Origin of the sequence: Microbacterium sp. K2 (assembly GCF_051365005.1) — a bacterium.
GTDB classification, from domain to species: domain Bacteria; phylum Actinomycetota; class Actinomycetes; order Actinomycetales; family Microbacteriaceae; genus Microbacterium; species Microbacterium foliorum_B.
Map to the genome: position 1 here is coordinate 1 of NZ_JBLWII010000006.1, position 227,217 is coordinate 227,217.

Sequence of the window (227,217 nt, forward strand, 5' to 3'; positions counted from 1 at the left end):
ACGCGTCGTCGTGACTCACGACCAGCACGGCCCCGCGGTATGCCCGCAATGCCTCGACGAGCTGGTCGACCGTGTCGATGTCGAGGTTGTTCGTCGGCTCGTCGAGCACCACGAGGTGCGGTGCCGGATCCGAGAGCAGCAGCTTCGCCAGCGCCACCCGGAAGCGCTCGCCGCCAGACAGCGCGGCGACAGGACGCTCGGCCGTCGCCCCTCGGATGAGGAACCTCGCGAGCCTGTTGCGCAGCTCCTTCTCGGGCACCTGGGGCGCGGCATCCGCGATGTTCTCGAACACCGATCGGTTCTCGTCGAGCCCGTCGATCCGCTGCGGCAGGTAGCCGATGCGGTCGGTGAGCGCCGTCGCCGTCAGCGCCGGCCGTTCCGTATCCAGCAGGGATTCCTCCGGCTGGGCGGTAGAGCCGTCATCCGGACCGATCGTCGGCATCGGTGCTGACTCGCCGACGCCGACGCCGACGCCGCCGCCGACCCCGGCTCCGGCCACCAACCGCTCGAGCAGCGTCGTCTTTCCGGCGCCGTTGCGCCCGATCAGCGCGACGCGATCGGGGCCCTGGACGATCCATGACCGTTCGCCGTCGCCGATCATGGCGATGCGCCGCGAGCGCGACACCTGCGGGTCGGGAAGCTCGATCTTCATCGACGCATCCGAGCGCAGACGGCGCCCCGCCTCATCGAGCGCGGTGCGAGCGGCATCCTCCTTCGCGCCGACCTCGGTGCGCAGCTTTCCCGCTGACACCTCCGCGGCCATCTTGCGACCGTGCGCGATGATCTTCGGCACGCGCTTCTCGATCTCCGCCTTCTTCGCCGTGCGCGACCGGTGCGCGAGCTTGACCTCGGCCTCGATGCGCTGACGCTTCTCCTTGCGGAACTCCTGCTTCGCCGTGACCTCTGCCTGCCTGGCGGCCTCCTGCTCGGCATCCAGCCAGGCTCGCCATTCGGAGTACGGGCCCCCGAACACGCTCAGCGTCTGGGCGTAGAGCTCGGCGGTGTCGTCCATCAGCTCGAGCAGCGAGAGGTCGTGGCTGACCACGATGAGCGTGCCCTTCCACGACCTGACCATGGCCGCCAGCTTCGCGCGGGCGTCCCGATCGAGGTTGTTGGTCGGCTCATCGAACAGGGTGATCGGTGCACGCCGCAGACGGATGCCGGCGATCGCGACCAGCACCGCCTCACCGCCCGACAGCTCGCCGACACGTCGGTCGAGGAACTCGGGGGCGAGGCCCGCCTCGGCCAGGGACTGCTCGGCTCGTGCCTCGATGTCCCAGTCGTCGCCGACCGCCTCGAAGTGCGCCTGGTCGACATCGCCCGCGCTGATCGCTCGGACGGCATCGAGGGCTTCGGCGACTCCGAGCAGCTCGGACACCCGGCGGTCGACGTCGAGCGTGAGCTGCTGCGGCAGGTACGCGACCTCGCCAGTCGTGGTGAGGAATCCGGTCGTGGGACTCAGCTCGCCCGCCATGAGGCGGAGCAGCGTCGACTTGCCGGCGCCGTTGCGGCCGACCAGCCCGGTGCGACCGGAGCCGAACGATCCCGAGACCGAGTCGAGCGCGGTGGTGCCGTCCGGCCAGGTGAAGGTGAGTCGGTCGAGGGTGACCGACGCGTGGAGGGTGGGTACTGACATGGTGTCTCCTGTCGAGTGCGAGGGTGCACTGACACCGGTCGCCCGAGGGCCCGTCTGAGCGGGGCGCTGTCGGAGGACAGCGGGCGTGGTCTGCCGTGGAGTCGGCGATCGTCGGGTCAGCGCGCGGAAAGGTGAGCGCGGAGGCGACGGATCAGATCAAAGGACTTCCAGACACGGCGGACAGGGCTCCACGACGATACCCGGGCGTGTCGGACTTTCGCAACCCCGGGCGTGTCGCGGTCGGCGAGCGGATCGGTCAGGCCTTGGCGGTGCGCTCGAGCCACTTCGTGAGGAAGACGTGCACGTCGCGGAGTTCTTCCTCCGAGATGCTGTGCGTGAGTCCGGTGTAGACCCGCCCCGACAGCTCTGAGTGCGCCGGCAGCCACTCCGCGGTGTGCGCGACCAGCGCGTCGGGGATCACCTGGTCGTTCGTGCCTCGCCCCCAGAAGACGTGCGGTCGCGACTCGGTCAGCGCTTCGTCGCCCGGCAGCTCGCCGGCGGCGGCGTACCCGCTGAGCGCCACCACGGTGTCGATGTCCTGAGGGGCGAGACGCATGGCCTGCAGTGCGACGGCGGCGCCCTGCGAGAAGCCGAGCAGAGCCACCGCAGGAGCATCCGCCCGAGCACCGTCGAGCCAGCGCAGGAACGCCTCCGCTGCGAGCGTCACGGATGCGGCGCTGCGGCCGTCGAGGCCTTCGATGGCATACCAGGAGCGCCCTGGCATCGGCCACGGGGGTGCGAGCGGGGCGGCGACGGATGCCACGGCGATGCCCTCGGGCAGGTACGGGACCAGCCCGAACAGATCGTGCTCGTCGGCGCCGTATCCGTGCAGCAGCACCACCAGCGGCATCCCCGCGCGGTCGTCGGTCGACCAGCGCGTGAGGAGCCCGTCGATCATCAGTTCTTCGCTCACCCGTCCATCCTGCCAGCGCCCTCCGACACTCGCAGGCGCTGATCGTCGGATCGTATGCCGGTCGTGGCCGCAAGTCGGTGTTCGGTCGAGGATGCGGCTGGTAGAAAGGAGACATGTCCGTCCGCACACCTGATCCCGATCCCGAGCCCGACGACGGCCTCGAGGGCTTCGGCTCCGCACAGCCCTCGGGCGACTCCAATCCGGGGTGGTTGAGCGAATACGAGCTGGCAGAGGCGAGACGCCACCTGCCGATGCTCTATGTCGAGGCGATCCCGGTGCGCACCGACGGTTCAGGGCAGGTGACCGAGATCGGCATCCTGCTGCGGTCGACGCCCATGGGAGAGATGACGCGCACCATCGTCTCGGGTCGAGTCCGGTTCGGCGAGACCATCCGCGACGCGCTGTTCCGCCACGTCGAGAACGACCTGGGCCCGATGGCGTTCCCGCTGCTCCCGCCCCAGCCGCTGCCCTTCACGGTCGCCGAGTACTTCCCGATCCCGGGGGTCAGCGCCTACCACGACGACCGTCAGCACGCCGTCTCGCTCGCGTTCGTGGTGCCGGTCACCGGCACGTGCGAGCCGCGACAGGATGCGCTCGAGGTCACCTGGTTCTCGCCGGAGGCCGCGGCATCAGACACCGTGGCCGCCGAGATGGAGGGTGGGCGCGGCACGCTCATCCGACTGGCCCTCGCGAACCTCGGCCTTCTCCGCTGACGGCTGATCCACGCTATACGCGAGAGGCCCGCCGTCATGACTTCTGACGGTGGGTCTCTTCGTGTGTCGCGCGCGCCGCGACCGGCTTCTCAGCGCGAGGTGAGGCGGGCGAGCTCGGCGACGAACTCGTCGACGTCGGACTCCTCGGTGTCGAAGCCGCACATCCAGCGGACCTCGTTGCGCGCGGCATCCCAGTCGTAGAAGCGGAACTTCTCGCGCAGCTGGTCGGCGATGCCGTCGGGCAGGGTCGCGAAGACGCCGTTCGACTGGGTCGGCTGCGTGAACGAGACGCCGGTGATCTCGCCGGCGGTGATGCCGGCCTCGATCTCGCCGCGCAGCCGCTGGGCCATGGCGTTCGCGTGCTGGGCGTTGCGCAGCCACAGGTCGCCCTCGAGCAGAGCGATGAGCTGTGCCGAGACGAACCGCATCTTCGACGAGAGCTGCATGTTGAACTTGCGGGAGTACTGCAGACCCGTCGACGCCTCGGGGTTCAACACCACGATGGCCTCGCCGAGCATGGCGCCGTTCTTCGTGCCGCCGAAGCTGAGCACGTCGACGCCTGCGTCGCGGGTGAAGGCGCGCAGCGGAACGTCGAGGGCCGCTGCCGCGTTCGAGATGCGTGCGCCGTCGAGGTGCAGCTTCATGCCGCGTTCGTGCGCGTGGTCCGCGAGTGCGCGGATCTCGTCGACGGAGTAGAGAGTGCCGAGCTCGGTCGACTGCGTGATCGAGACCACCAGCGGCTGTGCGCGGTGCTCGTCGCCCCAGCCCCAGGCCTCGCGATCGACGAGCTCGGGGGTGAGCTTGCCGTCGTCGGTGGGCACGGCGAGGATCTTGAATCCGCCGATCCTCTCGGGGGCACCGCCCTCGTCGACGTTGATGTGAGCGGTGGATGCCGAGATCACGGCGCCCCAGCGCGGCAGCATCGACTGCAGCCCGGTGACGTTCGCCCCGGTGCCGTTGAACACCGGGAACGCCTGCACGCCCTCGCCGAAGTGGCCCCGGAAGACCTCCTGCAGACGCGCCGTGTAGGCATCCTCGCCGTACGCGACCTGGTGGCCGCCGTTCGCTGCTGCGATGGCCGCGAGGACCTCGGGGTGGACGCCGGAATAGTTGTCGCTGGCGAAGCCCCGAACGGCGGGGTCATGCTGAATACTCACCGCACAAGCCTACGGGCCGATGCCGGTGTCGGATGCCGCGTCAGGCAACCCGCTCTACCGAATGTCCGAGGCCACGCCTACCCTCTAACTCATGGAGCGCACCGCAGCGAAGACAGCCTTCGCGAACGTCCTCGTCAACACGCTCATCGCGAACGTGACGACGAGCTTTCTCTGGTTCGCGCTGACCTTCTGGGTCTACATCGAGACGCAGTCGGTTCTCGCGACCGGAATCATCGGCGGCGCCTACATGCTGTTCATCGCCTTCTTCGCGATGATCTTCGGCACGATCGTCGATCGCAACCGCAAGCACACGGTGATGCTGCTTTCGAGCGTGATCTCGGCGGTCGCGTTCCTGATCGCGGGCGTGATCTACGTGTGGCAGCCGGAGTCGGCTCTGCTCGACCTCGGCGGCCCGTGGTTCTGGCTGTTCTCGGCGATCATCCTGTTCGGCGGGGTCATCGAGCAGCTGCGCAACATCGCACTCTCGACGACGGTCACGCTGCTCGTGCCCGAAGACCGCCGTGCCAATGCCAACGGACTCGTCGGCACGGTGCAGGGGCTGGCCTTCCTCGTGACGAGCGTGTTCTCGGGGCTGTCGATCGGCTTCCTCGGCATGGGGTGGACCCTCGCGATCGCGATCGGCGCGATGGTGCTGACCTTCGTGCACCTGCTGTTCATCCGCATCCCCGAGGGCACGCCGCAGCCCGATCCCGATGCCAAGAGCGCGCTCGACTTCCGCGGCAGCGTGGCGGCCATCAGGCTGGCACCCGGACTGTTCGCCCTGATCATCTTCTCGACGTTCAACAACCTCATCGGCGGCGTGTACATGGCGCTGATGGACCCCTACGGTCTCACTCTCTTCAACGCGCAGATGTGGGGTTTCGCGCTGGCGTTCGCGTCCACGGGATTCCTGATCGGCGGCGGGCTCGTGGCGAAGTTCGGCCTCGGCGCCAAACCGATGCGCACACTCCTGCTCGTCGTGATAGCGATGGGCATCCTCGGCTCGGTCTTCATGCTGCGCGAGTGGTGGCCCCTCTACGTGATCGGCATGTGGATCTACATGGCTCTCGTGCCTCCCGTCGAGGCGGCCGAGCAGACCATCATCCAGAAGGTGGTCCGCTACGACAGGCAGGGGCGCGTGTTCGGCGTCGCCGCCGCGATGGAAGCCGCAGCCGCTCCGATCACGGCCTTCCTGATCGCGCCGATCGCCGAGTTCCTGATCATCCCGTACATGAAGACCTCCGAGGGGCAGCAGCAGTGGGAGTGGCTGCTCGGCGAGGGTGAGGCTCGGGGCATCGCGCTGATCTGCCTGTTCGCGGGCATCATCATGGTGATCGCCGCCACGCTGGCGTTCTTCACCAAGTCGTATCGCAAGCTCACCGAGCTCTATGCGAATGCGCCGGCGCAGGACCCGAACGGCGAAGACGCCGAGGGTGCAGGGGAAGGAGGCGTCGACGCAGCCGAGGGCAGCGAGGCGAGCGACAGGGCGACGAGCGACAGCGCAACGAGCGACACGATGACAGGTGGCAGTGTGACGGCCGACAGTGTGGCCCCGGACAGCCGGCGGTTCGCGGATGCGCCAGCGCCGTTGCGGGGGATGCCGCCCGAGATTCCTGAGGCTCCTGAGTCTCGGCGCTAGACGGTCAGTCGAGCGTGATGATCTGGTCGTTGAGATCGGCGGCGTCCGCGTCCCACAGGGCCAGCACTCGGGGCACGAGGGACTCAGGGTCGAGCGCCTTCGCCTGGAACACCACGGATGCCGCGCGCAGCGGCTCTCCGGCATCCCGCGCCGCCTTGGCAAAACCCTGCGCGACCGCGCGCGTCCACGCCTCACTCGCCGCCTTGACGGCCGCATAGTTCGCGCCTCCCGCCAGGGGGCGCCCCACCGCGGTCGATGAGACGATCGCGAAACGTCCGGCATCCGACGCGCGGAGCGCGCTGTCGAACGCACGGCTCGTCGCGCGCACCGCATCGAGCGCGGGGAGGAGAGCGTGGAAGTCGTCGTCGGACTGCCCGGCGAGCCCGCCGCCCCCGCGCCAGCCGCCGACCAGCGGGATCATGGCATCCACCGCGTCGATCCGCGACGCCAGCTCTGTCATCGACTCCAGTGAGGTCGCGTCAGCCACCTCGACCCGCACTCCGATCGCCTGCAGCGACTCCAGTCGCTCGGCCGAGCGGCCGGTGGCGATCACGCGTGCCCCGGCGTCGACGAGTGCCTGAGCGAGTGCGAGCCCCGAAGGACTCGTGGCTCCGGCGAGAAGGACGGTTCGATCGGTGACGCTCATGTGCTCAACTCTCGTATAGAGACAGTTCTGCGGCCACCCCCGGGCAGGAATGGCCGCAGACGCTGCGTCCGATCGCCCCCGCGACCGGACCCCAGAAATGCGCGAGTCAGTCGTCGGTGCCCCGGATGCCGACGGTCGACTCGATGACCGGCTTCATCTTCTTGTCGAGGGCCTCGAAGAACATGGACAGGGGGAACTCGTCGTCGAGCACCGCGTCGGTGAAGCCCTTGGGGGCGCCGGCGAGAATCTCGTCCGGCAGGCCGCGGGCCCAGCGCGAGGCCGGATTCGGAGTGAGCACGGAGCGGACGAGGTCGTAGGCGGCGAGCCAGTGCGCCGTCTTCGGGCGGTCGATCGAGCGCCAGTAGAGCTCGTCGATCGCGTCACCGAGGGCGACGACCGCGTCGGGAACCGCTGCCCAATCGAAGGCGAGCGCGGTGTCGGTCCAGTGCAGCACTCCGCGCTGGTGCAGCCAGGCGAAGAGCAGCTGTCCGCCGAGACCGTCGTAGTTGCGCACCCGCGAGCCCGTGATGGCGAAGCGGAAGATGCGGTCGAAGATCACGGCGTACTGCACGAGATCCGCGTGGTCGAGCATCTCCTGCTCGGAGTCCGAGAGGCTGTCACCGGCCTCGGTGCGCGCACGCAACGACCGCTCGATCTTCACCGACTCGCGGAACGCGGTGAGGTCGCACCGCAGCTCCTCGAGCGAGTACAGGAAGAACGGCATCCGCTGCTTGATCATGAACGGGTCGAACGGCAGGTCGCCGCGCATGTGGGTGCGGTCGTGGATGATGTCCCACATCACGAACGCGCGCTCGGTCAGCGCCTGGTCGTCGAGCATCGCCGCGGCCCGTTCCGGGAGCTCGAGCTTGGTGATCTCGGCGGCTGCGCGGGTGACGCGGCGGTAGCGGGCCGCTTCACGGTCCTGGAAGATCGCGCCCCACGTGAACGAGGGGATCTCGCGCATCGCGACGGTCTCGGGGAACAGCACGGCCGAGTTCGTGTCGTATCCGGGCGTGAAGTCGACGAGCCGCAGCGAGACGAACAGCTTGTTGCCGTAGTCGCCGGCCTCCAGGGCCGCGATGAACTCCGGCCAGATCGTCTCGACGATGAGCGCCTCGACGAGGCGGTCGCTCGAGCCGTTCTGCGTGTACATGGGGAAGACGACCAGGTGGCGGATGCCGTCGACCCGATGCTGCTGCGGCTGGAACGCCATGAGCGAGTCGAGGAAGTCCGGCACGCCGAACCCTTCCGAGACCCAGCGGTCGAAGTCGACGATCGACGCGGCGAGGTAGTCGGCGTCGTGCGGGAAGGCGGGGGCCAGAGCGCGGATGCCGGCGGTGATCGCGGCGACGAGATCGCGGGCGGCGGCGTGGTGCGCGGCATCCGGGATCGAGCCGTCCTTGACCTGCATCTCGCGGATCGCGATCGCGGCGTCCTTGAGCTGGGCCCACGCTGCAGAGGATTCGGCGGTCGAAGCGTCCTCGACGACCTCGGGTTCGCCGACGATGGCCTGTACAGCGGAGCTGTTGGCGGAAATGATGGACATCGGGACCTCCGATCGGAGAGTTTGACGGAAAGATTCCGGCATATACGGAATCCTGACGATAATATTACATCCATGGATGACTCTGTCGACCGCGCGATCCTGGCCGAGATCTCACGAGACGGGCGCGCGACGCTGTCTCAGCTCTCCGACGCCGTCGGCCTCTCCGTGTCGGCTGTGCAGTCGCGACTGCGCCGCCTCGAGACGCGCGGCATCATCACCGGCTACCGGGCGATCCTCGACCCCGAGCTGGTGGGCACCCCGCTCTCGGCGTTCATCGAGATCACGCCGCTGGACCCGGCTCAGCCCGACAACGCCCCTGAGCTTCTCGAGCACCTCGACGCGATCGAAGCGTGCCACTCGATCGCCGGTGACGCCAGCTACATGCTGTTCGTGAGGGTCGCGTCGCCGCGCGCGCTGGAAGAACTCGTGCGCGACATCCGGCTCGCCGCGAACGTCAGCACCCGCACCACGGTCGTGCTGCAGACCTACTACGAGCACCGGCCGATCATCTCGGTCGCTCCTGAAACCGACTAGCCGATCACAGCAGCGCGCCGACCATCGCCTCCCCGAGGGGCGTGCGCAGATGCAGCATCCTTGCGCCGTCGCGTTCGCTCGAGACCAGGCCGGCGTCGCGCAACACCGTGAGGTGGTGGGATGCCGTGGACACGGCGATCCCCGCATCCTGAGCCACCTGTGAGGTGGTGCGGGCGACGCCGGCCTCGAGCAGGATCGTCGCGCGCGCCGGGCCGAGGAGGGCGCCGAGCGACGTGGCGATCTCGCTCGCGTCGCGGGACCAGCCGGCGGTCACGCCCCGCGCGGGATAGAACAGGGTCGGCTGGGCCGGCGGTTCGGTGAGCACCATGCATCCCCACGACGACATCACCGACGGCACCAGCACCAGTCCGCTGCCGTGGCAGTCGACGAGCTCGCTGTGGCGGCGAAGCGAGACACGCACGGCTCCGTCGCCCCAGCTCACGGTCGGATGCAGTCCACCCGCCATCTCTCGGATCCCCGAGGTGGCGATCACCCGCGACCGCACGGCGATGTCGGATCGCAGCAGACGTTCGAGCTGCGGCCAGACGGGAGCGAGCGCGGCATCCCACACCTCCGACCAGGCGTCGGCGACCATCTCGCGGGCACGGGCCGGCTGCTCCTGCATCTCGCGCAGCGCCCGCCGGCGGGATCCCGACGAGCGGATCACCATCTTGCCGAAGTCGACCCGCATCGGATCCAGCGGTGTGATGCGCAGCGCCGCGAGCTCGGCCTCGGGCGTCATGTCCCACCCCGGCGCCGCCGTGAGGAAGTCGGGCATATAGCCGTCGTCGCCGATCACCGCGGCGAGCAGCTGGAAGCTCTCGCGCGGCAATCGATCGCGCACGGCCCGCAGCCACCCCCACTGCAGCGGGTGCTGCTCCGGGCGCAGCAGCACCCGCACGGCGTGGGCGAGTTCGTGGCCGGGGGAGATGCCGAAGCGCACCGACTGGATGTCGCCGGGGCTGAGGTGGAACTCCACGCGATGGTCGGGGTGCTCGACGCCTTCGACCGGCGTATCGGGTCGACCCGCGTGTGAGTTTCGATCCACATCGAAACTCTAGGACGAGCGTGCGCGCCTGTCGAGACTGGGCTCATGAACACCACGTCATCTGCTCTCGAAGCTGTCACCGCCGCGGACATCCGCATCGGCACCGGACGCAGCCGCAGGTTCGTCGGCGCGGATCACGGTGCGGGGATCTCGTACTTCTACGTCGAGAATCAGCCCGGCGAGGGGCCGGGCCTGCACTGGCACCCCTACCCCGAGACCTGGGTGGTGCTCGAGGGCACGGCGCGGATCACGGTCGGCGATGAGACGATCGTCGCCTCCGCAGGCGACACCGCGACAGGCCCGGCCTTCGTGCCACACTGCTTCACGAACGTCGGCGAGGGGATGCTGCGCATCATCGGCATCCATGCGTCGGCGACGATCATCCAGACCTTCCTCTCCGACGACTGAACGACCACGCACAGGAGCATCCATGTCCTTCCAGGCATACCTCGACAAGGTCGAGACCCAGACCGGCCTCACCCCTCGCCAGTTCATCGAACTCGCCAAGGAACAGGGGTTCGACGAGACCACGAAATCGACCGTCGTGCTCAACTGGCTCAAGCAGGACTACAGCCTCGGCCACGGTCACGCGCAGGCGATGGTGCATGTGATCCTCAAAGGCCCGAAGATCAGTGACAAGCACGTCGGCAAGGGTGGGGCGCACGGCGACGCGTCGGACACCCTGTGGCTCGACGGCAAGGACAGCAACCCCAACCCCTGACCTGCGTCTCCCGGCAAACGACAGAAGAGAGAGAATCATGGCCGTCCGCGTCGATCTCAACGTCTCCCTCGACGGATTCGCGACCACCACCGACCAGACGCCGGAGAACCCCTTCGGCGACGACTGGCCGCGTCTGGTCGCTGCCTACGCCGCGACGCGGACGTTCCGCAGCCGCGTGCTCGGTGACGACTCAGGAGCAGGCACGACCGGAGTCGACGAGAAGTACGCCCACGCCTACTTCGAGGGGATCGGCGCCGAGATCATGGGCGCCGGGATGTTCGGTCTGCACCAGTTCCCGGACGATCCGCAGTGGCGCGGCTGGTGGGGCGATGAACCGCCGTTCGAGGTGCCGGTCTTCGTTCTCACCCATACTGCGCGCGACTCGATCGAGTTCGCGAACGGCACCGTCTTCCATTTCGTCGCCGGGAGCCCGGAAGAGGTGCTGCCGCGTGCTCTGGACGCCGCGAACGGGGGCGATGTGCGCATCGGCGGCGGTATCGACGTGGTGCGGCAGTTCCTCGGGGCGGGACTGGTCGATCGGGTGCACCTCGCCGTGAACCCGCTCGTGCTCGGCCGAGGCGAGCGCATCTGGGACGGTCTGCGCGGGATCGAGAACGGCTACGACGTCGAGTCCGAGGTCGCCGAGTCGGGAGTCACGCATCTGACCTTCCGCCGGGGCTGAGCCCGCCGCATCGTCCGCGCGTCGTCCATCGGCGGCCCCAGTAGGATTCCCTGCGTGGCAGCATCCTCGAAGCGCAAGAAGAACCAGACCCGTGTGAGCGGCAATCCCGCGAAGCGGGCGAGCGGCAACCCCGCGAGCCAGGCCGTCATCGACGCCGGGCCCGTGACGTTGGGCGACTGGATCGGCGCCGCCCGTCTGCGCACGCTGCCGCTCGCCGTCGCCCCGGTCGTCATCGGCACCGGCGCCGCACGCAGCACCGGTCCGGAGTTCCACTGGGTGATCGCCCTGGCGTGCCTCGCGGTCGCCGTGCTGCTGCAGATCGGCGTCAACTTCGCGAACGACTACAGCGACGGCATCCGCGGCACGGACGCCGTGCGTGTGGGGCCGGCTCGACTGACGGCATCCGGTCGGGTGAAGCCGCGCACCGTGCTCGTCGCGGCTCTCGTGTTCTTCGCGCTCGCCGCGGTGGTCGGCGTCGCGATCGTCATCCGCACCGAGCAGTGGTGGATGCTGGCGATCGGTGCGGCCTGCATCATCGCCGCCTGGTTCTACACCGGCGGCAAGCGACCCTACGGGTACAACGCGCTCGGCGAGGTGTTCGTCTTCATCTTCTTCGGACTCGTCGCGACCCTCGGCACCACGTGGGTGCAGGTCTTCGAGCTGCCGCAGCAGGCGTGGCTCGGAGCGATCGCCGCCGGTCTCTTCGCCTGTGCTGTGCTGCTCGCCAACAACCTGCGCGACATCGACCAGGATCGCGTCGTCGGCAAGCGCACCCTGACGGTGCTGATCGGCAAGCGGGCGACCCAGGTGCTGTTCACTCTGTTCGTGATCGTGCCCTTCGGCATCCTCGTGCTGATCGCACTGCTCTACCCGATCGCGTGGATCGGTCTGCTCGCGCTGCTCGCCGGACTCCCGGCCATCCTCATCGTCTGGACCTACCGCCAGGCGAAGGAGCTCGTCGTCGCGCTGGCGCTGACCTCGCTCACCGCACTGCTCTACGCCGGCGCGTTCTTCTGGGCGCTCGCCGGCTGAGTCAGTCCTCGCGACGAGTGGTGGCGCCGGCCTCGCCGGCGATCGCCTCGTCCTCGGCATCCGCATCGTCCTGCGCGGCGGAGCTGCGGCCTCCGCGACGCTCGACGATCCGCGCTGAGGCATCGGTGAGAGGTCGGCGCAGGAACAGCATCGAGATGCTCATGCCGATGAGGGCGGCGAAGATCGCGGCGAGCCACCAGTACTCGCGGAAGATCGGGAAGAAGAACCACATGATCGCCAGCGGCACGAGGAAGGCCAGCAGACGCAGCACGGTGTAGACGAGGAAAGGTGCACGGTTCTTCACCCGCACAGTCTACGTTCGCGAGCTGAGGGGTCTGCTGTCAGCCGTCGAGGCCGAGTGACTGGAAGGGGATGCCGCGTACGACGCGCTTCCACGGGTGCTCGCCGAGCGACCACAGCAGCTTCGCATCGAGGTCGAGGGCGAGATCCTCGCACCCGACCGGAAGCGGCATCCGATCGCGCACCAGGGCATCGCGGGTGCCGGTCCACAGCGCGCCGGGGCGCATGCCGTCGGACTGCGAGATGAAGTGCCGGTCGCCCCAGCGCGCCGCTCCCTGCATCTGCGCGATGCCGGGCGTGAAGCGGCTCTCTTCGCGGAAGCCGTCGTCATCGGAGTCGGGCACCGTGAACTCCGCGATCCGCCCCGTGTCGTCCTTCGTGTATTCGCCGATGAGCACTCGCCGCAGGGGCGTGCTGTCGTCGTCGAACACGCGACCGAGGTACGAGCAGCGCAGCTCGATCGGATGCACGCGGGTGCGCACCGCGACGAGTGCCGTGGCGCGGAGTCCTCGTCCGCGCGCACCGGCGACGCGTCGTGCCTCGGCGCCCCGCACGCGGCGGATGTCGGCGAGGTCGAACTCCCAGATGCCGCGCCCGGTCGCCGCGACGAACAGCCGATCGTCGAACCAGGCGAGGCCGCCGGCGTGGATCGGGGCGGGCTGCAGCTCGCCGCCCTCGTCGACCGCGAGCAGCACGTCGAGATGACGAGAGCGCTCGAGGTCGACGAACGCGACGCGAGACGCCAGATGGTGGCCGTCGAGCCGCTGACGGAACCAGCTCACGGCGAGTGTCCGGCGCCCGTGCCACAGACCGAGGTCGATGCCCTGCGGATACCAGCGGCGCGTCCAGGTGCGGGCGCTCAGCCACCGCAGGTCGACCGTGGTGCGGCGCTTCTGGCGCACAGGGCGCCAGGTGGTTCCGAACGGCCAGAGCATGCTCCCATCGTGGCCGAACGTCGGGTGAGGTGCGAATCCGGCAGCGCGCACGGGGCGTCGACAGAGATCGCGTCACCGCGTGTTCACCCGCCGGTCCCCGATCGGCAAGGAGCGCCTGAGAGCATTCCGAGACCGTCGACCCGGGGGGAGTTCTGTGCGCACACCGCTCGTCACCGTCATCCTGCCCGCGAAGGACGCAGGCGCCTACATCGGCACGACGCTCGAGACGCTGACGCGGCAGTTCGACGACCCCTCCTCGCTCAAGCTCGTGGCGATCGACGACGGCTCTCGTGATGACACCGGCATACTGATGCGGCGATACGCCGAGCGGTTCTCGCACGCCGAGGTCATCGTCAACCCCCGGCCGAAGGGCCTGGCGAGCGCCCGCAATCAGGGGCTCGAGCATGTCGAGGGCGACGCGTTCTGCTTCCTCGACGGAGACGACTGGATGCAGCCGCAGCGGCTCTCGGTGCTGGCCCGGCGACTCGACGAACTCGGCTGCGACTTCGTCCGCACCGACCACGTCACCGTGAAGGCGGGCGTGCGCACCCTCGTGCCGGCGCCGTACCCGTGGCGTGAGGCGGTCGCGTCACCCCGAGACGCGATCCTTCCCGACAACGAACCGACCATGGTCGACTACCCGTTCGCCTGGGCCGGCATCATGCACCGTCGCCTGATCGACCAGGGACTCGCGGGTTTCACCCCCGGCCTCTTCACCGCCGAGGACCGACCGTGGATCTGGCGGCTGCACCTGCAGGCCCGATCGTTCGCGGTGGTCGACGCCCCGGCGCTGCTCTACCGCCGCGGGGTGTCGACGTCGCTCACGCAGGTGCGCGACCGGCGTCAGCTCGACTTCGTGCGCGCGATGGGCGAGGTGCTCGACATCGTCGATGCGGATGCCGAATCCGACCGGTTCCTGCCGAAGGCGGTGTGGAGCGTGATGGCGCTCTCCTCTCGTCATCTCGTGCGGTCGAGACGGATGACCCCGTCGCTGCGCGGCGAGATGCGGGCCGGCATCCGAGGGCTCCTCGCCCGCCTGCCCGAGGGTGAGGCATCGGCCGTGCTCGGGCGTCTCGACGGACCCCGGCGCCGAGTGCTGGCACCCCTGCTGCGCACTCTGGGGCTCGCGGCATGACACAGCTCTTCGCGGTGCACAGCGCCTACGGGTTGGCCACCGCAGCCGGCGCCCTCGACGGCGGACTGCTCGGCGACCACGGTGAGCGGATCCTCGTTCCGTTCGTGTCATCGCGAGTGCCCGAGACATCGGTGGGCATCGCCTCCGACCCCGCGCTGGCGAGCCTCCGCGACAGGTTCGATCGCATCGAAGACCTCGATGCGCTGCTCGGCCCCCTGCATCCGAGCGCGTGGAAGCCTCATGCCTCTGACCTGCCGCTGCTGCGCCGACTGCTGATCCGGGCGTGGGGCATCGACCCGGGCGACCTCGAACTGCTCGTGCAGAGCCCGCAGGTCGCCCCGGCACGCACTCTGATGCAGCTGTTCCCTCATGCGCGGCTCACGATCATCGGCGACGGGCTGATGACGTACGCGCCCATGCGGGTGCGGATGCCGCACACGGTGACCGCTCGGATCGGTCGCGTCGTGCACGTCGACGTGGTGCCCGGAGTGACCCCGTTGGTGGGGTCGCCCACGGCGACGCCCGTGCCGGTCTCGCCCGACCTGTTCCGCGCGGTGCTCGCCGAGACCGCTGCGGCGGTGGACGACACGGCTGAGCTCGAGGGCGCTCTCGGCGGCGAGTCGACCGTGCTCGTGCTCGGCCAGTACCTGTCGGCTCTCGGCCTGGTCAGCGAGGTCGAGGAGATCGCGCTGCAGAAGGAGATGATCGACCGCGCGGCGAGCCGGCGACCGCAGCACATCGCGTTCAAGCCGCACCCCTCCGCCCCGCCTCGGCTGAGCGACGCTCTGCGCGACCGGGCACGGGTGCACGGCATCGACTTCCGCGAGTACCGCGGCGCGCTCGCCGCAGAGGTGCTGGCCGAACGACTCGATGCGACAGCAGTGATCGCCGGGTTCTCGACCGCCCTGCCGACCGTGCAGGCTCTGTTCGGCCGCGAGATCGATGCGGTGGGTGCTGACACGGTGCTCGCGAGGCTGACCCCGTACGAGAACAGCAATCGAGTGCCGGCGACGATCGTCGATGCGCTCACCCGCGCAGATTCCCCGTATCGCGAGCCCGAGCGCATGCAGCTGCTGATCGACGCGGTCGGCTACGCCATGCAGCCCGTCGTCGCCGGGCACCTCCGCGGTCGGGCCGAGCAGCTGCTCACCGGCATCCGTCCCTCCGACCGAGATCGGTACTTCGCGCCCGAGAGGCTGGCCGAGCTGCGACTCCCCGGAGCTCCGCGCGAGACGGCCGTGCGTCGTGCGCTGCGCCCCGTGGGCGGCATCGGCCGGGTGGAGCAGGCGAGGCTCACGGTGCTCGCAGCGCGGCGCAGACTCGCACGTGCGTGGCGGGTGCTCAGAGGGCGATGAGCGCGATGAGGGCGATGAGGGACGACGATGGCGAGGGGACGGGCGACATGACCGGGCGACACCAGGGGGCGGACGCAGGCAGGGTCATCGCGATCATCCCGGCGCGGGGCGGATCGAAGGGCGTGCCGCGCAAGAACCTGCGGCGCGTCGGCGGGGTGCCGCTCATCGAGCGTGCCGTGCGCACCGCAGCGGAGACCGACGGCATCGATCTCGTGGTCGTCTCGACCGATGACGACGAGATCGCCGCGGTGAGCGAGGCGGCGGGGGCGCGAGTAGTGCGGCGACCGGCCGAGATCTCCGGTGACACGGCCTCGTCGGAGTCCGCGATCCTGCATGCGCTCGACGTGCTCGATGCCGAAGGAGAGCGGGCCGACGTGGTGGCGTTCCTGCAGGCGACGTCGCCGTTCATCGCGCGGGACGCGCTGTCCGGTGCGGTGCGCGAGGTGCGCGAGCGCAGGGCCGACAGCGTGTTCGCGGCTCACGAGACCTACGGGTTCCTGTGGTCGCGCGGCGACGCAGGGCAGACGAGCGGGGCAGGGCGGACGGATGCCGACGCGGCCGTCGCACTCAACCACGACGCCGCGCATCGTCCTCGGCGTCAGGACCGAGAGCCGCACTTCCTCGAGACGGGGGCGTTCTATGTGTTCCGAGCGGATGGCTTCCGCGAGGCGAGGCATCGGTTCTTCGGTCGCATCCGCATCGCCGAGGTGCCGGAGTGGACGGCGATCGAGATCGACGACGAGCAGCAGCTCCGCATCGCCCGCGCACTCGCAGCCCTCCACGAGAGCCCTGAGCGGGTGCCGGTGCGAGCGATCGTCACCGATTTCGACGGGGTACACACCGACGACACCGCCACAGTCGACGCCGACGGTGTCGAACGCGTGCGGGTGAGTCGCGAGGACGGCATGGGGGTGTCGCTGCTGCGGCGTGCCGGCATCCCGATGCTCATCCTCTCGACCGAGGTCAATGCCGTCGTGCGGGCTCGGGCAGAGAAGCTCCGCGTGCCGGTGCTGCACGGCATCGACGACAAGGAGTCGGCGCTGCGAGGGTGGGCGGAGGAGGTCGGCATCCCGCTCGCCGACATCGCGTACCTCGGCAACGACGTCAACGATCTCCCGGCCCTGCGCATCGTCGGCTGGCCGGTCGCCGTGGCCGACGCGCATCCGCTCGTGCTCGAGGCTGCCCGTGTCGTGCTCAGTCGCAGCGGCGGCCATGGGGCCGTCCGAGAGCTGATCGAACGGGTGTTGCCCGCCTGACCGGTGCCGGTAACCCTCCTGTCGTGTGGCGTTCACTCTCGGCGCGTACTCAGGGGAGAAGGCCATTTCGACGACCGGAGGAACCATGACTGTCAGCATCGGCTCACGCGTGATCGGCGGCGGCCACCCCGCCTATGTCATCGCGGAGATCGGCCTCAACCACAACGGTGACGTCGACATCGCCAAGCGTCTGATCGACGTCGCAGCCAAGGCGGGTGCCGACGCCGTGAAGTTCCAGAAGCGCACCCCCGAGATCTCGACCCCCGAGCACATGCGCGATGTTCCGCGTGAGACGCCGTGGGGCACGATGAGCTACCTCGACTACCGCCGCCGCGTCGAGTTCGGCCGCGACGAGTACATCGCCATCGGCGACCACGCCACGATGCTCGGTCTCGACTGGTTCGCCTCACCGTGGGACGTGCCCAGCGTCGACTTCCTCGAAGACCTCAACGTCGTGGCCCACAAGGTGGCCTCGGCCAGCCTCACCGACACCGAGCTGCTCGTCGCCCTCCGCGAGACCGGCAAGCCGATCATCCTCTCGACCGGCATGTCGACGATCGAGCAGATCGACCGCGCCCTCGCCACGCTCGGCACCGACCGCGTCGTGCTCATGCACGCCACGTCGACCTACCCGCTCGAGCCCGAAGAGGCCAACCTCCGCGCGATCGCCACGCTGCGCGACCGCTACCCCGGAGTGCCGGTCGGCTACTCGGGCCACGAGCGCGGTCTGCAGATCTCTCTCGCGGCGGTCGCGATCGGCGCGGTCGCGGTCGAACGCCACATCACCCTCGATCGCACGATGTGGGGCTCCGACCACGCGGCATCCCTCGAGCCCACCGGCCTCGAGCACCTCGTGCGCGACATCCGCGTGATCGAGATGGCTCTGGGTGACGGCGTCAAGCGCGTGTTCGACAGCGAGCGCGCGCCCATGGCGAAGCTGCGTCGCGTCTCGGCATGATCGAACCGGGCATGACCGGATCGGGCGCTCTGCGGGTCGTCGCGATCGCCGACGCCGACTCCTTCGTGAAGTGGTCGGCGTCGCTGCTCGGCAGCGTGCCCGGCATCCGTCCGCATCTGCTGCTGGTGCAGACCCCGCTGACCGCGAGCGTCGATCAGCAGCGCACGGCGCTGGCCGGCACCGGGATGCTGTCGGGCGACGTCACCCGCATCGGGTTCGCTCAGGCGGCCGCGTGGCTCGAGGGGCAGCGGCCCGACGTGGTCCTGCTTGCCGGACGGGGGCCGTTCGTGCGCCTGATGGGACGCCTGATCGACACGCTCTCGCACCGTCCTGTGGTCGTCGCGGGGCTGCCGGGGATGGCGATCCCCGCGCAGCGCGGCGCTCTGGACTACCGACGGCACGCCGACCTGCTCGTCGTGCACTCCCATCGCGAGGAACGCGCGTTCGCCGAGCTGGGCCGTCGCATCGGCGTGCAGGTGCCGACGGCGCTGGCCACGCTGCCGTTCGCCCGATCCCGATCGCGGATGCTCGCAGCTGACCGGGCGCGCGTGCTCGGGGCCGATGCGGGGCACCCGGCCGGCACCCTCATCGCCGAACGCCCGGCCGCTCCGAGCGCGGTGCGCATGCCGGCGACCGACGTCGTGTTCGCGGCGCAGGCGCTGGTGCCGGTCGGTCGCGAAGAACGTGCCGAGATCGCCGCGACCCTCGTCAGGGCGGCCGAGGCCGACCCGAACCGTCGAGTCGTCGTCAAGCTGCGCTCGCGTCCGGGGGAGTCCGAGACCCACCTCGAGCGCGATCCGTATCTCGAGCTGCTGCCTGCCCGGCGCCCGGACAATCTCGTGGTCTCGTACTCCTCGATGGCTGCCGCGCTCTCGACGGCGGCCGGACTCGTCACCGTCAGCTCGACCGCGGCCGTCGAAGCCGTGGCGCTCGGGGTGCCCGTGATCGCGCTGGACTCGTTCGGCGTGAGCAAGAGCCTGCTCAACACCGTGTTCGTCGGCAGCGGCCTGCTCGGCGGACGCAACGAGGTCGTGGCCGGTCGATTCCGGCATCCGCACCCCGCCTGGCTGCGAGACAACTACTTCCACCCGGCGGCCGAGTCGACCTGGTGGAACCACGTCGAGCAGCTCGTCGCCCTGCGCAGAGCCGGCGCTCTGCCGGCGAAGCTCGTGCCCCCAGCGCGAGGCGGAGCGATGCACGAGGCATGGCACCGCGCGAGCGTGCTCGGCTCGAAGGATCGCACGCTCGGCGGCACTGCTGCTCTCGCCGTGGGGGTGCCCGCGACGGCGCTGCTCGCCGCGCTGCGCCGTGGGCGCACATCCGGCGATGGAGCGACCTGGGCTGACGCGACCACCGACTTCACGCTCGAGCCGAACCCGTTCCACGACTCGATCCGGCGCTGAGGCACCTGCCGGCGCTCGGGCTCAGCCGTCGAGCAGTGCGCCGAGCTGCGTCCTGACGTCCTGGGCGATCTCGTCGATGCTCGCCTCCGCATTGACGCTCGCCGCCATCGTGACGAACATCACCGCGGACACGATCCGGGCGAGTGCGGCAGCCCGATCGTCGTCGATGGTCGGATCGCGCCGCAGGATGTCCGCCAGCGCGTTCTCGGTGTCGCCCACGATGCGCAGAGCCTCGGCATGGTGCGAGTCGGTTGGATTGCCGAACACCATCTCGCGGAGGTAGGTGCGGCCGTTCTCGATCTGGGTGCGATTGCACTCGATGATCGGGCGGAGGAGAGCCATCGCGGCCTCGAGCGTGTCCGGCGTCGCCTCGGCGGCCGCACGTCCGGTCTCGAGCGCGACGGCGTAGTGCGCGTTCTGCACGAGCAGCAGCAGCTCGCCCTTCGTCTTGGCGTACAGGAACAGCGTGCCCGTGCCGACATCTGCCTTTTCGGCGATCTGCTGGGTGGTGACGTCGTCGATGCCGTGCTGCGCGAACAGCTCCGCCGCGGCGGCGGCGATCCGCTCGAGCTTCTGCTGCTTGTTGCGCTCGCGGCGTCCGAGGGGCGGTGCTGGGGTCGACATCTCGTCCTCTCGGGAATATAAACTGATTGCGCTCAGTTATGACTGGAGTCGCTTACGTGCGAACTCAGCAGACACCACATTGTCCCAAACATCAAGGAGCATTCCATGCCTTCACTCGACGGCGCCGTCGTCCTCATCACCGGAGCGAACGGGGGCATCGGCACCCGTTTCGTCGAGGAGGCGCTCGCGCGCGGTGCCTCGAAGGTCTACGCCACGGCGCGGGCACCGCGGGAGTGGGCCGACGAGCGGGTGGTGCCCCTGCGACTCGACGTCACGGATGCGGAGTCGATCCGCGCCGTCATCGAGGCGGCACCTGATGTGACGGTGCTCATCAACAACGCCGGCGCCTCTGTGCCGACCGCGGGGATCCTCACGCATACGGACGAGGAGATCCGCCACAACGTCGAGACGAACTTCCTCGGACCGCTCTTCCTGACCAGGGCCTACGCCCCGCTGTTGTCGGGTCGCGACGGAGCGACGGTCATCGACATCCACTCCGCTCTCGCCTGGTTCGCCGTCGGCGGCATCTACAGCGCCACGAAGGCGGCGCTGTGGTCGGCCACCAACTCGCTCCGTCTCGAGCTGGCTCCCTCTGGCGTGCACGTCGTCGGCGTGCACGTCGGCTACGTCGACACGGCGATGGCAGAGCACGTGTCGGACCCCAAGACCGACCCCGCCGAGCTGGTGCGTGCGATCCTCGACGCGACCGAGCGCGGGGAGTACGAGGTGCTCGCCGACGAGATCTCCGTGCAGCTCAAGGCCGGGCTCAGCGCGCCGCTCGAGGCGGTCTACCCGCAGCTCCAGGCCGCGGCCGGCTGATCCCGGTCGAACGAGAACGAACAGGGGAAAGACGATGCGCGCAGTCGTGCTCACCGAGTACAAGCAGCCGCCGGAACTCATCGAGGTCGAAGAGCCGCAGGTGGGGGAGCGAGACGTCCTGGTCGCGGTCGAGGCCGTCGGCCTCAACCAGCTGGACGAGAAGATCCGGGCAGGCGAGTTCGCGCAGATCCTGCCGTACTCTCTGCCCGTCGTGATGGGCAACGACGTGGCGGGCACGGTCATCCGGGTCGGCCGCCTGGTGGAGTCCTTCAGAGCGGGCGACCGGGTCTTCGCCCGGCCGGATCAGAGCCGGATGGGGGCGTTCGCGGAACGGATCGCGGTGGCGGAAGCGGATCTGGCACTGATTCCGGACGGCATCTCGATGGCTGAGGCGGCGTCGCTGCCCCTGGTCGCGCTCACGGCCTGGCAGGCCCTGGTCGAGCGCGGCCACGTCGGGCCCGGACAGAAGGTGCTGATCCACGCGGGAGCAGGGGGAGTCGGCTCGATCGCCATCCAGCTCGCGAAGCACCTCGGCGCGATCGTCGCCACCACCGCGAGCGCGGCGAACGCTGACTTCGTCCGCGAGCTGGGCGCCGACGTCGTGATCGACTACCGCGCGGAGGACTTCGAGGCGATCCTCTCGGAGTACGACCTCGTGCTCGACAGTCTGGGTGGCGAGAATCTCGAGAAGTCGCTGCGGGTCCTGAAGCCTGGCGGTCTCGCGATCGGCATCTCGGGTCCACCCGACCCGTCGTTCGCGAAGCGGATGGGGCTGGGCGTGATGGTGCGCCTCGCGGTCGCCGTGTTGAGCCGACGGATCCGACGTCAGGCGACGCGGCTCGGAGTCACCTACGAGTTCCTCTTCATGCGCGCGGATGGCGAGCAGCTGAGTCGCATCGCGGCCCTCGTCGACGGAGGTGCGCTCAGGCCCGTCGTCGCGAAGACCTATCCGTTCGGGCAGATACCCGCCGCGCTCGCGGATCTCGCGTCCGGGGGTAGCCGGGGAAAGATCGTCGCCACCCTCGAGCGCTGATCGCGCGACGTCCGCACCGCCCACCCGGACATCGGGTCGGCGGTGCGGACGTGTCGCGTCAGCTGCTGCGACGGATAGCCCGTACTCCCACCACGAGCCCGACGACCGCCACGGCCAGCGCCGAGATCCACCCCCACAGCACGGTCGGATCGCCCAGGTCGCCCGCGAACAGCGCCCGTTCGGCCTGCACGACCCAGTTGACCGGGTTGACCGACGCGACCGCCCGCATCCAGTCGGGCCCGTCGTCGAGCGGCAGCAGCATGCCCGACAGGATCAGCAGCGGGAAGATCAGCGACTGCTGCACTCCCCAGAACAGCCACTCGCGGTCCTTGGTGGCCAGTGCCAGCGAGTACGACAGCGAGCCGAGGCCCACGCCGAAGACCGCGAGCAGCGCGAGCCCGATGAGCAGCCCAGGCACGTTGATCGCGAACCCGAACGGCCACGCGATCAGCACGATGATCAGCGCCTGCACCACGATCGGCGCGATCTCCTTGAGTGCACGACCCACGAGCAGCGATGAGCGCGCGAGCGGCGCGACCAGCGTGCGCTCGTGCGAGCCGGTCATCATCTCGTACTGCAGGTTCGAGCCGGTGGCGCCGGTGCCGAACAGCACGATCATCACGAGTACGCCGGGCACGAACCAGGCGAGGGTCTCTCCGGCGGGCTGACCGGAGCCGCCGATCAGCAGCGGCGCGAACAGGCCCAGGAACACGAGCGGCTGCAGCAGGCTGAAGATCAGTGTGAACGGGTCGCGCAGCACCGGCTTGAGCTCGCGGGTCAGCACGTTCTTCGTGTCGCGCACGAGGTTCGCGCGCACGAGGGTGTCGGTCGTAATGGTCATGAGAGGACTCCTGTCTTGTCGTTCTCGACACCCGTCTCGGCGTCGGATTCGGGTGCATCGGCGCTGCCCTCGCCCGCTTCGCGCAGTGTGCGCCCGGTGAGCGCGAGGAACACATCGTCGAGCGTGGGCGGCACGCCGGTCGCCCGACGGACGAGGATGCCGGCGGCATCCAGCTCGCGCACGATCACCGGCAGCAGTCGGTCGCCGTCCGGCACGGCCAGCGACAGCGATTCGCCGTCGAGCGACACCTCGGCGGCGCTGAGGCGGGCGACGACGGCGCGCGCGTTCGCCGCATCCGCGTCGTTCGCGAAGCCGAAGGTGAGCACGTCGCCGGCGAGGGTCGCCTTGAGCGCTGCCGCGTCGTCGTCGGCGATGATGCGGCCCTTGTCCATGACCATCACCCGCTCGGCGTAGCGGTCGGCCTCCTCGAGGTAGTGCGTGGTGAGGAAGACGGTCGTGCCGTGCTGGGTGCGCAGATCGAGGATGTGCTCCCAGAGGTTCGCGCGGCTCTGCGGGTCGAGCCCGGTCGACGGCTCGTCGAGGAAGATCAGAGGCGGCGCGTGCATGAGGCCGAGCGCGATGTCGAGCCGGCGCTTCTGTCCTCCGCTGAGCTGCTGCACCGTGCGGGTCGCGAACGAGGAGAGATCGAGGGACTCGATCAGCTCGTCGGCGCGACGGATGCTGTCGCGCCGACTCATGCCGTAGAACGCGCCCTGGCTGAGCAGCTCATCGCGCACCCGCTGCGAGAAGCTGCCGCTCGTGAGCTGACCGACGTAGCCGATGCGTGCGCGGACTCCGGCGGCATCCGTGCGGATGTCGTGGCCGACGACGCGGGCGGTCCCCGACGTCGGCGGGATGAGCGTGGTCAGCATCCGCAGGCTCGTGGATTTGCCCGCGCCGTTCGGACCGAGGAACGCGACGAGCTCGCCGCGCACCGCGGTGAAGGAGAGGTCGGTGACCGCTTCGACCGACGTCTTCTTGACGGTGAAGACCTTGGTGAGGCCTTCGGTTTCGATGATGGATTCGTTCGACATACTCAGAGAGTACGAAGCAACCAGGACAGATTCTGTCCTCGTTGTCTGAGATTCTTGAGACATGTCCGACACCACCACCCGAGCCCTCGCCCTGCTCAATCTGCTGCAGACGCACCGGCACTGGCCGGGCACGGAACTTGCGAGCAGGCTCGGCGTCACCGAGCGCACGGTGCGCCGCGACGTCGACCGGCTGCGCGAGCTCGGGTACCGCGTCGAGTCGACGCCCGGAGCCGCAGGCGGATACCGCCTCGAGGCCGGCAGCGCGGTGCCCCCGCTGCTGCTCACCGACGATGAGGCGGTGACGATGGCGATCGGTCTCCGGGTCGCGGCGACGCAGCAGCTCGTGGGCGGTGCCGAGGTGACCCTGACGGCGCTCGCGAAGCTCGAGCAGGTGCTGCCGTCCGCGCTGCGTCAGCGGGTCAATGCGCTCGCCGCCGCCGTGCAGCCACCGCGCATCGGCGACTCCCCGGTGGTCTCGCCCGTCGTGCTGGGGGAGATCGCTCTCGCGACCCGAGACCACGAGCGTCTGCGGATGCGCTACGTCGACGGAGCGGGGGCCGAGAGCGCGCGTCGGGTCGAGCCGCACGCGCTCGCTCCCTCGGGCCGCAAATGGTTCCTGCTGTGCTGGGATCTCGACCGCGATGACTGGCGGACCTTCCGCGTCGACCGGATCGTCTCGGTCGAGCACACCAGGGTGCTGTTCACGCGACGAGAGATCTCGACCGAGGAGATCGACGAGCGGGTGCTCATCGCCGCGTCGTGGTCGCCGCAGAAGATCGAGGCGGATGCCGTGATGCAGCTGCCGTTCCCCGAGATGCAGGACATGTTCGGGCCCTGGTCGGAGGGCGCGACTCCCGAGGGAGAGAATCGCACGCGCTGGCCCTTCGGCGGCTCGGACTGGCGCGAGGCGATGTACGCGCTGCTCTGGATCCCCGAGGGCGTCGAATACACGACCAGCTTCCCTGAGCCGCATCGCGCCGAGCTGCGGGAGTCGGTGCAGCGGCTGCTGCGGGCGCTCGATGCGCCGTCGCCCGATTCGCGCGACTAGGGGCGGGGTGCGGCGACCGAAGGAGGGTTCGGGTCGTTCCACCGCTGCAACGTCTGCACCCACCAGAAAGCCCCGAACAGGATCAGGGCGACGGTCTCGCCGATGAGCACGACGGGGGTCTCGCCGAAGGTCTGGCGGAAGAGCACCGCCACCACGAGCAGCATGAGGTCGGCGATCAGCAGTCCCGCGATCCATCGGTAGATCGATCGCTGGCGGGGCGTGGGCGGGGTCTCGCCGGGGTCGAGCGGGCCGCCCGCGTAGAGGATCGGCACCGCCGCGAACACTCCGAAGAACACCAGTGTCACCGCGAAGTGGATGCTGTGCACCGGCCAGAAGTTGAACGGGAAGTTCTCGTTGAGCGCCGGCGCGAAGGCGAGGGCCGCGACCACAGTGGCCGTCACGAGCGCGATCGCCGAGACCAGCACAGCTGCCCGGTTCGGGGTGCGCGTGCGGCGGCGGATCACGGCCATCGTGATCACCACGGCCACCACCGCCACGGCGTAGACGGCGATGCCGGCCTTGGCGCTGCCGACGTAGCCCGCCGGGATGCAGTCCGTCGCGACCGGGCACGGGATGTGGCCGACCGCACGAGTGTCGGCGAGCCCGGTCGGGACGATCGCGATGAGCGGCGCGAAGACTGCGCACACGTCGAGCAGAGTCGTGGCGCGGCTGCGACCCGAGAGAGCGAGAAGGACGACGGATGCCGCGATCAGCGCTCCGACGAAGACGTCGCGCGTCGGGGTGTAGACCGCATGGCTGATCGAGTCGAGCGGGTTCCAGCCGAACATCAGCGGCTCCCACAGGACGACGACGCTCTGCAGCGCGACGGCGACGAGCAGCGTGAACACGATCAGCACCAGCGAGAGACGGAGGTAGCGGTGGGTCTTCTGCGGGGTCGTCGCGGGAGTGTCTGCGGCTGCCATGTCCGCGACGCTACACCGCTCGTCGGACGCCGCCGTATGACGCGGCGTGACGACCCTTGTCATGCGCGGACTCACTCTGTCAATCCCCGCAACGATCCTGGCCTTCCTGATCGCACCCCGGTAGCGTCATTCCCATCGCGGCGATCCGGGCGGTCCCGGGCCTCAGCTCATACCTGAAGGCGTTGCGGGTTCGACTCCCGCCGTCGCGTCCACTTGCTCGGGCTCTGAACTCCCGATCTTCCGTCCGGCTTCGCGAGCAGACCGGGGATGCTCGCCCTGGACTCGTCTGCGGTCAGCCCCCCGAGCGGCGACCGCGACGCAGGCGTTCTACGGTCTCGCCGGCCGCGACACCGACGAGAACGACCGCGGTCGTGATCGACAGCGTCAGTGCGTCGACGACGACACCTGCGAACCCGACACCGGCGAGCAGGACGAGAACCGCCAGTCCGGCGAGCTGAGCTCGCACCCAGCGCCCTTCGAGCACGCGACGGAACAGCGCGGTGCCGGCGAGGAAGAGGACGGGGGCGCCGACGACCACGACCGTCGCGGCGAGGCCGCGCTGGTCGGGAAGCGCGAGCATCTCTTTGTCGCCCACGCTCATCAGAACGATGCCGGCGATGATCGGAAGATGCACCCAGGTGTAGGCGGTGCGGGCGAGCCGGGCCGGTTCATCCGACGCCTCGATCGCCTCGGCGCCTACGCGTTCACCATGATCGAAGTAGATCCACCAGGCCGCCGCTGCAGCCACGAACGCCGTCGACATCGCAGCGATGGATGCGACGGACGACTCCTTGTCGACGAACGCGAAGCCCGTGACCAGCAAGCCTTCGCCCAGCGCGATGAGCACGAAGAGGGACGTGCGCTCGGCGATGTGCGGGCCCGAGAGATCCCAGGAGCGCAGCTGAACCTTCCCCCATCCGGGGACCGGAAAACCGAGCACGGTGCCCAGCAGCTCGAGTGCCAGCGCTGCCGCCCACAGCGGCAGCTGCCATCCGAGGGGCAGGAGTGCGCCGACGATCCATAGCCCGCCACCGGCGACCGTCCAGCACAGGATGAGCGAGAAATCGCGGGCCGCCCGCGGGTCGTGACGGGCTGTCGCCCACACGATGAAGACCGTGCGCCCGACCTGGAAGACCACGTAGGCGATCGCGAAGGCCCATGCGCGCTCGCCGAACGCCTCTGCGATCGAGACGCTCATCACGAGCGCCACGAAAGCCAGCGCGATCACCGCCGCGCGCACGGGGAGCTTCACGGGGTCGAGCCAGTTGGTCACCCAGGTGGTCGACACCCACGCCCACCACAGTGCGCACACCATGATGACCCCCTCGAAGGCGCCCAGAGGGGTCTGGTTCTCATAGAGGTAGGCGGACAGCTGCGTCAACGCGAGGACGAACAGGAGGTCGAAGAACAGCTCGACATAGGTCACTCGATCCGCGCGCGGAGTGTCCGTGGGGCGCAGCACGTCACGGGCCATCCCGAATGCCATGTCACCATCCTGGCATCGCCGACCGAGACCCACCTATTACGAAAACGCAATCGTACGGCGCGCGGATCGTCGACGGATGTTCCGAGCTCGCGTCCCAGTCATCCGGTCGGTAGGAGTTCACGCTGTGCTCCGAGCCGCGGGCCTATCGACCGTTGCTCTCGACGATCCCCGCTTCCACCGGAGCCCACCCGTTCTCGAGCACCGTGAAGCCGGCGTCGAGGATTCCGAGCTGGTCGTCGTGCTCGTTAACGAGCAGCTGCATCTGCAGGACGAATCGCGAGTACACCCGGATCTCCGCCGTCGGCTCGGTGAGCCCGAGCTCGTCGGCGATCGCATCCGACAGCGCGTCCTCGTGGCGGAGCCACATCTTCGCGGCATAGTCGCGCAAGGCCGGTGTCTCGTTGAGGAAGCGGATGAAGATCCGTGCCACGTCGTCGCCGTGCTCGTCGATGTTGGCGCCGACCTCGGCGGCGTAGAAGTCGTGGATCGCCCGGTTGATCGTGATCCCGTCCCGGCGGTCGCGCACGGCGGCGACGAGCCGGTCGCGCTGCTCGTCGTCCTCATCGAACACGAGCGCCTCCTTCTGCGGGAAGTGCGCGAACACGGTGGTGGGCGAGACGTCCGCGGCATCGGCCACCTCGCGGATGCTGACGTTGTCGAACCCCCGCTCGAGGAACATCTTCGTCGCGACGTCGGAGATGTTCTTGCGGGTCGCCGCCTTCTTGCGTTCACGGCGTCCGAGCGGCTCGGTATTCGTCATGCCCCCACCGTATCGCGCATTCGATCCAAAACTGGCTTGACACCAAAACTGGTATTGATACAGTTTCGGAGTGACTTCACTTAAAACATCGCCCGCGCGCAGCGACAAGCGCGCCTGGATCATGCTCATCGTGCTGACGATGCTCACCGTCATCGGGATGACCGTCGTGCTCCCCGTCCTGCCCTTCGTCGTGCTGCAGTACGTGTCGCACGAAGGGGATCTCGCGATCTGGGTCGGTGTGCTCGAAGCGGTCAACGGCCTGTGCGCGTTCCTGGTCGCCCCCTTCCTCGGTCGCCTCTCCGACCGCTTCGGTCGACGCCCGGTGATCATCGCCGCCGCGTTCGGAGCGGCGTTCGCGATGACCCTCTTCGGCATCGGCGGCGCGATCTGGGTCTTGGTCCTCGCACGCGTCATCCAGGGGGCGACCGCCGGTGACCTGCCGGCACTCTTCGCCTACCTCGCCGACATCACCCCACCCGAGAAGCGCGCTCAGCGGTTCGGCCTGCTCGGTGCCCTCTCGGGGATCAGCATGATGATCGGCCCGGCGATCGGCGGACTACTCGCGGCCGTGAGCCTGCAGCTTCCGGTCTTCCTCACCGCGGCCGTCGCTCTCACGATCGCGATCCTCAGCATCTTCCTGCTCCCCGAGAGTCTCGCGCCCGAGAACCGCATCGAGCGCATCTCGATCCGCGAGATCCAGCCGTTCGGCGTCTTCACGGAAGTGTTCGGCCGCAGAGAGCTGCGGGGGCTGATGATCGGCTTCGGTCTGCTCGCGCTGCCGTTCGGCTTCTTCGTCAACAACTTCAGCGTGCTGGCGCTCGACTCGATCAGCTGGGGGCCGACCCAGATCGGTCTCCTCACCGCGGGCGTCGGCATCATCGACATCCTCATCCAGGGCGTGCTGCTCGGCATCCTGCTTCCTCGCATCGGCGAGCGCGGTGTGATCATCAGCGGCATCGTGGCGCAGACGATCGGACTCGTCGGCCTCGCGGTCGTCGCCTCGGTCCTCGCACAGCCGTGGGTGTTCATCGTCGGTGCGCTGATGCTCGCCGCCGGTCAGGGAGCCGCCACGGCCGCGTTGGACGGTGCGATGTCGAATGCGGTCGGCGACGACGAGCAGGGGTGGCTCGGAGGGGCGACCCAATCCCTCAACGCCGCGATGAACACGGCCGCACCGCTGATCGCCGGTGCGCTCTACGTCACCGTCAGCCATGCGGCGCCGTACTGGCTGGGTGCCGGGCTCATGGTCGTCGCCGCGATCGTCGTCGGCAGGGCGCACATCGTGAACACCGCGAAGAAGGATGTCGGGCAGCAGCAGTCGGCGGGCACCGCGAACCGCGGTCCGCTCGAGCCTGCTGACACCCGCGGCTGATACGCAGACCCCGCGTCGGGGGATGATGGATGCATGCCCACCCCTCATCGCCCCGGTCTGCGGGTCTCGGCGGGTCTGACGATCCCCGAGGCAGAGCTGTCGTGGCGCTTCTCGCGCTCGTCGGGGCCCGGCGGGCAGGGTGTGAACACCGCGGATTCCCGCGTGGAGCTGGTCTGGGATGCTGCGAGCAGCGCCGCGCTGTCGCCGCATCAGCGCGAGCGTCTGCTCGACCGGCTGAGCGGCCGGCTGGTGAACGGCGTGCTGACGATCGCCGCCTCCGAGCACCGCGCGCAGCTGCGCAATCGCGACGCGGCGCGAGAGCGGCTGGCGGCGCTCGTCGGCGAGGCGCTGCGTCCGCCCGCACCTCCCCGCCGGGCGACCAAGCCGAGCCGCGGATCGAAGGAGCGACGGCTGACGGCCAAGAAGCAGCGCACCGACGTCAAGAGACTGCGCAAGCCGCCGCGCGACGGCTGACGAGCCGAATCAGTCCTTGCTGCCCCGCACGAGCTCGAGACCGGCGCCGGCGAACTGCCGCAGCGTGGCATCCGGCAGGAAGGCCCGCGTCAGGGCCGTGCCGACCGCCGCGAGGTCGCTCTCATCGCGGAACAGCAGGTACATCGTCTCGTAGCGCGGGTGGAACTTCTGCTTGAAGCGGTGCAGCGACGCGAAGCCGTAGACGGGTTCGAGCGCTTCGGCGAGGCGATCGCTGAGCACGGCGATCATGCCGGCATCCGGCGGATAGTCGTGGGCGAGCGGAGCCCCCGAGAGCGACATGATCTCGGCGCCCTCCTCCGAGAACTGCTTCGCCGACGACCCGATCAGGTACTCCATGACAGGCCCGAAGCCTCCGTCTCGCCGCCGCATGAGGTCGAGCGTCCACCCGCGCACCGTTCCGCCCTCGCCGTAGACCGGCAGCCATGACAGGAATCCGTCGACATCGCCGTTCGGGGCGAGCGCGAGGGCGAGTCGTACCTCGGGATCCTCGGCCTCGTCGAGCGTGCCGAGCGTGAACCGCATCTCGGGGAGGTCCTTGTCGCCGACCCAGGCCTCCGAGATCGCCCGGAGCTGCTGACGCACGCCCCACGATTCATCGCCCAGGCGGGTCAGACGGAAGGTCATGTCCTCCCGGCCTGCCCGATTGAGCGAGCTGCGCACCGAGTTCCACCTCTTTCCCGTGAACTCCAGCCCCGGCAGGTCGACGATCGTGTCGTCGGCGACCACCAGACTGCGCCAGCCCGTGGGCACGGCATCCCGCGTGGCGTCGTCGGCGCTGAAGAAGCAGGGCACCAGGCCGGCGAGCTCGGCGGTGCGGATGAACTCCGCGACGGCGTCGGCACGTGACGCCGACGGCCCGATCGGGTCGGCGAGCGCGAGCGCGACGCCGGCTCGACGCTGATACGCGACGATGCCCGCGGTGCTGCGCGCGTAGCTGTTGCCCTCCCACGTCGTCATCCACGACAGCGTCCCGCCGCCGTGCGCGCGCAGCTCGGCCTTGACGTCGTCGACCGTCGGGGCGGGTTGGATGCCGAGCGGCGACTTGCGTTTCGCCCGGAACGCCCGACGCACCGCGATCAGGTAGACGAGCAGGATCACCCAGAGGAATCCGTTGGCGAGGGCGAGCTCGGTCTCGCCGTCCCAGCGGAAGTCGACCTGGGCCTGCGAGAACACCGTGATCAGCACGAGCACGAGCGCCGCGATCAGGATGTTGAAGAGTCCGAGCAGGATCACGAGCACCCACGACCAGCGTCGACCCCGCAGCAGTCCGTTCACGAGCACGACGATCACGACGATGTCGATCGCGAGGTCGATGAATCCTCCGGATGCGGGCTCGGTGGGACCGAACGGACCGTCCGTCGCGATCAGGGTCGTGATGATCTCGACCGCTCCCAGCACCAGCAGGGAGATCACGGCGATCAGGCGCTGTTCGCGCACGGTGGTCCGCTGCACGCGCAGGGAGCGGTCGACGACCAGGATCAGCAGCACGGCGAGCAGATGCTCGAGATCCGCGACCGCACCCCAGAACAGCATCGCGATGAACACGAAACCGAGCAGCACGAGCCAGCCGCGCACCCGCCACGGTGCGCGGAAGAGTCCGATCGCCGCGGCGATGCACGCCATGGTGCCGCCGGAGGCGCCGACGTCGAGGGCCTGAGCCTGCTCCTGAGCCCAGGCCCACGGCAGCTGCGAGGCGAAGAAGAGCACGAGTGCGGTGGCCAGGATCGCGAAGAGCTGCCCGACCCAGTAGTAGGCGAGCGCGACCCGGGTCCCACGGCGGTACTCGAGGTAGGCCATGCCCCAGAATCCCGAGATCGTGAATACGTACACCCAGGGCGCGTTGACGAAGAACGTGCCGGTGAGCGGCGTCCACCACATGCCCTGAGCGAGGTTGGGCAGGCCGTACGCGACGGTGTCGAACAGGTCGGTCTGCTCGAAGGGACGCCACAGGCCCTGCCACACCACGCCGACGACGAGGATCACCGCGACCATCGTGAGAGTGGCCGGCATGCGTCGCAGCACGGCGAGAACAGGATGCGATGTGGGGGTTCGCGCCTCGGTCATGCGCTCAGCGTAGCGAGGGCGGCGCATGTTCCGGAGCGGAATGTGGCGGTGGCGGTGCGACGGGGCATCGCGTTGGATGGAGTCATGCCCGCGTATCGATCCCTCCGCTCCCCGATCGCACGTCGGCGCGCATCGATCGCGCTCGCGACAGCATCCATCGCCCTGCTCACGGCCTGCACGTCGCCGTCGCCTGCGACGCCGGTGTCGGGTGCGGAGTCGTTCGTCGAAGACCTCGACGCCCCGTGGTCGATCACGTTCCACGGCGATGTCGCTCTGGTCAGCGAGCGTGACAGCGCCCGCGTGCTCGAGGTCTCCGCCGATGGAGAGGTGCGCGAGGTCGCTGTCATCGACGGAGTCGAGCCCGGCGGCGAGGGCGGACTGCTCGGGCTCGCGGTGAGTGACGGCGAGCTCTTCACGTACTTCACCGCAGAGGGAGAGAACCGTGTCGAGCGGCGAGCGATCGTCGGGGATGCGGGTGGGCTGTCGCTCGGCGAACCCACGGTGGTCATCGACGGCATCCCGGCCGCCGGCAACCACAACGGCGGACGCATCGCCTTCGGGCCGGATGGGATGCTGTACGTCACGACGGGCGACGCGGGCGATCGAGACAGCGCTCAGGATCTCGACGCGCTGTCGGGCAAGGTCCTGCGACTCACGCCTGACGGCGAGGCGCCCGCCGACAACCCCTTCGACGACTCGCCCGTGTACAGCTACGGGCACCGAAATCCGCAGGGCATCGCCTGGGATGCCGAGGGCGCGATGTATGCGAGCGAGTTCGGGCAGGACACCTGGGACGAACTCAACGTCATCGAGCCCGGCGGCAACTACGGCTGGCCCGAGGTCGAGGGAATCGCCGATGACAGCGACTACATCGACCCCGTGCAGCAGTGGCGTCCGGATGCCGCGAGCCCGAGCGGCATCGCCGTGACGGGCTCGGACATCGTGATCGCGAACCTCCGGGGCGAGCGCCTGCGCACCGTGCCGCTCGACGACCTGACGTCAGGCACCGACCGATTCACGGGCGAGCTCGGCCGCCTGCGCGATGTCGTGGTCGGTCCGGACGACGAGCTCTGGGTGCTCACGAACAACACCGACGGACGCGGCAGCCCCTCGCAGGGCGACGACCGCATCCTCCGACTCGACCTCGACTAGATCGCAGGAACTACGCGGTCGCCGCCGCGAGGTCGTCGATCGCGCCGGCGACTCCCTTGAAGTACCGAGAGTGTGTGCGAGCAAGAGCATCGCGAGAGCGAGCGCTCACGATCGCGACTTCCTGGTTCGACCGCGCAAGCCGCTCTGCGGCGAATCGCGCCGACAAGGCTTCCTGCGACGCCGATGGTCCGCTGAACTCCGAAATCGAGGTCTCTCCGGTCGCGCGATCGTACACGACCACATACTGAATCATGACGGCTTCTCTCCACGACGTCGATCAAGCTCCGCAATCGTCGTGCGCAGCCTGGCAAGCGATTCTTGCACATTCCGCTTGGCAGCGACCAGAGCAGGTTCGACGGATGGATGAGCGGCGACGATCGAACGAACCCGATCCGCTTCCGTTCCTGCAAGCGCCTCAGACCAGTCGAGGTTGATGCTTGCAAGGCCGAACGGGCCCGCAGCTTCCTCGTGCTCCGCGATCTCGAGCGAGATCTGGTCCATCTCGTCAAGAATCCGCATCTTCAGGGCGCGAAGCTCCGGATCAGGTTCGACAAGAGGTTCCCCGTATCGTGGCTCACGACCCCAACGGTCGCATAGCAGCTCCATGAGCGCCGCCCAAGAGTGCTGCAGAGCAGTCCTAATCTGGATCTCGACCGGGGTGTTGTCGAGCCGCACAGCGAGGTGCAACGCGCGGTACCCGTGCATCGGTGTTTCGAGCCGATCGATTAGTTGCGGGGCGCCGGAGAAACCGAGTTCACCGAGCATGCCGTTTTCGCTCAGTGCCTGTCCGATAACCCCGGCTACCACGCGCTGCTCGAGTATCGAGCAGTCGGCGACGATTCTGACGCCTGCGACGTCGCGGATGCTTGGGAGTTTCTCGTGCGGTGATCGAATGAGTTTCTCTCGCAGTGTCTTCAGAGTTTTCGTTCGCCCGGTGGCGGCCACGGATGCTCTCGGCAACTGATCAGCCGCCCCGGCGAGTAGCGAGCTCACTGCCGACTGCACGATGGCACGGCGTTGATCTGCATCCCGAATGAACGCCTCATAAAGGTCACGATGGTCAGCGGTGAGTTCGCCCCCGGATGCTATCGCTTCGCCGAGGCGTTTCAGTGCGTTCGTGCCGAGTGGTGCGCGGCGATAGGGGAGCATCCCGTCACGGTCTGTCGACATGTCATCGAGGGTACCGAGGACATCGGACAGGGCAGGAGATGACCGCGAGGGCTGAACATGGAGCGGAGTGGGCGCTCGTCGCACGCGGCCTTCTCTGACTCAGCCGTTCACGGCCTTCTCGATCGCGGCCTCGAGATCGCCCCACGCCTCCAGCACGACGGGTTCGCCGTCGATGAAGAAGCTGGGCGTGCTGCGCACTCCGAGCTGCTCGCCGTCGCTCTTGTCGGCCAGCACCCGCTCGAGAGTCGCCGGGTCGGCGACCGCGGCGTCGTAGGCCGTCATGTCGAGTCCGAGTTCGTCGGCGAGCGCCCGGAACACCTCCGGCGTCTCCTCCGACTGCTCGCCCCACTGGGCCTGCGTCTCGAACAGCCGGTGGTACATGTCCTCGAAGCGGTCCTGCTCTGCCGCGGCCTCGGCGGCGAGAGCGGCCTGCGTCGAGTTGATGTGCCCCGGCAGCGGGAAGTAGCGGACCACATAGGTGATCTCGCCGTCGTACTGCTCGCGCAGGTCTTCGACGATCGGGTAGAACGCGCCGCACGCCTCGCACTCGAAGTCGAGGAACTCGACGACCGTGACGGCGTCGGGCCCACCGTCGTCGAGCACGTGCGAGTCGGTGCGGACGGTCTGCAGCTTCTCGCCCTCGGGCGGAGCAGGATCGGCGGCCTGCTGCGACATGGTGTAGACGATGCCGACGATCGCGAGGATCATCGCTACGGCGATGGCGATCAGGGTCGCTGTGACAGGGGTCTTCATGGGGTTCTCCAACGGTTCGGATCAGGCAGGGTGATGAGACCGCGACGAGGGCGCGGCCGGGGTCGCCGACGAGCGGCGGGCCTAAGTCAGGTGCGGGAGAGCGAGAGCTGCGTGAGGGTGAGAGCGGGCACATGCCGGCGCGGTCCAGCACGGCTGGGCGTCGATGCGCGCAGCGCGACTGCGCGGCGGATCAGGGTTGCGCCTCTGGCCGACCGCAGCGACAGCAGCACGAGCACGAAGCAGCAGAGCGCGGCGATCACGACGATGCCGGCGTCCGACGGAGTGGTTGCGACCACGCTCGTGTCGTCATGGTGGCCCGAGACCGACGCGACGCTCGCGCCCGGCGCGAGGCACAGTGTCGTGTGCGCATCGGCCTTGCCGTGCGATGTCGACCACGCGCCGATCACGAGCAGCAGGGCGAGGCCGAGCGCGAGACCGACCCGGAGGATCAGCATCCGCTCGACGCCCTGGTGGCGCAGTCGCATCGACGGGGCAGGCATGGTGCGCGCAGTCTAACAATCGGGCATCGGCGCCCGCCTGCAGGCGCCCCGCGGGCCCACGCCGCGCAGACCCGCCTACACTAGAGGGGTGGCGAGACTGTTGATCGTGGGCGGCTTCCTGGCCGCCATCTTCTGGGTGTTCAGCATCGTCGACTGCGCAGTGCAGCCGCCGACGCGGCACCGGGGCGTGCCCAAGGCCGCCTGGATCGCCATCGTGGTCTTCATCCCGGTCATCGGCGGGATCCTCTGGTTCGCGCTCGGCCGTCGCCGCGCCAACGACAACGGGGGAGCGATCCGGATCGTCGCCCCCGACGACGACCCCCAGTTCCTCCGCAGCATCAGCAAGAGCGAGCAGGACGCCCGCATCCGCCGCCTCGAAGAGGAACTCGCGAAGCTCGAAGACGAGACCGACGACGGCACCGCACCCGACGGCACAGCGCCGGACACGCGTCCGTGACAGCATCGCCGGCGATGGATGCCGCGGCATCCCTGATCGCCGACCTCATCGGTCACGGTGTGCGCGATCTCGTGCTCTCGCCGGGCTCCCGCTCTCAGGCGCTCGCGCTCGCCGCAGTGCACGCCGCGAACCAGGGGCACCTGCGCCTGCACGTGCGCATCGACGAGCGCGTCGCCGGGTTCACGGCACTGGGCCTCTCGCGTGAGACCGGGGTTCCCACCGCAGTGCTCTGCACCTCGGGAACCGCCGCCGCGAACCTCCTTCCCGCCGCGATGGAGGCCTTCCACTCCGGTGTGCCGCTGCTGCTGCTGACCGCCGACAGGCCGCCCGAGCTGCGCGGCGTCGGAGCCAACCAGGCGACCATCCAACCGGGCATGTTCGCCGCCTGGGTGCGCGAGCAGATCGATGCAGCTGTTCCGGGCGACGGCGACTGGTCAGGGCTCGCGATGCGAGCCGTCTCGGCAGCGATGGGAGCGGATGCCGCGCACGGCCTCCCCGGAGTTCCAGGCCCCGTGCACCTGAATCTGCCGTCGCGAGAGCCGCTGTCGGGCGATGTGCCCGCTGTCGACATCGCACCGGGCGAGGCTCCGCGACCCACCCACGCAGACGCGCTCGTGCTCGAGCGCGGGCCGCGCACCGTCGTCATCGCGGGCGCCGATGCAGGCTCCGATGCGGAAGAGGTCGCGCACGCCGGATCCTGGCCGCTGATCGCCGAGATCGTCAGCGGTGCCCGTTTCGGACGCCAGGTCGTGCACGGCTATCGCGCGCTGCTGAGCGACGACGCTCTGGGCGGTCGCATCGAGCGCGCCGTCGTGCTCGGGCATCCGACTCTCAGCCGCGAGGTGGCCCGTCTGCTGTCGCGGGCCGACGTCGAGGTGATCGCCGTCCGCCGCGGCGGTGAGGCTCTCGACCTCAACGGCCGCACGAGGCCCGCGGCATCCGTCGCGGTCGCCGCCAGCCCCGCCGACCGCGAGTGGCTCGGAGCCTGGCTCACGGCATCCGCAGCGCACGCCGTCGACCTCAGCGAGCGCGCTCCCGACCAGGACGGTCTCACCTCCAGCGATCCGTCCGCTCGACGCGATGCGGTGAAGGCCGAGCTGGCAGCGGTGCGCCGTCCGCTCGATCGTGAGCTCCTCGCCGACGCCGTCTGGCGGGCGACGTGGCCGCACGACCGGCTCGTGTTCGGGTCTTCACGTCTCGTCAGGGTGGCCGACTCGGTGCTGGGCGGCAAGAAGGTCCCGGTGCACGCCAACCGCGGACTCGCCGGGATCGACGGCACGATCGCCACCGCCACCGGCATCGCTCTCGCGAGCCAGGCCGGGGGAGCTCCGGGGGTCACCCGCGTGCTGCTCGGCGACCTCGCCTTCCTGCACGACGTCGGAGCGCTGCTGCTGCCGCCGGACGAGCACGAACCGCGCATCCAGGTCATCGTGGGCAACGACGGCGGCGGCACGATCTTCGACGGCCTGGAGGTCGCGGGCACGGCTGCGCGCGCCGACCTCGACAGAGCCTTCTACACCCCGCACACGGTGCGCCTCGAGCAGCTGGCCCTCGCCTACGGCTGGGAGTACCAGCGCGTCACGACACGTACGGCGCTCGACCAGGCCCTCACCACCCCCGCCGGTGGTCGTCAGCTGATCGAGGTGCCGCTCGCGCGCTGATCTCGTTCGGCATGGCGCGCGTCCGCAGTGGCAGGATGAACGCATGACAGCGCACGAGTGGGCCAAGACCCTCCAGGTCGGCGACGGATTCCGTCTCGCCGACGTCGATCCGCAGAGCACTCCCGGGTACAGCGGTGCGAAGGCCGACGGCAAGCGCGACCTCGCGGCCGGCCTCGACGAGCTCAATGAGCTGCAGGAGCGGCTGTTCGCGGAGAGTCGAGTCGGAGTCGCGAAGGACTCGGTGCTGCTGATCCTGCAGGCCATGGACTCCGCGGGCAAGGGAGGCATCGTTCGGCACGTCGTCGGAGGCGTCGATCCGCAGGGCGTCGCGCTCACGGCGTTCAAGGCGCCGACCGACGAAGAGCTCGCGCACGACTTCCTCTGGCGAGTCGCCAAGCGGCTCCCGGAGCCGGGATTCATCGGCGTCTTCGACCGCTCGCACTACGAGGACGTGCTGATCGGCCGGGTGCGGTCGCTGGCCCCGGCTGACGAGATCGAACGCCGGTACGACGCGATCAACGACTTCGAGGCCGAGGTCGCGGCATCCGGCACCCGCATCATCAAGGTCATGCTGCACATCTCGCCCGACGAGCAGAAGTCCCGGCTGATGGAGCGGCTCGAGCGGGCCGACAAGCATTGGAAGTACAACCCGGGCGATGTCGACGAGCGACTGCTCTGGGACGACTACATGGCGGCGTATCAGACGGTGTTCGATCGCACGTCGACCGCTGCGGCGCCGTGGCATGTGATCCCGGCCGACCACAAGTGGTTCGCCCGCCTCGCCGTGCAGGAGCTGCTGCTCGATGCACTGCAGCAGATCGATCCGCAGTGGCCGGCCGCCGACTTCGACGTCGAGGCAGAGAAGAAGCGTCTCGCGGCCAGCTGAGCAGGCCGAGCTTCAGGCGAGGGCGTCGACCAGCGGGCGGAACTTGACACGGGTCTCGAGCAGCTCCGACTCGGGGTCCGAGCCCGCGACGATCCCCGCGCCCGCGTAGGCGGTGACCGCGATGTCGGTCTCGGCGGGAGTGAACTGCGCGCAGCGCAGCGCGATGGCCCACTCGCCGTTGCCGGCCGCGTCGACCCATCCGACCGGACCGGCATAGCGACCGCGGTCGAACGGCTCGAGCTCGCGGATCGCGGCGATCGCGGCCGATGTCGGGGTTCCCGCCACGGCGGCCGTCGGGTGCAGGGCACCGACCAGATCGAGCGACGAACCGCCGTCGGCCAACTCGCCCTCGACATCGGTCGCCAGGTGGAAGAGGTTCGGCAGCTTGAGCAGGAACGGCTGCTCGCTCGCAGCCAGCGCGCGAGTGTGCGGACGCAGCGAGGCCAGCACGCTCTGCACGGCGTACTCGTGCTCGTCGAGATCCTTGGTGCTCGAGGCCAGATGAGCCGACGCCGCGGTGTCGGCATCCGCATCGGCTCCTCGTCCGATGGTTCCGGCCAGCACGCGGGCGGTGACGGTCCGCTGCTGCACGGTCACGAGCGTCTCGGGGCTCGCGCCGATCAACCCGTCGACCGCGAAGGCCCAGGTGTCGGGGTATCCGGTCGACAGCGCGCGCACGAGGCGGCGCAGGTCGGATCCGGCGGGGATGCTGCCGGTGAGGTCGCGAGCGAGCACGACCTTGCTGAGCTCGCCGTCGGCGATGCGGGCCAGCGCCTGACGCACGGAATCCTGGTAGCCCTGCGGGCTCTGCGCCCCGGGGCCCACGGTGCCGGCCCAGTGGGGGCCGTAGCCGATCGTCGATGCCTCGGACTGCGGGTCGAGCGCAGGGTGTGACGTCGACGACGAGCGGATGCGGGTGAGCCACGTGCGCCCGTGGTGTCGGCCGATCACGAGCGCGGGCACGACGAGAACGCTGTCGGCGGAGGAGCCCTCGTCGAAGGTCAGCGCGCCGAAGGCGACGAGACCGGAGCCGGGGAGCGCGAGCTCGTCGTCGATCTCGGCATCCTGAGCCAGGTCTCGCCAGGCGGCGGCGATGGCGGCCGAGCGCATGGGCGCAGCGCCCGCCGGGATGCGGATCGTCTCGACCACGCCGTCGCCCACGGCGACGATGCCGTCGCCGCGCCGCAGCCATGCGAGGGGCCGCGACGGGTCGGCGTAGGCCAGGAGATCCTCGACCGGATCGATCTCACGGGTCTCCACGACCAGCCTGCTGCTCACGTCTCCAGCCTAGTTCGTCGCTCGCCGACCAGGATGTGAGAGACCCCGCCTACGCTGAGGGCATGAGCGACGCCCGCCCCGAACCCGGCACCGAGATGATCTTCCAGTGGCGCAAGTGGGACGGCTCGCCGCATTGGCGGCATGAGTGCGTGTATCTCGGCGCCGACGAGTGGGGCGACTGGCTCGGGCAGCCGGTCGGTTGGCCGAGTGCTCGACCTGGGGCGGCCTTCACCGCAGAGACCCCCAACGTCACGCTCGTGCCGCGGCAGCCCGACTTCGCCCTGACGGTGAACCGCGATCACCCGAAGGGCATGCGGGTCTACATCGACATCGGATGGGATGTGCGCTGGTCCGATGACCCGCTGCTGGCGGTCGGCATCGACATGGATCTCGACGTCGTGCGGGTCGATGGACCGCGGGGCATCTGGGTCGACGACCGCGACGAGTGGGCCGAGCACAGTGTGCGATACGGATACCCCGCCGAGATCATCACCAGGCTGGAGGCCCTGGCGCTCGACCTCGAGCAGCGCGTGCGCGAGCAGACCGCTCCCTTCGACGATGCGACCCCGGATCTCTGGCTCGATCGCCTCGACGCGCTGCGCCTCGCGCCTAGACTGGGCACGTGACCTCGAACGAAGCAAACCGCGCCGATCTCGGCAAGGACCCCGCCCGCGTCAGCGGCATGTTCGACCAGGTCGCCGCGGGCTACGACCGCACGAACACGGCGATGACGGTCGGCAACGACGCGCTCTGGCGCGCAGCCACGACCAGGGCCGTCGCCCCGAAGCCGGGGGAGAAGATCCTCGACCTCGGTGCGGGCACCGCCTCGTCGTCGGCATCCCTCGCCCGCAGCGGAGCGCAGGTCGTCGCCGCCGACTTCTCGCCCGGCATGCTCGCCGAGGGCAAACGCCGGCACGGCAGCATCCGCAATCTCTCGTTCGTGCAGGCGGATGCCACGGATCTGCCTTTCGAGGACGGCGAGTTCGACGCCGTCACCATGTCGTATGCCCTTCGCAACGTCAACGACCCCAAGAAGGCGCTGCGCGAGCTGCTGCGCGTGACGAAGCCGGGTGGCCGCCTCGTGATCAACGAGTTCTCGACCCCGCCCGGTGCCCTGTTCCGCGCCGGATACCGCTTCTACAACTCGCAGGTGCTGCCGCGGGTTGCCCGCGTCGCCGGCACCAACGGCGACGCCTACGACTACCTGAACGAGTCGATCCGCGACTGGCCCGATCAGAAGAAGCTCGCCGCGTGGATCCGCGAGGCCGGGTGGACCGAGGTCGAATACCGCAACCTCTCGTTCGGGATCGTCGCACTGCACCGCGCGTTCAAGGCCGCGTGAGTACGACGCGCGAACCTCCACGGCTGACGACGGTAGGCTGAGAGCGTGACTTCGAGCCGCGTAGCCCCGGGTTCGCGACTGGCGAGCCGTCTCGGTTTCAGCGACCGTGTCTTCATCGGCACGGCTGGGCGACGCATCGCTCAGGCGATCGAAGACGGTCTCGAGCGTGTCGAGACCGGTCTCGCCGACGATGTGCGCGTCGCTGACCCACTCGCCGACGCGGCCAGCCGCTACCTCTACGAGGCGGGGGGCAAGCGCATCCGCCCCGTGCTGACTCTTCTGGCGGCACAGCTGGGCGACGGCAACACCGACCAGGTGATCGACGTCGCGAAGGCTCTGGAGATCACCCACCTCGGCTCGCTGTACCACGACGACGTCATGGACGGGGCCGACCGCCGTCGCGGTGTGCCCGCGGCGCAGACGGTGTGGGGCAACAACATCGCCATACTCACCGGAGACATCCTGTTCTCCCGTGCGAGCCAGCTGATGTCCCGACTGGGCGAGCGGGCGATCCGTCTGCAGGCCGACACCTTCGAGCGTCTCGTCCTGGGGCAGATGCACGAGACGATCGGCGCTCAGCCCGGCGACGACCCCATCGAGTTCTACCTCCAGGTGCTGGCCGACAAGACCGGGTCCCTGATCGCCGCGGCGACCCAGGGCGGCGTGATCTTCTCGAACGCGCCCTCGAAGTACGAAGAGCCGCTGCGCGTCTACGGCGAGAAGATCGGCGTCGCGTTCCAGCTGCTCGACGATGTGATCGATCTGTCGGCGAAGCCCGAGGACACGGGCAAGGTGCCGGGCACAGATCTGCGCGCCGGAGTGCCGACCATGCCCTACCTGCTGCTGAAGGCCGAGACCGACGATGCGTCGATCGATCTCGCCGGCCGCATCGACGAGGGCGTGTCCCGCATCGCCGAGGGTGCGGACCCCGCAATCCTCGACGGGCCGCTCACCGAGCTGCGCGATCACGTCGGCACTCAGAAGACCCTCGCGCTCGCGCACTCCTGGACCCAGGATGCGATCGATGCGCTCGCCCCGCTCCCGCGCGGCACCGTGCGCGAAGCGCTCACCCGCTTCGCAGAGACCCTCGTCGAACGCTCCAGTTGATGTGTCGCGGCCTCAGGGTCGCGCGCTCCGGATGTGACGGCATACGAAAGGATCCCTTATGACCAAGCTCAGACTGGCCATCGTCGGAGCGGGCCCCGCCGGCATCTACGCCGCCGACATCCTGCTGAAGGCCGAGCGCAAGTTCGACGTCTCCATCGATCTCTTCGAGCAGCTTCCGGCACCCTACGGCCTGGTCCGCTACGGCGTCGCCCCCGACCACCCCCGCATCAAGGGCATCATCAATGCGCTGCGCGATGTGCTCGACCGCGGCGACATCCGTCTGTTCGGCAACGTCCGCTTCGGCGAGGACATCACGCTCGATGACCTGAAGAACCACTACAACGCGGTGATCTTCGCCACCGGCGCGATCCGCGACACCACCCTCGACGTCCCCGGCATCGACGCGGTCGCCTCCTACGGCGCCGCCGACTACGTGAGCTGGTTCGACGGACACCCCGACGTGCCGCGCGAGTGGCCGCTGGATGCCGCATCCGTCGGTGTGCTGGGCAACGGCAACGTCGCTCTCGACGTCGCCCGCATGCTGGCGAAGCACGCGGAAGACCTGCTGGTCACCGAGGTTCCCGAGAACGTCTACGAGGGGCTGAAGGCGAGTGCGGTCACCGACGTGCACGTGTTCGGTCGCCGTGGCCCCGCGCAGGTCAAGTTCACTCCGCTCGAGCTGCGCGAACTCGGAGAGCTGCGTGATGTCGACATGGTCGTGTACGACGAGGACTTCGACTACGACGAGGCGTCGAAGGACGCGGTCGCCAGCAACAAGCAGGTCATGGTCATCGACCGCATCCTGCAGTCGTGGCGCAAGCGCCCGTCCGTCAATGACGCCAGAGGCGATGCGAACAACGAGGGGGGCACGGCATCCCGTCGTCTGCACCTGCACTTCTGGGCTCGCCCGGTCGAGGTCCGCAAGGACGAAGCCGGCCGCGTGGCGGCCCTCGTCTACGAGCGCACGAAGCCCGACGGACAGGGTGGCGCCGTGGGCACCGGTGAGATGCGTGAGGTTCCGCTGCAGGCGCTCTACCGCGCGATCGGATACTTCGGCTCGCCGCTTCCGGGTGTGCCCTTCGACAAGAAGCACGGTGTGATCCCCAACCGCGAGGGCCAGGTGCTCGCCAAGGACTCGAACCAGCAGATGACCGGCATCTACGCGACCGGTTGGATCAAGCGCGGACCGGTCGGCCTCATCGGCCACACCAAGTCGGACGCCATGGAGACCGTGCGGCACATCATCAACGACCAGGGTTCGTGGTGGCACCCGGAAGACCCGTCGGAAGAGGCGATCCCCGCGCTGCTGCAGGAACGCGGCGTCAAGTGGACCGACCTCGAGGGCTGGCACCGACTCGACGAGCACGAGGTCGCGCTCGGTGCGCCGCACGAGCGTGCCCGCGTCAAGGTCGTGCCGCGTGACGAGATGGTGCGCGTCTCTCGCGGAGAGTGACCGACACCGGATCGTTGTCGGCACCTCGTGTGTCGGAGAGCGAGCGTCTCTAGGCTGATCGGATGCGACTGCGTTCTCTGATCGTCCTCGGCACCGCCCTGCTGCTCGTCTCAGGGTGCACGGCCGAGCCGACGCCGAACCCCACGGGCTCGCCGTCGGCGTCGGCCTCGGCGACGCCGACCGCGACCCCGACGCCCGCGGCAGTGGTCGAGCCGGAGGCGGCGTTCGACGTGACCTGCGACGATGTCGCCGCGACGATGGCGGATCTTCTGGGCGAGCCGGCGACACCGGTCGAGCCGGTGCTCTCGGTGGTGTCGGCGATGGGGTGGCTTCCCGGTCCGGGGCAGCACATGTTCCAGCGGGCGGGCGGCATCGCCTGCTCGACCGGCGACACGGAACGCAGCTGGGAGGTCACGATCGTTCCCGACGCGCAGGCTGTGATCGCGGGTGCGACCGAGCGCCAGGGCTTCTGGGGCGAAGCGGCGAGCTGCGAGGACGGACGCTGCGGGTTCGAGCTGCCCGACGGAGACGTGCTGCTGTCGGCCAGCGTCGTCGATCCCGATCTCGGCTCGGCCGACACCGCCCGGATCGAGGAAGCACTGCGGGGGATCGCCGCGTCGGCGGCGTCGAGCACGCGCGAGGTCGAGTACGTCGACAGTGAGATCGTCGGCGCTCCGTGTGAGCGCTTCCTCACGCCGGAGCAGGTGAACGCCGCATTCGGTGTGTCTGACGCGGCTCTCTTCACCGACTTCGGCGGCTGGGGGATCCCTGCTGAGGTGTACGAGGTCGTCAACGGCTCACGCATCTGCTACTTCAAGTCGGCCGGAAGCGAGTACGAAGGATCCAGCTATCTGATGCTCACGACGCTTCCCGCAGGAGCCTGGGCGTTCGAGAAGCGCGATGGCGACCCCGTCGAGGTCGAGGGAGCCGATGCCGCCAAAGCCAGCACGGGTGAGCACGGTGACAACATCCTCGACATGCGCGTCGGTCTCGACTGGATCCGGATGGTGACATTCGACAACGGAGCCGGTGCCGCCGACCCGGCTCCGCTGGCAGAGACGGTCGCGCGCAACCTCACGGTCGGACACACCGCTCCCGAGTAGCCCGCACGCCGTCGGCTAGCCTGGCGGCATGGCTGAGTGGATACCGGACGTTCTCGGCGACGAGTTCGCGCAGCTCACGCTCGAACTCGGTGAGGATGACGAGGGCCCGCTGGTCGCCACTCTCGTGAGAGCATTGCCGAGGGAGCGGCCCTGGTGGGATCGCGTGAGCGGGCGCCGTCCTCCGCTCGATGACGTCGACGTGCTCTACGTGCACGGCTGGTCGGACTACTTCTTCCAGAAGCGGCTCGCTCGCTTCTGGACCTCGCGAGGCGCGCGTTTCTTCGCTCTCGACCTCCGCAAGTACGGACGCAGCCTGCGCGACGGTCAGACTCCCGGCTACATCACCGACCTCGTCGCGTACGACGACGACATCGCCGCGGCGCTGCACGCGATGGGCCGCGGCCCCGAGGCCACCGCGTCCGCGCGCCGCCTGGTGCTTCTCGGCCATTCGACCGGTGGGCTCATCCTGAGCCTGTGGGCGTCGCGGCACCCCGAGACGGCGGACGCGGTGATCCTGAACAGCCCGTGGCTCGAGTTCCAGGTCGCATCGGCGCGCCCGCTGATCGCGCCGATGGCCGAACTGCAGGCGCGGTGGGCTCCTCGGGAGGTGGCCCCGCAGGTCGATCTCGGGTTCTACACGCGCGCGCAGCAGGAGGTCGCCGACCCCGATGATCCCGTCGAGGTGAACCTGTTGTGGCGGCCGGCCCAGACGATGGCGGTGCATGCAGGATGGTTCCACGCGATCCTCACGGGACACGCCCAGGTCTCGGCAGGGCTGTCGATCGACGCGGCCGTGTGCGTGCTGCTCTCCGCGCGCTCGGCGACGCCCACGCGATGGTCCGAGGACCTCACTCGAGCGGACTCGGTGCTGGTCGTCGACGACATCGCGCGGGCGGCGCTCAAGCTCGGTCCGTCCGTCACCGTCGAGCGCATCGACGGGGCCCTGCACGATGTCTTCCTCTCTCGCCACGAGGCGAGAGAGGAAGCGTATCGCCGCCTCGACCGGTGGGTCAGAGGCTGGACGGCCGCGCGCTGACAGCGCGTTGCGAGCGCTCAGACGCCGTGATCAGACGTAGTGCATCAGGCGCGCCTGGCGCTCGGCGTCGTCGGCATCGCCGCGCAGCACCGCGTCGTGGAAGCTCCGATAGACCTGGAGCATGCGCTCCCGGTCGTTCTCGGGAACGCTCCAGCCGCGGAGGTTGCGGAACAACGCCATGCTCGCGTCGTTGATCAGCACCTGATGCTGCGCGTTCCGACTCCGTGCACTGAGAAACGAGAACACCGCCCACCGGGTGTTGGAGATGTGCACGTCGTCATCGAGCGCCGTGTACATCTCTTCGACGAGCTCCGCGAGGCTCTCGCGTTCCTCCTGGCTCATGCGCGCGACGCCCATCCGCGCCGCCATCCCCGCCTGATACCCCGCGAACTCGAGCGTCTGCTCGACGGTCTCGGGTGTGACCGCCGTGACCTCGGTGTATCTGCTCGGATACATCGTCACGAGCCCGAGACGCTCGAGGCGCTGTAACGCCTCTCGCACCGGAGTCCGCGACACGTGCAGTTCTTCAGCGACATCGACATCGCGGATTCGATAGCCCGGCTCGAGCACACCGTCCACGATCTGTGCGCCGATGTGCTGAAAAACCTCCTCCGCTAAGAGCTGCTTGCTTTCTCTGACACTCGTCATCGAGTTGTTGTTGTTCATGGACTGCCCCCAGTTGCTTTCCAGATCCGGGCTCCCCATGATGTGCCCGGACGGCCACTACATCACGAAGTCGATCGCGATGCCAATAATCCACAGACGAGTTCTCGGGCGAGCACATCGGCGCTCGCCCTCGGGGCGTCGTCGCAGAGTTCGGTACGGGTGATTTCTGTGGCCGACGGGTGTTGGGACACCCGCCGGCCACAGACGATGGCGTGCACGGAGCTGCACTGCGCCCAGTCCCCACAAGGCGGGAACCGCGATCCGCGAAGCGCGGAGCCGTGGTTCGGCAGCGCGTCATGCATCGCCGCATCGTCTGTCGCGTTCGGGACGCGACTGCATCCAGTCTCGGGCACTCCGGCCCATATATCGGAATGCGATTGGCGGGCACACAGAAGGGGGGACGGATGCCTCGGCATCCGTCCCCCCTTCGAACTGAGAGGTCAGCGGTAGTTGATGAACTGCAGGTCGAGATCGAGGTCGGAGCCCTTGAGCAGAGAGATCACGGACTGCAGGTCGTCGCGGCTCTTGGACTGGACGCGCAGCTCGTCGCCCTGGATCTGGCTCTTCACGCCCTTGGGGCCCTCGTCGCGGATGATCTTGTTGATCTTCTTCGCGTTCTCCGACGAGATGCCGTCCTTGAGGGTCGAGACGATGCGGAACTCCTTGCCGCTCGCGAAGGGGTCGCCCGACTCGAGGCTCTTGAGCGAGATGCCTCGCTTGATGAGCTTGGACTGGAAGACGTCGAGAACCGCCTTCGCGCGCTCCTCGGTGCCGGCGATGATCAGGATCTGCTCGCCGCTCCAGGCGATGGAGGAGCCCGTGCCCTTGAAGTCGTAGCGCTGCTCGATCTCCTTGCGCGCCTGGTTCAGGGCGTTCTCGGCCTCCTGGTGATCCACTTTCGAGACGATGTCAAAGGAACTGTCAGCCATAAGGGAAGTGTATCGACACCGCCGTTTTCACGCTCGCTTGGAAGCGCTTCCATCAAACCTCACCGGACATTCCGCGGTTACAGCTTGATATCGAAGGCTTCTTGCATTGCCATTCCTGCCGATCTCGTTGCATACTGTAAGCGCTTGCAGTCCTGCAGGCCACCAGCACTTCAGAGAGGCACACACCAATGAAGGTGAACAAGAGGGGCATCGTCGCCGCCGGCGTCATCGCGATCGTTTCGACTCTTACACTTGCCGGTTGCTCGACCGCGACCGATGGCGGCGACTCGGCCGAGGGCGAGAGCAGCGGAACGCTGACCGTCTGGGTCGACGCCGAGCGCGTCGCCGCGCTGCAGAGCGCCGCCGACTCCTACGAGGACAAGACCGGAGTCAAGGTCGAGCTCGTGGGCAAGTCCGTCGACGACATGAAGGACGACTTCATCCAGCAGGTGCCGACCGGCAAGGGCCCCGACGTCGTCATGGGCGCACACGACTGGCTCGGCGAGCTGTCGACCAACGGCGTCGTCGCGCCGCTCGAGCTCGGCGACTCGTCGGCCGACTACCTGCCGGTCGCACTCCAGGCAGCGACCTACGACGGCACCGTCTACATGCTTCCGTACGCGGTCGAGAACATCGCCGTGCTGCGCAACGCCGACATGGTCCCCGCCGCCGCGACGAGCTTCGACGACATGGTCTCGAAGGGCACCTTCGTGGTCGAGCAGGGCACTGAGGGCAACCCGTACCACCTGTACCCGTTCCAGACGGCATTCGGCGCCCCGGTCTTCGGCACCGACGACTCGGGCAGCTACGACTCCGCCGACCTCCAGCTCGGCAGCGAGGGCGGCTTCGCGTTCTCCGAGTGGCTCGCCGCTCAGGGCGCAGCGGGCACGCTGAACACCGACATCGACGGTGAGATCGCCAAGCAGCAGTTCCTCGACGGCACCGCGGCCTTCTGGCTGACCGGCCCGTGGAACGTCGGCGCGGCGACCGACGCCGGCATCAACGTCGCGATCGACCCGATCCCCAGTCCCACGGGCGAGACCGCTTCGCCGTTCGCCGGCGTCAAGGGCTTCTTCGTGAGCTCCGAGTCGAAGAACAAGGTCGCCGCGAACGACTTCCTCGTGAACTACATCGGCACCGAAGAGGTGCAGCTCGCGCTGTTCGAGGCCGGCAACGTCCTGCCCGCTCTGACGGCCGCCGCCGACACCGCAGCCTCCGACGAGATCATCGCCGGCTTCCAGGCCGTCGGTGCGGATGCGGTCCCGATGCCCGCGATCCCCGCGATGGGTTCGGTCTGGGAGTTCTGGGGCGTGGCTGAGGCTGCGGTCATCAACGGCTCCGACCCGACGACGACGTGGCAGAAGCTCGTCGACGACGTCACCGCAGCAATCCAGTAAGACACCCAGCACAACCCCTGCCGGGGCGGACCTCGTCCGCCCCGGCAGCTCGACGACGGGGACGAGATGACACTGACCGAAGAGCCCACGGCTCCACTGAACAAGCGCCAGCGCCAGGCGGCGAAGATCGCCGAGGCGGCATCCGGTCCCATCGGCTGGATGCTGCTGAAGATCCTGCTGCTGGCGATCGTCGACGCCATCGCGCTGTACGCGGCATTCGTGCTCTTTGGCCAGCAGGAGTGGCTGGTGCTCGGCCTGGTCGTGGCCGTCACCGCGCTCGTCAACTACATCTACTTCTCGCGCAAGCGAATCCCCGCGAAGTACCTGACCCCCGGCATCATCTTCCTGATCATCTTCCAGGTGTTCACGCTGCTGTACACGGGGTACATCGGCTTCACGAACTACGGCACCGGGCACAACGGCACGAAGGACCAGGCGATCTCGTCGCTCCTCGCTTCGGCCCAGGAGCGCGTCGAGGACTCGGCGACCTATCCGGTCACGGTCGTCGAGCAGTTCGGCACCTATGGCCTGCTCGTCACCGACCCCGAATCGGGTGACGCGCTGCTCGGCACCGCTGAGCAGCCGCTGCAAGAGGTCGATGCCGAGTTCCAGGGCGACCAGGCGGTCGCCGTCGACGGCTGGACGACCCTCCCGCTCGCGAAGGTGTTCACCCTGTCGGAAGAGCTCGAGAAGCTCTCGGTGCCGTTCAGCGACGACCCCAACGACGGCAGCCTGCGCGCCCCCGACGGCCAGAAGGGCTACCTCTACGTCTCGACGCTCGAGTACGACGCGGATGCCGACACCATCACCGACACCACGACCGGCGCCGTGTACTCCGACACCGGTCAGGGGTCGTTCATCGCCGAGGACGGCGCCGAGCTGCTGCCCGGCTGGCAGACCACCGTCGGGTTCGACAACTTCGTGCGCGCCGTGACCGACGAGAACATCCGCGGTCCGCTCATCTCGGTGACCATCTGGACGTTCGTGTTCGCCCTGCTCTCGGTCGCGACCACGTTCTTTCTCGGACTGCTGCTCGCGCTGGTCTTCAACAACACGCGGATGCGGTTCCGCAACGGCTACCGGATCATCCTGATCCTCCCGTACGCGTTCCCCGCGTTCCTGTCGGCCCTCGTCTGGGCGGGCATGATGAACGAGAGCTTCGGATTCATCAACCAGGTGATCTTCGGGGGAGCGGACATCCCGTGGCTCACCGACCCGAACCTCGCGAAGGTGTCGGTTCTCCTGGTCAATCTCTGGCTGGGCTTCCCCTACATGTTCCTCGTCTGCATGGGCGCCCTGCAGGGCATCCCGGAAGACGTCAACGAGGCGGCGGTGATGGACGGCGCGAACCCGTGGCAGGTCTTCCGCCGCATCAAGCTGCCGCTGCTGCTCGTGACGGTCGCGCCGCTGCTGATCTCGTCCTTCGCGTTCAACTTCAACAACTTCAACCTGATCTACATGCTGACCAAGGGCGGGCCGCGTTTCGAGGACGTCAGCATTCCGGTCGGGCACACCGACATCCTGATCTCGATGGTCTACAAGGTGGCGTTCACGGGTCAGTCCCGCGACTACGGTCTCGCCTCCGCATTCACGATCCTGATCTTCATCGTGGTCGCGACGATCTCGATCATCAGCTTCCGCAAGACCAAGGCCCTCGAGGAGCTGAACTGACATGAGCACCACGGACACCGGCACCGCCCGCCCCGTCGCCGTCGCGCAGAAGCTCGCGCCCCGTCGCCGCAGCTTCGGCGCGTGGTTCGCAGACACCGGATGGCGCCATGTGGTCGCCATCGTCGTGAGCGCCTTCGCGCTCTTCCCGCTGCTGTACGTCGTCTCGGCGTCGCTCAATCCGAAGGGCACGCTGACCGGCTCGAACCAGCTGTTCTCGGCGTTCGGGTTCGACAGCTACGAGCGCATCCTCAGTGATCCGCAGAACCCCTACGGTCTGTGGTTTCTGAACACGCTCGTCATCGCCGTGGTCACCGGTGCGGTGACCGTCTTCATCGGCGCACTCGCCGCATATGCCTTCTCGCGCATGCGCTTCGCCGGTCGTCGTATCGGCCTCGTCACGATCGTGGTCGTGCAGATGTTCCCGCAGCTGCTCGCGGTGGTGGCGATCTTCCTGCTGATGTCGACGCTGGGGGACTGGTTCCCCGCGATCGGACTGAACACGCACACGGGCCTGATCCTCGTGTACCTCGGCGGCGCGCTCGGCGTGAACACCTACCTGATGTACGGCTTCTTCAACACGCTCCCGATGGAGCTCGACGAGGCCGCCCGCATCGACGGAGCCGGGCACGCACGCATCTTCTTCACGATGATCCTGCCTCTGGTCGCGCCGATCCTCGCGGTGGTCGCGCTGCTGTCGTTCATCGGCACGGTCAACGAGTATGTGATCGCGAGCGTCATGCTCGTCGATGTCGACCAGCAGACGCTGGTGGTCGGTCTGACGAAGCTCGTCGCGAACCCGCGCTACGCGGACTGGTCGGCGTTCTCGGCCGGCGCCGTCATGGCGGCCATCCCCGTGATGATCCTGTTCCTGTTCCTGCAGCGGTACATCGTCGGAGGGCTGACGGCCGGCGCGACCAAGGGCTGATCGACGGTCCTCGTCGCATCGATCCCGGCGTTGCGATGCCGGGCGCGGCAGCGGCGGTCGTAGCGTGATGGCATGACACGTGTCGCGGGGCGGAACGTGGTGATCAGCTGGATCGCCGCAGTGCTGTGCATCGGTGTGGTGGGTGCCCTGATCTGGTTCTCGATGCCGATCGTGCCGGTCGTCGCCTCGTTCGTCGGCGACGTCCTCCGCTCCACTCTTCGCTAGCGGCGCCGTCACGCGTCGGCCGGAGAGTGAGGCGCGCGATCACGGGCTCGGCGACACGTCGGCACGCCTCCGTCGGGGCGCGGTCGGGCGGCGGTAATCTCGCAGAGCACACATCCGATGAGAGGCGCACCCATGAGTGACCCCGAGGTTCCCCAGCCCGAGCGGCCGAAAGACGTCAACGACGTCGTCGACAGCGCGAACGCTGGACTCGACGCCGCCGCCGCAGCGGGTGCAGGCGTGCATGGCACGCCCGCGGACCCCACGCACGAGACGTCGGCTCCCGCTCCGACCCAGTCCGCCGTCGATCCCGATGTCGCCGCGTTCGAGGCTGCGGAGAACGACCACCCCGGCACCTTCGCGACGCCGGAGCTCAACGACCCGAAGTATCTCGACGACGCAGACGACACGACGAAGTCGTGGAACACGGATGCTGACGCGACGAAGTCGTGGAACACGGATGCCGACGCGACTGCCGCATACACGCCGCCGGCCGCTCACGAGCAGTCCGCACTGGCCGGAGCCGCGTACTCGTCGACCGACCAGGCCGAGACCCGGATCGTCCCCCCGGAGCCGGCAGCCGCCGAGCCCGTCGTCGTTCCGATCCAGCAGCAGCCGATCTTCGTCCAGGCTCCCGAGCCGCCCCGCGAACGCGGCAACCGCGGCACCGCGGGCGCGATCGGTCTGCTCGCGACCATCGCCTTCGCGATCCTCTACCTCGGTGCGACGCTCGGCCTCCGCGCCGTCGCCGGCGACATCACGGGCGAGAACATCGGCGAAGCCGCCCTCGCTCCGCTGATGACCTGGGGCTACTGGGTTCCGGTCGTCGGGTTCTTCCTCGGCTTCTGGCTGCTCGGCGCGTTCATCAACCGCGGACGCTGGGGACTCTGGGTGGTCTTCGGCATCATCGTCGGTCTCGTCGCCTACGGTGCGCACATCCTCGGTGCGCTCTTCGAGGCGCCGTTCTGGTTGCTGACCGCTCACGAAGGCAGCGAGCTCATCGGCGCGCAGCTCTTCCACCCGCTCGCGATCGCGGCGTTCGTCTTCGCTCGTGAGCTGACCATCTGGTTCGGAGCCTGGGTCGCCCGCAGCGGTGCGCGCAAGACCGAGCTCAACGCCGAGGCGCAGCGCGAGTACGAGCGCACGCTCGAAGCCGGCCCGACGCTGGCGAGGTAGTCACGAACATGTCATCGCCGAACCCCCGTGGACCCGAGTCCGCGGGGGTTTCGGTCATCCTGGCGCTGGTGCTCGCCACGGTCAGCTTCTTCGCTCTCGCGGTGTTCGGTCTCGGTGCCGTGAGCATCGTGACCGACACCGACATCATCGCCGTCCGAGGTCTCGGTCCGCTGCCCGGTGCGATCGGGATGCTGGCCGCCGTGGTGACATTCGCGCTGTCGCTCCGGTCGTCGCTGAAGCGGACGCAGCCGTCGTTCGTGTCGGCACCGGCGGTCGCACTGGCCACGGCGCTCGCGCACCTGGTCGTCGTGTGGATCGCCGTCGCCGCCGTACGCGGCGACGTCATCGTCGCGACGGTCGTCGCGGGCGATCTCGTGCGCGGGGGAGCGAGCGCGGTGCTCCTCGCCGCCGCCGTGATCGCGGCCTGGGGCGGGATCGCTCTCCGGCGCACGCGCGCTCAGCATCCGCAGTGGCCCTGGGAGCGCGAAGAAGACGAGTGACGCCCCGCCGTGACGCGGAAATCTCCGCGTGGGCGGCGCCCGCGCCGTACGCTCTAGGTGTGGAGCGCTCGTTGGAGACGCAGGTCGACCAGGCCGTCGAGGCCTGGTTGCGCTGGGTGCCGCGCTGGGAGCCGGCGACCCATCGTGGTCGGGTCGCGCCCTGCCGACGCTGCCTGGGGTCGCCGATCCTGTCTGCGGCGGGTATCGGCTCGAACACACCGCACGGTGTGCAGCACGGACTCTCGACGCGCATCAAGACGATCGTCGATCACGCCGTGGCCGAGTACACCGCCAGGAACCTGCCGATGCTGCAGCGTGAACTCGACCAGCAGGCCGCACGCAACCGGGCGCGCAGCTATCGCCCGGCCGACGGTCTGGATCCCGAGTTCGACGGGCTGCCGCTGGATCCCGAGCCGATTCCGGGCGCACCGTTCCTCTTCACGATCGCCGGCATGGCCGATGAGGCCGTCGCCGACCTGCCGCCCCTGCCCCCCCTGAGCGACGAGGCCAAGGTCGCCCTGCGGCAGGAGGTGGCCCTCGCCGACGAGTACGCCAACATGGTGGGCCGCGAGATCTGCGGCATCCTGCTGCGCCACCGCATCTACATCCAGGCAGCGATCTCGCAGCACGTCGAACCGCAGATCGAGGCGCTGCTGGCCGAACTCACCGACTCGCTCGATTCCCCATTCGACGCCGATCAGTCGTAGGCGTCGCGGGCCAACCCGCTGCGCACGCACCAGCGCGACCACGGCTCTGCCTGCGGATCCGCTGAGAGCTGCGAGCGCCGCTGGCGTTCACCCGTGCGCGCTGGGTATCGTTTTTCGATAGATACCCATTGGCGATCGATAGGGCAAACATGCATCCTCGTGTCACTCGCGTTCTCAAGGCGCTGATCATCGTTCTGCTCGCACTCCTGCTGGCGAGCCAGACCCTGGTCATCCCCGAGGTGGCCCGCATCACGGCCGTCCGCAATCCCGACGTCGCCTGGCTCGAGGTTCCCGGCATCATCGGCGCCGTGCTCTTCCTCGCCCTGATCCAGGTGACGCTCGTATGCATCTGGTTCCTGCTCTCACTCGTGCAGGACGATCGGATCTTCCGTGTCGAGGCATTCCGATACGTCGACATCATCCTCGGCGCTCTCATCGCGGCCGGGGTCGTGATTCTCGCGTCGTACCTGGTGATCGTCGCCAGCCGTTCGGTGTCTCTGTCTCTCTCGCTGCTTGCGGTGCTGGGCGTCGTGGTCAGCGCAGCGCTCGCGCTGCTCGTGGTCGTGCTGCGAGGTCTGCTGCGCAAGGCTCTCGAGCTCGAGCAGGACATGTCGGAGGTCGTCTGATGCCGATCGTCATCGACCTCGACGTCCAGCTCGCGATCAAGAAGATGAGCGTGCAGGACTTCGCCGACGCGATCGGCATCACCCCGGCCAATGTCGCCGTGCTCAAGAACGGTCGAGCCAAGGCGGTGCGTTTCACCACCCTCGAGGCGATCTGCCGCGTGCTCGAATGCCAACCGGGAGACATCCTGCGCTGGGTTCCCGACTCCGAGGAGCAGTGATGACCGCAACATCGGCCCCGAGCGCAGATGCGTCGTCGATCACCTGGGGTGAGGCCGTCGCGCGGCATCTGCTCGACGGGGGGACCTGTCCGGTGTGCCAGTGGGCGCTGGAGGGCGGATGCTGCGCGCGATGCGGTTCCGACCTTCGCGGCCCGGTCGGCATCGAGATCTGGAAGGCGTCGCTCGCGGCTGCCGTCGCGATCCGCGCTCGCGACGAGACCCTCCGTCGCGTCCCCACGGTGCACACGTCCGTCGCCACCACGAGGGTGGCCGTCCCGCTGCCAGACGCGCCGCTTTCGGCGGGCGTGGCAGGGCCGCCCTCGTCGCCGCCACCCGGCAAGGGTGCGCGGAGTGCCGAGACTCCTGCCCAGAGCAGCGCGACGCTGCAATCGGTGCTGGCCACGGCCGGGGCTGGGCTCTTCGCCGTCGCAGCGATCGTCTTCACCTACTTCAACCCCGATCTCGCCGACCGCGCTCTGCGCAGCGTGATCGTCGGGCTGATCACGCTGCTGTTCCTCGGAGGAGCCTGGCTGCTGTCCCGCCGAGGTCTGCGCTTCTCCGCCGAAGCGGTCGGAGGTCTCGGTCTCGTGTTCGCGGGCCTCGACGTGCACGCGGTCGCCCAGCTCGCGGCGCCGCAGATAGAGCCCTGGGGCACCGCGGCGGTCGCGACCGCTGCCGCCGCGTTCGTGGTGCTCGCCGCCGGCAGGCGTTTCGGCATCCGGATCTGGCAGTGGGTCGCAGTGGTGGCGCTGTCGATCGCCCCGGCGATGCTCGGTGCCGCCGGCGGCACGGCGCTCTCCGGCGCCGTCGGCGCGATCGGTGCCGCGTTCGCGGGTGCGGTGATCGTCGAGTGGCGCACGCTGCCCGTGGTCGAGCGCACCACCCTCGTCGCGGTGCAGCTGATCGCCGTCGTGAGCGCCCTCCTGCTGCTGGTGCGCATCGACGGCGACATGACGACGACGCTGCCGACGGCGAGCGCACTGCTGCTCCTCATCGCTATGCACGCCGTGATCGCCGCACGGCGGATGCTCAGGCCCCTGTGGTCGTACGCCGCCGGCGCGACAGGGTCTGCGGCGCTGATGCTCGGCGTCTACGGAGTCCCCGGCATCCGCGAGCTCGACATGTCGTGGCACTTCGCGATCGCCCCCGCCGTGGCATCCGTCGCGCTGGTGCTGGTGGGCGTGCTGGTGCCGCTGCCGTCTCGTGTGCCGCGCGCTTACACCGTCGCGGGTGCGTTGACCGTGCTCGCCGTGCCGTCGGCCGTGCTGCTGATGCTCGCCGGAATCACCGGCGGGACGACCGTGATCGCCTTCCTCCGACAGGGGCCCGGCCTGACCGGGGAGGGCATCGCGGGCTGGGGAGGCCCGATCGGACTCGCCGCGGTCGGAGGTGGCCTGGCCGCCTACGCCTCGCTCGCCCGCGAACGTGGAGGCGCGCGGTTCTTCGCCGTGTCCGCCTCGCGACTCGCACTCGCCTTCGCCGCCATCGCGATGCTCGTGCTCGGGTGCGGCGGTCTGCTCGTGCTGCCGGCGTCCGTTGCCGTGCTGATCGTGACGGTGCTGGCGATCTCGGCGATGCTGCGGTGGATGCCGCACCGGACGGCAGGCACGGGCATCCGTCCGATCCTGCTCATCGCCGCTCATCTGGCTCTCGCCTCGTCCGTGATGGTGGCCTGGCGTGAGGCCCCGATCGTCCCGGCAGCGGGAGTGGCGACCCTTCTCGCTGTCGCTGCTCTCGCCGCTGTGCGACCTGCGCGCTGGCGATTCCTCTACGTGGGCGGTGGGTTCGCATACGGCCTGGTGCTGGTCGCGACGGCCCTCGCAGAGGGCGGCGTCGACGGCATCGCACAGCTGTGCCTCACGGCATCCTCGGGTCTGCTGGTCGCGATCGCGGCCACCTATCTGACCGCGATCGACGCCCGCACCTGGCAGGCGATCCTGGTCGTCTCGGCTGTGCCGTTCGGCATCGGGGTGCTGCAGGTCGTCATCGAGCGCAGCGGCTGGACGGCGCTGTCGACAGGGCTGATGTTCGTGCTGGCGATGACGCTGCTGCTCACCCGTAGGCCGGGGCTCACGCTGCTGGTGCGCACGACGGCGGCGGGGATGCTCGTGCCCACGCTCTCCGTGGTCGTCGTCTGTCTCGGTGCGCAGCTCCTGGCCGCGAGCGGGTCGCCGATCGTCTTGCCGATCGTCGCCGTCGTGGTCGCACTCGCGCTCACCTCCTCGACGCTCGTGAAGGGGGTGCTCGTCACCAGGGGGCATTCCGCCCGCACGGCGGACACCGCTCGCATCGCGATCGAGGCCTCGGCGCTGCTCACCGGGGCGATCGCGACGGCGCTCGCTCTCGCCCGCGATGCGGCCGGGCTCGGCACGGCCCTGCTCGTGCTGCTGATCATCGGCGTCGGGGCGGTGGCCGCTGCCCTCTTCGCCGCTCGCCGTTATGCGTGGGCGGTCGCCGGGGCGGCCTTCACGGGTGCTCTCTGGTGCACCTGGGGCATCGCGGGCGTCGCCGTGCTCGAGGCCTATCTGCTGCCGCCGACTCTCGGGGCCGCACTCGTCGGGCTGCTCCTCACGCTCCGCGGCCGCCGCTCGACGGCTCTGTTCTCCGCAGGACTCCTCGTCGCCATCGCTCCGCTGCTCGCGGCCGTCGCCGTTGCCGGGGCCGATGCCGATCAGCCCGCCGTCGCATGGCGGATCGGTGGACTCCTCGCCGCGTCCTGGGCACTGTTGATCTCGGAGATGCTGCTGAGCCGGGTCCGGGCGGGGTCGCGGCTGCATCGCGTCCGTGCTCTGCGCATCCCGATCCTCGCAGCCGCGGCACTCGCGGCGACGGTCGGACCGCTGCAGGGCATCCGCATCGGACTGGGCTGGGACCTGCCTTCGGTGCACGGTCTGGCGCTCTTCCTCTGCTGCTTCGGCGTCAGCGCCGCAGGCGCCGCGGCTCTGATGCTCGCGGGCCGCGGGATCAGACGCGCCGCCGCCGACCGCTCGGCGCTGCGCACCGCGAGGTGGCTCGGCGCACCCGCCGCGCTCGCCCTCGCCGTCGGCACCTGGTTCGCGATCGAGCGCGACTGGTTCTCGGTCTGGCCGATGTGGATGCTGATGCTCGGCTACCTCGTGGCGACCGTCGTCATCGCACACCGCGTGACACAGCGAGGGACCACGGCGCCACCGGTGTGGTTCCTGTTCGCGATCGCCTTCGCGACCGCCGTCGTGGCGTGGAGCCCGCGGGATCTGCGTGTCGAATGGTTCTCCCTGCCGCTGGGGGCGTTCCTCCTGCTCGCCGGCGTGATCGCCCTCCGTCGACAGCCGTCGGAGCAGGGCGGGGATCGTCCCACGATCGACAGCTGGCCGGGTCGCTGGACCGGATCGTGGGCGCTGCTCGCGCCAGGCATCGTCACCATGATGATCGCGTCGATCGTCGCGACCTTCACCGACCCTCTGACCTGGCGGGCGATCCTCGTGATGATGCTCGCGCTGATCGCGATCCTCGCAGGTTCTCGCGAGCAGCTCGCCGCCCCGTTCCTGCTCGGTCTCGTCGTGCTGCCCATCGAGAACGTGTTCGTGTTCTCGGTGCAGATCGGCCGGGGTGTGGAGTCGATGCCGTGGTGGATCACGCTCGCGGTGATGGGCGCGGTGCTGCTGATCATCGCGGTCACCGCCGAACGTCGAACGGGAGAGGGGAGCGGTGTGGCCGCGCGCGTCCGAGACCTGCGTTGAGCGGGGTCGAGGACCGGCCCTCATTTGACCACCACGTTACGTGGCATTACACTTGATCAGGTGTGTGCACGTCTCGACGTGCGCGCTGGGCGTCGGCACCATGCCGGTCCGCCCCCACGGCATACCCACCACATGAAAGGCTCGTCGATTCCGGCGTGCCGGTGGGTCATGAGGTGAAACCCATCACGCTGTCACCGTGCAGCACTATGAGGAGAGAACGTGCCAACCATTCAGCAGTTGGTTCGCAAGGGTCGCTCGCCGAAGGTCACCAAGACCAAGACGCCTGCCCTGAAGTCGAACCCGCAGCAGGCCGGGGTATGCACCCGCGTCTACACCACCACCCCGAAGAAGCCGAACTCGGCGATGCGCAAGGTCGCTCGTGTGAAGCTCCGTAACGGCACCGAGGTGACCGCCTACATCCCGGGTGAGGGTCACAACCTCCAGGAGCACTCCCTGGTGCTCGTCCGCGGTGGTCGTGTCAAGGACCTCCCCGGTGTTCGCTACAAGATCGTCCGTGGCGCCCTGGACACCCAGGCCGTCAAGAACCGTAAGCAGGCTCGCAGCCTCTACGGCGCAAAGAAGGGCTGAGTCCAATGCCTCGTAAGGGTCCCGCCCCGAAGCGTCCCGTCGTCAACGACCCGGTATACGGCGCTCCCATCGTCAGCCAGCTGGTCAACAAGATCCTGGTCGACGGCAAGAAGTCGCTCGCAGAGTCGATCGTCTACAACGCCCTCAAGGGTGTCGAGGCGAAGAACGGTCAGGATGCCGTCGCCACTCTGAAGAAGGCGCTCGACAACGTGCGCCCCACCCTCGAGGTCAAGAGCCGCCGCGTCGGTGGCTCGACCTACCAGGTTCCGATCGAGGTCAAGCCGCACCGCGCGAACACCCTCGCGCTGCGCTGGCTCGTCAGCTACGCCAAGGGTCGTCGTGAGAAGACGATGACCGAGCGTCTGCAGAACGAGATCCTCGACGCGTCGAACGGTCTCGGTGCCGCGGTCAAGCGCCGCGAGGACACGCACAAGATGGCCGAGTCGAACCGCGCGTTCGCTCACTACCGCTGGTAAACAGCTTCGCCTGCCCCCGGCCACACGCCGGGGGCAGGCACCCCCTCTTCGCAGTACGACTGCCAAAAAGATAAGGACACTCCTGTGGCACAAGACGTGCTCACCGACCTGAGCAAGGTTCGGAACATCGGCATCATGGCTCACATCGATGCCGGCAAGACCACCACCACCGAGCGCATCCTGTTCTACACGGGCGTCAACCACAAGCTCGGCGAGACCCACGACGGTGCCTCGACCACCGACTGGATGGAGCAGGAGAAGGAGCGCGGCATCACGATCACGTCTGCCGCCGTGACCTGCTACTGGAACAAGAACCAGATCAACATCATCGACACCCCCGGTCACGTGGACTTCACGGTCGAGGTGGAGCGCTCGCTCCGCGTCCTCGACGGTGCTGTCGCGGTGTTCGACGGCAAGGAGGGCGTCGAGCCCCAGTCCGAGACCGTGTGGCGTCAGGCCGACAAGTACAACGTCCCCCGCATCTGCTTCGTCAACAAGATGGACAAGCTCGGCGCGGACTTCTACTTCACCGTCGACACCATCATCAACCGCCTCGGCGCCAAGCCGCTGGTCATCCAGCTGCCCATCGGTGCGGAGAACGACTTCATCGGCGTGATCGACCTCGTCGAGATGCGCGCGCTCGTCTGGGCCGGTGACTCCAAGGGTGACGTCACCATGGGCGCCTCCTACGAGATCCAGGAGATCCCGGCCGACCTCAAGGAGAAGGCAGACGAGTACCGTCAGCAGCTCCTCGAGACCGTCGCCGAGACCGACGACGCTCTGCTCGAGAAGTTCTTCGGTGGCGAAGAGCTGACCGTCGCCGAGATCAAGGGCGCGATCCGCAAGCTCACCGTGGCTTCCGAGATCTACCCGGTCCTCTGCGGTTCGGCGTTCAAGAACCGTGGTGTGCAGCCGATGCTGGATGCCGTCGTCGACTACCTCCCGAACCCGCTCGACGTGGGCTCGATCGAGGCGCACGACCCCAAGGACTACGACACGATCATCGAGCGTCACCCCGACGCGAAGGACCCGTTCGCGGCCCTCGCGTTCAAGGTCGCGGTGCACCCGTTCTTCGGTCGTCTGACCTACGTGCGCGTCTACTCGGGCCAGCTCGACTCCGGCGCTGCGGTCGTCAACTCGACCAAGGGCAAGAAGGAGCGCATCGGGAAGATCTTCCAGATGCACGCCAACAAGGAGATCCCGGTTCCCTCGGTCACGGCGGGCAACATCTACGCCGTCATCGGTCTGAAGGACACCACCACCGGTGACACTCTCACCGACCCGACCTCGCCGGTCGTCCTCGAGTCGATGACGTTCCCCGAGCCCGTCATCGAGGTCGCGATCGAGCCGAAGACCAAGGCCGACCAGGAGAAGCTGGGTGTCGCCATCCAGAAGCTCGCTGAGGAGGACCCGACCTTCCGCACGGAGCTCAACCCCGAGACCGGTCAGACGACCATCAAGGGCATGGGCGAGCTGCACCTCGACATCCTCGTCGACCGCATGAAGCGCGAGTTCAACGTCGAGGCGAACGTCGGCAAGCCGCAGGTGGCGTACCGCGAGACGATCCGCAAGGCCGTCGAGAAGTACGACTACACGCACAAGAAGCAGACCGGTGGTTCGGGTCAGTTCGCGAAGATCCAGTTCAACATCGAGCCGCTCGACCTCGACGACGAGAAGACGTACGAATTCGTCAACTCGGTCACCGGTGGTCGCATCCCGCGTGAGTACATCGGCTCGATCGATGCCGGCTTCCAGGATGCGATGAACGTCGGCGTGCTCGCCGGCTACCCGATCGTCGGCGTCAAGGCGACGATCGTCGATGGTGCGGCCCACGACGTCGACTCTTCGGAGATGGCGTTCAAGATCGCAGGATCGATGGGTATGAAGGAAGCCCTGCGTCGGGCGAACCCGGCGCTCCTCGAGCCGCTCATGGCGGTCGAGGTGCGTACTCCCGAGGAGTACATGGGCGACGTCATCGGCGACCTGAACTCGCGTCGCGGCCAGATCCAGTCGATGGAAGACGCCGCAGGCGTCAAGGTCGTCCGTGCACACGTCCCGCTGTCCGAGATGTTCGGCTACATCGGTGACCTGCGCTCGAAGACCTCGGGTCGCGCCGTCTACTCGATGGAGTTCAACAGCTACGCTGAGGTTCCCCGCGCTGTGGCCGACGAGATCGTCCAGAAGCACCAGGGCGGCGAGTAACACTTTCCTGGGAGCCGGGTTCCGGCTCGGCTCCCAGGTCACCTACAACTTCACATTCCCTCTCTACTAAACTGAGATTCACACCCGTAGAGAACCGGTCGCAAACCAGTGCCCGGCACCCTCTACATGACGTCCTGAGGAGGACCCAGTGGCTAAGGCCAAGTTCGAGCGGACCAAGCCGCACGTCAACATCGGAACCATCGGTCACGTTGACCACGGCAAGACCACGCTCTCCGCAGCGATCTCGAAGGTGCTTGCTGACAAGTTCCCGTCTGACACCAACGTGCAGCGCGACTTCGCTTCCATCGACTCGGCGCCGGAAGAGCGCCAGCGTGGAATCACCATCAACATCTCGCACATCGAGTACGAGACCCCGAAGCGCCACTACGCGCACGTTGACGCCCCCGGCCACGCCGACTACGTCAAGAACATGATCACCGGTGCTGCTCAGATGGACGGCGCGATCCTCGTGGTCGCCGCCACCGACGGCCCGATGGCTCAGACGCGTGAGCACGTTCTGCTCGCCAAGCAGGTCGGCGTGCCGTACCTGCTCGTCGCGCTGAACAAGTCCGACATGGTCGACGACGAGGAGATCCTGGAGCTCGTCGAGCTCGAGGTCTCCGAGCTGCTCGCATCGCAGGGCTTCGCAGAGGACGCTCCTGTCGTCCGCGTCTCCGCTCTCAAGGCCCTCGAGGGCGACGAGAAGTGGGTCCAGTCGATCCTCGACCTCATGGAGGCCGTCGACGAGAACGTCCCCGACCCCGTGCGCGACAAGGACAAGCCGTTCCTGATGCCCGTCGAGGACGTCTTCACGATCACCGGTCGTGGAACCGTCGTCACCGGCCGCGCCGAGCGTGGCACGCTGGCCATCAACTCCGAGGTCGAGATCGTCGGACTCCGTCCGACCGTCAAGACCACGGTCACGGGTATCGAGATGTTCCACAAGCAGCTCGACGAGGCATGGGCCGGCGAGAACTGTGGTCTCCTGCTCCGTGGCACGAAGCGTGAGGACGTCGAGCGCGGTCAGGTCATCGTCAAGCCGGGTTCGGTCACGCCGCACACCGACTTCGCCGGTACCGCGTACATCCTGTCGAAGGATGAGGGTGGGCGTCACAACCCGTTCTACACGAACTACCGCCCGCAGTTCTACTTCCGCACCACCGACGTCACCGGCGTCATCACGCTGCCTGAGGGCACCGAGATGGTCATGCCCGGCGACACCACTGACGTGACGGTCGAGCTGATCCAGCCGATCGCCATGGAAGAGGGCCTCGGCTTCGCCATCCGTGAGGGTGGACGCACCGTCGGCGCCGGTACGGTCACGAAGATCATCAAGTAAGCATCTGCTTTCTGGCACAGGGGTCGGGCCTTCGGGTCCGGCCCCTTTGTCGTACCCGGGCGCGGACAGATCGTGTAGACGTGCGTTTCTGGGCGACTTCGCGGTGAGACGTGATTCGCGATGGATAGCATTGCCCGAGCCCGCCGCGGGCAATGCTGTCGCCCGGCCTCGGGCATGAGAGAGGAACGCGACCATGACACAGATCCAGGTAGGCCCCCCGCCGCCGCGAAGCCATGCGCGGCTGTGGATCTCGACACTGCTGCTCGTCGTGTACTCCGCGTTCGTTCTGCTGGTCACGATGTGGCCGCAGCCTGAGCAGCTCGAGTTCGACAGCATCGCAGCGCGGGTGCTCCGTGCGCTGCACAACCTCGGCGTGCCCGAACGGTTCGGCTACAACGAGCTGGAGTTCGTGGCGAACATCGGCATGTTCGTGCCGCTCGGCTTCCTGCTCGGTCTGGCACTCGCCCGCAAGGCATGGTGGCTCGCGATCTTCCTCCTTCCCGCCTTCTCAGGGGCGATCGAGTTCACGCAGGGCGTCGCCCTCGATGAGCGCGTATCGACCGTGCTCGACGTGCTCGCGAACACGATCGGCGGATACGGGGGTCTGCTGCTGGCGATGATCCTGAGGGCGATGATCCACGCCCGCGACCGCACCATGATCGAACGCGAGCTGTGGGAGCGTCGCGCCGCCGCAGCCGAACTGCAGCGCCAGAACGCGGCGCGTGCGGCCGCTCGTCAGGCGTCGCCGGTGCAGTCTGCGCCGGCGTGGGCCGAGGAGCCTGATCCGGTGACCCGCGTGCTGGACGCGGACTTCTGGGAGACCGGGGACGCGCCTACCGTGCGGATTCCTGTGTAGATCGGGGTCGTACTCTGCGCGTCCGATAGTCTGGGCGAACCGGTAGCTTCTCCAATTACGTAGGGCTTCAGAATGACTGTACGAGTACATCTGGACGGAGTCGTGGGCGACTTCCTCAAAGGCTGGGCCGTCGATGACGACGCTCCGAGCGTACCGGTGGTCGTCGAGGTCTTCGCGGAGTCCCGGCGGCTCGGCTCAGTAGTAGCGGACAGAGAGAGAAAAGATCTGGCGACAGAGGAAGGGCGCAACCCTTCGATCGGGTTTCGATTCGTGCTGCCTGCCTCGCTGCTCACCGGTGATGAGGAGCAGTTCACCGTACGAGCCATGGTGGCGACCGATGGACAGGCGACGGCCACTCGCACTCTGGCGACGACCCGGTTGGCGTTCGCGACACCGGCGGGCAAGCCGTGGGTTCTGGCATCGGATGACATTCCCAGCGTGGAGGGTGATGTCGACGACGAACTCCGGAGCATTCTCGCGCGTGCGAGTGCCGGCGAGATCGACGAAGCGATCGGAATGGCGCGCGCGAAGTTTCGGTTGAACCGTGACCTGTTCGGCGTGGATACCGGACTGGTCGAAGCCGTGTCGCGCTACACCGGCGTGAAGACATTCGAGCAGCTGATGACCGACCGGCGCCATGAGTGGTTCGAAAGCGGCAACCATTCCTTCTGGCAGAGTCGGCTGGAAAAGAAGGACGCGATGCACGCGTTCGCACGTGAGAACCTCGTCGAGATTCCACGTCAGATCGCACATTTCTCGGACCCGGAGGAGCTGCTGCGGCTCGACCTTCCGCAGCGCTACGTGGCCAAGCCTGACGGTCTGGCATCGGCAAAGGGAGTCTTTGCCGTATCCAGCGGTGTCAACGTGTTCACCGGCAAACCCATCTCGCCGGATCGCATCGTGGCGAGCTGGCTGAAGCTCGCGAGCGAGACGGACCGGGTCGATATGTACATCGTCGAGGAGTTCGTCGCGGACCGCTTCGCGCCGGAAGCGAACGTCATACCCCTTGACTACAAGTTCTACGTGTTCCGCGGCATCGCCGGGTTCCTCGAAGTGTTCGACCGCAACTACCCTGGACCATCCAGACGGCCCTACTCGGTCACGTGGCGCCCTCTGCCGCACCCGCTGGAGTTGGGCCGGACCCTGGGCAACGCGATGCGCGAGCCCGACAACCTGAGCGAAATGATCAGCGTCGCGGAGCGGCTGGGCAGTGAGGTGGGAGCGTTCTGTCGCGTCGATCTCTTCAACACGCCGAGCGGCCCGGTCCTCGGGGAGATCACCATCTTGCCGGCGAACGGAAAGAACCGAACCGCCTATGCGAATGTGATCACCCAACAGGCATACATCGTGTTCGAGGACCAGGAGCTCTGGTCCACCGACGCGTGATGCACTGAGCGGGCGCATCCCCCGCCGGACGGACACGAAACACGACCGACACTCAACGTGGTTAGGATTGATCCGACCGTCCAACGGCCTCGATCGGGTGCCGACGCTGAGCTGTGAAGCGAGAGTAATACTGGTATGCAATCCCCTGTTCTCCTGCCGACTCCTCATGTGTCGATCATCATCCCCATGTACAACGACGAGGAATGGATCGCCGCGGCAGTCGAAAGCTGCATGCGTCAGACGCTGAGCGCGATCGAGATCATCTGTGTAGACGATGCTTCCACGGACCGCAGCCGCGAGATCGTCGAGCGTTACCAGGCCGTCGACCCGCGCATCCGCCTCGTTTCCTTCGACCGTAATCGCTCGGCCTTCCAGGCTCGACGAGCGGGCATCATGGCCGCGACGGCTCCGTATGTGCTGTTCCTCGACGGTGACGACGAGCTCGCTCCGGATGCCGCTGAGAAGGCCACGGCTGAGGCGCAGAAGACGAGTGCGGATCTCGTCGGCTTCGGTGTCGAGGTCGTGACTCCAGACGGGCGCAGCGGTGGGGGCTTCGAGAAGCGGCTGCAGCCATCCCACGAGCTCCTCGAGAACGATGCCATTCTTCCGAGTCTCTTCCCCGTCGGAGTGCCCGCGCGCGGGCAGATCTGGCGCTACCTCTTTCACGTCGGTCTGCTCCGTGTCGCCTATGCGCAGCTCTCACCCGACCTCGAGCTCTACCGAGCCAATGATCTGCCCATCGCATATCTTGCGATCGCGGCGGCGCAGCGGTACGTCTCACTGCCAGCGAAGCTGTACCGCTACAACTTCGGCCGAGGAATCAGCGGACACCGCGTCGAGGAGGCTTCGCAGTTCGAGTTCTACCTGCGCGCGATCGACTCGATCGACAGCATCGCTCCGGCGGTGCGCGAGCAGGCGCGCAAGCGGATCGACCCGGATCCCCTCATGGACAGCTATGCGTCCGCCAGGTTGTCGGTGATCGGCAACCTGCTCAACTACCTGATCAACAACACAGCGGAGGGCGTTCGGGCCGACTGCCTCGGGCTGCTGCGCGAGCGCGTCTCCGAAGAGGATGTGGTTCTGGCGGCGACGGGGTTCTGCCCCGGGGCGCTCGCGCTCCTGGCGCAGAGCAGCGATCGGATCGAGCTCGGCAGCCGCCCGATCCGCAGCGTACTGCTGACGACGAAGTCGCTCACGACAGGCGGGGTGTCCGGCGTTCTCCTGACGCAGGCCAGAGTTCTCCTGGACGCAGGATACGACGTCACGATCGCAGCGCGACGGCCGGGCAGCTCGGCGGACGCAGTCCCGTACGGCGCGAAGTTCGTCGAGATCGGCGAGGGGAGCCTCCTCTCACAGGTCACTCAATGGGGCGAGATCTGTCGTCGGGAGTCCATCGATCTCGTGATCGACCATCAGATCCTCTACAGCAGGGACTGGCCTGCGTACGCGCTTATCGCGCGTTCACTGGGGGCAGCAACCATCGGATGGGTCCACAACTTCGCTGCCAGGCCGGTCTACGACCTCAACGACCTCACCTCCCTGATGACCGATCATCTCGGCGCGCTCGCTCAGCTCATCACTCTCTCACCGCTTGACGTCGCATTCTGGAAGCTTCGTGGCATTCGACATGTGGCGTATCTCCCGAATCCGCCGTCTCCGATGATCCTGGAGGCGCCGATCGAGAACATCGTCAAGACGGCGCCTCAGGGACGCCCGGTGAGACTCCTCTGGTGGGGGCGTCTCGAACAGCACACGAAGCAGGTCCGCCAACTTCTGCTCGTGGCGGCAGAACTCCGGAAGCTCGGCGTCGCCTTCGAGATGAAGATCATCGGGCCGGGGTGGGCGGAGACGGAACCGCACATGCTCGAGGCAGAGGCCCGCAAGCTCGGGCTGGAGGAGGTGTCGGTCCCGGGACCGTTGTACGGCGAGCATCTGCTCTCCGCCATCGATGCCGCGGATATCTTCGTCAATACCAGCGTCATCGAGGGATATCCCCTGACGATTCTCGAGGCTCAGGCGCGAGGCCTTCCCGTGGTCATGTACGACATGCCCTGGCTGGCTCTCGCTGCCGACAACGGGGGGATCGTGAGCGTTCCTCAGGCCACCCCGGCGGCGTTCGCACGTGAGGTCGTCGCGATCGTCGAGAGTCCCGATCGCTACGACGAGCTCTCCCGTGAATCCCTGGCGGTGGCCAAGAGGAAGCGCGACTTCGATTTCGGTCAGACGTACCGTCAGCTCGTCGAAGGAGAGCTGCCTGCTGCCTTCTCACCTGAGCCCACGCTCGACGATGCACAACGCCTGATCGATCTGCTCATCTTCTTCACCGAGCGCAACGCCGGTCTCAGGGCGAAGAAGACGGCGGCAGTCGCGGCCGCGAGGAAGGCCACCGCAGAAGCGGCGGCGACCAAGAAGGCGGCCGCAGTCGCAGCCAAGGCGGCTGCGAGGAAAGCAGCGAGGATCGCGGCCAAGGCCGCGGAGAAGAGCGCGACGAGACAGGCGGGGGAGCGGACTCAGAGTGCGACACCGACTGCGGCGAGGATCTCACGGCAGTCGACGAGTCCGTCGCCGTCCGCTCAGGCGTCGACGCGAGCGAAGACCGCCCCTCCGGTACAACCGGATCCGCTGCTCGTCGGCATGATCCGGCCGCTCGGGCGCGTGGTCCTGAAGATCATGCCGGGCTTGCGGCCGACGGCGCACAAGTTCAACAAGATGGTTCGAGAACGCTGACCGCTGCCTGATCGGAGAACCGACTGGTGCTCCGATCAGGACTGGAGCACCTGTCGGCTGGTGGCGCTACGACGCTGTGTCGGTCGGTTCCGTCGAGGCAGTGCGGGCGGACCCTCCTGATCGATCGTCGATCGGCAGATCGCGGATGAACCGAGCGGGGACCCCGCCGTAGAGGGTGTTGTCCGGAACGTCCTTGGTCACCATCGCGCCGGCGGCGATGATGCATCCCTCGCCGATGGTGACGCCGCCCAATACCGTCACCGATGCCCCGATCCATGTTCCTGCGCCGATCACGATCGGATCGAATCGGGACTTGCCCGCGCGGCGGGAAGGCGGGCCCACTTCGTGAGTGTCCGAGATGAGGCGAACGAAGGGGCCGATCCGCACGCCGTCGCCGATGGACGTGTTGGGGCGGATGTACGCGTCTCTGTTGATGAAGACGTTGTTCCCGATCGTGACCGGGCCGAGCATCTCGGTGCCTCGGTAGAAGTTCGCCCCGTCGCCGATCGTGATCGGGCGATCGTCGCTGTGGGAGAAAGAGACGCGCTGATGGATCTTGGATCGGTCGCCGACGGTCAACACCATTAGTGCAGTATATTGGTTCGCCACCTGCAGGGCGCCCGTCGCTGTCTTCCTGCCGCTCTCCATCCGGGGCCCGTCGGCGATGGGAACGGTGAGAAGGGCCGTGTCAGTCGGCGTCGATGACGTCGTGGATTCGCTTGGTCAGCGCTGCCAACTCATCGCGCGCGGTGTCGATCGACGGCGCGAGCAGAGGGAGGTGCTCGTCGAGCCGTGCTGAGAACTCATCGATCTGGTCGTAGCGCCCGACGAGCTCGCCGAGACCGGCGGTGGCCAGGAGGCGATGGATCTTCTGCGGGTCGGCGCCCGAGCCGATGGGATATGCTCCCTCGGATGCCGCGATGATGAGGCCGTGCGCTCGATCGCTGACCACGAATCGGGACATCTTGAACGCGCCGCGTGCATGCGCGTCGAGAGTGGCATGGTCCATGCTGGGAGGCATCAGGTACTCGCCGCCGAGTTCCTCGGCGAGACGGACCGCCCGAGGTGCGTCGCGCGAGACCTGAGCGAGAGTGACGATCCGCGTCGACGTGCGCGAAGCCAGATCGCGGACGGATGCGATCCATCGCGAACCCGGCCACGGACGATCGAATCGGAGCGTCACCGCGAGCAGAGGACGCTCATCCGCCGGTGTCCATTGGCTCGTCGGCGTTCCGAGGGAATACGCCCAATCGGGTGCGACGTCGCCGAATCCTGCGGCGTCACGAGAAGGAGTATCGCGCCAGGAGACGATCGCCGCGTTGCGAAGAACATCGTCGAACTCCACTTGCTCGATCGACGAGGGGTCCTTGATCCCGAAACCGGCCGCGATGAACACGCCGCCGGCGTCGACGGTGCGGCGCAGCTCGCGGGTGCGGTGGATGTTCGGGAACAGTCCTGGCGGCGGATTGATCTCTCCCGCGTTGAGGAAGTGAATTCCACGACGCGCGGCATCACCGGCGGCCAGCCAGGTCGGCCGGTGCGTGTAGATGCGGTCGCGCCTGCCGAGCGCGAAGCCGGAGGTGTAGTCGGGGGTGGCTGCACCGAAGTAGATGTGCAGGCGCCGGCCTTCGCCGCGAGCGGCGTTGAGATAAGCGAGCCGGAGGGCCGAGTCGCCGAGGTTGTCGTCCTGCCCCGCCAGGTGGAAGAAGAGATCCTGGGGTCTGTTGGCGCTCATCACGGTCCAGCATATAGTTGTCGAGTGCGTCTTGCGAATCCCGGTAGTCGAATCGATCCCCTCGTGGTGCTGACGGATCACCGCTCACCGCAAGCCAACGTCAGTTACATCGATCAGATCATCGGTGAAGGCGTCGACGGCATCAAGTTCTCCCATTTCGCGCGCGAGCTCAGAGACCTGGACGTGGATGTCGTCCACGTCAACCAGGCGGTCCGGTTGCTTGGCGGAGCGGGCACGACGAACGACGAGCGTGCCGACATCGCACAGGCGGTCGTCGCTGAGCTGCGACGACGCGAGCTTCCCCTCGTCCAGACGCTGTACGGTCCCCACCAGGGTGCGGGCGCCGAGTGGCGTCGCGCGTTCGACGATGCCACAGCGATGTTCATCGTCCTCGACGAGGCGACCTCGACCCCTGCCCCCGGGCGCACGACCGTCATCCCTCATGCGCACTATCGTGATCGTTTCGTCGGGTACCCGCGCAAGGAGCAGATCCCTGGTCGACTCCTCGCCATCTCACCGAATCGCCTCGTCAAGGTGGCGGCCGGCCCGCTGAAGATCTTTCCGCTCACCAATACTCCGGGCCTCTCCCTCCGCGTGATGGGGCAGCCCAATGCGGCCCTCGATGCGTTGCTCGAGAAGGTCCTGGGTCGTCACCCTGAGCGTGTATCGGCGGTGACCGGTCTCGTCTCCGACGCGATGATGGTGAACGAGATCAGCGCTTCTGAGCTGGTCATTCTTCCCGACAACGCAACTTTGGTGGACGAGAGCATGCTCATGCTCGCGCTGAGCCTCGACAGGCCCGTCCTCGTTCCTGAGTCGGCGGCCACCCGCCTGTTGGCGGAAGAAGTCGGGTCCGGCTGGGTGCATCACCACGCGGGGGCAGTGACCGCCGAGCGGCTGGACGAAGTCGTGGATGCGGTCCGTAACACGCCGCGCTCGGAACATCCCGATCTCAGCAGGCGCGACGCGGGCGCAACCGCCGCACGGTATGCCGAGGTGTTCCGGTCGTTGGCGACGAGCGACGCTCCCGCCTGACTCGCATCGCCGGCGACGGGCGAGAGCGGGAACGCCGTCCGCGCACCGCTTCCGCTCCTGAGCGACCCCTGTCAGCGGCTCAAGAGCGCATGCTTCACCCGCGCTGCCGTGGGACGCAACCACGGCGCCATGTCGAGCACCACATGGGCAGCCGGCGTCACGTGCGCGACGAGACGCCAGGTGCGCGAACGAGCAGGAGTCGCCCGGCGTCCCGCGGCCGGGCGGCCCCGCCTCGACGGCGCGGATCTTTTCGCCGCCGCGTTGCGGACCTTGGCGTTCTGCTCGGTGAACAGCACCACGAGGTCGACGAGCCGACGGATGTCGTCCGTGGTGGGGGAGGGCGAATGTGAGGCTGGGAGGTCACCATTCACCAGCTGCTCGTAGAGAGACGCGAAGTCGTACGTGAGCTCGCGGCGACCGGCCTCGATAGAGGCCCGTGAGAGACTGTCGTACATCGTGGGCGTCGCAGCGATCTCGGCGATCCTCATCGCCAGACCTGCGGCATCGCCCTGACCGGACGTGACGATACCGGCATTGTCCTCGGTGACGGCGAGCCACGGCAACTCGTACATCGCGACGGGCAGGCCCCGTGACTGGGCTTCGGGAATCGTGAGCGGGTATCCCTCGATGACACTGGTGTTCACGAAGAGATCGCTGGAATCGATGGCAGCGATTAGTTCGTCGCCGTGGCGGGGGCCGACAGCGTGTACGCGGTCGGCGACACCGTGCTCCGACGCGAGGGCCATCAGCTTCTCAGCGCTCATGCCGCTCCAATCCGGGCCGACGATGCGCATCCGGAAGTCGACGCCGAGACGGTCGAGCTCTGCCGCGACCAGGACCAGTTCTGCTACACGCTTCGTGCGCTGCTCGAGTCTGCCCCACCAGATGAGCTCGATCGGACGCCGCTCCGGGGCATGCTTGGGCTCCGCGACCGCCGATGACTCGAGCAGCAGCGGGGAAGGCGGGTTCGGCATGTAAGAGACTCTGGGCATGCCGCGCAGTTTCCAGAACGCGACATCGAGCGGAGACAGCACGATCAGGTGGGAGAGCGCAGACACATGGCGAGCCTGGAAGTCCAGGCTGTTGAGACCGAGGAGAAGTGACCGGCCCGCGAAGTTGTGGGCCCAGCCGATGGTCGCCGCTCCCTCGGCACTCGCCGCGAGGGCGAACGCCGGCCACGTCCGCGTGTAGAGCCAATGGTGTTCGATCACGACATCGACCTCGCGGGTGCGGCACAGCTCCGCCCACTGATCGAGCTTCGAAGCGAGATCAGGGCCGTCGATCTCTACGAATTCGACTCCGGGCGGAACCATCGCTTCGTCGCTCCCGGGCTCTCGCGCCGCGATGGTCACCGAATAGCCCGCCTGGACGAGGAATCTCGCCTGCGAGAGCAGAACCCCCGACACGCCGCCGGTTCGCACGATGTTGGTGGTGAGCAGCACGTTGCGGACAGCTCGTTCGCCCAGGTGCCTGACACCGAGGTGACGGGCCGCCGTGTCGAGGGCTGCTGGCCAAAACCGCGCGGTTCCCTTGACGATATCGCGCGCGGGCGCACGGGTCAGAAGATGCTGGAACGTGGCATCGAGCAGATGCTCGGCCGTGTGCTCGGCGAGGTAGTAGGTCGTGTAGCCGATGATCGATGACCGAGCGGCCCGGTAGGTGTCGATGATGAAATCGGATTCGTCGCTCCGCGCGGAGATCCGATCGACGGCGGGCGCGATGGTGTTGATCGCGTCGATCGCTCCTGCATAGAACTTCGCCCAGCTGAGGTCCGCCACCTTCTGCCCGCTGCCCCCTCGGCCGAAATGATAGCGATACAGGCGGTCCGGCATCGAAGCGTACTTCGTGGCCAGCGCCGCGGCGAGGAAGGTGATGGGCAGGTCGTTCACACGCGGGATCACGAGGTCGTCCGGCATCAGCGCGTACGCGTCGGCGAGGACCTGTGTGCGGAAGAGGAAGCGCCAGAGCTGTCCCTGAGCGGGTTGGTCGACCGGGAAGAGGCCCCGAAGAACGTCCGTCCCGGTGAGTCCGTCTTGCGTGGGCTGCAGTCGTGCTTCAAAGCCGCCGCCGGTCGCGCCGTCGTTCCTCACGACGTCGATGCCGAACTGCACGAGGTCAGCACCGGTCGCGACGGCCCTCGCCAGGGACCGCTCCGCAGCGACCTCGGCCAACTCGTCGTCTCCGTCGAGGAAGAGCAGATGCGCGGCCCGTGCCTCGAGGATGCCGATTCTCCGCGCCTGGTACGCAGACAGGTTCTGACCCTGCCGGATGACCCGGACGCGCGCGTCTCGCATCGCGTACTGCTCGACGATCTCAGCGGTCCCATCGCTGGATCCGTCGTCGACGACGATGACCTCGACCGTCTGCAGAGTCTGGCGAAGACAGCTCTCGACAGCTCCGGCGATCACCTCGGCGTCGTTGTAGACGGGAATGACGATCGATACGAGTGGCGTGGATTCCATTCTGCTTTCACCCTGTTGAGAAACTCGCATGGTCATGACTTCCGCCCTCGGCCCTGGGACGCCCGCCATGTGTCGATACGGAGGAGTGCGGATTTGACGCGTCGCGCAGCGGGGCGGATCCACGGAGCACGATCGATGGCACGCTGTCCTGGACCGGTGAGCCGCCGTTCGATCGTGGCGGCCAGGGTCTGCGGTCCCGCAGAGTGACGTCTGCCGGCGGTGCTCGCCGTGCGCCCTCGCCTCCTGCTCCCGGAACCTCCGGTCGGCGCGGGTGCGGGCCTGTTCTCGGCGAAGAAGATCAGCAGGTCGAGGATCTGCTGTCCTGACTCCATCGAAGGAGCGGGAGAGAACTCGTCGGGGAGGTCGCCGAGGACGAGCTTCTGGTAGAGATCGTCGAAGTCCACCGCTCCGATGCGCTCGGCTGCGTCGATGGACGCGCGAGACAGCTCTTCATAGCGATCCGGATCGTCGATCAACGCGAGTACGGCATTCGCGAGCGCCCGGGCATCCCCTTGCGCCACCGGGATGACGCCCGGATTCTCCTGGACTGGCAGGAGCCAGGGCAGCTCGTACATCACGACCGGGAGGCCGCGTGACTGCGCCTCGGGGATCGTCAGCAGGTATCCCTCGATGATGCTGGTGTTGATGAAGACATCCGAGGAGTCGATGGTGTCGACGAGACTCTGTCCGTGCCGCGCCCCCGTCAACTCGACAACGCCCTCGACACCCCTCTTCCGGGCGAGGGTGGTCAGGCTGGCTGCAGTGGTGTCATTCCAATCCGGACCGACGATCCGCAATCGGAAGTCTGCACCTGCACGCTTGAGCGCGACAGCCACCTCGATGAGATGCGTGACCTTCTTGGTGGTCTCGTCCAGCCGTCCCCACCAGACGAGCTCGATCCGCCGTGAACGCGGCGCGGACCGAGGTGCGACAGTGCCCAGCGAGTCGACGATGAGCGACGAGGGCGGGTTCGGGAGATACGCCACGTGCTCGACACCGCGCAGCTTCCAGAAGGCGACATCGAGCGGCGAGAGCACGACCAGTTGAGCGAGCGCACCGAGGTTGTCCTGTAGCAGCGAGAGCAGATCTGTGCCGTTGTACGTCGGGCGTCCGGAGAACGCATGGATCCACCCGATGGTGGCTGCGTCCAGCGCGTTGGCGACGAGCGCGTACGCGGGCCAGTCCCGTGAGTACATGATGCGGTGGTCGATGACGAGATCGATCTCGAACTCGCGGCAGTGCGCCGTCCACTGACGGAGACGCTCGCTTTTGCCGGAGCCGAGGAGCTCCACGAGCGTCGCGCCCTCGGGGACCAGCGACATGTCGCTCCCGCGACGGTGCGCGAGAATGGTGACGCGGTAGCCTGCGGCGAGCAGGACCTGTGCCTGCGAGATGAGAACGCTCGACACTCCGCCCATCGTCAGGACGTTCGTCGTCAGGAGCACGCTCCGCGCGTTCCGCCCGCGAAGAGGAGGGTGGTCAGCGAACTCGGTGACGGAGGCGAGCGCGTCCGGGGCGAACGCGGCGGCCGCCGTGACCACGTCGGCGGAGCTGACGCTGCTGCGCAGGGCACCTCGGACCTCGCCGCGCATCTCCTGCGTCGAGCGCTCCGAAAGGGCCACCGCCTGGCCGATCGCAGCAAGTCGAGTCGACTCGTAGGCATCCACGAGCGGTTCGGGATTGAAGTGGTGGCGTGCCGCGCTCCGCACGAGGGGAGCGACCGCATCGAGGACCGCGATCGTCTCGACCGCCGCGCGCATCCGGTCGTCGGCGGCGACGGGGAGCCCGTCACTCCCGCGTGAGGGGAAATGCCGGTAGATCCGAGTGTCGAAGGAGACGTAGGTGTCTGCCTCGGCAGCTGCGAGGAGCACGACGAGCACATCGTCGGCCCACGACTCCGAGAGTTCAGCGGGAGGCAACGCGGCGCACGCTGCTCGCAACCTCTCGACGCGAAACGCGAGCCTCCACAGTCGGGTGTCGGTGGGGGAAGACGGGGGGAACAGCCTACGGAGGATCTCGACCCCGTTGAGGCGGGCATGCTCCGGGACCAGCGTTGCAGAGGACGGACCGCTACCGGCTGGCGACTCCGCGGTCTCGATACCGAACTCCACGATATCCGCGTCGAAACGAGTGGCGTGTGCGTGGACCTTGACGGCAGCGTCCGGGTGCAACTCGTCGCCGAGTCGGAGGAACATCACATACGGCGCGCTCGCGGCGGCGACCCCTGCGCGCAGCGCCTCTCTCGTGCTCCCGTCGCCCTCATGCTCGATGACGCGGACACGGTCGTCTCGCGGGATCAGGTCCCGTGTCGCCTGCGCAGACGCGCGGTCGACCACACAGAGGATCTCGAGGGGAGCAAGAGTCTGATCGAGGCATGACTGGACCGTCTCTGAGGTCCATCGAGTGTCCGAGCGGATGAGGACGACGATGGTGACGAGTGGCGACGGCGATGACATAGCGATTCCGACTTCTCAAGAGGCGTCGACTACCGCGACGCGGCGGCAGACCGGTACACGGCGGTGAACTGCTGCGAGACGGTGTCAGGGTCGCGCGCGTCCAGATCCGGTGTTCCGGTGGGGGGCGACTTCGTGAACGATGCGAGGGCCTTCTCCAGCTCGACGGCTGTGAGGCGCCCTGGGTGCAGCCGTACCCACGAGTCTCCGACCTCTGCAGCGAGATCCCTCGTGAACGGTGTGTCCTCGACCAGCACAGGGCGGTCCAGAGACAGCGCCAGCAGCATCGTGCTCATCGATTCGTCCGTCTCCGGCGCCTCGACGATCACGAGCGCAGCTCTGCTGATCTCCTCGACCCGAGCGGCGTCTGAGACTGTGTCGTCCAGCAGCGTGATGGTCTTGCTGTTCACGCTGATCGTGCGTGCGAACGACGAGGCGAGCCGCGAGGGAATCTTGCCCACGATGCGCAGCGTGTGCGCAGGAAGATCTGCGTAAGCGAAGACCTTCATCGCCGCCTCGTAGGCGCTGTGGAAGCTATCCGGAGTGACGAAGAGCAGACGGCCGGACTCAGCGACGCCGCGGGGGTAGCCCAGGAACCGGAAGCGCAGATGACCATGCGGGATGAGTGTCGCCTCGCGCCCCTGCGGGACCGTGCGATGCGCGCTGTGGGTGATGTACGTCGACGTCGCTCTGTCGAGGATGGCTTCGGCTCGGGATCCTCGTGAATCTCGGTCGACGTCGGCGGTCACGGTTCGCACGAGTGAGACTCGCCGTCGCTTGAGAGCCCGTGTGAATGCAGTCGCTCGGGCGACCTTCTCGGATTCGGGCACGCGGCGGTTCCCCAAGACGGCGGCCGAGTCGGTGAGATGAACGACGTCCACTGAGTCGCGGCCACTCGGGGCGTCTCGGTACTCGAAATCGATCCCGAAGGGAGGGCTGGAAACCGAGCTGTCTCCCAGAATCTGATCCACATAACGGAGACGATGCGAGGGAGGACGTCCGGATACGAGTACTTTGAGACTCACGTCTCGCTCGTCCCCGCTGGGACTCACACGGCCCAAACGGGTCTGCGTGCGGGCGACGAGAGACCTGAACGCGAACGACACACTCCTAACAATAGACTTTGACCTCGGTGAACATGGAAACTACTCAGAATGTCTTCGCGCAGTTGAGCGGCCAGGACGACAACCTCGGCGATTCCGAGCTTCGCGTTGCGTACCTCGATGCCCTTCGCGGTCAGGGAAGGCATGTGCACGTCTTCCTCGCGACGCCCACGACCGACTACTCCGCGCGGTTCTCGACCACATCGGATGTCACCTTCTACGAGGACCGGGTGTCATGGGCTCGTGCGATGAACGCGACGACGCGCCCCGTCTACGCGTTCAACGCGGGCGAGATCAACCCGCGTCCAGGGGTCTTCCCTGGACCGCGCCTGGTCAAGGAAGCCACGCGCGCGGTGTCGAACGGCGGCATCGTGCTCGCCACGGGCATCGGCATCCGCAACGCTCAGGATGTGAGCTCCGTGAAGTTCGACCCGGCGTTCCGCGACGCCGCGGTCATGTCGTGGCGCGACCAGGGCTCACGGGATGCCGCAGGCTTCGGCGGTTTCGCACCGGACTGGGCGTACTCGCTCGGTCGGGCGACCGCTGACTGGGCCAAGCCCGACGAGCGGCCGCTCCTCGCGGTCACGTTCCGGTTCGACCGGCCGTGGCCGGGCGATGAGTGGCTCTCGGCGGTGAGGGCGTTCGCTCGTGCGACGTCGACCCGCATCGTGACGGTGACGCAGGTGGCGCGCGATTCTCCCCGTGCAGTGCGTCTCGCTGAAGTGCTGGGAGGCGACTATCTGGAGCCCCCGAGCATGCGCCACGACGCGCTCGACGAGTACGTGCGCGCGGTGTACAGGCAGTCGCTCGCTGTCATCAGCGATCGAGCGCACGGCCTCATCATGGGCGCGAGCGAGGGTGCGTACCCGATCGGCTCGGGAAGCGACCCGCACAAGATCTCCCGCCTGCTGGCGGCGGTGGGTCTCGGCGACCTCGTCGGTCGGTACGACCAGTTCGGCGACTTCGCCCTTCGATTCGAGACCCACCTTCCGACGCTCGCACCGGCGGTGAACGTCGCCCGCGCCGAGATCGCAGACCTGACCGCGCGAATCCGTGCGGCGATGGACGCAGTGGCGTAACGCCCGCGGTCGGGCCTCAGCGCGCGCCGAGCCACCCCTTCGCGCGGTGCGCGAGCGGCTGGAGTCCTGGGAGGCGCCGAAGAGCTGCTCGCCCGAGTGGTGCCGCGGAATGCCACATGCGCTTGCCCCAGGTCGGCGAATCCGTGGACGCGACGGTGCGACCCTCCGCCCGCTCGGCGAAGAACACCAGAAGGCCGAGCAGCTGGCTGGCGTCGTCGAGTGTCGGCCGCGGTGAGAATCTCGGCGGGAGCGCACCGGTGACCAGCTCGACATACAGCCGAGCGAAGTCGTCCTCGCGCGCCCGTGACGCGGCATCCAACGAGGCGAGCGAAAGCTGCGCATAGCGTTCGGGATCCGCGAGCGTCTCGGCGAGCTGGGAGGCGAGCCCCCGTGCGTCGCCCTGAGGTACGGCGACGACGCCCTGGTTATCCTGCACGAGCGTGAGCCAGGGCAGCTCGTACATGAACACGGGCAGCCCTCGAGCCTGTGCCTCCGCGATCGTGAGCTGGTATCCCTCGATGATGCTCGTCGAGACGAACGCATCCGCAGCGTCGATCGCGGCGACTAGAGCAGCTCCTCGCCGGGGTCCGACCGCGGTGACAGCGTCGCCGACGCCCCGCCGCCGTGCGAGCGCGTTGAGCTTCTTCGCGGTGACGTCGTCCCAGTCGGGGCCGATGATCGTGAGGGCGAAAGGCACGCCCAGAGCCCGCACTTGGACGCCCACCTCGACGAGCTCACGCACCTGCTTGGTGCGCTGCTCGAGTCGTCCCCACCACACCAGTTCGAGCCGACTCGACGGCGCGGGTTTCGCACTCGAGTGAGCCGCTGACTCGAGCATCAGGGGCGATGGGGGATTGGGCAGGTAGGCGACGTGCTCGATACCGCGCAGCCGGAAGTAGGCGACATCGAGCGGCGACAGCGTGATGAGCTGAGCGAGTGTCGGGCTGCACCGTTCGATGAGCGTCAGCCGGTCGTTGCCGTCGTACACGGGCCGAGCGACGAAGTTGTGCAGCCAGCCGATCGTCGCCGCGCCCTCTGCTCGCGCTACGAGGGCGAACTCCGGCCAGGTGTCCATGTAGAGCACCTGATGGTCGATGATCACATCGACCTCGTGCGCTCGGCAGAGCTCAGCCCACTGCGCGAGCTGGGTCGGCAGCGCGCGTGAGGCCAGCTCGATGAACTGGATGCCGGCGGGCAGTGCGCTTGCGTCGCTCCCGCCGTTGCGAGCGACGACGGTCACACGGTAACCCGCTTCGTGCAGGTAGCGCGCCTGGGAGGTGAGCACTGCGGAGACGCCCCCGGTGCGCAGCGTCGACGTGACGAGCACGATGCTGCGCACAGGACGCTCGGGCAGGCCCTGCCACGTCGTATGGAACTTCAGGGCCTTGAGTGTGGCCGGATAGAACCGCGCGGCCGCATGCACGATGTCCTGCCCGCTGGCGACCGTGTGCAGGTGCGCGAGAGCGCTGTCGAGCACTGCATCATCGCTGTGCTCGACGAGCTGAAAGCACACGTACCCGATGATCGACAGTCGCACCGACTCGTAGGTGTCGCGTACGAGGCCGGGCTCGGCATGAGAAGCGGCGAGCACCTCGACGGCCGGACCGATCGCATCGACCGAACGGATCGCCCCCGTGTAGAACTGCGCGCGTTCGACGGTGTCGACACGGTGCCCGCTGCCGCCGCGCCCGAAGTGGTAGCGGTAGAGCTTGTCGGGAACGGCGGCATAGCTCGTCGCGATCGCCGCCGCGAGGAAGAGCAGCGGAAGATCGTTGACGCGGGCCAGCGAGAGGTCGTCGGCGACCAGTGAGTAGGCCTCGCGCAGCACGCTCGTGCGGAAGAGGAATCGCCAGAGCTGGCCCTGTGCCGGCTTGCCGACGGGAAAGAGACCGGTCAGCACCTCATGGCCGGCCAGCGGATGCTGCGGCGGCTGCAGCCGCACCTCGTAGGGACTGCCGGTGCGGCCGTCTCGCTCGACCACAGTGACGCCGAAACCGATGATGTCGGCATCCCTCGCCTCGGCCTGCGCGACTGCGGTCGCTGCGGCGTGCGGCGTCAGCTCGTCGTCGCCGTCGAGGAACATCACGAGGTCGGCGCTCGCCGCGAGGACGCCGGTGCGGCGCGCCTGGAACGCCGACAGGTTGCGTTCGTGACGCACGACACGCACACGTGCGTCTCGTTGCCGGAATCGCTCGAGCACTGCCGCGGTGCCGTCGGTCGACGCGTCGTCGACGCAGACGATCTCGATGTCGACGAGGGTCTGTGCGAGGGCGCTCTCGAGAGCCGTCGCGACGGTCGCGTCGTCACCCGAGACCGGCATGACGATGGTGAGCTGAGGGCGCAGAGTCATCGCGGACGAGTCTATCCGCGGGTCGGGATAGCCTGAGGGCATGAAGATCGCCATTGCAGGGACCGGATACGTCGGCCTGTCCAACGCCGTCATCCTCGCCCAGCACCACGAGGTGTTCGCCGTCGACATCGACCCGGTGAAGGTCGAGATGCTCAGCCGCCGGGTCTCGCCCATCGCCGATGTTGAGCTCGAGGACTACCTCGCCACGCACGAGCTCGACCTCACACCGACGGTCGATGCCGACGAGGCCTATCGGAACGCCGACTTCGTCGTCGTGGCGACGCCGACGAACTACGACGAGGTCACCAACTACTTCGACACCTCGACGGTCGAGAACGTCATCGACACCGTGCTCGCGGTGAACCCTGACGCCGCGATCGTGATCAAGTCGACCGTGCCGGTGGGATTCACCGCGCGGATGAACGCGGAGCACCCGCGGGCAACGATCGTCTTCTCGCCGGAGTTCCTGCGAGAGGGGCGCGCGCTGCACGACAACCTCTACCCGTCGCGCATCGTCGTGGGCGACAGGGGCCCAGTCGGAGAGGCCTTCGCCGCGCTTCTGCTCGAGGGCGCGATCGCCACAGATGTGCCGGTGCTGCTCACCGAGTCGACCGAGGCAGAGGCGATCAAGCTCTTCGCCAACACCTACCTGGCGCTGCGCGTGGCGTATTTCAACGAGCTCGACACCTACGCGGTCGTGCACGGACTCGACACGAAGCAGATCATCGAGGGCGTGGGACTCGACCCGCGCATCGGGTCGCACTACAACAACCCCTCCTTCGGCTACGGCGGATACTGCCTGCCGAAAGACACCAAGCAGCTGCTGGCGAACTACTCCGAGGTGCCGCAGAACCTCATCGCCGCGATCGTCGATGCCAACAGCACACGCAAGGACTTCGTCGCCACCGACATCCTCGCGCGAGAGCCCCGCACCGTGGGCGTCTATCGCCTCGTCATGAAGTCCGGGTCCGACAACTTCCGCGCGTCGTCGATCCAGGGCATCATGAAGCGCATCAAGGCGAAGGGCGTCGAGGTGGTCGTCTACGAGCCTTCCCTCGACGAAGACGAGTTCTTCCACTCGGAGGTCGTGCGCGATCTCGACGAGTTCAAAGCCCGGGCCGACGTCATCATCGCCAACCGCGCGACCGAAGCACTGGACGACGTCGCCCACAAGATCTACACGCGGGACATCTACGGCCGCGACTGAGTCGCCCCGGGCGACGGAATCGCCGTGTGAGGTAACATAATCCGATATGCCGCCCGGGTGGAGACTGACCACGCACCAGGGTAGAGAGAGGTAGAGGATTCCGAATGGGAGCGATGGCTGTGCCCGCGACCGCCGGTCTGACTGAGGTGGGGACGCGTCCCCGGCTCGGCGACTACCTCGCGGAGACCTGGCGACTTCGCACCTTCGCGTTGCGGCTGGCCGGCAGCCGCCTTATCTCCGGCCTTTTGCCGAACCGTCTTGGCGTCCTCTGGATCGTCCTCAAGCCGCTCGCGCTCGCAATCGTCTACGGGACGATCTTCAACTTCATTCTCGCCGGGTCCGCTCGTCCGGCGAACTTCGTGCCGTACCTCATCGTCGGCGTCTTCGTCTTCGAGTTCTTCACCGGGTGCTTCGGCAGTGGGTCGAAGGCGATCACGAGCAACTCCAAGCTCGTTCAGAGTTTCGGCTTCCCGCGCGTCCTGCTGCCGGTATCGGTGATCGCCGAACAAGCGATGCGGATGATTCCCGTCGTGCTCTTGCTCGGGATCCTCTTGCTCATACTCGGTGAGCCGATCACGTGGTCGTGGCTTCTCATCATCCCGATTCTCGCGGTCATGGGTGCGTTCAATCTCGGCGTAGCGCTGGTGGTTGCCCGAATCGCGGTGCGGACGCGGGACATCCAGCAGCTGGTCCCCATCATCAACAGGGTGCTCTTCTACGCGAGCGGCATCTTCTTCAATGTCGACGGCGCGCTAGCAGATTTCCCGACTCTGCTCACGATCGTTCATCTGATTCCGACGTACGAGTTCATCTCGCTCGCGCGTGACGTGCTGCTGTCTGGCTACTCGGCCCCTCTGCTGGCCTGGGTGGCCGCGCCGATTTGGGCCTTGGTCATGCTCGTAGGCGGCTTGCTCTATTTCTGGCGCGGCGAACCGAGGTATGGGCTCAGTGACTGATCTCCTCCTGCCTACGCAGCAGGCTTCCCCCGCTCAAGCCCCTCGCGCGATGATGATCGCCGATGACGTGCACGTGAACTATCGCGTCTACGCCGCCGGCAAGCGCATGACCGCCCGCGAGTCTCTGATGAGCGTCAGCTCCATCCGAGGAGGTCGCGATCTCCAGACGGTGCCCGCGCTCCGAGGGGTGAGCTTCACGGCGAGCGAGGGCGAGTCCATCGGCGTCGTGGGTCACAACGGCTCGGGAAAGTCGACGCTGTTTCGGGCCATGAGTGGTCTCATCCCGCCATCGGAGGGTGCCATCTTCGCGCGCGAGCGGCCGGTGCTGCTCGGAGTGAACGCGGCTCTCGTTCCGGAGCTCTCCGGCGAGAACAACATCAGGCTCGGGCTCCTGGCGATGGGATTCGCACCGGACGAAGCAGCGGCTCAAGTAGACGAGATCGCCGACTTCGCGGAGCTAAACGACTTCATCTATCACCCTATGCGCACGTACTCGTCGGGCATGGCGGCCCGACTGCGCTTCGCCATCGCCTCAGCGCGGGCTCACTCCATTCTGCTCATCGATGAGGCTCTCTCGGTAGGAGACCGTCGATTCCGTGCGAAGAGCGAGAAGCGCATCAATGAGCTGCGCGACAGCGCAGGTCTGGTGATGATTGTCAGCCACTCCGTCGGTTCGCTCAAGGAGACCTGCGAGCGTGTGCTGTGGGTCCACAAAGGCGAACTCATCGCGGATGGCCCCGCGGACGACGTGATCTCTGAATACCTCACCTGGACCAGGAACCCCGGCGCCAGCGCCGTCGGCGCAGCGTCGGCAGCAAGACCAGCGACGAAGAACGCGCCCATCGCCGTCGGGTTCGACGCGGGTGCGGTTGAGGATGAAGACCAGTCGAGAGCGCATTCGTCGCCCGTCGCTCTATCGTCCGGTTCAGACGAGCCGCGTTCTCATGCCCGTCGAGAGCGTCATCGTCGTCTTGAGCAGCGCACGAGGAAACGCAGCGTCCTGCTGATGGTGCTCTCCGGCGTCGCGGTGCTTCTCGCGGTGGCTGCCGGCGCCATCATCGGAACGCTCAGCAGCGTGGCGGCACCGGCGGACCCGGGGCCCTCTACGCCTCCGACAGCCGCGCCGCCCACCGCTGCTGCAGATCCGGTGATCGAGAGCTTCACCGCGAATACGGCGACGGTCGAATGCGCCTCGGAAGAGGCCGAAGACGGACAGGTGCTGCTGAGCTGGCAGATCGACGACGCGGAGAGTGTCGCGATCGGGGCAGGAGATGCGCAGGTCGACGCGCTCGAGCTTCCCATCGCCGCAGCGCTGCCGGCGAATCTCACCGATCGCGCCGTTCCTTTCTCGTGCGCTGCGGAGGCCGTCGTCTATACCGTCACCGCGGAGAACGAGGATGGCGTGCGAGTCAGTGCCCCCGTCACAGTCACGCGCGTGCTGCCGGTCGAGACTGAGGAACCCGACTACGAGGAGCCCCGGCCCGAACCGCGTCCCTCGCAGCCGAGCGAACCTGAGCCTGCCCCGGTCGTTCCGTCCGACCCCGCACCTCCCGGCGAGACTGAGACACCGGCGCCGCCGACCGACCCTGGGACCGGCACGGACCCTGGGACCGGCACGGACCCTGGAACCGGCACGGACCCTGGAACCGGCACGGACCCCGGAACCGGAGTAGATCCGGCAACGATCCTCCCCTGATCGTCGCGGTTTGCTCGGCCGCCCGGCTTACACGAACGGCCCGCATCGCGGAAGCGACTAGATTTGCCTCATGCGCCGCCGGGATTCACGATCGTCCAGAGCGCCCAGCGCCCCCCGAACCTTCGTGTCGCTCACGGGCCCCGCAGGCAACATCGGTGACGCGCTGATCCGACGCGAGACCCTCCGGTGGGCGATGGGCACGAGCGACGGGCTGGTCGCGTACACAGGGGATGCGCCCGATGTGTGGCTGACGCAACTGGGCGTGCCTGCTGACGCGCTCGTGCTGCGGGCCAAGAAGTCGGTGCCGCGCTGGCTCCGGCTTCTCATTCTCGCTCCGCGTCACCCTGTGCTGGTGTTCGAAGCGGGTGAGATCCCGCTCGACCGCGGCAACGGTCTCCGAGAGCTCGTGTTCCTGGCCGAGACTCTCATCGTCCGCCTCAAGGGCGGGGTCGTCGTCCGTCCGCCGCGGGGGATCCGTGCGCCGTCGCAGCCCGCTCTCGCCATCCATCGCCTGGCAGCACGTCTCTCGCAGGTGACGCTGTGGCGCGACGAGTCGACGCTGGCGACTGCCCGATGCGGCCGCCTCGCACCGGACATCGGATTCTCGGCAGGCGCGCGCCCCGGACTCCCGTGGGGCGAGCGCTCCGAGCTGCTCGTGAGTCTGCGCGGCGCGCGCCCGCTGCCGGATGCAGAGTGGCTCAGCGCGGTGCGTGAGACGGCCGAGCGTGCGGGGCTCGCGATCCGCACCGTCGTGCAGGTGCGCGAAGACGAGAGCCGAGCGCGTGAGCTCGCCCAGCTGCTCGGCGGTGAGTTCGAGGCCTGGGGTGACACCGATCCCCTCGTGCAGGAGGAGCGCCTGCGTCACCGCTACGACGCGGCGCAGATCGTCATCAGCGACCGCATGCACGTGCTCGTGCTCGCCGCTCTGAGCGGGGCGGTTCCCCTCGAACTGGTTCCCCGACCGACGATGAAGATCACGAAGGCCTTCGCGGCCATCGGGCTGCACGGCGTCTCCGTCGACTCGTCTGCGAGCGATCCGACGCGCATGCGCGCGGCGCTTCTCCCGACGCCGGACCGCGCGGCGGAAGTCTCCGAGCGCGTGCGCATCGCGGCGGCGACTCTCGAAAGTATTCAGCACGAGATCCGCGACGCTGTGCGCAGGGTGCGAGCATGACCGACGCTGCGGCGCGAGCCAGCGCCCCGCCCGCGCGCATCCTGTTCCTCTCGCACAGCCATCCGTTCGGTGCCTTCCGGGTCGGCAGCCACCACTACGCCCGTGTGCTCTCCGCGCGCGGAGCGGATGTCGTGCACCTGAGCACACCGATCTCCCTCCTCCATCGGCTGACCGGACGTGTGGATCGACAGCACCTGGCAGGCGTGCCTGGTCGCGCTCGGCGCGACGACGACGGCGTGCTGCAGGTCGTCCCGCGCACGACCCTGCCGGCGCCGGTCGGAGCGCCCAGCGTCGCTCGGATGCTGAAGCGCGAGGGCATCTCCGCAGGATTCGATGCCGTGCTCATCGATCAGCCGCTGCTGTGGGACGCTTCGGTGCGCTCGCTCTCGGATCGCGTGATCTATCGACCCACGGACCTGTATCCCGACGGGGTCAAGCACTCGCTGCAGCGACGCATACTCGACGAGGTCGACGGTGTGATCGCCACATCGGACGAAGTCCTGCGAGGACTCGGAGCGCTGCGCGTCCCCTCGCTCGTGCTGGAGAACGGGGCTGAGGTCGCCCGCTTCGCACCGCAGGTCGCCGAACACGGTCCCCGTGCGGCGCGGTGCGTCTATGTCGGGGCGCTCGACGCCCGATTCGACTGGCAACGCGTCGAGGCCTGGGCGCGAGCACGGCCGGACGTCGACTTCGTCATCGCCGGTCCCGACGCCCGCCCGCCGCGGCCCGTGCCGTCGAACGTCGACATCGTCGGGCCCGTTCCCTACGCAGAGCTCCCCGCGTTGCTTCACACGGCGCGCGTCGGTCTGCTGCCGCTCTCCGACAGCCCCCTCAACGCCGGCCGCAGCCCGATGAAGCTCTACGAGTACCTCGCTGCCGGGCTCTCCGTCGTGGCGCGCGAGACCCCCGGGATCCGCGCAGCATCCGATCTCGGCATCGAGGTGTACGACGACGACCGAGGTGCGGATGCCGCGCTCGAACGCGCGCTCGCACAGACGTCGCCGAACCGCGCCGGCATGGACGCGGCATCCTCCGCATCGTGGGAGCGCAAGACCGATTCGCTCGAGGATTTCCTCTGGTCGGTCGAGCGACGCAGAAGCTAGTCAGCCGAGCAGTCGGGTGATCGTCTCAGAGACGATCCCCGCGGTGCGACTCCAGTCGTAGCCCTCGGGTGGCGCGACCCGTCGCGGGGCGGCGACGGCCCCGGTCAGCGCGTTCGCCCACTCCTGCGCATCGTCGGGGGAGTTGACCGCATGACCGCGATCTCCGACTATCTCCGCGACCGATTCGCATCCCGTCCAGTGAACGACAGGAGTGCCGCAGCGGATCGACTCCAGGGCGGGAAGCCCGAACCCTTCGAGTGTCGAGGGCATCACGGTCGCCACAGCGCCGCGGTAGAGATCCGCGAGCTTCTCGTCGTCGACGCCGCTCACCCAGCGCACTCTGGCGTCGACGAGCCGGTGCGACGCCCTGGCCTCGAGGTCGGCGATCTCGCGCTCGGGGACGACAGCCACGAGGCGCACGTCGCGCGCCGAGACCAGCGCGTCGAGAACGACGTCGAGATTCTTGTGTGCCCGGCCGTTGCCGACGAACAGCACGTAGGGGTCCGACTGCTGCAGCGCGCCGGCTCGCGGGTGGAAGGCGTCCGAGCATCCGTTCCCGGCATTGACGATCTCGACGTCGTCATCCTTCACCCACGAGCGAAGCGCTCGGGCAGACGTCTCGGAGACGGTGAGCACGACTCCTGCTCGGCGGACGACGTCTCTGACCGGACCGGAGTAGTAGGCCGCGAACTTCCAGCGGGCGAGACCCGGGCTGCTCAGCTGGATGAGATCGTGCAGCGTGAGCAGCTGCTTTCGAGCGCGCACGAGAGCGCCGTAGCCCGGTGAGTAGACGAGGGCATCGGGAGCGGCCGCCGCGCCCACCGAGCGGAACGCGTCCACCGGAGAGAACGGGGTGCCGCCGAGGTGCAGGGGCTCCCAGGGGAGGGCGAGCCGGGGGAGGACCTCCGCGGCGTAGCGGCCGATGCCGTGCGCGCCGCGGTACCGGTCGTCGACGAGAACGGTCATGCGCTCCTCGTCTCGGTCTGGCGGGCGCCGTGCACCGACTCCGCCACCCACTCGTTGATGCGATCGGCGAACACCGCTTCAGAGAACTTCTTCGCCTGCGTTCGGCACGCCTCGTGTGGGACGCCGGCGGCCACCTCAACCGCTCGGCGCAGCTCCTCGTGCGACCAGTGCTCGACGAACGCGCCGGTGCTGCCGTCGACGATCGTCTCGGCCGTGCCACCCACGGGTGCGGCGATCACAGGCCGGCCTGCTGCCATGGCCTCCACGGGGACGATGCCGAAGTCCTCGACCGCGGGGAAGACGAGGGCGAGACAGCGCTGCAGCAGCGCCCGGTAGAGCTCCGCGCCCGGCGACCGCACGAAGAAGACCCGACCGGGTGCGCGCTCCTCGGCGAAGGAGCGCAGACGGGCCTCATCCGGTCCCGCACCCGCGAGCACGACGGGCACGTCTGCGGCGATGCCGGCCTCGATCACGAGATCCAGCCGCTTGTAGGGGATGAACCGAGAGAAGCCGAGGAGGAAGGTCGCCGGCAGGCCTGCGAGCACCTCGTGGTCGCGTTCGTCCGGTTCCGGTGCACGGAGAAAGCCGGTCACATCGACGGGAGGGTGGATCACCGTGCTCTCGCGATGCCACGCCTGGGCGATGCGCTTCTGCACGAACACGCTGTTGGCCGCTATCGCGATCGGCTCCTGGGCCCGCCTGCGATCGAGCCCCTTCAGCATCTTCGCTGCGGCCCTCGCGGCGAACGAGTCGCCGCGCACATCGAGTTCGGGGTTCCAGATGTACCGCGCGGGGGTGTGGGCATACACGAGCTTCGGGGCGCTGCGCCCGGCGCCCGCGAATCTCGCATGGTGCGCGAAGAGATGCGAGCTCGTGAGGATCCAGTCCGCCTCCACGCTCGGAAGGGTCCTCCAGGCGAGCGGCATCAGCCCGACGGCCGCCGCCTTGCGTCCGCGCAGCGGCGTGCGCGCCAACCACGTCTCGCCGTCGACGACGAAGCGGCCTTCGCTCTCGTTCCACAGGCAGTAGCGTGCGGCGTCGGGGAACACTTGGCTGAGTGCCTCGAAGACGTTCTCGGAGCCGCCTCTCGGAGCGAGCCATTCGTGCACCAGCACACCGCTCACAGCGCCGACCTCGCACCACGTCGTGCGCGGGCGCGCAGTGTCGGCGGAGCCTCTGCAAGCATGCGTCGAGTCTAGGGAACTTCTGCCCGCGCAGCTGCGAAGGGCTGTCAGCTTCGTTTCGACTCGACCCGATATGTTGGGAGGCGAACACTATGGGGGGAAAGGACATGATGGCTCTGCGCGCGACGAAGAAGACGATCATCATCGCGAGCGCGGTCACCGTGCTCCTGGTCGGAGGGGGCGCCGCGGCTGCGATGGTGATCTCCGGACAGCAGGCGCAGCCTCGTGCCGACGCATCGCCGTCGCCGGAGTCCACTCCCGAGCCGGTCGTGACCGAACCGCCGGCCGTGGTTCCGGTCACGAACGTCGCGCGGGCATCGATCGACGGATGGACGCTCGCAGACCGGGGAGTGGTCGGCACGGTTCTTCCTGAGGTCGGTGATGCCGCACAGGGCGCTGTGTCGCTGCGGGTGGATGCTCCGGCCGACGACCCAGACATCGTCGCTGCGTCCGCTCCCGTCGCGCTCGCTCCCGACACCGAGTACATCCTCAGCGTCTCGGTGCGGGTGCTCGCCGAGGAGAAGACCGAGACGGGCATCCGCTTGACCGCGGCAGGCCAGACCTTCACGCTTCCCGAGCTGGATGCCGAGTGGGAGACGCTCGAGTTCCCGTTCACATCGGCGGCCGATCAGGCAGCCGCATCGACGTTCGATGTCGTGCTCTCGGGCGCTGTGCGAGGGTTCGGGATCGATGACGTCTCGATCACCGCGGTCGGCAGCGACAACCTCGTTCCGAACGGCTCATTCGAAGCGGTGCAGACTCCGGCGGGCATCGTCAACGACTCTCTCGTCATGACCGACGAATCCGCTGTGCTCGCCGTCTCGCTCGCCGAGGGACCCGTACAGTGGAGTGCGACGTCGACGGCGGGCGGTGAGCCGATCACCGGCGAGTTCGGGTCGACGGGCCCGCTGTCGGCTCTGCCGTTGACCGGCGTATCGCAGGGGCACTACACGGTCGCCGTCAACGATTCCGCAGGTCGGCAGATCCAGACGGACGTCGCGGTGATCGACACCGATGGTTTCTCCGTGACTCAGGACGGACGCTTCGGAGTGGGAGCCCACGTCGAGAAGGATCCCTTCATCGGCACAGGTTCCCTGGCAGCCGCGATCGGCTTCGCCGAGGTTCGCAACGACATCTCATGGGAGCGCAACGAGAAGGTCGCCGGCCAGTACGTGTGGGACGAGAACTACGTGCGGGAGTTCGAGCGCATGCACGCGAACGACGTGCAGCTGCTGGGCCTCGTCGTGTACGGCAACAGGCTCTACGGCGCCAGAAAGGCGCCAGGCAACGAGGCCGCGATCCAGGCCTACGGCGCCTATGCGAAGGCCGTCGCCGACAGGTTCGACCTCGTCGGTCTCGAGGTGCTCAACGAGTTCAACCATCGCGAGAACGACACCGCGTGCGGCCCGGCTCCCGCCTGCTACGTGCCGATCGCGCAGTCCGTCCGCGACCAGGTCAGCCCGGCGTATCCGGATCTCCCGATCGTCACGGGGTCCACAGCCCTCTACGACAGCGAGTGGTTCGCAGGATTCTGGCAGGCCGGCGGCATGGCCGTGACCGACGCGGCGAGTTACCACCCCTATGAGTCGTGGATCAACCGCGACGCCGATCTGATCGCCGGCACCGTGCAGCAGTCCTACGCCGATATGCAGCAGTACGCGGGCGAGACGCGACCCGTGTGGGTCACCGAGATGGGTTTCCCCACGCACTACGACGGTGTCTCCCTGCTCGAGCAGGGGCAGATGATGGTGCGCAATCAGACTCTGGCTTTTGCGAACGGTGTCGAGAAGTACTTCTGGTACGACCTGGTCAATGACACGCCCGACCCCGCCGCGGGCGAGGCGAACTTCGGGCTGTATGAGAACTCGCCGCGGGCGGATGTCGTCGCTCTGGCACCGAAGCCCGGGGCTTTCGCCCAGGCTCTGATGATCACGCAGCTGCGCGACAAGGCGTTCGCCTCGGACGAATCGGATGACACGACCACGGTCGAGGTGTTCGGGTCGGGAGACGACGAGACCCGCATCGCGTGGGCTAAGCAGGGCGAGGTGCAGCGCATCTTCGCGTCCGACGTCCCGCTGACGGTGACCGACATGTCCGGGCGCACGACGTCGGTCGCGCCGGAAGACGGTCAGGTCACGCTGACCCTCGGCGCGTCTCCGGTCTTCATCTCATCGGAAACGGAGTGAGTGCCGCCGAGACGGCCTCAGGCGTCGCCGATACAATTCACCAGATCACTCCAGCACGAAAGGCAAGTCGTCCATGAGCGCAGGTAGTCAGGATGCGCAGAGCATCGACGAACCAAAGTCGGGCCGTCCAAGTCGACGACGTCGTATCTGGATCATTTTCGCTCTCATCGTCATCGCGTTCCTCCTCGCTGTGTGCTGGGTCGGGCTGCGAGCCATAACCGTGAAGGATGGGCTGATCAAGAGCCAGGAGCTCATCGGTCAGGTCCAAGACGGTGAGGGCGAGGTCGATGATGTGCTCCCCGAGCTGTCCGAGAGCGCCGCCAGCGCGGGCGCCGCGGCATCCGACCCGGTGTGGTGGGTCATGGAGTGGATCCCGGTGGTGGGCGACAACCTCAAGGGGGTGCGCCTCGCGGCGCAGTCGCTCGATGCGCTCGTCAACGATGTCGCGCTGCCCGTGATGGGCAATGAGGATTCCACCGGATCGATCACGGAGCGGCTTCTCGAGGCCACCGACGATCAGGCGACGCACATCACCGAACTCGCCGACGGGCTGGAGTACGTCTCCAAGTCCCCCTTCCTCGTCTCGGTCGTGCGCGAGGGCGTCGATCAGGTCGACGAGGTGATGTCAGCGGCGGCCCCCATGATCGGCGTTCTTCCGACGCTGCTCGGAGGCGAGGGCCAGCGCAAGTATCTGCTCGTCTTCCAGAACAACGCCGAGACGCTCGCCCTCGGTGGTAGTGCTGCCGCACAGACTCTCGTGAAAGTCGATGAGGGGTCGATCTCGATCGGCGCTCAGGGCGATAGCGGCAACTACCAGAACGGCGTCGCGGTCGATGTCGACGTGCCCCCGAGCGCCACCGAGCTCTACACGAGCTATCTCGTCGACCACATCAACACGAGCATGAGCCGCCCCGACTTCCCCACCGCGGCGAAGATCATGCGTGCCTGGTGGCAGCGGGACATCGCCGACGACGAGATCGCGGGCGTGGTCTCGATCGATCCGCTGGCGCTGTCGCGTATCCTCAAGGCGACAGGACCGATCGAGCTGGCCTCGGGCGAAGTCCTCTCGGAGGAGAACGCGGTGTCGCTGCTGCTGAGCGAGGTCTACGGGCGCTGGGACTCCTATAAGGAGCCCGAGCTCGTCGACGGGTTCTTCGCCGACACGGCGGCCGCGGTCTTCGACAAGATCGCCACCGGTGATTTCGATCTGAAGGACATGCTGTGGGCCATCACGGAGAGCGCGTCGCACGGCAGCGTGCTGGTCTGGAGTGATGACGAGCAGGTCGCCGACGCCATCGAAGGTGCCAAGATCAGCGGTGTGCTTCCGGCCGACAACGCCAACGTGACCACCATGGGCATCTACTTCAACAACAGCAACGGCTCGAAGATCGACTACTTCACGGAGACCGCCACGACGGCCACCGCAGTGTGCGAGGCAGACGCGGCGACCTTCACCGCCACCGCATCTCTGACGTTGCCCCTGACTCAGCGGCAGGCTGAAGCGCTGCCGCGCTATGTGCAGAGCATGACCTTCGGCGCTCGGTTCCGCGACTGGATCTTCGTCTACGGCCCTCCGGGAACCACACTGGCCGATGCGACCTTCAACGGTGACGAGGTGTCGGTCATGCATCGTGACATCGATGATCTCGGTCGGCCGGTCGTCGCGTTCGAGGCCTGGTTCGACCCGGGCGACTCGGTCGATGTCACAGCGACGTTCGTCGGTGGGGATGGCGACTACGGCCCGCTAGAGGTGAGGACCAACCCAATGGTGCGGGGCGCGAAGCCCGTCGTCACCGACGGCTGCGGCGGTTGAGGTCTGTCCCGGGCTCCGGGCAGACCGATATACTTGCTCGCGTTCTGGCGTCAGTACAGCCGAGGGGGTGAGAGTCGTCGTCGTTCAACTTGAGCACGGTGGCTTCAGTGCCTCGCGTGAGTCGACGAATACGGCCCAGGCTCGCGTGAAGAAGACCCGGCGTGCAGCGTGGACTCGCCTGTACGCGAGTCGTCTCTTCTACAACGACGTGATCGTGGTGCTCGTCACGCTGATCATCTCTGCTCTCGTTGTGCTTCCGGGCCTGTTGACAGGTGTCTCGTGGCCAAGTGGGCCCCGAGTGCCCTACGTCGTGGTGCTCGCGTCGATCGGCTTCCTCTGGTTGATCGCGTTGGATGTTGCGGATTCACGGGACCGTCACACCGTTGGACACGGAGCAGACGAGTACCGTCGCATCTTCAACGCGTCGATCGGTGTGTTCGCGGTCACGATCGCCGTCGCTTTCTTCCTCGGCATGGAGCTCTCCCGAGCGCTCGTCGCCGTCGTCTTCCCGCTGGGACTGCTGCTCCTTCTGCTGTCGCGATGGATGTGCCGGCAGTGGCTGCGCGGGCGGCAGAAGACCGGCGAGTATCTGCACAGGGCGGTCGTGATCGGCGAGCCGTCGAAGGTCGCCCTCGTGGGGCGCGAGATCCGACGGGCGAAGAGCAGCGGGTACGAGATCCTCGGGGTGATCACCGAGAAGACCTCCGCTGCAGACATCTCGGGCTTCGAGGTGCTCGGCGACATCGCGAATGTCGAGAGGGTGCTCGACGAGGTGCGCTTCGATGCGTTGATCATCGTCGGATCCGATGACCTCGACCCGCTCACGATGCGCCGCCTGGGCTACTCGGTGTCCGACCGTGACATCCAGCTCATCATGGCCCCGGTGCTGACGGATATCGCCGGGCCCCGCATGCACGCGACACCCGTCGCCGGCCTGCCCCTCGTACATGTCGACTTCCCACGCATGGAAGGCGCCAAGCGCTTCCTCAAGCGGGCCTTCGACATCGTCGGATCCTCGCTGCTGCTGGCCGCTCTGTCGCCGGTCTTCCTCGTCGCGGCCATCGCGATCCGCATTGACGGGCCCGGAAGCATCTTCTTCCGTCAGGAGCGGATCGGCCGCGGAGGACACACCTTCGGCATGCTCAAGTTCCGATCGATGGTGGCCGACGCCGACGATCAGTTGGCGACGCTTCTCGACCTGCAGGGCGCCGCCGGCACGCCGTTGTTCAAGATCAACGACGACCCGCGCATCACCAGAGTCGGACGTTTCTTCCGCAGGCACTCCATCGACGAGCTGCCCCAGCTGGTCAACGTGTTCCTCGGTCATATGAGCCTCGTGGGTCCGCGTCCTCAGCGTGCCTCGGAGGTCGCGCTCTATGACGACTTCGCGCATCGCCGCCTGCTCGTCAAGCCCGGCATGAGCGGGTTGTGGCAGGTGAGCGGCCGATCCTCGCTGTCGTGGGAGGAGACCATCCGTCTCGATCTGTACTACGTCGAGAACTGGTCGCTCATGCAGGATCTCATCATCCTGTTCCGCACGGTCCGCACCGTGGTCGCCCCCGGTGCCACGGCGCACTGAACCCGAGTCGTGAAGATTCCCGACGACTGTCCGCGTCGCATCCCCGGCTGAGGCGCGGCGCTGGGTACATTCACAATCATGAGATCCCCCCTTGCTCGGTTCGTCACCGCGAGTGCTCTGGCTGTCGTCCTCGTCGGTGGTGCCTCGGGCTGCGCTGCGCTGCCGAGCACGTCGAGCCCGGTGCCGACATCGACGGCCTCGACTCCTGACCCCACCCCGTCGGTCGCAGAACCCACATCCGAGCCCACGGCCACCCCGGAGTCGACACAGGCGCCGGCTGATGACTTCGGTGGGTTCGCCAGCGACGAGCTGGCGCAGATCTGCATCGACGCGACGCTCTCGGCGTTCCCGGCCGACGTCGCCTTCACCATCGAAGACACCCGCATCGAGCAGCGACTGGTCTCGCCCGAGTGGCTCGTGCTGGTTCCGGCGCAGGCCTCCGGGCTCCCGGCACAGGCGCAGTGCACGATCGGCGGTTCGCCCTCCGCACCCGAGCTCGGCATGTCGTCTGCCTCGCTCGAGCCGCTCCCGGAGGAGCAGATCGAGAACCTGATCCGCGGCGAGAACGAAGGCGGCGATCGCTAGTGTGCGACTCGAGGGACACCGATCCCTCGGCCGGACACTCAGTGCAGCCGATCTTCTCGCGGCGCGTGATGTTGATCGCTGCGGGCACGATGGTCGGAGCGTCGGCCGTCGGGTGGGACCTGTTCTCTCCGGGCCTCAGCGCGACCGCGGCGGGGACCTATCTCCGGCCGTGTGGAGACGTCCGCATCTCGAGCTCCTGGCAGGGACACAAGAACAGGACTCCGCCGTCGGGCGAGCCGGGCACCGACTACGCGGTCACCACCGGCACGCAGATTCGAGCCGCCGCCAACGGTGTGATCGTCGATCGGAAGGATTCCACGACGACCGCCACCGGACGCTACCTTGCGCTCCGAACCGACGACGGCAACTACATCCGGTATCTGCACCTGCAGTCGAGCTTGGTTCCGTTGGGGGCGCGCGTCGCTCGCGGACAGGTGATCGCATATTCAGGCGCGTCCGGCTTCGGCAGCGAAACGGGCTATGGCCCCCATGTCCACGTTTCCCTCTGGATCGGCGGCACGCCCCTCCAGTTGGGATTCACCAACTCGGTCGACTTTGAGAACTACGCCCAACCGGAGGACCCCGTGCCTATTCATCAGTCCAGCAACTATTTGTGGAATGCCATCGTGCCGGTCGGAGTCTGGACCCGAGTGCCGGTCGCCGCAGACCTCTACTGGCTCGCCCACAGCAGCGCAACCATCAAAGAAACTGGCGACCTCACGATATACTTCACCGCGAGCGGCGTTACGAGAGGCTTCCAGGTTCGGGTGGTCGCGGAGACGCTCAACGCAAGTGGGGGCGTCACGAACGTCACTCCTCAACCCGCACTTGAGATTCGCGGGACCATAGCCACGACCAGGAACTCTCCGACTTATGGGGACTATTCCCTGCCGTACTCGCTCTCGGGGCCGATTCGTCTGTTCGCTGAAGTTCGCGCTCTGAACGCGGGGCTTCGGATCCAGCAGGTGACGGTCAAGAAGAACTACTGGGTCTCGTAAGACGATCCACATCGAACATCTTCCGCCGGACACCCGATCACGTGCAGAATGAACGTGCGTCGGGGATCCGGCGCATCAGAACAGCTACAAGGGGGCCCGCAATGGGTATCGATGAGACCGTCAACAAGGGCAAAGACCTGTACGAGCAGAACAAGGACAAGATCGCCGAGGCTGTGAAGAGCGAGCAGGCCGAGGACATCAGCGACAAGGTGCTCGACGGCGTCGCCGATTTCGCCAAGAAGATCGCGCCTGGGGCCGCCGACAAGATCGACGAGATCCGCGACACCGCCGACAAGGCCGTCGGCAACGAGTAGGACTCGCGACTGAGACCGAGAGCGGCGGCTCCTCCATCGGGGGAGTCGCCGCTCTTCTGCATCCGGCATCCGGTATTCCGTCCGGCGGTATCGCGTTTCAGGGCGGTGTCCTCTTAGAATGGGTGACGATCGCCTGGGGCACTTGCGATCAGGGATGTCGAAGGGGTGCGACGTCCTGTACTCACGCGGTTGGCCGCGTCAAGCTGGGGATAACGATTTTGGGGATCATCGGGCGACGCGCGCACTCTGTGCGCTCAGACGTCATCCCGTCCGCGCGGCGGTCGCTTCGCCGCGCCCTCGGTCGAGGATCCCGGCGTCCCTTCACGCCGGGCTTCTCGCGTTCGGTGTGCCCCCTCGCACTGAACGCCCTCCCCAAGCGGGGGGAGGCATGGGGATGCCTCGCCCCGCTCTCACCCTCGTCCTGACGATCGACAGAGGCATCGCCGCGGCCGTGATCCGGCTGCGTACGCACCTGCTCAGGGGATGCACAGCGAATGCGACACGCCCGGGTTTGCGCAAGTGAAATCGGCCGTGGCAGAATAGACAGGTTCGACATTCCGGCGCGCTCAGCGTGGCCGGATCACCATCACGACAGTGCATAGGCGGCGCAGACGCGCAGGGACCTAGGCCGCGGGTGGCAGAACGATCCCGACATCTTCATCACGAGGGCTTCGCCGTGCGCGGCGGAGGTCGGACACCCGGTCGCTGAGAAGCGTGCGGGATGACAGCAGAACAGTGGTGCAGCAGATCGACTCGCGAGAGCCGTCTGAGTGCCGAGGCGCGAACAGCGCCGACGTGCGTCCAATGCCCCTGGGTCACCCGGCCCAGGTCGGTAAGACGCTTAAAGAGAGAGAGCAGACAATGGCGGGACAGAAGATCCGCATTCGCCTGAAGTCGTATGACCATGAGGTCATCGACACGTCCGCACGCAAGATCGTCGACACGGTGACCCGCGCGGGCGCAACGGTCGTCGGACCCGTGCCCCTGCCGACCGAGAAGAACGTCGTGTGCGTCATCCGGTCGCCCCACAAGTACAAGGACAGCCGCGAGCACTTCGAGATGCGCACCCACAAGCGTCTGATCGACATCATCGACCCGACGCCCAAGGCCGTCGACTCGCTGATGCGTCTCGACCTGCCTGCCGATGTCAACATCGAGATCAAGCTCTGAGGTCGGCCATGGTTGATATCAACTCCAAGATTTCCAAGGGCATGCTGGGCACGAAGCTCGGTATGACCCAGGTCTGGAACGAGAGCGGCAAGCTCGTTCCCGTCACCGTCATCGAGCTCGCCTCGAACGTGGTCACGCAGATCCGTACCCCCGAGAAGGACGGCTACAACGCTGTTCAGATCGCCTACGGCCAGATCGACCCGCGCAAGGTGAACAAGCCGCTGACCGCTCACTTCGAGGCCGCTGGCGTCACGCCGCGCCGTCACGTCACCGAGATCCGCACCGCGGATGCCGGCGACTACTCGCTGGGCCAGGAGCTCACGGTCGACGGCACCTTCGAAGCAGGCCAGCTCGTCGACGTCGTCGGCACGAGCAAGGGCAAGGGCTTCGCCGGTGTCATGAAGCGTCACAACTTCAAGGGCGTCTCGGCTTCGCACGGTTCGCACCGCAACCACCGCAAGCCCGGCTCCATCGGCGCATCGTCGACCCCGAGCCGCGTCTTCAAGGGCATGCGCATGGCCGGCCGTATGGGTGGCGAGCGCGTGACCGTCCTCAACCTCACGGTGCACGCCATCGACATCGAGAAGGGTCTGCTGCTCGTCAAGGGCGCCGTCCCCGGTGCTCGTGGCCGTATCGTCTACGTCCGCAACGCAGTGAAGGGTGCCTGATCATGGCTGACTCCACTCTCGCGCTTGACGTCCTCAACGCAGACGGCAAGAAGGCTGGCTCGATCGAGCTTCCCGCCGCGCTGTTCGACGCCAAGACGAACATCCCGCTCATCCACCAGGTCGTCGTCGCGCAGCTCGCGGCGGCTCGCCAGGGAACCCACTCGACCAAGCGTCGCGGTGAGGTCTCGGGTGCCGGCCGCAAGCCCTTCAAGCAGAAGGGCACGGGTAACGCCCGTCAGGGCTCGATCCGCGCGCCGCACATGACCGGCGGTGGAATCGTGCACGGCCCCAAGCCGCGCGACTACTCGCAGCGCACCCCCAAGAAGATGATCGCCGCCGCCCTCCTGGGCGCGCTCAGCGACCGCTTCCGCGGTGACCGCATCCACGCCATCGAGTCCTTCGGTATCAACGGCACGCCTTCGACCAAGACCGCGGTGAACTTCCTCACCAACGTCGTCTCGTCGAAGAACGTGCTCGTCGTCATCGAGCGCAATGACGACGTGACGCTGAAGAGCATCCGCAACCTGTCGAACCTGCACGTGCTGACGTTCGACCAGCTCAACGCCTACGACGTGCTCGTCTCCGACGACATCGTCTTCACCCAGGCCGCGCTCGAGGGCTTCATCGCCTCCAAGTCCGGCGCCAACCAGGAGGTCTCCGCATGAGCGAGCAGGCAGCTGTTCTCCAGACGGCCCTGAACAAGGACCCGCGCGACATCATCCTGAAGCCGGTCGTGTCCGAGAAGAGCTACGGTCTCATCGACGAAGGCAAGTACACCTTCCTCGTCGACCCGCGCGCTTCGAAGACCGAGATCAAGCTCGCCATCGAGAAGATCTTCGGCGTCAAGGTCGCTGGGGTCAACACCCTCAACCGCGTCGGCAAGGCTCGTCGCACCCGCTTCGGCGCAGGCAAGCGCAAGGACACCAAGCGTGCCATCGTGACCCTGAAGTCGGGCACCATCGACATCTTCACGGCAATCGGCTGATCCGGGGGATAAGGACAATAATGGCTATTCGCAAGTACAAGCCCACGACCCCGGGCCGTCGCGGCTCGTCGGTGGCTGACTTCGCCGAGATCACCCGATCGACGCCGGAGAAGTCGCTGCTGCGCCCGCTCTCGAAGACCGGTGGTCGCAACAACCAGGGCCGCATCACGACCCGTCACATCGGTGGTGGCCACAAGCGCCAGTACCGCGTCATCGACTTCCGTCGCAATGACAAGGACGGCGTCGACGCCCGTGTCGCTCACATCGAGTACGACCCCAACCGCACGGCTCGCATCGCGCTGCTGCACTACTTCGACGGCGAGAAGCGCTACATCCTCGCGCCGGCGAAGCTGAAGCAGGGCGACGTCGTCGAGTCGGGTGCTGGTGCCGACATCAAGCCGGGTAACAACCTCCCGCTGAAGAACATCCCGACGGGTACCGTCATCCACGCGATCGAGCTCCGTCCCGGTGGCGGCGCGAAGATGGCACGTTCGGCCGGTGCATCCGTCCGTCTCGTCGCCAAGGATGGCAACTTCGCCCAGCTGCGTCTGCCCTCGGGCGAGATCCGCAACGTCGACTCGCGCTGCCGCGCGACCATCGGCGAGGTCGGCAACGCCGAGCAGTCGAACATCAACTGGGGCAAGGCCGGCCGCATGCGCTGGAAGGGCGTCCGCCCGACCGTCCGTGGTGTCGCGATGAACCCGGTCGACCACCCGCACGGTGGTGGTGAGGGCAAGACGTCCGGTGGACGTCACCCCGTCTCCCCGTGGGGCCAGGCTGAGGGTCGTACCCGTCACGCCAACAAGGAAAGCGACAAGTACATCGTGCGTCGTCGTAACGCCGGCAAGAAGCGTAAGTAGGAGTAAGAGAAGATGCCTCGCAGTCTTAAGAAGGGCCCCTTCGTCGACGATCACCTGCTTCGCAAGGTGGTCGTGCAGAACGAAGCCGGCACCAAGAACGTCATCAAGACCTGGTCTCGCCGGTCCATGATCATCCCGGCCATGCTGGGTCACACGATCGCGGTCCACGACGGTCGCAAGCACATCCCCGTGTTTGTGTCGGAGACCATGGTCGGCCACAAACTGGGCGAGTTCGCGCCCACCCGCACCTTCCGCGGCCACGAGAAGGACGACAAGAAGGGCCGCCGCCGCTGACGCGGTGGCGATAGAGGAGAGAGAAATGGTGGAGTCCATCGCACGCGTGCGACACATCCGCGTGACCCCTCAGAAGGCTCGTCGTGTCGTCGCGCTCATCAAGGGCAAGCAGGCCCAGGAGGCTCTGGCGATCCTGAAGTTCGCGCAGCAGAGCGCCAGTGAGCCGATCTACAAGCTTGTCGCGTCGGCCATGGCCAACGCGCAGGTCAAGGCGGATCGTGACGGCGAGTACCTCGACGAGCAGGACCTGTACGTGGCTAACGCCTACGTAGACGAGGGGTCGACGCTCAAGCGTTTCCGCCCCCGTGCACAGGGTCGCGCTTTCCAGATCAAGAAGCGCACGAGCCACATCACGGTCGTGCTCTCGACGCCTGAAGCGGCCCCGGCCGCTGCAAGCGACAGCAACAAGAAGGCGAGCAAGTAATGGGACAGAAAGTAAACCCGTACGGCTTCCGCCTCGGCATCACCACGGACCACGTGTCGCGTTGGTTCTCGGACTCGACGAAGCCCGGTCAGCGCTACGCCGACTACGTCGCCGAGGACATCAAGATCCGCAACCTGCTGAAGACGCAGCTCGACCGCGCCGGTGTCTCGAACATCGAGATCGAGCGCACCCGTGACCGCGTCCGCGTCGACATCCACACCGCCCGTCCGGGCATCGTGATCGGTCGTCGTGGAGCCGAGGCCGAGCGCATCCGCGGCGACCTCGAGAAGCTCTCGGGCAAGCAGATCCAGCTGAACATCCTCGAGGTCAAGAACCCCGAGGCCGACGCTCAGCTCGTCGCACAGGGCATCGCCGAGCAGCTCTCTGCTCGCGTGGCGTTCCGTCGTGCGATGCGCAAGGGTCTCCAGGGCGCTCAGCGCGCTGGCGCCAAGGGCATCCGCATCCAGGTCTCCGGCCGTCTCGGCGGCGCCGAGATGAGCCGCTCGGAGTTCTACCGCGAGGGTCGTGTGCCGCTGCACACGCTGCGCGCGAACATCGACTACGGCTTCTACGAGGCGAAGACCACCTTCGGCCGCATCGGCGTGAAGGTCTGGATCTACAAGGGTGACCTGACCAACAAGGAGCTTGCTCGCGAGCAGGCCAACGCCCCGAAGTCCCGTCGTGACGACCGTGGTGGCGACCGCCGCCGCGCGCCGCGCAACGAGGCCCCTGTCGCAGAAGGAGCGTCTGCCTGATGCTTATTCCCCGCAAGGTCAAGTTCCGTAAGCAGCACCACCCCGGTCGCAGCGGCCAGGCGACTGGTGGCACGAAGGTCTCCTTCGGCGACTACGGGATCCAGGCGCTCACGCCTGCCTACGTGACGAACCGTCAGATCGAGTCCGCTCGTATCGCGGTCACGCGTCACATCAAGCGTGGCGGCAAGGTGTGGATCAACATCTACCCCGACCGTCCCCTCACGAAGAAGCCTGCCGAGACCCGCATGGGTTCCGGTAAGGGTTCCCCCGAGTGGTGGGTCGCCAACGTCAAGCCGGGTCGCGTCCTCTTCGAGGTCTCAGGCGTGAGCGAGGAACTCGCTCGCGAGGCACTGACCCGTGCCATTCACAAGCTGCCTCTCAAGGCACGCATCATCAAGCGCGAGGAGGGCGACGCGTAATGGCGATCGGCACCAAGGAGCTCGCTCCGGCAGAGCTCGACACGTTCGAAGACCAGCGCCTCGTTGAGGAGCTGCGTAAGGCCAAGGAGGAGCTGTTCAACCTCCGTTTCCAGTCGGCCACCGGCCAGCTGGAGAGCCACGGCCGCATCCGCGCCGTCAAGCGCGACATCGCGCGCCTGTACACCGTGATCCGCGAACGTGAGCTGGGCATCCGTGCGACGCCCGCTCCCGTCGAGGCTCCGGCCAAGAAGGCGACCAAGTCGAAGGCGAAGAAGGCGGACTCCGCTGACGACGCCGTGAAGGAAGAGGCTGAGTGATGGCCACCAAGAAGGAAGCTGCCGTCGAGGCTGAGCACGCAGCACACGATGTTCGCGATGCGGATGCCCGTGGGTACCGCAAGTCGCGTCGTGGCTACGTCATCAGCGACAAGATGGACAAGACCATCGTGGTCGAGGTCGAGGACCGCGTGAAGCACCCGCTTTACGGCAAGGTCATCCGCCGCACCTCGAAGGTCAAGGCGCACGATGAGGCGAACTCCGCCGGCATCGGCGACCTCGTCCTGATCAACGAGACCCGCCCGCTCAGCGCCACGAAGCGCTGGCGTCTGGTTGAGATTCTGGAGAAGGCCAAGTGATCCAGCAGGAATCCCGCCTCAAGGTCGCCGACAACACCGGCGCGAAGGAACTGCTCACCATCCGTGTGCTCGGTGGCTCGCGCCGCCGTTACGCCGGCCTCGGTGACACCATCATCGCGACCGTCAAGGACGCGATCCCGGGCGGCAACGTCAAGAAGGGCGATGTGGTCAAGGCCGTCATCGTCCGTACGGTCAAGTCCACGCGCCGTCCCGACGGCTCGTACATCAAGTTCGACGAGAACGCCGCCGTGATCCTGAAGAACGACGGGGAGCCCCGCGGCACCCGTATCTTCGGACCGGTCGGTCGCGAGCTTCGTGACAAGAAGTTCATGAAGATCGTCTCGCTGGCGCCGGAGGTTATTTAAGTCATGGCGAAGATCAAGAAGGGTGACCTGGTTCAGGTCATCACCGGAGCGACGCAGGAGCGTGGCGGAGATCGCGGCAAGCAGGGCAAGGTCCTCGAGATCCTGGCCGAGAAGAACCGCGTCATCGTCGAAGGCGTGAACTACGTCACCAAGCACACGCGCGTCGGTCAGACGCAGCGTGGCACCAAGACGGGCGGCCTCGAGACTGTCGAGGCCTCCATCCACATCTCGAACGTCGCACTCGTCGACCCCTCGACCAAGAAGCCGACCAAGGTCGGCCACCGGGTCGAGGAGCAGACCAAGGACGGCGTCAAGCGCACCGTCCGTGTGCGGTACGCGAAGAAGTCAGGTAAGGACCTCTGATGGCAACCACCGACGCTGCGGTGGCTGGCAAGATCCAGCCCCGCCTGAAGGCGAAGTACAAGGCCGAGATCCAGCAGAAGCTGCAGGATGAGTTCGGCTACACCAACGTGATGCAGATCCCCGGTCTGGTCAAGGTCGTCGTGAACACCGGTGTCGGTGAAGCGGCCCGCGACAGCAAGGTGATCGACGGCGCGATCGACGATCTCACCAAGATCACCGGTCAGAAGCCGCTCGTCACGAAGGCTCGCAAGTCGATCGCGCAGTTCAAGCTGCGCGAGGGCCAGGCCATCGGCGCACACGTCACCCTCCGTGGTGACCGTGCGTGGGAGTTCCTGGACCGTCTCGTCTCGCTCGCTCTGCCCCGCATCCGCGACTTCCGCGGTCTGTCGGGCAAGCAGTTCGACGGGAACGGCAACTACACCTTCGGTCTCCAGGAGCAGAGCGTGTTCCACGAGATCGATCAGGACAAGATCGACCGGGTTCGCGGTTTCGACATCACTGTCGTCACCACCGCGAAGACGGACGATGAAGGTCGCGCGCTTCTGCGTCACCTCGGCTTCCCCTTCCGTACGGAAGACGCCAAGGCGTAAGCGGTTTCGGGCGGGGCGCACAGCGCCCCGCCCGATCCCGTACAATTGAAGATTGCGTGTCATCGCAGGCCGTCTGTCGTGTAACGGCAGCCGGAACCTCATGAACAAAGGAAAACAACAATGACAATGACAGACCCGGTCGCAGATCTGCTGACCCGTCTGCGCAACGCGAACTCGGCGCATCACGATTCCGTGACTCTGCCGTCGAGCAAGCTCAAGACGCACATCGCCGAGATCCTCCAGCAGGAGGGCTACATCGCCGGATGGGAGACGTCTGACGCTCGCGTCGGCACGAACCTCACCCTGCAGCTGAAGTACGGTCCCAACCGTGAGCGTTCGATCGCGGGCATCAAGCGCGTGTCGAAGCCCGGCCTCCGCGTGTACGCGAAGTCCACCGAGCTGCCCAGGGTCCTCGGCGGACTCGGCGTGGCCATCCTGTCCACCTCCTCCGGTCTTCTCACCGACCGTCAGGCAGAGCAGAAGGGCGTGGGCGGAGAAGTTCTCGCCTACGTGTGGTAATCGAAAATGTCGCGTATTGGACGACTTCCCATCGACGTTCCCGCGGGCGTGACCATCTCGGTCGACGGCCGTGAGGTCGCGGTGAAGGGCCCCAAGGGTGAGCTCACCCTGACGGTCGCCAAGCCCATCGAGGTCGCGGTCGAGGAGAACCAGGTTCTCGTCACCCGTCCCGACGACGAGCGCGAGTCCCGGTCGCTTCACGGCCTGACCCGCACGCTCATCAACAACAACATCATCGGCGTGACCCAGGGCTACACCAAGGGTCTCGAGGTCGTCGGTACCGGTTACCGAGTGGCACAGAAGGGCAGCTCGGTCGAGTTCGCCCTCGGCTTCTCGCACCCGGTCCTTATCGACCCGCCCGCCGGTATCACGCTCACGGTCGAGGGCACCAACAAGCTCACGGTCAGTGGTATCGACAAGCAGGCTGTCGGCGAGGCAGCTGCGAACATCCGCAAGATCCGCAAGCCCGAGCCGTACAAGGGCAAGGGCGTGCGCTACGCCGGCGAGATCGTGCGTCGCAAGGCCGGAAAGAGTGGTAAGTAACCATGGCTCTCAAGTCAAAGTCTGACGCCCGCGCGCGTCGTCATGCCCGCCTTCGCAAGAAGGTCGTCGGCACCGAGTCGCGTCCGCGTCTCGTCGTCAACCGCTCGGCTCGCCACGTCTTCGTGCAGCTTGTCGACGACAGCAAGGGTCACACCGTGGCGTCGGCATCGACGCTCGAGACCGACCTGCGTTCGCTCGAGGGTGACAAGACCGCCAAGGCCCGCAAGGTCGGCGAGCTTCTCGCCGAGCGTGCGAAGTCTGCCGGCGTTTCCGAGGCAGTGTTCGACCGTGGCGGCAACCGCTACGCCGGTCGTGTCGCCGCCATCGCCGACGGCGCCCGCGAAGGGGGTCTGGCACTGTGAGTGACAACAAGGAGAACGAAGTGACCGAAGCGGCAGCTGCCACTTCCGAGACTGCCACCGGCACCACGCAGGCAGAGCCGTCTCAGCGCGACAACCGCCGCGGCGGTGGCCGTGGTGACCGCAACCAGGGTGGCCGTGACCGTAACTCCCGCGACCGTGGGGACAACCAGTTCCTCGAGCGCGTGGTCACCATCAACCGCGTCTCGAAGGTCGTGAAGGGTGGCCGTCGCTTCAGCTTCACCGCTCTCGTGGTCGTCGGTGACGGCAACGGTCTGGTGGGCGTCGGCTACGGCAAGGCCCGCGAGGTCCCTCTGGCGATCTCGAAGGGTGTCGAAGAGGCCAAGCGCAACTTCTTCCGCGTTCCGCGCGTCGGAAGCACCATCCCGCACCCCGTGCAGGGTGAGGCCGCAGCAGGCGTCGTCCTGCTTCGTCCGGCCGCTGCCGGTACCGGTGTCATCGCCGGTGGTCCGGTCCGCGCCGTGCTCGAGTGCGCCGGTATCCACGACGTGCTGTCGAAGTCGCTCGGCTCGTCGAACACGATCAACATCGTGCACGCGACGGTGACGGCCCTGAAGATGCTCGAGGAGCCCCGTGCGGTCGCCGCACGTCGTGGCCTCGAGTTCGATCAGGTCGCACCCGCGCGTCTCGTCCGTGCGGAGGCAGACGCCATCGCCGCACAGAAGGTAGGTGCCTGATGGCTGCGCGCCTGAAGGTCACGCAGGTCAAGTCCAAGGTGAGCGAGAAGCAGAACCAGCGTGACACGCTGCGCAGCCTCGGTCTGAAGCGCATCGGTGACACCACCGTTCGCCCCGACGACGCGCAGACGCGCGGTTACGTCAAGACCGTCGCCCACCTCGTAAAGGTTGAGGAGATCGACTAATGGCTGAGAAGAACGAAGCCGTCGAGGCCGAGAAGGCCACGAAGAAGGCTGCCGCTCCCAAGGCCGCAGCCGAGAAGAAGCCCGCCGCCAAGAAGGCACCTGCAAAGGCGTCTTCGGCCAAGGCCGACGCCGTCAAGAAGCCTGCTGCGAAGAAGGCTGCGCCGAAGAAGGATGCTCCGGCATCCCGCCCCGGCGTGCTGAAGGTGCACCACCTGCGTCCGGTCCCCGGATCCAACACCGCGAAGACCCGTGTCGGTCGCGGTGAGGGCTCCAAGGGTAAGACTGCGGGTCGTGGTACCAAGGGCACGCGGGCTCGCAACACCGTTCGCGTCGGATTCGAGGGTGGGCAGATGCCGCTGCACATGCGCACCCCGAAGCTGCGCGGGTTCAAGAACCCGTTCCGCGTCGAGTACCAGGTCGTGAACCTGGAGAAGCTCGCGGAGCTGTACCCCAAGGGTGGCGATGTCACCATCGGCGACCTGGTCGCCAAGGGTGCCGTTCGCAAGAACGAGAAGGTCAAGGTTCTCGGAAACGGCGACATCGCCGTGAAGCTCACCGTAGCGGTCGACAAGGTCTCGGGTTCTGCCGAGCAGAAGATCGTGGCGGCCGGCGGATCCGTCAAGTAACCACTTCGTGAGAGGGGTCGGAGATTCTCCGGCCCCTCTTATGGGTTAGCCTGTTCTTTCAGCCGTCCTTCAGGGATCGGCAACCTTTCAGGAGGACGTCCTTGTTTAGCGCCATCGCGCGGATCTTCCGCACGCCCGACCTGCGTCGGAAGATCGGTTTCACCCTCGCCATCATCGCCATCTATCGGCTCGGCTCGAATGTGCCTGCTCCGTTCGTGAACTTCCCGAACGTCGAAGAGTGCCTCGCGCTGAACTCCGGGACAGAGGGACTCCTAGGGCTCGTCAACCTGTTCTCGGGTGGCGCGCTCCTCCAACTTTCGATCTTCGCGCTCGGCGTCATGCCGTACATCACCGCGACGATCATCACCCAGCTCCTCCGCGTGGTCATCCCTCACTTCGAGGCACTGCACAAGGAGGGTCAGGCCGGTCAGGCCCGCCTGACCCAGTACACGCGCTACCTCACGATCGCGCTGGCGCTGCTGCAGTCGACCACGCTCGTCACGGTGGCCCGCAGCGGCCAGCTCTTCGGCACGACCGACATCGCCGCCTGCCAGAACCTCCTCACCAACGACGTGTGGTGGGCGCAGCTGCTCATGATCATGACGATGACCGCGGGCACCGGACTGATCATGTGGTTCGCCGAGCTCGTCACCGAGCGCGGCATCGGCAACGGCATGTCGCTGCTCATCTTCACCTCGATCGCCGCCACGTTCCCCGGCGCGATGTGGCTCATCTGGGAGAGCAAGGGCTTCGAGGTCTTCCTCCTGGTGCTCCTGGTCGGAATCATCGTCATGGCTCTCGTCGTGTTCGTCGAGCAGTCGCAGCGCCGCATCCCGGTGCAGTACGCCAAGCGCATGGTCGGTCGTCGCACCTACGGCGGCACCAACACCTACATCCCGATCAAGGTCAACATGGCCGGCGTGATCCCCGTGATCTTCGCTTCGTCGCTGCTCTACATCCCGGCGCTCATCGCGCAGTTCAACACCCCGCAGGACGGCTCGGAGCCGGCCGCATGGGTCACCTGGATCAGCGCGAACTTCACGACCGGCAACAGCCCCATCTACATGGCGGTCTACTTCCTGCTGATCATCGGCTTCACGTACTTCTACGTCGCGATCACCTTCAACCCGGTCGAGGTCGCCGACAACATGAAGAAGTACGGCGGGTTCATCCCCGGCATCCGTGCCGGTCGTCCCACCGCCGAGTACCTCGACTACGTGCTCACCCGCATCACGCTGCCCGGCTCGATCTACCTCGGCCTGATCGCGCTGATCCCGCTGATCGCTCTCGCCACCGTGGGAGCCAACCAGAACTTCCCGTTCGGCGGCGCGTCGATCCTCATCATCGTGGGTGTCGGCCTCGAGACGGTCAAGCAGATCGATGCGCAGCTTCAGCAGCGTCACTACGAAGGGCTCCTCCGATGACTCGATCAGCTCGTCTCCTCATCGTCGGTCCGCAGGGTTCGGGCAAGGGCACCCAGGGTGTCCGCATCGCCGAGTCGTACGGCATCCCGGTCGTCTCGACCGGAGACATCTTCCGCGCGAACATCAAAGAGGGCACGCCGCTCGGCCAGCAGGTCACGGCGATCCTCGACAAGGGCGACCTGGTTCCCGACGAGCTGACCAGCGAGATCGTGCGCGATCGTCTGTCGCAGGACGACGCGGAGAACGGCTTCCTGCTCGACGGCTATCCCCGGAACGCGGCTCAGGTGGAGCACCTCGACGCGTTCCTGGCAGGTCGCGGCGAATCACTCGACGCTGTCATCCTGCTCGACGTCCCGCGTGAGGAGAGCATCGAGCGGTTGAAGCTCCGTGCGGCCGAGCAGGGCCGTTCGGACGACACCGCCGAGGCCATCGCGCACCGCCTGGACATCTACGAGCACGAGACGGCCCCGATCCTCGAGGTCTACGGCCCCCGTGGCATCGTCGACCGCATCGACGGCGTCGGCTCGCTCGACGAGATCACCGAGCGCGTGTTCGCGGCTCTCGTCGCTCGCGGCCTGCGTCTCGCGGCCTGAACACCGGCACGATGTTCCGCAAGTCGATCTACAAGAACGCGTCTCAGCTGCGTGCGATGGTCGAACCCGGCCTCATCACGGCCGCAGCACTGGATGCCGTCCGCCCGCTGATCCGGCCGGGGGTCACAACCCTCGAGCTCGACGCCGAGGCCAACCGCGTGATCCTGGCCCGTGGTGCCGAGTCGAACTTCCAGCTGGTTCGCGGCTATCGACACACCACGTGCATCTCGGTCAACGAAGAGGTCGTGCACGGCATCCCCGGGGAGCGGATCCTGCAGGCGGGCGACATCGTGTCGATCGACTGCGGTGCGCAGTTCCAGGGATGGAACGGCGACAGCGCCATCACCGTGGTCGTGCCCGACGACACCCGCCCCGAGCTCGTCGCGCAGCGGCAGGAGCTCTCGCGCGTGACAGAGGGGTCCATGTGGGCCGGTATCGCCGCCATGGCGTCCGCTTCGCACCTCGGTGACATCGGCGCCGCCATCCAGGGTTACATCGAGGCTCAGGGCCCGTCAGCGGTCTCGGGCCAGAGCTACGGAATCCTTCGGGAGTACGTCGGACACGGCATCGGTCGCAAGATGCACGAGGCACCGAGTGTCTTCAACTACCGCACCCCTGATCCGGGGGCAGAGGTCAAGCCGGGTCTCGTGCTGGCGATCGAGCCGATGGTGACCGCCGGCAGCGACGAGACCTTCGTCGAGGACGACGACTGGACGGTCTCCACGGTCGACGGTACCGACGGATCGCACTGGGAGCACAGCGTCGCCCTGCACGACGGCGGCATCTGGGTGCTCACGTCACCCGATGGGGGAGCGGCAGGCCTCGCGCCCTTCGGCGTGACGCCGACGCCGATCGACTGACCTCTCGGCAGCATCAGGGCGTGCAGGATCTGTGAGTCTGCACGCGATCACAACGCGTACATAGGTTTCTCCGGGCAGAATGGGTGTATGGGTGCGCATGCACCCGAAGACTTCAGGCCGGGCCCGCCACGGGCGGGCCTCGACAGAAACGGAAAGCAATGGCAGCCGCGAAGAGCAACACCAACTGGTTCGTGATCGGCGTCTCGGCGGCAGTGGTGGTCGTGCTGGCCGTGCTGGCGTTCGTCGTCGTGTTCCTGAACAACCAGGCCACCGCCCCCGGCACGGCCCCGGAGAGCACCATCGTCAACGAGGAGACCGGCGCGATCTCGTTCGGCACGGGCGAGGATGAGATCGACACATACGTCGACTTCATGTGCCCCGTGTGCGGCCAGTTCGAGGATGTCTACGGCGAGCAGCTGCAGGCCGCCGCGGCTGACAATCAGATCACGCTGAACATCCACCCGGTGTCGATCCTCAACCGCCTCTCCACGACGGGGGAGTTCTCCTCTCTGTCGGCCGGCTCGATGTACTGCGTCGCCGCCGAGGCCCCCGACTCGACCCTCGACTACTTCAACCTGCTCTTCGAGAACCAGCCGGAGGAGAACTCCGCCGGGCTCAGCGCCGACGAGCTCAGCGCTCTCGCCGAGCAGGCCGGTGCCGGCGCCGCTGCGGACTGCATCGCCGACGGCACCTACAACAAGTTCGCCGACTCGCAGACGCAGGTGCACGAGATCTCGGGAACGCCGACCGTCGAGATCAACGGCACCCGCATCGACAACAGCGAGATCGCCACCGAGTTCGCCAAGATCCTCGGCTGATCCGCATCATTCGCGTAACGCGAGTTCCGGCATCCTGCTCAGGTTGCCGGAACTCCCGTTGTCGGATAACATAGATCCTTGGTGCCTTGCGCCTTGATTCGGCGTGTCTGAATCGGCAGAAGTACCGCAATCCAATCACCCACCGCAGATCGACCGGTCTGCAGAAGCGTCAGCGAGGCTATGGCTAAGAAAGACGGTGTCATCGAGATCGAGGGCGTGATCTCCGAGGCTCTGCCCAACGCGATGTTCCGCGTTGAGCTCTCCAACGGACACAAGGTCCTTGCAACGATCTCAGGCAAGATGCGGCAGAACTACATCCGCATCATCCCCGAAGACCGTGTGGTCGTGGAGCTCAGCCCCTACGACCTGACCCGTGGACGAATCGTCTACCGTTACCGCTGATCGGTCGAGAAGTAACACCCCAGGCACTCAGCCTGCCCGGTGAAGACAGCGAATAGGAAACATCATGAAGGTCAACCCCAGCGTCAAGCCCATGTGCGATCACTGCAAGGTGATCCGCCGTCACGGCCGCGTCATGGTCATCTGCAAGAGCAACCCGCGCCACAAGCAGCGCCAGGGCTGAGTGCCCGCCGGCCATGCCGGCGGACTCTTCGGATCTGACTCACAACTCAATACACACAACGGCAGGATCAGATTCCACGCGAGTGGAGGACACCTCGGGACAGAGGCCCGAGCACCGATCCTGCTCCACACCTCTACCAATCTCAGGAGAACCGCATGGCACGTCTTGCCGGCGTTGACATCCCGCGCGATAAGCGCGTGGTGATCGCCCTTACCTACATCTACGGCGTCGGCCGTACCCGCTCGGTCGAGATCCTCAAGGCTACGGAGATCGACGAGAGCATCCGCGTGAAGGACCTCAGCGATGAGCAGCTGATCATCCTCCGCGACTACATCGAAGGCAACTACAAGGTGGAGGGTGACCTGCGCCGCGAGGTCGCCGCAGACATCCGCCGCAAGGTCGAGATCGGCTCCTACGAGGGCGTCCGCCACCGTCGTGGCCTCCCGGTCCGTGGTCAGCGCACCAAGACCAACGCCCGTACCCGCAAGGGCCCGAAGCGCACCGTCGCAGGCAAGAAGAAGGCCCGCTAAGCGCGGCCCCCAGGGACTAGGAGAACACTTTCATGGCTGCACCCAAGGCCGCCGCGCGCAAGCCGCGCCGCAAGGAAAAGAAGAACATCGCGCTGGGCCATGCCCACATCAAGTCGACGTTCAACAACACCATCGTTTCGATCACCGACCCGTCCGGCGCTGTCATCAGCTGGGCATCGTCGGGTGGCGTGGGCTTCAAGGGCTCGCGCAAGTCGACCCCCTACGCCGCTGGTCTGGCCGCCGAGTCGGCTGCCCGTCAGGCGCAGGAGCACGGCGTCAAGAAGGTCGACGTCTTCGTCAAGGGACCGGGCTCGGGTCGCGAGACCGCGATCCGTTCGCTGACGGCCGCCGGCCTCGAGGTCGGCTCGATCCAGGACGTCACCCCGCAGGCGCACAACGGTTGCCGCCCGCCGAAGCGTCGCCGCGTCTGAACCGGCTTGTTGAGCCGCTCGGCCCTTCGGGGTCGAGCGGCTCGACGCCCGCCAGCGCGGGCATCGACTCCCAAAACTCAAAACCTCACCCCACCACATGTCATATAGCGGGCATGTGATCGAAAGGAACACAGAGTGCTTATTGCACAGCGTCCCACACTGACCGAGGAAAAGATCGTCGAGAACCGTAGCCGGTTCATCATCGAGCCTCTGGAGCCCGGCTTCGGATACACGATCGGCAATGCGCTTCGTCGCAGCCTGCTGTCGTCGATCCCCGGCGCCGCGGTCACCAGCGTTCGCATCGACGGCGTGCTGCACGAGTTCAGCACCATCCCCGGCGTGAAGGAGGATGTCACCGAGATCATCCTCAACATCAAGCAGCTCGTGGTCTCGTCGGAGCGCGACGAGCCCATCACCGCTTACCTGCGCAAGACCGGTTCGGGCGAAGTGACCGCCGCTGACATCTCGGCTCCGGCCGGTGTCGAGGTCCAGAACCCCGAGCTCGTCATCGCGACGCTCAATGAGACCGCGAAGTTCGAGCTCGAGCTCACGATCGAGCGTGGCCGTGGCTACGTCTCGGCGACGCAGAACCGCAACGAGTACGCCGAGGCCGGTCAGATCCCGATCGACTCGATCTACTCGCCGGTGCTCAAGGTCAGCTACCGCGTCGACGCCACCCGTGCGGGTGAGCGCACCGACTTCGACAAGCTCGTCCTCGACGTCGAGACCAAGTCCGCCATCAGCCCGCGTGACGCCGTCGCTTCGGCTGCGAAGACGCTCACCGAGCTGTTCGGTCTCGCCCGCGAGCTGAACGTCGAGGCTGAGGGCATCGAGATCGGCCCGGCACCGGTGGAGGCAGTCAACTCCAGCGAGCTGTCGATGCCGATCGAGGACCTCGACCTCTCGGTCCGCTCGTACAACTGCCTGAAGCGTGAGGGCATCAACACTGTTTCGGAGCTCGTCGCCCTGTCGGAGACGCAGCTCATGAACATCCGCAATTTCGGCCAGAAGTCGGTCGACGAGGTGCGCGACAAGCTCATCTCGCTCGGTCTGTCGCTCAAGGATTCGGTGCCCGGTTTCGACGGCGCCCACTTCTACGGCGGCAGCGAAGACGAGTCCTTCTGAAACCCGACCTTTCTGACCAGGAGCTAGACGATTATGCCCAAGCCCACTAAGGGTCCCCGCCTCGGAGGCGGCCCCGCACACGAGCGCCTGCTGCTTGCCAACATGGCGGCACAGCTCTTCATCCACAAGTCGATCAAGACGACCGAGACCAAGGCCAAGCGCCTGCGTCCGCTCGCGGAGCGTCTCATCACGCTCGGCAAGCGCGGCGACCTGCACGCTCGTCGTCGTGCGATGACCGTGCTGCGTTCCAACAAGGACGCCGGACACGTGCTCTTCACCGAGATCGCCCCGCTCGTCGCAGACCGTGAGGGCGGCTACACCCGCATCACGAAGGTCGGCAACCGCAAGGGTGACAACGCCCCCATGGCAGTGATCGAGCTCGTTCTCGAGCCCGTCGCTCCCAAGGCGAAGTCCACCAAGAAGGCTGCCAAGGCTGAGAAGCCCGCCGAGGTCGTCGAGGAGGCTCCCGCTGAGGAGGCTCCCGTCGAGGAGACCACCGACGCCGGCGCCGAGTCGCAGGCCGAGGGAGAGGCAGCCGAGGCTGCCGCCGAGGACGCTGTCGAGAAGAAGTCCGAGTAAGCACCTCGCTCGTACGATGAAGCCCGCCGCCCCGACAGGGACGGCGGGCTTCATCGTTGCTGCGACGCCCGAGTCAGCGCGAGCGCAGATCCTTGCGGAGTATCTTCCCGGATGCCGATTTCGGAATCGCGTCGATGAACTCGACCTGGCGCACCTTCTCGTGAGGTGCGACGTGCGCGGCGACGTGTGCCATCACGGCATCCGCGTCGAGCTGCGATCCCGGCTGCACCACCACGAACGCCTTCGGCACCTCTTGCCCGTCGGCGTCGGGCGCGCCGATGACCGCTGCATCGGCGATGGACGGATGCTCGAGCAGGACCGCCTCGAGCACTGCCGGTGCCACCTGGTAGCCCTTGTACTTGATGAGCTCCTTGAGACGATCGACGATGCGGAAGATGCCGTCGTGCGTCACGGTCGCGACGTCGCCGGTGTGCAGCCAGCCGTCGGCGTCGAGCATCTCGGCCGTGGCATCGGGCCTGTTCAGATAGCCGGCCATCACCTGGGGGCCACGGATCAGCAGTTCGCCCGGTTCGCTCGCACCGTCATCCGGTGCGGCGACATCGGTGCCGTCTTCTGCGACGAGCCGCGCCTCGGTGTTGGCGAGCAGCATGCCCACGGACGAGCGATCGATGTCCGGTCGGTCGTAGGGGATCGCATGGGTGACCGGACTCGTCTCGGTCATGCCGTATCCCTGGCACACCGTGCAGCCGAGGCGGGTCGCCACCGCCGATGCGAGAGTGCCGTCGAGGGGCGCGGCACCCGAGAAGATGACCTTGATCGCCGAGGTGTCGTATTGGTCGACGAGCGGGTGCTTCGCGAGGGCGACGGCGATCGGCGGCGCGATGAAGACCCAGCTGGTCCGGTGCTCCTGGACGACGCGGAGGAAATCCGTGAGGTCGAACCGTGGCATCGTGACCAGGGCTGCGCGCTGGCGCAGCGCGAAGTTCAGCAGCACCGTCATGCCGTAGATGTGGAAGAACGGCAGGACGGCGAGCACGCGGTCGTCGTCGCCGAGGGAGATCGTGGAGCGGCACTGGCTGACATTGGCGATCAGATTGCGGTGCGTGAGCATGACGCCTTTGGGGCGGCCGGTGGTCCCGGAGGAATAGGGAAGCACGGCGAGATGCGTCGCCGGGTCGAAGCTCACCGCGGGGGCGGTGCGGCCCTCTCCGAGCAGGGCGGGAAGCGACGGATGCCCGTCTGCGCCGTCGAGGACGATCACGTGGTCGTCGTCGAGACCCACCGCGGCTGCGGCCGCGCTCGCCCCGGGGAGCAGCGGTGAGACGGTGATGAGCCACGTCGCCTCGGCATCCGTCAGCTGATTCGCGATCTCATCGGGCGTGTAGAGGGAGTTGATCGTGGTCGCCGTCGCCCCCGCGCGGAGGATGCCGTGGAAGACGGTCGCGAATGCGGGGATGTTGGGGCACAGGACACCTACCTTGGTCCCGACGCCCACTCCGCGTGCGGCGAGGGCCCCGGCGAACAGGTCGATCTGCGCGATCAGCTGCCGATAGGTCGTGGTCGAACCGCTGATGCCGTCGACGATCGCGACCGCATCGAGGCCGCCCTCCTCGACGTCGCCGAACAGGAAGTCGTGGATCGAGACCGCCGGGATCTGGACATCGGGATAAGAGCTGCGCACCATGAGATCTCCTTCGATCCGGGTCATCGACGACGCCGTCTGATGCGATCCAGTGTCGCACAGGAGGAGACCGAGTCCCAGGGCTCCTTCGCGCCGGGAGTCAGGACCCCGGCCGTCCGCAGCGCGGAGCGAAGAGGGGAGCGAGCTTGCGAGTAGGCTGATCCGGTGACTGATGCAGAGACCCTGAGCAGAGGGCCTCGCGCCTACACGGCATTCATCGGCATCGGCCTGATCGCAGGCCTCCTCTCCGGCCTCTTCGGCGTCGGGGGTGGCACGGTGATCGTTCCGCTGCTCGTGCTCTTCCTGCACTTCAATCAGCGGCTCGGCGCCGGCACGTCGCTCGCGGCGATCGTCCCGACGGCGACGGTCGGCGTCATCTCGTACGCGATCAACGACTCGGTCGCCTGGATCCCCGCGTTGATCCTCGCAGCGGGCTCCGTCGTCGGCGCGCAGATCGGCACCCGGATGCTGCCGAAGATCTCGCAGACGGTGCTGCGCTGGTTCTTCGTCGGCTTCCTCGTGGTCGTCATCGTGAGCCTGTTCCTGGTCGTGCCGTCGCGCGACGCGGAATTCGAGCTGCAGCTGCTCAACGGGCTCGCCCTCGTGGTGGTGGGCGTGGCCACCGGCATCCTCGCAGGGCTCATCGGGGTCGGCGGCGGTGTGATCGTCGTGCCGATCCTGATGCTCGCGTTCGGCACGAGCGATCTCGTCGCCAAGGGCACGTCGCTGCTCATGATGATCCCCACCGCGATCTCGGGCACGGTCGGCAACCTGCGCAACCGCAACGTCGACCTGCTCGCCGCGGCGATCGTCGGAGTCTCCGCCTGCACGACCACCGCGCTCGGTGCGTGGCTCGCCACGCTGATCGACCCGACCGTGGGAAACATGCTGTTCGCGGCATACCTCGTGGTCATCGCGGTGCAGATGGCGATGAAGGCGATCAAGGGGCGCAAGAAGAAGGACTGAGGTCGGCGCTGTCGCCGCCCCTCGGTAGGATCGAGGGGTGGCAGTGAACCAAGATCTTCTCGGCCGGGAGTTCCCGCCGACGTCCCCCTACCTCGTCGGCCGAGAGAAGGTGCGCGAGTTCGCGCGCGCTGTCTTCGCGGACGCTCCGCAGCACACCGACGTCGAGGCCGCGCGTGCGGCCGGTTTCACCGATGTCGTGGCGCCGCCGACCTTCGCGATGGTCATCCAAGACCTCACGCTGCAGCAGCTGCTCGCCGAGCCCGACTCGGGCATCGTGCTGGCGCGCACCATCCACGCCGAGCAGAAGTTCACCTACTCCCGACCGATCGTCGCGGGCGACGAGCTCACCGGAAAGCTGCGTGTGACCGCGATCCGCATGATGGGCGGCAACGCCATGATCACCAGCGCAGCCGAGATCACGGATGCCGCCGGCGAGCACGTCGTCACCGCCACGAGCGTGCTGCTCGTCGGCGCCGAAGAAGGAGCAGAGTGATGCCGTTCGCTGTCGGAGACATCGTCGCAGAGCGCACGGTGCACATCACCCGCGAGTCGCTCGTGCGCTACGCAGGAGCATCGGGCGACTTCAACCCGATCCACTACCGTGACGACATCGCCGCCGAGGTGGGCCTTCCGGGCGTCCTCGCGCACGGCATGCTCACGATGGGCATCGCCTCGTCGGTGGTCGTCGCGGCTCTCGAGCCGGGCGCGCGGATCATCGACTACGGCGTGCGATTCACCAAGCCGGTCGTGGTCGACCCCGCAGACGGAGCCGACCTTCACGTCGCCGCCACCGTCGGCGCCGTCGATGAGGAATCGACGCGCATCGACCTCAAGGTCACGTTCGGCGAGACGACGGTGCTCGTCAAGGCGCAGCTGCGCGTCGTCGCCTGATGGGGGACGGCGTGGTGAACGAGGTCGAACCGCTCGAGCTGGCGTCGCTGACGACCCTCCGCACAGGTGGGGCCCCCGAGCGCATGCTCGAGGCGTCGACCTCCGCCGAACTGATCGATGCGCTCACCGACGTGTGGTCTCGCGGTGACGAGTGGTTCGTCCTCGGCGGCGGCTCCAACCTGTTCGTCGGTGACGACTCGTTCGAGGGCACCGTCATCCGCATCCTCACCCGAGGCATCGAGGAGCTCCCGTCGCCGCACGCCGGACGCATCCGGCTTCGGGTGCAGGCGGGTCACGGCTGGGACGATCTCGTCGCATACGCCGTCGAGCACGGCTATGCCGGGCTCGAGGCGATGAGCGGCATCCCCGGCACCGTCGGCGCCTCACCCGTGCAGAACATCGGTGCCTACGGTCAGGAGATCCAGGAGACCCTGGTCGAAGTCGAGCTGATCGACGAGGCGACGGGCGAGGTGTCGGTCGTTCCGGCATCCGAGCTCGGACTCGGATTCCGAACCTCTGTGCTCAAGCACCACTACGGCAGCGTGCCGCAGCGCCGCGCCGTCATCCTGTCGGTCACGGTCGATCTCCTCGTCGCCGAAGAGCGCGTCGTCCGCGGCGAGCAGCTGCGCAGGGCGCTGGGTCTCGACTCGGACGCCCCTGTGCCGCTCACCTGGGTGCGCGAGCGGATCCTCGCCACGCGCGCGTCGAAGGGGATGCTGCTCGACGAGAACGACCCCGACACGCATGGCGTCGGCTCGTTCTTCCAGAATGCGATCGTGCCCGAGGTCGTCGCCCGCGCCCTGCCGCCCGAGTGCCCGCGGTGGCCGGTGACCCCCGACCTCGACACCGTCACGGTGATCCCGCTCGCGTCGTACGAAGGCTACGTGCCCGCTGCGAAGCCGGAGGCGCCAGACGTGAAGGTGAGCGCCGCCTGGCTGATCGAGCAGGCCGGAATCCGCAAGGGCTTCAAGCTGCCGAGGTCACGCGCATCGGTCTCGACCAAGCACGCTCTCGCCCTCACCAACCGGGGCGGCGCCACGGCGGCCGAGGTGTCTGAGCTCGCCCGCTTCATCCAGAGCCGAGTCCACGCGGAGTTCGGGCTCGTGCTGCAGCCGGAGCCCGTGCTGCTCGGCGTCGAACTGTAGCGGCCCGTGCTCGAGTGGCTCCAGGCCGAGTGGCCTCAGGTTCTCGGTTTCGTCACGGGCGCGATCTGCGTCTGGCTCGCCGGCCGCCGCAACGTCTGGAACTACCCGATCGGCATCGCCAACAACGTGGTGCTGTTCGTCGTGTTCATCGGCGCGGGACTCTATGCGACCTCGGTGCTGCAGGTCGTCTACCTGCTTATGGGACTGCACGGGTGGTGGCGGTGGACCCGTGGCGCAGAGCAGAGTCGCACCTACGTCGTGAACACGCCTCGTCGCGCGTGGCCCTGGCTGGCGCTCGCCGCAGTCGCCGGCACGGCCGTGCTGGTGTGGGTGCTCATGACGTTCACCGACTCGCAGGTCGCGATCGCCGATGCGGCGACCACCGCCGCGAGTCTCGTGGCGCAGTACATGCTGAACCGCAAATGGATCGAGAACTGGTTCGTGTGGATCCTGGTCGACATCGCCTTCGTCGGTCTCTCGATCGCCGCGGGGCTCTGGGTCATCGCCGCGCTGTACGTGCTCTTCATCGCCCTGTGCGTGATCGGCTACCGCTCGTGGCGTCAGGCGGCGGCCGCCGACCGAGAGACCTCCGCGGTCATGGCGCCCGCGCGAGGGTGAGGCGACGCGCATGAGTGGACACGGCCTCGTCCTCGGCAAGTTCTATCCCTTCCACAGCGGGCATTCGCACCTGATCCGTCAGGCGCAGCGAGAGAGCGACCGGGTCACGGTGCAGGTGCTGGGTGCGTCGGTCGAGTCGATCCCGTTGGCGGTGCGAGCGGGCTGGATCCGTGAGTCGCACCCGGGAGTGCGCGTCGTCGCAGCGATGGACGACGCTCCGGTCGACTTCGAGTCGGAGGCGGCGTGGGACGAGCACATGGCGCTGATCGCCTCCCTGCTCGACGGTCCTGTCGACAAGGTGTTCTCGTGCGACTCGTATGGCGGCGAGCTGGCCAGGCGCCTCGATGCGCGCTGGGTGCAGGTCGACGAGGGGCGGCGGATCAATCCCGTCTCCGGTACGGCGATCCGTGCCGATGTCGCCGGTAACTGGCATGAGCTCGCGCCGGCCGTGCGCGCGTGGCTGACAGCGCGGGTGGTGGTGCTGGGGGCGGAGTCCACCGGGTCGACGACTCTCGCCGAAGCGCTGGCTGAACGTCTGGGCACGCTCTGGGTGCCCGAATACGGACGCGAGCACTCCGTGATCCGCGACGGCGGGCTGACCGCGCCGTGGCGCAGCGACGAGTTCGACCTCATCGTCGACCGGCAGGTCGCACTCGAGCAGCAGGCGCTCAGGCAGGTGCCGGTGCCGGTGCTCGTGTGCGACACCGACGTGCTCGCGACGGCCCTGTGGCACGAACGCTACGTCGGCGCGGTGGCGACGCGCCTGCATGAGGCAGCCGCGGCGCACCCGCCGCTCCTCTACGTGCTCACGGGCGACGAGATCCCGTTCGAGCAGGATGGCCTGCGCGACGGCGAGCACATCCGCCACGACATGCAGCAGCGCTTCCGCGACGTGCTCGCCGCGCAGGACGTGCCGTGGCTCGAGGTGCGCGGCGATGTCCCGACGCGGGTCGACGCCGCGGCATCCGCTCTCGAGCCTCTCCTCATCGAGCATCTGCGCTTCGCTGTTCCGCTCGAGGCGCGGCCCCTAGATGAGCAGCGGGCGCTCCAGCAGGACGCCCGATCGACATCGTTAGGATGATCGCATGCCCGACCGCTGGAACCGAGTGTCCGCATCACCCACGAACCCCGGCAGCGGCCACGGCGTCGAGTCTCTGACAGCCGAGGATCTCTTCCGCCCGGCCGCGCGCACTGCCGTGCCGCTGGATGAGAAGCTGCGCCAGGTCTACTACTGGATCGTCAACCGTGCGGTGATCTCGCCCTACTACGACATGGAGTTCTCGCACGCAGAGCCGCTGTCGATCGGGCTGGGGGATGCCGGGGCCGCGGTGTCGCTCCCGACGCAGGCGTCGTTCTCGTCGAACGTCCTCGTGCCGCTGCTCACGTTCGCGGTCGGCGGCAAGTGCCTGCTCATCGGTGGACCGGGGCGAGGCAAGACCACCGTCGCCGTGCTCATGGGCGTACTCGCCGGTACCGCCTCCGACGATGTGCGGCGAAGCGTGCAGCAGGGACAGCCGCAGCTGACGGTGAGCGATCTCGTCGGCATCCCGCTTCCTCGCGACCTGGTCGCCGCCGAGCGTCTCGCCGACATCCGCATCGCCTGGCGCGAGTGGCTCGGGCTGCCGGTCAAGATCATCGACGAGTACAACCGCATCCCCACCAAGACCCAGTCGGCGCTGCTGACGATGGTGGCCGAGGGGTATGTCGAGAGCCACGACCAGATGCGCCGCACCGCGCCGGACGGCGGGGTGGAGAGCTGGTTCTTCACGGCCAACGACGACGCGGGCGGCGGTACCTTCCCCGTCATCCAGGCCCTCCGCGACCGGATGGACGTCACGGTGCAGGCGGCCGGATTCAACAGCCGATTCTTCGACGAGCTGATCACGCGCATCGAGGCGGGGGAGAAGCCCGAAGAGCATGTGCCCGCCGAGCTGACGTTCGATTCTGCCGAGCAGACCGAGATGCGCGCACAGATCCGCGCGGTGCCGATTCCGGATGCCGTGCGCGAGCGCCTGCGATTCTTCCTCAGTCACTTCGAGTTCGTGCAGCACGGCGGACGCCGCTTCGAGTACCGCACGAAGGACGTGGTGACCACGGCCGGCGGCCGGGTCGGCGAGGTGATCGAGGCGAACAGCGGCGCCGACCTCGAGATCGACCTCGGCGCGCAGACCCGCAACGGCCTGTCGGTGCGCGCCCTGCAGACGCTCATCATCTACGCCAAGGCGATCGCGTGGTTCCGGGGTGCCGATGCGGTCGAGCTCGATGACGTCGCGGCTGTGCTGCCGTTCGTGCTCCGAGGAAAACTGCTGCCGAACGCCACTCATCCTCGGTTCGATGTCGGGGCGGAGCGCGAGCTCAGCACAGACACGGTGAGCTGGCTGGCCGACCTGTTCACGCAGTCGTGCCGTCAGTACGACGCGCTCGGGCGCGACGCCGACGATGCGGTCGCCGCCCTGCTCGCCGAGTTCGACCGCGGGCTCGACGGCCTCCCGGCGCTCGAGGCATCTCGACGCATAACCACCGTCGAGGCCCAGCTGCGCCGGATCGCGACGGTGGGCAAGCTGTACGGACGTGACTTCGACGACGTGATCGCGCTGAAGTATCTGCATCAGCGGTACACGGCCTACGTGCGCTGGCAGGAGCTGCGCGGGTGAATCGCGTCCCCGTGCAGCTGGCGAATGCCCCGGCGCCGTTCCCTCCCGCACAGCTGCCCGATCTCTCCGCCGCCGGGCTCGACACCGCGCTGGCGTCGGCCTCGGTGCGTGGCGCCCACGGTGATCCGCTCCTGTTCGCCAGAGCGCTCGCCGCGGGAGTGGAGCAGGATCCTGCAGCGGTGACCGATCGCGACCGGGCGCTCGATCTCGTCGCGATCGCCGCGTGGCGCTCGGGTGCTCTCGGTCTGCGCGATGACGCACTCGCTCGCCTCGGGCATCTCGACACACCCGAGCAGCGTCTGGCCGCCGCGGCGACGCTCGGAGTCGGCGTCGATGTGCTCGACGAGTTCCGGCGTCGCCAGCAGACGGATCGATTCTGGTGGCCCGGTCGCGTCGATCAGCGCGGGTATGTGCTCGCCGTCGGTGGGTTCCGTGGAATCGGAGGAGCGTGGATCCGGCCCCCCGAGCGCGTCGAGACCCTGGCGGGTGCCGGAGCCTTCGCCCTCCTGGTCGCGGGCTCGTGGTGGCGACTCGACAGCGATGTCTGGGGTGCGCGGCTCTCCGTGCTCTCCGAGGCGCCGAGCACGGAGCGCTCCCGCGACGACGGGGTGAGCATCGTCATCGGACCGGACACGCATCTCGCGTGGGTGCACGTCAGGGAGCAGGAGTGAAGGCTCCTGCCGATCCGGTGCCCCTCAGCGACGACGCCCGCGCGGCGTGGGAGCGCGCGCTGGCTCTGTGGCGGGTGCGGCTCGACGATCCGGCGGTGCGCCCGGGAGCCGCCGGTGAGCACGGCGCACCGGCCTGGTTCTCGTTCCCGCCGTCGGTGACCGTCGACCCTCACTACCTCGCCGAGCGCGGCCTGGCCGATGAGCTGTGGAGCATGTTTGCCCACGAGATCGGCCACCATGTGCTCGCCCCCAGCACCCGGATCGATGCGCTCAAGATCGACCATCAGATGGCCAAGGCGATCGGCGCCGTGTCGCTGCGCTCCAACCCGGGAGAGGGAGCACGACGACTGTCGAACCTGTGGAGCGATCTGCTGGTCAACACGCGCCTCGCGCAGCTGCAGCGCGCCGAGCCGGGGAGCGCGGCCACCGCCACTCGCGACCTCGGCATCGTGCGTCTCGGCCGTGCCCTCTACCCGGCGCCCCAGGGAAGCACCGACCGGCTGTGGTGGGTGTACTGCCGGGCATACGAGCTGCTGTGGCAGCTGCCCTCCGGCACCCTGTGCGCGCTCGAGCCGCCGCCGCGGCCGGCCAGGACTCTCGCACAGACCTCCCTCGTGCCGCTGAGTCGGATCCCCGAGAAGCACCGCGAGAAGGAGCGCCTGCTGCGTGCGGCGCAGGCCGAGAGCGCGCGGGTGGCCGCCGAGCTCGCCGGCGCGACCGCCACCAACCCCGGAGTGGACGCCGTGCTCATCGCCGACACCGTGCGCACCTTCGTCACCGACCCGGTCTCGGGTGCCGCCCGGTTCGGCGTGATCGCCGCGCCGTACCTGGCCGAGCTGGAGGGGGCCGCTCAGAGTGGCGCCCGAGAGCCGGTCAGCGGATGCGGTGTCGATGGCGCACCGGCGACGGCCGAGGAACTCGGTCGCATCCTCGCCGACCAGCGTCTGCGAGACGACCTGCCGCGGCACCCGGGCGTGGTGCTCGACCCCGATGGCGAGGACGCCGCAGAAGAGGTGTCGAATGCGGGGTCGCGAAAGGACGGCCAGCGTCTGACGATCGCGCGGACGCTCGCGCTGTACAGCGAGAGCGGTGAGGATGCCGTGCTCGCCGCCTGGTACCGCAACGAGGCGGCCAGGTGGGTGCGCCCGTACACGCGCCCTGCACCCGCAGCGCCGATGGGCGGCATCCCCGGTCCTGACGAGCTGTGGGAGGTGGGGGATGCGCTCGCCGACCTCGACTGGCCGCTGACGATGCGCTCGGGCACCGTGATTCCCGGTGTCACCACACGCCGGCGCTCCGAGCTCGATGACGAACCCCTCGTGGAGGAGACGAGTCTCGAACTCGACCTCTACATCGACTCCTCGGGCTCCATGACGCATCCGCGGCAGGGCTCGCCCGCGGTGCTCGCGGGCACGATCCTCGCGCTCTCGATCCTCCGCGGCGGCGGTCGGGTCAGGGTGACCAGCTTCTCGGGAGCCGGCGACGTGGCGGGGATGCCGCGCTTCGGCCGCGATCCGTCCGAGATCATCGCCGCGATCTCGCTGTTCTTCGGTCGGTCCACGTCGTTCCCGCTCGACCTCTACTCCGCCAGGTACGCCGGTCTTCCTGCGGCAGGAGAAGACGCACCTCGTCACGTGGTGGTGCTGTCGGATGACGGACTCGTATCGATGTTCGGGGTGGGCAATGAGCCGTACGCCGGCGTCGCCAGGGCCGTTCGCGAGGTGCTCACGACGGGTACGCTCGTGCTCATGGACCCCCGACACCAGGTCGCGACGCTCGCCGAACGCGACGGCTACGACGTGGTGTACCTCCGGACGATGGCCGAGGCACCCGCTGCGTGCGCGGCACTCGCGGCGGCGCTGCATGGCTGACACCGAGTCGCTGCTCGCCGCGTGGAGCGAGCGCTCAGACGGCGAGGCCGAGGCGTGGGCTCGCGCGAGACCGGGGCCGTCACTCGAGTCCGTCGCCGCGCGGATCTCCCGCATCCCGCAGGAGTTCCTCGACGAGCGCATCTCGCTGCGAGCGCTCGCCGGAGACGTCCTGGGCGGGCAGGTCGTCGCGTCGAGATTCGACGACGACCCGCGTGTGCGCCAGGGTGCCGCGATCGGACTGTGGCTCGTCGCCAGCGAAGGCGTCATCGAGCCGCTCGAGCCGGCGCTCGCGAGCGGGTGGGCCGGCCTTGCGGTCGATGCACTCGCTCTGCGCGTCGCCCCGGTCGCGTCGCCGTCGGACTGGACCTCGGACGATGAACGACGCACCGAAGCCGCACGCACCTTCCTGCTCTGGTGCGGGTTCCTCCCGGCGGGCGAGGATGCCGCGACCGCCGCCTCGCTGCTGGCGGCCTGCGACTCGCTCGCCCGCAACCGGGCGCTCGCCGATGCGTTCGAGGGGCACCGGCACCGGGCCGAGATCGCTCGCAAGCTCGCAGAGGCGCGCCGCAAGGAGGCGGCTGCGCGGTACTCCAGTGAGTGACCCCGATCTCCGAGGGGCGCTCGTGCTCGCCGAGTACGCACCGGGGGAGGCCGCGGTGCTCTCCGATGCCGAGCGCTGGCCGACGCTCGACGCCGCAGGCAGTGCTCGGCTGAACCACTGGCGAGAGCATCCTGATGCCCCGCACTGGACGCACGCCACGGGCGACCGCCTCACCGCCGAACAGGTGCAGCGGGTGCGGCATCCGCTCTCGACCGACGACTGGCTGACCGACCATCTCGCCGCCGCACGACGCACGCTGCGCTACCGCGGAATGCCGTCCGATTCCACGCTCGATGACTTCCCCACGATCTCGCGGGCGGACCTCGTCGACGACCTCGCGGCGTTCGTGCCGCTCGATGCGGATCTCTCCCGGATGCTGCACGGCACGAGCTCCGGCTCGACCGGTGCAGCCCTGCTCATCCCCGATGACGTCGAGGAGGTCGCGCGCGGGTTCCACCTGCTCGTCGCGCTCGCGGCGTCTGCGGGTGCCACCGTGACGAGTGACGGCGAGCGGATGGCGGTGGCGAACCTCGTCTTCCAGCGGCAGGCCTTCACCTACGTATCGGTGATCTCGAGCTTCGCGCACCGGGCGATGGCACGGCTCAACCTGCATCCGACGTCGTGGAGCGGTCTCGACGCCCGCTCCCGATTCCTGACCGAGGCGGATCCGCAGATCCTCAGCGGTCACCCCACCAGCCTCGCCGAGCTGCTCGACGCCGGACTCGACTCGGTGCTGCATCCCGCCGTGATCTTCTCCGGTGCGATGGCGCTGTCGGCCGGGCTGCGCGCACGACTCGAGGCCGCGTTCGAGTGCCCCGTGATCGACGTGTACGGGCTGCACGAGACGCGCCCGATCGCCGCGCGCAGCGACGACGGGCCATTCCGAGTGCTCGATCGCCGCGTGCACGTCGAGGTGTGGGATCCCCGACGCGAGGTCGCGCTGCCGCCGGGAGCGATGGGCGAGATCGTCGTGACAGCGGGAGAGAACCCTCTGCTGCCACTCGTGAGGTACCGCACGGGCGACTACGGGCGCCTGGTGCACCTCGATGGCGGGGCGGTGGGGATCGCCGATCTCGAGGGGCGAGAGAACACGCGGTTCCGGGCCGGCGACGGCACACTCGTGCCCTGTGTCGAGCTCACGCAGCATCTGCAGGCACACGGTGCGCAGGGGTGGTCGATCGACCAGGATGCCGCCGGTCGCGTGCACGCCGTCATCGTCGGCGGAGACGAGCCCGGCATCCGCTCGGCTCTGCACGCGCTGCTCGGGGTCGAGCTCGACCTGCAGCAAGTCGAGCGCCTGATCGAGCTGGGCGAGGGCAAGCCGCGGCGCTACCGCAGTGCCGTGGCCGACTGACAACGTCGCCCGTTCGCCGTACACTCGCGGCATGAGCGGACTGATCCCCTACCTCCTGTTTCCCGGGAACGCAGCCGAAGCGCTGGAGCGCTACCGGTCGGTCTTCGGCGGGGAGCTCCAGCTGCTCGACTACGCCGGTGCCGGACGCCACGACGGGCCGGCAGATGCGATCGCACACGGACAGCTCACGGGGCCCGTCGAGCTCGCGGGTGCGGATGCCGGAGCCGACGACGACGCGGTGCAGATGAGCGGCATGTTCCTCTCGCTGCTCGGCACGGCGGATGCGTCGACGCTGACCAGCTGGTTCGACCAGCTCTCGAAGGAGGGCCGGGTGATCGACGCGCTGCAGAAGCGCCCCTGGGGCGACTACGACGGCACGGTCATCGACCGCTACGGCATCCGCTGGCTGATCGGATTCCACGACGAGGCGTGAGCACGCGCCGGGCTCTGTTCGCTGGGCCCGGCCGAAACGCCGAGACCCCCTCGTGTCCGGGCGGATGCGAGGGGGTCTCGGCGTTGCAGCCGGGCGCGGGAGCGACTCACCTGAACAGGCGCTGCAGGCGCTGCACACCCTCGAGAAGCTGGTCGTCGCCGAGTGCGTACGACATGCGGATGTAGCCGGAGGGACCGAAAGCCTCGCCGGGAACGACCGCCACCTCGGCCTGCTCGAGGATGAGGTCGGCGAGCTCGAGTGACGTGGTCGGCGTCTTGCCTCCCCAGGTGCGACCGAGCAGACCCTGCACGTCGGGGTACACGTAGAAGGCGCCGAGCGGGTTGGGCACCACGAGTCCGTCGATCTTCGACAGCTCCGACACGATCAGACGGCGACGGCGGTCGAACGCCTCACGGAACTGCTCGGCTTCGGTCTGCGGACCGTTGAGTGCGGCGATCGCGGCCTTCTGCGCCACGTTGTTCACGTTGCTCGACAGGTGGGACTGCAGGTTGGCGGCGACCTTGATGGCGTCCGCGGGGCCGACCATCCAGCCCACGCGCCAGCCGGTCATGGCGTAGGTCTTCGCGACGCCGTTGACGAGGATCGTCTGGCCCGCGACCTCGGGCACGGCCTCGACGATCGAGGTCGCCTTGACGCCTTCGTAGGTCAGGTTCTGGTAGATCTCGTCGGAGATGATCCAGATGCCGTGCTCGAGAGCCCACTCGCCGATGGCCTTGGTCTCTTCGGCCGTGTACACCGAGCCGGTCGGGTTCGACGGGGAGACGAACACCAGCGCGGTGGTGCGCTCGGTGCGGGCCGCCTCGAGCTGCTCGACCGTGACCTTGTAGTCCTGGTCGGCGCCCGCGAACACCTCGACGGGGGTGCCGTCGGCGAGGCGGATCGCCTCGGGGTAGGTGGTCCAGTACGGAGCGGGAAGAAGCACCTCGTCGCCGGGGTTCACCACGGCCTGGAACGCCTGGTACACCGACTGCTTGCCGCCGTTGGTCACGATGACCTGGCTCGGCGAGACCTCGAGTCCCGAGTCGCGCAGCGTCTTCGCGGCGATCGCCTCCCGCAGCGCGGGAAGACCCGGAGCCGGGGTGTAGCGGTAGCTCGCCGGGTCGGCGAGAGCCTCGGCCGCTGCGTCCACGATGAACTGCGGCGTCGCGAAGTCGGGCTCGCCCGCGGCATACGAGATGACGGGCTTGCCTTCGGCCTTGAGGGCCTTCGCCTTGGCGTCGACCTTGAGGGTCGCGGATTCGGCGATGGCGGAGAGCTTGCGAGAGAGAGGAGCGCGTTCGGTCACGATTACGAGCGTACTCGGGTGGGACGGGTCGATGAGGGGTCGGATGCCATCAAGAATCGCGGTTCTTTCCAGCGCTCGCCGCAGAGTCGGCGGGTGCAGCGTCCTGTGCCCGTCGTCGCTGCTGCACGAGGAAGAATGCGCCGATGGCGACCGCGAGGCACGGGATCCCGAAGGGGAGCGTCGAACGGAAGTCCTCGGTGAGGGCGGTCGAGACGGCGATCGCCAGCATCAGCAGGGCTCCGATGATCGCGCCAGGCCTCGAACCCCGTACGGAGTACTTCGGCTTCTCGCCACGCGCGGCCAGGCGGCGGCGGAACGCGACGTGGGTCACGAAGATCATGAACCACGTGAAGAGCGCCCCGAACATCGAGATCGCGAACATCATGGCGAAGGCGTCGGCAGGGTTGAGTACGTAGATCACGGTGGCGACCGCGATGCCGCCGGTCGAGAGCAGCAGGGCATTCAGCGGGGCGCCGTTCCTGCCGACCTTGCCGAACATCCGCGGCGCCTCTCCGGCGCGCGACAGCGAGAACATCATGCGCGTCGAGATGTAGAGCTGGCTGTTCATGGCCGACAGCGCGGCGATGATAACGACGAAGTTCAGCACGGAATCTGCGAAGGGGATGCCGATGACCTGCATGACCGTGACGAACGGGCTCGATCCGGAGAGGATCTCGGAGACCGGCGCGATGGAGACGATCAGCGAGAGCGTGAGGATGTAGAAGATGAGCAGGCGGAAGGCGGTGACCTTGAAAGCCTTCTTCACTGCCTTCTCGGGTTCGGCGGCCTCGCCGGCGGCGACCGCGATCATCTCGATGCTGAGGTAGCTGAAGATCGAGACGATCACGGCGAACCACATGCCGCTCAGACCGTTCGGCAGGAAGCCGCCCTCTGCCGCCCAGTTGTGCACTCCGCGCTTCTGGTCGCCCGAGAAGAAGACCAGCCAGCCCGCGACCACGATGAACGCGATGATCGCGAAGACCTTGATCGCCGAGAACCAGTACTCGAGCGTGCCGAAGCTCTTGACGTTCATCGCATTCACGAGGATCAGCGCTCCGCCGAACAGAATGACCCAGATCCACGGCGGGATGTCCGGGAACCACAGCAGCATGTACTCGCCGACGGCAGTGACCTCGGTGCCGACAGCGAGCACGATGCAGCCCCAGTACATGTAGCGCACGAGGAACCCGGCGAGCGGCCCGATGTAGTGCTCGGCATACGCGCCGAACGATCCGGAAGTCGGATGCTGCACGGTCATCTCGGCGAGCCCCGCCATCAGCAGCAGCGCGATCATGCCGCCGATGAGATAGCTCAGCACAACGCTGGGGCCGGCGAAGCCGATCGCGAACCGGCTGCCGAGGAACAGTCCGGTGCCGATCGCGCCGCCGAGCGCGATCATGCCGAGCTGCCGTGCCGTGAGGGCTTTCTGTAGGCCGATCTCTCGGGTCTGGATGTCGGAGAATTCCGCCATGGGTGTCCTTCCAGCGTCGTTGCATCGGGTGAGGAGCGCCGCGGTGGCCGTCTTCGGACTCGAGCGCGACGAGAGTATTGCAAGGATTCGACCTCGATGGCACAGTCATGAAGATGATTCAAGGAGTTTCCGTATTCTCGAATCTTGTTCGAGCTGGGGCTCGAAAAGGAGGGGGATGATGTTCACGTTGACGGATGGCGACCGACGTATCCTGCACGAGCTGTCTCGGGACGGACGGCTGTCGAACAAGGAGTTGGCGGCCCGTGTCGGCCTCCCGCCGTCGACGTGCCATGGTCGTGTGCGCCTGCTCGAGGATGCCGGGGTGATCCGCGGTTACCGCGCAGTCGTCGACCCGCAGGCGGCGGGGGCGGCGATAAATGCGCTGGTGTCGGTCGCGGTGCTCGACCACGCCCGCAGCCAGGTCACCGATCTCGTCCCGCTCATGCGCGCGCTGCCCGGAGTGCAGCAGGTCTTTCTCCTCGGTGGTGATCGCGACCTCGTGATCCACGTGGCGACGGCCGACGTGCCCGCACTGCGGGAGTTCATCAGGATCAACGTCGGGGCGCACCCCGACCTGGGCCAATCGCAGACGCAGCTCGTCTTCGAGCATGCCGTCGGCGTCGCCCCGGCGTGAGGGAGCGGGGCATCGTGGCACGGCCGCTACGCTGAATGCTCATGAGTGCGGACGGGATGCCGATGGATGCTGACGAGCTGACGCCTGAGGCCGGAGTCCGGCCGCAGCACCTCATCGTGACGGTGTTCGGCCGCTACGTCCGTGCGCACGGGGGTGAGATCCGCATCGCGGCGCTCATCGAGATGATGTCCGCGCTCGGCGTCGACCCCGGCGTCGTGCGCTCCTCGGTCTCGAGGCTGAAGCAGCGCGGGATCCTCGTGAGTGAAGGCGGAGGCGCCTACCGACTGTCGTCGTCGCTGGAGGGCGTCTTCGCGGCGGGTGATCGCCGCATCTTCGAATCGCGAAGGGCCGAGACGTCCGATCCGTGGCTGCTCGCATCTTTCAGCGTTCCCGAGAGCGAGAGGCCGCTGCGCCATCAGCTGCGCAAGCTCCTGCAGCGGCTGGGGTTCGGACAGGTCAGCGGAGGGCTCTGGATCGCTCCAGGCCTGATCGCGGAGGAGACAGGGACCGCGCTGCAGGGCGCGGGTCTCGACGACTACGTCGAGCTGTTCCTCGGCTCGCGGGTGTCGTCGGACCCACTCGACGAGGCGGTGCGCAAGTGGTGGGATCTCGACGCCATGGAGCCGCTCTATCGAGGGTTCGTCGAGTCCTTCGGCGCCGTGATCGGCGAGACCGACGAGCGCCTCGCGTTCGCGGCCCACGTGCGTGCCATCACGCAGTGGCGTCGTCTGGTCTATCTGGATCCCGGTCTGCCCCTCGGACTGCTTCCGGACGGATGGATCGGCGTCGAAGCGGCCCGCGTCTTCGCTGAGCTCCACGCCGGCCTCGAGCCGTCGGCCGAACGCTACGTGTCATCCGTGATGAACTGACACTGCATATCGGTATCGCACTTGCGTGACGGTCGTCACGTGTGTGACACTTCTTCGACACGGAGCGAAGGAGCTTTCATGACCGAGCACGAACTGCGCTGGGACAGGGTCCCGCAGGTGACCCGCAGCGGACAAGAAGACACCCAGACGATGTCGTCGGGCGGGTGCGTCCGCGTCTCGGGTGTCGGACCGCAGCACACCGAGGCCACGAAGATCTGGTTCGGCCAGGTGTCGAACGATCCGGGGTACCGGTCGCTCCCGCACCACCATGGCGAAGCCGAGACCGGGGGATACGTGCTCCGCGGCGCCGGCCGCATCTACTTCGGTGAGGGATACCGCGAGTACCTCGACATGGCCGCCGGCGACTGGGTCTTCGTGCCTCCGTTCATGCCTCACGTCGAGGCGAACATGTCGGTGACGGAGGAGCTCGTCTGGCTCACGACACGCACCCCCGACAACATCGTCGTGAACCTCGACGATGTCGACGACTCGACGCTCGAGGGCTTCCGTCGCGTATGAGCACCTCGGCCGCGTTCCATCGCGCGATAGCCCTGACCGAGGTGACGACGACGCAAGCCGACCGGGCGTTCGAGGCGCAGCCGCAGCCGGTGCCGTGGCCCAAGGCCTACGGCGGAGACCTGGTCGCCCAGAGCGTCGCGGCGGCTCTTCGCACGGTGGGCGACGACCGGTCGCTCCACTCGGTGCACAGCACGTTCCTGCGTGGTGTCGATGTGGCAGAGCCCGTTCGCTACGAGGTCGAGACGATCCGCGACGGCAGGGGGTTCTCGACGAGACACGTGCGCGGGCATCAGCACGACCGGCTGGCGTTCATGGCTACCGCGTCGTTCCACGTGCCCGAGGAGTTCCCCGAGCATGCTCCGCCGATGCCGGAGGTGCCCATGCCCGAGCTGCTGCGCTCGTCGGCCGAGGTCCTCTCGGGCTTCGACGGCGCAGACATCGAGTACTGGTCGCATGGCCGCAGCTTCGATATGCGACATGTGCCGGGCAGCGTCTACCTCGAGATAGAGGGAGAGCGCACGGCGCACCAGGCGGTCTGGATGCGCGCGTTCGACCGGCTCGATGACGACCCGCGCACCCACCAGCTGGCGATCGCCTATGTCTGCGACTACACGATCCTCGAGCCGGTGCTGCGGGTGCTCGGGCTTCCGTGGCGCACCGAGGGGCTGGTGACGGCCAGCCTCGATCACGCGATGTGGTTCCACACGGCCGCTCGTGCCGATGAATGGCTGCTCTACGCGCAAGAGGGCGCGGCGATCTCCGACGGCCGGGGTCTCGGCCTCGGCCGGTTCTACACCCGTGACGGGCGGCTCGTCGCCACTGTCGCGCAGGAGGGGATGATCCGTCCGGGTCGTCCGCTCTGACCACACCTCCACTTCAGTCCGAAGGGACCAGCAATGACGCTTTCCCCCTCTGCGCACGTCGACACGTTCACGCGCGATTCCCTGCCACCGGCACACCTGTGGCCCACCCTCGAGTTCACGATCCCCGATGTCCAGTACCCCGAGCGTCTGAACGCCGCGGTCGAGCTCCTCGACCGCACGATCGAAAGGTTCGGCGCCGACCGTCCGGCGATCCTGCTCGCCGACGGCACCACGTGGAGCTATCGCGAACTGCGCAGGCGCGTCGACCAGTTCGCTCAGGTCCTCACCGAAGACCTCGGCCTCGTCCCGGGCAACCGGGTGCTCCTGCGCATGCTCAACGGCCCGTGGACCGTGGTCTGCTGGCTCGGGGCACTCAAGGCGGGGATGGTCGTCGTCACGACGATGGTGGCGTGGCGTGCGCGAGAGCTGCGTCCGATCGCCGAGCGGGTGCGTCCCGCCGTCGCGGTGGTGGATCACCGAGGCGCGACCGACGCCGAGGCCGCGTTCGCCGAGCTGGCCGTCGCGCCCGCCGTGCTCGTCTTCGGGGGCGATGACGACGCGCTGATCCGTGCCTGCGACGCGAAGACGGGCGAGTTCACGGCGGTCGACACCGCGGCCGATGACGTCGCTCTCCTCGGCGCCACCAGCGGCACCACCGGCGTACCGAAGATCACGATGCACTTCCACCGTGACGTCCTCGCCAACGCCGACACCTTCGCTCGCCACGTGCTGCGCCTCACGTCCGACGACGTGAGTGCGAGCACGGCGCCGCTCGCCTTCACCTTCGGTCTCGGCGGCAACGTCGTGTTCCCTCTGCGCACCGGAGGCGCCATGGTTCTGGTCGAACGCGCGACCCCGGTCGAACTCGCCAAGCTCATCGAACCGCTCGGCATCACCGTGCTCTACACGGCTCCGACCGGCTATCGCAGCGTGATCAAGGAAGGACTGGCCGGTGAGCTGCGCCGTCTGCGCATCGCGGTCGCGGCCGGCGAGCACCTGACGATCTCGACCTTCGAGGCGGTGGAGGCCGCCAGCGGGGTGCGGCTGATCAACGGCATCGGCGCGACCGAGATGCTGCACGTGTTCATCTCGGCATCCGGAGACGACATCCGTCCTGGTACGACGGGGCGGGCTGTGCCGGGGTATCGCGCAGCGATCCTCGATGACCACGGGCGCGAGCTCGGCGTCGGTGAGCCCGGGCGGCTGGGAGTGATCGGGCCGACCGGATGCCGCTACCTCGACGACGAGCGTCAGAGCGTCTACGTGCACGACGGCTGGAACATCACCGGTGACACGTTCGTGCGCGACGAGGACGGCTACTTCACCTTCCAGGCACGCAACGACTCGATGATCGTGACCGCCGGGTACAACGTGGGGGCTCCCGAGGTCGAGGAGGTCGTGCTCGGACACCCGGATGTTCTCGAGTGCGCCGTCGTGGGCTGCCCCGATCCAGAGCGCGGCATGATCGTCTCGGCATTCGTCGTCCCGCGCGACGGCGTCCCACCGTCCGCCGAGCTCACGACGAGCATCCTCGATCACGTCAAATCCCGACTGGCCGTCTACAAGTGCCCGCGTCGGGTCGACTACCTGACCGAGCTGCCCCGCAATCCCAGCGGCAAGGTGCAGCACTTCATCCTTCGCGAACGCGCGGCCGCCTCGGCCGACGTCGCCGTCACAGAAACCCGAGGAGCCTGACATGCGCGCAGCAGTCATCGGCGGAGGACCCGCGGGGCTCTACTTCGCCGCTCTCATGAAGCAGCTGGACCCCACCCACGAGATCACGGTCTGGGAGCGCAACGCGCCTGACGACACTTTCGGGTTCGGCGTCGTGTTCAGCGATGAGACCCTCGGCGGGATCGAGAACGCCGACCCGGTGATCGCGCAGCGCATGGGCGAGCAGTTCGCGCGCTGGACCGACATCGATGTCGTGTTCGGCGGCGAGACCCACACCATCGGCGGCCAGGGCTTCGCGGCGATGGGTCGCAAGGAGCTGCTGCAGCTGCTGCAGCGGCGCTGCCTCGAGCTCGGCGTCGAGATCCTCTTCCGCACGCCCGCGCCGGATGCCGCCGAGCTCATGGAGCAGTACGACCTCGTACTCGGCGCCGACGGCATCAACTCCTTCGTGCGCGGACAGTTCGCAGACCGCTTCGGACCCGATCTCGATCGTCGCGTCTCGAAGTACATGTGGCTCGGCACCGACCGGGTGTTCGAGGCGTTCACGTTCGCCGTGCTGAACACCCCGCACGGTGTGATGCAGCTGCACGGCTACCCGTACTCCGATGAGCGGAGCACCTTCCTCATCGAGATGCACGAGGACGTGTGGCGGGCGGCCGGCCTCGACGCGACCGAGAACGAGGTCTTCCCGCCCGGTGTCAGCGACGAGCGCTCGGTCGCGAAGATCCGCGAGCTCTTCGCCGACGTGCTCGGCGGTCACGAGGTGCTCACGAACAACTCCAAGTGGCTGAACTTCACCACGGTGCGAAACGACCACTGGCACCATGAGAACCTCGTGATCCTCGGCGATGCGGCCCACACAGCGCACTTCTCGATCGGTTCCGGCACGAAGCTCGCCATGGAGGACGCCCTTGCGCTCGCCGCGTGCCTGCACGAGCACGCGTCGCTCGATGAGGCGCTCGACGCGTACGAGGTGGAGCGTCGTCCCGTCGTCGCGTCGACGCAGCGCGCGGCGCAGGCCTCGCTCGAGTGGTTCGAGAGGATCGGTCAGTATGCCGATCAGAGGCCGCTGCAGTTCGCGTTCAACCTGCTGACCCGCAGCCGTCGGATCACGCTCGAGAACCTGGCGATGCGCGACCCCGAGTTCGCGGCGGAGATCGTCCGAGGGGCGCCGCTCCAGAGTCGCGACGACCACGAACCGGCGATGTTCCGCCCCCATCACGTCGGTCGGCTGGAACTGAAGAACCGCATCGTGGTGTCGCCGATGGACATGTATTCGTCGGTCGAGGGGGTTCCGGGCGACTTCCACCTGGTGCACCTGGGCTCCAAGGCCATGGGCGGTGCCGGACTCGTCATGACCGAGATGGTGTGCGTCTCGCCCGAGGGACGGATCACACCGGGGTGCGCGGGGCTCTACACCGACGAGCAGGCCGGTGCGTGGAAGCGCATCGTCGACTACGTGCACGGCCATTCGACAGCCAGGATCGGTGTGCAGATCGGGCATTCGGGGCGCAAGGGCTCGACCCGCCGGATGTGGGAGGGCATCGACCGGCCTCTCGAGCAGGGCAACTGGAACACGGTCGCCCCGTCTGCACTGCCCTACGGGGCCGAGAATCAGGTGCCCCGAGAGGTCGATCGCGAGACCATGACGGCGATCCGGGAGGAGTTCGTCGCGGCGACCCGTCGTGCCGCCGACGCGGGATTCGATCTCGCGGAGCTGCACGCCGCTCACGGCTACCTCATCTCGTCGTTCCTGTCGCCGGTATCGAACCAGCGCACCGACGAGTACGGCGGCTCGCTCGAGAACCGGCTGCGGTATCCGCTCGAGGTGTTCGATGCGATGCGCGCCGCATGGCCCGAGGAGCGCCCGCTCGCCGTGCGCCTGTCGGCCGAGGACTGGATCGACGGAGGCAACACGGTCGACGACGCCGTCGAGATCGCCCGTGCCTTCATCGGGCACGGTGCCGCGGCGATCGACGTGTCCTCGGGGCAGATCGCCACCCACGAGCGTCCGCAGTTCGGCCGCAGCTACCAGACCCCCTTCGCCGACGCGATCCGCAATCGAGTGGCGGCCGCAGCCGGTGTCAGCGTGATCGCCGTCGGCGCCATCTCGAGTCATGACGACGTCAACTCGATCCTGCTGGCGGGGCGCGCCGACCTCGTCGCTCTCGGGCGCACCCACCTGTGGGACCCCCAGTGGACCCTGCATGCGGCGGCGGATCAGGGGTACCGCGGAGCGGGAGCAGAGTGGGTGCCGCAGTTCCGCGCAGGCTCGCGCAAGCCGCCGTCGTCGCGCACCGACGCCGTTCGCCCTCGGCTCGCTCTCGTGAGAGATCCGCAGACAGAAGGCGTCGAGGCGAGCCATCGCCGCTGGACGCCGGCACCGACGACGGCCGACGCTCTCGCCCACTGACTCAGCGTCGGCCGACGCGCAGATCCACAGACACACCGATACGAAGGAGACCGCACATGTCGCGGCAGATCATCAACCCGGACTCGCTCGTGAAGCCGAGCGGATTCGCCCATGGTGTCCGAGCAGGGGAGTTCGTCTACCTCGGCGGGCAGACGGCGATGGATGCCGAGGGGCACATCGTCGAGGGCGGCATCGTCGAGCAGTTCGTCCAGGCGTTCTCGAACGTGCTCACCACGCTCGCCGCCGCCGGAGGCGAACCGCGCGATCTCGTCGACGTCACCATCTATCTCACCGACGTCGAGGACTATCAGCGCAACGGACGCGAGATCGGCCGACGCTGGCGCGAGCTGGCAGGCACCGAGTACCCCGCGATGGCGGGGATCGGCGTGACGCGGCTGTGGCAGCCCGAGGCGCTGATCGAGATCCAGGGCGTCGCCCACATCGCTGCATCGCAGGACAGCTGATGCGTCTCGCCACGGTGCGGCGAGAGGGCCGCACGCATGCCGCCGTCTGGGATGCCGCCGGTTGGGTGCTGCTCGACGAAGCGGATGCGCAGGAGCTGATCTCTGCGCCGGACTGGCGGACGCGTGCAGAGGCCGCACTTCGGCATCCGGCCAGAGTCGATGTCGAGGCGCGCGAGTTCGCGAACCCCGTGCCGCGGCCGTCGAAGGTGTTCTGCTGCGGATTGAACTATCGTGACCACATCGTCGAGACCGGTCGGCCGGTGCCCGAGTTCCCGACGCTGTTCGCCAAGTTCGCCGACACGCTGACGGGTGCGGAGGACGACATCGTCGTGCGCAACACCGACAAGCTCGACTGGGAGGCGGAACTCGCCGTCGTCGTGGGTGCCGAGGTGCATCGAGCAGACCGCGAGCGGGCCCAGGCGGCGATCCTCGGCTACGCGGTCTCGAACGACATCTCCATGCGCGACTGGCAGCAGCGCACCCTGCAGTGGCTCCAGGGCAAGGCGTTCGACGCGACGACACCGGTGGGGCCCTGGGTGGTCACCGCCGACGAACTCGACCCGCGCGACGGGCTGCGCATCACCTGTGCGGTGAACGGCGAGCTGGTGCAGGACGCAGACACGTCCGAGCTCGTGTTCGACGCCGCCGACCTGGTGGCCTACGTGTCGCAGATCACGGTGCTACGTCCGGGGGACATCGTGCTCACGGGCACGCCCGGGGGAGTGGCGCTGGGGATGCCGGAACCGCGGTGGCTCCGCGACGGCGACATGGTCACGACCGAGATCGAGGGGATCGGCGTGCTCCGCAACACGATCCGCTTCGACGACCTGCGGTAGGGCGGGGCGCTGTGTTCGTCAGTCGGGTCGGTGCGAAGGCTTGGCTGGCGCACTATCGAAGCGCTGCGCTTGAGGTGCCGGTGAGGCTTCGCGTCGACTCTCGAAAGATTCGGAGCGGGCACTCAGAAAGAGCGGAACCGTCGCCGCCAGGAGCGCGGCAGCACCGATCCACCCGCTCATCGGACGCAGTGACGGCACGGCGAAGAGGGCGGCTGCGCCGACAGCTACGAGCACACCGGCGAGCACGCCATACGCACGCATCCCGTACAGCGAGATGAAGGTCAGATAGTGCGCGCCGACGACGATGAGGGAGGCCGGCAGGAACAATGACGGCTCCAGCAGACCGAGCGCGATCGCCACGAGCAGCCCGAGCGGCACCGTGAAAGCGCTCTGCATCGCGAGCGCGATCGACGGGTGGCCCTTAGGTAGGAATGCGGGGCCTCCCATCGCCTTCAGTACGAGCGATGACAGAGGGAAGATCAGCATCCCTCCGAAGAACAGGATCGCCATCGTCGCCCCGGGTGACCACCACTGGTATGCAGCCGCCGCGGCCCCCCAGATGAAGGCTGACACGAGCGGGCCAGAGAATCCTCCGCGGTACACGCGTCGGACATCTCGTTGGGCCTGCGTCACGTCCATGCGCTCATCCTGGCAGAACGGAGACGACGATCACCGCGCTCGCCGGCAGGAGAGACGGATCGCGCGCTGTTCACGCGGATGTGAGGCCGTGGGCCGTCGCCACGGCATCGAGTGTGATGCGTCCGCCCTGCACGTTGAGGCCCTTGGCGAGAGCGGCATCGTCTGCGGCCGCACGCTCCCAGCCCTTGCCTGCGATGGCAGAGACGTAGGGGAGGGTGGCGTTGGTCAGAGCCCTCGTGGCGGTCTCGGGCACGGCGCCGGGCATGTTCGCGACGCAGTAGTAGATCGAGTCGTGCACCGCGAAGGTGGGGTCGTCGTGCGTTGTCGGACGGGATCCCTCGAAGCATCCGCCCTGGTCGATCGCGATGTCGACGAGCACCGAGCCGGGCTTCATGCCGGCGACCATGTCGTCGGTGACGAGCTTCGGCGCTGCGGCACCGGGGATCAGCACCGATCCGATCACCAGATCCGCCGTCGCGAGCTCTTCGGCGATGTCGTACCGGCTCGACGCACGCGTCTGGAGAGCGCCGCCGTAACGGTGCTCGAGCTCGCGCAGACGCGGAAGCGAGATGTCGATCACCGTGACCTGGGACCCGAGGCCGAGCGCGTTCGCAGCCGCATGCTCGCCGGCGACGCCGCCGCCGATCACGACGGTCTTGGCGCGCGGGGCCCCTGCGATGCCGCCCATCAGCACTCCGCGTCCCCCCGCGGATCGCATGAGTGAGTATGAGCCCATCGTCACAGAGAGGCGACCGGCGATCTCGCTCATCGGCACGAGCAGGGGCAGGCTGCGGTCGGGCAGCTGCACCGTCTCATAGGCGACGGCCGTGGTTCCCGCGTCGACGAGCGCAGTCGTCAGCGCCCGGTCGGCGGCGAGATGCAGGTAGGTGAAGAGGGTCAGGTCGGAGCGCAGGAAGCCGTACTCCTGGGCGATCGGCTCCTTCACCTTGATGAGAAGGTCTGCCTCGCCCCAGGTCTGCTCGGCGGTCTCGACGATCTCGGCGCCGGCGATCCGGTAGGCCTCGTCGGAGATGCCGGAGCCGACTCCCGCTCCCGACTGCACGAGCACGCGATGGCCCTCGTGAACAAGCCGGTCGGCACCCGCGGGGGTGAGCGCGGTGCGGTTCTCGTTGTTCTTGACCTCGGTCGGCACGCCGATCTTCATCGATCCTCCAAATTGCGGTTGCGTGTGTGCATTTCAGAATCGCAGAAACGTCGACGATTCGACAGAATGCCTGAAGAACATTCGTTCAGCCCAGCGATCCTGCATAATCATTCGCATGGAGACGTCATCCGAAGCCCCTCAGACGAACACCCTTCGGGCGCCGGCACTCGATGCGGTCGATGCGAGGATCGTACAGCTGCTGAGCGCGGATGGGCGGATGACCAACGCAGAGCTCGCCGGACAGCTCGGAGTGGCACCGTCGACGGCGCACGCCCGCCTGCGTGCACTCGTGGATCGAGGAGTCATCAGCGGCTTCCACGCGAGCGTCGACGAGCGGATGCTGGGCGCCGGCCTGCAGGCCATCATCGGCGTCAGCCTTCGACCGAGCGCCCGGCGCGAGAGCATCGTCGAGTTCGCCGATCGCGTGCGCGCGCTGCCGCAGGTGATCCAGGTCTTCTTCCTCGGCGGAGACGACGACTTCCTGCTGCATATCGCGGTCGCTGACTCGTCCGAGATGCGCGAGTTCGTGCTCGAGCACCTGTCTGCACAGAGCAGCGTCGCCTCGACTCGCACCAGCATCGTGTTCGACTACCACCGCAACTCCGTCGCCGCATCGTTCCGCTGAGCCGCTGAGCCGCCGAGCCCGAGGCCGGATCGAGCCTCGGTCGAACGTATATATTGCTGTGCCTCACCGGGCCGACTTATCGTGAGGGCGGGGATTGGGGCGGGCGCAGAAGGCTGCTCGCACCCGCTGGGGGATGCGATGTCACGAGTACTCGATGATGCGGAGATGGCCGCGTGGCTGGGCAGGCTCTCGGGCGGACTGTGGGTGCCGCCCGCCCATGGCGACGGCGATGGTGCAACGGTGCCGGCGTGGTTCACGGCGGAGGTGATGCGCCTCGACGGTCACCTCGGCATGCTGCAGCTCTCGAACTTCGGCACGATGAAGGCCGATGACCCGGATGCGTTCGAGGCTGCCCTGCTGCGCAGATCCATCGGCGCCACGATGCTTTACAGCACCCTCGAGACCTCGCATACGGTCAGCTACGAGGTCGGCGCTCCCGAGGGTATGGACATCATCATCCTCGGCATGGCGAACCAGGGCGGGCAGAGGTTGCGCACCGCTGCGGGCGTGCAGCTGATGAGCGTGGGGCGGATGGGATTCATGTCGAGTCTCGGGGCATCGTCGATCGAGCATCTCGGGGTGAGCGAGACGACCGGTGTGGTCGTGCCGGTCGCCGCCGTGCCCGGCTATCAGCATGTGCTTGCCGCAGGAGCCGACATGTTCCCCGATACTCCGCTGACCAGGGCCGCGGGAGCCGCTCTGGGGCGCATGCTGTTCGAGTGGGCGAAGGATCCTGATCAGGGCGAAAGAGCTCTGGCTGGCACCGAAGCGGCGCTCGTCGCGCTCGTACGCAGCCTCTTCCGGCAGTTCCCCGGCGACGGCGAGACGGATCGGGCCGGTCTGGTGCGTGCTGAGGCGGATCGGATCATCGAACGGCGCCATCGGGACGCGGCATTCGGGATCGCGGAGCTCGCCGACGAGCTGCACGTCAGCCGTCGCCAGCTCTTCCGTCTCTACGCAGGGATGGACGAGAGTCTCGCCGCACGACTGCTTAGACGGCGGCTGGTGACGGCACGCGAGCAGCTGGTGTCCACTCCGCCACAGGACCTCGCGACGGTCGCGGCGCAGTCCGGTTTCGCAGATGCGGCAGCGCTTCGTGCCCAGTTCTCCCGTCACGTCGGGGTGAGCCCGAGCGCGTACCGGATGGCTGCGCGCACGCAGCCATCGCGTCTTGCCGAGGCGATGCTTCTCAGCGACGAGCAGCTGGGGCCCTCGGCCTGAGCCGGCGGCGTCGGGCGCTGGAACCGAACGAGGGTCGCCGCGTTCGAGATCGCGGGTTCCGGCGCGGTCGGCACGCCGACTGGCGCGGTGCGCAAAGTGACATTCGACCGCGATTCGGGTGCCAAGTGTCACACGCCGTGCCGGGCTCCGCGCATCCGGTGACGGGACGGTCCGTGGCGCTTCCGGCAGCCTGAGCGCGTGCATAACCTGAACCTGCCCGTGTCCCCAGGCGGGCCATGACGGCAGGTGATGCGGGAGGCGCGACTTCTGATGATCCGGCCGTCACGGCTTCCGGACGAGGCGGATCGCCCGTCCGGAAGCTCGGGGAAAGGCGCGCGAGCGTCGGGCACGACGGATCGCCGGCGCACAGCGCGGGCGGACGTGCGGGTGCCTCGGTCGGGGGGACCGGGGCACCCGCGAAAACCTGCACGACCGCAGCGTTCAGTGCGGGAACGAGGCGCGGATGCTGCGCTCAGGCGCCGAAGGACGAGGGCAGTGCGCAGTAGTCCGCGAAGCGCCGGGTCGGATGAGCGGGGTCTGAGACATCGACGATCGCAGAGGCGATCGAGTGCGGCGCCTCGTCGCCTGCGAGCTGCCACACGATGAAGTTCCACAGCCCGCGCACTGACGGGCCGAGCAGTTCGGGCGGACCCGAGACGATGAGGACGGTGCCGCTGTCGGGGCGGGCTCGGAACGGCGCGACGACGTCGGTGCGCAGAGCCTGCTCGTCGCCGTCTGCACTGTGCTCCCGCTCGACCCGCTGACCTGCCGACGTCAGGGCGGAGGCGAAGTCGTCCGCTGCTCGGCGTGAGCGCTCGGCATCCGCTCCGGCAACGACGACCAGCCGGCGGCCGCGCGGATACAGGTGCAGGAACTCGGAGGAGATGTCGGACCAGACGTCGCTCATGATCTCAGGCTACGCCCGTTCTCGAGGGGGCGGACCGAGCGGGGTTCGAGTGTCCGCATGCGCATGAAAGGGCCCTTCGGATGCCGAACCGCGGCATCCGAAGGGCCCCCTTTCGTGCAGAGAGGGTCAGGCCTCCTCGACGAGGAAGCGGCTGTAGGCGCCGAGCGTCAGGAACGCCGGGAACTCCTCGTGCAGCGCGACGTCGCGGAACACCGATGCCGCGTCGTCGAAGCGGTCGCCGTCGCGTCGCTCGACCTCGTCGAGCACCTCGCCGATCAGGCCCTCGACGTACTCGGCGGTGATCGGTGTGCCGTCCTCGGTGGTGCGGTCCTGGTGGATCCACTGCCACACCTGCGAGCGGCTGATCTCGGCCGTCGCGGCATCCTCCATCAGGTTGTCGATGGCCACTGCGCCGAGCCCTCGCAGCCACGCCTCGAGGTAGCGGATCGCCACAGAGACGTTGTCGCGCACACCCTGAGCCGTGATCGGGCGGCCGATGTGCAGGTCGAGCAGCTGCGACGCGGTCACCAGGACCTCGGGGCGCTGCCGATCGATCTGATTCGGGCGGTCGCCGAGCACGGCGTCGAACTCGGCCTGCGCCGTGGGGATCAGGTCGGGGTGGGCCACCCAGGTGCCGTCGAAGCCGTCGCCGGCCTCGCGCTTCTTGTCGGCCGAGACCTTCTCGATCGCACGCTCGGTCACCTCAGGGTCGCGACGGTTCGGGATGAAGGCGCTCATGCCGCCGATCGCGTAGGCGCCCCGCTTGTGGCAGGTCTGCACGAGCAGCTCGGTGTAGGCCCGCATGAACGGCACCGTCATCGTCACCTCGCTGCGGTCGGGAAGCACGAAGCGCGCCCCGCGGCCGCGGTAGTTCTTGATGATCGAGAAGATGTAGTCCCAGCGTCCCGCGTTGAGGCCCGCGCAGTGGTCGCGCAGCTCGTAGAGGATCTCGTCCATCTCGAACGCCGCGGGCAGGGTCTCGATGAGCACGGTGGCGCGGATCGTGCCATGCGGGATGCCGATGTACTCCTCGCTGAACGAGAACACGTCGTCCCACAGCTTCGCCTCTTCGCTCGACTCGAGCTTGGCGATGTAGAAGTACGGCCCGCGGCCGTTCGCGATCAGCTCCTGCGCGTTGTGGAAGAAGTACAGCCCGAAGTCGACGAGCGAACCGGATGCCGCGGTGCGGCGCCCTGCGCGATCGGTGAACTGCAGGTGCTTCTCGGGCAGGTGCCAGCCGCGAGGGCGCATAACGACCGTCGGCGTGCGCTCGGCGGTGACGCGGTACTCCTTGCCCGGCCCCGATTCGGTCGCGGGGACGGTGAAGGAGAGCTCGCCGCGGATCGCGTCGCGCAGAGACAGCTGACCCTCGATGACGTTCTTCCAGGTGGGGCTCGTGGCGTCCTCCTGGTCGGCGAGCCACACCCGCGCTCCGGAGTTCAGTGCGTTGATCGTCATCTTCGGGTCGGTCGGCCCGGTGATCTCGACCCGACGGTCTTCGAGCCCGGGGCCGGGGCCGGCGACACGCCAGTCGGCATCCGCTCGGATGTGCGCGGTGTCATCGCGGAAGCGCGGATCGTGCCCGTTGCCGATCTCGAACCGGCGGCGCATGCGGTCAGCGAGCCGGTCGTGACGGCGAGCGGCGAAGCGGTGGTGCAGCTCGGTGAGAAACGCGATCGCCTCGGGAGTGAGGATCTCGTCGTAGCGCTCGCGCAGGGGACCGGTGACGCTGATCGCCGGACCCTGCTGCGTCGTCTGGATCGGAGCGGTTGTCGGAGGAGCGGTGGGAGTGGTCATGATCTGAGTCCTTTGCGATGGCTTAGTGGAACTGCGCGGCTTCGGTGGAGCCGGCGAGGGCGAGGGTCGCGCTGTCGGGGTTGAGCGCGGTCGAGATGACGTCGAAGTAGCCGGTGCCCGCCTCGCGCTGGTGCTTGGTGGCGGTGTAGCCGTTCGCCTCTGCGGCGAACTCGGCCTCCTGCAGCTCGACGTACGCGCTCATGGCGCGATCGGCGTAGCCGCGGGCGAGGTCGAACATCGAGTGGTTCAGGGCATGGAAGCCGGCGAGCGTGATGAACTGGAACTTGTAGCCCAGGTCAGCCAGCTCCTGCTGGAACGTCGCGATCTCGGCGTCCGACAGGTGGCGCTTCCAGTTGAAGCTCGGGGAGCAGTTGTAGGCGAGCATCTTGCCGGGGAACTGCTCGTGGATCGCTGCGGCGAACGCACGGGCCAGGTCGATGTCGGGCTCTCCCGTCTCGACCCACAGCAGGTCGGCATACGGCGCGAATGCGAGGCCGCGGCTGATGACCGACTCGATGCCGGGGCGGATGCGGTAGAAGCCCTCGGTCGTGCGCTCGCCGGTGGTGAACTGCTGGTCGCGCTCATCGACGTCGCTCGTCAGCAGGTCGGCGGCGAGAGCATCCGTCCTGGCGATGATGACCGTCGGCACTCCCGACACGTCGGCGGCGAGACGTGCCGCGTTCAGGGTGCGGATGTGCTGCTGCGTGGGCACGAGCACCTTGCCGCCCAGGTGGCCGCACTTCTTCTCGCTCGCGAGCTGGTCCTCCCAGTGGATGGCGGCTGCCCCGGCCTGGATCAGTGACTGCGCGAGCTCGTAGGCATTGAGGGGGCCACCGAAGCCGGCCTCGGCATCGGCGACGATCGGTGCGAGCCAGTCCTGGGTGACCTCGCCCTCGGCGTGTTCGAGCTGGTCCTGGCGGATCAGCGCGTTGTTGATGCGACGCACGACCGCCGGAACCGAGTTGGCGGGGTAGAGCGACTGGTCGGGGTAGGTCTGGCCGGCGAGGTTGCCGTCGGCTGCGACCTGCCAGCCGGAGAGGTAGATGGCCTTGAGGCCTGCCCGCACCTGCTGCACGGCCTGGCCGCCCGTGTAGGCGCCGAGCGCTCGCACGTAGTCCTCGGTGTGCAGCAGGTTCCAGAGGTTCTCGGCACCGCGGTGGGCGAGGGTGGAGTCCTCGCGGACCGACCCGCGGATGCGGATGACGTCCTCTGCCGAGTAGGTGCGCTCGACGCCGTCCCAACGGGGATCCGTCTCCCAGATCTCCCGGAGTTCGGCGGCCGTCTGAACCTGGTCGCCGGCACGCAGACCTGCGGGTCGCGGGGTGTGGTTCTGAGCGGTGTTCGTCATGGTGTCTCCTCCGTTGGATGCCCGGACCGTGAAGCCGGGTGGCGTATTTCCACTGTGGGTGAAGATCTGGCCCGAACTCGGCCAATCCGCTTGTGAAGATCGACAGGAATTCTGTTTCTGTGACAGAATCGGCCGCATGAGCACCTCAGCGGTCGAAGAAGACGCCGACTCCCTCACGATCGGACGACGCATCCGTCAGTTGCGCACCGCGCGGGGAATGACCCTCGACGATCTCGCGGCGGCGGTCGATCGGGCCCCGAGTCAGATGTCGATGATCGAGACGGGCAAGCGGGAGCCGAAGCTCACTCAGCTGCAGGCGATCGCGCGGGCGCTCGGCGTCACGATCGATGCGCTGCTCGAGGGCGAGCCGCTCGATGAGCGCAGTGCGATCGAGATCGCTCTCGAACGCGCCATGAAGGGGCAGACGTTCCAGGCGCTCGGGATCGAGCCGTTCCGCATCGCCAAGAGCATGCCGACGGATGCACTGAAGGCACTGCTCGCGCTGCACGGCGAGATCGATCGGCTCCGCGACGAGCGGGCGGCCACGCCGGAGGAGGCGCGACGAGCGAACGTCGAGCTGCGCCACCTCATGCGCAGGCAGGACAACCACTTCGCCGACCTCGAAGCCAAAGCCGCCGAGATACTCGCGGCGGTCGGTCATCCCGGCGGTCCGCTCACCCAGCGCACCGCATCCGAGATCGCCGCCTATCTGGGGTTCACGCTGCACTACGCGCCCGATCTGCCGCAGACCACGCGCAGCGTCGCCGATCTGGCGAACGGGCGGCTGTACCTCTCGAGCAGTGTGCCGGCCAAGGGCGACGCGAGAACGGCCGTGCTGCAGGCTCTGTCCAGCCGCATCCTCGGGCATTCGGAGCCGCGCAGCTACGCCGAGTTCCTGCGCCAGCGCGTCGAGACGAACTACCTCACCGGGGCGCTGCTGGTTCCCGAGGCCCACGTGGTGCCCGCGCTGAAGGATGCGAAATCACGTCGGGCGATCTCGATCGAGGACCTCCGTGACGCCTATTCGGTCTCGTACGAGACTGCGGCGCACCGCTTCACGAACCTCGCGACCCGCCACCTCGACATTCCCGTGCATTTCCTCAAGGTGCACGAGTCGGGGACGATCACGAAGGCCTACGAGAACGACGACGTGAACTTCCCGACCGACCGACTCGGGTCGATCGAGGGCCAGATGTGCTGCCGACGGTGGACGAGCCGTGTCGTGTTCGACGAGGACGACCGCTTCAATCCGTACTACCAGTACACCGACACGGGCAACGGCACGTACTGGTGCACCGCCCGAGTCGAGGCGTCGAGCGAGGGGCTGCACTCGGTGAGCGTGGGCGTGCGCTTCGATGACACCAAGTGGTTCGTCGGGCGTGACACCCCGCACCGGGGGGTGTCGAAGCACTCGGTGGAGGTCTGCTGCCGCCGAGCGCCGGCCGACCTCGAGGGACGGTGGCGCGAGAACTCCTGGCCGAACGTCAGGACTCCTCGCACCCTGCTCGCCACGCTGCCGACCGGGGCTTTCCCCGGTGTCGACACCACTGATGTGTACGAGTTCCTCGAGGCGCACGCACCGCGCTGAGCGACCTCAGCCCAGCGCCGCGGGCTTCTTCGGCACCAGCGACACGGCCACGGCGGCGACGATCGCCACGAGTGCGAAGGCGACGAAGTTCCACTCGACGCCGATCGCGAGCGACGCCAGCCAGCCGCCCATGATCGGGCCGAGGATCGCACCGATGCGTGCGAAGCTCAATGCCCAGCCCGCGGCTGTCGCGCGGACGGATGCCGGGTAGTAGTCGGTGATGTAGGCCGTGAGCACGAGGGACGTCGAGATCGACCCGATGCCCGAGATGGCCACGAGCACCAGGTTCACGAGCATCCCGTTCGGGAACATCAGCAGAAGACAGGCCACTCCGCCCAGCGCATAGAAGGTGATGAGCACCGGCTTGGCGCCGAAGCGATCGGCGAGGTAGCCGACTCCCAGGCCGCCGACGGCGGACGCGAGGCTGAAGACCAGCAAAAACGTGAGTGCGGGGCCGAGGTCGTACCCGGAGGCGCGCATGATCGACGGCAGCCACGAGTTCAGGCCGTAGACCAGCAGCAGCCCGGCGAAGAGCGAGATCCAGAGGAAGACGGTCGAGCGCAGGTAGCGTCGCGAGAAGAGCTGGTGCAGGATGCTGTGCCACGGCCGACGCTCGCCCTCGGGAAGAGCCGGGCGGTCCGTGGGGATGTAGGGGTTGATTCCGAGCCGATAGGCGAGGGCGACGGCCTTGTCGTGACGGCCGCGGTTCTCGAGGGATTCGAGCGACTCGGGCAGCACCTTCGCGATCACGGGGATGAGCAGGATCGGGAGCGCTCCGACCGCGATCACCCAGCGCCAGCCGAGCTGCGGGAGCAGCAGGATGGCGACGAGCGCCGACACGACGATGCCGAGCGAATAGCCGGAGTACATGATCCCGTAGTTCAGCGCCCGCCGACGCGGGGCGGAGAACTCGATCGTGAGCGCGGCGGCGACCGGGATGATGCCTCCCATGCCGAGGCCGCCCAGGAAGCGGAAGAGGCCGAAGATCTCGGGCGTGGGGGCGAGCGCTGCACCGAGCTGCATCAGCGTGAAGATCGACATCGACACCAGCAGCATCCGCTTGCGACCGACCCGGTCGCTCAGCGTGCCGATGAAGAGGGCGCCGATGAGCATGCCGACCAGGGCCCAGGAGGCGAGGCCCCCGAGCTCGACGGGGGAGAGCGACCAGGCGGCATCCTCGGCGAGAGCGGGCAGCACCGCGCCGATCACGCCGATGTCGTAGCCGTCGGCGAGGATCGCCATCCAACAGCTGAAGAGGACGATCCCGGTGACGCGTCGCGGAACGGGCCAGACGGTCTCGTCGGTGCGGGGTGGGGAAGCGGTAGACATCGTCGTCTCCTTCACATGACGCGCCAGTGCGTCGGGGTGGATGAAGCGCTCGAGCGCTGTGTTGAAACTATGACGAACGTCACGAAAACGCAATATGCAATCGACTAGGGCCTGAGAGCGATGCAGATCAGCATCCTGACCGGCGCGCATGCGGCATGCGAATCACACCGCGTTCCAGCGCAGGCGAGGAGTGCTCGCGAACTCGGTCAGCACGACGCCCGCGTCGGCGACGGGGAACATCGTGATCAGCAGGGGAGTGGTCTCGGAGGTGACGGCGACCGCGTAGGCCAGAGCCGCGGGTCCCTGCTCGCGGGTGACCCCCACGCGGGTGTGTCGTCCGTCGACGGTCGCTGTGCTCGACAGCGATGCGCTGCGGAGGATCCCGGATGCCGCGGCGCCTGCTCTGTGGAGCAGGGTGGCGCCTTCGAGCCAGGGCAGGAACGCGTCGGGTGCGAGAGCGCACGCCTCGGCGAGAGCAGGTGTCACCCAGCGCTCGCGCTTGAGCCCGTACGGCGTCTCGACGCGTGACAGCAGATAGCCGTAGCAGTGCAGGAGTCCGGCGTTGCCGACGGGCCACTGCGCCGCTATGCCTGCTCTGCGGTGCAACTCGTCGAACAATGCCCGAGAGATCACGGGCGCGCCGATGTTCTCGTCGATCACGGTCGACCGACCCCAGGCGTCGAAGCGTCCGTGCTCGCGGTCGTCCTCGAGTGAGGCGACGAGCCACGGGAGACTGTCGACGGCTGCACGTGCGGCCGTCGCCGAGTCGGACTGCGCCCGGGTTGCAGCGGTCGTGAGGTCGTCGATTCCGGACACGGCGTTCACGCTACAAGATCCCGATGGACGGAGTGTTCACACGGCGTTCACATGATCGGGACTTTCTGTCCACAATCACTGAGCATGCTGGACGGAGCGTCCGCGAGATCAGAGTGCGGATGCGGAAAGAACACCGTGAACTCCATTCTCCTCTTCGACTTCGACGGCACGATCGCCCTCGGGAACGGGCCCGTGCTGGCGTACGCCACGCAGGTGGCTGCCGCTCTCGGCGACCACCACGGCTTCGTCGACGGCATCCGCGAGACGCTCTCCGCCGCCGACGGTGGGGCCCTCGACGGCTACGACGCGGTGCGGCGAGCTGCGGCTGCCCGTGGTGCGGATGCCCGGATGCTCAGCGCCGCGTATCTCGCGAGCCGAGCAGAGCTCGCCACCGCAGCGGCTCCGATCACCGCACCCGACGGCCTCGCCGCCTTCCTCGCCGATGCTTCGGCTGACGCGGAGCTCGTTCTCGTCACCAACGCACCGGCGATCCGCATCGACCAGGCGCTGGACGCTCTCGGCCTCGCCGGGCTCTTCGACCGCATCGTCACGAGTGCGGGCAAGCCGGCCGGTCTCGATGCGTTCCTGGCGGATCTGCCCGCGGACGCGCGGGTGCTGAGCATCGGAGACATCTGGCACAACGACCTCGCCCCCGCCCATGCGCGCGGCCATGCGACCGCTCTGATCGGCGGCTTCCCCGATCCGGATGCGACCCCCACCTACCGCGCTGCCGACTTCGCGACGCTGATCCCTCAGCTCGACGCGTGGCTGCGCCCCTGAACCCGCACCTCTCCCCCCTCCCTCACACCCACCACACATCGAAGGATGACAATGCGTACCTCCCCCTTCCGCCGGACCGCCGCGGGGCTCGTCGCCGCAGGCGCCCTGCTCACTGTCGCGCTCACCGGCTGCTCGACCGACACGGCCGCGCCCGACGAGTCCGCCGCCCCCGCTGCCGATCCCGAGTCCCTCGTGCTCGCCCTGGTGCCCTCGCAGGACCAGGACGGCCTCGTCGACACCGCGGCACCGCTCACCGACTACCTCACCGAGGAGCTCGGCATCGAGGTCACCGGTGTGGTCTCCAAGGACTACCAGGCCGCGGTCGAGGCGATGGGGGCCGGTCAGGCGCAGATCGGATTCCTGCCGTCTCTGCAGCTGTGGCAGGCCAATGACATGTACGACGCATCGGTCGTGCTGCAGACCGAGCGCAACGGCAACATCACCTATCCCGCGCAGTTCATGACGAACAACCCCGACAAGTACTGCGACGACGTGCCGGTCGAGCGCGACGGGATGCTGTTCTGCAACGGCGCCGACGCCATGTCGGGTCCTGCCGGTCTCGACAGCATCGACAAGGTCGAGGGAGCGAAGGTCGCGCTGCTCGGACCCGGCTCACCCGCCGGTTACATCTACCCGGTCCTCGCGCTGCAGGAGGCGGGACTCGACACCGACACCGACATCGAGCAGATCCCCGTGACCGCGAACGACGCCTCGGTGCTGGCGGTCTACAACGGCGACGCCGAGGTCGGCTTCAGCTTCTGGGATGCCCGCACGATCGTTCAGAAGGACACCCCCGACGTGGGCCAGAAGGTCGTCGTCTTCGCCCTGACCGAGGAGATCCCGAACGACGGCGTCGCCCTGTCGTCCGACCTGTCGCCCGAGCTGCAGGACCGCATCTCCACGGCTCTCGAGGACTTCTCGAACACCGAGGAGGGCTCCGAGATCCTCACGAGCATCTACTCGATCACGAAGCTCGCGCCTGCCGATCCCGACTCGCTCGACGTCGTCGCTCGCGCCGCCCAGGCCCTGGGGCTCCAGTAAATTGTCCGATCAGATCCAGCACGTGGACGCCGCAGCCCAGGCTGCGGCGTCCACGCCGTGGTCCATCCGTCTCGATGGCGTCACGGTGCGATACCCCAACGGGACGATCGGCCTCGACCACGTCTCGCTCGACATCGACGCCGGAGAGATGGTCGCTGTCGTCGGCCTCTCGGGTTCGGGCAAGTCCACTCTCATCCGCACGATCAACGGCCTCGTGCCGGTGACGAGTGGAACGCTGGACGTGGGCGAGCACCGCGTCAGCGGAGCCTCGCCCCGCACCCTGCGGCGCCTGCGCGGCGACATCGGGATGGTGTTCCAGGGGTTCAACCTCGCCGGCCGCGCGAGCGTCCTGCAGAACGTGCTCGTCGGGCGTCTCGCCCACACGCCCCTGTGGCGCACCCTGCTGGGCGCCTATCCCGAGGACGATCGCCAGCTGGCCTACCAGGCGCTCGACCGCGTCGGCATCCTGCCGAAGCTGCACTCGCGCGCATCCGACCTCTCGGGTGGGCAACAGCAGCGCGTCGCCATCGCACGCGCACTGGCGCAGGAGCCGCGCATCGTCCTGGCCGACGAGCCGGTCGCGAGCCTCGACCCGCCCACCGCGCACGGTGTCATGAACGACCTCCGCCGCATCAACCGAGACCTCGGCATCACCGTGCTGGTCAACCTGCACCTGCTCGACCTCGCCCGCGAATACGGAGCACGGATGATCGGCATGCGCGCGGGCAAGATCGTCTACGACGGGCCGGCAGCGAGCGCGACGGATGCCGACTTCGAGAGCATCTACGGTCGATCCCTCACCGCCGACGATCGGCTCGACACATGACCGAGGCGACACCGGCACCGCTCGAGATACCTCGGCGGCCCCCCGGCGCGTGGCGTGGGCCCGTGATCCTGCTGGCGGTCGTCGCCATCACCGTCGTGATGTGCCTGCCCGGCATCGGCATCGGTGTCGACCTCTCGGCGATCGCGCGCAACTGGCAGAACGGCGCCGACAAGATCATCAAGCTGCTGATGCCCGACTGGAGCTTCTTCCCGCGCACGCTCCCGCCGCTCATCGAGACGCTGCAGATGGCCGTCATCGCGACGGCGATCGGCGCGGTGATCTCGCTGCCGCTGAGCTTCTGGGCGGCTCGCGCCACCAACCCGAACGCTCCGGCGCGCGTCATCGTGCGCGGCATCCTGAACGTCATCCGCAGTGTCCCCGACCTGCTGTACGCGGCGATCCTCGTCGCGATGGTCGGGGTCGGCGCGCTCCCCGGCATCCTCGCGCTGCTGCTGTTCAACGTCGGCATCATCGTCAAGCTCGTCTCGGAGGCGATCGACACCAATGACCGGGGTCCGCTCGAGGCCGGGCGCGCGGTCGGCGCCACGCAGACGAAGATCAACCGCACACTCGCGCTCCCGGATGTCTGGCCGGCGTTCGCGAACCAGACGCTCTACGTCTTCGAGCTCAACGTCCGCGCCTCCACCGTGCTCGGCCTGGTCGGAGCCGGCGGCATGGGCCTGCTCATCGACGCCGTGCGCACGTTCTACCGCTACGACCAGCTCTCGCTCATCATCCTGGAGATCCTCATCGTCGTCATCGTGATCGACCTCGTCTCCGACGCCATCCGACGGAGACTCGTATGACCACCGTGCTCACTCCGCCACCTGCCATCACGGTCATCCCGGACAAGCCGCGCCGACCCTGGCTCATCGCCTCATGGATCATCGTCACCGCCATCGTCGTGCTGGCCTTCTGGTCGATCGACATCAACTGGTCGCGTCTCGTCGACCTGCCTGCGGAGATCGTCCGCTACACGTTCCTGATGTTCGGCAGCCCGAACTGGGAGAAGCTGCCCGAGGCGCTCTGGCAGACCTGGCGCAGCATCGAGATGGCGTGGGTCGGCACGATCCTCGGCATCCTGCTCGCGACCCCCATCAGCCTGCTCGCCGCGCGCGGCTTCGGCCCCGCCTGGCTGCGCGCACTGCTGCGCGGGCTGTTCTCGCTCATCCGGGCTGTTCCCGAGATCATCATCGCGATCGTGATCCTCTCGGTCACGGGGCTCACGCCGTTCACGGGTGCGCTCGCGCTGGCGATCAACGGCATCGGCACGCTCGGCAAGTGGGGCTACGAAGCAGTCGAGGCGGTGCCCCGCGGGCCGATCGAGGCCGCACGCGCGGCGGGGGGTGGCACCCTGCAGGTGCTGCGCTGGGGTGTCTGGCCCCAGGTCGAGCCCGCGTTCTGGTCGTTCTGGCTGTACCGCTTCGAGATCAACGTGCGCTCGTCGGCCGTGCTCGGTCTGATCGGCGTCGGCGGAATCGGTGACATGCTCACCTCCTATACCCAGTACCGTGAGTGGTCGACGGTGGGCGTCCTGCTCATCGTGGTCGTCGCTGTCACGATGCTGATCGATGCCGTCTCCGGCGCGATCCGCCGCCGGATCATGGAGGGAGCCCGCACCCGTGTTCTCGCCTAGCGCTCCGCCCACCGCTCGAATCGCCGCGGTGCTCAACACCCTGCAGCCCGCAGAACGCCGCGTCGCCGGGCTGATCGTCGAGTCGGCGGAGGCGGTGGTCGAATGGACCGCCCAGGAACTCGCCGACCGAGCGGGTGTCGGCCGCGCCACGGTCGTGCGCGCGTGCCAGAGCTTCGGCTACCGCGGCTACCCGCAGCTGCGCGTCGCGCTCGCCGCCGAACTCGGCAGCGGGCCGGCGGAGGCGGGCATCGACCACGGACCGGGCGCGCTCGGGCGGATGCGGGGCGAGATCGATCGCGTCGCGGCATCCCTCCCGGCGCTCGCGAGCCTGCTCGACGCGGATGCCGTGGACGAGGCCGTGCGCCTCGCCGCATCCGCCTGCCGGCTGCTGGTGCTCGCGAACGGTCTGTCATCGCCCATCGCGAACGACCTCGCCATGCGGCTCACCGCCTCGGGGCGCGCGGCGGAGTTCATCGCGGATGCCATCGCGCAGCAGATCGCGGCACGCCACCTCACGCCCGACGACGTCTGCCTCATCGTCAGCGGATCGGGCGCGAACGAGGCGAGCCTGCGCGTCGCGACCGCGGCAGCCCGGGGTGGTGCGACGGTGATCGCCCTCACGTCGTTCGCCTCGTCGGCGCTGACCGAGGCCGCCACCCTGTCGCTCGTGATCGCTCCGACCGGGGTGAGCTTCCGCGACGAGCTCGAGCACACCTCGCGCGTCGCATATCTGGTGTTCGCCGAGGTGTTCGCCGCGGCCGTCACGACGGAACGGGGCGCGGATGCCGTCACGGCGCGCGCGCATGCGCTCGAGGTCGTCTCCGACAACCTCGGCGAGGGGACCGGGGGAGTGTCGCGGTGATGGCGGCGCTAGTCCCGAGCGGTCTGCAGCAGCGCCCACAGCTCTGCGCGGGCGGGGAACGATGACAGATCGCTGCCGAGCAGGGCACCGGCCTGAGTGATCCGCGACCGCAGCGTGTGACGGTGCACGCCGAGGGCAGCGGCCGCGGGGTCGGCTTTCGCATCGTGCTCGAGCCAGGTGCGCAGCGAGCGTTCGAGGTCGCCGCCCGATCGCGCGTCGTGGTCGCGGAGGGGAGCGAGCCGCGACTCGGCGACCAGGCGGGCTTCGTCGGTCGCGAGCGCGCTGAGGATGCTGGACCCTGCGGCGTCGGCGAAGTGGAAGACCCCTGCGCCGGACTGCTGGCGCAGTGCCGCGAGCGCCTGAGCGTGTGCGCGCGAGAACGCGTCGTACGACTCCGAGCCCGATGCACCGATGCGGATGCCGAACCGAGCGGCGACCTCGTCCAGCAGTGCGTCGTCGTCCGTCGACAGGCAGAGCACGACGCCCTCGGGGGACTCGGCGAGGAAGCTCGCGGTGCCGTGCTCGGCGCGGCGGCGGTCCCACCAGTCTGCGAACGGGCCGGTCGGGGCGTCCGCGGCGATCGCCACCACGACGGGCGCCGACGGCATGCCCCCGAGCACTTTGCGCGCGAGGGCCGGGTCGTCGTCGAGCAGGGAGCTCAGCAGCTGCGAGTTCAACCGGCGCTTGCTGCGGGCGAGCTGGTCGCTCTGCTCGAGTGCGAGCCCGGCCATCGCGATCACCGACGTCACGACCGTGCGGGCCTCGGCGTCGAGCGCGTCGACCGCCAACGCGATCACTCCCCGCAGGTGTCCTCCGCGTCCGACCGTGAAGAGCGTGAACGTCTGGTCGTCGATCGTGAGCGACTGCCCGGCTTCCAGTCCGCGGGTGAGGATCTCGGTGACGCGTTCGCCGAGTTCGGTCAGACGGCCCGCGGACACGGCTGACCGGGGGTGTGACAGCTGCAGTGCGCCGGCCCCGTCGTACATGCCGACCCAGACGCCGAGACGGCGACCGAGCTCGGCGAGGGTCGCGTCGAGGCCGCGGGGGCGCAGTGCGGCCAGCGCCAGCGCGCGCTGGGTGTCGAGCGCCCAGGATCTGCGGGCGTAGGCCTGTGCGGCGATGGCCTCGGAGTGCGCTCGGGCGACCGCGATGAACGGTGTGCGGTAGGGCACCTCGAACAGCGGGGTCCCGCGGCGCGCGCACTCGAAGATCAGCTCCTCGGGGATCCCGGCGCGATGCACGTCCGTGCCGAAGCCGAGGCCGAGCACCCCGCGATCCGCGAGTCGCCCCACGTACACGTCGAAGTCGGTGCCGGCGTCGAACTGGGTGCCGGTGGTGAGCAGGGCGAGGTCCTCGGCGAGAAACGGCGTCGGGTCGGCGAGGTCGGAGCTGTGCACCCAGCGCAAGGGGCGATCGAGCGCGCCGGCGGGGAGGTCGCCTTCGTCCGAGATCAGGCCGAGTCCGAGGTCGCGACGTCGGAACAGGGCGCGCAGAGTGGGCTGCTCGGTGTCGTCCATGCCCGCGTTCCTCTCCCGCCGCCGGGACCAGGGTTGTACGGTCGGGCGATGATCTCTACGAGATTGTACAGCTGGGCGAATGCGCGTGTGTCGGATCCGGCCGTACGCTCACGAACATGGCTCTCCTCGACACCGCAGCTGTTGCAGTCCCCCTCGGCGGACCCGACCTCCCCCAGGAGCGTCGCCTCGTGACCGAACTCCCCGGCCCCCGCTCGGCCGAGATCCTCGCGCGCAAGGCGGATGCCGTCGCCGCGGGCGTCGGGCATACGGTTCCGGTTGCGGCCGTCGCCGCCGGCGGAGGAGTGGTCGTCGACGCCGACGGCAACTCGTTGATCGACCTCGGCTCGGGCATCGCCGTGACGACCGTCGGAAACGCGCACCCCAAGATCGCCGCAGCAGTGGCCGCGCAGGCCGCGCAGTTCACCCACACCTGCTTCATGATCTCTCCGTACGAGTCGTACATCGAGGTGGCCGAGGCACTGAACCGGCTCACCCCCGGTGACTTCGCCAAGAAGAGCGCCCTGTTCAACTCGGGCGCCGAGGCCGTCGAGAACGCGATCAAGATCGCCCGCAAGCACACCGGTCGCCAGGCGGTCGTCGCCTTCGACCACGGTTACCACGGCCGCACCAACCTCACTATGGCGCTGACCGCCAAGTCGATGCCCTACAAGAGCGGCTTCGGGCCGTTCGCCCCCGAGGTCTACCGCGCACCGATGTCGTACCCGTTCCGCGACGGACTCGAGGGCGGCGACGCCGCTGCCCGCGTCATCCTGCAGCTCGAGAAGCAGATCGGCGCCGACAACCTCGCCGCGGTCATCATCGAGCCCATCCAGGGTGAGGGCGGCTTCATCGTCCCGGCCGAAGGCTTCCTGCCGGCGATCGCCGACTGGTGCCGCGCCAATGGCGTCGTCTTCATCGCCGACGAGGTGCAGACCGGCTTCGCCCGCACCGGCCACATGTTCGCCAGCGAGATCTTCGGCATCGAGCCCGACCTCATCACGACCGCCAAGGGCATCGCGGGTGGTCTGCCTCTCGCCGCGGTCACCGGACGCTCCGAGATCATGGACGCCTCGCACGCGGGCGGCCTCGGCGGCACCTACGGCGGCAACCCGATCGCCTGTGCCGCAGCGCTGGCCGCGATCGACGTCTTCGAGAACGACGGCGTGATCGAGCGGGCCCGCGAGATCGGAGAGATCCTCACGACGCGCCTCGCAGCCATGCAGCAGCAGGATGCCCGCATCGGCGACATCCGCGGGCACGGCGCGATGATCGCCGCCGAGTTCGTGAACCCTGAGACGAACGCGCCGGATGCCGCACTCACCGCCGCCGTCGCGAAGGCGTGCGTCGCCCAGGGCGTCATCGTGCTCACCTGCGGCACCTACGGCAACGTCATCCGCTTCCTGCCTCCGCTCTCGATCGGCGACGATCTGCTGAACGAGGGCCTCGACGTCGTCGCGGCCGCACTCGCGGCGAACGCGGCCTGACAGACCAGCGGTAGCGGCTCGCCGCGACCGCCACCACACGTCCGGCCGCGACGAGGATCGGGGGATTTCGAGTCGCGGCCGGCACACACATTTCCAACGAAGGAGAAGCAGATGGCTGAGATCACTCGCGACGTGCTGATCGTCGGAGCCGGAGCCGCAGGGCTCACGGCCGCGAACGACCTGCGCAAGGCCGGACTGTCGGTCGCCGTCCTCGAAGCACGTGACCGCGTCGGCGGACGCCTGTGGACCGACGTCATCGACGGCGCCATGCTCGAGATCGGCGGCCAGTGGGTCTCGCCCGATCAGGATGCCCTGAAGGACACGATCGAGGAGCTGGGGCTCGAGACCTACAGCCGCTATCGCGAAGGCGACAGCGTGTACGTCGGCCCCGACGGACAGACGCATCGCTTCACGGGCGAGATGTTCCCGGTGTCCGCCGAGACCGAGGCCGTCATCGCCGAGATCACCGAGCGCCTCGACGCCATGGTCGCCGAGATCGATCCCGACCGGCCCTGGGCGCACGCGCAGGCCGAAGAGTGGGACTCGGTCACGTGGGACGCCTGGCTGCGGGCGCAGACCGACGACGACGAGGCCGTGCGCAACCTGGCCTTCGCCACCGGATCCGCGATGCTCACCAAGCCCACGCACTCGTTCTCGCTGCTGCAGTCGCTGCTGATGGCGGCATCCGCCGGTTCGTACTCGAACCTCGTCGACGCCGACTTCATCCTCGACAAGCGCGTCGTCGGCGGCCTGCAGAAGGTGCCGCTGCTGCTCGCGGAGCGCCTCGGAGACGACGTGCTGCTGAACCAGCCGGTGCGCTCGCTCGAGTGGAGCGCCTCGGAAGGCTCGGGAGCCCAGTCGTCGGTCATCGCGACCACCGACGACACCACCGTGCGCGCCCGCTTCGCGATCCTCGCGCACGCTCCGGTGCTCTACAGCCGCATCGCCTTCGTGCCGCCGCTGCCGCGTCGACAGCACCAGATGCACCAGCACATCTCGATGGGCTTCGTCATCAAGGTGCACGCCGTGTACGACCGCCCGTTCTGGCGCGAACAGGGCCTCAGCGGCACCGCGTTCAGCCCCTACGAGCTCGCGCACGAGGCGTACGACAACACCAACCACGGCGACGAGCGCGGCACCCTGGTCGGCTTCGTGAGCGACCAGAACGCCGACGACCTGTTCACGCTGTCGGCCGAGGAGCGCAAGCAGCGCATCCTCGAGTCCCTCTCGCACTACTACGGCGACGAGGCGAAGAACCCCGTGGTCTACTACGAGAGCGACTGGGGCACCGAGGAGTGGACGCGCGGCGCGTATGCGGCGAGCTTCGACATGGGCGGCCTGCACCGCTATGGCGCCGACCTGCGCTCGGCCGTCGGACCCATCCACTTCGCCTGCAGCGACATGGCAGGAGCCGGCTACCAGCACGTCGACGGCGCGATCCGCATGGGGCACCTCGTCGCATCGAGCATCGTCGAAGCCACTCGCGCCACCGGCGACACCGCCGAGGTCGGCTGATGACCGGCGCGGTCGTCGTCGGCTACACGGCGACGGATGCGGGAGCGGATGCCGCTGCGCTCGGCGCTCGGCTCGCCCGCAGCCTCGGTGCTGTCCTGCACCTGGTGATCGTGCTGCCCTCCGAGGGCACCCGCAGTGCTGCGGTTCCGCCGGAGCGCGCGTACGAGGAGCACATCCGGCGACAGGCGAAGGAATGGCTCGAGGACGCCGTCGTCAGACTGCCGCAGGAGCTCACCCGCACCGGCCACGTGCGCTTCGGCGAGTCGTTCGCCGAAGGGCTCATCGCCGCCGGTGAGGAGTTCGACGCGCGCCTGATCGTCATCGGCACCGCCGGTGGCAGCATCTTCGGCCGTCACCGCCTCGGCAGCGTGGCCTCCGAGCTGCTGCACTCGTCGACGATCCCCGTCGCACTCGCCCCGGCAGGGACGGCGGAGCAGGACGACCATGTGCTTCCTCGGGTCACGGTGGCGGTCGGCAACCGCGCCGGCGCCGACAACCTCCTCGACGAGGCTGCCGCGATCGCGACCGAGTCGCGCGTCGGTCTGCGGCTGGTCTCACTCGTGCCGTTCGACGTGCCGCCCGGTCTCGACACCGGCGCGATCCGCGTGGTCGGCGACGAGCACGCGAGCGAAGTGCTCGAGGTGGCCAAGGGGCTGCTGCCCGAAGAACTGAAGGCCGAGGTCGAAGAGGCCCCCGGCGACACGGTCGAAGACGCCGTCGCGAATCTCACGTGGCTGCCCGGCGAGGTCGTCCTCGTCGGTTCCAGCCGTCTGGCGCAGCCGCGCCGCCTGTTCCTGGGCTCGACCGCAGCGAAGATGCTGCACGAACTGCCCGTGCCCATGATCGTCGTCCCGCGCACCCGCGCCGAAGCAGGAGTCCGCTGATGAGCAGCTCGAACCGGGCGACGGAGCCCGCATCCGGTGTGACGACCGGCATCTCGCAGAAGGGTCTGCGAGCAGGGGCCGTCGGAGTCATCGGAGCCGTCGTCATCGGCGTCTCCACGATCGCCCCGGCCTACACCCTCACCGCATCCCTCGGTCCGACCGTCGCCGAAGTCGGCACGCAGGTGCCGGCGATCATCCTCGTCGGCTTCATCCCGATGCTCCTGACCGCGTTCGGCTATCGCGAGCTCAACCGCATGATGCCGGACTCCGGAACCTCCTTCACCTGGGGCGTGCGTGCCTTCGGCCCCTGGATCGGCTGGATGACGGGCTGGGGCCTGATCGCGGCCACCGTGATCGTGCTGTCGAACCTCGCCGGCATCGCCGTCGAGTTCCTCTTCCTCCTGATCGCTCAGCTCAGCGGAAATCCCGAGATCGCCGATCTCGCCTTCAACCCCATCATCAACGTCGTCGTCTGCCTGCTCTTCATGCTCGGCGCGACGCTGGTGTCGTACCGCGACATGCAGACGACACAGAAGTTCCAGTACATCCTGGTGGGCTTCCAGGTGCTGGTGCTGGTGATCTTCGCCACCGTCGCGATCGTCAAGGCCGTCTCGGGCGATGCCCCTGAACCCACGGCGTTCTCGTGGTCGTGGTTCAACCCGTTCGAGGTGCCGTCCTTCAGCGCCTTCGCCGCCGGTCTGTCGCTGTCGATCTTCATCTTCTGGGGCTGGGACGTCGTGCTCACCATGAACGAGGAGACGAAGAATCCGGCGAAGACCCCTGGTCGCGCTGCGATGGTCACCGTCGTGGTCGTCGTCGCCCTGTACCTGCTGATCGCGATCGGTCTGATCATGTTCGCCGGTGTCGGCACGGGTGACTACGGGCTCGCGAACGAGGACATCTCGGCGAACGTGTTCTTCGCGCTGTCGGATCCGATCCTCGGACCGCTCGCGTTCCTCGTGTCGCTCGCGGTGCTCTCGAGCTCGGCGGCATCGCTGCAGTCGACCGCGGTCGGCCCCGCCCGCACGCTGCTGGCGATGGGGCACTACGGCGCCCTGCCGAAGAAGTTCGCATGGGTCAGCCCGCGCTTCTTCACCCCCGGCTACTCGACGATCGTGTCGGCCGTCGTCGCGTCCGTCTTCTACGCCGTGATGCGCCTGGTCAGCGAGAACGTCCTCACCGACACGATCCTGTCGCTCGGCATGATGATCTGCTTCTACTACGGGCTCACCGCGTTCGCGTGCGTCTGGTATTTCCGCAAGCAGTGGTTCGACTCGGCCAGGAGCTTCTTCTTCACGTTCCTGTTCCCGCTCGTCGGCGGCGCGATCCTCGCCGTGCTGTTCGTGACCACGCTCATCGACTCGATGGACCCCGCGTACGGCAGCGGATCGAGCATCGGCGGAGTCGGACTCGTGTTCATCCTCGGCGTCGGCATCATCGCGGTCGGCATCATCATCATGATCTGGCAGTCGATCAAGCGCCCGGCGTTCTTCCGCGGCGAGACGCTCAGCATGGATGCTCCTGCCAGCATCCGCAGACGCTGACCGGATCCGCGGCATCCGCATTCCTCCCTCACACAGAAAGAGATTCATGAGCACTCAGACTGAGCAGGCGCTGCTCGACAGCATCCCCACCGGCCTCTTCATCGGGGGAGAGTGGATCGACGGCGAGAACGGCGGCACGTTCGACGTGCAGGACCCGGCGACCGGCGCGGTCATCCGCACGATCGCCGACGCGACGCCGGGTGACGGCATCCGGGCACTGGATGCTGCGGTCGCCGCGCAGGACTCGTGGGCGGCCACAGCGCCGCGCACCCGGAGTGAGATCCTCCGCCGCGCCTTCGACCTCGTGCAGGAGCACAAGGAGGACCTCGCGCTGCTGATGACCCTCGAGATGGGCAAGCCGCTCGCCGAGGCTCGGGGAGAGGTCGCCTACGGCGGCGAGTTCCTGCGCTGGTTCAGCGAGGAGGCGGTGCGCATCAGCGGTCGCTATGGCATCAACCCCGAGGGCACCGGCCACATGGTCGTCTCGCAGCGGCCCGTCGGCCCGTCGTTCTTCGTGACGCCGTGGAACTTCCCGTTCGCGATGGCGACGCGCAAGATCGCTCCGGCACTGGCCGCCGGCTGCACCGTGGTCATCAAGCCCCCGGCACTCACGCCCCTGACGACGATGTTCTTCACCTCGCTGCTCGAGAAGGCGGGCCTCCCGGCCGGTGTCGTCAACGTCGTGCAGACCTCGAAGTCGTCGGCGCTGTCGGCCCCGATCATCGCCGACCCGCGGCTGCGCAAGCTGTCGTTCACCGGCTCGACCGAGGTCGGACGCAAGCTCATCGCCCAGGCCGCCGAGGGCGTGCTGCGGGTCTCGATGGAGCTCGGCGGCAACGCCCCGTTCGTCGTGTTCGACGACGCCGACCTCGACAAGGCGGTCGACGGCGCACTGGCGGCGAAGTTCCGCAACATCGGCCAGGCGTGCACCGCGGCCAACCGCTTCATCGTGCACAAGGACGTCGCTGACGAGTTCGCCCGCAAGGTCACCGAGCGCGTGAAGGCGATGAAGATCGGCCGCGGCACGGAAGACGGAGTCGCGATCGGCCCGCTCATCGACGAGGGCGCTGTCGCGAAGGCGGGAGAACTCGTCGATGACGCCGTCGAACGAGGCGCCACGCTGCTCGCGGGCGGCAAGGCGCTCGAGGGCACCGGCACGTTCTATGAGCCCACCGTCCTCACCGACGTCGTCGCAGGCTCGGCGATCCTCCGCGAGGAGATCTTCGGACCGGTGCTCGCGATCGCGACCTTCGACACCGAGGACGACGCGGTGCGTCTCGCGAACGACACCGAGTACGGGCTCGTGTCGTACGTGTTCACCGAGAACCTGCAGCGCGGTCAGCGCATGATCGACAAGCTCGAGACCGGCATGATGGGTCTCAACGTGGGCGTCGTGTCGAACGCCGCGGCACCGTTCGGTGGCGTCAAGCAGTCCGGCGTCGGCCGTGAAGGCGGTCTCGAGGGCATCCACGAGTACCTGTCCACCAAGTACACGCTGATCCCGATCTCCTGACCACCACCTCCGGTCTGGGTCCCTGAGCCTGTCGAAGGGCCCAGACCGACAAAATGAGAGGACTCGACATGACCGATTACGCCGTCATCAACCCCGCCACCGGAGAGACGCTGGCGTCCTTCGACACGTTCACGGATGCACAGATCGAGGAGGCCGTGGCGGCCGCCGACGCCGCGCATCGTGACTGGTCGCGTTCCTCGACCGTCGCCGAGCGCGCAGCGCTCCTCCGCCGTGCGGCCGAGCTGCACCGCGAACGCCGCGAGGAGCTCGCCGACGTGTTCGTGCGCGAGATGGGCAAGCCCCGCGAGGCAGCCCTCGGAGAGGTCGACTTCGTCGCCGACATCGCCGAGTACTACGCCGACCAGGCCGAGGCGATCATGGCCGACCAGCCGATCGCCATCCTCGGAGAGGGGTCGGCGATCGTGCGTCGGTCGTCGCTCGGACCGCTCGTCGGCATCATGCCGTGGAACTTCCCGGCCTACCAGATCGTGCGCTTCGCGGCTCCGAACCTCATCGTCGGCAACACCATTCTGCTCAAGCCCGCGCCGCAGTGCCCCGAGTCGTCGACCGCGATCGAGGCGATCTACCACGACGCCGGATTCCCGAAGGGCGCCTACCAGAACGTCCTCGCGACGAACGACCAGATCGCCGACATGATCGCCGACCCGCGCGTGCAGGGCGTCTCGCTCACGGGCTCGGAGCGCGCAGGCGCCGCGGTCGCCGAGATCGCCGGACGCAACCTCAAGAAGGTCGCGCTCGAGCTGGGCGGATCCGACCCGTTCATCGTGCTCTCGACCGACGACCTCGACGCCACGGTGCAGGCCGGCGTCGACGCGCGTCTCGACAACAACGGTCAGGCGTGCAACGGCGCGAAGCGCTTCATCATCGTCGACGGCCTGTACGACGAGTTCGTCGAGAAGTTCACCGCGGCGATGGCATCGGTGACGGCGACCGACCCGATGCTCGACGACACCGTGCTCGGCCCTGTCTCGTCTGAGACGGCGGCCGAGAACCTGCAGAAGCAGATCGACCAGGCCGTCGAGCAGGGAGCGACGCTGTTGACCGGCGGCACGCGCGACGGAGCGTTCTTCGCGCCGACCGTGCTCGCCGACGTCACCCCCGAGATGAACGTCTACCGCGAGGAGCTCTTCGGCCCCGCTGCGGTCGTCTACCGGGTCGCCGACGAGGACGCAGCCGTCGCCCTCGCGAACGACACGACCTTCGGCCTCGGCTCGTACGTCTTCACCACCGACGCCGAGCAGGCCGAGCGCGTCGCCGACAACATCGAGGCGGGCATGGTCTACGTCAACCTCGTGCTGGCCGACAGCCCCGAGCTGCCGTTCGGCGGCATCAAGCGCAGCGGCACCTCGCGCGAGCTGGGGCATCTCGCCGCCGACGAGTTCGTCAACAAGAAGCTCATCCGCATCGGCTGAGCGTCTGTACGGGGGAGGGGCGGATGCTGCGGCATCCGCCCCTCCGTCGTCTCCAGGGCAAGTCTCCGGACCGACCCCCGGACCGGCCTCCGGGCGTAGGTTGGAAGCATGGCAACCGTCGCAGCGAACATCGTCAAGACCCTCCGCGCCAACGGGATCGACCGTGTCTACGGCCTTCCGGGTGACTCCCTCAACGGGTTCACCGACGCCCTCCGAAAGGACGGCGGCATCCGATGGGTGCACGTGCGACATGAGGAGTCAGCCGCTTTCGCAGCGGCGGCGGATGCTGCGCTCACGGGCGACCTCGCCGTCGTCGCCGGCTCGTGCGGGCCGGGCAACCTGCACCTGATCAACGGCCTCTACGACGCCAACCGATCGCGAGTCCCCGTGCTCGCGATCGCGGCGCACATCCCCACGACCGAGATCGGCACGGGGTACTTCCAGGAGACCCACCCGCAGGAGCTCTTCCGCGAGTGCAGCGTCTACGTCGAGTACGTCGCAGACCCGAAGCAGATGCCTCGCCTTCTCGAGATCGCGATGCGCGCCGCGATCGAGCAGCGCGGGGTCGCGGTGCTCGTGATCCCCGGCGACGTCGCCCTGGCGGAGATCGCCGACGACCGCGCCGTGGTGATCGAGCGGTCCCACCCGGTGATCGTGCCGAGCGGCGACGAGCTCGCCCGGGCGGCGACTCTGCTCAACGCCTCGAAGAAGACCACGATCCTCGCCGGAGCGGGTGTCGAGGGTGCCCACGACGAAGTCATCGCCCTGGCTGATCGCCTCGGCGCCCCGATCGTGCACGCGCTCCGCGGCAAGGAGTTCATCGAGTACGACAATCCGTTCGACGTCGGCATGACGGGTCTGCTCGGCTTCGCCTCCGGCTACCGGGCGATGGAGGCGGCCGACACTCTGCTGGTGCTGGGCAGCGACTTCCCCTACGAGCAGTTCTACCCCGAGCACGCGAAGACCATCCAGGTCGACATCCGTGGATCGCAGCTCGGCAAGCGGCATCCGCTCGATCTCGGTCTGGTCGGAGATGTCCGTGCGACCGCCGAGGCGCTGCTGCCGCGCCTCGCCGAGAAGAGCGATCGCGATCACCTCGACGACTCGACAGCGCACTACCGCAAGACCAGGGCGAAGCTCGACGACCTCGCGACTCCCACGAAGGCCGGTCGGCCGATCCACCCGCAGTACCTCGCCCGGCTGCTCGACGAGCAGGCGGCGGATGACGCGGTGTTCACCGCGGATGTGGGTTCGCCGACCGTGTGGGCAGCCCGCTATCTGTCGATGACCGAGAACCGACGGCTGATCGGCTCTTTCACGCACGGCTCGATGGCCAACGCCCTGCTGCACGGCATCGGCGCGCAGGTCTCGCATCCTGACAGGCAGGTGATCGCCCTCGCCGGCGACGGCGGGCTCGCGATGATGCTGGGGGAGCTGCTCACTCTCACCCAGAACAAGCTCCCCGTGAAGACGATCGTCGTGAACAACTCGTCTCTGAACTTCGTCGAACTCGAGATGAAGGCCGCCGGCTTCGTGAACTACGGCACCGCGCTCGACAACCCGAGCTTCGCGGCGATCGCCGAGGCCATGGGCATCTTCGCCCGCCGCGTCGAGAACAGCGAAGATCTGCCGGATGCCGTCCGCGAGGTGCTCGCACATGACGGCCCCGCGCTGCTCGATGTCGTCACCGAACGGCAGGAGCTGTCGATGCCGCCGGCGATCGAGGCCGCGCAGGTCAAGGGCTTCGCGCTGTATGCGATCCGCACGGTCATGTCGGGCAAGGGCGACGAACTGCTCGACCTCGCACGCGCGAACTGGCGTCAGTTCCTCTGAGCGCAGCATCCGACCGTCGCGTGCGGCGCAGAGCCTAGCTCTCGATGAGCGCGCGCACCTCGGCCGCCTCGACCTGGCGACCGAGCGCCTCGAGCACGTTGCCGAGCTCGAGTGCCGACACCTGCCGGAGCGGCGGGTGGTCCACCGCGTGCTCGAGAGCGCTGCGGTAGATCGGCACGGCGTCAGCCGCGCGGTCGTCGCCGGCGAGCAGGCGGGCGGCGAACAGCTCTGAACCTCCGGCCGAACCTGCATCCCCGATCCCGGCGAATCCGTCGGCTGCCGTCAGTGCCGCGGCCACGGCCTCATCGATGCGGCCGAACTGAGCGAGCGCCCGACCTCGCGAGTCGGTCACGTCGGCCAGCAGCCACCCCGCCTCGTGCTCCTGCGCGAGCGCTGCGACCTCGTCGAACAGCGCGAAGGCGCGGTCGTCCTGCTTCGCGCTGTAGGCCTGGCCGAGGTTGTGCAGCACGTCGGCGAGGGCGCCGATCGCCTCGGGGGCCTTCCGCACGATCTCGGATGCGGTTTCGAGCGACTCGATCGCCTCGTCGTGCTCGTCGAATCGGGCGAGGATCTTCGCGCGCTCGGTCAGCGTCATGGCCTGGTCGGCGTGCTCTTCCGCTTCGCCGAAGAGGTCGGCCGCATAGCCGAACGCGCCGACCGCCTGACCGAACTCGCCGGCCGAGCCGAGGGCGCGAGCGAGCAGCGATGCCGTCATCGCGCGAGAGGCGGCAGGCACCTCGGCCTTCTCCTCGCGCTCGAGGACCTGACCGAAGAGTTCGGCGGCCACCTCGGCATCACCCGCGGCGAGCATCGCCCGGGCGAGGCGGAAGTCAGCCCCGGCCTGATCGCCACCCTCCTGGGCGACGAGACGCGAGGTGACGCGGTAGCGGGCGACGGCCTTCTCAGGGTCGCCGGCGTCTTCCCAGAGAGCCCCGGCGAGCAGGTGCGCTGTGGCCAGAGCCGTCGAGGCACCGAGCCCGGCCAGGAGACGCGACGCCTCATCGGCATCCGCCGCGCCCTCCGCGTAGTCCTCGCTGCCGCCGCGCACCCTGGCACGCGTCTGCAGCGCCTGTGCGCGGTGGCCGACGCTGAGATCGTCCTGGGCAAGGAAGCGATCGAGCAGAGCGGATGCCGCCTCGATGTCGCCCTTCTGCAGCACCGCCGCGATGGCGACGAGCGTCGTCGTGTTCGAGAGGCGCACATCGTCGGCGTCGGCGAACGCTCGGGCAGCGATCTCGGCCATGTCGAGTGCCGCATCCGCTTCGTCGGCCTGCATGTGCAGGGACGCCCGGCTGATCGCCACATCTCCGCGGGACCACGCCGGGAGGGACTCCGCATTCGCGAGCTCGTCCTCGAGTGCCGCCGCGGCATCGGCGGTGTTCAGCCCGAAGGTCGCGAGCCCGAGGCGCTGCTCGAGGTCGGCCTGGGCGTCGAGGCCGGCGGCGCGCAGGGCATCGATCCGTGCGGGCAGCAGGTCGGCGGCCTCGTCGGCGCGGTCGAGGGCGATGAGGATGCCGAGGCGCATCGACATGAGCTGAGCGAGCTTCGAGGGATCCTCGACTCCGAGAGCGTGCGGCAGAGCCTGCAGCGTCTCGTGCTCCGCTCCGAACTGGGCGAGATCCATGACACGGTCGAACCACGCGTCCGGGTCGCCGGGGGTGGTCGCGTCCGGGGCGGCGGCGAACGCATCCGACCTGATCGGCACGTCGTAGTGCTCGTCCGCGAGAGCGCGCATGCGGGCGAGGCTGCGCGCGTGGCCCTCGGTGCCGTCGCGGCGATCGAACTCAGAGCCGATCCGCTCGGCAGCTGCCCATGCGGCGGCGGCGAGCTCGGCTGCGCCCCACGTTCCGTCGTGCTCGCCGAAGAACGCGGTGAGTGCGGGAGAGTCGGCGCCGCGCACCGGGGCGTCGCCGTGGCCTGCCGCGGTGACGCGGTCGAGCGCGAACGCGAATGCGGCCAGCGCGGCGAAGTGCGCGTCGACGTTGAGCCCGTCGTGTGCGAGCCAGGCGATGTGCCGCTCGACCTGCGCGAGCGCCCTCGCCTCATTGCCCGTGAGGGCGGCGAACACGATGTTGTTGGCCACGATCCGCAGGTTGTCGGGGTTGTCCTTGGCGAGACGGTAGCTGCGCAGATGCGCGCTCTTCGCCTCGTCGAGGCGCCCGGCGCGCAGGTAGGGCACGAGCACGCGCGACAGGGCGTGCTCCGGCTCCTCGCCGCACGAGAATCCGCCCTCGAGCATCTCCTCGACGAGGCGAATGGCCTCGGCGTCTCGATCGGTCTCCGCGAAGAACCCGGCGAACTGGCTGCGCCCGCACGCGTCGCAGTGGCTGTGGTCGTCGCGGGGCGTGGCCTCCAGCTGCACACGCAGCGCCTCGGCGTCGTCGATGCGCCCGGCATCCCACGCGTCCTCGAATCGTGCCGTGAGCACTCCGCTCATGCCGAGCCCGGCAGCGCGGTAGTGCGTCTCCATGTCATCGAGCACCGCCGCGATCTGCTCGACCGAGAAGGCAGGAGACGAACGCAGAGAGGACGCCATCCACTTGAACTGCCACATCAGATCGGCGCCGCCGTACTCGAGGTCGGCGGGGAACCGCTGCGGGTCGGCGTCGTGCCGGGCGAGGCACCACGCGAAGGAGTTGAGCATGACGTCGGTCGCGCCGTTCATGTTCGCGGACGCGGTCTGCCGCATCCGCGCCTCGTACTCGAGCCGCTCGTCGCCGAGCTCGACGGCGAGTGCGACGGCATCCGCCACCAGCGCCTGCTCCGCCGGACCCCACGGGGTGCGATCGATCTCCTCGATGAGCTGCGTGAAGCGCTTCTGTGGACGTGTCATGGGGATCCTTCGAACGGAGCGAGTGTCGGAGCGCGGGGTCAGACGGCATCGTCGAAGGGGATCGAGTCCTCTTCGATGCCGGCTGAGAGCGAGACGAGATCCGAGAGCGCGGTGGTCATGAGCGCACGATCGGAGTCGGAGAGCGGGTGGTGGCCCGCCAGCAGGGCCTGGATGTAGAGCAGTTGCACGGTGCGTGCGAACACCGCGTCGTCCTGCACGCGCACCAGCGCCCGCACGACGCGATTCGACCAGTTCAGGCACAGGCGAGCGCTCAGATCGTCGTCGCGGCGGGCCGAGACGGTCGAGTCGATGCGGTCGAGCACGCCGCCCCACAGCGATCCGGTGATGCCCTTCGTGCGACCGCGGTCGATCCGGCGCAGCACCTCGGGGTCGGCGACGTAGAGCGCTGCGAGCTCCGGCTGGTCGATCGATCGCACCGTGACGGAGCATCCGGATGCCGTCAGCACGCCGCCCGCTCTCTCCTCCAGCGCCATCGCGGCATCCCGGTCGTCGAGGGGCGGCGGATCGAGACGGTCGAGTTCACCGGCGACGTCGACGAGCTCGATCGTGACGTGCGGGTAGAGCCCTGGCAGCAGGCGTACGAGCTCCGCGTCGTACAGGTACCCGCCGTTGACCAGCACCTCGGATCCGGGGGAGATGCCGGCGACCTGGCGGAACTCGTCGACCGACTGCGCGAAGCGCACGTGCGGATACCGCTCGACGAGATCGCCGATGCGCATCGTGCCGTGGGTCGTCTCGAGGGTCAGCCACCGCGTGATGAACTGTGCGAGCTCGTCGTCGTGGCGTACGAGCGACTTCAGGCCGACCTCGTGGACAGCCACGAACTGGGCCAGCCTGTGCGGCTCACGCAGCCCCAGCTCGAGCACCCAGCGACGGATGCCGGCGCCCAGCTGCTCGCGCACGCGCTCGAGCGCCGCGTCGTCGACGAGCGACTCGCGACTCGCCGTCGGGGCGAGTCCGGTCGAATCGACGACCGCCCGCACGAAGAACGCCCATTCGGGCAGCACGTCGTCGACCCGCTCGCCCAGAAGCATCCTGCCGAGGTACATGCGGGTGGCCTGACGAGCGCCAGGTGGGGGAGCGTAGGGGAGCACGTAGGCCAGCCCTCGGGTGCCCGTGGCGGGTTCATGGAGCTCGATCGCGTCGAGCGGTGTGGCACCGAGCAGGTCGCGTCCGTACTGCACAGCGCCGTCGATGTCGTCGACGGCGTCGAGGAAGGGTGCGCGCCTCGTGATGTCGATGTCGCCGCTCGCGGACTCGAGCGTCACCCGCACGGGCAGGAACTCGGCGAAGGTGGCGGCCAGCTCGCGCACGGCTGCAGGGCGCAGCAGCTCGTCGGCGTCGAATCGGGGCTTCAGGTGCACGCTCGTGCCGATGGGCAGGTCGTCGTCGATCTCGACGACGCGGAAGGTGCCGTCGGCACTGCCCGTCCACTCGACGGCCGAACCGCCCCGTGCGCTGCGCGAGCGGATCACGATCGAATCGGCGACCATGAAGCAGCTGAGCAGGCCGATGCCGAACTGACCCAGGTAGTCGCTGCGAGGAAGATCGAAGATGTCGCGCTTCGAGCTGCGTCCGACCGTGGCGAGCAGATCGCCCACCTCGGCGGCGTTCAGACCCACCCCGTCGTCGCGCAGCACGAACTCGCCGGAGGCGTCCGTCAGCGCGGTGATCCGGATGCTCCCACCCTCGCCGTCGACCTCGCGTCGTGCCGTGATGGCGTCGCGTGCGTTCTGCAGCAGCTCACGCAGATAGACGCGCGGACTCGAGTAGATGTGGCGGCTCAGGAGGTCGACGACACCGCGCAGGTCCACCTGGAACTGCTGCACGTCAGCGCTCACTGCGCCCCCTCCCGTTTCGTCCGCTCGCCGAGCCTAACAACAACGACGGGAGCGGGTCCGGTTCGGCAGCGACCGACGGATGCCGTATGCTTGTCCAGCAGTTGTTGTCTGCATTCTTTCGCCGTGCCCCGGTCCTTCCGGTCCGGTAGCGGTGGCAAGATGAAGATGACACCCCGAGACCTCCCGGTCTCTAGGGCGGTAGCTCAATTGGCAGAGCAGCGGTCTCCAAAACCGCAGGTTGCAGGTTCGATTCCTGTCCGCCCTGCGCGTCAGCACACGCTGACACACGAAAGGTACATTCAGGATGGATCAGGACGAACCGCGCGGCGAGGTCGTCGCGGCCGGCGCCACCCGCGAGAAGAAGCGCGGCATCGCGGGCTTCTTCGCAGGCATCGCCCTGTTCTTCCGTCAGGTCATCGCAGAGCTGCGCAAGGTCGTCACCCCGACCCGCAAAGAGCTGGTCAAGTTCACCGCAGTGGTGCTCGTCTTCGTTCTCATCGTCATGGGCATCGTCTACGGACTGGATACCCTGTTCGCCTGGGTGACGCACATCGTCTTCGGGGTTCCGGGCGCCTGACGCCCTCGCGGCCCTGGCCGCAGTGATTGGAAAGAAACAACGTGTCTGAACGATATTCCGACGACGCCGACTGGGCGACGGCTGCCGAGCAGTCCAGCGAAGAGGACGAGGCCCAGGAGGGCAACGTGCTCGCTGCGGAAGAGCAGTCGGTCACCTCGGCCGAACATGTCGCCCTCCACATCGAGGACGTCGACGGAGACGACGACGCCGATGCGCAGGACGACGACACCGACATCGACATCAACGACCCGGAGGCGGACGCGATCGTGAACGACGCTCTCAACCTGGACGAAGCGGCTGAGACTGAAGCTGCCGCTGAGGTCCTCAACGAATCCGTGGCGGAAGAGACCGCTGAGCTCGAAGCCGCTGAGGCCGACGAGGTCACCCCGTACGACGGACCCGACGTCAACGGCGATGAAGACGCCGACGACGAGTCGGACGATGACGAGGACGCCGAGGAAGACCCGTACGAGGCGTTCCGCATGGACCTTCGTATGCTTCCGGGCAAGTGGTACGTCATCCACTCGTACGCCGGGTTCGAGCGCAAGGTCAAGGCCAACATCGAGCAGCGCAAGTCGACGCTCGAGGTCGAGGACGAGATCTACCAGATCGAGGTCCCGATGGAAGACGTGGTCGAGATCAAGAACGGCCAGCGCAAGATGGTCACCCGCGTGCGCATCCCGGGCTACGTGCTCGTGCGCATGGAGCTCACGGAAGACACCTGGTCGGTCGTGCGCCACACTCCCGGGGTCACCGGCTTCGTGGGCAACGCCCACAACCCGACGCCGCTGCGCTTCGAAGAGGCCTTCAACATGCTGAAGTCGCTCGTCGAGGTCAAGGACGTCCCGACCGCCAAGAACATCGCGTCGAAGGGCGGCCTCGCCGTCGCTCGTCCGCTTCCCGCCGAGGTCGACTTCGAGGTCGGCGAGACCATCACGATCAAGGAGGGCTCGTTCGCGGGTCTTCCCGGTTCGATCAGCGAGATCAAGCCCGAGAGCGGCAAGCTCACGGTGCTCGTGTCGCTCTTCGAGCGCGAGACCCCGGTCGAGCTGTCGTTCGACCAGGTCACGAAGATGGTCTGACCCACACGCGTACATCGAGAACGGCCGTCCCTTTCGGGGCGGCCGTTCTCGCGTTCGTGGCACGTTCCCGGATCAGGTAGACTTGTATGGTTTGCGTGCCGCTTCGGCGTGCGCGCAGACGACCGCAGCCCGGAGATGCCGGGTTCGCGGGAGAGCGGATGCACCCGCATCCGTTCGATGAAAGGAAGAGGATATGGCACCGAAGAAGAAGGTGACCGGCCTGATCAAGCTTCAGATCAACGCCGGTGCAGCCAACCCGGCGCCGCCGATCGGCCCCGCGCTCGGTCAGCATGGCGTCAACATCATGGAGTTCTGCAAGGCGTACAACGCCGCGACCGAGTCGCAGCGCGGCAACGTCATCCCCGTCGAGATCACCGTCTACGAGGACCGCAGCTTCACGTTCATCCTGAAGACCCCGCCGGCCGCGGAGCTCATCAAGAAGGCTGCAGGCGTGCCCAAGGGCTCGTCGACGCCTCACACGGTCAAGGTCGCGAAGATCACCAAGGACCAGGTCCGTCAGATCGCCGAGACCAAGCAGGCCGACCTGAACGCGAACGACATCGAGGCTGCCTCGAAGATCATCGCCGGCACCGCCCGTTCCATGGGCATCACGGTCGAGGGCTGAGGAGAATAATCATGGCTACCAAGTCCAAGGCTTACAAGGCTGCCGCCGAGAAGATCGAGGCAGACCGTTTCTACACTCCCAGCGAGGCAGTCGCGCTCGCCAAGGAGACCGGCTCGACGAAGTTCGACTCGACCGTCGAGGTCGCGCTGAAGCTCGCGGTCGACCCCCGCAAGGCAGACCAGATGGTGCGCGGCACCGTCATCCTGCCCCACGGCACCGGTAAGACCGCCCGCGTCATCGTCTTCGCCACCGGCCCCGCGGCCGAGGCAGCGATCGCCGCAGGTGCAGATGAGGTCGGCGGCGCCGAGCTCATCGAGAAGGTCGCCGCAGGCTGGACCGCGTTCGACGCGGCCGTCTCGACCCCGGAGCTCATGGGCCAGGTCGGTCGTCTCGGAAAGGTCCTGGGTCCGCGTGGACTCATGCCGAACCCGAAGACCGGCACCGTGACCCCCAACACGGCCAAGGCCGTCGAGGAGATCAAGGGCGGAAAGATCGAGTTCCGCGTCGACAAGCACGCCAACGTGCACTTCGTCGTGGGCAAGTCGTCGTTCTCGGCTGACCAGCTCAACGAGAACATCGGCGCAGCGCTCGAGGAGATCGTCCGCCTCAAGCCGTCGAGCTCGAAGGGCCGTTACATCCAGAAGGGCGCCGTGTCGACCACGTTCGGCCCCGGCATCCCGCTGGACGTCAACGCCATCTGAGTGTGATTCCGGAAAGGCCCCCACATTCTGCGGGGGCCTTTCTGCATCCCGGAAGACATCGAGCGTCATCGGATGTTGGGATGCAGGTCGGATGCCGCGTACTGTGAATGAGTTCCGCGCCACAGCAATCGCGCCTCACCGCACCCCAGGAGGGTCACATGTCTCGTCGCCTCATCGCCGTCACCGCACTGGTCGTCGCCGCAGCAGCACTCACCGCCTGCAGCGGAAGCACGACCCCCGCTGAGAGCAGCTCGAGCGAGGGCGGCTCGGACTTCGGTCTCGTCAACGACGGCGTGCTCACGGTCGCCACTGAAGGGACCTACCGTCCGTTCAGCTTCCACGGCGACGGTGGCACGGGTGACCTCACCGGCTTCGACGTCGAGATCATCCAGGCTGTCGCCGACAAGCTCGACCTCGAGATCGAGTTCCAGGAGACTCAGTGGGACGCGATCTTCGCGGGCCTCGACGCCGGGCGCTTCGATCTCATCGCGAACCAGGTCAGCATCAACGAGGAGCGCCAGGAGAAGTACCTGTTCAGCACTCCGTACACCGTCTCTCCCGGTGTCATCGTGGTCGCCGAGGACGACGATTCGATCTCGTCGTTCGACGACCTCGAAGGCAAGACCACCGCGCAGTCCCTCACCAGCAACTGGTATGAGCTGGCCACTGAGTCCGGTGCCACGGTGGAGGGCGTCGAAGGCTGGGCGCAGGCCGTCGAGCTGCTGCGTCAGGGCCGTGTCGACGCGACCGTCAACGACAAGCTGACCTTCCTCGACTACGAGACCACCAACAGCCCGTCCGGTCTGAAGATCGCCGCCGAGACCGATGAGGCCGGCGAGCAGGCGTTCGTGTTCACCAAGGACAAGACCGACCTCGTCGAGGCGATCGACGGTGCGCTCGAAGAGCTGCGCGCAGACGGCACCCTGGCCGAGATCAGCGACAAGTACTTCGGCGAAGACGTGACGCAGTAGCCGATGGAGAATCCCTGGCAGCTGTTCTTCGATTCGCTCGGCCCCATCGCCCTCGCGGGAGTGACGGTCACGGTGCCGCTCGCACTGGTGTCGTTCGCCCTGGGGCTCGTGATCGCGATCGGCATCGCCCTGATGCGCATCTCGGTCAACCCGTTGCTGTCGGGGATCGCCAGGTTCTACATCTCGGTGATCCGAGGCACGCCGATGATCGTGCAGCTGTTCGTGATCTTCTACGGCCTCGGGTCGATCGGACTCAAGATCGATCCGTGGCCCAGTGCCATCATCGCGCTGTCGCTCAACGTCGGCGGCTACGGAGCAGAGGTCGTGCGCGCCGCCATCCTGTCGGTCCCCAAGGGGCAGTGGGAGGCGGCGTACACGGTCGGCATGAACCGCACGCGCACCCTGACCCGGGTCATCCTCCCGCAGGCGGCGCGCGTCTCGGTGCCGCCGCTGTCGAACACCTTCATCTCGCTCGTGAAGGACACCTCGCTCGCCTCGCTGATCCTCGTGACCGAGCTCTTCAAGGTCGCGCAGCAGATCGCCTCGGCGACCCTGGAGTTCATGGTGCTGTATCTCGCGGCCGCCCTGGTCTACTGGGTGCTGTGCCTCGTGCTGTCGTTCGGCCAGAGTGCACTCGAGAGGAGGCTCGATCGCAATGTCGCCCACTGACCCCGCGCACGCGCACACATCCACCGCTGACGCTCTTCTCACGGCACGCGGCCTGCACAAGCGCTTCGGCGACAACGAGGTGCTCCGGGGCATCGACCTCACGCTGCACCGCGGCGAGGTCGTCGTGCTGATCGGTCCGAGCGGGTCGGGCAAGACGACCGTTCTGCGGGCGCTCAACGGCCTCGAGACGCCGGATGCCGGCACGATCGTCGTCGCGGGCGGGCCCGACATCGACTTCGCTCCCGAGACGCCGCTCCCGAAGCGCACGCGCGCGCAGAAGCGACTCGCGCTGCGCGACCGCTCGGCGATGGTGTTCCAGCATCACAACCTCTTCCCGCATCTCTCGGTGCTCGAGAACGTCATCGAGGGTCCGTGGCGGGTGCAGGGCAGGCCGAAGGCCGAGGTGATCGCCGAAGCGCGGGTGCTCCTCGCCAGGGTCGGACTCGCCGACAAGGAGAACGCTCGTCCGCACGAGCTCTCCGGTGGGCAGCAGCAGCGGGTGGGCATCGTTCGCGCACTCGCGCTGCGCCCCGATCTCCTGCTGTTCGACGAGCCGACCAGCGCGCTCGACCCCGAACTCGTGGGGGAGGTGCTGCTGGTCATCAAAGAGCTCGCTGATGAGGGGTGGAGCATGGTGGTCGTGACGCACGAGTTGAGCTTCGCGCGCGAGGCGGCAGACCACGTGCTGTTCATGGATGCCGGCGTCGTCGTCGAAGAGGGGGCGCCCGCCGACATCTTCGGCGCTCCGCAGCACGAGCGCACGAAGAAGTTCCTCACCCGCATCCTGCGGCCTCTCGACGGCGACTGACCGCGGGGCATCTCGACGAGGTCGGGAGGGGTCCTTCGAGCCGCCTCAGGCTCAGAGCACCGGCAGCACCAGGCTGACGGCCAGCGTGATCATGACGACCGCGATGAGCGCGTCGAGGATGCGCCACGAGCGTTCGGTGCGCAGCCAGCGACCGAGGTAGCGGGCGCCGAACCCCAGCGCGGCGAACCACAGGATGCTGGCGGTGATCGCGCCGGCCGCGAACAGCCAGCGCTCGTCACCGTGGGTGGCCGCGATCGACCCGAGCATCAGCACGGTGTCGAGGTAGACATGGGGGTTCAACCAGGTCAGCGCGAGCGCCGTCGCGATCACCGGGGCGAGCGCCGTGCGAGTCGCCGTGGATGTGCCGCCCCTGATCGATCGCGCACTCGAGCTCTCGGCGTCGGCCGGGTCGACCCGCAGCTGCTCGCCACCCCGCCACGCACGGCGAGCCGCGAGGATCCCGTACGCCAGCAGGAACAGGGCACCAGCCCAGCGGGCGACGACGACGAGCCAGGGAGCCGCCGAGATGACGAATCCGAGTCCGGCGACGCCCGCAGCGATCAGCAGAGCGTCGGACACGGCGCAGATGATGACGACGGGCAGCACATGCTCCCTGCGGATGCCCTGGCGAAGGACGAAGACGTTCTGGGCGCCGATGGCGACGATCAGTGAGAGGCCGAGGCCGAGGCCGGAGAGCACGGGGAGCATGCTCCCAAACTAGGATCAGCCACCCATCAACACCAGTTCGGATTCCTTGCTGGCCATTAGCATCACTAATGTGAAGATCGATCCAGAACTCGCCGCCACCCTCGCCGCCGTCGCTGATGAAGGAACCTTCGACGCGGCATCCCGAGTGCTGGGGGTGACCCCCTCTGCAGTGAGCCAGCGATTGAAGAGCCTCGAGGAGCAGCTCGGACGCGTGCTCGTGGTGCGCACCAAGCCTGCGCGCCTCACGGAGGCCGGTGAGTCGGTCGTACGACTGGCGCGGCAGATCGCGTTGCTCGAGCACGACGCTCTCGCCGGGCTGGGTCTCGACGACGTGGACGCGCCGCGCACCCGCATCCCTCTCGCCGTCAACGCCGACTCGATGGCGACGTGGTTCCTCGGCCCGCTGGCGAGGCTCTCCGCAGCGCACGAGCTCGACTTCGACCTGCATCGGGACGACCAGAACTTCACGGCCCGTCTGCTCGAATCCGGCACGGTCATGGCTGCGGTCACCAGCGAGGCGGAGCCCGTGGCCGGATGCTCCGTCTCGCCGCTCGGCGTGCTGGAGTACCACGCGATGGCTGCTCCCGCGTTCGCCCGGCGTTGGTTCGGCGACGGTGTCACGGCCGAGACTCTCGCCGTCGCGCCGTTCGTGGACTTCGACCGTCGCGACACTCTTCAGCATGAGTGGCTGAGTGCCATGGGCGTCGCGCAGCAGGGGGTGCCCAGACACTACGTGCCGGCGTCGCATGACTACGCGCTCGCCGTCCGACTGGGGCTCGGTTGGGGAATGGTGCCGCTTCTGCAGAACGATCACGAGCTGGTGCCGCTCGGCGGACCGCCGTTGCGCGTCAGCCTCTACTGGCAGCAGTGGAATCTGCGGTCCGGAATGCTCGACACGATCGCCGCCGAAGTCGCGTCCGAAGCGCGGCGAGTCCTTTCTCGCTGAGCAGTCAGCCAGCCGATCGGTTGCGAGTCAAGGCAGACATTCTGTCGACATGAGTCACCAAAAACGGTCATCCGTGATGTCCTTGCCCTTGTAATCGAGGAGATCTTGGACAAAGCTGTCGGCAATGACAGGAACACTCGGATGCTGGCCGTCGTAGGGCGACCATCCCCAGGCATCCGCGGTTCGCGAATTCCGGAGGGGGAATGTCATGGCTGAGAAGAACACGCAACGCAAGGTTCTGGCAGTGCTGGCCGGTGGGCTGGTGCTCGGCGTCGGGATCGGGGTGACGCTCGCAGCCTGGAACGACTCGGAGTTCGCGACCGGCACCTTCACCGCAGGCTCGTTCAACCTGGAAGGCTCGACGACCAGCGCGACCGCCGGGTACGACGACCACAACGTCGATCTGGGTGACACCGCGGCGTCGCTCGTCTTCCAGTTGCCCGCGGTCGCGTCGTCGATGTCACCGGGCGATGTCGTCTATGCGCCGTTCTGGGTGCGCCTCGACAGCACGACCACCAACAGCGCCACGCTGCTGCCGTCCGGGATCACCGCGGGAACGGGGGGCAACGAGGCCAATCTCTCGTACACCGTGACCGCGATCGAGGCCGCCGACACCTGTGATGCGACGGCGACGGGAACAGTCCTGGCGACCGGCGCGACCCTGAGCGATCAGGCCGGAGCGACGTCGCTTCCGCTGGCCGAGGGCACTCCGGCCGGAACGGCGGGGGTGCCGCTGCAACTGTGCTTCGCGGTGACCGCGGGTACCGGTCTCACTCAGGGCGCCACCGCGACCGCGACCTGGGAGTTCACGGCCACCTCGACTGCGGACTGATCATGGCCGACACCCGCAGAGGCATGCGGGAGGGGAAGCGACTGCTCTCCCGTCGGATACGCGCCGTGCTCGCGGGCGGACTGGTGTTCGGCGTCGGCGCGACGATGACCCTCGCCGCCTGGAACGATTCCGAATACGGCAATGCGACCTTCACCGCCGGGAGGTTCGACATCGTGGGTGCGACCGACGGCGCCACGTTCTCGAGCCATCCCGTAGGCACTCCGGCCGCACTGTCCTTCAGCGCACCGTTCTCGGCGATGGCCCCCGGCAACACGACCTATGCGCTGTTCAGCGTCCGCACCGCGAATCCGTCGGTGGCGGGGACTCTGCAGCTCAGCGTGACCTCGACGGCGGGAACCGGACTCGGAACGTACCTGCGATACGGGGTGCGGGCGATCGCAGGCACGTCCTGCAACAGCACCACGTATGCGGCCGGCACCGCGGTCGTCCCCGACAACTCGTCGATGTCGGTCGGGGGCACCGGAACCCAGGCTGCAGCGGCGAACGGCGGAACGACCGTGAACTACTGCTTCGCCGTGACGTTGCCGGCGGCGACCGACAACGCCGCCCAGGGGCTGACGGCGATCCAGACATGGCAGGTCGCCGGAGTGTCGAGCTGATGCGCGCGCACCGCTGCGGATGACGTCGGAGGAGGAATGATGAGCGCACCGACGAGGCGGAGCCTGCGCGAGCAGGCGGCCACGATCGGCGAGTCGCCGTCTGCGCCCACGGCTTCGGCATCCGTCCCGCCTCGTTCGACTCGGCGAGGTCTCGGGCGCATGCTCGCCGACGCCCTGCTCTGGATCGCAGCCATCGCCGGACTCGCCTGCATCGTGCTGGTGATCGTCGCACTCACGGCGAACATCACTCTCATCATGTTCCGCACCGGATCCATGGCGCCGACCATTCCGGCCGGGTCCGTCGCGGTCGTGCAGAGCGTCGCGGCCTCACAGGTGCACGTCGGTGACGTGGTCACCGTCGATCGAGAGGGCTCCCTGCCGGTCACCCACCGGATCACCTCGATCGCGCCGGGCGCGAGCGAGGGCGAGCGGGTGATCACGATGAGAGGAGACGCCAACGCGGCCGACGATCCTTACCCCTACACCGTGCAGACGGTGCGCGTCGTGCTGTTCTCGGTTCCGGGGATCGCCACCGTGATCGTCGCGATGGGCAACCCCTATGTGCTCGGCGGGCTCACGATCGGCGCGACGGCTCTGGTCGTCTGGGCCTTCTGGCCCCGCTCGACGAAGGATCCTCCGGCGCGGCGCGAACCGACGGGAGCCGACCGATGAACCGGCGGGCCGCATGCGCGACGGGCATCACGGCGATCGTCGCCGGAGTGCTCGTCGCGGCGGGACCCGCGTCGGCGGCACCCTCGACACAGGTCGTGCAGGGCGAGGTCCTGCGGCTGGTCTCGATCGCCGACTGGGACGCCGCTTCGAGCCTGTTGCCAGGGCAGCCCGTGCAGTGGGACGTGACGGTGAGTGCCGAGGCGCCGGACCCGGGGACCGTCGCGGTGGGGATCAGCGCGAGCGGCGGCGCGGCGCTCAGGGTCGACGTGCTCCGCTGTGCGCAGGAGTGGCGCGAGGGCGGCTGCTCCGGGGGAGCCGACACGCTCGAGTCCGGCTGGTCGATACCGCTGGACGGGGTCGAGATGCCGCTCGTCGAGATGGCGGACACAGCGGTCGCGCACCTCAGGCTCGTCATCGCCCTCGACGGCGAGGATGGCGGCAGCACGCAGGTGCGCGTGCACGCGCGCGGCGCCGGTGAGTCGGCGACGATCGGGCCGGACGGTGGGCTCGCGACGACAGGAGCGGCGCCGTTCGCACCCTGGGTGGTCGGTGGGGGGCTCGCCCTGGTCGCGACCGGTGCCGCGCTGAGCGCGGTACGGCGTCGTGGGGCGACTCGTCCGGGGGAGGACCGGTCATGACCCCGCGGCGACGGCGGCGCATCCTCGCCGGACTCGTCGGCGTGACGCTGCTGGCCGGTGTCGGGCTGGCTCCGACGGCCCAGACCACGGACGCCGCCTTCACGGACCCGGAGTACTCGAGGACCACGATCACGGCGTTCCGGGTGCCGGCGCCCACGATCATCGCGTGCGCGGTCACGAACAACGGACTCGGAGTGTTCCAGAGCGTCAGGCTCGATTGGACGTCGCCCTACCCCGCGACCGGAACCAGGCTCACGCTCACCCAGGGGGCGACGACAGCCGTGGTGCCCGCCTCGAACATCACCACGACCGGACCGGCCGCGGGCCTCTACACGCACTCGGCCGTGCTCACGCAGGCGCTGCTGACCAGTCTCATCTCGAACCTGCTCGGCAGCACGACGACGATGACGGCCACGAACCTCCTGGCGGGCACGACATGGGTGTCGGCGGGATCATCCCGCCAGCTCTCGATCGCGTTGCTGGGATTGAACGCCTCCTGCACCTGAGGGCAGGTGAGGCGAGTGCGTTCAGTCGGCGAGTGCGAGCGCGCGGAAGGCGTCACGCTCACGAAGGTGCTCGCGGCGGCTGGCGGCGGCGGCGGCCGCGGCATCCGCGATCCGTGTCGGCACCTGCATGCCGGTGGTCCGCCGGTACAGCTCGTCGATGAGGTCGGTGGCGAGGCCGACGAGCTTCGCGATCTCGCGGTCGTCGCGGTCGATCCAGACGCAGCGGGGCTCATCGTGGATCGGAGCGAAGTCGACGTGCTCCTCCCAGACGAACAGGGTGCGCTCGGCTCCGAGCACGTGCTGCTGCCACCAGATCTGGCGGAGGTAGGTGCGGGGGATGCCGCGGAACGCCTTGTTCGTGGTCTTGATCTCGGCGAGCTTCACGCGGCCGTCTGCGTCGACCGCGATGCCGTCGGGGGTCGCGAGGTGGCGGTGCTCGACCTCGGCGCGGAACAGGGCCGACGACGGGAGGATGCCATGAGTCGCCGCCACCCAGGCGGCGATCTCGGGTTCGCGGCGTCGCCCGTGGTCGGTGTAGGCGTTGCCTCCGAAGCGGGGGCCGCCGCCGAGCTTAGAGTCGGCCGCGCGCGCGATCGACCTCTCGCTCGTGAGTCCGGCGACGTCCGTGGCGGTGATCCCGCGCGAACGTGCCCTCATCCAGGCCACGCGGTCACGGGAGTCCGCGACGATGCGAGCTTGGAGTTCGGGGGTCACCTATCGAGGGTAACCCCGGCCGCCGACTCTCACTTCCGCACACGCCGCTCCGCGGCATCCGTCGGACGCTCTCCGCGTCGGAGGCGGGTCAGTCGAGCCCTGGCCATCCCTCCGGGCCGGACGAGCCGGCGACGTAGTCGTCGAGCGGCACATCGTCTCGCCGCCACGCCTCGAGGATCGGGGCCACGATCCGCCACGACTGCTCGGCGGCGTCGCCGCGCACCGCCAGCATCGGATCGCCGTCCAGCACGCCCGACAGCACCTCGGCATAGGCCTTGAGCGCGCCTTCGCCCAGCTCGGCCGACAGGGTCGCCCGCTCCAGCTCGAACGGGTCCTCCGACGCGTTGAGGTTCAGCTCGAGCGACATCCGGTCCGGGCCGAGTGAGAACCGCAGGACTGCGCCGTCCGACGTGCCGGTGAGTCCCCGCGGCAGGTGGCGGACGGGGCGGAAGCGGACGACGATCTCTCTCGCTGGCGTGCCGAGTGCCTTGCCCGAGCGGAGCCGGAACGGGATACCTGCCCAACGGGCGTTGCGCACCTCGAACGTCGCCTCGGCGAGAGTCTCGGTCCGGCGGTCCGGATCGACTCCGGGCTCGTCGACGTACGACGGCTTCGCTGTGCCATCGACCTCTCCGGCGGTGTATCGGGCTCGGCGCGACGACGCCGCGGGGTCGTCGCCCCACACCGTGGTCGCACGCAGCACCGCGCCGGTCGCGGCACGGAAGTCGACCTCGTCGAGAGTTGCGGGCTCCTCCATCGCGAGCACGGCGAGCACCTGGAGCAGGTGGCTCTGGATCATGTCGACCAGCGCGCCGGCGTTGTCGTAGTACCCCGCGCGCCCCTCCAGCGCCAGGGATTCGTCGTAGACGATGTCGACCGATTCGATGCTCTCGGCCGACCACAGCGGTTCGAGGATGCGGTTGGCGAACCGTGCCCCGAGCAGATTCAGCGTGGTCGAGCGGCCCAGGAAATGGTCGACCCGGAACACCTGGCTCTCCGGCACGAGCGCCGTGAGTGTCCGATTCAATGCTCGCGCGCTCGCCTCGTCGGTGCCGAACGGCTTCTCCATGACGAGCACCGCGCCGTCTGGCAGCATCTCGGGCGTGAGCGCCGCGACGGACGCCGCGGCGACCGACGGAGGCACGGCGAAGTAGAGCGCGACCTGCCCGGTGCAGTCCCGCAGCAACGCCCGCAGGTCATCGGAGCGGGTGATGTCGGTGCGCACGTACGTGACATCGACGCGCGAGAGGGCGTCCTCGGCATCCATCGACGCGAAGGCCGTCCGGACGACCGTCTCGAGATCGGAGGCGCTCCATTCCTCGCGGTCCGCGCCGACGATCCGCACGGAGCGTGTCAATTCCCTCGTCAGCAGCTGTCCCAGCGCGGGCAGCAGCAGCCGCGAGGTGAGGTCGCCGCCAGCCCCGAGGATCACCAGCGTCGTCGCATCGGTCATGGTCTCACCGTAACCCGTCCGCTCGGTGCGCGGCCATGGCAGACTCGGTCGATGCCCGCACCGATCGAGGACTACGCCCTGCTCAGCGATTGCCGCACCGGCGCGCTCGTCTCGAAAGAGGGCAGCATCGACTGGCTCTGTCTGCCTCGCTTCGATGCTCCCTCGCTGTTCGGAGCCCTGCTCGGAGAAGCGAGCAACGGATGCTGGAGTCTGCGCCCGCTGGATGCGGCGGCGACCTCGCAGCGGCACTACGTGTCGGACACGTTCATCCTCGTCACGCGCTGGGAGACGGCCCACGGCATCGCCGAAGTGCAGGAGTTCATGCCGCTGCATCCTTCGCGCAGCGACGTGGTGCGCCGGATCGTCGGGATCGAAGGTCGGGTCGAGTTCGTCACCGAGCTGCGGCTGCACTTCGACTACTCGCGCAGGCTCCCCTGGGTGCGCCAGGTGGGCACGAGCGAGGAGCCGGCCCTGCGCGCGACGGCCGGACCCGAGGCCGTGATCGTGCGCGGAGTGCGGCTCATCGCGGAGGATCATCGGCATCGGGCGACGCTCACGGTCTCTGCCGAGGAGGTCCGGGACCTGACCCTCAGCTGGTTCCCCTCGCATGAGCATTCTCCGAAGCCTCTCGACATCGACGGCGCGATCGCCGCCACACGATCGTGGTGGCAGGGCTGGGCGAGTGGCATCCAGCACGAAGGCCCGTACCGCGGTGAGGTCGTGCGGTCGCTGCTGGTCCTACGGGCGCTCACGAACAAGGACACCGGCGGGATCGTGGCTGCGGCGACGACGTCTCTCCCCGAGGAGTTCGGCGGCTCGCGGAACTGGGACTACCGATTCGTCTGGCTGCGGGACGCCGCGCTGACGCTCGAGGCTCTCATCGCGCACGGGTTCCTCACCGAGGCGCACCACTGGCGGCGCTGGCTGCTGCGAGCCATCGCCGGGGAGCCGAGCGAGGTGCAGATCATGTACGGGATCGCCGGGGAGCGCGATCTCCTCGAACGCGAGCTCACGAGCCTGCCCGGCTACGGAGGCGCCGCCCCGGTGCGGATCGGCAACGGTGCGGTCGACCAGTACCAGGGCGACGTGATCGGCGAGGTGCTGGTCGCTCTCGAATGCGCCCGGATCGCCGGCCTCGAAGAGGGCGACTTCTCGTGGCCGCTGCAACGGGCCCTCATCGAACAGGTGATCGCCTCGATCGACCGCCCCGACAACGGCATCTGGGAGATCCGGGGTGAGCCGCAGTGGTTCACGCACTCCCGGGTCATGATGTGGGCAGCGCTCGATCGTGGTGTGCGCGCCGTGCGCGAGCACGGCCTCGCCGGCGATGCCGATCGCTGGGCGGCGGTCCGCGACAGTCTGCGGCGCGAGATCGACGAGCGCGGCGTCGACCCCGACGAGGGGTACTTCACCCAGCACTACGGCTCGACCGAGGTCGACGCCTCGCTGCTCGTGCTCCCGCAGGTCGGGTACTGCGCGCCGGACGATCCGCGGATGCTCCGCACCGTGGCGCAGATCGAGCGGACTCTGCTCACCGAGGGATTCGTCCGCCGCTACCGCACGGAATCCGGCGTCGACGGGCTTGAGGGAGGGGAGCATCCCTTCATCGCGTGCAGCTTCTGGCTGGTCGAGCAGTATGCGACGACCGGGCGCACCGACGAGGCCCGTGATCTGATGTCGCGATTGATCGACATGACGAACGACCTCGGCCTGCTCTCGGAGGAGTACGACGTCGGACAGGACCGGCAGGCGGGCAACACCCCACAGGCGCTGTCGCATCTGACTCTGATCCGCGCGGCCGACGCGCTGGCCGGACACGGAGGACGAGCCGCGAACCGGCGATGATCCCGCCCGATTTGGGAGTGGCCGATGCCCTGGGGTAAAGTTGTCGTAACCGAAGACCGCTGGTCATCGTCGTGCGTGCGAACGCGAGACGATCGAAGCTCTGCTCAGCAGGGGCCCGCGCAGGACACGAACTTTCAAAGCTCCGTGCGCTTGCGCCGGAGCTTTTCTGTTGCATGCGGTCAGGGGTCGGTGCCTCACCGCCGTGAGGCGCCTCGTACACACCAAGGAGTGACCATGGCGCAGAAGGACGCATCGGTCGCCGAGCTCACGAAGTCATTCGAGAACTCGACTGCCGTTCTGCTGACCGAGTACCGCGGTCTGACGGTTGCCCAGCTCAAGGAGCTGCGCAACAGCATCCGTCAGGACGCTGAGTACGCCGTGGTGAAGAACACGCTGACCAAGATCGCCGCCAACAAGGCTGGCATCACCGCGCTGGACGACGACCTCAAGGGTCCGTCGGCCGTCGCGTTCGTGCACGGTGACTTCGTCGCCACTGCCAAGGCTCTTCGTGACTTCGCCAAGGCCAACCCGCTTCTCGTGATCAAGTCGGGCATCTTCGAGGGCAACGCCCTCTCCGCCGACGAGGTCAACAAGTACGCCGCGCTCGAGAGCCGTGAGGTTCTGCTGGCGAAGGCTGCGGGCATGATGAAGGCCACGATGGGCAAGGCTGCTGCCACCATCGATGCTCTTCGCGAAAAGCTGGAGACCGCTGAGGCCGCGTAAGCGACCTGCGATCTCGTTCAACAAACCCATCTATCTAGGAGATACATCATGGCTAAGCTCACCACTGAGGAGCTGCTCGAGCAGTTCGCAGGCCTGACCCTCGTCGAGCTCAACGACTTCGTCAAGGCGTTCGAGGAGAAGTTCGAGGTCACCGCTGCTGCCCCCGTCGCCGTTGCAGGCGCAGGCGGCGGCGCTGCTGAAGAGGTTGAGGAGAAGGACTCCTTCGACGTCATCCTCGAGGCTGCCGGCGACAAGAAGATCCAGGTCATCAAGACCGTCCGCGAGCTCACCTCGCTCGGTCTCGGCGAGGCCAAGGCCGTCGTCGACGGTGCTCCCAAGGCCGTGCTCGAGGGCGCGAACAAGGAAGCCGCCGAGAAGGCCAAGGCTGCTCTCGAAGAGGCAGGCGCCACGGTTACCCTCAAGTAATCCGTTCCGGATCGCGGCGTGACGCCTCGATCCGGAAGCGTCTGAACGCTTCACGAAAGCCCCGGGTTCGCCCGGGGCTTTCGTGCGTCCGGGGTCGGGCGGATGACGTCGGGGTCAGCGACGGCCCGCGGTGGAACTGCGCACGACCAGCGAGGATGCCGTCACGGTGTGCTCTCGTGGCGAATCCGGATGGTCGATCTGCTGCCGCAGCAGGCGCACGGCTTCGTGTCCCTGCTCCCGTGGCGACTGCCTGATGGTGGTGAGCGCGAACATCTCCGCGTGCTGGTGGTCGTCCACCCCGACGATGCTGAGCTCTGTGGGCACGGCGATCCCCAGCCGTCGGGCGGCGATCATCGCTCCGATCGCCGCCTCATCGCACACGCCGACGATCGCGGTGGGGCGCCCCCTGCGGTCGCCGAGAAGCTCGACGGCGGCGGCGTAGCCTCCCGGCATCGTCGGACGCGCATCAGCGATCCTGGCGATGGCCTCCAGGCCCGCCGCGGCGAGTGCTTCGAGATATCCCTCGACGCGCTGGGCGTCGCCGAAGCTGAGGTCGTCCGGATCCGCGGATCCGCCGACGAAGGCGATGTCGGTGTGGCCGAGCTCGATCAGGTGCTCGGTGGCGATGCGGGCGGCGGCGACGTCGTCGATCGACACCGCACTCGACCCTTCGCTGTAGGGACCGATGCTGACCAGCGGCCGCTCCGAGCGATGCAGACGCTCGAGCTCCTGCGCACTCGGTTGGATGCCGACGGCGATGATCCCGTCGAACCGGCGGCCGGGCAGCACCGTGTCGAAGAGACGTTCTCGGGTCTCGCTGCCCTCGCGGATGCCGTACAGGGCGAGTTCGTAGTCGAGGGCGAACAGGGATTCCTGAATGCCGGCGAGCAGCTCGGCGAAGAACCAGCGATCGACAGGAGGCATGATGACCCCGACGGTCTGCGTGCGCCCCGTCGCGAGGCTCGTCGCGGACGAGTGCGCGACGTAGGCCAGTTCGTCGGCAGCATCGGTCACCCGCTTGCGTGTGCCTTCCGAGACGTATCCGCGTCCGCTGAGTGCCCGGCTCGCGGTCGCTTTCGATACGCCTGCACGCGCCGCGACGTCCGCGATCGTGCTCATGGGTCCTCCTCGACCATGATTCGGCGCGTTGCTCCCCCCGCGCCGATGTCAGCGTAGCCGTTCGTCATCGGTAAAGGAACCGGTTCCATACGAATGGCGAGGGAGCGCTCCCACTCCCCGGGGTCGGACATCTCGAATGGTTGCGAGCTTGTGATCCTGGCTTATTGTGCCGGGATATCAGACCCCGGTAGGTTGTCCTGGAATCGGTTCCCGATTCTGTGCCGAGGGGCGGCGCAGGATGACGGGGGAGCCGTGAACTCGAAGAGGAGAATTCACATGGGTCTGTCACAGCGTTCCCGGCGTTACGCGCCAATCGCACTGCTGGGAGTCGCGGGCATCGCGCTCGCCGGCTGTGGTGCCCCCGGAGGCACCGACGGCGGTGCGGAGGGCGGCGGCGGCGGAGACAACACCGTCACCATCTACGGCACGATCGTCGAGGGCGAGGCGGAACTCCTCGCGGAGTCCTGGGCGGACTTCGAAGAAGAGAACGACATCGAGATCAAGTACGAGGGCAGCCAGGACTTCGAGACCCAGCTCGGCACGCGCGCACAGGGCGGCAACCCGCCCGACATCGCGATCTTCCCGCAGCCGGGTCTGTTCGCGGACTACGCCTCGCGCGACCTGCTGAAGCCGGCTCCTGAGGCGGTCAAGGCGAACGCCGAGGAGTACTGGACTGAGGGCTGGGTCGAGTTCGGCACGTACGACGGCACCTTCTACGGCGCGCCGCTCATGGCGAGCGTCAAGGGCTGGATCTGGTACTCGCCGACGAAGTTCGCCGAGTGGGGCGTCGAGGAGCCCACGACCTGGGACGAGCTTCTCACCCTCACCGAGACGATCAAGACTGCGAGCGGCAAGGCTCCCTGGTGCGCGGGCTTCGAATCGGGCGTCGCGACCGGCTGGCCCGGCACCGACTGGATCGAGGACCTCGTGCTCCGCAACGCGGGCCCCGACGTCTACGACCAGTGGGTCAAGAACGAGATCCCGTTCACCGACCCGCAGATCAAGGAGGCGTTCGACGCCACGGGTGAGCTCCTGCTCAACCCGGAGTACGTCAACGCCGGCTTCGGCGACGTGCGGTCGATCAACTCGACCGCATTCGGTGATGTCGCGGCACAGGTCGCCAGTGGTGAGTGCGCGCTGACCCACCAGGCCTCGTTCCTCTCGGGCTTCTACCCCGAGGGCACGAACTTCGCCGAAGACGGAGACGTCTGGGCGTTCCTGACGCCGAGCCAGAGCGCCGACGAGACGCTCATCACAGGTGGTGGCGAGATCGTCGGAGCGTTCAGCGACGACGAGGCCACGCAGAAGGTGCTCGAGTACCTGTCGAGCCCCGAGTGGGCGGACAGCCGCCTCGCGCTCGGCGGAGTGACGTCGGCCAACAAGGGCGTGAACCTCGATGTGGTCGAGGACCCGATCCTGCAGGAGTCGATCAAGCTGCTCCAGGACGACTCGATCACGTTCCGCTTCGACGGATCCGACCAGATGCCCGGAGCCGTCGGCTCCGGAACCTTCTGGAAGGGCATGGTCGCCTGGATCAACGGAACCTCGACCGATGAGGTCCTCCAGCAGATCGAGACCGGCTGGCCTTCCAGCTGATCCGACCAGGTGGGCCACCCGATGGGTGGCCCACCTTCTCGCTCCCGGTCCGCGCATCGTCGCGCGGACCGCTGATCAGCTCCGTCTCATGAAGGGGAATCCATGAACGCGACTGTGTTCTTCCAATGGATCGGGTCTCTGCCCCCGATCGCCCAGGCTCTCGCCGTGGTCATCGCCTTCGCGGTGGTCGTCGTCGTCATCCTGCTTCTCGTCGACATCGCGCCGCGAAAAGGCGCGCTCTACACCGGCATCCGACTGGCGATGTGCCTGCTCATCCCGTTCGCGGTGATGTGGTTCTTCAACTCCTATTACTGGGCGATGGGAGTCGCGGTCGCCGTCGGCGCCCTCTTCTTCTTCCTCGACTACCGCTCCCGCGACGGAGCCGGGTACCTGATCCAGCTCGTCGCGTTCATGGCTCCGGCCATGCTGCTGCTGCTCGCAGGTCTGATCCTGCCGTCGATCCAGACCGTGTACGCATCGTTCTGGAACTCGACCGGCAGCGACTTCGTCGGCTTCTCGAACTACCTCTGGATCTTCACGCAGTCCGACGGAGTGACCTCGGTCATCAACACGATCGTCTGGGTGCTGCTGGTTCCGACGCTCTCGACGATCGTCGGTCTGGCCTACGCGGTCTTCATCGACAAGACCCGCGGCGAGAAGATCTACAAGCTGCTGGTCTTCATGCCGATGGCGATCTCGTTCGTCGGCGCGAGCATCATCTGGCGCTTCGTGTACGCCTACCGCGGCCCCGAGTTCGAGCAGATCGGTCTGCTCAACCAGATCCTGGTCTGGTTCGGCGGAGAGCCGCAGCAATTCCTGCTGAACGGCCCGTGGAACAACCTGGCGCTCATCGTCGTGCTGATCTGGGTGCAGACCGGTTTCGCGATGGTCGTGCTCTCGGCATCGATCAAGGGTGTTCCCACCGAACTCCTGGAGGCGGCCGAGCTCGACGGCGCGAACGCCTGGGAGCGTTTCCGCTCGGTGACGATCCCATCGATCCGCCCCGCACTGATCGTCGTTCTGACCACCATCTCGATCGCCTCGCTGAAGGTGTTCGACATCGTGCGCACGATGACCGGTGGCAACTACGGGACGTCGGTGCTCGCGAACGAGATGTACACCCAGTTCTCCAAGTTCGAGGCGGGTCGCAGCGCTGCGCTCTCCGTCATCCTGTTCATCCTGGTGCTGCCGATCGTGATCTACAACGCGCGCCAGATCAAGAAGCAGCGGGAGATCCGATGACCGACACAGTGAAGTCAGACACGGGCGCGAACAGCACGCGAGCGATCACGACAGGCGGGCGCTTCGAAGCGTCGGCGGGCCGTGCACGCAAGCGTCTCAGTCGTCCGTGGGCGACGGTCGCCTCGATCGTCATCGCCGTGGTGTGGACCATTCCGACGCTCGGACTGTTCATCTCGTCGTTCCGCGAGAGGGATGCGATCGAGACGACCGGGTGGTGGACGTTCTTCACCAACCCGCAGTTCACGCTCGACAACTATTCGGCGGTGCTGCAGTCGGGTACCACCCAGCTGACGATCCTGGAGTCGTTCTTCAACTCGATCGTCATCACGATCCCGGCCACGCTCATCCCGTTGATGATCGCCGCGATGGCGGCGTACGCGTTCTCGTGGATCGAGTTCAAGGGTCGCAACGCGCTGTTCATCTTCGTGTTCGCGCTGCAGATCGTGCCGATCCAGATGGCGCTGGTTCCGCTGCTGTCATCGTTCTCGCGGGGCATCAACCTGTTCGGCGTGCAGGTGACGCAGGGTCTCGACGTCGCCGGCGGCTACGCCCAGGTGTGGATCGCCCACACGATGTTCGCACTGCCGCTGGCGATCTACCTGCTGCACAACTTCATGTCGGAGATCCCCGGCGAGATCATCGAGGCCGCACGCGTCGATGGAGCATCGCGCGGTCAGATCTTCTTCCGGATCGTGCTGCCGCTGACCATGCCGGCGATCGCGTCGGTGGCGATCTTCCAGTTCCTGTGGGTCTGGAACGACCTGCTCGTCGCCCTGGTGTTCGCCGACGGCGCCGCCTCGCCGATCACCAAGGTGCTTGCCGAGATCACCGGTCGCGGCGAGGGCTGGTACCTCCTCACCGCAGGCGCGTTCGTGTCGATCATCGTTCCGCTGATCGTGTTCTTCTCGCTCCAGCGGTACTTCGTGCGAGGACTCCTGGCGGGTTCCACGAAGGGCTGATCGGCTCCCACTGAGCTGCGGAACACACGATGCCGCGATCGGGCGCAACACAGCCCCGGTCGCGGCATCGTCGCACGTACGCTGTGAACATGAAGTACGCAGACTCCATCGTCGATCTCGTCGGCGACACGCCCCTCGTGAAGCTCCAGCACGTCACCGAGGGTGTGGAGTGCACCGTGCTCGTGAAGCTGGAGTACCTCAACCCCGGGGGATCGGCGAAGGACCGCATCGCGTCGCGCATCATCGAAGCGGCCGAGGCCTCGGGCGACCTGCAGCCGGGTGGCACCATCGTCGAGCCCACGAGCGGCAACACCGGCGTCGGCCTCGCTCTGGTCGCCCAGCAGCGCGGGTACAAGTGCGTCTTCGTGCTGCCGGACAAGGTCGGAGAAGACAAGATCGACGTGCTCCGCGCCTACGGTGCCGAGGTCGTCGTCACCCCGACCTCGGTGGCCGCAGACAGCCCGGAGTCGTACTACAGCGTCAGCGATCGACTCGCCCGCGAGATCCCGGGAGCGTTCAAGCCCAATCAGTACGAGAACCCCAACGGCCCGCGGAGCCACTACGAGACCACCGGTCCCGAGATCTGGCGCGACACCGACGGACTGATCACGCACTTCGTCGCCGGCGTCGGCACGGGCGGCACGATCACGGGCACCGGGCGCTATCTGCGCGAGGTGTCGGAGGATCGCGTGCGCATCGTGGGGATCGACCCCGAAGGCAGCGTCTACAGCGGCGGCACGGGGCGCCCGTATCTGGTCGAGGGGGTGGGCGAGGACATCTGGCCCGGCGCCTACGACCCGACGGTTCCGCACGAGATCGTCGCGGTCGACGACGCCGAGTCGTTCGCGATGACCCGGCGGCTCGCGCGTGAAGAGGGGATCCTGGTCGGCGGCTCCAGCGGCATGGCCGTGGTCGGCGCGCTGCGGGTCGCGCGTGATCTGCCGGCGGATGCCGTGATGGTGGTGCTGCTGCCCGACGGAGGGCGCGGCTACCTCAGCAAGATCTTCAACGACGGCTGGATGCGCTCCTACGGCTTCAGCGAGGTCGAGGAGGGCGAGACCGTCGCCGATGTGCTGGCCTCCCGCACCGCCCGGCTGGGGGAGGGGATTCCCGATCTGGTGCATGCGCACCCGACCGACACGGTGCTCGAGGCCATCGGCATGATGACCGAGTACGACGTCTCGCAGCTCGTGGTGCTGAGCGCCGAGCCTCCCGTGATGATGGGCGAGGTCGTCGGCACGGTCGACGAGAAGGGTCTGCTCGACCTGCTGTTCCGCGGAGACGCCAAGCCTGCGGATGCCGTGGGAGAGCATGTGGGGGAGCGGCTGCCGCTCATCGGCATCCATGCTCCTCTCGCGCAGGCGCGGGCTGCTCTCGCCGACGCCGACGCGCTGCTCGTCACGCTCGACGGCAAGCCGCACACGGTGCTCACCCGGCAGGACCTGCTGTCGTACCTCTCGCGCTGACGCCCGGCGTAACAGGGGCGACTGTCGCCCCCGGGGCGGACGTAGGCTGAGGTCATGTCCGAGCATGCTTTCGCCACCCGAGCCATCCACGCAGGTCAGGCGCCCGACCCGACCACAGGGGCGATCATCCCGCCGATCTATCAGGCGTCCACCCATGTGCAGGACGACATCGGCGGGTTCCGCGACGGCTACGAGTACAACCGTGCGGGCAACCCGACGCGCTCGTCGCTCGAGACGCAGCTCGCGGCGCTCGAGGGCGGTGCGAACGCCCTGTCGTTCGCCTCCGGTCTCGCGGCGGAAGACGCGCTGCTGCGCGGCATCCTGAAGCCCGGCGACCACGTCGTGCTCGGCAACGACGTCTACGGCGGCACCTACCGCCTGTTCGCCCGCGTGCTCGCGCCGTGGGGGATCGAGTTCTCGACGATCGAACTGTCCGACGTCGACGCGGTGCGCGCGGCGATCCGCCCCGAGACGAAGATCGTCTGGGTCGAGACTCCCAGCAACCCGCTGCTGAAGATCGTCGACATCGCGCTCATCGCCGAGATCGCGCACGCGGCCGGAGCGATCACGGTCGTCGACAACACCTTCGCCTCTCCTGCGCTGCAGCAGCCGCTCTCGCTCGGCGCAGACCTCGTCGTGCACTCCACCACGAAGTACCTGGGCGGACACTCGGACGTCCTCGGCGGGGCGGTGGTCTTCGGAGACGACCGCTTCTTCGAGCAGATCAAGTTCCAGCAGTTCGCGGTCGGCGCCGTCTCGGCCCCGCTCGACGCGTGGCTCACGACCCGCGGCATCAAGACGCTCGCGGTGCGGGTGCGTCAGCACTCCGAGAACGCGCAGGCCATCGCCGAGTGGGCCGCGGCTCGCCCGGAGTTCGCGACCGTCTACTACCCGGGGCTCGCCTCGCACCCGGGGCACGACATCGCCGCACGGCAGATGAGCGGCTTCGGCGGCATGCTGTCGCTCGGCCTCTCGGCGGGTGCGGACGCCGCGAAGGCGTTCGCCGAGTCGACCGAGCTCTTCCAGCTCGCCGAGTCGCTCGGCGGCGTCGAGTCTCTGATCGGCTACCCGCCGGACATGACCCACGCCTCGGTGCGCGGCACCGCGCTCGCAGTGCCCGAGAACGTCGTGCGACTGTCGGTGGGCATCGAGGGCGTCGACGACCTCATCGCCGATCTCGAGCAGGGGCTCACGCGCCTTCGCTGACCCCAAGTCGGCTGGCGCCTGGTGGTCCACCGCTGAGTGGTCAGAAACACATCCCCGGAAGGCCGGATGGATGCGTTTCTGACCACTCAGCGTCGATGCGGCATGCAGGTGCGTGCGAGCGGGCTGTAGCATGGAGACTTCGCCCTGATCGAATCGATTCGACTTCCTTCGCCGATTCGACCGCTCTCGCGACTCGATCTCTCACTGTTCCTGCACGCCCTCGAAATCCGGAAGGACCGTCGTGCCCGACGCTCCACGCACTGACTCCATCTCGACCTCCGCCCCCGAGCGGACGGCCACCGGCAGCATCCGCATCCCGTCGGCGACCGGCGCGATCCGCACTCTCGGGTCGAACCCCGCCACGGCGCCGATCATGCTGCACCCCGGCGACTCGATCTCGAACGGTCGCCGCGCGCTCTACATCGTGCTGCTCGGGGCGCTCACCGCCCTCGGCCCGTTCACGATCGACCTCTATCTGCCCGCCTTCCCGGTGCTCGAGCAGGACTTCGAGACCACAGCCGCCGCGATCCAGCTGACCCTGACCGGCACGATGATCGGCTTCGCACTCGGGCAGCTCGTGGTGGGGCCGCTCAGCGACAAGGTCGGTCGGCGCATCCCGCTGATCGTCGTCACCGCCCTGCATGTGCTGGCGAGTGTGGCCGCGGCGTACGCCCCGACTCTTCCGCTGCTCAGTGGCGCTCGCGTGCTCATGGGCGTGGGGGCCGCCGCGGGTGGCGTCGTCGCGATGGCCATCGTGCGCGACCTGTTCGGCGGACGCCGGCTGGTCGTGATGCTGTCGCGGCTCGCGCTGGTCTCGGGCGTAGCCCCGGTGATCGCCCCGCTGATCGGCTCATGGCTGCTCACGCTGATGCCCTGGCGCGGCATCTTCGTCGTGCTCGCCCTCTACGGCGTGGTGATGCTCGTCTCGACCGTGGTGTTCATCCCCGAGACGCTGCCGATCGCGCGCCGCCAGGAGAAGGGCGGCGCCACCGTCATGCAGCGCTATCGCTCGGTGTTCTCCGACCGTGTCTTCATCGGCGTGCTGATCATCGGCGGCATGACCTTCTCCGGGCTGTTCTCCTACCTGTCGGCGTCGCCGTTCCTGTTCCAGCAGACCCACGGACTCGATGCGCAGCAGTACGGCCTGCTGTTCGCCGTCAACTCCCTCGGGGTCGTAGCCGGTGTGCAGACGGCCTCTCGGCTCGCCGCACGATTCGGCCCGCAGTGGGTCATGGCGTACTCGACCGCGGTGCTGCTGCTGGCCGGGGTCGCGATCATCGTGACCGACCAGCTCGGCCTCGGGCTGTGGGGCACGGTCATCCCGCTGTTCTTCTTCATGACGGCCTGCGGCTTCACATTCCCGAACGTGCAGGTGCTCGCCCTCGACCGCCACGGCAAGGCTGCGGGCACCGCGGCATCGGTCATCGGCGCCACGAACTTCGGCGTCGCAGGACTCGTCTCGCCGGTGGTCGGATGGATCTCGCACGGCACCGGAATCACCGCCACGAGCATGGCCTCGGTCATGGTCGGCTGCGCCGCGATCGGCATCCTCTCGCTGTGGTTCATCGTGCGCCCACGGACCGTCGGCATGCTGGCTCCCTGATTTTCAGCTTCCGACCGGCAGAATAGAGCGATGGGAAGACGAACGCTGCTGTGGACGGGAACAGGGATGCTCGTCGCGGCGACGCTCCTCGGAGCGGCGATCGTGTTCGGATACACCGAGCCACCAGGATTCGACACCTGGTGGAATGAGACGATCAGCGCGTCGCGCTCCGACTGGATGCTGTCGTTCGCTCTGCTGCTCGATCACATCGGCGGGGGCTGGATCGCGATCCTGCTCGTGCCGCTGCTGCTGATCACCGCGCTCCTGATCGCCCGGCGATGGCAGGCCGCCGTGTTCGCCGCCGTGGGGTTCCTCGTGAGCGCCGGCGCGGTGCAGCTGCTCAAGCACCTGTTCGGCCGTGCGCGTCCGGAGGACATGATCGTGGCGAGTGACTTCGGTTCATTCCCCTCGGGGCATGCAGCCAACGCCGCGACGATCGCGATGGTGCTGTGGCTGGTGTTCCCGCGGGTGTGGACCGCGATTCTGGGCATAGCGTGGGTCGTGGCGATGGCGATCTCGCGCACGCTGCTCTCGGTGCACTGGGCCACCGACACGCTCGGCGGGGCGCTGGTCGGGGCCGGCGTGGTGCTGGTGCTCGGGGCGTGGCTGCTGCCGTGGGTGCAGTCGGCGACGGGGCGACGCGATCCTGCGCTCGCCTCGGTAGGCTGACAACTCACCCCCACTCATCGAGGAGCAGCAGTGCCGCGCATCCGTCCGTATCGTCCGTCCGACCGCGATGCCCTCTACGACGTGTGCGTGAGGACAGCGGACGCCGGTGCAGACGCGACCGGCCTGTTCTCCGACGATTCGCTCTGGGGTGACCTGTTCGCGGTGCCCTATGTCGAACGGCATCCCGACCTGGCCTGGGTCGTCGAGACCGATGACGAGCGCGTGATCGGCTACATCGTGGCGACCGACGACACCGACGCCTTCGCGACCTGGTTCCGCGACGAATGGTGGCCGACGCTGCAGGACCGGTATCCGCAGGCGGCCGAGCCGACGACCCGCGAGGAGCGGATGATCGAGCACGGTTACGCGCAGGCGCCCGGCCGCAACGCGAACGCGGCGGACTACCCGGCGCACCTGCACATCGACCTGCTGCCCGAGACGCAGGGGCAGGGACTCGGGCGACAGCTGATCGAGACGCTGTTCGCCGAGCTCACCCGCCGCGGAGTGCGCGGGCTGCATCTGGGCATGGACCCGAACAACACCGGTGCCGCCGCCTTCTACGAACGGCTCGGGATGACGCCCCTGCCCGCAGAACCGGGTGGGCAGAGCTTCGGCGTGAAGTTCGCGTAGCCGTTGCGCTTCGCGTAGACGCCGCGCGTCGCAGGGTCAGCGGTCGAGGGCGCGATCCTCGGTGTGGGCGCCGCAGTACTCGGACTGCTGCCGCATGAGATCCCTCATCGGCACGTCCGGCCCGATGCCGTAGACGGTTCTCACGAACTCGAGCTCGCGCTGGATCTTCCAGATCTCCTCATGGCGTTCTCCCCGAATCCCATGGTGCTCGATAAAAAGATCAAGGGCCCCGCTGGCGCGGAGACCCTTGATCTTTTTGGCGGTGACGGCGGGATTCGAACCCGCGGTTGCTTGCACAACACACGCTTTCCAAGCGTGCTCCTTCGGCCGCTCGGACACGTCACCAGGGAACAACCTGAACAGTCTATCCGATCGCGCGGACGGCCCCGACCAGGCGTTTCGGATGCCGATGCTGCCGCCCTCCGCGCGGGATTCCGTTGAACCGATATGTGATGCGTCGTCTCCTTGCGCTCGCGTCGATCCGCTTCCTAGCCTCGTGAGGAGACGCATAGTCGTCACATGACATCACTTTCGCGTCGAAAGGCGCAACTTCTGAAAGGACACCTATGACGACTGTCGACACCGCAGCCTCGACCAGCCCCGCGGTGCGCATGGCATTGCGCACCGCTCATTCCCGCTCGATCGCGGATCTCGGACTCAACGCGATCGGTCGCGCCCGATTCGGGTGGCGCGACCGATCGATCGGCTCGGTCGTCGAGCGCGCCGGCGGGCGGTACTGGCTGCGCGTCGTCTGGTCTGCGAGAGGCCGGGCGCGGGGCGCCTGGTGGACCGGCAACCAGGAGGCCTCGCGCATCGACGGGGTTGCGAAGCCGCGTCTGCTCGACGTGCGGGCGTGGGAGGAGGGGCCGCTGGTGTACCGCGCCGAGCTGATGACTCTGCTGCCCGGGAGGGCGTGCGCGACGGACGCCGTGCTCGTAGGCGCGCCCGGTCTCGACGAGTCGTGGTGGGGAGAGCTGGAACACAACCTCGAAGCGCTGTCCGAGGTGACGACGGATCGGATGGTGCTCGACCCCGAGATCATGCGCCGGCGGATCAGCGTCTTCTTCGGCCTCGAGATGGACATCGACTCAGGCGATTGGGTGCCGAGCCACGGCGACCTGCACTGGAACAACATCCACCGGGATCCGTTCGCGATCGCCGACTGGGAAGCATGGGGTCTCGCCCCGCGCGGGTACGACGCCGCGTTCCTGCTCGGTCACTCGCTGGCAGTGCCTCACGTCGCAGATCAGATCGCCCGACGCTTCCGGCGCGACCTGGAGTCGGAAGGCGGCATCGTGTCGCAGCTCTATGTGATGACGAAGCTGCTGACCCGCGCCGACGCAGGGGAGCACGAGCACCTCGTACCCGCGCTTCACCGCCATGTGGGGCGCCTTCTCGGCACGAGGGTTCCCCTCACTCGTGCGTCGTCTGCGGTCACGCACTGAGGCCGCCTGCGCGGGCAGCGACGGAGCTCCCACGCGGGGATCGTCGTCCCGAACGGAAAATATTGCAGCACATTTGATGGATATATAGCCTCATGTGAGGACGCACTGATGCCTGAAGGCATCTCGATATTTCTGGGGAGAAATGCATATCAGCACGACTGAGGCATCGCGGGAGAGCCATGGACTGGAGCTCGTCGGGGCACGGGCGCTCCGTGAATGGATCACCGGCGAGCAGGTGCAGTACTCACGGGTGTTTCTCGTCGAAAACGGCGCCACCGCAGAGACTGTCGCCGAGGTGGCCTGCGAAGACGACGCGGTTCTGCTGCACGCGCAGAGCGGTCCCTACGAGGGACCAGCCGACGTCGCTCGCTACAGCGGCGCGCTCAGTGAGATCGGTGACGAGCTGTTCTTCGGTGAACGCGGCGTCGAGCTCCAGGACTACGTCACTGCGGCGTACGTGCAGATCATCGGCCCCACGACGGTGGGCTTCTTCGATGAGACGAGCTGGCAGTCGTTTCTCGATGATGCCGACCTCGCTCGTCGCACGGGAGTCTTCCCATCGTCATTGATCGACCCGCGCGTGCTGCTCGCGAACCGCCGCCCTCTTGCGGCGCCGGGCGAACTCGCGACTCCGAGCGCGATCAGGGTGGGCTCGGATGGGCTGGTCAGCGTCGGTATGCAAGGCGAGGTCATCGGCGACGTCGACGAGCTGAAGACGGTGATCGAGTCCTGCTTGCCCCGTGCTGTGGCTTTGGGAGGCTCAGCGCCGAGTCGAGAACTCATCGAGGACCTGACCGTCCGCGGATGGATCGGTCGATACCTCAATGCGACGGACCTCATCAAGATGCTCAGCCTGGAGAACGGCGTCACGAAGATCTCGGGATTCGGCTGGTCGCTCATCGACGACGACCGCGCAGACGCCGAGCCGCTGTCCTCGGATCCTCTCCTGCTCGAGACCACAGACGGCTTCGTGCTCGCCGACACCACGACGCTGCGCCGCCAGCTGCTGTCGCCGGTGACCGCGAAGGTCGTCGCCGCCACTCAGACCTCCAGCGCGCCCGAGGTCGCGGTCGAGAGATTGGCTCGGGAGTGCGGCCTGTCCGAGTCTCACGCGAGCACGCTGTGCCGCGACGCCGCCACCGCGCTCAACATCCACTTCGGCACACAGGTTGATGCGTCACGCCCGGCGACGTCGGGCGGCGGACGATGAGCGTTTCGCACGCGCTGTGGACGTCGATGCTTCCCGCAGACGCCACGTTCACGCGAGACCGTGTCGCCGTCGGGGCCTTCGGGAACCGCATCGAGTTCGCGGACGGATCCACACGCCTCAGCGCGACGAGCGGCCTGTGGAATGTTCCCCTCGGCTTCGGAAATCGAGCGGTCGCTGACGCCGTGAGCAGAGCGGCGCACGACGCCTCGTACCTGACCCTGTTCCGCGCGCCGCATCGGTACGCCGAGGTGGCGGCCGACGCGCTCATCGAGCTCGCCGGCCCGCTGCGGTACAGCCGGGTCATCTTCTGCACGTCGGGCGGGGCGGCGAACGACTCCGCGATGAAGCTCGCGCGACAGTACTGGGCGCAGCAAGGGGCCGCGTCGCGGTCGCTCATCGTCGGTCTGAGAGGCAGCTATCACGGCACGATGTACGGCAGCCACGCACTGAGCGGAGACGACCTCCTCCAATCCGTCTACTCCGTCGACCGCAGGTCGGTGCGGCATGTCTCCCACCGCGATGACGGGGAGGAACTGCAGATGCTGCTGAAGCGCGAAGGTCCCAGAGTCGCGGCGGTGGTGGTGGAGCCCGTCCTGGGCAGCGGCGCGCACGCACTGTCCGATGCGTTCGTATCTCGGCTCCTCGACCTGCGCGACCAGTACGGGTTCCTGATCGTCGCCGACGAGGTCGCGACGGGCTTCGGACGCACCGGCATGATGTTCGCCACAGACGACTGGGCTGCCCCGCCGGACATCCTCGTACTCTCGAAAGCGTTGACGAACGGCGCGACGGGCGCCGCAGCGCTGCTTGTGGGAGCGCGCGTCGCGTCCGAGTTCACGCGCGGGGGCTGGACGTTCGTCCACGGCGAGACGCAGGCGGGAACGCCTGCGTGCGCGGCGGCCATCGTCGCGGTGATCGAAGAGCTGCACCGCATCGACGTCGAGTCGACCACGCGAGCGCTCGCGGCCGATCTGTGGCGTCTGGCGACTCGGCTGAAGTCCGACGGTGTGGTCGCCGACGTGACAGGAAGAGGCTGCTTCGTGGGGCTCGCCCTTCGCAACCAGGACGCGAGTCAGCTCTCCGGGGCCGAGGTTCTCCGAGTCGTCGACGCCATCGCCGAGAACGGTGTGCTCGTGCAGCCCGGCCCCAGCGCCATCGAACTGATTCCGGCGTACGGATTCACCGCGAGCGAACTCCTCGAGATCGATTCGGCTGTGCGGGCGGGCATCGCGCAGACGCAGGAGCGTCAGCATGAGCTCTGAGTTCGCTGCGCGGGTCCCGACTCTCTGGCACGGGCACGACATCGCGCGGCAGACGACGACACGGCTCACCGCCGATCGCGAGACCCTGGTGGTCGCTGATTCGTCGGTCGCAACATGCGTCGTCGCTGACTACTCGGGCAGAACGATCGAGGTGGACGCTCACTCCATGACGGTCACGGCTGTCGTCGGCATGGCGGAGGAGATCGCTCGTCGGCCCCCGAGCGTGATCGTCGCCGTGGGCGGAGGAAGCGTTCTCGACGCCACCAAGATCGCATCCCTCGTGCTCGCTCCGGGGGGCATGTTCGACTTCGCCATCGAACGCGCGTCGAAGTCGGCGCTGACCTTCCTGCCGGATGCTCGGCCACCCGTCGACATCGTCGCGGTGCCGACGACGATCGGCACCTCGTCGGAGACGAACAGCGTCAGCATCCTCAAGAACAAGAGCGGCTATCGGCTCATCGTCGGACGATCCCTGAGGCCCCGCCATGCCATCATCGATCCCTGCAATCTGAGAACCCTCACGTCGGCCTCCGTCAGGGAGGGAGCACTTGAGGCATTCCTCCGTCTCGCTGGCGCGTCGACGGGGTCGCGGCGAAGTGCCAGGGGGCGACGCGACGCGATCGCACTCGGGGGCGCTCTTCTCGAGACGGCCTCGGGCGACGTGGCAGCTGCCGACTCACGCCTGCGTCTTGCTCGGCTGAGCGGCGCCACCCAGCGCAGCGCGGCGCTGCGGGGGCACGATCCCTACAGTGCTCGCCACTGGTATGTGGCCAATGAAGTCGCCTTCGTGCTTCAGGTTCGCAAGATGGTCGCCACAGCGGCGATCATCGCGGCGGTCTGGCGCCGAGTGTGCTCGGGAGACCCACGGTGGGGAGATCGCGCGAGCCTCGAAGAGTTCTGGACGAACGTGGCCGGCAGAGTCGCGCTGCCACTCGACCCACCCACCGGTATCGCGGCGCTCGTCGACCGCTGGGGGATACCCCGTCCGAGGCGGCCGCCCGCTCAGACGATCCGCCGCATCTCCGACGCCACGGAAACAGCGTGGGGAAACCGCTACCCGATGCTCGCGGGTCTTTTCGCAGACGACTTCTGCGATCTGCTCCGTGATTCCTACTGGAACGAAGGGAGGTGAATGTGATGAACGAAGGTGTGGACACGCGAATCCAGTTCCAAGAACTGGAGGGGATGGATGCCCCCAGCTGGGAGAGCTTCTATCAGGGCGCGATCAGTGCGCTGGTGCTGATAGGGATCGGCGCTGCCGCTGCGACGTGACCCGGTCGAGCGGACAAGAAGAGATGGGAGGGAGGTGAGTATGCACGCAGCAATGCCGACCCTCGAGTTCACCGAACTCGAGGCCATGGAGGCGCCGGATGACGCCCTTGATTGGACCCGCGGATTCGCCGTCGGCGTGATCATCGGAATCATCGCCCTGACATAGGAGTCGCCTTCGCAAGGCGTACCGAGGAGGTAGGAAATGCAGACGGAGTCGCTCGAGTTCGTGGAGCTCGAACACATCGATGCACCACTCGAATGGTGGGAGCACGCGAGCTACATCATCGCCATCATCGGCGGTGCGGCCGCGATCGCGACCTGACCGAAGGGGTGCGGGTGGCTCACGCGCCCGCACCCCGTTTCCCCCACTGAGAGGTGATGCGTGAATGTCCAGTTCTCTTACTGAAACCGTGGCGGCGAGGCTCCGCATGGTCGGAGCGGTGCCGAGGGAGCAGGATCTGTATTCGGGTGCCGGCACCGATTTCTATGATCGGCTGGTCGGACCCGACCGTGCGGAGATCCGAGAGATGCTCGCGCTCGCGAGAGAGGCCGAGGGACCGATCCTCGATGTCGCGGCGGGGAGTGGGAGATTGACCGTTCCGCTGGTGAGATCGGGCAAGCGGGTGACCGCGATCGATCTTTCCGACGACATGCTCTCCCGTCTTCGTCGAACGCTGCCGGACCACACGATGTTGGAGTGCGTCGTCGGGGACATGCGCGACTTCTCGCTGCCGCAGCGGTTCGGGCTCGTGATCATCGGAGCGACCTCCATCACGTTGCTCGACAGCGCGGGCAGGTCACTCCTCTACGCGAGTGTGCGACGTCACCTCGCGGCGCGCGGCGTCTTCGCCTTCACGGTTGCCGGAGCCGCCTCCGCAGAGAGCTTCTCGGTGTCGAGAGACCGCGAGATCGAGGTCCCCGGTCCCGACGGCACGGAGCGCTATCTGTTCTCTCAGCAGGTGGAAGAGCATGGCGCGGCGCGGGTGGTCAACTGGGTTCGCGTCGCCGACCTGGCGGAGGGCGGCGAAGTGACAGTGCTCACGAGCCGTCTGAGAGTGCTCGACCACGAAATCCTTTCGCGAGAGCTCGTCGACGCGGGATTCGCCGCTCCTGCCGTCTCACCAGTGCGGACGCTCGGTGGAGAGGACATCATTCTGCTCACCACGACGTGGGCGGGTTACTCGGAGGCGACGGATGACGATGCGTCCCGGTAGCCTCTCTCGACGCCGACAGCCTCGGTCAGTGGACGATGTGCTCGCTGCCGACTCGTGCCCCCTCCTCGCCTCCGGCGTCGACTTCGAACAGGCGGCCGAAGACGGGACATGGATCGCGATGCTGCACGGAGTGCCCTCATCGAGGGTCTCTCGGGCTGTCGTCGACCTGCTGCGAGCGATGGACGGCGAAACCGCACTTCACGATCTGCACCGGCGCTTCGCCCCTTCCGAGTCGTTGGAGCACTTCCTGCACCTGGCCCAGCGATTTCGCGCCTGCGGGCTCCTCGAGGGCGACAGGAAGCTCCCACCCGGCCGAGTGGTCTATCGGCCCCCATTCACTCTGCAGATCGCGACGCTTCGCGCACCTGCCATCTTCGGTCGTCTCGAGCGACTGGTCGTCCGGCTCTCACGCCGAGCAGTTCTGGTGTCGGTTGCGATTCTGGTGGGCCTGGGACTCCTCGCCGCATCCGCTCAGGCAGACGAGCTGTGGGCCGCCCTCACCACGCCGGTGCCGCTCGTCGCCCTGGTGTGTCTCGTCGCGGCACTCTCGCTCATGACTCTGCTCCACGAGAGTGCTCACGGCGTCACCCTCACGAGGTTCGGCGGCAGACCCCGAAGGGCGGGCTTCATGCTCTTCTACCTCAGCCCGGCATTCTTCGTGGACGTGACGGACGGATGGCGGCTCCCGGAACGCCGGCAGCGCGTCGCCATCGCGCTGGCCGGGCCTGCGGTGCACGCGGTCGTCGGCGCGATCGCGCTCATCGTCGCGCTCGTGCTCTCGCAGCCCGTGCTCCACCAGACCGCGCTGCTCCTCGCCGTCTCGTGCGGCGCCATCGTCCTCATCAATCTGATCCCCTTCGTGCGGTTCGACGGGTACATCGCGCTCATGAGTGCTCTGGACGAGCCGAACCTGAGGGATCGGGCGATCGGCGATGGCTCGGACTTCCTGGCCGGTCTGCTGTTCGGAGGCCGGCGGAGGATCAAGCGCCTCGACAGATGGTGGAGCGTGCCGTTCGGTCTCGCGTGCCTCACCACCCCGGTCGTGCTGGTGGTGTTCGCCGTCGCCCGCATAGCCCGAGCGCTCGCGGGCGGCGGACCGATCCTCGGTGTACTCGTCGTCGCTCTCGAATCGGTCGTCGCGCTCGTCGGCGTCGTGATTCTCGTCAGCGCCCTGCGCCGCGTGCTTCGGAGCGGTGTTTCGCGGCTCCGATTCGGGGCCGTCGTCACCGCGCTCGTCGCGAGCATCGTGATCGCCGGTGCCGTGATCCCCGTGCCCGTCACAGCGACCTTCGGGTTCACCGCTCGCGGTGACCGCGTGGTCCTCCTGCACGCCGGCGAGACCGGCGACGCAGTCGAGGCGGACGTGCCCGATGATGCGCCTGTGACCCTGGTGAGCAACGGCATCCTCGCGAATGAGCAGGTCGGAGAAGGAACGGTCAGGTCGCGGCGAACGGAGCCGACGAGGGCGCCGCTCGAGGCGCTGTTCCCGATCACGTCGGACGGTGCGACGGTCTCCGCCGTGATCATCGCCGAGGTGGACGTGTCAGAGGAGAGCGGCTCCCTGCCTGCGACGGGGCAGGCGCGAGTCGAACTCGGTGTGAGAAGTCTGTGGCAGACGCTCTGGGCGACCGGAGTGGCGATGCCACTGTCATCTCTTCAGAGCGGAGAGGTGGGAAAGGAATGAAGATGAACGATCACGCGATCGAGGTCCGAGGACTCACGAAGAGGTACGGAGATCGGGCCGCGGTCGAAGAACTGTCGTTCGCTGTGCCGTACGGGTCGATCGTCGGCCTTCTGGGGCCCAACGGCGCGGGCAAGTCGACGACTCTGCGAACGATCGTCGGCCTGCTGAAGCCGACGATCGGCGACAGCCTCATCGACGGCATGCCGTTCTCCGCGCTCGACAATCCGGCATCTCATGTCGGCGTCCACATGGACGGCTTCGGCTTCGAGGGCGGTATCACCGCCCGGCGTCATCTGGAGATCTGCCGGCTCGCGGCGGGCGCCCCTCGTGGACGAGTCGACGAGGTGCTCGAGGAGGTCGGGCTCGCGGCGGATGCCCGTCGGCGAGTGAAGACCTTCTCGACGGGGATGACCCAGCGACTCGGGCTGGCCGCTGCCCTCATCGGCTCGCCCCGGACACTCATCCTGGACGAGCCGGCCAACGGGCTCGATCCCGACGGCATCCGCTGGCTTCGCAGGTTCCTGCGCGGCTATTCGGAGCGCGGCGGCACCGTCCTGATCGCCAGTCACCAGCTCGCCGAGCTGGAACAGGTCGTGGACGAGGTGGTCGTCATCAAGCGGCGCGCTCTCTTCGCCGGAAGGCTCGGCGACCTCGTCTCGAGCGACGCCGACTCGCTCGAGAGCAAGTACTTCGATCTCGTTGAAGGAGCATCCGCATGAAGGAAACCGTCCGAAGCGAGGCCCTCCGCTCGGTGAGCGGCTCGTCCATCCTGGCGGTCTACCTCGTGGCCGTCCTGATGCCCGTCTTCGTGCTGTTCTCGGACGGCTCGCGATTCGACCTCGCCGGCGTCGATCCTGCCGTGGCCACGGCCCTGCTTCTGGAGCCGCTCGCCTGGTCGGCCATCTCCGCGGCGTTCGTGGGCGCCTACGGCGTCACCCGCGAGTGCTACTACGGCTCGATGGACAGAACGCTCACCGGGGCCGGTTTCCCTCGCGCCTTCTCGGGAAAGATCGTCGCCGGAGCCGTCGTCGCGGTCGCGCTGTCGGTCTGCATCTTCGTGGTCTGGACGGTGGGAGTCTCTGTCCTCCTCACTCAGAACGGATCGACGCTCGCGCTCACCGGCGGCGCATGGCGTATCTACGCGGGTGCGCTCGTCGGTGTGGTGCTCGGCGCATTCATCGGAGGGGCGATCGGCTGGATCACCAGGAACTACTACGTGACCGCGGCGATCATCCTGGTCCTTCCGATGGTCGTGGAGTTCGCGCTGCTGCGCACTGCGCCGGAGCTGGCGAAGTTCTCACCCGGTTTGGTCCTGGCCGCGCTGGGCGTTCCCGGATACCAGGACCGACTGCTCGAGTTCGTGCCCGCCCTCTGCCTCGCCCTCGCGTGGGCGGCCGGTCTGGTCGCCGCCGCATGGGGCATGGGGCGAAGGAAGGTCGCGTGATCGGCCGGGCCCTCCGAGCTCACGCCCGCAGCTTCGCGGGCGATGTCGTGCTGTTCTGGGTGGCGGTGGCCGGGTTCGTGCTGTCGCTTTCGGTGGCGACGAACGTCCCACCGGAACTCGCAGATGCACCCGCCGACGTCCGAGCCGCTCTCACGGCGCCGTACGAAGCGGTGCTCGCGACGTACGGAGCGGTCCTCGCGGCGGCCTACGGTTCTTTCCGATACACCGTCGACCGACGAGACGGTGTCGTCGCTCAGCGTCTGATGCTGCAGCCTCGGTGGGCGACTCTGCTCGTCAGGGTGCCCGCCTCCGCCCTCGGCGGAGCGATCGTCGCTCTGGTCGGAGCCGTCGGCGGACACGTCGCGCTGACTGTGGCCATGGGTGGTCCTCCGCTGGAGTGGGCGTCGGTCGGGTCCGCTCTGGGCCTCGGCGCGCTGGCAGGGCTCTGGGGCATGGGAGTGGGAGTCGTCGTGCAGGCCCATCTCGTCGCCCTGTTCGTGGCTCCGATGTCGATGAGCGTGGCGGTCCTCGTGGCGATCTTCTGGGGACCCGGCGCGGTGTACCTTCCTCTCCTCTCGATGCTCGAAGCGCTGCGGTTCGACGTCTCCGCGCTGGGAATCCCGCCGAACGAGGGGATCGACAGCTCCACGGCTGTGCTGGTGACGGCCGCCTGGGTGCTGGGGGCGCTCGTCGCTGCGGGACTGTCGTTCATGAACCGCGATGTGTAGCAGCCTCGGGCCACCTCAGCGAGGGCGGACAGTCAGCTGGCCGACGTAAAATCGCTGGGTGGCAACACCCAAGATCGTCCTCTTCTATGTGTTCACCCCGCTCGCCGATCCGGACGCGATCCGGGTGTGGCAGCGTGACCTCGGCGAAGCCCTCGGGCTGCGCGGCCGGCTCCTGATCTCGAAGGACGGAGTCAACGGCACGCTCGGCGGTGATCTGCCGGCGCTCAAGAAGTGGGCGCGGTCGTTCCGGTCGTACGCTCCTTTCGCTCACGCGGACATCAAATGGAGCGAGGACACCGGCGTCGACGCCGACGGCCGCAGCGTCGACTTTCCGAAACTCAGCGTCAAGGTGCGTGACGAGATCGTGTCGTTCGGAGCGCCGGGCGAGCTGCGCGTCGATGAGCACGGCGTCGTCGGAGGCGGCACCCGGCTGACACCCGAAGAACTGCACGAGCTGATGGGGGAGCGCGGCGACGACGTCGTCTTCTTCGACGGCCGCAACGCGCTCGAAGCGCAGATCGGCCGCTTCCGCGGAGCCGTCGTTCCCGATACCGAGACCACGCGCGACTTCGTGCAGCTGCTCGACTCCGGGGCGTACGACGATCTCAAGGGCAAGCCGGTCGTCACCTACTGCACAGGCGGCATCCGCTGCGAGGTGCTCTCGAGCCTGATGACCGCGCGCGGGTTCGGCGAGGTGTACCAGCTCGAAGGCGGCATCGTGCGCTACGGCGAGCAGTACGGCGATGACGGCTTGTGGGAGGGCTCGCTCTACGTGTTCGACAAGCGCGGATCCGTCGACTTCTCCGACCACGCGGCAGTCATCGGCGAGTGCGCCGGATGCGGCACCGCGACCAAGCGGACCGCGAACTGTCCCGATCTGTCGTGCCGCACCCAGTTCGTGGTCTGCGAATCCTGCGAAGCCGTGCGCTGCGAACTGCACGCGGCCTGACGCCGTCCGCGTCCGCCAAGGCCAAGGGCGCGACGTGCGGGGACGAGACGATCTCAGGTGAGCAGCAGCACGTCGGTGCGTCGGCTCGCGAAGAGCGATCGCGGAATCAGGAACGCGCGCAGCCTCGTCCATCTGTCGACGCTGCGGCGCAGCTGAGCCGTCACCTCGACGAGGGCGGCGTCGAGATCTCGCGTGGCACCGGCCGAGGGGCGGGCATAGCTGGCCTGCTCGACCGCGGCGACGAGCACCCGCACGGCCTCGGCATCCGCGTGGCTGTCTTTGACGAGATCGTCGCCGCGCATGCGCGGCGTCTCGGCATCCGACAACGGCACGCGGAGATCCTGCATGGTCGCCCGCAGCTCGGTCCAGGCCGCCCCCGCGTCGCCGCGTCGTGCGCGCCCGCGTCGGGCCACGCGCAGTGCGAGACGGGCGAGTGCGGGCAGCAGCAGCACCACCAGCACGCCGAGCGTCGTCAGCACGACAGGGGTGGGGTCCAATCGCCGGAGCTCTGTGGCCGCCCCGGCGTTGTCGCCCGCGTCTTCGCGCTCGAGCTCCGGCCCCGAGGTCTGCTCGGTGCTGGGGGCGGCCGTTGGAGCCGGCGTCGCAGCGCCGCCCGCACCGCCGCCTTCGGTCGCCGCAGCGCTGAAGGCCGTCGGAACCCCGAGCGAGGCAGTCGGCTCGAAGGGTACCCATCCGACGCCGGGGAAGAGCACCTCGGGCCACGAGTGCAGCTGGTCGCTGGAGACCGAGTACACCGCTTCATCGTCGCCGCGGGTGGTCTCGGTCAGCGCACCCGGGAGATAGCCGACGACGATGCGCACCTCCATGTCGAGGCTCTCCGCCATGAGCGCGAAAGCGCCGGCGAAGTGGATGCAGTATCCCGACCGCACATCGAGGAACCGCGCGACCGCGTCAGCGCCGGTGCCGTCGAAGCCCTCATCGACCGGGGTCTCCAGCGAGTAGGCGAACTGACTCCGGAACCACGACTGCAGCGCGATGAGCCGGTCGTAGTCGTTCGTGGCGTCAGCGGTGACGTCGGCGGCCGTCTCACCGATCACCTCAGGCAGTTCGACGGGTTCCGTGTCGGGATCGACGATCGGCGCAGCGGCGGGGAGCCCGCGGATCTGCTCGAGAGTCGGCGACACCTCGAGCGACCGCACCGTGTAGTCGTTGCCGACGGCATCGGCAGTGCGAGATGCGAGAGTGCGGTTCTCGGGACTCACGCGCCAGGTCGAGGGGAGTCCCTGCACGCTCGTGGCGGGGTAGGGCACCGGAAGCCACGAGCTCGACATCCGGATCACCCTGATGGAGGTGTTCTGGTCGGTGGTCTCGATGTCGTCTGTCCACTCGGCGGGGCCGAATCCCTCGCTCTGCGCCTGCAGGTCGCCGCGATCCGGCTCCCAGACTCGGCCGTCGAACGCCGACAGCGTCGTGAGCCGCAGGTAGGGAGCCGTGTCCGCCGTCGTCGCCAGTGTGAGCACCTCGACGGGGTTCGGCTGCCGCAGGTCATCGCCGAGCCGCAGCGACGCGTCGACCGTGACGCCCGTGCCTGTGCCCGCGAGACTCGCCGAGACGGGCAGGGCCGGTGCGATGATCACGGTCGCCGCCAGCGCAGCGACGCCGACGCCCGCGGCGACCGCCGTGGACGTGCGTCGGGGTGATTCAGGGTTCTGTGCCGCCGTATACCGCAGCAGGACGAGGATCAGGATGCCGAGCATCACGAACCAGACGACGTTGACCCCGCCGAGGGTGATGATCATCGGCATGGACCCCACGACCGCCGTGAGCAGGCTGGCGAGGATCGCTCCGCGCTGCGCGACCAGCTGGTCGAGCAGGATGGCGACGACCCCGAAGCCGACGCCCATCACGGCTTCGAGTCCGGGGGACGCGGCGAGCGGCGCAGAGCCGAAGGCTATCTCCTCCCAGGCCGAAGCTCCGAGCGCCTGGAACGTGAAGAAGGTCGCCTCGGTGGGGATGAGGCCGAACACCGCGGTGTCGCCGGCCACGAGCAGGATCACGGCGCCCATCACCGCCAGGATCTGGACGGCGATGGTGACGAGGTCGCGCGCCCAGGCCGCACGACCGCGCATCAGAGTGCGCGATGCCATACCTGCGAGCGCGGTGACGACGATCACCGCAAGAACGGCGAACGACCAGCTGCCCGGTTCGATGACCGACGTGAACGGCCACACCGCGACGAGCCCGGCGGCCGCGGCCAGCACCGACGGCACGACCGTGCCGACGGGCAGCTCGTGCTCACGGTGCCAAGACAGGCGGGATCCGCGCTCGGCCTTCCGCTCAGCTCGTGACATCGGTCGCTCCCCGTTGCTCGGCGGTGCCGCCGATGCGGTCGGGCAGCACGTCCTCCCACGCCTCTGCGACATCGTCGCCCAGTCGCGCGAAGCGCCAGCCGTGCCGTTCGGCTGCCGCTGCGGCCCCGCGGTGCGGCGCGGTCGCGAACAGCATCGGGGCCGCAGCGCCCGAGGGACGCAGCAGAGCGGCATCCTCTTCGTCGATCTCGCCGGTGATGTAGACGAGCGGGCCCGGAGGGGTGCCGCCGACCAGGGTCGTGATGTCGCGGGCATCGCCGCGAGGGCCGACCAGTGCGAGGGCGACGAGCAGACCGTCGCGGTCGTCTTCGTGACCGCGCAGGGTGCCCAGCAGAGCTCCGCTGCTGTCGATCACGTCGACGCCGTATCCCTCCTGCACGAGGTGCACGGCGACGGAGGCGCACATCGACACGGCGGTCTCGAAGGCCGGATCCTCGTCGGCTCCGGGGCGTGCCCAGCGTGCGGCGCTGCGGTCGAGGATCACGAGCGCGTCGGGGCTCGACTCCTCTTCTTCCTGGCGCACCATCAGCTGCCCGCGATGCGCGGTCGCCCGCCAGTGGATGCGACGCATCGAGTCGCCGGGGATGTAGCGGCGCGGCGACAGGTTGTCGCTGCCCTGTCCGAGTCGGCTCGACGAGGTGTGCGCGGTGCCGCCTGCGGCGCCGACCTTGACGGTCAGCGGTGCGAGTGTGAACACCTCGGGCACGACCGTCACGGAGCGGGTCTCACCGAACGCCTGCTCGCGCTGGGCGAGGCCGAAGGGGTCGACCGTGCGCAGCACCAGCGGCCCGATCGGCCAGACACCGCGTCGCACACCGGTGATCAGGTAACTCAGCTGCCCGGTCTCCGACGGGTACTCGCCGGCCGAGTCGCCGGTGACCGCAGACGGGAGCACATCGCGCCAGAGCCCTCGCGGCACCCGCAGGGCGCGCAGAGTGAAGCGCAGTGTGACGCGAGACGTCTCCGACACCGTCAGCAGGTCGGTCGAGACCTGACGCGTGACCGAACCGGCGCGGCGGGGCAGTCGCACGACCAGCACCGAGAAGACGGTCAGAGCGAGAAGGAGGACGCCGATGTAGAGGAGGATCGGCGCGCCGACCATGTTCGCCGCTATCAGGCAGCCGAGACCGGAGAGGAGCGCACCCGTGCCCCGAAGGGTGAGGGTTCGACGGTGGGGCATGGCGAGCGAAGGATCAGGAGCGAGCGGTCACGGGCACCCGCACGCGCTCGACGATCTGTCGCAGGGCCGCCTCGACGGGCTGAGCTCCGGCACGGTGCGCTCCGCGGGCGGGAAGGAGGCGGTGCGCGAGCACAGGGATGATCAGTGCCGTCACGTCGTCGGGGATCACGAAGTCGCGTCCGTCGAGCGCCGCCCACACCTTCGCGGCCCGGATCAGCTGCAGAGTCGCCCTCGGACTCGCACCCAGGTGCAGGTTGGGGTCTGCGCGGGTCGCCTGGGCGAGAGCGACCGTGTACTCCTCGAGAGCCGGGGCGACGTGCACGGAACGGGCCCAGGCGATCAACCCCGAGATCGACGCCGCGTTCGCGACGGCTCTCACCGCGGCGAGCGGGTTCACGGTGTCGCGCTGACGGAGCATGAGGGCTTCGGCGGCCGCGTCGGGGTAGCCCATCGAGATGCGCATCATGAAGCGGTCGCGCTGTGCTTCGGGCAGCGCGTAGGTGCCCTCCATCTCGAGAGGGTTCTGGGTCGCCACGACCAGGAACGGGTCGGGGAGCATGTGCGTCGATCCGTCGACGGTCACCTGCCCCTCTTCCATGGCTTCGAGCAGTGCCGACTGCGTCTTGGGCGACGATCGGTTGATCTCGTCGGCGATCACGATGTGCGCGAACACCGCGCCGCGCTTGAACTCGAACTCCCGATCGACGGGGTTGTATACGCTCACACCCGTCACATCGCCGGGAAGGAGATCGGGGGTGAACTGGATGCGGCGGACCGTGGCGTCCACGCTCGCGGCCAGCGCACGTGCCAGCACCGTCTTTCCCACGCCCGGTACGTCCTCGATCAGCAGGTGTCCCTCGGCGAGCAGGCACACCAGCGCGCTCCGCACGGCATCCGGCTTTCCGTCGATCACCCGTCCGACAGACTCGACGATGGCCGACGTCTGCGCGGCGAACTGCTCGGCATTGACGACGGCCGGGGTCAGGGGCGGATTCTCTGGCATGCGTTCCCTCTCGCGTGGGCGCTGCGGTGCGCGTGATCTGATCGTAACCCGGCTGTCTACGGATGGGGTGGGAACCGTCCTCCGGTTCCGCGGCACGGTGCCGTCCGCGGCGCGGACGTCAGCCCCAGACGCGCGCGCGGGGCTCTGCGGCGTCGAGTCTGTCATCGGCGCTGCGAGCGACCCGCAGCAGCGCGAGTACCTGCATCCCGGCGAGTTCGTGCAGCGTGCAGGTGCCGATCAGCGCCTGCCAGTGCTCGCGGAAGCGCTCGGCGTCGCCCCGACGGCGGGCGATCAGCCGAGGCACCGCGAGCAGGGTGCGTCCGGGGGAGAGCCGATCGGCGAGACGTTCGAGCGGACGCAGTCGTGGCAGGCCGGCCGAGTCGATGCGCAGCAGGAAGCGCGGAGTGCGCACCGGCGCGAAGAGTTCTTCGACGGCATCCGCGATCACGCGCGCGTCGGGGGCCGATCCTCCCAGCTCGATGCGGATGCGGGTCGGATCCGCGGCGTCCGGTCGCGCCACGATCGCGGACTCGTCGACGCGTCCGATCCGCTCCGCATCGTGCAGGGTGCGGGCGACGGCGATCGCCGCCGCCCGGTAGATCTCGGCCGGCCGCCGACGGTCGCGCAGCAGCCGGGCGAGCATCCGCAGCGCTGAGACGGTGGCAGCGACGGTGCCACCCCCGAGCGCGAGCGCGGTCCAGAGCAGCGGGGCGACATCGGCCCCCGATGCGATCAGCACGCCGACGAGCCCGCCCACTCCGACCGTTCCGGCGACGAACGCTCCGACAGCCCCGGCGCCGGCTGCCTGCGCAGTGCGCAGCAGAGGTGCGCGCGACGTGCGGCGCACCGCCACGACCTGGCGTTCGCGCGGCTCGTAGCGGTCGCCGATCCGCCACTCGGTCCTGGTGCTGCTGCGGGTCGGCCAGCGTTCGCGCAGCAGCGCGTCGAGATCGCCGATCGAGGTCGACGCGTCCTTGTCGAGCACGCGTTCCCACGCGTCGAAGGCCGCAGTGGGGAGTGCGTGGCCGAGCCCGCTCACGATCCGACCGTCGCCGTCGGCGCTCAGGCCCCACAGATGCGAATGCCGCCGGCGCAGTCGACCCGGCTCGGACGAGTCGTCGAGGTCGACATCCGAGGGGATCAGGCAGACGACCGACCAGTTGTGCGCGACCTTCTCGGGCCAGTCAGGGTCCAGGCGCAGCGTGCGGCCCCGCAACTGCTGTGTTCCTGAGGACGTCGCCACGGTCGTGAGGTCGATGAGGGTGTTGACCGCCGGGCAGTCCCAGCCTTCGCCGAGAAGCCCGCGGGTGCCGACCAGCAGCCGCACGTCGCCGCGGCGGATCAGCTCCGACACCGCGCCGACGATACGTCCGCTTCCGACGCCCCGCACCTCGAGATCGCGCGCGGGGCCGGTGCCCTCTGCGACGTCGACGGGCTCGCCGAGCAGCTCGGCCAGCGCGTCGGCGAGGTCGACCGCATCCTCGGCGCGGACGCGCAGGTGCTGGGCGGTGAGCAGCACGGGCCGCAGCCCTGCGGTGACGTCGTCGACCGAGAGCAGGTCGAACGTACGCAGCGCCCCTGCCGGTGCGTCTCCGGCCAGGCCGCGGTTGTTGCCGTGCTCGACGAAATCGGTGACGACGACGGCGCGGATGCGGTCGCCGTCGGGGCCGTCGAGTTCTCGGCGGAGGATCTCGACGGCGGCATGGTCCTTCGCGGCCGAGAATGCCAGAGTGCTCTCGACCGGGTTGCGGCCTCGACGGATGCCGCGGTCGGTGAGGGCGTACCCGAAGTCGGCGAGAGAGCGGCGCACGTACTCCCACTGTCGTTCGGCAGCGGGGTCGGACAGCAGCCGTGCCTGAGCGAAGCGCGAGAGCACCGTGAGCAGGTCATCGGTGATGCAGCGCTCGAGCAGCACCGGCGGGATCGCGTCGATGAGCGGATGCCGCGGTGCGACCTCGCGCAGCACGACAGCGCAGGAGCGCGTGAGAGCGAAGTCTGCCGAGAACGCGCGGTCGAGGCGGGTGAGCAGGGCCCCGTCGTCGTCATCAGAGGCGTCTGCGGGTTGCAGCTGCTGCTCGAGGTACGACACCGCGTCGGGCGTCGACAGCACCCGGGTGATCATGTCGTGGAGCAGGGCCTCGTGTCGACGGATGAATCCGGCCTCCGCGGGCGTGGGTTCCGTGAACATCACGTGGTCGCGGTAGGGGGCCAGGTGCCCCTCCTTCACCACGGCGGGGGTGGGCACCTCGTAGTCGACCTCGCCGAGCAGCTGGCTGTAGTTCTCGAACTCCGTCTCGTCGTCGGGCGACGGAAGGGTCGCGGTCAGGCCGATCAGCAGGGGCTCGACGCCGCTCTCGCGGATGCGACCGGCGAGGTACGCGACCACGAGGGCCCAGTGGTCGAGCAGATGGTGGCATTCGTCGAGCACGACCGTGCGCACCCCCGCGGCCACGAGTCGATCGATCAGGGCGACGGCGTTGGGATGCAGCACGCGGGCGAGTTCGGCGGGCCGTCGCCTGGCGAAGTGCGAGCGCAGGCGGCGGGAGCGGGTGCGGATGCCGGCGCGATACCTCCCCGGGTTGTCGATCGCGAGTTCGGCGAGCCACGTCGCCGCGTCCGCCTCCGCGCGCCCGCCTGCCGTGAGCTCCTCCACCCACACAGAGCGGGCGAGGTCGTCGAAGGGCGAGCCGTCTCCGGTGACGCTGAGCAGCTGATAGGTCAGCGCCGTGAGATCGCCGATCCTCGCGGAGTCGTCCGAGACGGCCGCGGCCCCCGGCGCCAGTTCCTCCGCGGTGCGCACCCACTGCTGACGGATCGTCACCGTCGGCGACAGCACGAGGGTGCGATGGCTCTCGCGTGCGGCGAGCAGCAGGCCGAGCAGGGTCTTACCGGAACCCGGCGGGGCGAGGATGTGCAGCGGACCCGCTGCTCCCGGTGCGAGACGCTCGAGCACCTCGGCCTGGTAGGTGCGCAGTATGCCCGCAAAACGCCACGTCGACAGGGGAGCGGCGGTGACGGGATCCATGACCTGCCCAGTCTGTCAAAGAGCGGGTGCAGACATCGGCTAGACTTGTCGACGGCTCTCCGCGTGGCGGCATCCAGGCCAATTCCCCCAGGGCGGAAACGCAGCAAGGGTAACCGGGCTCTGCTGGGTGCGCGGAGAGTCACTTTCTTTTTGTCAGCGTCCTCCGGGTCAGTCCTGACAGGATCGTGACGTGACAAGGCCAGATGTGATCAGCACCGCCGATTCCCCGCGATCCAGTGCTCTCGGCCGTTTCGCAGCGCCTCTCCTTCTGGTCGCCCTGATGTGGGCCGTGCAGCTCGTCGATGCGGTCCTCCCCGGCTCCTTCACCGGCTTCGGGCTCCGCTCGTGGGATCTCTCGGGCCTCGGCGGCATCGTCGTCGGTCCTCTTCTGCATGCGGATTGGGCGCACCTGATCGGCAACACCGTGCCTCTTCTCGTGCTCGGCTGCCTCGTCGCAGTCGAGGGCGCGCGCAGGTTCTGGGCCGTCACCGCGTTCGCCGCCGTGATCGGCGGACTCGGCACATGGCTCGTGAACGCACCCGGGGCGTTGACGGTCGGGGCGTCAGGCCTCGTCTTCGGATACTTCGGATACACCGTCATGCGGGTCTTCGCGCCGGGGAGGGTCGCACACCGCGTGCTCTATGCGATCGTCGCGCTCATCGTGATCGGCCTCTACGGCGGTTCGATGCTCGCCGGCGTCGTCGGCGTGCGCGAGGGCATCTCGTGGCAGGCGCATCTGTTCGGCGCGATCGGCGGCGGGCTCGCCGCATTCATCGGCAGAGGCCGCACCAAGAGCCGGGACGCATGAGCACGACCCGGAGCACCCGAAGCGCCGCGACTCGAAAGAAGCCGGCAGCCAGAAAGACCGCAGGAAAGAAGACGGCGAGCAGGAAGCCGCCGACCCGTCAGCGGTCGCGCACGCGTCGTGCGTCGCCGCGTCGACGAGCGCAGCGGCGGATTCAGCGCGCGAAGCTGCTGCGTCGCATCGCGCTGTCGGCCGCAGCCGTGATCGTCGTCGCGCTCGCCGCGGTGCTGATCCCGCTGGGGCTCGCTCACGAGAAGCCGCTGGCGATCTGCATCACCGATCCGACCACGTTCCCCGAGTCCGGCGTCGAGGGCTGGCAGGGCGAGCAGCTCGAGAACGCGGCGACCATCATGCAGACGGCGACCGCGCTCGGCTTCGGCCGCGACGGCCAGATCCTCGGGGTGATGACGGCGATGGGCGAGAGCAGCCTGAACAACATCGACTACGGGGACTGGGAGACGAGCGGGTTCACCAACCCGGACGGCAGCCGGACGACGAGCATCGGGCTCTTCCAGCAGCAGCACTGGTGGGGGTCGGCCGAGCAGCGCATGGACCCGGCGACCGCCGCGACGCTGTTCTACGAGCGTCTCGCAAGAGTGCACGACTGGCAGTCGATCGACCAGTCGCTCGCGATCCACCGGGTGCAGATCAACCTCGACCCCACGTACTACACGCGCTACGCGGCGGATGCCACGGCCGTGGTCGACGCTCTCTCCAGGCCCTGCTGAGCGATTTCGCACGGCTGTCAACCCAGCGAGATCATGAGGTCGTGCACCTAGGGTGGAGCTGTGGCGCAGAGCATCTACATCACCTCGGCCGAAGGCCATACCGGTAAGTCGACCATCGCCCTCGGCGTGCTCGATGCGCTCATGCGCGTCACGCCCCGGGTCGGCGTCTACCGCCCGATAGCGCGGTCGGTCACCGAGCGCGACGACGTGCTCGAGCTGCTGCTCGCACACGACGGCGTGCACCTCGACTACGACGACTGCATCGGCGTGACCTACGACGACGTGCGCGACGATCCGGACCGGGCGCTCTCGACGATCGTCGCCCGATTCAAAGCCGTCGAGGCCCAGTGCGACGCCGTGGTCATCATCGGCAGCGACTACACCGATGTCGCCAGCCCGGCGGAGCTCGGATACAACGCTCGGATCGCCGCGAATCTCGCGGCACCCGTGCTGCTCGTGCTCAGCGGTCGTGATCAGCAGCGTCAGGCAGAGCAGCTGGGCACGACCACGGCGCGCACTCCCGCCGCGGTCGGACAGATCGGCGCTCTCGCGCTCTCCGAACTCGAGGTCGAGCGCGCAGAGCTGTTCGCCGTCGTCGTCAATCGCGCCGACCCCGACGCACTCGCCGACATCGAGGCCGCCGTCTCGGCGGTGCGTCCGCAGAAGACCACGCCGGTGTGGGCCATCCCCGAGGACCGCACCCTGGTGGCGCCGTCGATCAACGGCATCCTCGCCGCCGTCGACGGCCGTCTCATCAAGGGCGACCCTGATCGTCTCGGTCGCGAGGCACTGACGATCGTGGTCGCGGGCATGTCGATGGTGAACGTGCTCCCTCGGCTCACGGAGGAGTCGGTCGTGGTGATCCCCGCCGACCGCACCGAGGTGCTGCTGGCGACGCTGCTCGCCGATGCCTCCGGCACCTTCCCGCGGGTCGCCGGCATCATCCTCAACGGCCCCTTCCCGCTGCCGGAGCCGATCGTGCAGCTGCTCGACGGCTTCACCTCGACCGTGCCCATCATCGCGACCGACCTGGGCACCTACGACACCGCGGTGCGGGTGATGGGAGCGCGGGGTCGCATCTCTCCCGAGTCCCGCGGCCGCTACGACCGCGCGTTGGGGCTCTTCCAGACACACGTCGACATCGCCGAGCTCACCACACAGCTGGGGCTCGCCGAGTCGCGCGTCGTGACTCCGCTGATGTTCGAGTACGGACTCATCGAGCGCGCACGCTCCGACCGTCGCCGCATCGTGCTGCCGGAGGGCGATGACGATCGCATCCTCCGTGCGGCCGCCACCCTGCTGGCGCGCGAGGTCGCCGACCTCACGATCCTCGGTGACGAGTCGGCGATCCGGGCCCGCGCGGTCGAGCTGGGGGTCGACATCTCGGCTGCGCAGGTGATCAGCCCGACCGATCCTGAGATGGTCGAGCGCTTCGCGACGGAGTATGCGCGACTGCGTGCGCACAAGGGCATCACGCTGGCCCAGGCGGCCGACACCGTCACCGACGTCTCGTACTTCGGCACGATGATGGTGCACCTCGGGCTCGCTGACGGCATGGTCTCGGGCGCCGCCCACACGACTGCGCACACGATCCGCCCGTCGTTCGAGATCATCAAGACGAAACCGGGGGTCAACGTCGTCTCGAGCGTCTTCCTGATGGCGCTCGCCGATCGTGTGCTCGTCTACGGCGACTGCGCCGTGATCCCCGATCCGACCAGCGAGCAGCTGGCCGACATCGCGATCTCGTCGGCGGCCACCGCGCAGCAGTTCGGCATCGAGCCCCGCATCGCGATGCTCTCGTACTCGACCGGCGAATCCGGGTCGGGGGCCGATGTCGACAAGGTCCGCGCCGCCACCGCGCTCGTGCACGAGCGCGCACCGGAGCTGCTGGTCGAGGGGCCGATCCAGTACGACGCCGCCGCCGACGCCGCGGTGGCGAAGGCGAAGCTCCCCGACTCCGCGGTGGCGGGGCGCGCGACCGTCTTCGTGTTCCCCGACCTCAACACCGGCAACAACACCTACAAGGCCGTGCAGCGATCGGCCGGAGCCGTCGCGATCGGACCCGTGCTGCAGGGACTCAACAAGCCGATCAACGATCTGTCGCGCGGCGCGCTGGTCGACGACATCGTCAACACCGTGGCGATCACGGCCATCCAGGCACAGTCCGAAGGAACGACCGCATGAGCGCCATCCTCGTCATCAACAGCGGGTCGTCGTCGCTCAAGTACAGCCTGATCGACATCGAGAACGAGAACGAGCTCGCGGCGGGCCTCATCGAGCGCATCGGGCAGGATCTCAGTGCGATCCGTCATACGGTCCATCCGGACACCACCGCGGATGCCGTCGTGGCGATGCTCGACGCCTCGTACGAGTCCGAGCGCCCCGTCGCCGATCACGGTGCGGCGTTCACGGTGATGCTCGAGCAGTTCGCCGAGCACGGTCCGCTGCTCGACGAGCATCCTCCGGTCGCGGTCGGGCACCGTGTCGTGCACGGCGGGGCGAGGTTCTATGCGCCGACCCTCGTCACTCAGAACGTCGAGGACCAGATCGAGGAGCTCTCGGTGCTCGCCCCACTGCACAACCCTGCGAACCTCGCCGGCATCGTGGCGGCGAAGGCGGTGTTCTCCGACGTCCCGCACGTCGCGGTGTTCGACACAGCCTTCCATCAGACCCTGCCGCCGGCCGCCTACACCTACGCGATCGACGCCGCGCTCGCCGCCGAGCATCGGGTGCGCCGGTACGGGTTCCACGGCACGAGCCACCAGTTCGTGAGCGAGTCGGCGGCCGCGTTCCTCGACCGCGACCTCAGCACACTGCGGCAGATCGTCTTCCACCTGGGCAACGGGGCATCGGTGACCGCGATCGACGGCGGCCGATCGGTCGAGACGTCGATGGGGCTGACGCCGCTCGAGGGCCTTGTGATGGGAACCCGTTCGGGCGATCTCGACCCCGCGGCGCTGGTGCATCTGTCGCGGAGAGCCGGATACTCGATCGACGATCTCGACGCGCTCCTCAACTCGCGCAGCGGCCTGAAGGGACTCGCCGGGCACAGCGACATGCGCGACATCCTCGCCGGCAGGGATGTCGGAGACGCGGCTGCCACGCTCGCCTTCGACGTCTACATCCACCGGCTGCGCGCCTACGCGGGTTCGTACATCGCCCAGCTCGGCGGAGTCGACGTGATCTCCTTCACCGCGGGGGTCGGCGAGAACGCGGCTGCCGTGCGCGCCGAGGCGATGGCGACGCTCGGATTCGCAGGGGTCGAGATCGATCAGGTGCGCAACGCGGCGCGGCAGCGCGGCATCCGGCGGATCTCCAGCGACGAGTCGAAGGTCGCCGTGCTCGTGGTGCCCACGAACGAAGAGCTCGAGATCGCCAGACAGACCTCTCGAATGCTCTGATCGACACGCCTCGGGGGTTACCGCCCGGCGCCGGGCGCCACTACGCTTGCACAGTGGCACGGAGAGGTGCCGGCAATACCCCTCGTCCTTCTCCTGGAGGCTCCTGTGCCCGAAGCCCTGCCCGATCCGCTCCGCGCCGAAGGCGTCCTGTTCGACCTCGACGGGGTGCTCACGCCGACCGCCGAGGTGCACATGCGCGCCTGGAAGGTCGTGTTCGACGACGTGTTCGCACGCTGGGGCATCACGCCTCCGTACTCGGATGCCGACTACTTCGACTACGTCGACGGCAAGAAGCGCTACGACGGCGTGGCGAGCCTGCTGCGCAGCCGCAATGTCGAGATCCCGTGGGGAGCGGTCGACGACCCGCCCGAGGCCGAGACCATCTGCGGCATCGGCAATCGCAAGAACGCCGCATTCGCCGAGTCCCTGCGGGGCGAGGGCATCGCCCCGTTCCCCGGATCGCTCGCGCTCGTCGAGAAGCTGTCGGCCGCCGGCATCCCGATCGGCGTCGTCTCGAGCTCCAAGAACGCCGAAGAGGTGCTCGCCGCCGCCGGCCTCCGCTCGTTCTTCCGCGTCGTGGTCGACGGCGTCGTCGCCGAACGCGACAACCTCGCCTCGAAGCCCGCCGCCGACATGTTCCGCGCCGGCGCAGTCGCGCTGGGCGTCGATCCCGCTCGCAGCATCGCCGTCGAGGATGCGACCTCGGGCGCGGCCTCCGCGGCCGCCGCGGGGTTCGCGATCGTCGTCGGCGTCGATCGCGGCACCGGAGCCGATGCGCTGCGCGCCGCCGGCGCGACCGTCGTCGTCAGCGATCTCGACGTGTTCGTCGACGCGGCGGCCGACCAGGTCGCCGACCCCGATTCAGAATCCGCCGCTCAGGCCACCCGCTCACACGACGAGGACACCGCATGATCGACCGCGACCGCTTCCCCGTAGACCCCTGGCGACTCATCGAGACGCGATACTCCGAAGACGGAGTGGCCGAGACGCTGTTCGCCGTCGGCAACGGCTACCTCGGACTCAGGGGCAACCACATCGAGGGCCGAGGTGCCCATGAGCACGGCACCTTCATCAACGGTCTGCACGAGACGTGGCCGATCCGGCACGCCGAGCAGGCCTACGGCTTCGCCGAGGTCGGGCAGACGATCGTCAACGCACCCGATGCGAAGGTCATGCGGGTGTATGTCGACGACGAGCCGATCTCGTTCGACGAGGCCGATGTGCGCGAGTACCGTCGCACTCTCGACATGCGCACCGGCGTGCTCGAGCGCACCGTGGTGTGGGAGACGCCGTCGGGCAAGCGCGTGCGCATGCGTGACGAGCGCATCGTCAGCTTCGAGGAGCGTCACCTCGCCGTGCTCCGTCTCGAGGTCGTCGTCGAGAACGCCGACGCCCCCGTCACCGTCAGCTGCCAGATGATCAACCGCCAGGACGGTGCCGGGGTCTACGCGGGCACACCCAACCAGGCGAAGGGCGGATTCGATCCGCGCAAGGCCGAGAAGATCGCCGAGCGCGTGCTCGAGCCCGGGGAGTACTGGCAGGACGGATTGCGCTCGGCGCTGTCGTACAGCGTCGCGGACTCCGGCATGACGGTCGCCGTCGTCGCGGATCACATCATCGAGACCGAGAACGACTACACGTCGCGCACGCTGATCGAGGCCGACATCTCGAAGAACGTGTTCCGTGTGCAGGCGAAGGCCGGAGTGCCCATCACGGTCACCAAGCTCGTCAGCTACCACACGTCCCGAGGCGTGCCGGCCCGCGAGCTCGTCGACCGCTGCCGTCGCTCCCTCGACCGCGTCGCGTTCGAGGGCGTCCAGGCGCAGTTCGACCGGCAGGCCGAGTGGCTCGCCGCCTTCTGGGGCCGCAGCGACGTGCAGATCGGCGGGCATGAAGACATCCAGCAGGCGACCCGCTGGTGCCTCCTGCAGCTCGCTCAGGCCTCGGCGCGCGCCGACGGAACCGGCGTGCCCGCGAAGGGCGTCTCGGGGTCCGGGTACAGCGGCCACTACTTCTGGGACACCGAGATCTATGTGCTCCCGTTCCTCACGTACACGTCGCCGCAGTGGGCGCGCAACGCGCTACGGGCACGAGTGCTCATGCTTCCGGCGGCCCGCCGCAGGGCCGCGCAGCTCAACGAGGCGGGCGCGCTGTTCCCCTGGCGCACGATCAACGGCGAAGAGGCGTCGGCCTACTACGCGGCCGGCACCGCTCAGTACCACATCAACGCCGACGTCAGCTTCGCGCTCGGCAAGTACGTGCGCGCCACCGGTGACGACGACTTCCTGCGACGGGAGGGCATCGACATCGCGATCGAGACGGCTCGCCTGTGGGCCACGCTCGGCTTCTGGCGCACCTCGCGGCTCGTCGCCGACACGAAGGACGACGACGGCATCGAGACCTTCCACATCCACGGTGTGACAGGACCCGACGAGTACACGACGGTCGTGAACGACAACCTGTACACGAACGTCATGGCGCGCTACAACCTGCGCTACGCGGCGAGGGTCGTGCGAGAGGCGCAGGAGGCCAACGGCGAGGAGTTCGCCAGGGTCGTCGAGCGCACCGGCCTCGCGGAGGGCGAGGCGGAGGGATGGGAACGCGCCGCCGACGCGATGTTCATCCCGTTCAGCGAGAGCCTCGGCATCCACCCGCAGGATTCGCTGTTCCTCGAGCGCGAGGTGTGGGATCTCGCCCACACGCCGAAGGAGCAGCGGCCGCTGCTGCTGCACTTCCACCCCCTCGTCATCTACCGGTTCCAGGTGCTCAAGCAGGCGGATGTCGTGCTCGCGCTGTTCCTGCAGGGCAACCACTTCACGCCGGAGGAGAAGAAGGCGGACTTCGACTACTACGACCCGCTGACCACCGGCGACTCGACGCTGTCGGCGGTCGTGCAGTCGATCCTCGCCGCCGAGGTCGGCTACCAGGATCTCGCTCTGCAGTACTTCCGGCAGTCGCTGTTCGTCGACCTCCACGACCTGCACCACAATGCGGCCGACGGTGTGCACGTGGCCTCCGCCGGCGGCGTGTGGACGGCTCTCGTGTGCGGCTTCGGCGGCATGCGCGATTACGCCGGCGAGCTCAGCTTCGACCCGCGGCTGCCTGCCGACTGGCCGTCGCTGTCGTACCCGTTGCAGTGGCAGGGGTCTGCGCTGCAGATCACGCTCACGACGGGCGAGCTGCGCGTCCGCGTGCTCACAGGAGACCCGGTGCCGTTCACCGTGCGCGATGTCGCATACATCGCCTCGGCCGAGGAAGAGGTCGTCGTTCCGCTCGCCGATCAGGGACCGATGATCCCCGGGCGCCCGTCGCTGCGGCAGTTCGCGGACGCCCTTCGCGAAGACGGCACGCGCCTGTCGGCATCCGTCCCGGTGATCACGACCGCTATTCCCATCATCGAGTCGATCGACTGAGGGTGCTGATCACCGCAGCTCTGTTCGGGCTCGCGCCCGCGCTGCTCCTGCTCGTGCTCGCCGTGGTCGAGCGTGCCCGCTCGGTGCAGCGCGTCGCGTCTCCCGGGGCGCGGTTCGCGCCCGCCGAAGGCGCGACCGTGCTGTACGACGCGCTGCTGCTGAACGCGGATCGGAAGGCGGTCGCCGCCGCTCTGATCGATCTGGCCGTGCGCCGCAAGGTGCGGCTGCTCGTCGATGCGGACGCGGTGCCGTCCAGCGGGTCGCGAAAGCGCGCGCCTGTCGGCATGGAGATCGTGGAGGGCGCGACGTTCACGCCCGAGGAGCTCAGCGTCCTCGAGGCGCTGTTCGGTCCGGATCACACCCCGGGGCGGGTGCGACGGTTCAGCTCGGATGCTCGGGCGCTGCACCGCCGAGTTCGCGGCGTCATCGACGAGACGGAGAAGCGACTCGCATCCGCGGGGCTCATCGCCCGGGGGCGACGGGGGTGGGCCACGTTCCTGATCCGCGTCGCCGCAGTGCTGGTGGCCGGGATCTGCCTCCTCCTGCTCATCGCCGCCTGGGCGGTGGGCGAACCGGGTGCTGCGCTCTACGTGGTGCTGATCGCCGGTCTGGTCGCCGCGGTCGCCGCCATCGTGGTCGCACCGAGTCCCTGGCGCCGATTCCACCCGGCCGCGCAGCCGATGCGCGAGCATCTCGCCGGGATGCGCGAATACATCGCCCTCGCCGAGGCGGAGCCGCTGCGGTTCTCGCAATCGGCCGGGGGAGCGGACCTGAGGGCGGACGTCTCTCCTGAAGCCGCGAGCGCACGACTCGAGAGGTTCCTGCTCAACGAGCGGCTGCTGCCGTATGCGGTGCTCTTCGGCCTCGAACGATCGTGGACGGCTGTGCTGCAGACCGAGTCGCGCGAGCTGCGCGTCGCCGAGGGGGTAGGCGACGCCATGGAGGTGGCAGGGGCCGTGATCGACATGATCCAGCTGGTCGGAGGCGTCGTGAATCTGGTGAACGCCGTCGGAGATCTGGTCGACGCGACGGGCGGGGTCGTCGAGGTCGTCGGCGGCGTCTTCGAAGCCGTGTCGTCGTGATTCCTCACCGCACTTCGGCGGCCCGAGCGGCGCGTCGGGGATCACCCGCGCGATCGTCGGCGCCCGGCTGCCAGAACGTCCGTGGCACGCCGTAGGCTGTTCTGGTGACCACAGCCCTTTACCGCCGCTACCGCCCCGAGTCGTTCGGCGAGATGATCGGGCAGTCCCAGGTGACCGAACCGCTGATGACCGCCCTCCGCGGCGACCGCGTCGGCCACGCATATCTGTTCTCCGGGCCCCGTGGGTGCGGAAAGACGACGTCTGCGCGCATCCTCGCACGCTGCCTCAACTGCGCCGAGGGCCCGACCGATGTGCCCTGCGGCACGTGCCCGAGCTGCGTCGAGCTGTCGCGCGCCGGCGGCGGATCACTCGACGTCGTCGAGATCGATGCGGCCAGCCACAACGGCGTCGACGACGCCCGCGACCTGCGCGAGCGGGCGACATTCGCTCCCAGCCGCGACCGCTACAAGATCTTCATCCTCGACGAGGCGCACATGGTGACGCCGCAGGGATTCAACGCCCTCCTCAAGCTCGTCGAAGAGCCGCCGGAGCACGTGAAGTTCATCTTCGCGACGACCGAGCCCGAGAAGGTGCTCGGCACGATCCGCTCGCGCACGCACCACTACCCGTTCCGTCTGGTGCCGCCGGCCGCGATGCTCGAGTACGTCGAGAAGCTGTGCGGCGAAGAGGGCGTGGTCGCCGAGCGCGGTGTGCTGCCCCTGGTGGTCCGGGCAGGAGGAGGCTCTCCGCGAGACACCCTGTCGCTGCTCGACCAGCTGATCGCCGGGTCCGATTCGCCCGCGGGCTCCGAGACCGTGACCGTCGCCTACGAGCGCGCTGTCGCTCTCCTCGGCTACACCCACGCGGCTCTGCTCGACGAGATCGTCGATGCGCTCGCCGCTGCCGACGCGGCCGCGGCGTTCCCCGCCATCGATCGCGTGGTGCAGACCGGCCAGGACCCCCGTCGTTTCGTCGACGACCTGCTCGAACGCCTGCGTGACCTCATCGTGATCGCGGCCGTCGGGGCAGGGGCATCCTCCGTGCTCCGCGGCATCGCCGACGACGAGCTCGCTCGCATGCGCACCCAGGCGGATTCGTTCGGTTCGGCGCGGCTGTCGCGCACGGCCGACATCGTCAGCGCCGCTCTCGACGACATGTCGGGCGCGACGTCACCCCGACTGCACCTCGAGCTGATGGTCGCTCGTGTGCTCGCCTCGGGAGGGGCAGCGGTCGCGGCCGTCCCGTCCGCGCAGAGCGCTTCGGCAGCGCCGGCACGCGCGACGAATGCTGGTGCGTCTCAGCCCGCTGCTGCTGCTGCTGCCGCTGCTCAGCCCGGTGCGGTTGCTGCCCCTGAGGCTGCAGCCCCCGCTGCCGCGACCGATCCCGTCGAGGCCGAGTCGGCTGGCGCCCGGCCGACTGCTGCCGTGGCCGAGGCCCCTGTGGCCGAGAACGCGGATGCCGAGCCCGTGGCGTCGCGCGCTGCGACGACGAGCACACCCGCCGCCGAATCGGTGGCCGACACCGCGGTGCCCTCAGGCCCGGTCGCGTTCGAGCAGATCACCGCCGCCTGGCCGGCCGTGCTCAAGAGGCTCGAGAGCGTCAGCCGCACGTCATGGTTGCTGGCCACCGCCGTGCAGCCGCTCGCGTTCGTCACCGAGACAGAGGTGCTGACCCTCGGCTTCGCCAGCCAGCACGACGTGGCGAAGTTCAAGGGCACGACGCCGGGTTCCGGCCCGTCCGATCATCTGCGCGGAGCCATCGAGCAGGAACTCGGTGTGCGGGTCAAGTACCTGCCCGCACCGATGCCGGCGGGTGGTGCTCCTCGCCAGCCCTCCTCGCCCGCAGCGGCGCGCCCGGCAGACGACGCGCCCGCATCGGAGCCTGCGTCAGCGAGCTCACCCAGCGCTCAGGCACCGCGATCTCAGACACCTCGTCCTCAGACGCCGGACGCTGAGACGCCCGCCGCTCGGACATCACCGCCTCAGAACAACCGTGCGTCCTCAGCCCCGGTGACCGAATGGGCGGTCGCGTCGATTCCGGCATCCGAAGTGGCGGTGCCGGTCCCGGCGCCCGCCCCGGTGCCGGCCGCGGCGACGACCCCGCCGGCGGCCCCGTCAGCAGCCTCTGCGGCCGCGCCGGTGCCGGAGCGCTCGACTCCGAGCGATGATCTGCCCGGCGAGGGAGACGAACCGCCGCATCCCCTCGACGACGAGCCGCCCTATTTCGACGACGAACCGCCGCACGACCCCTCCTACGAGCCTGCGCCGACGTCGCAGGCCGCACCGACGGCCGCCCGCGCGCAGTCGGCGTCTCCCTCCGCATCCGCGCGGTCGACGCCTGTGCAGGCAGCCCCGGTGCGCAAGGTGGCTTCGGCCGCAGCAGCCCCGGTGATCACTGAGCGCACCCCCGCCGGGGGAGTCCAGCGCTAC

The 227,217-nt window shown here is 68.0% G+C and carries 220 protein-coding genes, 3 tRNA genes and 1 other RNA gene (1 of these 224 only partly in view); 171 read left to right on the forward strand and 53 right to left on the reverse strand.

All coding sequences use genetic code 11. The features are described from left to right. Nucleotides 1–1,636 (reverse strand): ABC-F family ATP-binding cassette domain-containing protein (locus ACLKOY_RS15030; RefSeq protein ID WP_436454380.1); only part of this gene is annotated, 1,636 nt, incomplete at its 3' end. A gap of 256 nt (nt 1,637–1,892) precedes the next feature. Next, on the reverse strand, nt 1,893–2,549 hold the full coding sequence (locus ACLKOY_RS15035; protein WP_436454381.1) for an alpha/beta hydrolase: 657 nt from the start codon (nt 2,547–2,549) through the stop codon (nt 1,893–1,895). 113 nt (nt 2,550–2,662) lie between these two features. Between ACLKOY_RS15035 and ACLKOY_RS15040 the strand changes: the two genes are divergently transcribed. Next, entirely contained in the window at nt 2,663–3,262 is a 600-nt protein-coding gene (locus ACLKOY_RS15040) for an NUDIX hydrolase family protein (RefSeq protein ID WP_436454382.1), read from the forward strand. An 89-nt stretch (nt 3,263–3,351) separates the two neighbouring features. Here the strand turns inward: ACLKOY_RS15040 and ACLKOY_RS15045 are convergent, their stop codons facing one another. Next, nucleotides 3,352–4,419: a threonine aldolase family protein gene (locus ACLKOY_RS15045; protein ID WP_436454383.1), complete on the reverse strand. Its 1,068-nt coding sequence runs from the start codon at nt 4,417–4,419 to the stop codon at nt 3,352–3,354. Between the two features lie 91 nt (nt 4,420–4,510). On the opposite strand from ACLKOY_RS15045, the gene ACLKOY_RS15050 reads away from it, so the two are divergent. After that, entirely contained in the window at nt 4,511–6,058 is a 1,548-nt protein-coding gene (locus ACLKOY_RS15050; RefSeq protein ID WP_436454384.1) for an MFS transporter, read from the forward strand. Nucleotides 6,059–6,062: 4 nt separating this feature from the next. Here ACLKOY_RS15050 and ACLKOY_RS15055 read toward each other — a convergent pair whose 3' ends face one another. Together ACLKOY_RS15055 and ACLKOY_RS15060 are read right to left on the reverse strand one after the other, a co-directional pair. Then, nucleotides 6,063–6,704 carry an SDR family NAD(P)-dependent oxidoreductase gene (locus tag ACLKOY_RS15055; protein WP_436454385.1) on the reverse strand — a complete coding sequence of 214 codons (642 nt, stop codon included), beginning with the start codon at nt 6,702–6,704 and terminating at the stop codon, nt 6,063–6,065. A gap of 106 nt (nt 6,705–6,810) precedes the next feature. Further along, nucleotides 6,811–8,250, reverse strand: coding sequence for a DUF6421 family protein (locus ACLKOY_RS15060; protein ID WP_436454386.1), 1,440 nt, complete (start codon nt 8,248–8,250; stop codon nt 6,811–6,813). A 72-nt stretch (nt 8,251–8,322) separates the two neighbouring features. Here ACLKOY_RS15060 and ACLKOY_RS15065 point away from each other — a divergent pair, with 72 nt between their 5' ends. Beyond that, nucleotides 8,323–8,784, forward strand: coding sequence for an Lrp/AsnC family transcriptional regulator (locus ACLKOY_RS15065; RefSeq protein ID WP_436454388.1), 462 nt, complete (start codon nt 8,323–8,325; stop codon nt 8,782–8,784). 4 nt (nt 8,785–8,788) lie between these two features. Here ACLKOY_RS15065 and ACLKOY_RS15070 read toward each other — a convergent pair whose 3' ends face one another. Then, a complete protein-coding gene (locus ACLKOY_RS15070) occupies nt 8,789–9,832 on the reverse strand; it encodes a DUF5937 family protein (RefSeq protein ID WP_436454389.1) in 1,044 nt (347 codons plus the stop codon). Between the two features lie 45 nt (nt 9,833–9,877). On the opposite strand from ACLKOY_RS15070, the gene ACLKOY_RS15075 reads away from it, so the two are divergent. Genes ACLKOY_RS15075 through ACLKOY_RS15090 form a run of 4 tightly spaced genes read left to right on the forward strand, consistent with a single transcriptional unit; the run spans nt 9,878 to nt 12,267 of the window. Continuing rightward, nucleotides 9,878–10,240, forward strand: a complete 363-nt coding sequence (locus ACLKOY_RS15075) for a cupin domain-containing protein (protein WP_436454390.1) — start codon at nt 9,878–9,880, stop codon at nt 10,238–10,240. Nucleotides 10,241–10,262: 22 nt separating this feature from the next. After that, on the forward strand, nt 10,263–10,553 hold the full coding sequence (locus ACLKOY_RS15080; RefSeq protein WP_241796262.1) for a DUF4287 domain-containing protein: 291 nt from the start codon (nt 10,263–10,265) through the stop codon (nt 10,551–10,553). Nucleotides 10,554–10,587: 34 nt separating this feature from the next. Beyond that, complete coding sequence (locus ACLKOY_RS15085) at nt 10,588–11,235, forward strand: dihydrofolate reductase family protein (RefSeq protein ID WP_228385716.1); 648 nt, start codon at nt 10,588–10,590, stop codon at nt 11,233–11,235. Nucleotides 11,236–11,289: 54 nt separating this feature from the next. Next, nucleotides 11,290–12,267, forward strand: coding sequence for a 1,4-dihydroxy-2-naphthoate polyprenyltransferase (locus ACLKOY_RS15090; RefSeq protein ID WP_436454391.1), 978 nt, complete (start codon nt 11,290–11,292; stop codon nt 12,265–12,267). A 1-nt stretch (nt 12,268) separates the two neighbouring features. Here the strand turns inward: ACLKOY_RS15090 and ACLKOY_RS15095 are convergent, their stop codons facing one another. Together ACLKOY_RS15095 and ACLKOY_RS15100 are read right to left on the reverse strand one after the other, a co-directional pair. Then, the gene (locus tag ACLKOY_RS15095; protein ID WP_309691041.1) at nt 12,269–12,571 is read right to left on the reverse strand and encodes a DUF4229 domain-containing protein; all 303 of its coding nucleotides are present in this window, start codon (nt 12,569–12,571) and stop codon (nt 12,269–12,271) included. A 37-nt stretch (nt 12,572–12,608) separates the two neighbouring features. Then, complete coding sequence (locus ACLKOY_RS15100) at nt 12,609–13,502, reverse strand: hypothetical protein (RefSeq protein WP_436454392.1); 894 nt, start codon at nt 13,500–13,502, stop codon at nt 12,609–12,611. A gap of 154 nt (nt 13,503–13,656) precedes the next feature. Between ACLKOY_RS15100 and ACLKOY_RS15105 the strand changes: the two genes are divergently transcribed. The 5 genes from ACLKOY_RS15105 to ACLKOY_RS15125 all read left to right on the forward strand — a co-directional run bounded on the left by ACLKOY_RS15105 (nt 13,657) and on the right by ACLKOY_RS15125 (nt 19,609). Further along, nucleotides 13,657–14,637 (forward strand): glycosyltransferase family 2 protein, encoded by a 981-nt coding sequence (locus ACLKOY_RS15105; RefSeq protein ID WP_436454393.1) that lies wholly within the window; start codon nt 13,657–13,659, stop codon nt 14,635–14,637. After that, nucleotides 14,634–15,992 (forward strand): polysialyltransferase family glycosyltransferase, encoded by a 1,359-nt coding sequence (locus tag ACLKOY_RS15110; protein WP_436454394.1) that lies wholly within the window; start codon nt 14,634–14,636, stop codon nt 15,990–15,992. The genes ACLKOY_RS15105 and ACLKOY_RS15110 overlap by 4 nt, the downstream gene beginning before the upstream one ends. A 47-nt stretch (nt 15,993–16,039) precedes the next feature. Next, nucleotides 16,040–17,248 (forward strand): cytidylyltransferase domain-containing protein, encoded by a 1,209-nt coding sequence (locus ACLKOY_RS15115; RefSeq protein WP_436454595.1) that lies wholly within the window; start codon nt 16,040–16,042, stop codon nt 17,246–17,248. Between the two features lie 85 nt (nt 17,249–17,333). Further along, a complete protein-coding gene (locus tag ACLKOY_RS15120) occupies nt 17,334–18,206 on the forward strand; it encodes an N-acetylneuraminate synthase family protein (protein WP_436454395.1) in 873 nt (290 codons plus the stop codon). Then, complete coding sequence (locus ACLKOY_RS15125; RefSeq protein ID WP_436454396.1) at nt 18,203–19,609, forward strand: DUF6716 putative glycosyltransferase; 1,407 nt, start codon at nt 18,203–18,205, stop codon at nt 19,607–19,609. Before ACLKOY_RS15120 ends, ACLKOY_RS15125 begins: the two co-directional genes overlap by 4 nt. Nucleotides 19,610–19,630: 21 nt before the next feature. Here the strand turns inward: ACLKOY_RS15125 and ACLKOY_RS15130 are convergent, their stop codons facing one another. Beyond that, entirely contained in the window at nt 19,631–20,233 is a 603-nt protein-coding gene (locus tag ACLKOY_RS15130) for a TetR/AcrR family transcriptional regulator (protein ID WP_436454397.1), read from the reverse strand. Nucleotides 20,234–20,338: 105 nt separating this feature from the next. On the opposite strand from ACLKOY_RS15130, the gene ACLKOY_RS15135 reads away from it, so the two are divergent. Further along, complete coding sequence (locus ACLKOY_RS15135) at nt 20,339–21,052, forward strand: SDR family oxidoreductase (RefSeq protein WP_436454398.1); 714 nt, start codon at nt 20,339–20,341, stop codon at nt 21,050–21,052. 34 nt (nt 21,053–21,086) lie between these two features. Then, nucleotides 21,087–22,085: an NADP-dependent oxidoreductase gene (locus tag ACLKOY_RS15140; protein ID WP_436454399.1), complete on the forward strand. Its 999-nt coding sequence runs from the start codon at nt 21,087–21,089 to the stop codon at nt 22,083–22,085. A gap of 58 nt (nt 22,086–22,143) precedes the next feature. On the opposite strand, the gene ACLKOY_RS15145 is transcribed toward ACLKOY_RS15140, so the two are convergent. Next, nucleotides 22,144–22,926, reverse strand: coding sequence for an ABC transporter permease (locus tag ACLKOY_RS15145; protein ID WP_436454400.1), 783 nt, complete (start codon nt 22,924–22,926; stop codon nt 22,144–22,146). Beyond that, the gene (locus ACLKOY_RS15150) at nt 22,923–23,960 is read right to left on the reverse strand and encodes an ATP-binding cassette domain-containing protein (RefSeq protein WP_436454401.1); all 1,038 of its coding nucleotides are present in this window, start codon (nt 23,958–23,960) and stop codon (nt 22,923–22,925) included. The genes ACLKOY_RS15145 and ACLKOY_RS15150 overlap by 4 nt, the downstream gene beginning before the upstream one ends. 61 nt (nt 23,961–24,021) lie before the next feature. Here ACLKOY_RS15150 and ACLKOY_RS15155 point away from each other — a divergent pair, with 61 nt between their 5' ends. After that, entirely contained in the window at nt 24,022–25,008 is a 987-nt protein-coding gene (locus ACLKOY_RS15155) for a helix-turn-helix transcriptional regulator (protein WP_436454402.1), read from the forward strand. Here the strand turns inward: ACLKOY_RS15155 and ACLKOY_RS15160 are convergent. Then, nucleotides 25,005–25,931: a hypothetical protein gene (locus ACLKOY_RS15160; protein WP_436454403.1), complete on the reverse strand. Its 927-nt coding sequence runs from the start codon at nt 25,929–25,931 to the stop codon at nt 25,005–25,007. The genes ACLKOY_RS15155 and ACLKOY_RS15160 overlap by 4 nt on opposite strands. A gap of 136 nt (nt 25,932–26,067) precedes the next feature. On the opposite strand from ACLKOY_RS15160, the gene ACLKOY_RS15165 reads away from it, so the two are divergent. Beyond that, a tRNA-Met gene (locus ACLKOY_RS15165) sits at nt 26,068–26,143 on the forward strand. 80 nt (nt 26,144–26,223) lie between these two features. Here ACLKOY_RS15165 and ACLKOY_RS15170 read toward each other — a convergent pair. Further along, nucleotides 26,224–27,417, reverse strand: a complete 1,194-nt coding sequence (locus ACLKOY_RS15170; RefSeq protein ID WP_436454404.1) for a low temperature requirement protein A — start codon at nt 27,415–27,417, stop codon at nt 26,224–26,226. Between the two features lie 142 nt (nt 27,418–27,559). Beyond that, nucleotides 27,560–28,177, reverse strand: a complete 618-nt coding sequence (locus tag ACLKOY_RS15175) for a TetR/AcrR family transcriptional regulator (RefSeq protein ID WP_436454406.1) — start codon at nt 28,175–28,177, stop codon at nt 27,560–27,562. Nucleotides 28,178–28,247: 70 nt separating this feature from the next. Here ACLKOY_RS15175 and ACLKOY_RS15180 point away from each other — a divergent pair, with 70 nt between their 5' ends. Together ACLKOY_RS15180 and arfB are read left to right on the forward strand one after the other, a co-directional pair. Further along, nucleotides 28,248–29,549 (forward strand): MFS transporter, encoded by a 1,302-nt coding sequence (locus ACLKOY_RS15180; protein WP_436454407.1) that lies wholly within the window; start codon nt 28,248–28,250, stop codon nt 29,547–29,549. Between the two features lie 33 nt (nt 29,550–29,582). Continuing rightward, nucleotides 29,583–30,023 carry an alternative ribosome rescue aminoacyl-tRNA hydrolase ArfB gene (arfB, locus tag ACLKOY_RS15185; RefSeq protein ID WP_363574616.1) on the forward strand — a complete coding sequence of 147 codons (441 nt, stop codon included), beginning with the start codon at nt 29,583–29,585 and terminating at the stop codon, nt 30,021–30,023. Between the two features lie 9 nt (nt 30,024–30,032). On the opposite strand, the gene ACLKOY_RS15190 is transcribed toward arfB, so the two are convergent. Then, entirely contained in the window at nt 30,033–32,108 is a 2,076-nt protein-coding gene (locus ACLKOY_RS15190) for a bifunctional lysylphosphatidylglycerol flippase/synthetase MprF (protein WP_436454408.1), read from the reverse strand. Nucleotides 32,109–32,192: 84 nt separating this feature from the next. On the opposite strand from ACLKOY_RS15190, the gene ACLKOY_RS15195 reads away from it, so the two are divergent. After that, nucleotides 32,193–33,260 (forward strand): PQQ-dependent sugar dehydrogenase, encoded by a 1,068-nt coding sequence (locus ACLKOY_RS15195; RefSeq protein WP_436454409.1) that lies wholly within the window; start codon nt 32,193–32,195, stop codon nt 33,258–33,260. A gap of 10 nt (nt 33,261–33,270) precedes the next feature. Here the strand turns inward: ACLKOY_RS15195 and ACLKOY_RS15200 are convergent, their stop codons facing one another. The 4 genes from ACLKOY_RS15200 to ACLKOY_RS15215 form a co-directional block, all read right to left on the reverse strand. Then, nucleotides 33,271–33,513, reverse strand: a complete 243-nt coding sequence (locus tag ACLKOY_RS15200) for a hypothetical protein (RefSeq protein ID WP_436454410.1) — start codon at nt 33,511–33,513, stop codon at nt 33,271–33,273. Further along, the gene (locus ACLKOY_RS15205; RefSeq protein WP_436454411.1) at nt 33,510–34,430 is read right to left on the reverse strand and encodes a hypothetical protein; all 921 of its coding nucleotides are present in this window, start codon (nt 34,428–34,430) and stop codon (nt 33,510–33,512) included. The genes ACLKOY_RS15200 and ACLKOY_RS15205 overlap by 4 nt, the downstream gene beginning before the upstream one ends. Before the next feature lie 99 nt (nt 34,431–34,529). Continuing rightward, nucleotides 34,530–35,183 (reverse strand): DsbA family protein, encoded by a 654-nt coding sequence (locus ACLKOY_RS15210; RefSeq protein ID WP_436454412.1) that lies wholly within the window; start codon nt 35,181–35,183, stop codon nt 34,530–34,532. 86 nt (nt 35,184–35,269) lie between these two features. Continuing rightward, a complete protein-coding gene (locus ACLKOY_RS15215; RefSeq protein WP_436454413.1) occupies nt 35,270–35,683 on the reverse strand; it encodes a hypothetical protein in 414 nt (137 codons plus the stop codon). 88 nt (nt 35,684–35,771) lie between these two features. On the opposite strand from ACLKOY_RS15215, the gene ACLKOY_RS15220 reads away from it, so the two are divergent. The 3 genes from ACLKOY_RS15220 to ACLKOY_RS15230 are packed head-to-tail and all read left to right on the forward strand — an operon-like array spanning nt 35,772 to nt 38,687. After that, complete coding sequence (locus ACLKOY_RS15220) at nt 35,772–36,140, forward strand: PLDc N-terminal domain-containing protein (RefSeq protein ID WP_363574630.1); 369 nt, start codon at nt 35,772–35,774, stop codon at nt 36,138–36,140. A 14-nt stretch (nt 36,141–36,154) separates the two neighbouring features. Continuing rightward, nucleotides 36,155–37,801 (forward strand): 2-succinyl-5-enolpyruvyl-6-hydroxy-3-cyclohexene-1-carboxylic-acid synthase, encoded by a 1,647-nt coding sequence (gene menD, locus ACLKOY_RS15225; RefSeq protein ID WP_436454596.1) that lies wholly within the window; start codon nt 36,155–36,157, stop codon nt 37,799–37,801. A 43-nt stretch (nt 37,802–37,844) separates the two neighbouring features. Beyond that, on the forward strand, nt 37,845–38,687 hold the full coding sequence (locus ACLKOY_RS15230) for a polyphosphate kinase 2 family protein (RefSeq protein ID WP_436454414.1): 843 nt from the start codon (nt 37,845–37,847) through the stop codon (nt 38,685–38,687). 12 nt (nt 38,688–38,699) lie between these two features. On the opposite strand, the gene ACLKOY_RS15235 is transcribed toward ACLKOY_RS15230, so the two are convergent. Further along, nucleotides 38,700–39,965: an isochorismate synthase gene (locus tag ACLKOY_RS15235; protein WP_436454416.1), complete on the reverse strand. Its 1,266-nt coding sequence runs from the start codon at nt 39,963–39,965 to the stop codon at nt 38,700–38,702. A 62-nt stretch (nt 39,966–40,027) separates the two neighbouring features. Between ACLKOY_RS15235 and ACLKOY_RS15240 the strand changes: the two genes are divergently transcribed. The 6 genes from ACLKOY_RS15240 to ACLKOY_RS15265 all read left to right on the forward strand — a co-directional run bounded on the left by ACLKOY_RS15240 (nt 40,028) and on the right by ACLKOY_RS15265 (nt 46,006). Then, nucleotides 40,028–40,591 carry a hypothetical protein gene (locus ACLKOY_RS15240; protein WP_436454417.1) on the forward strand — a complete coding sequence of 188 codons (564 nt, stop codon included), beginning with the start codon at nt 40,028–40,030 and terminating at the stop codon, nt 40,589–40,591. Next, nucleotides 40,588–41,307 (forward strand): class I SAM-dependent methyltransferase, encoded by a 720-nt coding sequence (locus ACLKOY_RS15245; protein ID WP_140037928.1) that lies wholly within the window; start codon nt 40,588–40,590, stop codon nt 41,305–41,307. Before ACLKOY_RS15240 ends, ACLKOY_RS15245 begins: the two co-directional genes overlap by 4 nt. Nucleotides 41,308–41,352: 45 nt before the next feature. Next, entirely contained in the window at nt 41,353–42,414 is a 1,062-nt protein-coding gene (locus tag ACLKOY_RS15250; protein ID WP_436454418.1) for a polyprenyl synthetase family protein, read from the forward strand. 58 nt (nt 42,415–42,472) lie between these two features. Then, nucleotides 42,473–43,867: an FAD-dependent oxidoreductase gene (locus ACLKOY_RS15255; RefSeq protein WP_436454419.1), complete on the forward strand. Its 1,395-nt coding sequence runs from the start codon at nt 42,473–42,475 to the stop codon at nt 43,865–43,867. Nucleotides 43,868–43,929: 62 nt separating this feature from the next. Further along, complete coding sequence (locus ACLKOY_RS15260; RefSeq protein ID WP_436454420.1) at nt 43,930–44,970, forward strand: hypothetical protein; 1,041 nt, start codon at nt 43,930–43,932, stop codon at nt 44,968–44,970. Between the two features lie 28 nt (nt 44,971–44,998). After that, complete coding sequence (locus ACLKOY_RS15265) at nt 44,999–46,006, forward strand: alpha/beta hydrolase (RefSeq protein ID WP_436454421.1); 1,008 nt, start codon at nt 44,999–45,001, stop codon at nt 46,004–46,006. Between the two features lie 30 nt (nt 46,007–46,036). Here the strand turns inward: ACLKOY_RS15265 and ACLKOY_RS15270 are convergent, their stop codons facing one another. Next, nucleotides 46,037–46,672: a GntR family transcriptional regulator gene (locus tag ACLKOY_RS15270; RefSeq protein ID WP_363574648.1), complete on the reverse strand. Its 636-nt coding sequence runs from the start codon at nt 46,670–46,672 to the stop codon at nt 46,037–46,039. A 440-nt stretch (nt 46,673–47,112) separates the two neighbouring features. Continuing rightward, nucleotides 47,113–47,601, reverse strand: coding sequence for a YajQ family cyclic di-GMP-binding protein (locus ACLKOY_RS15275; RefSeq protein WP_042538692.1), 489 nt, complete (start codon nt 47,599–47,601; stop codon nt 47,113–47,115). Nucleotides 47,602–47,789: 188 nt separating this feature from the next. On the opposite strand from ACLKOY_RS15275, the gene ACLKOY_RS15280 reads away from it, so the two are divergent. From ACLKOY_RS15280 to ACLKOY_RS15360, 17 genes are all read left to right on the forward strand, one after another. After that, a complete protein-coding gene (locus ACLKOY_RS15280) occupies nt 47,790–48,998 on the forward strand; it encodes a maltose ABC transporter substrate-binding protein (protein WP_363574650.1) in 1,209 nt (402 codons plus the stop codon). Between the two features lie 66 nt (nt 48,999–49,064). Continuing rightward, nucleotides 49,065–50,669, forward strand: coding sequence for a maltose ABC transporter permease MalF (gene malF / locus ACLKOY_RS15285; protein WP_436454422.1), 1,605 nt, complete (start codon nt 49,065–49,067; stop codon nt 50,667–50,669). Between the two features lies 1 nt (nt 50,670). Next, the gene (locus tag ACLKOY_RS15290) at nt 50,671–51,594 is read left to right on the forward strand and encodes a sugar ABC transporter permease (RefSeq protein ID WP_436454423.1); all 924 of its coding nucleotides are present in this window, start codon (nt 50,671–50,673) and stop codon (nt 51,592–51,594) included. Between the two features lie 72 nt (nt 51,595–51,666). Next, nucleotides 51,667–51,819 (forward strand): hypothetical protein, encoded by a 153-nt coding sequence (locus ACLKOY_RS15295; RefSeq protein WP_363574656.1) that lies wholly within the window; start codon nt 51,667–51,669, stop codon nt 51,817–51,819. 132 nt (nt 51,820–51,951) lie between these two features. Then, nucleotides 51,952–52,992 carry an ABC transporter gene (locus ACLKOY_RS15300; RefSeq protein ID WP_436454424.1) on the forward strand — a complete coding sequence of 347 codons (1,041 nt, stop codon included), beginning with the start codon at nt 51,952–51,954 and terminating at the stop codon, nt 52,990–52,992. Nucleotides 52,993–53,000: 8 nt separating this feature from the next. Continuing rightward, nucleotides 53,001–53,492: a hypothetical protein gene (locus ACLKOY_RS15305; RefSeq protein ID WP_436454425.1), complete on the forward strand. Its 492-nt coding sequence runs from the start codon at nt 53,001–53,003 to the stop codon at nt 53,490–53,492. Between the two features lie 59 nt (nt 53,493–53,551). Further along, a complete protein-coding gene (locus ACLKOY_RS15310) occupies nt 53,552–54,199 on the forward strand; it encodes a spermidine/putrescine ABC transporter substrate-binding protein (protein WP_181164227.1) in 648 nt (215 codons plus the stop codon). A gap of 149 nt (nt 54,200–54,348) precedes the next feature. Next, a complete protein-coding gene (locus tag ACLKOY_RS15315) occupies nt 54,349–54,825 on the forward strand; it encodes a DUF2975 domain-containing protein (protein ID WP_436454426.1) in 477 nt (158 codons plus the stop codon). Next, a complete protein-coding gene (locus ACLKOY_RS15320; protein WP_140037917.1) occupies nt 54,825–55,043 on the forward strand; it encodes a helix-turn-helix domain-containing protein in 219 nt (72 codons plus the stop codon). The genes ACLKOY_RS15315 and ACLKOY_RS15320 overlap by 1 nt, the downstream gene beginning before the upstream one ends. Beyond that, nucleotides 55,043–58,762, forward strand: a complete 3,720-nt coding sequence (locus tag ACLKOY_RS15325) for an SCO7613 C-terminal domain-containing membrane protein (RefSeq protein ID WP_436454427.1) — start codon at nt 55,043–55,045, stop codon at nt 58,760–58,762. Before ACLKOY_RS15320 ends, ACLKOY_RS15325 begins: the two co-directional genes overlap by 1 nt. Nucleotides 58,763–58,981: 219 nt before the next feature. Further along, nucleotides 58,982–59,350: a 30S ribosomal protein S12 gene (gene rpsL, locus ACLKOY_RS15330; RefSeq protein WP_363574665.1), complete on the forward strand. Its 369-nt coding sequence runs from the start codon at nt 58,982–58,984 to the stop codon at nt 59,348–59,350. Nucleotides 59,351–59,355: 5 nt separating this feature from the next. Next, on the forward strand, nt 59,356–59,826 hold the full coding sequence (rpsG, locus tag ACLKOY_RS15335; RefSeq protein ID WP_215169391.1) for a 30S ribosomal protein S7: 471 nt from the start codon (nt 59,356–59,358) through the stop codon (nt 59,824–59,826). Between the two features lie 84 nt (nt 59,827–59,910). Further along, nucleotides 59,911–62,028 carry an elongation factor G gene (gene fusA / locus ACLKOY_RS15340; protein ID WP_363574668.1) on the forward strand — a complete coding sequence of 706 codons (2,118 nt, stop codon included), beginning with the start codon at nt 59,911–59,913 and terminating at the stop codon, nt 62,026–62,028. A gap of 148 nt (nt 62,029–62,176) precedes the next feature. Continuing rightward, nucleotides 62,177–63,367, forward strand: a complete 1,191-nt coding sequence (gene tuf, locus ACLKOY_RS15345) for an elongation factor Tu (RefSeq protein ID WP_042538710.1) — start codon at nt 62,177–62,179, stop codon at nt 63,365–63,367. Between the two features lie 193 nt (nt 63,368–63,560). Then, nucleotides 63,561–64,223, forward strand: a complete 663-nt coding sequence (locus tag ACLKOY_RS15350) for a VanZ family protein (RefSeq protein ID WP_436454428.1) — start codon at nt 63,561–63,563, stop codon at nt 64,221–64,223. A 102-nt stretch (nt 64,224–64,325) separates the two neighbouring features. Continuing rightward, complete coding sequence (locus ACLKOY_RS15355) at nt 64,326–65,609, forward strand: ATP-grasp fold amidoligase family protein (protein WP_436454429.1); 1,284 nt, start codon at nt 64,326–64,328, stop codon at nt 65,607–65,609. A 168-nt stretch (nt 65,610–65,777) separates the two neighbouring features. Then, nucleotides 65,778–68,336, forward strand: coding sequence for a glycosyltransferase (locus ACLKOY_RS15360; RefSeq protein ID WP_436454430.1), 2,559 nt, complete (start codon nt 65,778–65,780; stop codon nt 68,334–68,336). A 66-nt stretch (nt 68,337–68,402) separates the two neighbouring features. On the opposite strand, the gene ACLKOY_RS15365 is transcribed toward ACLKOY_RS15360, so the two are convergent. Continuing rightward, nucleotides 68,403–68,921, reverse strand: coding sequence for an acyltransferase (locus ACLKOY_RS15365; protein WP_290159118.1), 519 nt, complete (start codon nt 68,919–68,921; stop codon nt 68,403–68,405). A gap of 103 nt (nt 68,922–69,024) precedes the next feature. Next, the gene (locus ACLKOY_RS15370) at nt 69,025–70,071 is read right to left on the reverse strand and encodes a polysaccharide pyruvyl transferase family protein (RefSeq protein ID WP_436454431.1); all 1,047 of its coding nucleotides are present in this window, start codon (nt 70,069–70,071) and stop codon (nt 69,025–69,027) included. Between ACLKOY_RS15370 and ACLKOY_RS15375 the strand changes: the two genes are divergently transcribed. Further along, nucleotides 70,036–71,106 (forward strand): hypothetical protein, encoded by a 1,071-nt coding sequence (locus tag ACLKOY_RS15375; RefSeq protein WP_436454432.1) that lies wholly within the window; start codon nt 70,036–70,038, stop codon nt 71,104–71,106. The genes ACLKOY_RS15370 and ACLKOY_RS15375 overlap by 36 nt on opposite strands. A gap of 71 nt (nt 71,107–71,177) precedes the next feature. Here ACLKOY_RS15375 and ACLKOY_RS15380 read toward each other — a convergent pair whose 3' ends face one another. The 3 genes from ACLKOY_RS15380 to ACLKOY_RS15390 are packed head-to-tail and all read right to left on the reverse strand — an operon-like array spanning nt 71,178 to nt 76,779. Beyond that, complete coding sequence (locus ACLKOY_RS15380) at nt 71,178–73,568, reverse strand: glycosyltransferase (protein WP_436454433.1); 2,391 nt, start codon at nt 73,566–73,568, stop codon at nt 71,178–71,180. Nucleotides 73,569–73,600: 32 nt separating this feature from the next. Then, a complete protein-coding gene (locus ACLKOY_RS15385) occupies nt 73,601–76,024 on the reverse strand; it encodes a glycosyltransferase (RefSeq protein WP_436454434.1) in 2,424 nt (807 codons plus the stop codon). Between the two features lie 29 nt (nt 76,025–76,053). Further along, complete coding sequence (locus tag ACLKOY_RS15390; RefSeq protein WP_436454435.1) at nt 76,054–76,779, reverse strand: hypothetical protein; 726 nt, start codon at nt 76,777–76,779, stop codon at nt 76,054–76,056. A 380-nt stretch (nt 76,780–77,159) separates the two neighbouring features. Here ACLKOY_RS15390 and ACLKOY_RS15395 point away from each other — a divergent pair, with 380 nt between their 5' ends. Continuing rightward, nucleotides 77,160–78,203: a hypothetical protein gene (locus ACLKOY_RS15395; protein WP_436454597.1), complete on the forward strand. Its 1,044-nt coding sequence runs from the start codon at nt 77,160–77,162 to the stop codon at nt 78,201–78,203. Between the two features lie 16 nt (nt 78,204–78,219). Here ACLKOY_RS15395 and ACLKOY_RS15400 read toward each other — a convergent pair whose 3' ends face one another. After that, the gene (locus ACLKOY_RS15400) at nt 78,220–80,553 is read right to left on the reverse strand and encodes a glycosyltransferase (RefSeq protein WP_436454436.1); all 2,334 of its coding nucleotides are present in this window, start codon (nt 80,551–80,553) and stop codon (nt 78,220–78,222) included. A 40-nt stretch (nt 80,554–80,593) separates the two neighbouring features. Here ACLKOY_RS15400 and ACLKOY_RS15405 point away from each other — a divergent pair, with 40 nt between their 5' ends. The 5 genes from ACLKOY_RS15405 to ACLKOY_RS15425 all read left to right on the forward strand — a co-directional run bounded on the left by ACLKOY_RS15405 (nt 80,594) and on the right by ACLKOY_RS15425 (nt 86,689). Next, a complete protein-coding gene (locus tag ACLKOY_RS15405; protein ID WP_436454437.1) occupies nt 80,594–81,760 on the forward strand; it encodes a nucleotide sugar dehydrogenase in 1,167 nt (388 codons plus the stop codon). Between the two features lie 104 nt (nt 81,761–81,864). Then, entirely contained in the window at nt 81,865–82,716 is an 852-nt protein-coding gene (locus ACLKOY_RS15410; protein ID WP_436454438.1) for an ABC transporter permease, read from the forward strand. Further along, nucleotides 82,709–84,412 (forward strand): ATP-binding cassette domain-containing protein, encoded by a 1,704-nt coding sequence (locus ACLKOY_RS15415; protein ID WP_436454439.1) that lies wholly within the window; start codon nt 82,709–82,711, stop codon nt 84,410–84,412. Before ACLKOY_RS15410 ends, ACLKOY_RS15415 begins: the two co-directional genes overlap by 8 nt. A gap of 70 nt (nt 84,413–84,482) precedes the next feature. Beyond that, on the forward strand, nt 84,483–85,586 hold the full coding sequence (locus tag ACLKOY_RS15420; RefSeq protein ID WP_436454440.1) for a hypothetical protein: 1,104 nt from the start codon (nt 84,483–84,485) through the stop codon (nt 85,584–85,586). After that, entirely contained in the window at nt 85,583–86,689 is a 1,107-nt protein-coding gene (locus ACLKOY_RS15425) for a glycosyltransferase (RefSeq protein WP_436454441.1), read from the forward strand. Before ACLKOY_RS15420 ends, ACLKOY_RS15425 begins: the two co-directional genes overlap by 4 nt. Here ACLKOY_RS15425 and ACLKOY_RS15430 read toward each other — a convergent pair whose 3' ends face one another. Together ACLKOY_RS15430 and ACLKOY_RS15435 are read right to left on the reverse strand one after the other, a co-directional pair. After that, nucleotides 86,690–87,655 (reverse strand): glycosyltransferase family 4 protein, encoded by a 966-nt coding sequence (locus ACLKOY_RS15430; RefSeq protein ID WP_436454442.1) that lies wholly within the window; start codon nt 87,653–87,655, stop codon nt 86,690–86,692. It abuts the gene before it with no gap. Continuing rightward, entirely contained in the window at nt 87,652–88,779 is a 1,128-nt protein-coding gene (locus ACLKOY_RS15435; protein ID WP_436454443.1) for a glycosyltransferase, read from the reverse strand. Before ACLKOY_RS15435 ends, ACLKOY_RS15430 begins: the two co-directional genes overlap by 4 nt. Nucleotides 88,780–88,931: 152 nt before the next feature. Between ACLKOY_RS15435 and ACLKOY_RS15440 the strand changes: the two genes are divergently transcribed. The 36 genes from ACLKOY_RS15440 to rplQ all read left to right on the forward strand — a co-directional run bounded on the left by ACLKOY_RS15440 (nt 88,932) and on the right by rplQ (nt 113,714). Next, nucleotides 88,932–91,025 (forward strand): cellulase family glycosylhydrolase, encoded by a 2,094-nt coding sequence (locus ACLKOY_RS15440; protein ID WP_436454444.1) that lies wholly within the window; start codon nt 88,932–88,934, stop codon nt 91,023–91,025. 73 nt (nt 91,026–91,098) lie between these two features. After that, complete coding sequence (locus ACLKOY_RS15445) at nt 91,099–92,838, forward strand: DUF4012 domain-containing protein (RefSeq protein WP_436454445.1); 1,740 nt, start codon at nt 91,099–91,101, stop codon at nt 92,836–92,838. Nucleotides 92,839–92,983: 145 nt separating this feature from the next. Beyond that, on the forward strand, nt 92,984–94,417 hold the full coding sequence (locus ACLKOY_RS15450) for a sugar transferase (RefSeq protein WP_436454446.1): 1,434 nt from the start codon (nt 92,984–92,986) through the stop codon (nt 94,415–94,417). A gap of 78 nt (nt 94,418–94,495) precedes the next feature. Further along, nucleotides 94,496–95,002 carry a hypothetical protein gene (locus ACLKOY_RS15455; protein ID WP_436454447.1) on the forward strand — a complete coding sequence of 169 codons (507 nt, stop codon included), beginning with the start codon at nt 94,496–94,498 and terminating at the stop codon, nt 95,000–95,002. A 41-nt stretch (nt 95,003–95,043) separates the two neighbouring features. Further along, nucleotides 95,044–96,000: a M23 family metallopeptidase gene (locus ACLKOY_RS15460; RefSeq protein ID WP_436454448.1), complete on the forward strand. Its 957-nt coding sequence runs from the start codon at nt 95,044–95,046 to the stop codon at nt 95,998–96,000. 101 nt (nt 96,001–96,101) lie between these two features. Continuing rightward, nucleotides 96,102–96,314: a hypothetical protein gene (locus tag ACLKOY_RS15465; RefSeq protein WP_042538748.1), complete on the forward strand. Its 213-nt coding sequence runs from the start codon at nt 96,102–96,104 to the stop codon at nt 96,312–96,314. Nucleotides 96,315–97,175: 861 nt separating this feature from the next. Continuing rightward, nucleotides 97,176–97,484 carry a 30S ribosomal protein S10 gene (rpsJ, locus tag ACLKOY_RS15470; protein ID WP_005050520.1) on the forward strand — a complete coding sequence of 103 codons (309 nt, stop codon included), beginning with the start codon at nt 97,176–97,178 and terminating at the stop codon, nt 97,482–97,484. A gap of 8 nt (nt 97,485–97,492) precedes the next feature. Next, nucleotides 97,493–98,152, forward strand: coding sequence for a 50S ribosomal protein L3 (gene rplC / locus ACLKOY_RS15475; protein WP_029260921.1), 660 nt, complete (start codon nt 97,493–97,495; stop codon nt 98,150–98,152). A 2-nt stretch (nt 98,153–98,154) separates the two neighbouring features. Then, nucleotides 98,155–98,817: a 50S ribosomal protein L4 gene (rplD, locus tag ACLKOY_RS15480; RefSeq protein WP_140037894.1), complete on the forward strand. Its 663-nt coding sequence runs from the start codon at nt 98,155–98,157 to the stop codon at nt 98,815–98,817. Then, a complete protein-coding gene (gene rplW, locus ACLKOY_RS15485; RefSeq protein WP_042538754.1) occupies nt 98,814–99,137 on the forward strand; it encodes a 50S ribosomal protein L23 in 324 nt (107 codons plus the stop codon). Before rplD ends, rplW begins: the two co-directional genes overlap by 4 nt. 20 nt (nt 99,138–99,157) lie before the next feature. Beyond that, nucleotides 99,158–99,997 (forward strand): 50S ribosomal protein L2, encoded by an 840-nt coding sequence (gene rplB / locus ACLKOY_RS15490; protein ID WP_436454449.1) that lies wholly within the window; start codon nt 99,158–99,160, stop codon nt 99,995–99,997. 12 nt (nt 99,998–100,009) lie between these two features. After that, complete coding sequence (gene rpsS, locus ACLKOY_RS15495; RefSeq protein WP_017829205.1) at nt 100,010–100,291, forward strand: 30S ribosomal protein S19; 282 nt, start codon at nt 100,010–100,012, stop codon at nt 100,289–100,291. 25 nt (nt 100,292–100,316) lie between these two features. After that, nucleotides 100,317–100,715 carry a 50S ribosomal protein L22 gene (gene rplV, locus ACLKOY_RS15500; RefSeq protein WP_290159178.1) on the forward strand — a complete coding sequence of 133 codons (399 nt, stop codon included), beginning with the start codon at nt 100,317–100,319 and terminating at the stop codon, nt 100,713–100,715. Then, a complete protein-coding gene (gene rpsC / locus ACLKOY_RS15505) occupies nt 100,715–101,470 on the forward strand; it encodes a 30S ribosomal protein S3 (protein ID WP_042538759.1) in 756 nt (251 codons plus the stop codon). The genes rplV and rpsC overlap by 1 nt, the downstream gene beginning before the upstream one ends. Continuing rightward, on the forward strand, nt 101,470–101,889 hold the full coding sequence (rplP, locus tag ACLKOY_RS15510) for a 50S ribosomal protein L16 (RefSeq protein ID WP_042538761.1): 420 nt from the start codon (nt 101,470–101,472) through the stop codon (nt 101,887–101,889). The genes rpsC and rplP overlap by 1 nt, the downstream gene beginning before the upstream one ends. Beyond that, complete coding sequence (gene rpmC, locus ACLKOY_RS15515) at nt 101,889–102,206, forward strand: 50S ribosomal protein L29 (RefSeq protein WP_017829202.1); 318 nt, start codon at nt 101,889–101,891, stop codon at nt 102,204–102,206. The genes rplP and rpmC overlap by 1 nt, the downstream gene beginning before the upstream one ends. Next, nucleotides 102,206–102,523, forward strand: coding sequence for a 30S ribosomal protein S17 (gene rpsQ / locus ACLKOY_RS15520; protein WP_042538763.1), 318 nt, complete (start codon nt 102,206–102,208; stop codon nt 102,521–102,523). Before rpmC ends, rpsQ begins: the two co-directional genes overlap by 1 nt. Then, a complete protein-coding gene (gene rplN / locus ACLKOY_RS15525; protein ID WP_042538766.1) occupies nt 102,520–102,888 on the forward strand; it encodes a 50S ribosomal protein L14 in 369 nt (122 codons plus the stop codon). The genes rpsQ and rplN overlap by 4 nt, the downstream gene beginning before the upstream one ends. Before the next feature lie 3 nt (nt 102,889–102,891). Continuing rightward, a complete protein-coding gene (rplX, locus tag ACLKOY_RS15530; RefSeq protein ID WP_363574714.1) occupies nt 102,892–103,251 on the forward strand; it encodes a 50S ribosomal protein L24 in 360 nt (119 codons plus the stop codon). Further along, nucleotides 103,251–103,841 (forward strand): 50S ribosomal protein L5, encoded by a 591-nt coding sequence (gene rplE, locus ACLKOY_RS15535; protein ID WP_042538772.1) that lies wholly within the window; start codon nt 103,251–103,253, stop codon nt 103,839–103,841. Before rplX ends, rplE begins: the two co-directional genes overlap by 1 nt. Nucleotides 103,842–103,961: 120 nt before the next feature. Beyond that, the gene (rpsH, locus tag ACLKOY_RS15540) at nt 103,962–104,360 is read left to right on the forward strand and encodes a 30S ribosomal protein S8 (RefSeq protein ID WP_140037891.1); all 399 of its coding nucleotides are present in this window, start codon (nt 103,962–103,964) and stop codon (nt 104,358–104,360) included. A 6-nt stretch (nt 104,361–104,366) separates the two neighbouring features. Further along, the gene (rplF, locus tag ACLKOY_RS15545) at nt 104,367–104,903 is read left to right on the forward strand and encodes a 50S ribosomal protein L6 (RefSeq protein ID WP_042538776.1); all 537 of its coding nucleotides are present in this window, start codon (nt 104,367–104,369) and stop codon (nt 104,901–104,903) included. A 2-nt stretch (nt 104,904–104,905) separates the two neighbouring features. Beyond that, nucleotides 104,906–105,265, forward strand: a complete 360-nt coding sequence (gene rplR, locus ACLKOY_RS15550; RefSeq protein ID WP_042538778.1) for a 50S ribosomal protein L18 — start codon at nt 104,906–104,908, stop codon at nt 105,263–105,265. 20 nt (nt 105,266–105,285) lie between these two features. After that, nucleotides 105,286–105,960: a 30S ribosomal protein S5 gene (gene rpsE, locus ACLKOY_RS15555; protein ID WP_258184276.1), complete on the forward strand. Its 675-nt coding sequence runs from the start codon at nt 105,286–105,288 to the stop codon at nt 105,958–105,960. Beyond that, nucleotides 105,960–106,145, forward strand: coding sequence for a 50S ribosomal protein L30 (gene rpmD, locus ACLKOY_RS15560; RefSeq protein WP_140037889.1), 186 nt, complete (start codon nt 105,960–105,962; stop codon nt 106,143–106,145). Before rpsE ends, rpmD begins: the two co-directional genes overlap by 1 nt. After that, nucleotides 106,145–106,771 carry a 50S ribosomal protein L15 gene (gene rplO / locus ACLKOY_RS15565; protein ID WP_140037888.1) on the forward strand — a complete coding sequence of 209 codons (627 nt, stop codon included), beginning with the start codon at nt 106,145–106,147 and terminating at the stop codon, nt 106,769–106,771. Before rpmD ends, rplO begins: the two co-directional genes overlap by 1 nt. A gap of 101 nt (nt 106,772–106,872) precedes the next feature. Then, nucleotides 106,873–108,195: a preprotein translocase subunit SecY gene (gene secY, locus ACLKOY_RS15570; protein ID WP_140037887.1), complete on the forward strand. Its 1,323-nt coding sequence runs from the start codon at nt 106,873–106,875 to the stop codon at nt 108,193–108,195. After that, entirely contained in the window at nt 108,192–108,788 is a 597-nt protein-coding gene (locus tag ACLKOY_RS15575) for an adenylate kinase (protein ID WP_436454450.1), read from the forward strand. The genes secY and ACLKOY_RS15575 overlap by 4 nt, the downstream gene beginning before the upstream one ends. Before the next feature lie 11 nt (nt 108,789–108,799). Next, the gene (gene map / locus ACLKOY_RS15580) at nt 108,800–109,648 is read left to right on the forward strand and encodes a type I methionyl aminopeptidase (protein WP_436454451.1); all 849 of its coding nucleotides are present in this window, start codon (nt 108,800–108,802) and stop codon (nt 109,646–109,648) included. Nucleotides 109,649–109,806: 158 nt separating this feature from the next. Continuing rightward, entirely contained in the window at nt 109,807–110,466 is a 660-nt protein-coding gene (locus tag ACLKOY_RS15585) for a thioredoxin domain-containing protein (RefSeq protein WP_363574721.1), read from the forward strand. A 180-nt stretch (nt 110,467–110,646) separates the two neighbouring features. After that, nucleotides 110,647–110,868, forward strand: a complete 222-nt coding sequence (infA, locus tag ACLKOY_RS15590; protein ID WP_017201569.1) for a translation initiation factor IF-1 — start codon at nt 110,647–110,649, stop codon at nt 110,866–110,868. A 64-nt stretch (nt 110,869–110,932) separates the two neighbouring features. Then, nucleotides 110,933–111,049: a 50S ribosomal protein L36 gene (gene rpmJ / locus ACLKOY_RS15595; RefSeq protein ID WP_033106073.1), complete on the forward strand. Its 117-nt coding sequence runs from the start codon at nt 110,933–110,935 to the stop codon at nt 111,047–111,049. Nucleotides 111,050–111,204: 155 nt separating this feature from the next. After that, entirely contained in the window at nt 111,205–111,579 is a 375-nt protein-coding gene (gene rpsM, locus ACLKOY_RS15600; protein WP_363574723.1) for a 30S ribosomal protein S13, read from the forward strand. 32 nt (nt 111,580–111,611) lie between these two features. Next, complete coding sequence (gene rpsK / locus ACLKOY_RS15605) at nt 111,612–112,010, forward strand: 30S ribosomal protein S11 (protein ID WP_042538796.1); 399 nt, start codon at nt 111,612–111,614, stop codon at nt 112,008–112,010. A 135-nt stretch (nt 112,011–112,145) separates the two neighbouring features. Then, nucleotides 112,146–113,135, forward strand: coding sequence for a DNA-directed RNA polymerase subunit alpha (locus ACLKOY_RS15610; protein ID WP_042538798.1), 990 nt, complete (start codon nt 112,146–112,148; stop codon nt 113,133–113,135). Nucleotides 113,136–113,168: 33 nt separating this feature from the next. Then, nucleotides 113,169–113,714: a 50S ribosomal protein L17 gene (rplQ, locus tag ACLKOY_RS15615; protein ID WP_140037881.1), complete on the forward strand. Its 546-nt coding sequence runs from the start codon at nt 113,169–113,171 to the stop codon at nt 113,712–113,714. A gap of 73 nt (nt 113,715–113,787) precedes the next feature. Here the strand turns inward: rplQ and ACLKOY_RS15620 are convergent, their stop codons facing one another. Continuing rightward, a complete protein-coding gene (locus tag ACLKOY_RS15620; RefSeq protein WP_436454452.1) occupies nt 113,788–115,359 on the reverse strand; it encodes an AMP-binding protein in 1,572 nt (523 codons plus the stop codon). 162 nt (nt 115,360–115,521) lie between these two features. On the opposite strand from ACLKOY_RS15620, the gene ACLKOY_RS15625 reads away from it, so the two are divergent. The 12 genes from ACLKOY_RS15625 to ACLKOY_RS15680 are packed head-to-tail and all read left to right on the forward strand — an operon-like array spanning nt 115,522 to nt 126,560. Beyond that, nucleotides 115,522–116,322, forward strand: a complete 801-nt coding sequence (locus ACLKOY_RS15625; protein WP_436454453.1) for a sulfite exporter TauE/SafE family protein — start codon at nt 115,522–115,524, stop codon at nt 116,320–116,322. A gap of 37 nt (nt 116,323–116,359) precedes the next feature. Beyond that, on the forward strand, nt 116,360–116,815 hold the full coding sequence (locus ACLKOY_RS15630; RefSeq protein WP_436454454.1) for an FAS1-like dehydratase domain-containing protein: 456 nt from the start codon (nt 116,360–116,362) through the stop codon (nt 116,813–116,815). Next, entirely contained in the window at nt 116,815–117,213 is a 399-nt protein-coding gene (locus ACLKOY_RS15635; RefSeq protein WP_436454455.1) for a MaoC/PaaZ C-terminal domain-containing protein, read from the forward strand. The genes ACLKOY_RS15630 and ACLKOY_RS15635 overlap by 1 nt, the downstream gene beginning before the upstream one ends. 14 nt (nt 117,214–117,227) lie before the next feature. Next, entirely contained in the window at nt 117,228–118,358 is a 1,131-nt protein-coding gene (locus ACLKOY_RS15640) for a UDP-N-acetylmuramate dehydrogenase (RefSeq protein ID WP_436454456.1), read from the forward strand. 6 nt (nt 118,359–118,364) lie between these two features. Then, the gene (gene pnuC, locus ACLKOY_RS15645; protein WP_436454457.1) at nt 118,365–118,976 is read left to right on the forward strand and encodes a nicotinamide riboside transporter PnuC; all 612 of its coding nucleotides are present in this window, start codon (nt 118,365–118,367) and stop codon (nt 118,974–118,976) included. A 10-nt stretch (nt 118,977–118,986) separates the two neighbouring features. Beyond that, nucleotides 118,987–120,057, forward strand: coding sequence for an AAA family ATPase (locus ACLKOY_RS15650; protein ID WP_436454458.1), 1,071 nt, complete (start codon nt 118,987–118,989; stop codon nt 120,055–120,057). Between the two features lie 4 nt (nt 120,058–120,061). Further along, nucleotides 120,062–121,630 (forward strand): AAA family ATPase, encoded by a 1,569-nt coding sequence (locus ACLKOY_RS15655; RefSeq protein WP_436454459.1) that lies wholly within the window; start codon nt 120,062–120,064, stop codon nt 121,628–121,630. Beyond that, entirely contained in the window at nt 121,627–122,301 is a 675-nt protein-coding gene (locus tag ACLKOY_RS15660; protein ID WP_436454460.1) for a potassium transporter Kef, read from the forward strand. The genes ACLKOY_RS15655 and ACLKOY_RS15660 overlap by 4 nt, the downstream gene beginning before the upstream one ends. After that, a complete protein-coding gene (locus tag ACLKOY_RS15665; protein ID WP_436454461.1) occupies nt 122,274–124,172 on the forward strand; it encodes a vWA domain-containing protein in 1,899 nt (632 codons plus the stop codon). Before ACLKOY_RS15660 ends, ACLKOY_RS15665 begins: the two co-directional genes overlap by 28 nt. Further along, the gene (locus ACLKOY_RS15670; RefSeq protein WP_436454462.1) at nt 124,165–124,773 is read left to right on the forward strand and encodes a phosphohydrolase; all 609 of its coding nucleotides are present in this window, start codon (nt 124,165–124,167) and stop codon (nt 124,771–124,773) included. The genes ACLKOY_RS15665 and ACLKOY_RS15670 overlap by 8 nt, the downstream gene beginning before the upstream one ends. Beyond that, nucleotides 124,766–126,127, forward strand: coding sequence for an AMP-binding protein (locus tag ACLKOY_RS15675; RefSeq protein WP_436454463.1), 1,362 nt, complete (start codon nt 124,766–124,768; stop codon nt 126,125–126,127). The genes ACLKOY_RS15670 and ACLKOY_RS15675 overlap by 8 nt, the downstream gene beginning before the upstream one ends. A gap of 31 nt (nt 126,128–126,158) precedes the next feature. Beyond that, on the forward strand, nt 126,159–126,560 hold the full coding sequence (locus tag ACLKOY_RS15680; protein WP_436454464.1) for a VOC family protein: 402 nt from the start codon (nt 126,159–126,161) through the stop codon (nt 126,558–126,560). Between the two features lie 106 nt (nt 126,561–126,666). On the opposite strand, the gene ACLKOY_RS15685 is transcribed toward ACLKOY_RS15680, so the two are convergent. Together ACLKOY_RS15685 and ACLKOY_RS15690 are read right to left on the reverse strand one after the other, a co-directional pair. Continuing rightward, a complete protein-coding gene (locus ACLKOY_RS15685) occupies nt 126,667–127,866 on the reverse strand; it encodes a pyridoxal phosphate-dependent aminotransferase (protein ID WP_436454465.1) in 1,200 nt (399 codons plus the stop codon). Nucleotides 127,867–127,915: 49 nt separating this feature from the next. Further along, nucleotides 127,916–129,337 carry an amino acid permease gene (locus tag ACLKOY_RS15690; RefSeq protein ID WP_436454466.1) on the reverse strand — a complete coding sequence of 474 codons (1,422 nt, stop codon included), beginning with the start codon at nt 129,335–129,337 and terminating at the stop codon, nt 127,916–127,918. Between the two features lie 175 nt (nt 129,338–129,512). Here ACLKOY_RS15690 and ACLKOY_RS15695 point away from each other — a divergent pair, with 175 nt between their 5' ends. The 8 genes from ACLKOY_RS15695 to ACLKOY_RS15730 all read left to right on the forward strand — a co-directional run bounded on the left by ACLKOY_RS15695 (nt 129,513) and on the right by ACLKOY_RS15730 (nt 137,609). Then, nucleotides 129,513–129,971, forward strand: coding sequence for an Lrp/AsnC family transcriptional regulator (locus ACLKOY_RS15695; RefSeq protein WP_436454468.1), 459 nt, complete (start codon nt 129,513–129,515; stop codon nt 129,969–129,971). Between the two features lie 41 nt (nt 129,972–130,012). Continuing rightward, nucleotides 130,013–130,840 carry a PaaX family transcriptional regulator gene (locus tag ACLKOY_RS15700; protein WP_436454469.1) on the forward strand — a complete coding sequence of 276 codons (828 nt, stop codon included), beginning with the start codon at nt 130,013–130,015 and terminating at the stop codon, nt 130,838–130,840. Between the two features lie 78 nt (nt 130,841–130,918). Further along, the gene (locus ACLKOY_RS15705) at nt 130,919–131,359 is read left to right on the forward strand and encodes a cupin domain-containing protein (protein WP_436454470.1); all 441 of its coding nucleotides are present in this window, start codon (nt 130,919–130,921) and stop codon (nt 131,357–131,359) included. Next, nucleotides 131,356–132,222 carry an acyl-CoA thioesterase gene (locus tag ACLKOY_RS15710; RefSeq protein WP_436454471.1) on the forward strand — a complete coding sequence of 289 codons (867 nt, stop codon included), beginning with the start codon at nt 131,356–131,358 and terminating at the stop codon, nt 132,220–132,222. The genes ACLKOY_RS15705 and ACLKOY_RS15710 overlap by 4 nt, the downstream gene beginning before the upstream one ends. 33 nt (nt 132,223–132,255) lie before the next feature. Next, nucleotides 132,256–133,917, forward strand: coding sequence for an AMP-binding protein (locus ACLKOY_RS15715; protein ID WP_436454472.1), 1,662 nt, complete (start codon nt 132,256–132,258; stop codon nt 133,915–133,917). A 1-nt stretch (nt 133,918) separates the two neighbouring features. Further along, the gene (locus tag ACLKOY_RS15720; RefSeq protein WP_436454473.1) at nt 133,919–136,309 is read left to right on the forward strand and encodes a bifunctional salicylyl-CoA 5-hydroxylase/oxidoreductase; all 2,391 of its coding nucleotides are present in this window, start codon (nt 133,919–133,921) and stop codon (nt 136,307–136,309) included. A 56-nt stretch (nt 136,310–136,365) separates the two neighbouring features. Further along, the gene (locus ACLKOY_RS15725; protein WP_436454474.1) at nt 136,366–136,773 is read left to right on the forward strand and encodes a RidA family protein; all 408 of its coding nucleotides are present in this window, start codon (nt 136,366–136,368) and stop codon (nt 136,771–136,773) included. Continuing rightward, nucleotides 136,773–137,609 carry a fumarylacetoacetate hydrolase family protein gene (locus ACLKOY_RS15730; protein ID WP_436454475.1) on the forward strand — a complete coding sequence of 279 codons (837 nt, stop codon included), beginning with the start codon at nt 136,773–136,775 and terminating at the stop codon, nt 137,607–137,609. The genes ACLKOY_RS15725 and ACLKOY_RS15730 overlap by 1 nt, the downstream gene beginning before the upstream one ends. An 18-nt stretch (nt 137,610–137,627) precedes the next feature. Here ACLKOY_RS15730 and ACLKOY_RS15735 read toward each other — a convergent pair whose 3' ends face one another. Both ACLKOY_RS15735 and ald read right to left on the reverse strand, forming a co-directional pair. Next, a complete protein-coding gene (locus ACLKOY_RS15735; protein ID WP_436454476.1) occupies nt 137,628–138,248 on the reverse strand; it encodes a DUF7010 family protein in 621 nt (206 codons plus the stop codon). 70 nt (nt 138,249–138,318) lie between these two features. Next, entirely contained in the window at nt 138,319–139,413 is a 1,095-nt protein-coding gene (ald, locus tag ACLKOY_RS15740; protein WP_436454477.1) for an alanine dehydrogenase, read from the reverse strand. A 115-nt stretch (nt 139,414–139,528) separates the two neighbouring features. On the opposite strand from ald, the gene ACLKOY_RS15745 reads away from it, so the two are divergent. Together ACLKOY_RS15745 and ACLKOY_RS15750 are read left to right on the forward strand one after the other, a co-directional pair. Then, nucleotides 139,529–140,038 (forward strand): Lrp/AsnC family transcriptional regulator, encoded by a 510-nt coding sequence (locus tag ACLKOY_RS15745; RefSeq protein ID WP_140037856.1) that lies wholly within the window; start codon nt 139,529–139,531, stop codon nt 140,036–140,038. A 138-nt stretch (nt 140,039–140,176) separates the two neighbouring features. After that, nucleotides 140,177–141,259 carry a helix-turn-helix domain-containing protein gene (locus ACLKOY_RS15750; RefSeq protein WP_436454478.1) on the forward strand — a complete coding sequence of 361 codons (1,083 nt, stop codon included), beginning with the start codon at nt 140,177–140,179 and terminating at the stop codon, nt 141,257–141,259. A 472-nt stretch (nt 141,260–141,731) separates the two neighbouring features. On the opposite strand, the gene ACLKOY_RS15755 is transcribed toward ACLKOY_RS15750, so the two are convergent. From ACLKOY_RS15755 to aceA, 3 genes are all read right to left on the reverse strand, one after another. Continuing rightward, nucleotides 141,732–142,166 (reverse strand): hypothetical protein, encoded by a 435-nt coding sequence (locus ACLKOY_RS15755; protein WP_436454479.1) that lies wholly within the window; start codon nt 142,164–142,166, stop codon nt 141,732–141,734. 126 nt (nt 142,167–142,292) lie between these two features. Beyond that, nucleotides 142,293–143,963 carry a malate synthase A gene (gene aceB / locus ACLKOY_RS15760; protein ID WP_436454480.1) on the reverse strand — a complete coding sequence of 557 codons (1,671 nt, stop codon included), beginning with the start codon at nt 143,961–143,963 and terminating at the stop codon, nt 142,293–142,295. Nucleotides 143,964–143,985: 22 nt separating this feature from the next. Beyond that, nucleotides 143,986–145,311 (reverse strand): isocitrate lyase, encoded by a 1,326-nt coding sequence (aceA, locus tag ACLKOY_RS15765; RefSeq protein WP_436454481.1) that lies wholly within the window; start codon nt 145,309–145,311, stop codon nt 143,986–143,988. 136 nt (nt 145,312–145,447) lie between these two features. Between aceA and ACLKOY_RS15770 the strand changes: the two genes are divergently transcribed. Then, nucleotides 145,448–146,899 (forward strand): helix-turn-helix domain-containing protein, encoded by a 1,452-nt coding sequence (locus ACLKOY_RS15770; protein ID WP_436454482.1) that lies wholly within the window; start codon nt 145,448–145,450, stop codon nt 146,897–146,899. A gap of 6 nt (nt 146,900–146,905) precedes the next feature. On the opposite strand, the gene ACLKOY_RS15775 is transcribed toward ACLKOY_RS15770, so the two are convergent. Both ACLKOY_RS15775 and ACLKOY_RS15780 read right to left on the reverse strand, forming a co-directional pair. After that, nucleotides 146,906–148,228, reverse strand: a complete 1,323-nt coding sequence (locus tag ACLKOY_RS15775) for an MFS transporter (RefSeq protein ID WP_436454483.1) — start codon at nt 148,226–148,228, stop codon at nt 146,906–146,908. Between the two features lie 162 nt (nt 148,229–148,390). Further along, entirely contained in the window at nt 148,391–149,044 is a 654-nt protein-coding gene (locus ACLKOY_RS15780) for an amino acid deaminase (RefSeq protein WP_436454484.1), read from the reverse strand. 135 nt (nt 149,045–149,179) lie between these two features. On the opposite strand from ACLKOY_RS15780, the gene ACLKOY_RS15785 reads away from it, so the two are divergent. Genes ACLKOY_RS15785 through ACLKOY_RS15810 form a run of 6 tightly spaced genes read left to right on the forward strand, consistent with a single transcriptional unit; the run spans nt 149,180 to nt 154,189 of the window. Further along, nucleotides 149,180–149,824: an HAD family hydrolase gene (locus ACLKOY_RS15785; protein ID WP_436454485.1), complete on the forward strand. Its 645-nt coding sequence runs from the start codon at nt 149,180–149,182 to the stop codon at nt 149,822–149,824. Nucleotides 149,825–149,875: 51 nt separating this feature from the next. Continuing rightward, nucleotides 149,876–150,865, forward strand: a complete 990-nt coding sequence (gene phnD / locus ACLKOY_RS15790; RefSeq protein ID WP_436454486.1) for a phosphate/phosphite/phosphonate ABC transporter substrate-binding protein — start codon at nt 149,876–149,878, stop codon at nt 150,863–150,865. Nucleotides 150,866–150,887: 22 nt separating this feature from the next. Beyond that, nucleotides 150,888–151,691 (forward strand): phosphonate ABC transporter ATP-binding protein, encoded by an 804-nt coding sequence (gene phnC / locus ACLKOY_RS15795; protein WP_436454487.1) that lies wholly within the window; start codon nt 150,888–150,890, stop codon nt 151,689–151,691. Further along, nucleotides 151,688–152,497 (forward strand): phosphonate ABC transporter, permease protein PhnE, encoded by an 810-nt coding sequence (gene phnE, locus ACLKOY_RS15800; RefSeq protein ID WP_436454488.1) that lies wholly within the window; start codon nt 151,688–151,690, stop codon nt 152,495–152,497. The genes phnC and phnE (ACLKOY_RS15800) overlap by 4 nt, the downstream gene beginning before the upstream one ends. Beyond that, nucleotides 152,494–153,327: a phosphonate ABC transporter, permease protein PhnE gene (phnE, locus tag ACLKOY_RS15805; protein ID WP_436454489.1), complete on the forward strand. Its 834-nt coding sequence runs from the start codon at nt 152,494–152,496 to the stop codon at nt 153,325–153,327. The genes phnE (ACLKOY_RS15800) and phnE (ACLKOY_RS15805) overlap by 4 nt, the downstream gene beginning before the upstream one ends. A 28-nt stretch (nt 153,328–153,355) precedes the next feature. Next, nucleotides 153,356–154,189 carry a MurR/RpiR family transcriptional regulator gene (locus tag ACLKOY_RS15810; protein ID WP_436454490.1) on the forward strand — a complete coding sequence of 278 codons (834 nt, stop codon included), beginning with the start codon at nt 153,356–153,358 and terminating at the stop codon, nt 154,187–154,189. An 8-nt stretch (nt 154,190–154,197) separates the two neighbouring features. On the opposite strand, the gene ACLKOY_RS15815 is transcribed toward ACLKOY_RS15810, so the two are convergent. Continuing rightward, complete coding sequence (locus ACLKOY_RS15815; protein WP_436454491.1) at nt 154,198–155,706, reverse strand: PucR family transcriptional regulator; 1,509 nt, start codon at nt 155,704–155,706, stop codon at nt 154,198–154,200. 116 nt (nt 155,707–155,822) lie between these two features. Here ACLKOY_RS15815 and gabT point away from each other — a divergent pair, with 116 nt between their 5' ends. From gabT to poxB, 7 genes are all read left to right on the forward strand, one after another. Then, entirely contained in the window at nt 155,823–157,190 is a 1,368-nt protein-coding gene (gabT, locus tag ACLKOY_RS15820) for a 4-aminobutyrate--2-oxoglutarate transaminase (RefSeq protein ID WP_436454492.1), read from the forward strand. 111 nt (nt 157,191–157,301) lie between these two features. Beyond that, entirely contained in the window at nt 157,302–158,705 is a 1,404-nt protein-coding gene (locus ACLKOY_RS15825; protein ID WP_436454493.1) for a flavin monoamine oxidase family protein, read from the forward strand. Further along, nucleotides 158,705–159,589 carry a universal stress protein gene (locus tag ACLKOY_RS15830; protein WP_363574800.1) on the forward strand — a complete coding sequence of 295 codons (885 nt, stop codon included), beginning with the start codon at nt 158,705–158,707 and terminating at the stop codon, nt 159,587–159,589. The genes ACLKOY_RS15825 and ACLKOY_RS15830 overlap by 1 nt, the downstream gene beginning before the upstream one ends. Beyond that, nucleotides 159,589–161,133: an APC family permease gene (locus ACLKOY_RS15835; RefSeq protein ID WP_363574802.1), complete on the forward strand. Its 1,545-nt coding sequence runs from the start codon at nt 159,589–159,591 to the stop codon at nt 161,131–161,133. The genes ACLKOY_RS15830 and ACLKOY_RS15835 overlap by 1 nt, the downstream gene beginning before the upstream one ends. Nucleotides 161,134–161,179: 46 nt before the next feature. After that, on the forward strand, nt 161,180–162,646 hold the full coding sequence (locus ACLKOY_RS15840; RefSeq protein ID WP_436454494.1) for an NAD-dependent succinate-semialdehyde dehydrogenase: 1,467 nt from the start codon (nt 161,180–161,182) through the stop codon (nt 162,644–162,646). A 68-nt stretch (nt 162,647–162,714) separates the two neighbouring features. Then, entirely contained in the window at nt 162,715–164,079 is a 1,365-nt protein-coding gene (locus ACLKOY_RS15845; RefSeq protein ID WP_436454495.1) for an NAD-dependent succinate-semialdehyde dehydrogenase, read from the forward strand. A 108-nt stretch (nt 164,080–164,187) separates the two neighbouring features. Beyond that, nucleotides 164,188–165,912, forward strand: coding sequence for a ubiquinone-dependent pyruvate dehydrogenase (poxB, locus tag ACLKOY_RS15850; RefSeq protein WP_140037836.1), 1,725 nt, complete (start codon nt 164,188–164,190; stop codon nt 165,910–165,912). Nucleotides 165,913–165,946: 34 nt separating this feature from the next. Here poxB and ACLKOY_RS15855 read toward each other — a convergent pair whose 3' ends face one another. Together ACLKOY_RS15855 and ACLKOY_RS15860 are read right to left on the reverse strand one after the other, a co-directional pair. After that, entirely contained in the window at nt 165,947–168,745 is a 2,799-nt protein-coding gene (locus tag ACLKOY_RS15855; protein WP_436454496.1) for a tetratricopeptide repeat protein, read from the reverse strand. A gap of 38 nt (nt 168,746–168,783) precedes the next feature. Then, a complete protein-coding gene (locus ACLKOY_RS15860; protein ID WP_436454497.1) occupies nt 168,784–170,607 on the reverse strand; it encodes an HSP90 family protein in 1,824 nt (607 codons plus the stop codon). A gap of 192 nt (nt 170,608–170,799) precedes the next feature. Between ACLKOY_RS15860 and ACLKOY_RS15865 the strand changes: the two genes are divergently transcribed. From ACLKOY_RS15865 to ACLKOY_RS15900, 8 genes are all read left to right on the forward strand, one after another. Next, nucleotides 170,800–170,872, forward strand: a tRNA-Trp gene (locus tag ACLKOY_RS15865). A 39-nt stretch (nt 170,873–170,911) separates the two neighbouring features. After that, nucleotides 170,912–171,184, forward strand: coding sequence for a preprotein translocase subunit SecE (secE, locus tag ACLKOY_RS15870; RefSeq protein WP_042539545.1), 273 nt, complete (start codon nt 170,912–170,914; stop codon nt 171,182–171,184). 41 nt (nt 171,185–171,225) lie between these two features. Then, entirely contained in the window at nt 171,226–172,266 is a 1,041-nt protein-coding gene (nusG, locus tag ACLKOY_RS15875; RefSeq protein WP_436454498.1) for a transcription termination/antitermination protein NusG, read from the forward strand. Between the two features lie 193 nt (nt 172,267–172,459). Continuing rightward, nucleotides 172,460–172,891 (forward strand): 50S ribosomal protein L11, encoded by a 432-nt coding sequence (gene rplK, locus ACLKOY_RS15880; protein ID WP_053097443.1) that lies wholly within the window; start codon nt 172,460–172,462, stop codon nt 172,889–172,891. An 11-nt stretch (nt 172,892–172,902) separates the two neighbouring features. Beyond that, on the forward strand, nt 172,903–173,592 hold the full coding sequence (gene rplA, locus ACLKOY_RS15885; protein WP_436454499.1) for a 50S ribosomal protein L1: 690 nt from the start codon (nt 172,903–172,905) through the stop codon (nt 173,590–173,592). A gap of 158 nt (nt 173,593–173,750) precedes the next feature. Further along, the gene (locus ACLKOY_RS15890) at nt 173,751–174,563 is read left to right on the forward strand and encodes a transporter substrate-binding domain-containing protein (protein ID WP_363574816.1); all 813 of its coding nucleotides are present in this window, start codon (nt 173,751–173,753) and stop codon (nt 174,561–174,563) included. A 3-nt stretch (nt 174,564–174,566) separates the two neighbouring features. Further along, on the forward strand, nt 174,567–175,232 hold the full coding sequence (locus ACLKOY_RS15895) for an amino acid ABC transporter permease (RefSeq protein WP_363574818.1): 666 nt from the start codon (nt 174,567–174,569) through the stop codon (nt 175,230–175,232). Then, on the forward strand, nt 175,219–176,040 hold the full coding sequence (locus tag ACLKOY_RS15900; protein ID WP_436454500.1) for an amino acid ABC transporter ATP-binding protein: 822 nt from the start codon (nt 175,219–175,221) through the stop codon (nt 176,038–176,040). Before ACLKOY_RS15895 ends, ACLKOY_RS15900 begins: the two co-directional genes overlap by 14 nt. Before the next feature lie 51 nt (nt 176,041–176,091). On the opposite strand, the gene lysE is transcribed toward ACLKOY_RS15900, so the two are convergent. Continuing rightward, the gene (gene lysE, locus ACLKOY_RS15905) at nt 176,092–176,748 is read right to left on the reverse strand and encodes an L-lysine exporter (RefSeq protein ID WP_436454501.1); all 657 of its coding nucleotides are present in this window, start codon (nt 176,746–176,748) and stop codon (nt 176,092–176,094) included. Nucleotides 176,749–176,818: 70 nt separating this feature from the next. On the opposite strand from lysE, the gene ACLKOY_RS15910 reads away from it, so the two are divergent. The 6 genes from ACLKOY_RS15910 to ACLKOY_RS15935 all read left to right on the forward strand — a co-directional run bounded on the left by ACLKOY_RS15910 (nt 176,819) and on the right by ACLKOY_RS15935 (nt 180,962). Next, entirely contained in the window at nt 176,819–177,694 is an 876-nt protein-coding gene (locus ACLKOY_RS15910) for a LysR family transcriptional regulator ArgP (RefSeq protein ID WP_436454502.1), read from the forward strand. 208 nt (nt 177,695–177,902) lie between these two features. Further along, nucleotides 177,903–178,526, forward strand: coding sequence for a SipW-dependent-type signal peptide-containing protein (locus ACLKOY_RS15915; RefSeq protein WP_436454503.1), 624 nt, complete (start codon nt 177,903–177,905; stop codon nt 178,524–178,526). Between the two features lie 2 nt (nt 178,527–178,528). Next, nucleotides 178,529–179,146 carry a SipW-dependent-type signal peptide-containing protein gene (locus ACLKOY_RS15920; protein ID WP_436454504.1) on the forward strand — a complete coding sequence of 206 codons (618 nt, stop codon included), beginning with the start codon at nt 178,529–178,531 and terminating at the stop codon, nt 179,144–179,146. Nucleotides 179,147–179,185: 39 nt separating this feature from the next. Then, nucleotides 179,186–179,818, forward strand: a complete 633-nt coding sequence (locus ACLKOY_RS15925) for a signal peptidase I (protein WP_436454505.1) — start codon at nt 179,186–179,188, stop codon at nt 179,816–179,818. Beyond that, nucleotides 179,815–180,456, forward strand: coding sequence for a hypothetical protein (locus ACLKOY_RS15930; protein WP_436454506.1), 642 nt, complete (start codon nt 179,815–179,817; stop codon nt 180,454–180,456). Before ACLKOY_RS15925 ends, ACLKOY_RS15930 begins: the two co-directional genes overlap by 4 nt. After that, entirely contained in the window at nt 180,453–180,962 is a 510-nt protein-coding gene (locus tag ACLKOY_RS15935; RefSeq protein WP_436454507.1) for a hypothetical protein, read from the forward strand. The genes ACLKOY_RS15930 and ACLKOY_RS15935 overlap by 4 nt, the downstream gene beginning before the upstream one ends. A gap of 21 nt (nt 180,963–180,983) precedes the next feature. On the opposite strand, the gene ACLKOY_RS15940 is transcribed toward ACLKOY_RS15935, so the two are convergent. After that, a complete protein-coding gene (locus tag ACLKOY_RS15940) occupies nt 180,984–181,676 on the reverse strand; it encodes a YqaJ viral recombinase family protein (protein WP_042539571.1) in 693 nt (230 codons plus the stop codon). Nucleotides 181,677–181,764: 88 nt separating this feature from the next. Next, entirely contained in the window at nt 181,765–183,129 is a 1,365-nt protein-coding gene (locus ACLKOY_RS15945; RefSeq protein ID WP_436454508.1) for a glucose-6-phosphate dehydrogenase, read from the reverse strand. A gap of 51 nt (nt 183,130–183,180) precedes the next feature. On the opposite strand from ACLKOY_RS15945, the gene ACLKOY_RS15950 reads away from it, so the two are divergent. From ACLKOY_RS15950 to rplL, 3 genes are all read left to right on the forward strand, one after another. Then, nucleotides 183,181–184,974 (forward strand): glycoside hydrolase family 15 protein, encoded by a 1,794-nt coding sequence (locus ACLKOY_RS15950; protein ID WP_436454509.1) that lies wholly within the window; start codon nt 183,181–183,183, stop codon nt 184,972–184,974. Between the two features lie 234 nt (nt 184,975–185,208). Continuing rightward, nucleotides 185,209–185,697, forward strand: a complete 489-nt coding sequence (rplJ, locus tag ACLKOY_RS15955; protein ID WP_053097428.1) for a 50S ribosomal protein L10 — start codon at nt 185,209–185,211, stop codon at nt 185,695–185,697. Between the two features lie 48 nt (nt 185,698–185,745). Beyond that, nucleotides 185,746–186,123: a 50S ribosomal protein L7/L12 gene (gene rplL / locus ACLKOY_RS15960; protein ID WP_042539579.1), complete on the forward strand. Its 378-nt coding sequence runs from the start codon at nt 185,746–185,748 to the stop codon at nt 186,121–186,123. Nucleotides 186,124–186,237: 114 nt separating this feature from the next. Here rplL and ACLKOY_RS15965 read toward each other — a convergent pair whose 3' ends face one another. After that, nucleotides 186,238–187,242 (reverse strand): LacI family DNA-binding transcriptional regulator, encoded by a 1,005-nt coding sequence (locus tag ACLKOY_RS15965; RefSeq protein WP_436454510.1) that lies wholly within the window; start codon nt 187,240–187,242, stop codon nt 186,238–186,240. 276 nt (nt 187,243–187,518) lie between these two features. Here ACLKOY_RS15965 and ACLKOY_RS15970 point away from each other — a divergent pair, with 276 nt between their 5' ends. The 8 genes from ACLKOY_RS15970 (at nt 187,519) to ACLKOY_RS16005 (ending at nt 196,613) form a co-directional block, all read left to right on the forward strand. Continuing rightward, on the forward strand, nt 187,519–188,838 hold the full coding sequence (locus ACLKOY_RS15970) for an ABC transporter substrate-binding protein (RefSeq protein WP_436454511.1): 1,320 nt from the start codon (nt 187,519–187,521) through the stop codon (nt 188,836–188,838). Between the two features lie 102 nt (nt 188,839–188,940). Next, complete coding sequence (locus ACLKOY_RS15975) at nt 188,941–190,080, forward strand: sugar ABC transporter permease (protein WP_363574843.1); 1,140 nt, start codon at nt 188,941–188,943, stop codon at nt 190,078–190,080. Beyond that, nucleotides 190,077–191,039 carry a carbohydrate ABC transporter permease gene (locus ACLKOY_RS15980; protein ID WP_140037817.1) on the forward strand — a complete coding sequence of 321 codons (963 nt, stop codon included), beginning with the start codon at nt 190,077–190,079 and terminating at the stop codon, nt 191,037–191,039. Before ACLKOY_RS15975 ends, ACLKOY_RS15980 begins: the two co-directional genes overlap by 4 nt. 89 nt (nt 191,040–191,128) lie before the next feature. Further along, nucleotides 191,129–192,505: a cystathionine beta-synthase gene (locus ACLKOY_RS15985; protein WP_436454512.1), complete on the forward strand. Its 1,377-nt coding sequence runs from the start codon at nt 191,129–191,131 to the stop codon at nt 192,503–192,505. Between the two features lie 54 nt (nt 192,506–192,559). After that, nucleotides 192,560–193,711: a cystathionine gamma-synthase gene (locus tag ACLKOY_RS15990; protein WP_436454513.1), complete on the forward strand. Its 1,152-nt coding sequence runs from the start codon at nt 192,560–192,562 to the stop codon at nt 193,709–193,711. 241 nt (nt 193,712–193,952) lie between these two features. After that, nucleotides 193,953–195,314 carry a multidrug effflux MFS transporter gene (locus ACLKOY_RS15995; RefSeq protein WP_436454514.1) on the forward strand — a complete coding sequence of 454 codons (1,362 nt, stop codon included), beginning with the start codon at nt 193,953–193,955 and terminating at the stop codon, nt 195,312–195,314. A gap of 30 nt (nt 195,315–195,344) precedes the next feature. Next, nucleotides 195,345–195,983, forward strand: coding sequence for a phosphatase PAP2 family protein (locus ACLKOY_RS16000; RefSeq protein ID WP_436454515.1), 639 nt, complete (start codon nt 195,345–195,347; stop codon nt 195,981–195,983). 30 nt (nt 195,984–196,013) lie between these two features. Further along, nucleotides 196,014–196,613 (forward strand): N-acetyltransferase family protein, encoded by a 600-nt coding sequence (locus tag ACLKOY_RS16005; RefSeq protein ID WP_436454516.1) that lies wholly within the window; start codon nt 196,014–196,016, stop codon nt 196,611–196,613. Nucleotides 196,614–196,649: 36 nt separating this feature from the next. Here ACLKOY_RS16005 and ACLKOY_RS16010 read toward each other — a convergent pair whose 3' ends face one another. Both ACLKOY_RS16010 and ACLKOY_RS16015 read right to left on the reverse strand, forming a co-directional pair. Continuing rightward, on the reverse strand, nt 196,650–196,910 hold the full coding sequence (locus ACLKOY_RS16010; RefSeq protein WP_436454517.1) for a hypothetical protein: 261 nt from the start codon (nt 196,908–196,910) through the stop codon (nt 196,650–196,652). After that, nucleotides 196,871–196,958 (reverse strand) — tRNA-Ser (locus tag ACLKOY_RS16015). Before ACLKOY_RS16015 ends, ACLKOY_RS16010 begins: the two co-directional genes overlap by 40 nt. 221 nt (nt 196,959–197,179) lie before the next feature. Between ACLKOY_RS16015 and ACLKOY_RS16020 the strand changes: the two genes are divergently transcribed. The 13 genes from ACLKOY_RS16020 to trhO all read left to right on the forward strand — a co-directional run bounded on the left by ACLKOY_RS16020 (nt 197,180) and on the right by trhO (nt 207,821). Further along, nucleotides 197,180–198,058 carry a hypothetical protein gene (locus ACLKOY_RS16020; protein WP_436454518.1) on the forward strand — a complete coding sequence of 293 codons (879 nt, stop codon included), beginning with the start codon at nt 197,180–197,182 and terminating at the stop codon, nt 198,056–198,058. Nucleotides 198,059–198,200: 142 nt separating this feature from the next. Next, nucleotides 198,201–199,268 carry a daptide biosynthesis RiPP recognition protein gene (mpaB, locus tag ACLKOY_RS16025; RefSeq protein WP_436454519.1) on the forward strand — a complete coding sequence of 356 codons (1,068 nt, stop codon included), beginning with the start codon at nt 198,201–198,203 and terminating at the stop codon, nt 199,266–199,268. Continuing rightward, the gene (gene mpaD, locus ACLKOY_RS16030; protein WP_436454520.1) at nt 199,265–200,530 is read left to right on the forward strand and encodes a daptide-type RiPP biosynthesis aminotransferase; all 1,266 of its coding nucleotides are present in this window, start codon (nt 199,265–199,267) and stop codon (nt 200,528–200,530) included. The genes mpaB and mpaD overlap by 4 nt, the downstream gene beginning before the upstream one ends. Further along, nucleotides 200,520–201,662 carry a daptide-type RiPP biosynthesis dehydogenase gene (gene mpaC, locus ACLKOY_RS16035; RefSeq protein WP_436454521.1) on the forward strand — a complete coding sequence of 381 codons (1,143 nt, stop codon included), beginning with the start codon at nt 200,520–200,522 and terminating at the stop codon, nt 201,660–201,662. The genes mpaD and mpaC overlap by 11 nt, the downstream gene beginning before the upstream one ends. A gap of 5 nt (nt 201,663–201,667) precedes the next feature. After that, nucleotides 201,668–201,802, forward strand: coding sequence for an MpaA1 family daptide-type RiPP (mpaA1, locus tag ACLKOY_RS16040; RefSeq protein WP_436454522.1), 135 nt, complete (start codon nt 201,668–201,670; stop codon nt 201,800–201,802). Nucleotides 201,803–201,842: 40 nt separating this feature from the next. Next, complete coding sequence (gene mpaA2 / locus ACLKOY_RS16045; protein WP_258184265.1) at nt 201,843–201,968, forward strand: MpaA2 family daptide-type RiPP; 126 nt, start codon at nt 201,843–201,845, stop codon at nt 201,966–201,968. Between the two features lie 36 nt (nt 201,969–202,004). Further along, nucleotides 202,005–202,124 (forward strand): MpaA3 family daptide-type RiPP, encoded by a 120-nt coding sequence (mpaA3, locus tag ACLKOY_RS16050; RefSeq protein WP_308194315.1) that lies wholly within the window; start codon nt 202,005–202,007, stop codon nt 202,122–202,124. Nucleotides 202,125–202,212: 88 nt separating this feature from the next. Further along, entirely contained in the window at nt 202,213–203,016 is an 804-nt protein-coding gene (mpaM, locus tag ACLKOY_RS16055) for a daptide-type RiPP biosynthesis methyltransferase (protein WP_436454523.1), read from the forward strand. Nucleotides 203,017–203,044: 28 nt separating this feature from the next. Next, a complete protein-coding gene (gene mpaP, locus ACLKOY_RS16060) occupies nt 203,045–204,700 on the forward strand; it encodes a daptide biosynthesis intramembrane metalloprotease (protein ID WP_436454524.1) in 1,656 nt (551 codons plus the stop codon). Between the two features lie 2 nt (nt 204,701–204,702). Continuing rightward, entirely contained in the window at nt 204,703–205,419 is a 717-nt protein-coding gene (locus ACLKOY_RS16065; protein WP_436454525.1) for an ATP-binding cassette domain-containing protein, read from the forward strand. Further along, on the forward strand, nt 205,416–206,144 hold the full coding sequence (locus ACLKOY_RS16070) for an ABC transporter permease (RefSeq protein WP_436454526.1): 729 nt from the start codon (nt 205,416–205,418) through the stop codon (nt 206,142–206,144). The genes ACLKOY_RS16065 and ACLKOY_RS16070 overlap by 4 nt, the downstream gene beginning before the upstream one ends. Continuing rightward, nucleotides 206,141–206,872, forward strand: a complete 732-nt coding sequence (locus ACLKOY_RS16075) for a hypothetical protein (RefSeq protein WP_436454527.1) — start codon at nt 206,141–206,143, stop codon at nt 206,870–206,872. The genes ACLKOY_RS16070 and ACLKOY_RS16075 overlap by 4 nt, the downstream gene beginning before the upstream one ends. 58 nt (nt 206,873–206,930) lie before the next feature. Next, nucleotides 206,931–207,821, forward strand: a complete 891-nt coding sequence (gene trhO / locus ACLKOY_RS16080; RefSeq protein ID WP_436454528.1) for an oxygen-dependent tRNA uridine(34) hydroxylase TrhO — start codon at nt 206,931–206,933, stop codon at nt 207,819–207,821. 53 nt (nt 207,822–207,874) lie between these two features. Here the strand turns inward: trhO and ACLKOY_RS16085 are convergent, their stop codons facing one another. The 4 genes from ACLKOY_RS16085 to ACLKOY_RS16100 form a co-directional block, all read right to left on the reverse strand. After that, nucleotides 207,875–210,133, reverse strand: coding sequence for a transglutaminaseTgpA domain-containing protein (locus ACLKOY_RS16085; protein WP_436454529.1), 2,259 nt, complete (start codon nt 210,131–210,133; stop codon nt 207,875–207,877). Further along, nucleotides 210,120–211,331: a DUF58 domain-containing protein gene (locus ACLKOY_RS16090; protein WP_436454530.1), complete on the reverse strand. Its 1,212-nt coding sequence runs from the start codon at nt 211,329–211,331 to the stop codon at nt 210,120–210,122. Before ACLKOY_RS16090 ends, ACLKOY_RS16085 begins: the two co-directional genes overlap by 14 nt. Nucleotides 211,332–211,344: 13 nt before the next feature. Then, entirely contained in the window at nt 211,345–212,334 is a 990-nt protein-coding gene (locus ACLKOY_RS16095) for an AAA family ATPase (RefSeq protein ID WP_140037799.1), read from the reverse strand. A 118-nt stretch (nt 212,335–212,452) separates the two neighbouring features. After that, on the reverse strand, nt 212,453–215,359 hold the full coding sequence (locus tag ACLKOY_RS16100; RefSeq protein ID WP_436454531.1) for a hypothetical protein: 2,907 nt from the start codon (nt 215,357–215,359) through the stop codon (nt 212,453–212,455). Nucleotides 215,360–215,409: 50 nt separating this feature from the next. Here ACLKOY_RS16100 and ffs point away from each other — a divergent pair. The 9 genes from ffs to ACLKOY_RS16145 form a co-directional block, all read left to right on the forward strand. After that, an RNA gene (ffs, locus tag ACLKOY_RS16105) (signal recognition particle sRNA small type) lies at nt 215,410–215,506 on the forward strand. 43 nt (nt 215,507–215,549) lie between these two features. After that, the gene (locus ACLKOY_RS16110; protein WP_436454532.1) at nt 215,550–216,167 is read left to right on the forward strand and encodes a rhomboid family intramembrane serine protease; all 618 of its coding nucleotides are present in this window, start codon (nt 215,550–215,552) and stop codon (nt 216,165–216,167) included. Next, nucleotides 216,164–216,892, forward strand: coding sequence for a hypothetical protein (locus tag ACLKOY_RS16115; RefSeq protein ID WP_436454533.1), 729 nt, complete (start codon nt 216,164–216,166; stop codon nt 216,890–216,892). The genes ACLKOY_RS16110 and ACLKOY_RS16115 overlap by 4 nt, the downstream gene beginning before the upstream one ends. A 60-nt stretch (nt 216,893–216,952) precedes the next feature. After that, entirely contained in the window at nt 216,953–219,076 is a 2,124-nt protein-coding gene (pta, locus tag ACLKOY_RS16120) for a phosphate acetyltransferase (RefSeq protein WP_436454535.1), read from the forward strand. Continuing rightward, a complete protein-coding gene (locus ACLKOY_RS16125; RefSeq protein ID WP_436454536.1) occupies nt 219,073–220,293 on the forward strand; it encodes an acetate/propionate family kinase in 1,221 nt (406 codons plus the stop codon). The genes pta and ACLKOY_RS16125 overlap by 4 nt, the downstream gene beginning before the upstream one ends. 105 nt (nt 220,294–220,398) lie before the next feature. Then, nucleotides 220,399–221,205, forward strand: coding sequence for an HAD family hydrolase (locus tag ACLKOY_RS16130; RefSeq protein ID WP_436454537.1), 807 nt, complete (start codon nt 220,399–220,401; stop codon nt 221,203–221,205). Beyond that, the gene (locus ACLKOY_RS16135) at nt 221,202–223,706 is read left to right on the forward strand and encodes a glycoside hydrolase family 65 protein (protein WP_436454538.1); all 2,505 of its coding nucleotides are present in this window, start codon (nt 221,202–221,204) and stop codon (nt 223,704–223,706) included. The genes ACLKOY_RS16130 and ACLKOY_RS16135 overlap by 4 nt, the downstream gene beginning before the upstream one ends. A gap of 2 nt (nt 223,707–223,708) precedes the next feature. Beyond that, nucleotides 223,709–224,788, forward strand: coding sequence for a DUF2207 family protein (locus ACLKOY_RS16140; protein WP_436454539.1), 1,080 nt, complete (start codon nt 223,709–223,711; stop codon nt 224,786–224,788). A 104-nt stretch (nt 224,789–224,892) separates the two neighbouring features. Continuing rightward, on the forward strand, nt 224,893–227,217 hold the 5' portion of the coding sequence (locus ACLKOY_RS16145) for a DNA polymerase III subunit gamma and tau (RefSeq protein ID WP_436454540.1). Its footprint extends 81 nt past the window's final position; 2,325 of the gene's 2,406 nt are visible here — the first part of the coding sequence; the start codon lies at nt 224,893–224,895; the stop codon falls past the right edge of the window.

Bases quoted from the DNA above. Each gene is read 5' to 3' on its own strand.
- ACLKOY_RS15040 (WP_436454382.1), top strand. From the start codon at position 2,663: ATGTCCGTCCGCACACCTGATCCCGATCCCGAGCCCGACGACGGCCTC.
- ACLKOY_RS15050 (WP_436454384.1), top strand. From the start codon at position 4,511: ATGGAGCGCACCGCAGCGAAGACAGCCTTCGCGAACGTCCTCGTCAAC.
- ACLKOY_RS15055 (WP_436454385.1), bottom strand. From the start codon at position 6,704: ATGAGCGTCACCGATCGAACCGTCCTTCTCGCCGGAGCCACGAGTCCT.
- ACLKOY_RS15060 (WP_436454386.1), bottom strand. From the start codon at position 8,250: ATGTCCATCATTTCCGCCAACAGCTCCGCTGTACAGGCCATCGTCGGC.
- ACLKOY_RS15065 (WP_436454388.1), top strand. From the start codon at position 8,323: ATGGATGACTCTGTCGACCGCGCGATCCTGGCCGAGATCTCACGAGAC.
- ACLKOY_RS15075 (WP_436454390.1), top strand. From the start codon at position 9,878: ATGAACACCACGTCATCTGCTCTCGAAGCTGTCACCGCCGCGGACATC.
- ACLKOY_RS15080 (WP_241796262.1), top strand. From the start codon at position 10,263: ATGTCCTTCCAGGCATACCTCGACAAGGTCGAGACCCAGACCGGCCTC.
- ACLKOY_RS15100 (WP_436454392.1), bottom strand. From the start codon at position 13,502: ATGCTCTGGCCGTTCGGAACCACCTGGCGCCCTGTGCGCCAGAAGCGC.
- ACLKOY_RS15110 (WP_436454394.1), top strand. From the start codon at position 14,634: ATGACACAGCTCTTCGCGGTGCACAGCGCCTACGGGTTGGCCACCGCA.
- ACLKOY_RS15115 (WP_436454595.1), top strand. From the start codon at position 16,040: ATGACCGGGCGACACCAGGGGGCGGACGCAGGCAGGGTCATCGCGATC.
- ACLKOY_RS15120 (WP_436454395.1), top strand. From the start codon at position 17,334: ATGACTGTCAGCATCGGCTCACGCGTGATCGGCGGCGGCCACCCCGCC.
- ACLKOY_RS15125 (WP_436454396.1), top strand. From the start codon at position 18,203: ATGATCGAACCGGGCATGACCGGATCGGGCGCTCTGCGGGTCGTCGCG.
- ACLKOY_RS15130 (WP_436454397.1), bottom strand. From the start codon at position 20,233: ATGTCGACCCCAGCACCGCCCCTCGGACGCCGCGAGCGCAACAAGCAG.
- ACLKOY_RS15135 (WP_436454398.1), top strand. From the start codon at position 20,339: ATGCCTTCACTCGACGGCGCCGTCGTCCTCATCACCGGAGCGAACGGG.
- ACLKOY_RS15140 (WP_436454399.1), top strand. From the start codon at position 21,087: ATGCGCGCAGTCGTGCTCACCGAGTACAAGCAGCCGCCGGAACTCATC.
- ACLKOY_RS15145 (WP_436454400.1), bottom strand. From the start codon at position 22,926: ATGACCATTACGACCGACACCCTCGTGCGCGCGAACCTCGTGCGCGAC.
- ACLKOY_RS15150 (WP_436454401.1), bottom strand. From the start codon at position 23,960: ATGTCGAACGAATCCATCATCGAAACCGAAGGCCTCACCAAGGTCTTC.
- ACLKOY_RS15155 (WP_436454402.1), top strand. From the start codon at position 24,022: ATGTCCGACACCACCACCCGAGCCCTCGCCCTGCTCAATCTGCTGCAG.
- ACLKOY_RS15160 (WP_436454403.1), bottom strand. From the start codon at position 25,931: ATGGCAGCCGCAGACACTCCCGCGACGACCCCGCAGAAGACCCACCGC.
- ACLKOY_RS15170 (WP_436454404.1), bottom strand. From the start codon at position 27,417: ATGGCATTCGGGATGGCCCGTGACGTGCTGCGCCCCACGGACACTCCG.
- ACLKOY_RS15175 (WP_436454406.1), bottom strand. From the start codon at position 28,177: ATGACGAATACCGAGCCGCTCGGACGCCGTGAACGCAAGAAGGCGGCG.
- arfB (WP_363574616.1), top strand. From the start codon at position 29,583: ATGCCCACCCCTCATCGCCCCGGTCTGCGGGTCTCGGCGGGTCTGACG.
- ACLKOY_RS15190 (WP_436454408.1), bottom strand. From the start codon at position 32,108: ATGACCGAGGCGCGAACCCCCACATCGCATCCTGTTCTCGCCGTGCTG.
- ACLKOY_RS15195 (WP_436454409.1), top strand. From the start codon at position 32,193: ATGCCCGCGTATCGATCCCTCCGCTCCCCGATCGCACGTCGGCGCGCA.
- ACLKOY_RS15200 (WP_436454410.1), bottom strand. From the start codon at position 33,513: ATGATTCAGTATGTGGTCGTGTACGATCGCGCGACCGGAGAGACCTCG.
- ACLKOY_RS15205 (WP_436454411.1), bottom strand. From the start codon at position 34,430: ATGTCGACAGACCGTGACGGGATGCTCCCCTATCGCCGCGCACCACTC.
- ACLKOY_RS15210 (WP_436454412.1), bottom strand. From the start codon at position 35,183: ATGAAGACCCCTGTCACAGCGACCCTGATCGCCATCGCCGTAGCGATG.
- ACLKOY_RS15215 (WP_436454413.1), bottom strand. From the start codon at position 35,683: ATGCCTGCCCCGTCGATGCGACTGCGCCACCAGGGCGTCGAGCGGATG.
- menD (WP_436454596.1), top strand. From the start codon at position 36,155: ATGGATGCCGCGGCATCCCTGATCGCCGACCTCATCGGTCACGGTGTG.
- ACLKOY_RS15230 (WP_436454414.1), top strand. From the start codon at position 37,845: ATGACAGCGCACGAGTGGGCCAAGACCCTCCAGGTCGGCGACGGATTC.
- ACLKOY_RS15240 (WP_436454417.1), top strand. From the start codon at position 40,028: ATGAGCGACGCCCGCCCCGAACCCGGCACCGAGATGATCTTCCAGTGG.
- ACLKOY_RS15255 (WP_436454419.1), top strand. From the start codon at position 42,473: ATGACCAAGCTCAGACTGGCCATCGTCGGAGCGGGCCCCGCCGGCATC.
- ACLKOY_RS15260 (WP_436454420.1), top strand. From the start codon at position 43,930: ATGCGACTGCGTTCTCTGATCGTCCTCGGCACCGCCCTGCTGCTCGTC.
- ACLKOY_RS15265 (WP_436454421.1), top strand. From the start codon at position 44,999: ATGGCTGAGTGGATACCGGACGTTCTCGGCGACGAGTTCGCGCAGCTC.
- ACLKOY_RS15270 (WP_363574648.1), bottom strand. From the start codon at position 46,672: ATGAACAACAACAACTCGATGACGAGTGTCAGAGAAAGCAAGCAGCTC.
- ACLKOY_RS15275 (WP_042538692.1), bottom strand. From the start codon at position 47,601: ATGGCTGACAGTTCCTTTGACATCGTCTCGAAAGTGGATCACCAGGAG.
- ACLKOY_RS15280 (WP_363574650.1), top strand. From the start codon at position 47,790: ATGAAGGTGAACAAGAGGGGCATCGTCGCCGCCGGCGTCATCGCGATC.
- malF (WP_436454422.1), top strand. From the start codon at position 49,065: ATGACACTGACCGAAGAGCCCACGGCTCCACTGAACAAGCGCCAGCGC.
- ACLKOY_RS15290 (WP_436454423.1), top strand. From the start codon at position 50,671: ATGAGCACCACGGACACCGGCACCGCCCGCCCCGTCGCCGTCGCGCAG.
- ACLKOY_RS15295 (WP_363574656.1), top strand. From the start codon at position 51,667: ATGACACGTGTCGCGGGGCGGAACGTGGTGATCAGCTGGATCGCCGCA.
- ACLKOY_RS15300 (WP_436454424.1), top strand. From the start codon at position 51,952: ATGAGTGACCCCGAGGTTCCCCAGCCCGAGCGGCCGAAAGACGTCAAC.
- ACLKOY_RS15305 (WP_436454425.1), top strand. From the start codon at position 53,001: ATGTCATCGCCGAACCCCCGTGGACCCGAGTCCGCGGGGGTTTCGGTC.
- ACLKOY_RS15315 (WP_436454426.1), top strand. From the start codon at position 54,349: ATGCATCCTCGTGTCACTCGCGTTCTCAAGGCGCTGATCATCGTTCTG.
- ACLKOY_RS15320 (WP_140037917.1), top strand. From the start codon at position 54,825: ATGCCGATCGTCATCGACCTCGACGTCCAGCTCGCGATCAAGAAGATG.
- ACLKOY_RS15325 (WP_436454427.1), top strand. From the start codon at position 55,043: ATGACCGCAACATCGGCCCCGAGCGCAGATGCGTCGTCGATCACCTGG.
- rpsG (WP_215169391.1), top strand. From the start codon at position 59,356: ATGCCTCGTAAGGGTCCCGCCCCGAAGCGTCCCGTCGTCAACGACCCG.
- ACLKOY_RS15350 (WP_436454428.1), top strand. From the start codon at position 63,561: ATGACACAGATCCAGGTAGGCCCCCCGCCGCCGCGAAGCCATGCGCGG.
- ACLKOY_RS15365 (WP_290159118.1), bottom strand. From the start codon at position 68,921: ATGGTGTTGACCGTCGGCGACCGATCCAAGATCCATCAGCGCGTCTCT.
- ACLKOY_RS15370 (WP_436454431.1), bottom strand. From the start codon at position 70,071: ATGAGCGCCAACAGACCCCAGGATCTCTTCTTCCACCTGGCGGGGCAG.
- ACLKOY_RS15380 (WP_436454433.1), bottom strand. From the start codon at position 73,568: ATGGAATCCACGCCACTCGTATCGATCGTCATTCCCGTCTACAACGAC.
- ACLKOY_RS15385 (WP_436454434.1), bottom strand. From the start codon at position 76,024: ATGTCATCGCCGTCGCCACTCGTCACCATCGTCGTCCTCATCCGCTCG.
- ACLKOY_RS15395 (WP_436454597.1), top strand. From the start codon at position 77,160: ATGGAAACTACTCAGAATGTCTTCGCGCAGTTGAGCGGCCAGGACGAC.
- ACLKOY_RS15400 (WP_436454436.1), bottom strand. From the start codon at position 80,553: ATGACTCTGCGCCCTCAGCTCACCATCGTCATGCCGGTCTCGGGTGAC.
- ACLKOY_RS15405 (WP_436454437.1), top strand. From the start codon at position 80,594: ATGAAGATCGCCATTGCAGGGACCGGATACGTCGGCCTGTCCAACGCC.
- ACLKOY_RS15410 (WP_436454438.1), top strand. From the start codon at position 81,865: ATGGGAGCGATGGCTGTGCCCGCGACCGCCGGTCTGACTGAGGTGGGG.
- ACLKOY_RS15420 (WP_436454440.1), top strand. From the start codon at position 84,483: ATGCGCCGCCGGGATTCACGATCGTCCAGAGCGCCCAGCGCCCCCCGA.
- ACLKOY_RS15425 (WP_436454441.1), top strand. From the start codon at position 85,583: ATGACCGACGCTGCGGCGCGAGCCAGCGCCCCGCCCGCGCGCATCCTG.
- ACLKOY_RS15430 (WP_436454442.1), bottom strand. From the start codon at position 87,655: ATGACCGTTCTCGTCGACGACCGGTACCGCGGCGCGCACGGCATCGGC.
- ACLKOY_RS15440 (WP_436454444.1), top strand. From the start codon at position 88,932: ATGGGGGGAAAGGACATGATGGCTCTGCGCGCGACGAAGAAGACGATC.
- ACLKOY_RS15445 (WP_436454445.1), top strand. From the start codon at position 91,099: ATGAGCGCAGGTAGTCAGGATGCGCAGAGCATCGACGAACCAAAGTCG.
- ACLKOY_RS15455 (WP_436454447.1), top strand. From the start codon at position 94,496: ATGAGATCCCCCCTTGCTCGGTTCGTCACCGCGAGTGCTCTGGCTGTC.
- ACLKOY_RS15465 (WP_042538748.1), top strand. From the start codon at position 96,102: ATGGGTATCGATGAGACCGTCAACAAGGGCAAAGACCTGTACGAGCAG.
- rpsJ (WP_005050520.1), top strand. From the start codon at position 97,176: ATGGCGGGACAGAAGATCCGCATTCGCCTGAAGTCGTATGACCATGAG.
- rplC (WP_029260921.1), top strand. From the start codon at position 97,493: ATGGTTGATATCAACTCCAAGATTTCCAAGGGCATGCTGGGCACGAAG.
- rplD (WP_140037894.1), top strand. From the start codon at position 98,155: ATGGCTGACTCCACTCTCGCGCTTGACGTCCTCAACGCAGACGGCAAG.
- rplW (WP_042538754.1), top strand. From the start codon at position 98,814: ATGAGCGAGCAGGCAGCTGTTCTCCAGACGGCCCTGAACAAGGACCCG.
- rplB (WP_436454449.1), top strand. From the start codon at position 99,158: ATGGCTATTCGCAAGTACAAGCCCACGACCCCGGGCCGTCGCGGCTCG.
- rpsS (WP_017829205.1), top strand. From the start codon at position 100,010: ATGCCTCGCAGTCTTAAGAAGGGCCCCTTCGTCGACGATCACCTGCTT.
- rplV (WP_290159178.1), top strand. From the start codon at position 100,317: ATGGTGGAGTCCATCGCACGCGTGCGACACATCCGCGTGACCCCTCAG.
- rpsC (WP_042538759.1), top strand. From the start codon at position 100,715: ATGGGACAGAAAGTAAACCCGTACGGCTTCCGCCTCGGCATCACCACG.
- rplP (WP_042538761.1), top strand. From the start codon at position 101,470: ATGCTTATTCCCCGCAAGGTCAAGTTCCGTAAGCAGCACCACCCCGGT.
- rpmC (WP_017829202.1), top strand. From the start codon at position 101,889: ATGGCGATCGGCACCAAGGAGCTCGCTCCGGCAGAGCTCGACACGTTC.
- rpsQ (WP_042538763.1), top strand. From the start codon at position 102,206: ATGGCCACCAAGAAGGAAGCTGCCGTCGAGGCTGAGCACGCAGCACAC.
- rplX (WP_363574714.1), top strand. From the start codon at position 102,892: ATGGCGAAGATCAAGAAGGGTGACCTGGTTCAGGTCATCACCGGAGCG.
- rplE (WP_042538772.1), top strand. From the start codon at position 103,251: ATGGCAACCACCGACGCTGCGGTGGCTGGCAAGATCCAGCCCCGCCTG.
- rpsH (WP_140037891.1), top strand. From the start codon at position 103,962: ATGACAATGACAGACCCGGTCGCAGATCTGCTGACCCGTCTGCGCAAC.
- rplF (WP_042538776.1), top strand. From the start codon at position 104,367: ATGTCGCGTATTGGACGACTTCCCATCGACGTTCCCGCGGGCGTGACC.
- rplR (WP_042538778.1), top strand. From the start codon at position 104,906: ATGGCTCTCAAGTCAAAGTCTGACGCCCGCGCGCGTCGTCATGCCCGC.
- rpmD (WP_140037889.1), top strand. From the start codon at position 105,960: ATGGCTGCGCGCCTGAAGGTCACGCAGGTCAAGTCCAAGGTGAGCGAG.
- rplO (WP_140037888.1), top strand. From the start codon at position 106,145: ATGGCTGAGAAGAACGAAGCCGTCGAGGCCGAGAAGGCCACGAAGAAG.
- ACLKOY_RS15575 (WP_436454450.1), top strand. From the start codon at position 108,192: ATGACTCGATCAGCTCGTCTCCTCATCGTCGGTCCGCAGGGTTCGGGC.
- map (WP_436454451.1), top strand. From the start codon at position 108,800: ATGTTCCGCAAGTCGATCTACAAGAACGCGTCTCAGCTGCGTGCGATG.
- ACLKOY_RS15585 (WP_363574721.1), top strand. From the start codon at position 109,807: ATGGCAGCCGCGAAGAGCAACACCAACTGGTTCGTGATCGGCGTCTCG.
- infA (WP_017201569.1), top strand. From the start codon at position 110,647: ATGGCTAAGAAAGACGGTGTCATCGAGATCGAGGGCGTGATCTCCGAG.
- rpmJ (WP_033106073.1), top strand. From the start codon at position 110,933: ATGAAGGTCAACCCCAGCGTCAAGCCCATGTGCGATCACTGCAAGGTG.
- rpsM (WP_363574723.1), top strand. From the start codon at position 111,205: ATGGCACGTCTTGCCGGCGTTGACATCCCGCGCGATAAGCGCGTGGTG.
- rpsK (WP_042538796.1), top strand. From the start codon at position 111,612: ATGGCTGCACCCAAGGCCGCCGCGCGCAAGCCGCGCCGCAAGGAAAAG.
- rplQ (WP_140037881.1), top strand. From the start codon at position 113,169: ATGCCCAAGCCCACTAAGGGTCCCCGCCTCGGAGGCGGCCCCGCACAC.
- ACLKOY_RS15620 (WP_436454452.1), bottom strand. From the start codon at position 115,359: ATGGTGCGCAGCTCTTATCCCGATGTCCAGATCCCGGCGGTCTCGATC.
- ACLKOY_RS15635 (WP_436454455.1), top strand. From the start codon at position 116,815: ATGCCGTTCGCTGTCGGAGACATCGTCGCAGAGCGCACGGTGCACATC.
- ACLKOY_RS15650 (WP_436454458.1), top strand. From the start codon at position 118,987: ATGAGTGGACACGGCCTCGTCCTCGGCAAGTTCTATCCCTTCCACAGC.
- ACLKOY_RS15655 (WP_436454459.1), top strand. From the start codon at position 120,062: ATGCCCGACCGCTGGAACCGAGTGTCCGCATCACCCACGAACCCCGGC.
- ACLKOY_RS15670 (WP_436454462.1), top strand. From the start codon at position 124,165: ATGGCTGACACCGAGTCGCTGCTCGCCGCGTGGAGCGAGCGCTCAGAC.
- ACLKOY_RS15680 (WP_436454464.1), top strand. From the start codon at position 126,159: ATGAGCGGACTGATCCCCTACCTCCTGTTTCCCGGGAACGCAGCCGAA.
- ACLKOY_RS15690 (WP_436454466.1), bottom strand. From the start codon at position 129,337: ATGGCGGAATTCTCCGACATCCAGACCCGAGAGATCGGCCTACAGAAA.
- ACLKOY_RS15695 (WP_436454468.1), top strand. From the start codon at position 129,513: ATGATGTTCACGTTGACGGATGGCGACCGACGTATCCTGCACGAGCTG.
- ACLKOY_RS15700 (WP_436454469.1), top strand. From the start codon at position 130,013: ATGAGTGCGGACGGGATGCCGATGGATGCTGACGAGCTGACGCCTGAG.
- ACLKOY_RS15705 (WP_436454470.1), top strand. From the start codon at position 130,919: ATGACCGAGCACGAACTGCGCTGGGACAGGGTCCCGCAGGTGACCCGC.
- ACLKOY_RS15710 (WP_436454471.1), top strand. From the start codon at position 131,356: ATGAGCACCTCGGCCGCGTTCCATCGCGCGATAGCCCTGACCGAGGTG.
- ACLKOY_RS15715 (WP_436454472.1), top strand. From the start codon at position 132,256: ATGACGCTTTCCCCCTCTGCGCACGTCGACACGTTCACGCGCGATTCC.
- ACLKOY_RS15720 (WP_436454473.1), top strand. From the start codon at position 133,919: ATGCGCGCAGCAGTCATCGGCGGAGGACCCGCGGGGCTCTACTTCGCC.
- ACLKOY_RS15725 (WP_436454474.1), top strand. From the start codon at position 136,366: ATGTCGCGGCAGATCATCAACCCGGACTCGCTCGTGAAGCCGAGCGGA.
- ACLKOY_RS15730 (WP_436454475.1), top strand. From the start codon at position 136,773: ATGCGTCTCGCCACGGTGCGGCGAGAGGGCCGCACGCATGCCGCCGTC.
- ACLKOY_RS15735 (WP_436454476.1), bottom strand. From the start codon at position 138,248: ATGGACGTGACGCAGGCCCAACGAGATGTCCGACGCGTGTACCGCGGA.
- ald (WP_436454477.1), bottom strand. From the start codon at position 139,413: ATGAAGATCGGCGTGCCGACCGAGGTCAAGAACAACGAGAACCGCACC.
- ACLKOY_RS15745 (WP_140037856.1), top strand. From the start codon at position 139,529: ATGGAGACGTCATCCGAAGCCCCTCAGACGAACACCCTTCGGGCGCCG.
- ACLKOY_RS15750 (WP_436454478.1), top strand. From the start codon at position 140,177: ATGTCACGAGTACTCGATGATGCGGAGATGGCCGCGTGGCTGGGCAGG.
- ACLKOY_RS15755 (WP_436454479.1), bottom strand. From the start codon at position 142,166: ATGAGCGACGTCTGGTCCGACATCTCCTCCGAGTTCCTGCACCTGTAT.
- aceB (WP_436454480.1), bottom strand. From the start codon at position 143,963: ATGACCACTCCCACCGCTCCTCCGACAACCGCTCCGATCCAGACGACG.
- aceA (WP_436454481.1), bottom strand. From the start codon at position 145,311: ATGACGAACACCGCTCAGAACCACACCCCGCGACCCGCAGGTCTGCGT.
- ACLKOY_RS15770 (WP_436454482.1), top strand. From the start codon at position 145,448: ATGAGCACCTCAGCGGTCGAAGAAGACGCCGACTCCCTCACGATCGGA.
- ACLKOY_RS15775 (WP_436454483.1), bottom strand. From the start codon at position 148,228: ATGTCTACCGCTTCCCCACCCCGCACCGACGAGACCGTCTGGCCCGTT.
- phnD (WP_436454486.1), top strand. From the start codon at position 149,876: ATGCGTACCTCCCCCTTCCGCCGGACCGCCGCGGGGCTCGTCGCCGCA.
- phnE (WP_436454488.1), top strand. From the start codon at position 151,688: ATGACCGAGGCGACACCGGCACCGCTCGAGATACCTCGGCGGCCCCCC.
- phnE (WP_436454489.1), top strand. From the start codon at position 152,494: ATGACCACCGTGCTCACTCCGCCACCTGCCATCACGGTCATCCCGGAC.
- ACLKOY_RS15815 (WP_436454491.1), bottom strand. From the start codon at position 155,706: ATGGACGACACCGAGCAGCCCACTCTGCGCGCCCTGTTCCGACGTCGC.
- gabT (WP_436454492.1), top strand. From the start codon at position 155,823: ATGGCTCTCCTCGACACCGCAGCTGTTGCAGTCCCCCTCGGCGGACCC.
- ACLKOY_RS15825 (WP_436454493.1), top strand. From the start codon at position 157,302: ATGGCTGAGATCACTCGCGACGTGCTGATCGTCGGAGCCGGAGCCGCA.
- ACLKOY_RS15830 (WP_363574800.1), top strand. From the start codon at position 158,705: ATGACCGGCGCGGTCGTCGTCGGCTACACGGCGACGGATGCGGGAGCG.
- ACLKOY_RS15835 (WP_363574802.1), top strand. From the start codon at position 159,589: ATGAGCAGCTCGAACCGGGCGACGGAGCCCGCATCCGGTGTGACGACC.
- ACLKOY_RS15840 (WP_436454494.1), top strand. From the start codon at position 161,180: ATGAGCACTCAGACTGAGCAGGCGCTGCTCGACAGCATCCCCACCGGC.
- ACLKOY_RS15845 (WP_436454495.1), top strand. From the start codon at position 162,715: ATGACCGATTACGCCGTCATCAACCCCGCCACCGGAGAGACGCTGGCG.
- poxB (WP_140037836.1), top strand. From the start codon at position 164,188: ATGGCAACCGTCGCAGCGAACATCGTCAAGACCCTCCGCGCCAACGGG.
- ACLKOY_RS15855 (WP_436454496.1), bottom strand. From the start codon at position 168,745: ATGACACGTCCACAGAAGCGCTTCACGCAGCTCATCGAGGAGATCGAT.
- secE (WP_042539545.1), top strand. From the start codon at position 170,912: ATGGATCAGGACGAACCGCGCGGCGAGGTCGTCGCGGCCGGCGCCACC.
- rplK (WP_053097443.1), top strand. From the start codon at position 172,460: ATGGCACCGAAGAAGAAGGTGACCGGCCTGATCAAGCTTCAGATCAAC.
- rplA (WP_436454499.1), top strand. From the start codon at position 172,903: ATGGCTACCAAGTCCAAGGCTTACAAGGCTGCCGCCGAGAAGATCGAG.
- ACLKOY_RS15890 (WP_363574816.1), top strand. From the start codon at position 173,751: ATGTCTCGTCGCCTCATCGCCGTCACCGCACTGGTCGTCGCCGCAGCA.
- ACLKOY_RS15895 (WP_363574818.1), top strand. From the start codon at position 174,567: ATGGAGAATCCCTGGCAGCTGTTCTTCGATTCGCTCGGCCCCATCGCC.
- ACLKOY_RS15900 (WP_436454500.1), top strand. From the start codon at position 175,219: ATGTCGCCCACTGACCCCGCGCACGCGCACACATCCACCGCTGACGCT.
- lysE (WP_436454501.1), bottom strand. From the start codon at position 176,748: ATGCTCCCCGTGCTCTCCGGCCTCGGCCTCGGCCTCTCACTGATCGTC.
- ACLKOY_RS15915 (WP_436454503.1), top strand. From the start codon at position 177,903: ATGGCTGAGAAGAACACGCAACGCAAGGTTCTGGCAGTGCTGGCCGGT.
- ACLKOY_RS15920 (WP_436454504.1), top strand. From the start codon at position 178,529: ATGGCCGACACCCGCAGAGGCATGCGGGAGGGGAAGCGACTGCTCTCC.
- ACLKOY_RS15925 (WP_436454505.1), top strand. From the start codon at position 179,186: ATGAGCGCACCGACGAGGCGGAGCCTGCGCGAGCAGGCGGCCACGATC.
- ACLKOY_RS15930 (WP_436454506.1), top strand. From the start codon at position 179,815: ATGAACCGGCGGGCCGCATGCGCGACGGGCATCACGGCGATCGTCGCC.
- ACLKOY_RS15935 (WP_436454507.1), top strand. From the start codon at position 180,453: ATGACCCCGCGGCGACGGCGGCGCATCCTCGCCGGACTCGTCGGCGTG.
- ACLKOY_RS15945 (WP_436454508.1), bottom strand. From the start codon at position 183,129: ATGACCGATGCGACGACGCTGGTGATCCTCGGGGCTGGCGGCGACCTC.
- ACLKOY_RS15950 (WP_436454509.1), top strand. From the start codon at position 183,181: ATGCCCGCACCGATCGAGGACTACGCCCTGCTCAGCGATTGCCGCACC.
- rplJ (WP_053097428.1), top strand. From the start codon at position 185,209: ATGGCGCAGAAGGACGCATCGGTCGCCGAGCTCACGAAGTCATTCGAG.
- rplL (WP_042539579.1), top strand. From the start codon at position 185,746: ATGGCTAAGCTCACCACTGAGGAGCTGCTCGAGCAGTTCGCAGGCCTG.
- ACLKOY_RS15965 (WP_436454510.1), bottom strand. From the start codon at position 187,242: ATGAGCACGATCGCGGACGTCGCGGCGCGTGCAGGCGTATCGAAAGCG.
- ACLKOY_RS15970 (WP_436454511.1), top strand. From the start codon at position 187,519: ATGGGTCTGTCACAGCGTTCCCGGCGTTACGCGCCAATCGCACTGCTG.
- ACLKOY_RS15975 (WP_363574843.1), top strand. From the start codon at position 188,941: ATGAACGCGACTGTGTTCTTCCAATGGATCGGGTCTCTGCCCCCGATC.
- ACLKOY_RS15980 (WP_140037817.1), top strand. From the start codon at position 190,077: ATGACCGACACAGTGAAGTCAGACACGGGCGCGAACAGCACGCGAGCG.
- ACLKOY_RS15985 (WP_436454512.1), top strand. From the start codon at position 191,129: ATGAAGTACGCAGACTCCATCGTCGATCTCGTCGGCGACACGCCCCTC.
- ACLKOY_RS15990 (WP_436454513.1), top strand. From the start codon at position 192,560: ATGTCCGAGCATGCTTTCGCCACCCGAGCCATCCACGCAGGTCAGGCG.
- ACLKOY_RS16000 (WP_436454515.1), top strand. From the start codon at position 195,345: ATGGGAAGACGAACGCTGCTGTGGACGGGAACAGGGATGCTCGTCGCG.
- ACLKOY_RS16020 (WP_436454518.1), top strand. From the start codon at position 197,180: ATGACGACTGTCGACACCGCAGCCTCGACCAGCCCCGCGGTGCGCATG.
- mpaB (WP_436454519.1), top strand. From the start codon at position 198,201: ATGCATATCAGCACGACTGAGGCATCGCGGGAGAGCCATGGACTGGAG.
- mpaD (WP_436454520.1), top strand. From the start codon at position 199,265: ATGAGCGTTTCGCACGCGCTGTGGACGTCGATGCTTCCCGCAGACGCC.
- mpaC (WP_436454521.1), top strand. From the start codon at position 200,520: ATGAGCTCTGAGTTCGCTGCGCGGGTCCCGACTCTCTGGCACGGGCAC.
- mpaA1 (WP_436454522.1), top strand. From the start codon at position 201,668: ATGAACGAAGGTGTGGACACGCGAATCCAGTTCCAAGAACTGGAGGGG.
- mpaA2 (WP_258184265.1), top strand. From the start codon at position 201,843: ATGCACGCAGCAATGCCGACCCTCGAGTTCACCGAACTCGAGGCCATG.
- mpaA3 (WP_308194315.1), top strand. From the start codon at position 202,005: ATGCAGACGGAGTCGCTCGAGTTCGTGGAGCTCGAACACATCGATGCA.
- ACLKOY_RS16065 (WP_436454525.1), top strand. From the start codon at position 204,703: ATGAACGATCACGCGATCGAGGTCCGAGGACTCACGAAGAGGTACGGA.
- ACLKOY_RS16070 (WP_436454526.1), top strand. From the start codon at position 205,416: ATGAAGGAAACCGTCCGAAGCGAGGCCCTCCGCTCGGTGAGCGGCTCG.
- ACLKOY_RS16085 (WP_436454529.1), bottom strand. From the start codon at position 210,133: ATGTCACGAGCTGAGCGGAAGGCCGAGCGCGGATCCCGCCTGTCTTGG.
- ACLKOY_RS16090 (WP_436454530.1), bottom strand. From the start codon at position 211,331: ATGCCCCACCGTCGAACCCTCACCCTTCGGGGCACGGGTGCGCTCCTC.
- ACLKOY_RS16095 (WP_140037799.1), bottom strand. From the start codon at position 212,334: ATGCCAGAGAATCCGCCCCTGACCCCGGCCGTCGTCAATGCCGAGCAG.
- ACLKOY_RS16100 (WP_436454531.1), bottom strand. From the start codon at position 215,359: ATGGATCCCGTCACCGCCGCTCCCCTGTCGACGTGGCGTTTTGCGGGC.
- ACLKOY_RS16115 (WP_436454533.1), top strand. From the start codon at position 216,164: ATGAGCACGACCCGGAGCACCCGAAGCGCCGCGACTCGAAAGAAGCCG.
- ACLKOY_RS16125 (WP_436454536.1), top strand. From the start codon at position 219,073: ATGAGCGCCATCCTCGTCATCAACAGCGGGTCGTCGTCGCTCAAGTAC.
- ACLKOY_RS16135 (WP_436454538.1), top strand. From the start codon at position 221,202: ATGATCGACCGCGACCGCTTCCCCGTAGACCCCTGGCGACTCATCGAG.